Source organism: Mesorhizobium sp. NBSH29, assembly GCF_015500055.1.
Classification (GTDB): Bacteria; Pseudomonadota; Alphaproteobacteria; order Rhizobiales; family Rhizobiaceae; genus Neomesorhizobium.
The window spans coordinates 1,622,033-1,852,718 of the sequence record NZ_CP045492.1 but is presented as its reverse complement, the minus strand read 5'-3'; the positions used below and the strand labels follow the sequence as shown (position 1 = coordinate 1,852,718).

The window sequence follows — 230,686 nt, the reverse complement described above, 5'->3', positions numbered from 1 at the left end:
CTCAGAAAATGTTCAATTCAAGCTCTGGTGTAATGGCTCGCCAGTAGCTTCAGCGCGTGAAGACGTTCCCTGCACACTATGCAAGCAGAAATTGAACCATATTGGGATAACCACTCTCCAAACACAACCCTGAATGGCCGTGCGGCAGCATATTCAATCTGGGAATATTAGTCGTTGAGAAGGTACTCGGGCGACGCTACCAGTCCATCACGACCTTGCCGGAATTGCCGCTGCGCATGGCCTCAAAGCCGCTTTCGAAATCATCGACGCTGATGCGGTGGGTGATGAGGCCCGAAAGATCGAGCGGGCCCTGCACAAGCGCGATCATCTTGTACCAGGTCTCGAACATTTCGCGGCCATAGATGCCTTTGAGCGTGAGCATCTTGAAGATGACCTTGTTCCAGTCGATTTCAAAACCGGTTGGCGCAATGCCCAAAATGGCGATCTTGCCGCCATTGTTTATGGCGTCGATCATGTCGCGGAAGGCGACCGCTGAGCCTGACATTTCCAGACCAACGTCAAAGCCTTCCGTCATGCCTTCTTCCAGCATCACATCGCGCAGTTTTTCTTTCGAGGCATCGACCACATGATGCACGCCTAGCTTTTTTGCCAGCGCAAGGCGCACCGGATTTATGTCGGTGATGACAACCTTGCGTGCGCCGACACATTGGGCGACCAGCGCGCCCATAATGCCGATGGGGCCAGCGCCGGTAACCAACACATCTTCGCCCACCAGATCGAAGGACAGTGCTGTGTGGACGGCATTGCCCAGCGGATCGAAAATCGCTGCGATTTCATCGGGCACATTATCGGGGATGGGCACGACATTGTGCTGCGGGATGGCGAGATATTCGCCAAATGCGCCTGAGCGGTTGACGCCAACGCCTTGCGTGTTGCGGCACAGATGGCCGCGCCCGGCGCGGCAGTTGCGGCAATGGCCGCAGACGATATGCCCCTCGCCCGAAACGCGCTGGCCGACCTTGTATTCAGTGACGGCGGAGCCGAAATCGGCGACGGTGCCGACAAATTCATGGCCGGTGATCATCGGGACAGGCACGGTTTTCTGTGCCCATTCATCCCAGTTCCAGATGTGGACATCGGTGCCGCAAATTGCAGTTTTCTTGATCTTGATCAGAACATCATTCGGGCCGATTTCCGGCACCGGAACCTGTTCCATCCATAGGCCCGGCTCAGCACGAGATTTTACGAGGGCACGCATCATGTTCGACATTTTTGTCTCCAGAAAAAGGCTGGGCGGAACGGTTTAGGAAATGACGCCGAGTTCACGGCCAACTTCTGCAAAAGCATTGATCGCGCGGTCAATATCAGCGGTTGAATGGGCGGCCGACATTTGCGTGCGAATACGCGCCTGCCCCTTTGGCACGACCGGAAAGGCAAAGCCGATAACATAGATGCCGCGCTTCAACATGCGGGCCGCCATTTCCTGTGCCAGCGACGCTTCGCCCAACATGACCGGGATGATGGGGTGACCATCACCCGCCAGCGTGAAGCCGAGCGCTGTCATCTTGGTGCGAAAATGGTTGGCATTGGCTTCGAGTTTTTGGCGCGTTTCTGCACCATTTTCGACCAGTTCGAATACTTTGAGCGATGCGCCGGCGATGGCTGGTGCCAGCGTGTTGGAAAAAAGATAGGGGCGCGAGCGCTGGCGCAGCCAGTCCACCACATCGCGCCTGGCTGAGGTGTAGCCGCCCGATGCGCCGCCGAGCGCCTTGCCCAGCGTGCCGGTGATGATGTCCACCCGGCCCTCGACGCCACAATGTTCTGCCGAGCCACGGCCATTCTTGCCAACAAAGCCCACTGCATGGCTGTCATCGACCATGACCATCGCGCCATATTTGTCGGCCAGATCGCACACGCCTTTAAGATTGGCGATGATGCCATCCATCGAGAAAACGCCATCGGTGGCGATGAGCTTGAAGCGGCAGCCTTCGGCCTTTTTCAGCTCTTCTTCCAGCGCGGCCATATCATTATTGGCGTAGCGAAAGCGCTTTGCCTTGGACAGGCGCACACCATCAATGATGGAGGCATGGTTCAGCGCATCAGAGATGATGGCGTCTTCCTCGCCCAGCAATGTTTCAAACAGGCCGCCATTGGCATCAAAGCAGGAGCCGTAAAGGATGGTGTCTTCCATACCGAGGAAAGTTGAGATCGTCGCTTCAAGCTGCTTGTGCTCTTCCTGCGTTCCGCAGATGAAGCGCACCGAGGCCATGCCATAGCCATAACGATCAAGCGTTGCCTTGGCAGCTTCGCGCAGCTCCATATTGTCAGCAAGGCCGAGATAATTATTGGCACAGAAATTCAGAACTTTCTGGCCGCCTTCGACCTCGATCTCGGCTGACTGCGTGGAAGTTATGACGCGCTCGGTCTTGTAGAGACCAGATGATTTCAGGCCTTCGAGTTCCAAGGCAAGGTGGGACAGAAACTTTTCGCGCATAGGGCACTCCGCAGGCGGATAGCTTAAATTTACGCGGTGCTATGGCAGGATTTTAGCACAAAAGCGACGGGCAATGCGCCGCTGCCGCTGGGGCGAGGGCCGAATTCTCTCCCAATCCGGGAGAGAATTCTCAGGACGCCACTCGTTCTAGAAAAACGCCTGAATGCCGGTTTGGGCGCGGCCGAGGATAAGCGCGTGCACATCATGTGCGCCCTCATAGGTGTTGACGGTTTCAAGGTTCTGCGAATGGCGCATGACGTGGTAGCCGATCTGGATACCGTTGCCGCCATGCATGTCGCGGGCCTGGCGGGCGATGTCGAGCGCCTTCCCGCAATTGTTGCGCTTCATGATGGAGATCATTTCGGGGGCGCACTTGTTTTCGTCCATCAGGCGGCCGACGCGCAGCGAGCCTTGCAGGCCGAGTGCGATATCCGTCTGCATATCGGCCAGCTTCTTCTGGTAAAGCTGGGTGCCGGCCAGCGGCTTGCCGAACTGCTTGCGGTCGAGGCCATATTGGCGGGCGCGGTGCCAGCAATCTTCGGCGGCCCCCATGACGCCCCAGGAAATGCCGTAACGGGCGCGGTTGAGGCAGCCAAACGGGCCTTTCAGGCCAGACACATTTGGCAAAATTGCATCCTCGCCCACTTCCACGCCTTCCATGACGATCTCGCCGGTGATCGAGGCGCGCAGCGATAGCTTGCCGCCGATCTTGGGGGCGGAAAGTCCCTTCATACCCTTTTCAAGCACGAAGCCGCGGATCTGGTCGTCATGGGCAGAAGACTTGGCCCAGACGACAAACACATCGGCGATGGGTGCGTTGGAAATCCACATTTTGGAGCCGGAAATGCGGTAGCCATTGGCGGTCTTTTCGGCGCGTGTCTTCATGCCGCCCGGATCAGAACCGGCGTCCGGCTCGGTCAGGCCAAAGCAGCCGATCCACTCACCGGAGGCAAGCTTTGGCAGAAACTTCTTGCGTTGCTCTTCCGAGCCATAGGCATGGATCGGGAACATGACCAGCGAGGATTGCACGCTCATCATGGAGCGGTAGCCGCTGTCGATGCGCTCTACCTCACGGGCGACGAGGCCATAGGTGACATAGGAAGAGCCCAGACCGCCATACTCTTCCGGCACGGTGATGCCGAGCAGGCCTGCCTCACCCATCTCGCGGAAGATGGCGGGATCTGTCTCTTCGTTCATATAGGCGTCTTCGATGCGAGGCGCGAGCTTGTCAGCGGCGAAGCTTGCGGCGGCATCGCGGATCATGCGCTCGTCTTCAGACAGCTGATCTTCAAGCAGGAAAGGATCTTCCCAGACGAAAGATGCCTTGGCTTTGGTGGTTGGTTCCATGTTCATCAATGCCTCCCGGGGTGCAAGCCGGCAGCTTACAGCATTGGCGCACCCTGCGTTCAACCCCCGATGCGGGCTTGGACGGAAGAATTATGACGAGGACCAACGGTTTTTCTTGTGCTGGCGAGAACATGGGCTGTGCCGGACAGCTCGGTGTTTCAGGAACGGAGCAACTCTATGCTAACCATTCCCGCTGAAATGGCAGGCATTTTAGCAATCCGTCATGGACATTTCCGCTGCGTTAACGCTGCTCTGAAAGAAGATGGGGAAATAACAAGAAGAAACGTCTCAGGGTGGGCTTTTGGGGATGACAACACAGCAAAGCGTACAGGCCGGATCGCACAGGCTGGTTCAGCTGTTCCGATCGGCCTACTGGGTGGCACTGGCGATTATCGCCGCCATGGCACTAGCCTCCTATCTCTTACTGCAGCAGATGCTGGCCACACAACAGGGCGACCAGAGTATTCTGGCGCTTGCCCATGCGCAGCGCGCCTTGTCGCAGCGGGTGGTGTTTCTGGCGCTGACCACAGATGACGCCGTGTTCACCAAGAAGCCGGGCCTGTTAAATTCGCTCAAAGAAGTGACCACCGAGTTCGAGACCAACTACAAATTGCTGCTTGAAAAGGCGACTTCAGCCGGCGAGGCAGGCGATGTGGCGACGATGTCCCCCTTCGACGCCGTGCTCTATTCCCGTCCCCATCATCTCGATTATTTCACCAACATGCTGGCGGCTAATGCCTGGCGCTTTATTGCAGCCGTGCACACCGAGCTCTCGGTTTCCGGGCCGACCAATGGCTATCTGGCCAGCCGCGAGAGTGCGCGACTGGATGAGACCACCGCGCGCGCCACACTGGCCGGATATACGGCCCTTTCCGATCTGATGCGCGACCAGTCCAATGCGCGGCTGGAGACGATGCTAAAGCTGCACAAGCTGCTGTTTCTAGCCACGCTTGGCATCATTGTGATGGTCGCGCTTTTCATTTTCCGACCGATGGCCAACGTGATCCTGCGGCGCACCCATGAACTGGTCGATGCGCGCAATTCGATGGCTTTTATAGCTGTGCATGACGGGCTGACGGGGCTGCATAACCGTGCCTTCGTGACCGACCATTTTGATACGCTGATCAAGGGTGCCAACCGGCGCGAGGAGCGACTGGCGGTGATCCAGATCGACCTTGACCGCTTCAAGCAGATCAACGACACGATGGGACATGCGGCTGGTGACATGGTGCTGGTGGTGACGGCGCAGCGTATGCGCGAGGCCTGCCGTGCCTCGGATCTGTGTGCACGGCTTGGCGGTGATGAATTTCTGCTGGTGCTCTCTGATGTCGGGACCAGCGAGGACATCAACGGTTTGACCAAGCGCATTCTGGCAGCGGTGAATCAGCCTATCGCCTATCAAGGCGCCACCATCAATCCAGGCGCAAGTGCCGGCATTGCCGTCTATCCGGTGGACGCCGACAATTCCGCCGACCTGATGGTGCATGCCGACCTCGCGCTCTACGCGGCCAAGAAGATGGGCGGCAGCAGCTTTTCCTTCTTCTCCGACGAACTGCGGCAGGAACTGGAAAACCGCAGACGCCTGGAAAACGACATCAAGGCCGCCATCGCGCATGAAAACTTCAGCGTCTATTTCCAGCCACAGGTTTCGCTGTCGGACTCCAAGATCATCGGCGTGGAAGCGCTGGCGCGCTGGCACCATGCAGAGCGCGGCATGATTTCCCCCGGCGACTTCATTCCGGTGGCCGAGCAGGCCGGGCTGATGGCGCAGATCGGTCGCATCGTGGTGCGCAAGGCCATTCTGGAGGCAGGAGCCTGGCACCGCGAGGACATCAACTTCGGCCGTCTGGCGGTCAATGTCTCGGGCGCGGAACTGCGCGAGAACGATTTCGCACAGTTCCTGTTTGCAACGCTGGACGAGGCCGAACTGCCGGCTGACAAGCTTTCTCTGGAAATCGTGGAATCGGTCATTCTCGACGATGAAAAGACCGGCATTGCGGCGAAGCTTAGAATGTTCCGGATCGCTGGCATCAATCTGGAGCTTGACGATTTCGGCACCGGCTATGCCTCGCTCAGCCATGTCAATCCAAACGAGATCGACCGGCTGAAGATCGACCGTCGCTTCGTGAAGAACATCAACAACAACAGCGACAACTCCAAGATTGTGCGCGCCATTACGGAATTGGCGCGCGGGCTTGGCATCGCCATCATCGCCGAAGGGGCCGAGACCGAAGAGGAACTCGCATCGCTGATGGCGCTCGGCTGCAGCGAAGTGCAGGGCTATTCCATCGCCTTCCCAATGCCCGATGGCGAGGCGCGCGACTGGCTTGTGGCCCGCAACCCGAAAAAGGCCAAGCTGACCGTGGTGCGGGACAAACGCGCGTGACTGGTTAAAGTCGTAGCCCGTAACGGATGCCGTCATAGATGGCGGCGTGAATGTTGCGGGACGCGACAGCATCGCCCATGCGCAGCAGAAGAAAGTCGCCGTGTTGCGTGGCCGGCATGATCCCGCCCTCCCCCTCCACAAGTGCCGCATAATCCACCGCGCCGGCGTTTTTCGAAAAAGGTTTCAGCGCGAAATAAAGATCGTCCAGCGGCAGCGTCCCGTGCTCGACTACAACCTGGTCCACATGGCGGTCCTCGCTCCATCCCGGCGCAAAATCGGAACCTAGCGTGGCGACAAGCTGGTTGCCTTCGCGCCGCACAGATTGCAGCCGGGTGTTGATGGTGAGGCGGACGGATTTTTCATGAAAACTGCGCATGTAGGGGACATGGTTCATGCCGCCCATTTCAGGCGCGAAGAAGCGTTCGGGCGATACCAATTCGACGCGCGATCCGGCAAGCGCACAGTGCTCGGCAGCGCTCATGCCGGGATGGCCGCCATTGTCGTCATAGACGAGCACCGTTTCAGCCGGCTTCGCAGCGCCTGAAAGAATGTCCCAGCTGGACGTGACCAAATCGTCTCCGCCCCGAAGCGGCGGGTTTTGCGGCAGGCCGCCGGTGGCCACCACGACGATGTCGGGCGCAAGCGCTAGAACATCCGGCAGTTCTGCCCAGACATCGTAGCGGATAGTGACACCGAGACGGTCAAGTTCGGCCAGACGCCAGTCGACGATGCCTATCAGCTCCCTGCGGCGCGGGTTGGCAGTGGCCAGCATGATCTGGCCACCAGCGCGCGACGCCGCCTCCAGCACGGTGACGCGGTGGCCGCGTTCTGCCACGACACGGGCTGCTTCCAGCCCGGCAGGACCAGCGCCGACGACGACGACCGACTTTGGAGAGGCGGCGTTTTTAGAGATGGTGTGCGGGATTTTTTCCTCGCGGCCGGTGGCGGCATTGTGGATGCACAGCGCCTCGCCGCCCTCATAGATGCGGTCGAGACAATAGGTGGCACCGACGCAGGGGCGTATCTCATGCTCGCGGCCTTCGATGATCTTGCGGACGATATGAGGGTCGGCCAGATGGGCGCGCGTCATACCCACCATGTCGAGCTTGCCGGAAGCCACCGCATGACGGGCGGTGGCGACATCAGCAATCCGGGCAGCGTGGAACACCGGAAAGCCGGTGGCTGCGCGGACCTCGCCGGCGAAATCGAGATGCGGCGCCGAGCGCATGCCGGCAATCGGGATGACTTTCGTCAGCGCCGCGTCAGTTTCTATAGAGCCGCGAATGATGTTGAGGAAATCGATCTGGTGCGATCCAGCGAGGCGCCTCGCTATCTCGACGCCTTCCTGGCTGGAGAGGCCAGCGGCAAAGTCTTCGTCGGCGACCATGCGGATGCCAACGATGAAGTCGCTGCCGACCGCTTTGCGGACAGCGTCGAGCACCATGGAGGTGAAGCGCAGCCGGTTGTCGAGGCTGCCACCGAATTCATCGTCCCGATGGTTGGTGGCGGGCGACCAGAACCCATCCATCAGATGGCCATAGGCCTCGAATTCGATGCCATCGAGACCTGCAGCCTGGCAGCGCTGGGCTGCAGATGCATAATCGGCGACGATGCGGGCGATGTCCCAGTCTTCGGCCTGCTTCGGGAAAGCGCGGTGAGCCGGCTCGCGCACTGGCGAAGCCGACAGGACGGGGAGCCAGTCTGCCTTGTTCCAGCCGGTGCGGCGGCCCAGGTGGGTGAGCTGGATCATCACCTTGCACTCATGCTCATGGCAGGCATCGGCCAGTTCGGTCAGCCAGGGCACAATCTCGTCTCGATAGGCGTGGAGATTGCCAAATGCGGCGGGACTGTCGCGCGACACCAGCGCTGATCCGGCTGTCATGGTGAGTGCCATACCGCCTTTCGCCTTCTCGGCGTGGTAAAGTCGGTAGCGCGCCTTCGGCATGCCATCTTCGGAGTAGGCCGGTTCGTGGCTGGTCGACATGATGCGGTTCTTGAGCCGCAGATGTTTCAGCTGAAAGGGCTGGAGAAGCGGATCAGCGGACATTATTGGCCCTGCCGTTCGGCGCGGAATCTGTCATCTCGGCTTTCCCTGCGTGATGCTGATTTTGATGCTATTGGGCTCCACTTGCCTGATTGATGGCGCTAAGAGCGCCGGCAAAAGGAGATTGTTGCCATGACCGATACCAGAGCGCTGACACAGCTCGGCACCCATGTTGACGCGCCGGCCTCGCCCGAGACGGCGGTGCTGGAGACTGTGCCATTCACGCGCGGCGAAGGGCCGGCGGCGATTGTGCGCTTTACCTGCCCGGAGTTCACCTCGCTTTGCCCGGTGACTGGCCAGCCGGATTTCGCGCATCTGGTGATCGACTATGCGCCTCTGGAAAGGCTGGTGGAGTCGAAATCGCTGAAGCTCTACCTGACCGCATTTCGCAACCACGGCGCATTCCATGAAGATTGCACCGTAGCGATAGGGCGGCGCATCGTTGCGGCAACGAAGCCGGAATGGCTGCGGATCGCGGGCTATTGGTATCCGCGCGGCGGTATTCCCATCGACGTTTTCTGGCAGACCGGCACGCCGCCCGAAGGCGCGTGGCTGCCTGAGACCGGCGTGGCGCCCTATCGCGGACGCGGCTGAGGTGCCACAAGGTTGCAGGGAGCCTATTCGCAATTGAAACCGCTTAGTGCCCATTCATTGGTGAGCGAGGCGATATCGGAGATCTTCCATTCGCCCGCCACGCGCTTCAGTTTCCATTCAATCTTGCGCGGCTCCGAAAACAGTTTGAAGCTGGCGAAAACCACGGCGTTGTCGCCTTCGATCTTTTCGGCATATTTCAGCGTTTTTGTGATCTCGGCCTCATCGTAATCCTGACCGTCGACGGAAAGCGCAACATCGAGGCAACCGGCTGGGTCGGTCTCCTGCAATGCGTCATTGGCGTCGAGCACCGCCTTGGCCGGATCGACAAACCTTTCGCGCGCGGAGGCTTCTCGCTCCAGACCGATGGTTTCGTAAAACGGTATTACCGCATCAGTCGGCGCGCCTGCCTGGGCAGCCCCCGTGGCGACAGTCAGAGTGGAGACGAGGAGCAGCATCAGTTTCATGGACAAAACCTTCCTGAGAGCGGTGGACTAAGGCTCAATACCACGCATCTTCCATCGAATTTTTCTTGCGGTCCATGAAATCACGCAGCGCTTCGTCAATCGCCACGTCAAGCGGTGGGGCCTGATACTCGGCAAGTGTCTTTTTCCAGCGCCGGTTGGCGCGGATGGCGGCATCCTGCGAGCCAGCCGCTTCCCATTTCTCGAACGGTTCGTTGTCGGCGGTTTCGGAATCCCAGAAGGCGGTCTCGTAGTTCTGCATGGTGTGGGCGCAACCGAAGAAATGGCTGCCGGGTCCGACTTCGCGAAAGGCTTCCAGTGCGAGCTGGTTGTCGTCGATCTTTATGCCATCGAGATAGGTATGGAGCGCGCCGCAGAAGTCGGCGTCCATGACGAATTTTTCGTACGACATCGACAGAAGCCCATCGAGGAAGCCGGCGGAATGAAGGACAAAATTGGCACCGCAATGGACGGCGGCCAGCATCGACATGGTGCCTTCATTCATCGCATGGGCGTCGGGCAGTTTGGAGGTGGTGAAATTGCCCGAACAGCGCAGCGGCAGATTGAGCCGGCGTGCCAGCTGGCCGATGACCATCGAGCCGATGGCGGGTTCCGGCGTGCCGAAGGTGGGCGAGCCCGAGCGTAACGACATCGAGGACAGGAAATTGCCGAATATGACCGGCGCGCCGGGGCGCTCAAGCTGGGTGAGCGCGCAGCCCGCCATGGTTTCGGCCAATGACTGGGCAATGGCGCCGGCACTGGTGACAGGGCCCATGGCACCGCCGAGAATAAACGGCACGATGACCGCTGCCTGATTGGCGCGGGCATAGGCACGCAACGCCGTGGTCATGCTGGAATCCCAGACCAGCGGCGAGTTGACGTTGACATTGCCCAGGATGACGCAGTTCTGCTCGACAAAGGCCTCGCCAAAGACGATGCGCGCCATGTCGATGGAATCTTCCGCCCGGCTTTCGGCGGTGACGGAGCCCATGAAGCCGCGGTCGGAATATTTGATGTGGCTGTAGACCATGTCGAGATGGCGCTTGTTGACCGGCACGTCGACCGGCTCGCAGATGGTGCCGCCGGAATGGTGCAGCCAGGGAGACGACTGCGCCAGCTTTACGAAATTGCGAAAGTCCTCAATGGTGCCGTAGCGGCGACCCTTGTCCAGATCCATGACAAAGGGCGAGCCATAGGCCGGCGAAAAGACGACGCTTTTGCCACCTATCTGGACCGAATTGGCAGGGTTGCGCGCATGCTGGGTGAAGACTGGCGGCGCGGTCTTCAGAATTTCGCGCAACATGCCCGGCTCGAACTTGACCAGTTCGCCCGTGATGCTGGCGCCGGCGCGTTTCCAGTGATCAAGCGTTGCCGGATCTTCGCGGAACTCGATGCCGATCTCGGCGAGGATGCGGTCTGCGGTGTGTTCGATGCGCAGAAGATTCTCTTCCGACAGCACGTCGTAGGTCGGGATGTTGCGGAGGATGTAGGGTCGGCCGAGCCCTTCAGAGCCATGAGACCGCTGCTCGCGACGCGCCGTGCGGCCACCACGTTCGCGGCGGGAAACGGGTTTGTCAGCTTCGATGGTATCCATGGTCGGCCCCCCTGTTGCAACAGGAGGGGTCACGTTAGGGTAGGACTTAAGCGAAAGCGATGACAGTTCGCGCCGCGCCCTGTCCGGTTGGCGACGTGTTCTGGCGCTAGGCCAGCGGCAGGGCGTAGGTCTGCTTGACGGTTTCGCTCGGCACATCGGTTTTGACATTCTGGATGCCGTTGATGCGGGTAAGATGCGCGGCCTGGAAGCGGCGGTAGGCATCCAGATCGGCGACGACGACGCGCAGCAGCGCATCGCTTTCGCCCAGCATGATGTAGCATTCCACCACCTCGTCCAGCGTCCGCATGGCGGCGATGAATCGGTCGATGGTTTCGGCATCCTGGGCGGTCAGCCAGACGCGGGCAAAAAGCGTCATACCAAGCCCGACCTGACGAGCGTCCAGCACTGCCACATAGCGGGCGATGATGCCGGCCTCTTCCAAGAGCCTGACGCGACGCAGGCAAGGTGACGGCGACAGGCCAACCTCGGCGGCCAGATCGATATTGGAGATACGGGCATCGCGCTGCAGGACGCGCAGGATGCGGCGGTCGAGTGCATCGAGGGCTATTGACATAAAATGCTTGCCCATCAGTATTTCGCATATTTCTATGCCAATAGATGGTTCATTTCTGGTATCTTTGCAAGAAATGGCTTTGATCGACCCGCTAGGCTTGCGGGATGGATGTCTCGACCGCCCTTTTGTTTGCCGCAACCGTGCTGCCGCTGATCTGCACGCCGGGGCCTGACATGCTGTTTGTCAGCGCGCAGGCGCTTTCTGGCGGGGCGACTGCGGGCCTCAGGGCAACGGCTGGGATTTGCCTTGGTTATCTGGTGCATTCGGGACTGGCTGCGCTTGGGGTTGCCGCGCTGATTGCCGCCTCGCCGCTACTGTTTGCAGGGCTGCGTTGGCTCGGGGTTGCGTACCTCGCCTATCTGGCAATGCGGCTCATCGGTTCAGCGCTGCACCCGGAGGCGGCCGCCGCTGACACGAGGCGGGTTGCAGATCCGTTGCGGCGCGGTTTTGTGACGGCGCTTTTGAACCCTAAGGGGATGATGATCTATCTCGCGCTGCTGCCGCAATTCATGGATCGCCGGCAGGGCGTTGCCTTCCAGGCTCTTGTGCTGTCGGCGATCTTCGTGGGGTTGTGCGCGCTGGTCTATGCGACACTCAGCCTTGCGCTTGGCTCGGCGGGCCGGGGCAGTGGATATGCACGCAGCCGGCGCTGGATCGAGGGCGTGGCCGGCGGCATGTTGATGGCTGCGGCGGGCCGCATGGCGCTGGGCTAGGATATCACCGCGCTTTGCCAGGCATGGCCTGTTCGCGCGACCACGAATCCCGCTATAAGCGCCTGATGTCCATCCGTCTTCTCTCAGAAACCATGGTCAACCAGATCGCCGCCGGTGAGGTGATCGAGCGGCCAGCCAGTGTGGTCAAGGAACTCGTCGAGAATGCGCTCGATGCGGGCGCCTCGCGCATTGAGATTGCGACTGCCGGTGGCGGGCTTGGGCTGATCCGGGTGACGGATGATGGCAGCGGTATTGCGCCAGATGAGCTGGAGCTGGCCATTGCACGCCATTGTACGTCCAAGCTCTCGGACGATATTCACGACATTCGCTCGCTCGGATTTCGCGGCGAGGCCCTGCCCTCCATTGGCTCGGTGTCACGGCTGAGTGTGCGTTCGCGCACAAAGGATGCTGACAGTGGCGCGGAGATACGCATCGAAGGCGGCAAGCTTTTTCCGGTACGGCCAGCAGCGCTGAACCGCGGCACGCAGGTGGAGGTGCGCGACCTTTTCTATGCGACACCGGCACGGCTGAAATTCATGAAGGGCGAGCGCGCCGAGGCGACCGCAACCGCTGATGTGGTGAAGCGGATTGCCATTGCGTTTCCGCATGTGCGCTTCACGCTTTCGGGCACGGACCGCTCGACGCTCGACCTGCCAGCGACCGGCAACGATGCAGCGGCACAGCTTGCCCGCATTGCGCAGGTGATGGGCAAGGAGTTTCCCGAAAACTCAATCATTATTGATGCCGGGCGCGAGATTGTGCGGCTCGAAGGCTATGTGTCTGTTCCTTCCTTCACGCGCGCCAACTCTCTCCAGCAATATGTTTATGTGAATGGCCGCCCGGTGCGCGACAAGCTGATTGCGGGGGCAATACGCGGTGCCTTTGCCGATGTTTTGCCGCGCGACCGGCATGCGGTGACGGCGCTTTTCATAACGCTCGATCCGGCGCATGTGGATGTGAATGTGCATCCCGCGAAAGCCGATGTGCGGTTTCGCGACCCTGGAATGGTGCGGGGACTGATTGTCGGCTCGGTGCGCCAGGCGCTTGCTCAGGCCGGTATTCGCCATGCCACAAGTGGGGCCGATGCCATGATCAACGCTTTCCGTACCGGCATGGCAGCCAATCCGCATGCAGGGACGACAGAGCGCCAGCACTCTTATCAGCCAGAGTTTCGAGGCTCTGGCGGCTATGACATCAACGCTTCGCCCAGCCGCCCTTTCGATTTTGGGCAGGCGGGCTTCAGCGCGCCAGCACAGGCAAGCTTTGATGCCGGTGTGAGCGCAGATGCCCGCGCAGGCTTTGCCGAGGCGCCGGCAGAGCTGATGGCGACGCCGCTTGGTGCTGCGCGCGCGCAGGTTCACGCCAATTACATTGTCGCACAGACTGCGGATTCGCTGGTGATCGTGGACCAGCATGCCGCGCATGAGCGGCTGGTCTATGAGGCGCTGAAGCAGGCGCTGGCAAGCAGGCCGATTGCTGCACAGATGCTGCTCATTCCCGAAATCGTTGACCTGCCGGAAGAGGATGCGGAGCGTGTGGCCCAGCACGCAGACACGCTGCGCAAATTCGGGCTGGGTGTAGAGCGCTTCGGGCCGGGCGCCATTGCAGTGCGCGAAACGCCTTCCATGCTGGGTGATATAGATGCTGGAAAGTTGATCCGCGACCTTGCCGATGAAATCGCCGATAGCGATACGGCTGATACGCTGAAAGAGCGCCTCGACATGATCGCGGCCACAATGGCCTGCCATGGCTCGGTGCGTTCGGGACGGCTGTTGCGCCCGGAAGAGATGAATGCGCTTTTGCGGCAGATGGAAGCAACGCCCGGTTCCGGCACCTGCAATCATGGCAGGCCCACTTATATAGAGCTGAAGCTGGCCGATATTGAGCGGCTGTTCGGGCGGCGGTAAGCCGGCTGATGCGCTTGACCAAGGCAGCGTTTTGTGGCGGAAGATCGTGCCTGAAAGGTGTGACCCATGAACCGTTTTGAAGGACCCGGCGCGCGCGAGGCGAAGATCCGCTATCTGGATGGCGATTTCCAGGTGACCAGCCCTGGCGCTTTTGTGCGCTGTGCGGTGACGGGCGAATCCATCCCGCTGGACGAGCTGAAATATTGGAGCGTGGCGCGGCAGGAAGCCTATCTGACCGCCGATGTGTCGTTGCAGCGCGAGATCGACATGAACCCGGAGCTGCGCACGCGCAGCAAGTGAAGGGCAACCGCTGATAGGCGGCAGCCCCTTTTATAGGGTCAGGTTGGCTGTGCTTCGGTGCGGCGCATGAAGAACAGCCGGTCGATTGCCAGCATCGTCAGCAACGAGACGCCGACCAGCGGGAAGGCGATCCCCCCAATGGCGAGGATGGCGATGAGGCCACGGAAGGTACGTGGGTCGGACGGCATGGGTGGAACGCCGAGCGCGCCGGCAGGACGACGCTTCCACCACATGATCGCGGCGGAGACGGCGAGCAAGATGATCGCCAGGCATACGGCCGACAGCAGGATCTGGTTCAGCAGCCCGAACTGCTGGCCCATATGTACGCTGATGCCGAATTCCAGCGCCTTGCCAAACACGCCATAATCTCCGTAGCTGAGGTCGATCAGCGGCTTGCCGGAATATTGGTCGAAGTGAACGACACGCTGGAGCGACACGTCATCGGGGTAGACGGTGGCGGAATAGACGCCTGTCGGATCGCCCGGAATGGTCACCGCGTAGCCGCGCGAAAAGCCCATGGCGTCGATTTCCAAAATGATGCTGTCGATGCTGATCGCGGAACCGGGCGCTGGCGACACGTTGGCTGCCGGCGTGGTGGTTGCATCGTGGCCGGTGTGGCCTGAGTGTGGGTCAGTCGACAGGGGCAGTTTGGCCTGCTCCATCGACCATGAGGTTGGCGTGGTGTCGCTGAGTTTTCGGGTCGACATCGGCACGCCCACGTATAGGCCTGCTGGATAGCCATCATTGCTGCCATTGGCCCATTCATTGACCTTGTCGCCCCAGACGCCAGACCAAGGCATGCCGGTGATGGCGAGGAAGACGATGAAGAAACCGACAAGGATGCCCGTTACCGCATGGGTATCGCGCCAGAAGATACGACGCCGGGGCGTGCCGCGCACGGTGAGGACGCCACCCGTCTGGCGGCGCGGCCACCAGAGATAGATGCCGGTGGCGACCAGCAGGATGGACCAGCCGGCTGCGATCTCGATCAGGTAACGGGCGGTGGTTCCGAAATATTTGAGGCTGTGGAGAGTGCGGATCGTCCACATGATCGTGCCTCGATCAGGCAAGGTGCCCAGCACCTGACCGTCATGCGGATTGACGTAAACTGCCTGCTTGCCGGCACTTGCGGTGGCGATGGTGATCTCGGCAGAGCTTTGCGGCGTGGCGGGATCGGTGAACTTCACCGCCCTGCCGGGCACCGCGGCCAGTGCTTTTTCAATCATCACCAAGGGGGCGACTCGGGTTTGCGAGGCTTCGACACGTTTCAGGTCGGAATGGATGATGGCATCGAACTCATCCTTGAACAGATAGAGCGCGCCGGTGCAGGCGAGCGAGATGAGAAATGGCAGCACCAGAAGGCCGGCATAGAAGTGCCAGCGCCAGACGGCGCGGTAGAGATCGGAAGCGGGAGCGACAGCGGCCGTGCCGCTCTGCGCTGTTTCAACAAGCGTAGACATTGAGGATTGTTCTCCAGACGTGACGGATCGCCAGCGGCATGCCGATGGCGGTGGTTCAACGGTCAGGAGATGGCGGGTGGAGCACGCGGCTCGGCGAGGATGCCACGCCGTTCAAGCGGGACAATTTGCGCTTGCCGCTGAAAGTCAGGTTCAGCTGCGCGGTGCGGTTGCGGTCCAAAAATCAGTATCGACAGGATTGCCGGAGCGGAGGCGGACGCCACGCGGCAGAGCGCACCGCAGGGGCATTCATGCTGCGAGGGCGCCTGCTCGCCACCATGAGAGACCGTGAGGTCACCGGTGGAGGCGCAGATGATGTGGAGCGGATCGGCAACAGATGCCGCCATGGCGCCCTGTGCCATGCCGCCGAGCAGGCCCTGCAGCGCCAGCATGAACACCGCCAGCGCCGCAAAGGCACTGAATGTCAGCCGATCCCGCAAAAGCAAGCGCATGCTCTTCATGCGTGATGCAGTGCCATAGAGCTTCCCCAAAGTCACTACGACAAAGGAGCAGACTGGAGATGTTCAAACTTCAGTAATGCGCCTGGTGCGAAAGGCGTTGAGCGTGTCGTCGATCAGCCGCGCGGGTACGGATTTCGGTTCGAAGACGGTTTCAACCTCCAGCACCATCAAGCTCTCCAAAAGGGTGCGCGCGGCGTGCGAGCCGTGACGCAGGCGGGCGGCGTCCTTGGCGGTGGTGACGAGGTGGAGATTGTTGGCAGCGGCCAGTTTGACCAGATCGCCAAGCTCATCATCGGCATAGAAATGGTGGTCGCCGAAGGAGCGCTGGATGACGACTTCGCCGCCGGTCTCGCTGATGCTGCGATAGAATTTTGCCGGATCACCGATACCAGCAAAGGCGAGGAACCGCTTGCCGGCAAAAGCCGATTTGCGGCGCGGCTTGAGAGCGGCCTCGAAAAACGGCTTTCCGGCGCGGGCGGCGCGACGGATGATGATATCGGCTGCAGTCCCCTCGCCCATTTTCAAAAGCCCATTGGCAAGCCGCAACTGGTCGGTGATCGGCGCGCGCACGGGGCCGCCGGGAATGATATGGCCGTTGCCGACGCCACGTCGCGCATCGACGACCAGAAGTGCATAGTCGATATGGATGCGGGCGCTCTGGAAGCCGTCATCCATGATAAGGAAATCGCAGCCCTCGGCGATGAGCATGCGCGCGCCGGCAGCGCGGTTGGGGCTGACCGCCACAGGCGCGTGCTCGGCCAGAAGTAGTGGCTCGTCGCCGACGTGTTTTGCGCTGTCGTGGTGCAGATCGACCCGGTGCGGCTCTCCGCCGAAGCTGCCGCCATGGCCACGCGACAGGAAGCCGGGTTTCAGGCCCTGTTTGCGGGCAGCTTTGGCGAGCGCAATGGCCACAGGCGTCTTGCCAGTGCCGCCGACGGTGAGGTTGCCGACGCAGAGCACCGGGCACTCGACTTTTTCGCGGCGTCCCCGTTCAAGCCGGCGGCGCGCAACGGCGCCGTAGATCGCCGAGACAGGGTAGAGCAAGCGCGCACGCCAATCGGGTTTTTCCCACCAGAAGGGAGGCGCTTCGGAGGCCATGTCAGAAGCCGCCGCCGTTGCCGTTCTTCAGCCGTGACTTGACGATCAACGGCTGGATATAAGGCTCCAGGGCCTTCAGCGTGGCGGCGAGCGCGCCGCGCATATCATCGACGACATGCACGCCGGCGGTGATCATATCGCCACGCGCCTTGTCGTTGTTGAGCAGGAAGTGAACCGCGCCTGCCAGCATGTCACCATCGCGTACCAGCCTGGCGCCGCCGCCATCGATGAGGCGCTTGTAGGACTCGCGGAAATTCTGGACGTTGCGGCCAGACAGGACGGCGGTGTTGAGCATGGCCGGCTCGAGCGGATTTTGACCGCCTTCGGCGCTCAGCGAACGACCAACAAAGGCGATTTCGGTCAAACGAAGATAAAGCCCCATCTCGCCTATCGTATCACCCAGCAGGATGTCTGTATCAGGCTCGACCGCCTCGTCCAGACTGCGACGGGCGACCTTGAGGCCGGCTTCGCCAAATGCGGCATGAAGCACAGCACCGCGATCGGGGTGACGTGGCACGATGATGGTCAACAGGTCGGGATGCCGCGACTTCAGCTTGGCGTGAACCTCGACGGCAATCATCTCCTCGCCCTCATGGGTGGAGACGGCAGCCCAGGTCTGGCGACCGGCGATCTCGGCGACGAGCTTGCCGAGCGCGTACTGGTCTACCGGTGGCGGATCGGTATCAACCTTGAGGTTGCCCGAAACGGTAACCGGGCGGGCGCCGAGCGCCTGGAATCGCTCGCCATCAACGTCCGACTGGGCAACCACATGAGCGAGGTTTTCAAATAGCGCCTCGGCGATGAAGGAACGCTTCTGCCAGGACGCGAAAGAGCGGTCAGAGAGGCGCCCATTGACCAGTACCTGGGGAATACGGCGCAACCCAAGTTCGAGAATTGTCATCGGCCAGATTTCGGATTCGGCGATGATGGCAATATCCGGCAGCCAGTGATCAAGAAAACGGCTGACGGCGGGTTTCAGATCAAGCGGAACATATTGGTGAATAATGCGGTCGCCCAGACGCTCATCCGCGACGCGGGCGGAGGTGACTGTGCCGGTGGTGAGCACGACTTTGATGCCGAAATCCAGAATGCGTTCAATGAGCGGAACAACGGCGACGGTTTCGCCCACACTTGCGGCGTGGACCCAGACCAACGGTCCGGCCGGGCGCGGCTGGCTGGCCACGCCGTAGCGTTCGCGGCGTCTGGAATGCTCTTCCTTGCCCTTCGAGGCGCGCCAGCCGACATAGGTGCCGACCAGCGGATAGGCGGCAGCGCCAGCATAGCGGTAAACGCTCAACATGGCACGGGCCCAGCGTTCACTCATTTGGGCCGATCCACCAGTTGATACGCCTTTTCGGTCGCCATGTTGAGCGCATCCGTGACTTCGCGGCGCCGGGCCTCAAGCTCGGCATCAGTTGCGTCAGAAGGTACTGAAATGGGATCACCGATGATCAATGCACCGCGGCCGAACGGAAGGCTGACGGTGGTCTTGTCCCAACTCTTCTCCAAAACCTTGCGCCGACTGGTGGCCATGGCGACCGGAAGAATAGGCCGTCCGGACAGCTTGGCCAGGGTGACGATGCCAAGTCCGGCATCCCGCGGCGTTCCCTTGGCGATATCAGCGATCATGGCGACGTTGTTGCCGGCATCGAGCGCCTTTTTTAGGGCAATCAGCGCCTGGGCTCCGCCCTTGCCGGAATTGTCTGAGCCGGGGCGGCCTCCGGAGCCGCGCACGGCTCGAAAACCAAGCTTTTCAAAAACCATGGCATTCAGCTCCGCGTCGGCACTGCGCGAGAACATGGCCACGAGTTTCTGGTTTCGATCGTAATAGGCCGGCACCAGAATGTGCTGTCCGTGCCAGAGCGCCACAATTGAGGGAGTGTGCTCAGCGTAGGCGGCAGTGAGATCGGAAGATCCCTTCACCAGCGGATTGGTAATTTTGATAAAGCTCAACGCCTTTGCCAGCAGCGTCGACAGTACATGTCTGGAGAAGCGCGATTGGGCCAACGGCTTGCGGATAGCTTTCCACAACCCTTTTGCGACACCGGTACGGCGTGCCGGACCTGCGGCTTGCGCCCGCGTCATCGCTTTCTTTTCGTCCATGCGCTGGGTTCTACGCTGCCTTGCCGCCATCCGGGTCGAGCATCCGATGCAGGTGGACGATGAAATAGCGCATATGCGCATTGTCCACTGTGGCCTGGGCCTTGCCCCGCCAGGCCAGTTCCGCGGATTTATAGTCGGGGAAAATGCCGACAATATCGAGGCCGTCGAGATCGCGGAACTCGGTGCTGCCGAGGCTTTGCAGTTCGCCCCCGAAAACAAGGTGCAACAGCTGCTTCTTTCCGTCTTCTCCGGCCATAGTCGTTCCTAGCTCCACATCGTTGGCAGACAGGGTGTTAGAGGAAAAAAAGCGTGTTTGAAACCGGCTTGAGCAGGTTTCAGGCGTCTAATCCTGCAATCACAGATGTCATCACCTGCAAAAGCGGGCCGCTGCCTGCAACCAAGGCGCCATGAACGGGGTGCGTTCCAGCGTAGCGCAGTTCGGCTCCGGCTGCGTCTACCAGTTTGCCGCCGGCTTCACGCAGAATCAGATCAGCGGCTGCGAGGTCCCAATCATGCGCATTGGCTTTTACATAAGAAGCGTCGAGTTCGCCGCTTGCCACCATGGCAACGCGGCAGGCGAGCGAGGGAATATAGGGAATGACCGTGAAGCGGTCTTTCCATTTTGGCGGGGTGGCTGCGAGCATCGGTTTGGGGCCGGCTACCGTGAAGGCTTCCCTGTGGGGATTGACCTTTAGCGGTTGGCCGTTGCGGAATGCACCGCCATCTGCTGCGGCCCAATAGATCTCGCCCTTGGCCGGACAATCAAGCACGCCGGCGCGCGAAATGCCGTCTTCGACAACGGCAATGGATACACACCAGACCGGATAACCTTCAAGAAAAGCGCGGGTGCCATCAATCGGATCGACGACGAAGGTGCGGCGGCGCGAAAGGCGCTCAGGCGAATCCACGGTTTCTTCGGACAGCCAGCCATAATCGGGCCGCGCCTTGAGCAGGGTTTCTCGTAAATAGGTGTCGACAGCGTAATCGGCCTCGCTGACCGGCGACTGGCCGGTTTTCATCCAAACCTGCGGGTCCTGCCTGAAGTAGCCCATCGCGATGCGAGCGCCTTCGGCTGCAGCCTCGCGGATGAGCGCCAAATCGTCCGACTGCCAGCCTGCCTCAGATGCCTGCAAGGGTCATCCCTTCGACAAGGAGGGTTGGCGCGCAGGTGCCGAAATTGCGATCGAGATCGCTTGCGGGAACCATTGTCAGGAACATGGTCTTGAGGTTGGAGGCGATTGTGACCTCCGATACCGGATAGGACAGTTCACCGTTCTCGACCCAGAAACCGCTGGCGCCCCGGCTGTATTCGCCCGTGACCATGTTGACGCCCTGGCCAAAAACCTCGGTTACGTAAAAGCCAGTTTTCAGCCCCCGGATCATGTCTTCGGGCGACATTGTTCCAGGCTCAATGGCGAAATTGGAGGACGATGGCGACACTGACGAACCGGAGCGCGAACCGCGGCCATTGGTCTGGAGCCCGAGTTCCTGCGCCACCGAGGTGGACAGGAGCCAGTGGCGCAAAATGCCATCCTCGATCATATCGAGCGGAACGCCTTCCACGCCTTCGCCGTCGAAAGGACGCGAGGCCTGGCCGCGCACCTTGAGCGGATCGTCGGTGACGCGGATGGTGCTTCCCGCCACCTGCTTGCCCATCATGTCGCGCAGAAAGCTGGTCTTGCGGGCAACCGAAGCGCCATTGATGGCGCCAGCGATGTGCCCGGCAATGCCGCGTGCGACACGCGGATCGAAAATGACATCGACCGCACCGGTTTGGGCTTTGCGGGCATTCAGCCGTTTGACCGCGCGCTCGCCGGCCTTGCGACCGATTTCTTCGGGGCGCTCCAGATCGACAAAATGCTGGTGCGAGGAATAATCATAGTCGCGCTCCATGCCGGTGCCTTCGCCCGCAATGACGCTGGCCGACCGGGAAAAACGGGAGCCGACATAATGGCCAACAAAGCCTTCCGAGGTGGCCAGAACGATGCCACCCAGACCGAAGCTGGCACCGGAACCGGCGGAATTGGTGACACCCTTGACCGCAAGCGCTGCCTCTTCGGCGGCCAGCGCATCGTCACGCAGTTGATCCGCCGACAGGGTGGTCGCGTCAAACAGGTCGAGATTGCGCGGGTTCTTTACCAAGCGGTCGGGATCGGCCAGGCCTTGGAAAGGATCTTCCGGCGAAACGCGCGCCATGGAGACTGCGCGCTCAGCCAGTTCGCGGACATCTGACGATGCCGTTGCCGATACGCTGGCGGCTTTTTTTCCGACAAATACGCGCAGCGAAATGTCGTCGCTTTCGGAGGCTTCGGAGTTTTCGACCTTGCCCAGCCGCACGGAGACCGAGGTTGAGCGGCCGCGCACCGCAACAGCATCCGCAGCTGTTGCGCCGGCGCGTTTGGCAGCCTCGACCAGGCTTGCTACCTTGTCGACAAGCTTGGCGGAATCGAGCGTGTCGGTCATAGCGGGATCTGGCCTGTAATTTGTTTCGTTTGCAATGCTTGGCGCACCGCGCCTGCGCCACCATCTATTGTTCCGACGATCCATGTGCAATGGGTGGTGTTCACAGCAAATCGCGCGCAAGCGACCCCGCACGATCCGGAGAGGGATGCAGATCTTGGCAGTTGAGGGAACCATCTATTCCGAAATTCTGCTGCTGCTGGGTGGCGCTGTGGTGGCTGCACCGCTGTTCAAGCGCATCGGTCTCGGCACCATTCTGGGCTATCTGGCAGCAGGCGTGGTGATCGGCCCGGTAGCACGACTGATCACCGGCGGCGTGGAAATCCTGCATGTTGCCGAACTCGGAATTGTGTTTCTTCTGTTTGTCATCGGGCTTGAGCTCAAGCCATCCCGGCTGTGGGCGATGCGGCGCGAGATATTCGGGCTGGGCTTTGCACAAGTCGTTTTGACGGGAACTGTGCTCGCACTGCTTGGCCACTATCTTGCAGCACTTTCGTGGCCGGCGGCACTGGTGATCGGCTTCGGGCTGGCGCTTTCCTCCACGGCCTTTGCGATGCAGCTTCTGGAGCAGGAAGGCACGACCAATGCCCGTCATGGCCAGACGACATTTTCCATCCTGCTGTTCCAGGATATCGCCATCGTGCCGCTGCTGGCCATCGTGCCGCTTTTGGCGCCGGGTGGCGAAACCGGCACTACGGTGGCCGTGCTGCCGCAACTGGCGGTGACGATTGCAGCGATTACTGCACTGCTGGTCGCGGGACGCTATCTGATCAATCCGCTGTTTCGCATCATCGCCAATACGGGTGCCAAGGAGGCAATGATTGCCGCCGCTCTGCTGGTGGTTCTGGGTGCAGCAACGCTGATGCAGGTGGCGGGGCTGTCGATGGCGATGGGCGCTTTTATCGCCGGCGTGATGCTGGCCGAATCATCCTACCGGCATGAGCTGGAAGCCGATATCGAGCCATTTCGCGGCATTCTGCTCGGGCTGTTCTTCATGGCGGTTGGCCTCTCGCTCGACCTCAGCGTGATCGTGGAGAACTGGGCCACCATCCTGTTGGCGGTGCCTATCCTGATGACGGTGAAAGTGGTGATCACCTATGCGGTCTGCCGCCTATTTGGCTCGACGCATGACAATGCGGTGCGCGTGGCGTTTCTTTTGCCGCAGGGCGGCGAGTTTGCCTTCGTGCTGTTTTCGGCAGCAGCATCAGCAGCGGTGTTTACGTCTGAGACTGCGTCGATGCTGATTGCCATCGTCACCGTCTCGATGGCCCTTATGCCGCTGTTTGCGCCGGCATCGAAGTTTTTTCTCGGGCAGGAAGTGGCCGAGCAACTGGACGAAGACTTTGAGGGCGCCGGGGCCGACGTGTTGATGATCGGCTTCTCGCGCTTTGGCCAGATTGCCGCGCAGATCCTTCTGACAGGTGGGTCGTCGGTGACGATCATCGATCACTCGGCCGAGCGGGTGAGGAGCGCAGGAAAATTTGGCTTCCGTATCTATTTCGGGGACGGGACCCGCAAGGATGTGCTGGAGGCGGCCGGCATCCGCCGCGCCAAGGTGGTGGCGATAACCACCAACAAGCGCGAGATCACCGACCGCGTGGTCGAGCTGATCCAGAGTGAATACCCCGACGCGCGGCTTTATGTGCGCTCCTATGACAGGACGCATACGCTGCAATTGCGGGCACGCGGTGTGGATTACGAGCTGCGCGAGACGTTTGAATCGGGGCTTTTGTTTGGCCAGCGGACGCTCGAGGCGCTCGGCATCGATCAGGATACGGCGGAAAACATTCGCGAGGATGTGCGCCACCGCGACGAGCAGCGGCTGGCGCTGCAGGCTGTGGAAGGCATTCATGCTGGTCGCGACATTCTTTATGCCAAACCGGTGACGCCGGAGCCGCTGATCAAGCCCACGCGCGAATCCAGACGGCTCGACAAAACGCCCGAAGCGGCTGACAATTGACCACTCAGTACACGAGGAAATCGCCATGACGCCCTTCCATCTTGCCTTTCCCGTCCGTGACCTCGATGAGACGCGCCGTTTCTACCGCGACGTTCTCAATTGCGGCATTGGCCGATCGTCGGACAGCTGGGTCGATTTCGACCTGTTCGGCCACCAGATGTCTGCGCATCTGCGCCCGGATGCCGCTTCTGCCGCGCGCAGCGGGACAGTGGATGGCGTAGCGGTGCCGATCCCACACTTTGGCGTGGTGCTGCCGATGGGCCAGTGGCAGGAACTGGCCGACCGGCTGGAAGCCAATGACAGCGTTGACTGGGTGGAGAAGCCAATGGTGCGCTTCAAGGGCGAGTCCGGCGAACAGGCGACGCTGTTCATCCGCGACCCTTCAGGCAATGCGCTGGAATTCAAGGGGTTTCGCTCGATGGAGCAGGTGTTCGCGCACTGAGGTTGGTGGCGGTTGGCGGTGAGCTATACCCCTCTCCGCCTCGCTGCGCTCGGCACCTCTCCCCACTTTCGTGGGGCGAGGAAATAGCCAACCGCTAACCCCTATTTCCTCGCCCCGCTTGCGGGGAGAGGTGGCTCGGGCGGCCGAGACGGAGAGGGGTTTTGCGCACGGCGCTCAGCCGCGCCCGCCTTTTCAAACTTTGCCACCGCCTTTTCCACTTCCCGCTTCAGCTCATCCTTGATCGAGGCGGTTTCAGCCAACACGGCATCGACCTTCAGGAAGTCCAGAGCGCGAAAGCGCGAGACGGGCGGGCGGAGCAGGATGTCGGGGCAGTTGGTCTTGAATTTCATGGCGCTGATCGACTGCATCATCAACTGCGTAGCGCCAAACATCAGGTCGAGCGAATTGGGACGGCGGCGGCTGCTTTCGGCAGGAGCGCCGACGACATCGATGGCGATGGTGATATCGGCATCACCCTCGATGAGGTCAAAGGGGACGGGGTTGTAGATGCCGCCGTCGATCAACAGCATGCCGTCGCGCCTGACCGGCTTGAACACGGCTGGAATTGCCGCCGAAGCTGCCAGCGCTGAAAACAGATCGCCACTGTCGAACACCGCCAGTTTGTGGCCGAAGAAATCTGTGGCGGTGACTTTTAGCGGAATTTTCAGATCGGAAAAATCTGTTGGCATGCCTTCGGGCATGAAGGCCTTCAGGATGCGCTCGATGTTGAACTGCGAAACATTGATGCCGCCGGCCACCATTTCCCCGAGAGAGCCGGGGCGCGCGCGCCACATGCGCGAGGCGACTTCGGCGCGGTGGCCCAAAATGGCAACGGAGAATTCGTGGATGTCCTTGCCCGTCATGCCGGACGCCATCGCGGCGCCCATGATGGCGCCGATGGAGGAGCCGGCAATCGAAACAGGGCGGATGCCCAGTTCGTCGAGGGCTTCGATGACATGGATGTGCGCCAACCCGCGCGCGCCGCCGCCGCCGAAGGCGATGGCGAAGGTGGGACCACCAGCGCCACTATTTGCCTTCTTGCCCGGCTTCGAAGGCGGCTTGTCGATCACCCCTTGCCTCCCTTGGGGGCTTCCGGACCAACGATCAGGATGGCCGGTTCGGTGCGCAACAGCCGCGTGGCTGCCTTTTGGACTTCGTCCTTCGTCACCGCCTGGATCAGCGCTTCTCGACGTTCAAGATAATCCTTGCCCAGATCATTGATCTGAAGCTCTACCAGCGTGGAGGCGATGCTGCTCGAAGAATTGAGATTGCTGATGGCATAGGAGCCAATCAGATATTTCTTGGCGTCTTCCAGCTCCTTGTCGGTGACGCCGCCATCGGCCATGCGCCCGACTTCGGCGCGGATGATGTCGAGCGTCTCGTCGGCGCGGTCTGAACGGGTAGCGGTGGAGATGACCAGTGCGTTGGTGTGCTTGCGGTTCATCAACGAGGAATCAACGCCGTAGGCCAGCCCGCGCTTCTCGCGCACTTCGTCAAACAAGCGCGAGGAGAACGTACCGCCGCCCAGAATGTGGTTCATCAGGAAGGCCGCGAAGAACTCGGGATCGGTGCGCTCCAACCCTGGATAGGCCAGTTGCAGCGTCGTCTGCGGCAGATCATAGGGAATGCGGATTTCCTGGCTGAGCTTTGGCGCAACGTCGACAACCGGCGTCTGCGTCGCCTGCTCCGGCAGGCTCCCAAATACCTTGTCGAGATCGCGCTTAAGCGTCTCGGCGTCGATAGCGCCAACTACGCCGACAATGAGATTGCCGCGTGAGAACTGCGCCTTGTGTAGTGCGTGCAGGTCAGCCGCCGTCAGCTTGGGAAGCGTCTCCTCGGTGCCGTCATCGCGTCTAGCATAGGCGTGGTCGCCGTAGAGCGCCTCTGACCAGGCAAAGCCGGCAATGGTGTTGGGGTCCTTGGCCTTGGCGATCACGCCGGAGAGGATCTGCGACCGGATGCGATCGATGGGCGCCTGGTCGAAACGTGGCTCCTCTATGGCCAGACGGAGAAGATCGAGCGCCTCATCCTTCTGGTCAGCCAACATGCGCATAGAGCCATAGGTAGCGTCGCGCACGGCGTTAAAGCCCATCTCGGCACCGGCATCGTCGAGCTTTTCCTGAAAGGCGTCGCTGTCCATGTCGCCGGCGCCCTCGTCGAAGAGACCGGTCATCAAGTTGGATAACCCGTCCTTGCCGACCGGATCTTGCGACGTGCCACCGGCAAAGGCGAAGCGAAATGCCACGATGGGAACCGAATAATCCTCGACCAGCCAGGCTTTAATACCCTTGTCGGAGATGACTTCCTGAATGGTGACGGCAGCGCGGGCGGCCATCACATGCGGCATTACCAGAAACAGCAGCGCCAGAAAAACGGTCGTGGCGGTGGTCGAGAGACGGTTTTTGAAGTGCATCATCTTGACCCTCAATTCTTCTTGTCGGCTTCGGGCAGCAGGTACCCGGCGACCGAACGATCCGGGTTCAGATATTTCGCGGCCACGGCCTGGATACGGGCTGGCGTGACTTTGGCGATTTCATCGGGCCATTTTTCGATCATGTCGACACTGCCGCCGGTGGCAAGCGTGGCGCCGTAGATATTGGCCATGCCGGACTGACTGTCGCGGGCAAAGATCATCGAGCGCAGGAAGCGTTTCTTGGCTTTCTCAAGTTCGATGTCGGTGATGCCATCCTTGATGACTTTCAGCACTTCGGCGTCGATGCCGGCTTCTACCTGTTGCAGCGTGGCGTCGCCGCGCGGGGCACCGTAGAGGGTGAATTCGGACGCATCAAAGGATGTACCGTTGTAGGCCGCGCCAGCGCTGGCCGCGGTGCCCTGGGCGACGACAAGCTGCTGGTAGATGCGGCTGCGGGTGCCACCGCCGAGAATTTCGGAGAGCAGGTCAAGCGCTTCAGCCTCGCCCGGTTCTGCACGATTGTAGGATGGCACGACCCACGATTTCTGGAAGCTTGGAACGCCGACGCGGGGATCGGCCAGGGTGACCGTGCGGCGCGTGTTCTGCTCGGGTTCCTGAGGGCGCTCGCGCGCCGGCAGGTCAGGACCGTGTGGGACCTTGCCATAGGTCTTTTCTGCCAGCGCCTTGACGGTGGTGGCATCGGTGTCGCCGGCGACGACCAGAATGGCATTGTTGGGGGCGTAGTAACGGTCATAGAAAGCGACCGCGTCAGTGCGGTTCAGCTGTTCCATCTCGTGCATCCAGCCGATGACGGGTACGCGGTAGGGATGGTTTTGATAGAGCGTAGCGTCCACCTCTTCGGCCAAAAGCGCGTTTGGACTGCTTTCGATGCGCGAGCGGCGCTCTTCCAGAATCACATCGCGCTCTGGCCCGATCACCTCGTCGGTGAGGATCAGGTTACGCATGCGGTCGGCCTCGAATTCCATCATGGTTTCGAGTGCTGCCGGTGTGACCGATTGGAAGTAGGCGGTGTAGTCATAGGAGGTGAAAGCGTTTTCGTTGCCGCCGATCTCGGCGATCCTCGCGCCGAACTCGCCGGCCTTATGGTTGGTGGTGCCCTTGAACATCAGGTGTTCGAAGAAGTGCGCGATGCCGGATTTTCCCGCCGGCTCATCGGCGCTACCGATCTTGTACCAGACCATATGCGTGACGATGGGGGCGCGGTGATCGGGGATGACCACCACCTCCATGCCGTTTTCAAGGGTGAAATGTTCGACCTTCTCCGGCTGCACCGGAGCCTGGGCAAGGGCAAGGGCCGGTAGCGCACCCGCCAAGCTTACCAGCAAGAGGAAAAGAAGCCGTGCAGGTTTGAAAATCAAAGTCATGTGCCGCTCTATCCAAATCAGTGATGCAGGTGGTTACAGGCCAGACCCGCGCATGCAAATGAATTGTTCGTAATGGTAGGAAGGTGTGACCCGCAAAGGCGGCAGCAATCAGGCGGTTTCGATAAAGCGGATGATCGTGTCGCCATAGGCACGCTGGTCGACGACCTTGAAGCCAGCGCCGGGCTCAAAGGCGGCGGTGGCGGCTTCCTCGACAATGCATAGCGCGCCCGGAGCCAGCCAGCCGCCGGCTTTAGCGGCTTGCAGTGCGCGCTCGCCAAGGCCTTTACCATAGGGCGGGTCGGCGAAGACCAGATCGAAGGGCGCAATGTTGCCGGTGTCGCCGAGAGCTGCGGCATCGCGGCGAAATATCTTGGTGCGGCCGGTCAGACCAAAGGCTTCGACATTGGTGCGGATGAGGCCACGGCCTTCGGCGCCCTCTTCGATGAAGACGCCATAGGACGCCCCGCGCGATAGTGCCTCAAGCCCGAGCGCGCCGGTGCCAGCGAACAGGTCAAGTACACGCCCGCCGGCAAGTTTGTCGGCGTAGCGGTGCGCCAGGACGTTGAACAACGCCTCTCTGGCGCGGTCTGTCGTCGGGCGAATCGTATCCGTGCGCGGTGTGGCTAAAGGCCTGCCGCGAAACTCACCGCCGACGATCCGCACCAGGTTTTCCCTTGCGTGGGCCCGAGGTTGGGCTGTTGCGCGATGGCGCGGGATGGTTATCGCTCTTGCCGAACGGCTTCTTGCCATAGCGCGCCGACTTGTCGGCCTTGCGGGCGTCGACCTCTGCCTTCTCGCTCTCCAGCTTGCCCTTGCCTTGCGGGCGGGCACCAGAAGCCATCCACACATTGGCACGGCGCTGGCCGGGCGGATCAATCGGGCGCTGTTCACGCTCTGGCTTTTTGCCACGCGGCGGGCGGGCGTCACGGTCCGGCCGGTCACCAAAGGCAGCTGGTTTGCCAAAGGACGGCTTGTCGCCACGATCCGGCTTATCGCCATAAGATGGCTTGCCGTAGGCAGGTTTGCTGCCACGATCTGGTTTGTCACCGTATGATGGCTTGCCGTAGGCAGGTTTGCCGCCGCGGTCTGGCTTGTCACCGTAAGATCCCCGCTCGGGACGGCTGGTCGATAGCTTGCCCAGCGCATCGTCGCGGGTGTTTTCGCGGCGCTTGCGCGCTTTGATCAGACCACCTTCGCCGATATGGCCGCGTTCGCCGTCGCGCATGATTTTTGGACGCTCCGTCGCCATTTCTTCTTCCGGCTCGCGCTCGCGGCGCGTTGGCTGGTTGGAGAATGGATTGACGATATCAGCTTCGAAATTCGCACCGGATTCTTCAATCAGGCGTTCGCCGAGCTGGTCACGCAGGGTCTTGCCCTTCATCTCCCAGACATGGCCTTCTGGCAGTTCGCCTAGCTGGAACGGGCCATAGGATACGCGGATGAGGCGGGTGACATCGAGACCGAGTGCGCCCAAGACGTTTTTCACTTCACGGTTCTTGCCTTCGCGCAAACCGATGGTGAGCCAAGCGTTGCTGCCCTGTGAACGATCCAGCGTTGCTTCGATAGCGCCATAGAAGACGCCATCAACAGAAATGCCGTTCTTGAGATCAGCCAGTGCCTTTTCATCAGGCGTTCCATGCACGCGCACGCGGTAGCGGCGTAGCCAGCCCGTTGCCGGCAGTTCCAGAACGCGCGACAGGCCGCCATCATTGGTAAGGAGCAAAAGCCCTTCGGTATTGATGTCGAGACGGCCCACCGTCATCAAACGCGGCAGATCACCTGGCAAGACGTCAAACACGGTCTTGCGGCCCTGCGGGTCACGGTTGGTTGTGACCACCCCTGCAGGCTTGTGGAACAAGAACATGCGGGTGCGCTCAATAGCCGGGATCAGCGTGCCGTCGAGTTCGATCTTGTCTTCAATGGACACATTGATGGCAGGAGATGCCAGGACGCGGCCATTGACGCGAATGCGGCCAGCCGCAATCAGCTCTTCAGCATCACGGCGCGAGGCAATGCCTGCACGGGCCAGACGCTTTGCAATACGCTCGCCCTCTTCGGGCACCGCATCACGCGAGCGCTCAAACGGCTTTTCATCACGGCGCGGCGGACGCTTTTCGAAGTCGCCGCGCTCGGGGCGTGGACCGGCACGAAACGGTTTTTTGTCGCCGTCGCGGGGGCTGTCGTCGCGAGCCCGGAAGGGACGCGGTTTGTCGCCACCGTCACGGGGGCGGTCATCACGAGGGCGGAACTCGCGTGGTTTGTCATCGCGGGGACGGAAAGGCGTGCGTGGCTTGTCGCCAGCTTCCCGCGGACGAAATTCACGCGGCTTGTCATCGCGAGGCCGGTCATCGCGCGGACGGAATGGCGTGCGTGGCTTGTCGTCAGCTTCACGGGGGCGAAATTCACGCGGCTTGTCATCGCGAGGCCGATCATCGCGGGGGCGGAAAGGCGTGCGTGGCTTGTCGCTGCGGGCCTCACCGGGAGCGCCTTCACGTTTTTGATAGGGCTTTTTGGCGCCACCGCCTGCGAAAGCCGGCTTTGCGCCAAAGGCGGGCTTGCCGGAACGCGCGGGGCGCGGGGCGTCACCGGAGCTGCGGGCAGGTCCAGAAAATTTCTTCGGACCGAATTTGCGCGGTCCCTTTTTACGATCGTCGTCCATGTGGCCTTTGCCTTTGGAGAGGTTCGCGCTTCTCGAACGTCGAACTGCTCTCTCTTGATTGTTTCCGCGATTGCGGTGCAAGGCCGCGGCAGATTTTGCGGAATTGCTCTTGCGCGGCTAGATAACAGGAACACCACCGAGGTGCGAGGGAAATGTCTTGGATAGCCAACCGATGAAACGGCCCGATTTTATGGCGATGGCGCTGTCCGAAGCGCACGCCGCCGGCGCGCGCGGCGAGGTGCCTATCGGCGCGGTGCTGGTACGCGGCAGTGAATTGATTGCCAAAGCAGGCAACCGCACGCGCGAACTGAACGATCCGACCGCCCATGCCGAGCTGCTGGTGATCCGCGAGGCCGGCGCTGCGCTGTCGCAGGAGCGGCTCACCGATGCCGATCTCTATGTGACGCTCGAACCCTGCACCATGTGCGCGGCAGCAATTTCGTTTGCGCGGGTCAGGCGTCTGTATTTTGGCGCAACCGACGACAAGGGCGGTGGCGTCGTCAGCGGCGTGCGCTTTTTTGGGCGACCGACATGCCACCACGCGCCGGAGGTCTATCCAGGGATTGGCGAAAGCCAGTCGGCGGAATTGTTGCGCGGGTTTTTTCAGGAAAAGCGCGGTTGAAGCGTTCTATTTCCTCGCCCCGCTCGCGGGGACGAGGAACAGACTACATGCCCGGAATGAGCTGCTTCAGCGACCAGCCACTGCCCTTTTTGCGGGCAGCTGCCTTGGCGCGACGTTCCTTCTTGAACTCATCTACGCCAATGTCATCTGCCGCAGCGGTGGCTGCCGGCTGGCGATAGGTCAGCGGTGGCTCACTCAGATATTTTCGGCTGGTTGCGCTGCCCTGGCGGTTTTCAGCGACGCGCTTCTTGTAGGCTGCGCGGGTATTACGGAATTCGGGACGGTTGATCGACTGGTTGGAGCCAGAATCATCGCCACGGCTCGAGCCGCCGCTGCTGGGCGTGGCCGAAGCGGTGGCAACATCGGGGACAATCGGCGAATCGTAGTTCGGGTTGTCCTGATTGGCGGTCACTTCGGCGCGGATGCGGGCGCGACGCTGTTCGGGCGATTCGGGCCAGGAAGGGTTGGAAGCGACCGTGACGCTGTCCTGAGGAACCGGAAGTTCGGCCCTGGCACCCGGCGCCGGCTTCACCAATTCAGGGCGGGGCTTGTAATCAATGGGCTCGCGACGCTTGGGTGCGATGGAGACAATGCCGGTCAGGTCGGACGCAAGCTGTTCGGTCGACGTCTTGTCGGTGCCGTAAGTGGGCGCACCCATGCAGCCGGCCAAAAACAGGGTGGATGCGACGAGCGGCGCGCCAAACCAGGCGCGTTTCATGTCTGCCATGCCGAAATTTCTCACTACCAATTGCCTCACCCACGCTCCGGACGCCTGCCGGGCACCGTCCGGCCCCCGGTCTTCACTGGAAATCCGGCGACAACAAGGCGTTCGGACGCCGCGCTTGTAGCGCAAGCGCGGCGGAAGGGCAACTTAACCCATCGGACAAGCCTGCTGGGTTTTTTTGTTTTTAAGCCTCAGGCGCCGGCGGTCGGCCTTGCCATTGTTCGCTGCGCGAAAATGGTTTTGTCAGCCTCAGGCACCGGCGGTCGCATCCGCGACCTTGGCTGACGCGCCACGGGGCGCGACGGCCAGTCGGCCTTGCCGTTTTTGCTGTGCAAAAACGGTTTGGTCAGAGGCGGCCGAGAGCCCGCAGTTCGTGCAAGGCTGCCGCATCGCGTGCGGAAACGTCAGGAAACTCCGGGTCCGCACCGACATCATCGGTGAAGCGCCAGGACCGGGCGCATTTGGTGCCGGAGGCCGGTGCCACAACAACGCCGACGCCTTTGACATCATCCAGCCGGAACGCATCTGCCGGGGCCTCATCAGTCTTGATGCTGATGCCCGAGGTGATGGCGATCTCGGCCAGATCGATGCCTGCAAGCGCTGTGCGCAATTCCGCATCGGTGATGTGGACAATGGGCGCGGCCTCCAGCGAGGAGCCGATGGTTTTTTGAGCCCGCTCGATTTCCAGCGCGCCGGTGATGACGCGGCGCACCTGACGGATTTTTTTCCACTTCTCGGCGAGTTCTGGATTGCTCCAATCCTTCGGCGTCTCGCGGAACTGTTCCAGATGCACCGATTCGGCGGAGGGGTAGCGCTCCAGCCAGGCTTCTTCCATTGTAAAGGGCAGCATCGGCGCCATCCATGTGACCACGCGGTCAAACATAGTGCGCACCACCTGAAGAGCAGCCTTGCGCTTGGCACTGGAAGGCGCTTCGCAATAAAGCGCATCCTTGCGGATATCGAAGTAAAAGGCCGACAGTTCCACGACCATGAAATCTATCAGGGTGCGGGTGACGCGCTTGAACTCAAAGGCATTGTAACCGTCACGCACAATCTGGTCGATCTCGGTCAGGCGGTGCAGCATCAGCTGTTCCAGCTCTGGCATTTCCGAGATGGACATCTCGCCGCCCTCATCATGCGCCAGCGTGCCGAGCATCCAGCGGATGGTGTTGCGCAGCTTGCGATAGGCATCAATATTGGTCTGCATCACGTTCTTGCCGAGACGCTGATCTTCCCAATAATCGGTGGTGACGACCCAAAGGCGCAGAATATCGGCACCGGATTGCTTGATAATGTCTTGCGGCACGACCGTGTTGCCGAGCGATTTCGACATTTTGCGGCCGTGTTCATCCATCGTGAAACCGTGGGTGACAACGGCATTATAGGGCGCGCGGCCACGTGTTCCGCAGCCTTCCAGCAGCGAGGAATGGAACCAGCCGCGATGCTGGTCTGACCCTTCAAGGTAGACATCGGCAGGCCATTTCAGGTCTGGCCGGTCTTCGAGGGTGAAGGTGTGGGTGCAGCCGGAATCAAACCAGACATCGAGAATGTCCATGACCTGTTTCCACGGTTCGCCAGCGCGTTCTCCAAGGAACCGCTCGCGTGCACCTTCGGCAAACCAGGCGTCAGCGCCTTCAACCTCGAAGGCTGCAAGAATGCGGGCATTGACCGCTTCATCGTCCAGCACATTGCCATCGACATCGGCAAACACGCAGATCGGCACGCCCCAGGCGCGCTGGCGCGAGAGAACCCAATCGGGACGCTCCTCGATCATAGCGCGCAGGCGGTTCTGGCCAGCGGCCGGCACAAAGCGCGTGGCGTCAATGGCGGCGAGCGCACGGGTGCGGAGCGTATCTTTTCCTGCGCTCACGGCTGAAGCCTCCGCGGGGGCGGGCGAATGGTCGCCCGGGGCCCGGTCGGACCCTTGGCCTGTGGCCATATCGGCGGAAAGGCCGTAGCCGTTCAGTTCCTTGTCCATATAGACAAACCATTGCGGCGTGTTGCGGAAGATGATCGGCTTTTTTGACCGCCATGAATGCGGGTAAGAGTGCTTGAGGCGACCGCGCGCGAACAGGAGATTGCGCGCAATCAGTTCCTCGATGACGGATTTGTTGGCATCGCCCTTCTTGCCATTGTCATCCATGACACGCGCTGCCCCGCCTTCGCGGTCCGGCCCAAAACCCGGCGCATCCTTGGTGAAGTAGCCTGCATCATCGACAGTGAAGGGGATGGTCGTATCAATGCCGCGCGCGCGCAGTACACCGGCGGCGTCCATCCACGCCTCAAAATCCTCGCGGCCATGACTGGGTGCAGTGTGGACAAAGCCCGTACCCGCATCGTCTGTGACGTGGTCGCCTGCGATCAGCGGAACGGTGAATTCATAACCGCCGCCGAAGCCTTTGAGGGGGTGTGACAGGGTGATGGAAGCGAGTTCCCGCTCGCTGACATCGGCAAGGCGCTTAAAGGTCAGCTTGGACTTGGCAGCACTTTCTTCGGCCAGTGAATCTGCGAAGATGAGTTTTTCGCTTGGCTGCGGCCCAAAATCATTCTGAGCTTCGGTGACTTGGTAAAGGCCATATGAGACCCGCGACGAATAAGCGACAGCGCGGTTGCCTGGGATCGTCCAAGGCGTGGTGGTCCAGATGACGACATAAGCATCCGACAACTTGTAAGTATCTTGGTACTCCTTTGCCGCCTCGGCCTTTTCTTCACTTGATAGTGAAGTGTCTTTCGCCTGTAGAGCACGGTCGATGCGAAATTTTCCCGCGCTAATATCTTGACCCGAAGCCGCCACCGGAAACTTCACCCAGATCATGTCGCTTTCGACATCGTGATATTCGATCTCGGCTTCGGCCAGAGCCGTGCGTTCGACGACTGACCACATGACCGGCTTTGAGCCGCGATAGAGCTGGCCGGACTTGGCGAATTTCAAAAGTTCGCCGGCGATGCGGGCTTCAGCGTGGAAGCTCATGGTCAGATAGGGATTGTCGAAATCGCCCTCGATGCCGAGGCGCTTGAACTCTGCCGCCTGCACGGCGATCCAGCTTGCTGCAAAATCGCGGCATTCCTTGCGGAATTCGTTGACGGGTACTTCGTCCTTGTTCTTGCCCTTGGCGCGGTATTGTTCCTCGATCTTCCATTCGATCGGCAGGCCGTGGCAATCCCAGCCGGGCACATAATTGGCATCATAGCCGCGCATCTGGAAGGAGCGGGTGATGACGTCTTTCAGCACCTTGTTCAGCGCATGGCCGATATGAATGTTGCCATTGGCGTAGGGCGGGCCGTCATGCAGGACGAATTTTTCGCGCCCGGCTGCACTTTCGCGCAGCTTCTTATACATGCCCATTTCCTGCCAGCGCTGCACCATCAGCGGCTCTTTTTCAGGCAGGCCAGCGCGCATCGGAAAATCCGTCTGCGGCAGGTTCAGGGTCTTGGAATAATCGATTGTGTCGGTCGGTTCGGTCATAGGCTTGCCAGTCTGTGGCCCGTCAGGAATGCGGGCAATGCGATCTCAAGATGGTGTGGAAGCGCGCATAGCGCAAAGGCGAAAACCCGGCACTCCGGGCAGCCCTCAGGCCGCCGGGAAGACCGGGCCGATAATTCGTATGCCGGCGGGCGCGAAAAAACTCATGGCCGGGCTTTTAGCCGAGGCGGGGCCGAGAATAAAGCAGAGAATGCGGCTTGGTTCGACAGGGTTGCCATGAAGAGGCAGGGCACCCCCTCTCTGCATCGCTGCGATCGCCACCTTTCCCCCATTTTTATGGGGGCAAGGAAAGAGCGAAGCGCTTAAAGCTGGAAGTTGAAGCGGTAGGTGGCCGAGAGGCCGAACAGGAACTGGTTTTTGGAGCCGCGCTCGTTGACCAGCGAGGAATCGGCGGCTGGTCCGAGCAGGCGCTGATATTCGCCGAACGCGCTGGTGGTGATGCGGTCCGTGGTTTTCCACGTGATTGCAGCGCCGATGCCTGCTGATTTAAGGCCGCTGCCTGGTTTGTATTCGGTGAGACCCGAAGCGACGGATTCCTGAGCGGAAACGCCATAATAGGCGTCAAAATAATCGGCTGAAGCAAACGAGACGCGTGGGCCGGCGGAGACGCGGATCGCGGGTGTCAGGTCCGCGAATGCGTCAAGCGAGACATCGCCGACGATACCTTCGTGGCTGCGGATGCCATGGCGCACTTCACCGCGCAGGCGCAGCCAGTCGGTCGGATAGATTTCGGCGAACGCGCCGGCTTCACCGCCGAAACGAATTGGGTCAAGGCCGCGCAAGTCGTCTTCATCTTCGCTGTCGCGCTCGAAGATGATCTTGCCGGCAATGCCCGCGCGAAAAGCGCCCGTGTCCAGCAGGGCAATCGAGATGTTGTCATTGCGTGAACTGAAGCGGGCCTCGGGGCCGACCTTGCCAAGCGAGACCAGCGGCGAAAAATTCATGCGGTAGGTGTTGTCGCCATCAAATCGCGGGGCCACAAACCCGGCGCCACCCAGCGTGAGATACCAGTCGCCGTGGACCCAGCCGAAAAGGCCCTCGGCCGAAGCCTGCGGCGCCAGCGCCATGGTGAGTGCGGCAGACAGAGTAAGAAGCCGGAGGCCGGATTTGATAATCATGGAAACCTTTACGCAGAACACATGGCCTTCGCCACCATAAGCTGTGCGTGCTCGCAGTAAATAAAAGTTTAACCACCACCGCGACGTTGATGTGCGCCAGGGAAGAAATGGCGCTGCATAGGCCAATCAGGCGAAGGCAATCTCGCGATCAAGCGGGGTGAGAGGCGAGACGGCGGCTAAAAGCGCCCTCGCCTCCTGCTCATCGCGCTTCATCTGCGCAATCAAAGGCTCCAGCCCATCGAATTTTTCCTCGCCACGCAGGAAGCCGAACAGCGAGACCTGACAGACCTCGCCATAGAGATCGCCTGAAAAATCGAAGACAAAGGTTTCAAGCAACGGCGCGCCATCATCTTCCACGGTGGGCCGGCGGCCGAAGCTGGCGACGCCATTGTGGACGCTGCCATCGGCGCGGCGCAGCTTGACGGCATAAATGCCGTGGCGCAGGGCAGTATTGGCCGGCAGCGCCATGTTGGCCGTCGGATAGCCGAGTTCGCGGCCGAGCTGGCGGCCTTTTACGATTTCGGCTTCGACCGTGTAGCGATAGCCCAGAAGGCCCGCCGCCTGCGCGACATCTCCCTCTTCCAGAAGCGTGCGGATGCGGCTGGAGGAGACGATTTCGGCACCCTCGTCACGAAACGCATCGACCAGAGTGACGCCAAACCCATGGCGGGCGCCTGCCTCCATCAGGAAGGCCGGGCCGCCCTGCCGGTTCTTGCCGAAGTGAAAGTCAAAGCCGGTGACGGCATGGCTGATACCCAGCCTCTGCTCGAGGATGGCGGTGACAAATTCCTCGGCGGAATGGCCGGCAAATTCGCGCGTAAATGGTTGTTGCACCAACGCGTCGAAGCCGAGCGCCTGAACCAGCCTGGCTTTCATCGACGGCGGCGTGATGATGAAGAGCGGCGTGTCCGGCTGGAACACGGCGCGCGGATGCGGCTCGAAGCACAGAACCATGGCGGGCACGGATTTTTGTCGTGCTTGTCCCAGCGCGCGCTCCAGCACCGCCTGATGGCCGCGATGCACGCCATCGAAATTGCCAATTGCCACGACGCCGCCTCGCAACGCTACAGGCAGGTCGGCGGTGTCGGTGCTGTGGACGAAGCTCACGGTTGAAGCCTTACCGCAGCCTTGGGATAACGGCGACGGGATTGTGGCCGCGCTCGGCGAGGAAGGCGCCAAGCTTTTCCAGATCAGGGTCGAGAGCGGGACCATAATCAGCCGCGTGGATGCCGCCTGATACGTAGAGCACATCAATGCCGTTGCGTTCGCCGCCGGTAACATCTGTCAGCGCGCCATCGCCAATGGCCAGCGCTTGCCTGCGCTCGACCGGACGGCCCAGAACTTCCGCCGCCGCCTGAAGTGCTGCTTCATAGATCGGCCGGTGCGGCTTGCCGGCAATCAGTGTTGTGCCGCCGAGCAGACCGTAATCGCGGGCGAGCGCTCCGGCGCAATAAATCAACCGGTCGCCCTTTTCGACCACGAGGTCGGGGTTGGCGCAGATGAAGGGCAGATTGCGCGCGCGCAGCCTTTGCAGCAAGTCGGCATAATCTTCCGGTGTTTCACTATCGTCATCGGCAAAGCCGGTACAGACAACCGCCCGCGCCTCAAACTCCTCGACCAGTTCGACGTCGATGCCTTCGTAGATGGATTTGTCGCTCTCCGTGCCGATGTGGAAAATCAGCCGTGGCGCGGTGCGGATCAGTTCCTGGGTGACATCGCCCGAGGTGACCACACGATCCCATGCGCTGCGCGGGACGCCGAGCACATCAAGCTGCGCCTCTACGGACCCGTGCGGACGCGGCGCATTGGTGATGAGCACCACAGCGAGGCCCTTGTCGCGGGCGCCCGACAGCGCCGCACTCGCCTCCTCGAAGGCAGATACGCCATTGTGAACGACGCCCCAGACATCGCAGAGAAGAACGCCATAACGGTCGGTCAGATCATTGAGGGAACTGATCATCTTGGGCGAAGTCGGCATCTTGTCCCCCTTGTCTGGCAAAAGCGCCCCCGCTTAACCCAAGCCGCATGGTCTGTCACCGGCTTTCGCTTTCTTGTGCGCACCTGAGTCACGTCGCGACCCTCCAACCGCCATGGCGATCGGTTAATGCGTGGTAAACATGCAGTTCGCGTTCGGATCGAAATCAGAACCGGGGCTTAACGAATTTCTGCAACAGTGCAGGCCTGTTATCGGGCTCGGCAGGGGTGCTTTTGCAATGTTTCGCAGATTTCTGAACGACACACGCGGCAATTTCGCGATCATTACCGCGATTTCCATCGTTCCTATCATGGGCGCTCTGACGCTCGGGATCGACTATTCGGAAATGTCGCGTCAGCGGCAGCTGATGATCAATTCGCTTGATGCGGCGGGTATCGCCACGGCCAAACAAATCATTTCCGGCGGAAACGAAGCCGCCCTGACGAAATATGCCAATGATTTTTTCCAGGCCAACCTCTCGAACGCTATCAAAGTCGCGGATACGGCGCTGAACGTTGAGTTTCCATCGGCACAAACTGGCGGTGGCACGCTGAAACTGTGTTCCGACCTTATCTATCACCCCTATTTTGCCCCGGTTTTTTATAAGTTGATGGGCAAGGGTGAGGATCAGATCAAGTTTAATGCGTGCACCAGCGTTCGACTGAAAAACACGATTGAAGTCGCCCTCGTTCTCGATAATTCGGGCTCGATGGACTACCTGGGCAGTGGCTCGACCAAGAAACGCATTGACCTGTTGAAAACTGCCGCCAGCGACTTGGTGGACAATATTGCCAAGGAAGGCGAGGCGCTGAAACAGGTCGTTAATCCTGTGCAGTTCGCGCTGGTCCCATTTGCCGCTTCGGTCAACATTGGATCTGCCAACAGATCCAAGACATGGATGGATTTAGAGGGCACTTCGCCAGTTCACCACGAGAACTTTAACTGGGCCACGATGGTGGGGAGTAACAGCCCCTGGTCGAATAAAAAGGTGGAGCAAGTCGGTGCTGCGTGGAAGAAGGTGGGTACCGGGTGGGGTACAAGTAACGGCAAGTTTGCGACGCGGTTTTCCCTTTATGACGATCTTGGCCTGACTTGGGATGGCTGCGTAGAGGCCCGACCGAATCCGCTCAACGTCACTGATGAAACACCGTCCGCGAGCAAGCCGGAAAGCTTGTTCGTCCCGATGTTTGCGCCGGATGAAGCCAACTATGTGAAGAACCAGAACTGGTACTATTACAATAGCTGGCGCGAGGACTATTCCGCAGGTGGCGACTCGAAGGCGCGGCAATCCGATATGCGCAAATATTTCACAGGGTCGACCTATGACAGTGATGGCCCGAACTATTCCTGCTCAACCAAACCGATCACACCACTTACCAATGTCACCACGGGGTCTGGCAAAGACGATATCAAGAAAGCGATCATGGCGATGCAAGCAGGGGGCAACACCAACGTGCCGGAAGGCATGGCGTGGGGTTGGCGGGTGCTGTCGAGTGGTGCACCGTTTACCCAGGGGCGCCCGGATGCAGAGCGCGGCAATGACAAGGTGGTGATCGTTTTGACCGATGGCGCGAACACCTATGGTGAGACTTATAGCGGCTATGACCGCGTCCCCAATCGGTCCTCCTACGCCGCCTATGGCTATGCAGGCGTGCCCTACAACAAAACCGAAAAGCCACGCATCTTCAAAGGCACCAGCGCTAGCTCAACCGATTTCCGAAAAGAGAACTTCAACACCGCGATGAACGCCCAGTTTGCGCAATTGTGCGTCAACGCCAAAGCGCAGGGGCCTGGAAACAAGCCCAACGTCATTGTGATGACGGTTGCGCTGGACCTTTCGAGCAGCGACCCGGATGAAAAGAAGCAGATTGCCGCGCTCGAGGAATGTGCATCCTTTTCGCGAATTTCGGCGAGCAGGAAACTGTTCTGGAACGCTACCGGCAAGGATCTGGATAAGGTTTTCCAGGAAATCGCCAACGAACTTTCCAACCTGCGCATCGTGAGCTGATCGGTCGGAACTGGCGCAACGCTTTGTTGCGCCAGACTATTGCGTGCCGCGTTGGTGCGCCGCATCTTCGCTGTCCAAAGCTGCCTCAGCGGGGGCCACTCATGCCGGAACTTTCCAATATCGTCGCGTTCGCGCTTATCGCGCTTGGCATGGTGCTGACACCCGGCCCTAACATGATCTATCTGGTGTCGCGCTCGATCTGCCAGGGGCGGGTTGCGGGCATGATCTCGCTTGGCGGCGTGGCGCTGGGATTTGTTGTTTATCTGGTTGCGGCAGCTTTCGGCATCACCGCGCTGCTGATGGCCGTGCCGTTTGCCTATGACGTGCTGCGCCTGGCGGGCGTTGTCTATCTGTTGTGGCTTGCCTGGCAATCCATCAAGCCTGGCGGACGTTCGGTCTTTCAGGTTCATGTCCTTAAACCTGACCGCCCGAGACGTCTGTTTGCTATGGGATTGATGACGGCGCTGCTGAACCCCAAGATCGCGGTGCTCTATCTATCGCTCCTGCCGCACTTCATCGACACCAGCCGAAGCCTGCTGCCACAACTTTTCATCCTGTGTGGCGTCCAGATTTCCATCAGCATCATCTTCAACATGATCTTCATCGTCATCGCTGGTACGCTTGCCGCATTTCTGGCTGGCCGCCCGTTCTGGGCGCTGGTGCAACGATGGCTGATGGCGACTGTGCTGGCAGGGCTTGCGCTCAAGATGGCAACCGAAGCGCAGCGGTAGTCGTTTGTTGTGGTCGTTCTGGTAGCGAACTTTGGCACAACACTGTTTCGGAACATCACCAGACGCTCACGTTGCGATGCAACAAAAACGTTTGAAAAACTGTTGAGTATCTGCGAGCGTGCCTCTTGTCCTTGGGTAAGGTAGATTCAGAACAATCGGTCCACTGCTTTATCCAAAGGTTGACTTTGAATCGTGGTCAAACAACAAGGCATCGCGACCAGCTAGGCTTCCGTTACGGAGCATGGAGACTTAGCCGGTCGACTAGCGGATTGCTCGAACCTTCAAACGTGTGGGTCGCGGCTATTGGGCGGTGTAGTTGTCAGCGGCGTGGGGTTTTGTGACTTCCCCTGACGTCGGAGGGGAATAGATGTCTTTAGCACGCCATGTTTTCCATAGAGCGGTGAGATTCATGCCGCTGCTGGTTTTTCACTACCCTAAGGTTTTAGCGGCAGCTCTTAACTGGAGAAACTTAACCTACAAAAAAACTGTCCTTGCAGAAGTCTCGGGAACGGCCACCTATAATTCTGGCCGTTTTGCGATTTTCGTTATGTGGCAGAAACATCAGACGCCGTGGTACGTCTGGAACGCGTTGAACGCGCTCAACGAAGCGCAAGCAAACGTGGTTCTGGTCGTGAACCACGAGCTTTCCCAGGACAGGATGAATTCACTCCTGCCACACGTCTCGACAATTCTTTTTCGTAACAACGCCGGAATGGATATCGGCGGGTACAAGGATGCGACAGCGTTTATAACACGCACCGCCAAGCCTGAAAAAGTGGCTTACCTCAACGACAGTGTATATTACTTCAAACGTGGCTTATCGCGGGTCATCACACGTCTTTTCGAGAGCCCTGCAGACGTCGTTGGCGCTTTCGAGAATTGGGAAATCAGGTACCATCTCCAATCATTCTGTGTTTCATTTTCTGGTCGAATGTTTGCATCTGAGCCATTTCAAAAGTTTTGGAAGAAATACCTCCCAGTAAACTCTCGAGTATGGGCGATAAACCGTGGCGAAGCCATTCTCACTAAAAAGATTTTGCAAACAACCAACGAGATCGATATCGTTTTTCGCCTCTCCGATTTAAGCTCTACCTTGGAAACATTTAACGACAAAGAAGCAAAGTCTTGGCCATCTTTCTTGCCTGCTACAATTCGACCCCAGACCCAGGAGGTAAGATTTCTACCAGCGACCGAGATCGCAAATCTCGTCTCCCATAGGGCAGCAACGCGGTCACCAATCCATACCGCAGGCTTACTTTTTACAAAGTACATGGAAAATCCATTGATGAAGCGGGATTTGGTTTATCGCATGCAGTTCGACGCTCGGGAGGTTGAGCGCCTTTTGGACAAGGCCGGAATCGACGAAGGCCGTGAACATATTTTCACGGAGATCAGAAAAAAAGGGATGGGGAGTCAGTTGGATTTCCTGGACAAGATAAAATTCTCTGCAGGCATAAAATAGCGATGCAATTGCTATATCTGTACTGGAGAGAAAACAGGCGCACGACCCTATAGTGGTTGGCATTGCTCAAGCAGTTTTTGTGCCTACCGCTTCCGTGTGATGGGCGGGAACAAGCGCCCGCCATCAGAGCGATGGCTTGAAGTCGCTGGCGTAGGAAACCATCAGCGAATGTTGACAGGTTATCCGCCTCCAACGTGATTACCGCATTCGGTACGGAAATCGAGATCAGCGTGGCGAATGCCAAAGTCGTCAGGAGCACCAAGCCGAGCCGATTTCTCGGCAAGGAAAGGAAGCAAATGGCGTTTCCGGGTACGAGTTTATCGTCAGGTGTTCTTGACTCCGCCACATCCGAAGACTATCTCCACGCCACGATTAGCACTCCTTTGTTGTGAGTGCTAACCGAGTCCGGCCTGCCGGACAGAGGAACCTTCAAATCCCAATCGAGGATATCTAATCATGGCTAAATCGAAGTTCCGCCCGCTTCATGACCGCGTGGTCGTTCGCCGGGTCGAATCTGAAGAGAAGACCAAGGGCGGGATCATCATCCCGGATACCGCCAAGGAAAAGCCGCAGGAAGGCGAGATCATCGCTGTCGGTTCAGGCGCACGCGACGAGGCCGGCAAGCTGGTTCCGCTCGACGTCAAGTCCGGCGACCGCATCCTGTTTGGCAAGTGGTCCGGTACCGAAGTGAAGCTCGATGGCGAAGACCTTCTGATCATGAAGGAAAGCGACATTATGGGCATCATCGGCTGAGCCGAGCCCTTCATCCGCACCATCAATTCGAATTCGGGCTGTGAGCCCAGGAGCACAAAATGGCTGCTAAAGAAGTAAAATTTTCCCGCGATGCCCGCGAGCGCTTGCTGCGCGGCGTCAATATCCTTGCTGACGCTGTTAAGGTAACGCTTGGCCCCAAAGGCCGTAACGTTGTCATCGACAAGTCGTTCGGCGCACCGCGCATCACCAAGGACGGCGTCACCGTCGCCAAGGAAATCGAACTGGAAGACAAGTTCGAAAACATGGGCGCACAGATGGTGCGTGAAGTTGCTTCCAAGACCAACGACATTGCAGGCGACGGCACCACGACCGCTACCGTTCTTGCCCAGTCGATCGTTCAGGAAGGCCATAAGGCAGTTGCTGCCGGCATGAACCCAATGGACCTCAAGCGCGGCATCGACCTTGCTGTGTTGGAAGTTGTTGCGTTCCTCAACAAGACCACCAAGAAGATCAAGACCTCCGAGGAAGTTGCCCAGGTTGGCACCATCTCGGCCAATGGCGAAACCGAAATCGGCGAGATGATTGCCAAGGCAATGCAGAAGGTCGGCAACGAGGGTGTCATCACCGTCGAGGAAGCCAAGACTGCAGAGACCGAACTGGAAGTCGTCGAAGGCATGCAGTTCGACCGCGGCTACCTGTCGCCTTACTTCGTCACCAACCCAGACAAGATGGTTGCTGACCTGGAAGACGTCTACATCCTGCTGCACGAGAAGAAGCTCTCCAACCTTCAGGCGATGTTGCCAGTGCTCGAGGCTGTTGTTCAGACCTCCAAGCCACTGCTCATCATCTCGGAAGACGTTGAAGGCGAAGCTCTTGCAACGCTGGTGGTCAACAAGCTGCGTGGCGGCCTGAAGATTGCTGCCGTCAAGGCTCCTGGCTTCGGCGACCGCCGCAAGGCCATGCTGGAAGACATCGCGATCCTGACCGGTGGCCAGGTTATCTCGGAAGATCTCGGCATCAAGCTTGAGAACGTGACGCTCGCCATGCTTGGCCGTGCCAAGAAGGTGTCGATCACCAAGGAAAACACCACCATCGTCGATGGCGCCGGCAAGAAGGCCGAGATCCAGGGCCGCGTTGGCCAGATCAAGCAGCAGATCGAAGAGACCACGTCGGACTACGACAAGGAGAAGCTGCAGGAACGCCTGGCGAAGCTCGCCGGCGGTGTTGCCGTGATCCGCGTTGGCGGTGCGACCGAAGTCGAAGTGAAGGAAAAGAAGGACCGCGTCGACGATGCGCTGAACGCCACGCGTGCAGCCGTTGAAGAAGGCATCGTTCCTGGCGGTGGCGTGGCCCTGCTGCGTGCTTCGCAGGCCATCAAGGCAACAGGCGTCAACCCTGACCAGCAGGCCGGCATCAACATCGTGCGTCGCGCCCTGCAGGCTCCTGCCCGCCAGATCGCTACCAACGCCGGTGCAGAAGCTTCCATCGTTGCGGGCAAGATCCTCGACAACAAGGGTGCTACCTACGGCTACAACGCCCAGACCGGTGAATATGGCGACATGATCGCCATGGGCATCGTCGATCCGATGAAGGTTGTTCGTACCGCACTGCAGGATGCTGCATCGGTTGCCGGCCTCCTCGTCACCACCGAAGCCATGATTGCTGAAGCTCCTAAGAAGGACGCCGGCAATGGCGGCGGCGGAATGGGCGGCGGCATGGGCGGTGGAATGGGCGGCATGGGCGGTATGGACTTCTAGTCCACGCTCCAAAGCTCAGACATCAAGGAAAGGGCGGCCGCAAGGTCGCCCTTTTTCTTTGGCTTGCACGCGTGAGCCGTTCAGACGCTGCGAAGCACCGTCATACCCTTAGCTGCGAGCCCCGCAACGCTGGCTGCCGATGTGTGCTGCACGACAACCAGCGTGCCTATTTCATCAGCGGCTGCGATGAGGCAAGGCGACACTGCCCCCAGCTTTTCGGAGGTTGCGAGCACCACTGTTTCGGCGGCGCGCGACAGCAATGCGCGCTTGACTGCCGCCTCTTCCATGTTGCCGGTGGTGAGGCCGTGCTGGGGGTGGATGCCGGTGATTCCAAGAAAGAACAGATCGGCGCGGATGCGGCTTAACTGCTCGACTGCCAGTGCGCCGACGGTCACCATGGAATGGCGGTAGAGGCGACCGCCGATGACCAGCACCTCGACTGCCGGGAATTCTTCCAGGGCCACAGCGATGGTGGGACTATGGGTAATGGCGGTGAAGGCAAGCGCGGCTGGCAAATGCCGGATGATCTCAAGATTGGTGGTGCCGCCATCGAAGATGACGGTCTGGCCGGGCTTGATGAGACCTGCTGCGGTACGGCCAAGCCTTGCTTTGGCGTCACTTTCCATGGAACGCCGGGCGGTGAGATTGGCAACTGTTGGCGAGGCTGGAAGCGCGCCGCCACGGACGCGCTGGAGCTTGCCCTCGGCGGCAAGCTCGCGCAAGTCGCGCCGGATCGTGTCCTCAGACAGAGATAGTTTTTGGCTGAACTCTCGCGCGATGACCTGACCCTCGCGGTGCAGGGTTTCGAGGATGAGCTGTTTGCGTTGGGTGGTAAGCATCTATCTGCCTTGTGCACGAACATGCACGCTATTGCACGAAATTGCGCGAACTGCTAGAGGCCGCCTTCCTTAAGGAGAGTGTGTTCATGTTGATGCGTAAAAAGCCTTTGATGATCCTGATTGCCGGCCCATATCGCTCCGGCACTGGAGATGACCCAGCGAAGATGGCCGACAATCTGGCGCGATTGGAAGATATTGCGGTGCCGTTGTTTCGCGCCGGGCATCTGCCGATGATCGGTGAATGGGTGGCACTGCCGCTTGGCAACCGCGCCGGATCGACCGGGGTCAGCGATCCGATCTATGACGAATTCGCCTATCCGGTGGCGGATCGCCTGTTGCAGCATTGTGATGCGGTGTTGCGATTGCCCGGCGATTCGAAGGGGGCCGACGAAGATGTGCGGCTGGCGCGTGAGCGCGGGCTTGCCGTCTATTTTGATCTTTCAGAAGTACCTGCCGCCTGAGATCATGGCCAGAACGCGCAATGACGTTCCAAGGAGATGCGGAATATGAGACCGCATTTTCTTGCGAGCGCAAAAAACACCCGTACACTCCGCCCCGCCTGACAGTTCGTCACGGCGGGGAGCACTGTATGGAAGAGTTTTTGCTGTTTGCCCTTGTGGGGTTTCTGGCGCAGAGCGTCGATGGGGCGCTGGGCATGGCCTATGGTGTCATCTCATCCACCACGCTGCTGGCCTTTGGCGTATCGCCGGCGCATGCGTCGGCTGCGGTTCACAGCGCCGAGCTTTTCACCACCGCTGCCTCCGGCTCGGCGCATCTTTACCATCGCAATATCGACTGGAAGCTGTTCTGGCGGCTGGCTCCATTCGGCATTCTGGGCGGTAGCCTTGGTGCCTATGTTCTGACCTCGGTTGACGCATCTGCGATGAAGCCGGTGGTCACAACCTATCTGGCGCTGGTGGGCGCATGGCTGATCCTGCGTTCCTTCCGCGCCATTCCCTCCAAGCCGGTGCCTAACCTCGTCGTGGCCCCGCTCGGCGCAGTCGGTGGCTTTCTTGATGCGGCGGGCGGCGGCGGCTGGGGGCCGATCGTCACCACCGGACTTTTGGGCGCAGGCGGTGCGCCGCGCTATGTGATCGGCACCGTCAATGCCAGCGAATTCCTGATTACGCTTTCGGTCTCGCTGACCTTCCTGATCGCCATCCTGACCGGGCACTGGGAAGATGTGGGTGACCTGACACAAAACCTTTCGGCTATCGCCGGCCTGATCGTTGGCGGCGTGCTTGCTGCTCCGCTTGCCGGTTCGGTGGTAAAGCGGATGCCTGCCACCATTCTGCTGAGGCTGGTGGGTACGCTGATCATGCTACTGGCTGGATGGCAGAGTGCTCAGTATCTCGGCTGGGCGTAAGTTTCTGGCGCTGCAATGCCCTTACGGAACCCTATTCGGTCGGCGCCGTTGTGCTTCCTGCAACATAACATCAGGAGTTGGACATGGTGAACAAGGATCAGGTTAAGGGCGTCGCAAAGCAGGCCAAGGGTTCGGTCAAGGAAGCCGTTGGCAAGGTGACCGGCAATAGCAAGACGGAAGTCAGCGGCAAGGCTGACAAAGTTGAGGGCAAGGTTCAGAAAACCGTTGGCGATGCCAAGGAAAAGGTCAAGAAGGCGCTCTGATCCGTTCAGGCGTTTTGAAGTCCGAGAGGTTGCTGCGCCGGGAACGGGCAGCAACCTCTTTTTTTACGCGCCTGCCGAGGGCCTCGCATTTCTCCACACCGGAGATGTTTGATTGTATAAGTGGTCAATGTCCTATCCTCAGTTCGACAACAGTTATATCCACCTGCCGGACCGGTTTTTCGCCCGCGTCGACCCTACGCCGGTGGCAACGCCACGGCTGATCCGGCTGAACTCCGGGCTTGCCGAAGAGCTTCGCCTTGATGCCGGATGGCTTGCCAGTCCGGTGGGCATTGACATGCTTTCCGGCAACCGGCTTCCGGACAATGCCGAGCCGATCGCGGCAGCCTATGCCGGACACCAGTTCGGCCAGTTCGTTCCGCAGCTCGGCGACGGCCGCGCCATCCTGCTCGGCGAGGTCATTGACCGTGATGGCGCGCGCCGCGACATTCAGCTCAAGGGGTCGGGGCCGACGCCGTTCTCTCGACGGGGCGACGGGCGTGCGGCGCTGGGGCCGGTGCTGCGCGAATATGTCGTTAGCGAAGCGATGGCGGCGCTTGGTATTCCGACGACGCGGGCGCTGGCGGCGGTGACAACCGGCGATACGGTGGCACGAGAAACGCTGTTACCCGGCGCTGTGCTGACCCGCGTCGCATCCAGCCACATCCGGGTTGGTACGTTTCAGTTCTTCGCCGCGCGTGGCGATGTCGAAGGGGTGCGGATTTTGGCCGACTATGTCATCGCCCGGCATTACCCCAACGCGGCTGAAAGTCCTGAGCCTTACCGTGCGCTGCTCGACGCGGTCATTGCGGCGCAGGCTGATCTCGTCGCGCAGTGGTTGTTGGTGGGCTTTATCCACGGCGTGATGAATACCGACAACATGTCGGTGGCCGGCGAGACCATCGACTACGGCCCTTGTGCGTTCATGGACACCTACGACCTCGGCACCGTCTTCAGCGCGATCGACCAGAACGGCCGATACGCCTATGGCAACCAGCCGTCTATCGCCCAGTGGAATCTGACGCGGCTGGCAGAAGCACTGCTGCCAGTGCTAGCCGAAGACCAGGATTCTGCTGTCGCCCGGGCGCAAGAGGCGCTCGATGTCTTTGCAACACGGTTCAAGACGAAGTTCCACGCTGGTATGCGGCGCAAGATCGGTCTGGTTACCGAGCAGGATGGCGATGTCACGCTGGTGCAGGACCTTTTGAAGATCATGGCCGAAAACGGGGCTGACTACACTCTGACCTTCCGGCGCCTCAGCGATGCGGCAAGCGGTGCCAAGGGCGACAAAGCGGTGCGAAGCCTGTTCGGCGATCCCACCTCTTTTGACGGGTGGGCTTCGAATTGGCGACAGCGGCTCGGGCAGGAGCAGCAGGACGACGATACGCGACGCGCCGCCATGAACGCGGTCAATCCAGCTTACATTCCGCGCAACCACCAGATCGAGGCGATGATTTCAGCCGCCGTGGAGCAGGATGATTTCGGCCCCTTCGGGGAACTGATGGAGGTTTTGTCGAGGCCGTATGAAGACCAACCGTCCTTCGCGCGCTACGCCGAACCGCCGCAGCCGCACGAACGCGTGCTGCAGACTTTTTGCGGGACGTGATTGCGGCGGAGGGTGGCAGGCAATGCAATGCAGGCCCTCAATTTGGCATGTGTGATCCGCATGCGGTCATAGACGGGCCGACGCTGTTCAAGCGGCCCACTCGACCCGCTCAGCGCAGCTATAGGAAATGCGCGAACTGCCTAGGCGTGCCCGTTGTGCCTTTCCGCCTGTAGGTCAATGCAGCGCGCAGGCACAGCATGAGCGGATCGCGGGGCAAGGGCTTTGTGCTCGGCATTATGAGGGCGCGGTTGCCCTCAAAGGTGAATTCGTCGGCGAAATGCATTCTGAATGAACAAACAAGTGTCGTTTTGCAGTTGAACAGTACGGCGCAGTCTTTTGGTGCCGATCTGACAACCCCCAGCCTGATCGTCGTTCCACTCCTGCCTGCTTCATTCCGATAGGCAGGCTCGCCCCATTTGAGCGATTCAGTCAACGGGCTGACACCCTCTTCGACAGCCGCTGCGAAGATCATAGTTCTAATCTGCATGAGACGTATCCGCACCGATGACGGAAAACGCGACAGTGCCTCGACGGTCGAAGCTGGAACCGCTGGAGCATTCATGTCACTGCCTTCAATGGCAGGTGGATATCGGTTCTCAACTCGGCTTGCGGCACCTCGCGAGGGTCGTTGAGATAGGCTTCGTAAATCGGTGCTTCGTCGGGTTCGTAGCCGGACGCGGGTAGCCAAGCGCCCAGAAGCCATCGATATGCACCCCGCATGTCGGCATAGGGACCGGTATAGCTCAGCTTCGCGTAGAGACCGCCCCGCAACATTGTCTCCACGAGTGGCATGTCGATCACCGAGCTAGCGACAGGAATGCAGGCACGCGAGCGCAGGTCCTCTTCCGCACCAAGATCGGGATCGTCGAAAAACACACCTATCATGGCTGGTTCGGTGGGCAGAGCCTGACGGGCGGCAAGTTCGGTGAAAAGCCGTCCCATGGCGTGATCGATTTCCATATAGGATCCCTTGTGGTCGATCCCAGCGCAGCGCAGTGGTGGTAAGTCCTCCACAGACACCGAAAATGCACGTTTATCGCCGGTAGAGTTGGCAACCCGGAACACGGCATGAGATCCCTTTTCGCGATAGACGGATGGGCTCATGCCGAATGCATCCTTGAAAGCCCGCCCAAAAGTATCCCTGAACTGTAGCCAGCGCGAAGGGTGATTTCTCCGACCTCAAGATCGGAATTTGCCAAGCGATCCGCGGCGCGCTGAAGCCGCAGCCGACGCATTGTCGACACGATGGTTTCTCCGCGCATCGCCAGATAGATCCGACTCCAGTGATACGAAGAAAGGCAGGCGACTTCCGCCAGCCTGTCGAAAGACACATCTTCTTCAAGATGGGAATAGACGTGGTCCATCACCCGATTGAGGCGATCATTGTAACTTTCCTGGGTCTGTCGTTTCGGCATGAAATCCCCTTTTGCCTTGAAGTCCAAGGAGGATATTTGCACTACGAAGGCAGGCAAATCCTGCGGAATTGACGATGATTACAGAGCAAAGGCGACGTCCGCCTCGAATGCTGCTCCGCAAATGCGCAACGGCGCGGGGTCCTGCGCGGTCTTGGCCATCGACATAGCGCCCGAATACAGCGCTACAGCCTTGAGGGCGAAATCCGACGCAACATTCGAGGCGGGTTCACGACCGGCCTGCTGGTCGGCCACAAAAGCCTGTTCAATCGCGGCCTGCCACTGCCCAAAAATGATGTTGAACGCGATGCGAAAATCAGGGTCTGCCAGAGACAGTTCATGCGCCAGATTGTTGAGCGGACAACCCCGCACGAACTTCTGCGCTTCAAGCTCGGCTGCAACAGTGGTGAAGACTGTGCGCACGCCCTCGCGGGCTGACCGGGCCTCGTGGATTGGGACGATCCATGTCTGGCGGACTGCCTGAGCGATGCGCTCCCCGATTACCGCAAGCCCGATGGCTTTCTTGGTGGGAAAATGGTGGTGAAGCGCGCCGCCGCTGACGCCTGCCGCCTTCATCAGGTCGCCGAGGCTGGTGGCGTGGTAGCCCTGCGACTGAAATGCCTGTTCAGCGACATCCAGCACTTTGTTGCGCATTCCCTGCGGATCATTGGCGCGCTGTTTTCCCATTTCTCTAGATGCTCCCGTGGCGGGACGCCCTTCACTTGTCAGGAGCATCACGCGGTACATCGATAGCAGGTTGACAAAACAGGGCAACCGGTTTGTTTATAACAGGGTAAATGCCCTGTTATGGAGTGAGCTATGGAAACCTCTGCCCTACCCGTCGCGGCTATGCGTCACCAGCATGTCGTCGAGTTGCGGCGGTACAAACTCCACACCGGCCGACGCGAAGCGCTGATCGAGCTGTTTGACCGGGAACTGGTGGAGCCGCAGGAAGATTGCGGGATGGCGGTGCTGGGGCAGTTTCGCGATCACGGGCAACCGGACCATTTTGTCTGGCTGCGCGGCTTTGCCGATATGGAAGCGCGGCGCGATGGGTTGACCCAGTTTTACGGCGGGCCGGTGTGGGATGCACACAAGGACGCGGCCAATGCGACGATGATTTCGTCCGATGACGTGCTTCTGCTACGCCCGGCGTGGGAGGATGCTGGTTTTGATCTGACGGGTCATAATCGTGCGCCTGTGGCGGCCATTCAAAGCGTCCCGGCAACCGCGTGGCTGACCACCACCCACTACGTACGGCCGGCGGATGAACAGGCGTTTGTCGATCTGTTCCACAAAAAGGCGGCGCCGCTGTTATCCGCACTCGGCGCCGAAATCGCCGGTGCTTTTGTGACTGAGCATGCGGAAAACAACTTTTCCCGGTTGCCCGTGCGCGCCGAGGAAAACGTGTTCGTCTGGTTCTCGCGGCTTGCCAGCACTGCCGCTTTGGACAAAGTTCGCGATGCGCAGCATCACTCGCAAGAGTGGTCGGAACTGGCCATGAAACTGGAAGGCCTGTGTACCCGTGCGGCGGAGACCAGCGGGCTTCAGCCGACGGCGCGGTCGCTCCTGGCATAGACAAACACCGTGCCGGTACGCCTGAACCGATTTGTATCCGGCTGGCCGGCATTCTTTCCTTGATGCCAATTGTGCAACGCGATAGGCCGGTGCCAATCAATCGGAGACATGCCGTGAGCGCTCAAAAGACCAGAACCGAAACCGATACATTCGGCCCCATCGAGGTTGCCTCGGATCGTTACTGGGGCGCGCAAGCACAGCGCTCGCTCGGCAATTTCAAGATCGGTTGGGAAAAGCAGCCGCTTTCAGTGGTTCGCGCGCTCGGTATCGTCAAGCGCGCCTGCGCGGAGGCCAACACAGCCCTTGGCCGTCTGGACCCAAAGCTCAGCCAGACCATCATTGCCGCCGCGCAGGAAGTGATTGACGGCAAGCTCAATGATCATTTTCCGCTGGTCGTGTGGCAGACGGGATCAGGCACGCAGTCCAACATGAATGCCAATGAGGTGATCTCCAACCGCGCCATTGAAATGCTGGGCGGCGAGATGGGTACCAAGAAGCCTGTTCACCCCAATGACCATGTGAATATGAGCCAGTCGTCCAACGACACCTACCCGACCGCCATGCACATTGCCTGTGCCGAGCGCGTGGTGCACGATCTTTTGCCGGCGCTCAAGCATCTGCATGCAGCGCTGGATGCCAAGGCGAAATCGTTCGACCACATCATCAAGATTGGCCGCACCCATACGCAGGACGCAACCCCGCTGACGCTCGGCCAGGAATTTTCCGGCTATGCGGCGCAGGTCGCGTCCTCGATCAAGCGCATTGAACTGACCCTGCCCGGCCTGATGGAACTGGCACAGGGTGGCACGGCTGTCGGCACCGGGCTGAACGCACCTGTTGGCTTTGCTGAAAAGGTGGCAGATTGCATTGCTGAAATCACCGGCCTTTCCTTCACCACAGCGCCCAACAAGTTTGAAGCCTTGGCGGCGCATGATTCGATGGTGTTTTCGCATGGCGCCATCAATTCGGCAGCGGCGGCCCTGTTCAAGATCGCCAATGATATTCGCTTTCTCGGCTCCGGCCCGCGTTCGGGCTTGGGCGAACTTTCGCTTCCTGAAAACGAGCCTGGCTCTTCCATCATGCCGGGCAAGGTAAACCCGACCCAGTGCGAGGCGCTGACGCAGGTTTGCGTGCAGGTGTTCGGCAACCAGACAGCCATAACCGTTGCGGGCAGCCAGGGACATTTTGAGCTGAACGTCTACAATCCGTTGATGGCCTATAATTTCCTGCAATCCGTGCAGTTGCTCAGCGATTCCGTGGTTTCGTTCACCGATAATTGTGTGGTTGGCATCGAGGCGCGTGAAGACAATATCAAAGCCGCACTTGATCGCTCGCTGATGCTGGTAACCGCGCTCGCGCCGACCATCGGCTATGATGCGGCAGCAAAAATCGCCAAGACCGCACATAAGAACGGCACGACACTGCGTGAAGAAGCGCTGGCGACCGGCTTGGTGAGCGGCGCAGACTATGACCGCATAGTGCGACCAGAGGACATGACGCATCCGGGGTAACTTTGTGAATGTAATACTTTCCGTCTACGATCAAACGGGAGGATAAAGTGCTCGGCAGATCGCACCACTGGATTGTATCAACATGGTATCAGCTCCCGCAGGCTTACCACTCGCGGGCCAAGCTGGAGCAAGGAAAATTCTCTCCTGGTTCGAGCCAGCCCAACATCATCAGCAGCCTTTTGTCGGGTCCTGCATGGGATGACGCGCTTGTTGAGGACATCAACACGCGGAAAAGTTCATCGCGCAGAGGGCTCAAGCTTTGACTGCCAACGCCTCGTTTAGGTGAACGCTGCGTATGCAATTTGGCGGGTATTGTGAACGATTGAATTCGCATAGAGATACGCTCCAAACATTTTCAACGGAGCCACCATGTCGAACAATTCTGCCCTCATCCTTCTCGGTCGTATCCTGCTTTCCATCATGTTCATTCTCGCCGGCTTTTCCAAGCTGATGGGCCTTGCCGGCACGGCTGGCTTTTTTGGAAGCCTGGGCCTGCCCGCACCGATGATCGTTGCTGTTCTGGTGGGACTGCTTGAACTGCTAGGCGGCATTGCCATTTTGATCGGCTTCCAGACACGCATTGCCGCCCTTGCGCTCGGCGTATTTACGCTGGCTGCAACTGCGCTGGCGCATATGAACTTTGGCGATCCGATGCAGGTTTTGCTGCTGCAGAAAAACCTCGGCGTGGCCGGCGGCTTCTTCATTCTGGCAGCTGCCGGTGCTGGCCTCTATTCGGTAGACGCCAAGCGCGGCTGAACCTTTTAGTTGCTTGTTTTACGTGACGGCGGCTCTGAGAAGAGCCGCCGTTTCGTTGAGAAGCGCCTGATCCTCGCTGTCACGCGCGCACAGGGAAGCCACCAGACAGGCCTGTGATTTCAGGATCACCCCGTCTTCCAGAACCTTCAAATGATTGGCGCGCAGGGTCGAGCCTGTCGAGGTAATATCGACAATCACATCTGCCGAACCGGCAGCGGGTGCGCCTTCGGTGGCACCAAGGCTTTCGACAATGCGATAGACCTGAATGCCATGCTTGCGCGAAAAGAATTGCTGGGTAAGCCGCCAATATTTGGTAGCAATCCGCAGACGCCGCCCATGACGCTGGCGAAAATCTGCCGCCACATCATCCAGATCCGCCATTGTATCAACATCCAGCCAAATATCAGGCACCGCCACCACCACATCCGCGTGGCCGAACCCCAGACGCGCGACGATTTCCACGCGGGCTTCCCAATCGGGAATGGTTTCGCGCACCAGATCCTCGCCTGTGACGCCCAGATCCACCCTGCCCTGCCCGACCTCATTGGCGATTTCGGATGCCGACAAGAACGCCACCTCGATGCCGGGACGCGCGGGGATGGTGGCGCGGTACTTGCGCTCGTCATCAGGCAGCGTCACTGGCAGGCCGGCACGGGCCAGCACGTCCAGCGCCTGTTCTTTCAAACGCCCCTTTGAGGGCAATGCCAGACTAATGCTCATTGCGCGCGCTCCTGCAATGCGGCCACGCGGTCCAGCCAGACAGAAAAACCAACACCGGGGATGGGCTTGGCTGCGCCCAGAAGCGTCAACAACCGGTCATAGCGGCCACCACCGGCCAGAACCTGCGTTTCGCCTTGCGCCATCACCTCGAAGACAAGGCCCGTATAATAATCCAATGGGCGGCCAAAGGCGGCATCATAATGAACAATGTCCATCGACAGGCCATTTTCAGCAATGCGTTCGGCACGTGCCGAAAAGCGCTGCAACGCGCCACCGAGTGACAGGCCTGCATCTGCCGCAAAAGCCTCCAGCGCATCATTGGCCTGTGTGAGCGGCACGCGGATTTCCAGGAAGCGTTTCAGCGCATCCAGTGCAGTATCAGCCAAGCGCACCGAGCGCAGTTCTGATTTCTGGATAAGCCTGCGGGCAATTTCTTCCGGCGAACGCCCGGCTGCCTGCGACAGGCCAGAGGCTTCCATCGCCTCGCCAATATGGGCGGCCAGCGCAGCCATATCGCCTTCCATAACCAGTGCTGCCGCCACATCATCCAGCGCAGCGACAACTGGCGGATTGGCAAGATCTGCCAATGCACCCGATAGCGCTTCTGGCGAACCAAAGGCACGCGCCAGGCGCATCTGCCAGCCACGCGGCAGGCCAAGGGCGGCAAGTACCGCCTCAAAAATAGATTGATCGCCCAGTGTCACAGCAAATTGCTGTCCGGGCAATGCAGTGCGCAGCACTGCGCAGGCATCGGCCACAGAGCGCGCATCGGCAGCGGCGATATCGGTTTCGCCAAGATCCTCAATGCCTGCCTGAAAGAACTCATTGCCGCCTTCACGGCGCTGGCGAAACACTTCGCCCAGATAGCCATAACGGCGCGGTGTGCCCGAGCGGCTTTCAATATGGTCGAGGCAGACCGGAATGGTGAATTCTGGCCGCAGGCAGAGTGCAGCGCCCGTTTCATTTTCGGTGAGGAAAATGCGGCGGCGCAGATCTTCGCCCGCCATGTCCAAGAACGGATCGGCCGGTTGGATAATGGCCACATCCACCGGCTGCGCATCGCGCGCGGCAAACAGCGCCAGAATGTCCGGTGCAAAAGTCGGGTAGCGGTGGGTCATCGGGCGCCTTGGCCGTCGCGGTCGCGCGCTTGCTCCGCCAAAATGCGACGCACGGTCTCCACCAGTTCGGCCTCAGGCACGGCTATTTGCGCCACACGCGCCTCACGCCATTCCTCATTGCTGCCAATCTCTTCGGAGAGCTTTGCGCCCTCAATCAGATCCTTGATGAGAACCTTGCCTTCGCCGCGTTCATCACCGCCCTGAATGATGGCAATGGGGCAGCCACGACGGTCGGCATATTTCAGCTGGTTGCCAAACTTCTTCCAATTGCCCTGATACATTTCGGCGCGAATACCGGCATTGCGCAGTTGTTGCGTGAATGCCTGATATTTGGCCATAGCCTCGGTGCCGCCCTCCATGACGGTGACGAGAACCGGTGCCAGTACGGGATTATTGCCCAGTTTGCCCAGATTTTTAAGCGCGGTTGCAAGGCGCGACACGCCGATGGAAAAACCGGTGGCTGGCACTGGCTGGCCCCGAAAGCGCGACACCAACCCATCATAACGCCCACCGCCGCCAACCGAGCCGAAACGCACGATCTCACCCTTTTCATTGGGGATTTCGGCGGTGAGTTCAGCTTCAAAAACGGGACCGGTGTAGTATTCAAGGCCACGGACTACGGAGGGGTCGATCAGGATGCGGTCGGTGTCGTAGCCGGCGGCGCGGCAGAGATTTTCGATTTCGCCAAGCTCTGTCTTACCATCGGTAAAGAGCTGACTTTCGATGGCACTGTCCTTGCCAGCGACGTAATCCAATACGAGTTGCGCTTTGAGTTCATCCAGTCCGGCGCCGGGTGTAAAATCTCCCTCGCCTTCCTTGCCGCCATCCCAACGGCCGGGGCCGAGAAGAAGCACAATGTCGCCCACCGGGAACTTATCCAACTTGTCGATGGCGCGCAGTACAGTCAGCTTCTGAGCGTCGCTTGAAACGCCGATCGCTTCCATCACGCCGTCGAGCACCTTGCGGTTGTTGACGCGGATGACGTAATCGCCGCGGGCAATGCCGAGTGCTTCCATCACATCGGCCATCATCATGCACATTTCCGCATCGGCGGCGACGGAAGGCGCGCCGACTGTATCGGCGTCGAACTGCATGAATTGGCGGAAGCGGCCTGGACCCGGCTTTTCGTTGCGGAACACCCAGCCCGCGCGGTAGGTGCGGTAGGGCAATTGAATTTCGTTGAAGTTTTCAGCCACATGGCGCGCCAGTGGCGCGGTCAGGTCATAGCGCAGGCTCATCCACTGGTCGTCATCATCCTGAATGGAAAACACGCCCTCATTGGGCCTGTCCTGATCGGGCAGGAATTTTCCCAGCGCGTCCGTATATTCCAGCATCGGGGTTTCAATGGGGTCAAAACCATAGCGCTCATAAACGCTGCGGATTTTCTCCACCATCTCATTGACGGCGCGAATATCATGCGGCGTGCGGTCGGCAAACCCACGCGGCAGGCGTGCCTTTGTTTTTTCGGATTTTCCGGCCATGGTTTTTGTCGCTTTGTTGCTTGGCGCCTTGCGGCACTTTTTCCTCGCGCGGTGTAACCGAAGGGGTTTGCCCCGGCAAGGTGGGAGGTCAGGAAGGCCGTTTGAACGCCGCGCGCTCTGCCTCTGCCTCCGCCTGGCAAAAGCAGCCTTCGATATGATCGTTGACCATGCCCATGGCCTGCATGAAGGCATAAACGGTGGTGGGGCCAACAAAACTCCAGCCGCGCTTTTTCAGTGCCTTGGAAATGGCGGTCGAGATTTCCGTCGAGCCGGGGATGGAGGCGCGGGTGATTTTGGCTGGCCGGTCCTTTGGTTGGGGCTCGTAGCTCCAGAAGAATGCCGCCAGCGACCCGAATTCTTTTTTCAGTTCCAGCGCGCGATTTGCGTTGTTGATGGTGGAGACAATTTTGCCGCGATGACGCACAATGCCGGCATCGGCCACCAGCCGGGCGATCTCGGCATCGCCGTAGACGGCGGCTTTTTCCGCATCGAAATTGTCGAAGGCGGCGCGGAAGTTCTCGCGCTTGCGCAGGATGGTCAGCCAGGAGAGGCCGGACTGGAAACCTTCCAGGCAGATCTTCTCAAACAGCCGGCGGTCATCCATGACCGGTCGGCCCCATTCGGCATCGTGGTATTGCTGGTAGAAGGGATCTACACCCGGCCAGAAGCAGCGGAATTTTCCGTCTTCGCCTTGGATCAGATCGGGCTCTTGTTCGCTCATGGTGGCGCATTCCCATTCGTTAACGGGAAAAACCACCCGATTTACGCGCGCTTTACCAGATTCCTGAAGGCGGCGGTAACCACACCAAAAGCTTTCCTGACATTTGCGCATTTTAAGCACCCGGATTCACCTTTCAGTTGCTGCCAGCAGACAAGCTGATATGGAACCGACCAGCCTTTTCCGGGTTGGTGTGTGACATTGGAAGGGGTGTTTATGAGACGCAATTTTTTATGGGCCGGAGCGGCCGCACTTCTTATTTTCGGCGCAACTGGCGCGCAGGCGACTGAGCGCTATGGCCAGCGGCCACCGGTGGTGGTGAGCCCTGATCTTTCAGCACCGTGGGTGATGCAGCTTGGCCGCACGTCGCAGCGCCAAAAGCAGCGCAAATATCGCGAGCGCAGCGCACCTGTCGCCGTGATGGCACAGCCTTCGTTGCGCGAGGTTCGGCGCGTCTATCGGCAGCCAGCGCCTTCCAGCTTCCAGACCGTGGGTGCCCGCGCACCTGCTCGCCGGGAGATCCAGCCACAGATCAGCCCGATGTATCTGCCGCAGACTGTCGCCTACAATAGCGGTGAAAAGCCCGGTACGATCGTTATCGATACGACACAGAACTTCCTCTACCATGTGCAGGCGGGCGGCAAGGCACGGCGCTACGGCGTTGGCACCGGCAAGCCGGGTTTTGAGTGGGCTGGCACCCACAAGGTTACCCAGAAACGCCAATGGCCAGATTGGCGCCCGCCCGCAGAAATGATCGCCCGCGAACGCGCCAAGGGCCGCATTCTGCCCGCCCATATGGAAGGCGGCCCAGAAAACCCGCTCGGCGCCCGCGCGCTTTATCTCGGCTCCACACTCTACCGCATCCACGGCACCAACCAGCCATGGACCATCGGCGGCGCGGTATCCTCCGGCTGCATCCGCATGCGCAATGAAGATGTGAGCGAATTGTACAATATGGTGAAGGTCGGCACGAAGGTGATTGTGCGCTAAGACATATGACCGTTTGGCATGAAACAACCCGGCTTCGCGAGAGGCCGGGTTTTTTGGTAGAGGCACAGTTTGCAATTGATCCGCAGGAGCTTCAGGCGCACTCTTGCTGTATCCAACCGGCTATAAAAAATTACCCCGGCCGCGTGCCTAGGGCAGAGACGGTACCGGGGTTTACAAGCGGATATATACAATTAAACTGCACGAAAATCAAACGAATATACCAATAGCCTGGGATATAATCTGCCCATGAACTCATGGAACTAGATGAGATCAGGCCCTATCCCGGCCTAGAAGAGAGCCTTTCAATTGAAAGGTTTGGCACCTACCTCACGTGGGCAAGCGGTGACCGCAACAAAGCTGTCGAGCTTTACACCCTCAATGCCGTGCTCAGTGAGAGCCTGTATACGCCACTTCAGATGCTCGAGATTGCACTGCGGAACCGCATTCATCGTGTTATGAGTGACGCTCATGGGGACCATTGGTTCGACCATCCAGCGCACCACCTAAACCCCATTCAAATCAACATGATTGCCAAAGCACGCAAAGACCTGACGGAGCAGCGGAAAGAAGTTATTCCATCACGGATCGTTGCAGCACTGACCTTCGGCTTCTGGACGGCGATGCTTGGGAAAGAATATGAAAATCTCTGGCAGATAACGTTGAAGGACATAGCCAAACGCGAGAACGGAAAAGGATTACGGCGCAAGGATTTCACGAGATCACTCGGCGCTGTTCGAACCCTTCGCAATCGCCTCGCTCACCACGAGACTGTGCTGCATTGGGACCTACCCAAGCATTACGCAAACATTTTAGAGCTGACAGGGTGGCTATCTCCCGTCGCTGCTGATTGGTGCAAGGCTACCTGCCGGTTTGAGAGCCTCTACCCCGAGCAAGGCGTATCACTGCCCATCACAGTCACGCCGCACCAATAGATCAACCCAAAGCCACCGGCTTTGGCCCGCCATAGGCCCAATCGAGCAATTCTATCGTATGCACAATCGGCATTCCTGCGCGGCCTGATATCTGCGTCATGCAGCCAATATTGCCGGTGGCGATGATGTCAGCCTTGGTGGCGGCGATGTTTTTGACTTTGCGGTCGCGCAATTGGGCCGAGATTTCGGGCTGGAGAATGTTGTAGGTGCCAGCTGAGCCACAGCACAAATGGCCTTCGCGCGGTTCGCGGATGGTGAAGCCTGCCCGTGCCAGAAGGTCTTTAGGCAGGCGGGTGATCTTCTGGCCGTGCTGCATGGAACAGGCGGAATGATAGGCGACGCTGAGGCCGGTTTGCTGCGCAGGTTCGGGCAGTTGCAGCGTGGCCAGAAATTCTGTGATGTCGCAGGCGATTTCAGACACGCGCCTGGCTTTTTGGGCATAGGCAGGGTCGAGCCGCAGCATGAAGCCGTAATCCTTGATCGTTGTGCCACAGCCGGATGCGGTGATAAGGATGGCATCCAGCCCGCGCTCCATCTCGGCGGTCCAGGCATCGACGTTTTGGCGCGCGGCGGCCAATCCCTGTTCTTCCTTGCCCAGATGATGCACCAGCGCACCGCAGCAGCCTTCGTTCCTGGGTATAGCCACTTCCACGCCGAGCCGCGCCAGCAGGCGGCGCGTTGCATCATTTATGCCGGGGTCGAGCACAGATTGCGCGCAGCCGGCCAGAATAGCGACCCGCTTATGAGCGCCTGATATGGGCGCGACGCTGATTGCGCGCTTGGGCGGCAGGGTCGCGGGTGCCAGCCGCAGCATGGCGGCCAGCGGCTTCAGCGGTTTGATGCGATCGAACAGACCGGCGAACGGCTTGCCCAGACGCGCCAGCTTGAGGGCTGCGCGAAAGCGTGCCGGATGCGGCAGCACGAAGGCCAGCATGGCGCGCAGCGCACGGTCGGTGAAGGAGCGCGTATAGGTCTTTTCAATATGGGCGCGGGCATGGTCAACCAGATGCATGTAATTGACGCCAGATGGGCATGTCGTCATGCAGGCCAGGCAGGACAGGCAGCGGTCTATATGGGTGACGATCTGGTTATCTGCCGGACGATCATTTTCCAGCATGTCCTTGATGAGATAGATGCGCCCGCGCGGCGAATCCAGCTCATTGCCGAGCGTCACATAGGTGGGACAGGTGGCGGTGCAAAAACCGCAATGCACGCAATTGCGCAGGATCTTTTCAGATTCAGCGACATGCGGATTGGCCAATTGAGCGGGCGTGAATGTGGTTTGCATCTTTTATTGCCCTGCCTGAGCCATTGCGACCATCCGGCCAGGATTGAGAATGTTCTGGGAGTCAAACTCATGCTTCACCCGCGCAGACAATGCGGCCAGGGGGGCAGCTTGCGGTTCAAACAGCGGCGTTGCAATACGCCAGTGCGGGGCAGCGCGCACAAGCGTTGCGTGGCCGCCGCCGAACTGTTGCACGAGACCGCGCAGCAACGCTGCTTCCGGCTCGTTTTCCATGCGCAGCCACACCAGCCCGCCCTGCCAATCATAATAGGCATCGGCGGCCAGTTCCATGCGCAGCGCCAGCACCATTTCATGCGCGCGGGACGGTGCCATTGAGACACGCCAGACCGGCTTGTCGGTGCCATCCGCAAAGGGCGCGCAATCGCGCACCTCTCGCCATAGGGATTTTGAGGCTGAGCCCTCAAGCTCGATCATGCCGGGCGCTGCTTTGAGCAGATCACGCAGACGCGCCAAGCGGTAGGCGACCGAAGGGCCAAACCCTTCCAGCCTCAGCAGGGTCGCGGCATCCGTTCCAAGTGCGCCGCCGCCCACAAGCCGGGCGATGTTTTCAGGCAGATGGGCCGCACTTGCCACTTCTGCGCTTGAACCAAGCGCCAGCGCCATAGCGCTGGCGGCGACATCATCGAGCAGGCCGGTGAGGACGAGCGTGGTTTCCGTTTCAGCGGCCGGTAAAACTTTGAAGGTGACATCGGTCACCACCGCCAGCGTGCCCCATGAGCCAGCCATGAGTTTGGACAGATCATAGCCCGTGACATTCTTGACCACACGCCCGCCGGATTTGAACGCTTCGCCACGGCCTGAAACGGCGTTGATGCCCAGCACATGGTCGCGCGCTGCACCCGCTTTCAGCCGGCGCGGACCGGAAAGATTTGTCGCCAGAACGCCTCCAATAGTGCCAGCGTTTTTCTGGCCGGTGCCCAGAAGCGGGCCGTAATCCATCGGCTCGAAAGCCAGTTCCTGCCTGTTGGCCGCAAGCAGCTTTTCTATCTCCGCAATCGGCGTGCCAGCACGGGCTGAAAGCACCAGCTCTTCCGGCTCATACAGTGTCACGCCGGTCAGCTTCGACAGGCTGAGCGTATGGGCTGCCTGAACCGGATGGCCAATGCCGCGCTTGGAGCCCTGGCCTTCGATTTCCAGCGGCTGGCTTTCGCCCAACGCCCATTGGACGGTGGACAGAGTTTCGTCGGGGGTCGTGGGGGTGAATGTGGTCATGGTTTTGCCTTGGAGCGCGAAAGCCCCCTCTCCGTCTTGTGCTTCGCCCAAGCCACCTCTCCCCGCAAGCGGGGCGAGGAACTGACAATCGCAAACATGGTTCCTCGCCCCCTTCGGGGGAGCGGTGGCGCGCAAAGGGCGACGGAGAGGGGGAGCACGACAGAAAATGATTTCATGCCGACACACCCCGCATGGCAAAAACAATGAGGGCGCGAAAGCCCCCTCTCCGTCTTGGGCTTTGCCCAAGCCACCTCTCCCCGCAGGCGGGGCGAGGAACTGACAATCGCAAACCTGGTTCCTCGCCCCCTTCGGGGGAGAGGTGGCGCGCAAAGCGCGACGGAGAGGGGGAGCACGACAGAAAATGATTTCATGCCGACACACCCCGCATGGCAAAAACAATGAGGGCGCAAAGGCCCCTCTCCGTCTTGGGCTTTGCCCAAGCCACCTCACCCCGCAGGCGGGGCGAGGAACTGCTAATCGCAAACATGGTTCCTCGCCCCCTTCGGGGGAGAGGTGGCGCGCGAAGCGCGACGGAGAGGGGAGCCACGACAGAAAATGATTTCATGCCGACACACCCCGCATGGCAAAAACAATGAGGGCGCAAAGGCCCCTCTCCGTCTTGGGCTTTGCCCAATCCACCTCTCCCCGCAGGCGGGGCGAGGAACTGCTAATCGCAAACATGGTTCCTCGCCCCCTTCGGGGGAGCGGTGGCGCGTGAAGCGCGACGGAGAGGGGGGCGCTCAAGTGCATCAAAACCGTGGAATATCTGGAAAGGGCAGTTTGCCGCCGGAAATATGCATACGGCCAAGTTCGGCGCAGCGGCGCAATTGCGGGAACACTTTGCCGGGGTTAAGCAGGTGGTTGGGGTCGAACGCGCATTTGACGCGCATCTGCTGGTCGAGATCTATCTGGTTGAACATTTCAGGCATCAGATCGCGTTTTTCGACACCGACGCCATGTTCGCCAGTCAACACGCCGCCGACCTTGACGCAGAGGCGCAAAATATCAGAGCCGAAATCTTCTGCCTTTTCCAGTTCGCCGGGCTTGTTGGCATCATAGAGAATGAGCGGGTGCAGATTGCCATCGCCAGCGTGGAAGACATTGGCAACGCCCAGACCGTATTTGGCGGACAATTCGCGCATTCCAGCCAGAACGGTCGGCAATTGTTTGCGCGGAATGGTGCCATCCATGCAGTAATAATCTGGCGAGATGCGGCCCACTGCCGGAAAGGCTGCCTTGCGACCCGCCCAGAAGGTCATGCGCTCTTCTTCGGTTTGCGAGATGCGGCAGGTGGTGGAGCCGTTTTGGGCGGCAATCCGTTCCACTGCCTCGATCAGATGGTTCACTTCATCAGGGCAGCCATCGAGTTCAATGATCAAAAGCGCCTCGCATTCGAGCGGGTAGCCGGCATGGACGAAATCTTCCGCCGCATGGATGGCGGGGCGGTCCATCATTTCCATGCCGCCTGGAATAATGCCCGCGCCAATAATATCGGCCACGCATTGGCCGGCCTCTTCAGAGGTTGGAAACCCCAGAAGCAGAGCACGCGCCGTTTCAGGCTTTTGCAAAATGCGCACCGTCACTTCGGTGACGACGCCGAGCAGCCCTTCAGAACCAGTCATCACGCCGATCAGATCATAGCCCTCGCTATCCAGATGCTTGCCGCCAAGGCGCACCACTTCGCCATCCATCATCACCATTTCTATGCCGAGAAGATTATTGGCGGTAAGGCCATATTTCAGGCAGTGCACACCGCCTGAATTTTCCGCGACATTGCCGCCGATCGAGCAGGCGATCTGGGAGGATGGGTCAGGGGCATAGTAAAACCCCTGCTGCTCGACGGCGGTGGTGATGCCAAGATTGGTGACGCCCGGCTGGGCGACCACGCATCGATTATCAAAATCAATATCCAGCACGCGGTTAAAGCGGCTCATGACCAGAAGCACCGCATCTTCCAGCGGCAATGCACCGCCCGACAGCGATGTGCCAGAACCGCGCGGCACGATTTTTATGCCGCGCTGATTGCAATAGGTGAGAATGCGCGACACTTGCGCGGTGGTTTCAGGCAGCACCACAACCAGTGGCAGCTGGCGATAGGCGGTCAGCCCATCGCTCTCAAAAGCGCGCATGGAATTGACAGCATCGACCACACCCTCGCCCGGCACGATCTGGCGCATGTCGGCCACAATCTCGGCGCGGCGCGCCAGCGTCTGCTGATCTGGTGGCGGCATTATCAGCCCGGACATTCTGGCCATCCTCCTGAGTAACTGGTAATAATCTTTTACCAGTGATGAGCGAAGCTGGCAAATCAAGCTTTGTGCAATCGGCGCAGCACTGGCGTGCACTGCTTCCGCAGCGGCAATCTGCCGCTGGCACCGACACGGCGGACGGGCAACAGCGCTACTCGCCGGCGGGCTTGACGGGCTCGGCATGCATGCGGCGGACGCGGCGCACACCCCACCAGACCAGCAAGATGCTGACTGGGACGGCGGCTGCGGTGACGATCTCGGGTGCAATGGCGTGACCGAACACGGATGCACCCTTGGCCAGATAGGCGATCAGGCCGACCACATAGTAGGAGACGGCGGCGACCGATAGCCCCTCGACCGTCTGTTGCAGGCGCAGTTGAAGGCGGGCGCGGTTGTTCATTGATGCAAGCAAATCGCGATTTTGCTGTTCGACCTCCACATCTACCCAGGTGCGCAGCAATGTTGTCGCGCGGGTGAGTTTTCGCGACAGATTGGCAAGGCGTTCTTCAACCGAGCGGCAGGTGCGCATTGCCGGCGCGACGCGGCGCTGCAAAAAGCCGGCCCAAGTATCGTAGCCGGGCACGGCTTCCTCATCGAGCGCATCCAGCCGTTCGATGACGATGCCGTCATAGGCGCGGCTGGCGCCGAAACGGTAAAGGCTGGACGCGGCATCGGCCTCCAGTTCGGCGGCGAGTTCGGTGAGATCCGCGAGCAGCGTCTGGCTGTTGCGGGTTTCAGCATCCTTCATTTCGCGGGTGGCGATGGCCAGACGGTCCTCGATGCCGCGAGCGCGTGCCGACAGGCTTTGCGCAAGCGGAAGTCCGAGCATGGCCAGCGTGCGATAAGTTTCGATGTCGATGAGCCGCTGCAGGAGAGCGCCTGTGCGGGCCGGAGTGAGGCCACGATCGAGAACCAGAATACGTGTCAGGCCATCACCATCCTGACGGAAATCGGTAATGATGGCAGCCTTGCCCTGCTCCACGCGTGAATAGCACAGACTTGCCGCGTCAAAACTATAGATCAGCGCCTCGTTGGCCGGTGTCCAGGGGCGGACCTCCAGCCGGATGCCGGAAATGACTGTTCCGGGGGGTGAAAAGCCATTGCCAAAGGGCGTCTGCTCACTGGCGCGTCCACCCTCCCCAAGCGGGCCTTCCCACTGGTAGGTCGAGAACTCGGTGTGGCGCTCCCAGCGCAGCGTGCCCTGCCCCCATTTCATGGCGTGGTGGCGGGCGCTGCGGCCGGGCGCTGCGATGCCAAGCCGACGCGAGAGTTCGGACAGAACCGCTTGGTCGACGCCCGAGCCGCCCTCGGTCATGAATGAAAGCTGGACCAGAACGCGTGGGGTCTCTACCAGTGGGTGAGGCCGTGCATGAACCTCGCCCAACGCGCCGGGACGGCCCTCATGCGCGGGAAAGCCCAGCACGCTTCCTGTTGCGCGCGCCTGGAATTCGAGACTTTCCCTGTCTGTCGTCACCCGTGATCCCTGCGCCTTTGCCAGCGTGGCGTTCAGCCAGGCGCCATAACAGCACCGGGGCGCGAAGGTCACAAACCGCAAATTTCAAGCACTGCGCAATTTTATGCCACGGCCGGTAATTGTTTGCGCCGTCCAAATTGGATCAGAAAGTTGACCAGTTGAGGTCAATCGCTTTATCCTGCCACCAGTCACCGAAAACGCGAGCGTCTCGTTGAACGACATTTTTTCTCGAATAGAGCATTCTCGCACTGCCGATGAGGTGGTGCAGCAGGTTGAGAGCCTCATTCTAGAGGGCGTGTTGCGCGTGGGTGACCGGCTGCCGGCGGAACGCGAGCTTGCGGTGCAGCTTGATGTATCGCGGCCCATCTTGCGTGATGCCTTGAAATCACTGGAGGCGCGAGGGCTTCTGGCAACGCGTCATGGTGGCGGCACTATCGTTGCCGATGTCATCGGCGAGGTGTTTGCACGACCTGTGCTGGATCTCATTTCGTCGCATGCGAAAGCGGCGGCCGACTACATGGAGTATCGGCGCGACATTGAAGGCATTGCCGCCGAACATGCCGCCAGCCGCGCCACCGCCGATGACCGGGCGCTACTCGGTGCGATCATGGTGCGGATGGAAGACGCGCATCAGCGTGGCGACTTCGAGGAAGAGGCTGCCATCGATGTCGAGTTTCATTCAGCGATCGGTGAATGTGCGCACAATATTATTTTGCTCCACACCCTGCGCTCCTGCTACCGGTTGCTTTCGGATGGCGTGTTTCGAAACCGCATGCTGGTCTTTACAATGCCCGCCGCGCGCCAGCAGCTTTATGATCAGCATCAGGCGATCTACCAGGCGGTGATTGCGGGCGATCCATTGGAGGCTAAACAAGCGGCAATGGCGCATATGGATTTCGTCACGCGAGCCATGGTGGATGCGGAGCGAACCGGGGATTGGGAGCGCGTGTCACGGCTGCGGCTACGGCAGCGCTCCGAAGGTACAAGCGTCAAAAGACCGGCGGCAGACCGCTCCGGCACGGGGGACCAGGAATGAGCGCTATGTTGACCATCGCCGATTTGAAGGAACGAGCTCGCCGGCGGGTGCCGAAGCTGTTCTTTGACTATGCGGATTCCGGCGCGTGGACGGAGAGCACCTACCGCGCCAATGAAGAGGATTTTGCCAAGATAAAACTGCGCCAACGCGTTTTGGTGGACATGACCGACCGGTCGCTGGCCAGCACCATGATCGGCGAGAAAGTGTCGATGCCGGTTGCGTTGGCGCCGACCGGGCTGACGGGAATGCAGCATGCAGACGGGGAAATTCTTGCCGCGCAGGCGGCGGAGGAATTTGGCGTGCCGTTCACGCTGTCGACTATGAGCATCTGCTCGCTGGAAGATGTAGCGGCAGCGACCACAAAGCCGTTCTGGTTTCAGCTTTATGTCATGCGCGACAGGGATTTCGTGACCAACCTGATCGCACGGGCCAAGGCTGCCGGATGCTCCGCGTTGGTGCTGACACTTGATCTTCAAATTCTGGGGCAGCGCCACAAGGACCTGCGCAACGGGCTCTCGGCGCCGCCGCGCCTGACCCCCAAACATCTTTACCAGATGGCGACGCGGCCAGGCTGGTGCCTAGGCATGCTTGGCACCAAAAGGCGCACATTCGGCAACATCGTTGGCCACGCCAAGGGCGCCGACAATATGACCTCTTTATCCGCATGGACGCATGATCAGTTCGACCTGCGGCTATCATGGAAAGATGTCGCCTGGATCAAGAAGCAATGGGGCGGCAAGCTTATCCTGAAAGGAATTTTGGACCGTGAGGATGCGCTGATGGCGCTGAAGACCGGCGCCGATGCGATCATTGTTTCCAACCACGGCGGGCGCCAGCTTGATGGCGCGCCCTCGTCCATCGCGGTGCTGCCGGAGATTGTCGATGCTGTGGGCGATAAAATAGATGTGCATCTGGATGGCGGCATCCGGTCCGGGCAGGATGTGCTGAAGGCGCTGGCGCTCGGCGCCAAGGGCACGCATATCGGACGGCCGTTCCTGTATGGGCTCGGTGCGGGCGGCAAAGCGGGCGTGACACAGGCGCTGGAGATCATTCGCAAGGAACTCGACATCACCATGGCGTTGTGCGGCAAGCGCAACATCAAGGATGTCGGACCCGAGTTGATCTATGAGGGTCAGCCCGGGACGTCGAAGAAAGTGCGGCGCAAGAGTTGATTACTGACGGCATCCATTTTCTGGACGCGCGCGGGCCCACTGGCATGCATGTCGCGGCTATCGGCGATGTGCATGGCAGGCTCGATCTACTGGAGAAGCTGCACGCAATGATCGACGCTGACCGGGTACGCAGCAGCGCGACAGACTTTCGTGTCATCCATCTTGGCGACTTTGTCGACCGGGGACCAAGCTCCAAAGGAGTGATCGACTTCCTGATCCAAAAATCCGCCTCTGATCCGCGCTATATCTGCGTTGCGGGCAATCATGATGCGGCGTTTCAGGAGTTTCTGGCACGGCCAGATCCTGAAGGTGTTTTCGCGCTTTATGGCGGAAGGCAGACTGCGTTGTCTTATGGCGTGGAGATCGACTTCGACAGCCCTTGGGGTCTGCGGCGCGGGCACGCCGCATTGTGCAAGGTGGTGCCGCTCAGCCATATGGAGTTTCTCAGAACACTGCCCCGGCACATCACGCTGGAAGATTTTTTCTTCTGCCATGCCGGCATCCGTCCGGGAGTGCCGCTGGCGGAGCAGGACCCGGAAGACCTGATCTGGATACGCGAGGCGTTTTTGAATTTTCCCGGGCTGCACCCCAAGATCGTAGTGCACGGACATACGCCTGCCGGCGAAGCAGAAGTGATGGCAAACCGAGTGAATGTGGACACCGGCGCGTACAAATCGGGGCGGCTGACAGCGCTGATCATTGACGGCGCCGTCAAGCGTGTCGTCAGCGTATCAGGCTAGCTGTTCTCCACGCGAGCATCGCAACGGCAATCAGCGGACCTGAGCGGATACTCCGTAGCCGTCGACAACGGCGTGACCGGTGGCCTCGTCAGCAATGTAGATCGCGACACCCCAGGCAGAGATACCGAACAGCATGAAAAAGGACAGGAGCGTAATTCTCAACGGCTTCATCTCGGTTTCGGCTTCCTGAACTTCTGCACACAAAATATTACGAATGGGTTTCCGCCGGGTGATCAATGCAACCTATCCGGTTACAATGGCCGCCACTGCGCTCCACGAGGCGCGCCCTTCTAGGCTGATAGTTGGGGCCAAAGCCAGTGCTTGCAACCGGCATTTCAACATCAAAATTGAAGCGTGATTTTTATGACACGGTTGCAGCAGGCAAGGGCTGTGCAGAGGGTTTCAGGCCGGGTTTGCAGAGGGCCTCACTGTCGACACCCAGCCCCGCGCAAGCGCCAAACCAGCCGCATCGGCAGCTTCTCCATGAACAGCAATCTCGGTTTCGAGGATCATTGGCCAATGCGGATTACGGTCCGCGATGACCTCGGCAAAGCATTCGCTCCATTCGCGCACAAGTACGGTGTCGGCCTCGAAATGGAACTGTATTCCATAGGCTGCGCGGCCCAAACGAAACGCCTGATTGGCAGCACATGAGCTTGTGGCGAGGTGGGTGGCGCCAGGAGGAAGTGTGAACGTATCGTCGTGCCATTCGAAAATCGGGAACGCGTGGTCGAGGCGTGCAAAGACCGGATCCTGTGTCGCATCCGGGGTCAGCGCCATGCGGTGCCAGCCGAATTCAGTAGCACCGCCTATCTGGTTGGTGCCCCCCGCCGCACGAGCCAGAAGCTGAGCGCCGAGGCAGATGCCGAGCACTGATTTGTCGGCGGCAATGAAATCCCGCATCAATTCAAGAAGTGCCGGGATATAGGGGGAACCTTCATCATCCAGTGCGTTTTGGGCACCACCAAGAACCACTATCGCGTCGTGCTCGATTGATGCTTGCGGGAGGGTTGCCCCCTCATGGAGTACGCGCAGGTCAATCTGGGCACCCGCCTCCGAGAGGGCAACTCCCACCTGGCCAAGACTTGTACCCTGAAAATTCTCGACGACCAGAACGCGCATCTCATTCCTGACAAAACGGGCGTGACAGATTTTTCCCTACAGCTAGCATGGCACGACAAGACCGGGAATGCGGAACGAAGATATGCCACTGCAAAATCGCGTCGACCCTTTTGGCGTCGTTCATGCCGTGGCAGAGCGCGGGCTGTTTACTGGTAACCGGGGAATTATCCATGATCCTGACACCCGCACACTTCTGAAAAAGCGCTGGGCGTCACCGGCGTGGATCATCTGCGTGTGCGATTTTCGGGATGTGCGTCGGGTTCCGATGGGACGCAATGGTCGCGGTGGCGAGGCCGGCTGGACGGAGCTTTTCTTTCTCGACGAGGTAACCGCGCTGGCAGCGGGGCACCGGCCATGTTTTCATTGCCAGCGGCTGCGGGCGAAGACGTTTGGGAAAGGCTTTGCCAAAGCCTTTCCTCACGTGGCGGCGCGCACGTCACAGATTGACCGTCAGCTGCACAAGGAGCGGCTTGCGGTTCGTGCAATCGGCAGGGCGCTGGAGGCGGGCGAGACAGATACGCTGCCCGACGGGACGATGGTTGCGGGGGGCAGCACTGCCTTTGCGCTGAAGGGGGGTTGGTTGTTGCCGTGGAGTTTCACCGGCTACGGCCCGTCCATGTCGACCCATGAGCGGGCGCTGACGCTGATAACACCACCGACGACAGTCGCCATTCTCGCAGCCGGGTTTTCGCCAGTGTGGCATCCTTCCGCAGGCCCTTGACCCCGCCACAATGCTCGCGCATTTCTCCACGCCATGCGCGCCAATTATCGAATGCAGCGGCTTTATGTGCCGCAGGATATTTCTGCCGACGTCGAGATCGAGCTCGACCCGCCGCAGAGCCATTATCTGGCCAATGTGCTGCGCCTGAGCGAAGGGGCGCAGGTTCTGTTGTTCAACGGGCGCGACGGTGAATGGTTGTCATCGCTTGCGAGCCTCGCCAAGAAGAAGGTGATGCTGCAACCTGTCACGCAGACACGCGGGCAGCCGCCGCATCCCGATCTCGTCTATTGCTTTGCCCCACTCAAGCAGGGACGGCTTGATTATCTGGTCCAGAAAGCAGTGGAGATGGGTGCTGGACATTTGCAGCCTGTCATCACGCAGCACACGCAAATGTCTACCGTGGGAATCGACCGGCTGAAGGCGAATGCGGTCGAGGCGTCGGAACAGTGCGGCATCCTGGCCATCCCGACTGTGGGCGAGGTGGTGAAGCTCGACCGGCTGCTCTGGGAGTGGCAGCCGGGACGCCAGCTCATTTTCTGCGATGAAGGGGCTGAGACCAATAATCCAGTGCCCATTTTGAAAACATTGGCGGGCCGTAAGCTTGGGCTGCTTATCGGCCCCGAAGGCGGGTTTTCCGATGATGAACGCAAGCAATTACGCGCGCTGCCCTTCGTCACCCCCATCCCGCTTGGCCCGCGCATCCTGCGGGCAGACACGGCGGCCGCAGCAGCGCTTGCGGTGATCCAGGCCACGATCGGGGATTGGTGAGGGGGCCAATCAAGCCCAGACTCGTTATGGAAACGCCCCGACAGTGCTGCCGGGGCGTTCCAGGTTTGTTGGTCTTCAAGTGCTTTCTAGAAAGCGTACCGCAATCCGAGGTTTAGGCCCCAGTTCTGCTTGAGGTTTTTGCCATCGGCGTAGTCGAACTCGCCATGGATCTGCACTTTCTCGGCTACCTGGGCTGCAAAGCCGACGCCAATTTCTCCGCGTGTGCCCTTCATGTCGTTGCTGAAGGCGGTGGAGTTGATGAGCAGGTCGTTGCCACCGGCAAATTCCTGAGCCACGGCAAGGCGCATATATGGCTGAACTTTGCTGCCATTGGCCATCTCGTAGTTGATGCCAATGGTGGCACCCAGCCGCCCGATCAGCGAGTCCATCGCGCCGTTCTGAACGTGCATGCCATTGTCCAGCCAGTAGTTCGACGATCCCACATTCACACCAGCAAGCTGGGCGAAGGGCTCGACATACACCTCATTGGCCAGCGCGATATGTTTGCCGACCTCGATCTGGCCGCCAATGCCGGTGGCGCCATAATTGCCTTCGGCCCCGGAACCGTCGCTCATGCGCACGTGGGCGGCGTCTTCAAACCTGTTCAGTTTGAACAGGCTGTCCACATAAAGCCCGTTCGAGGCAAGCCAGGTGCCGTAGAGGCCACCATAGTAGGAATCGACGTCACCCCGTGAGCCGCCTTCGAGTTTGACCGACGAGTTCGAATAGCCGCCCATCACGCCCACCAGCACATCGGAATCGCCGAGGTTGAAGGAGCGGTCCGCGCCTACCGACATGCCCCACTGGGTCTGGTCATAGGTCTGGCCGGCGCCCGCCGAGATCTGGAAGCCGCGGCCATAAGTGCGCGCCCACAGGCCGCCATCGCCGCGATTGTTGCGCACATCACCCATACGCTGGCGCAGGGTTGCCAATTCGCCATACCAGACGGTTGGTGCGACGCCATGCAACCCGATTGCCGTGGCTGTGCCGGGGGTGACATAGCTGGTTTCCTGCAGGTACCAATTGTCGCCGCTCTTGTTAAGCAAGTATTTGTAGACGCCGAGATCTACTGCACCGCCGAGAAGTCCAAAAATCGCATCACCACCAGCAGTTTCGACCACGAGGTGCGGGTCGCCAACGCTTGTGGGGTCAATACCCGTATTTTTCACATGCAGAGTGTGCGCGCCGGCGGCATTTCCCGTTACCCTCAAAAGGTCGCCTTGGTCGTTCGCGATATCCGTGTTCATCTTGAATGTGCCGCTACCCGACAGATTTTCGACTGTCAGCGTGTTAAAGCCTGCAGACCCGTCGCTAAGCGTTATCTGGCCGCGATCCATTATGATGTTCTTGATCGCAGAGGATTCAACCATCTGCCAGTTACCAAAAGCGTTGAGGTGCAGGTTTTCGACGCCAGTCATGCGACCCTTGAGCGAGGCATAATTTCGGAGTGTGACATTCGCGTGGCCACCCTCTTCCACCACCACGTCGCCAACCAGTTCCGAATTATCTACCGTAAAAGAGGTAGACGCATTGGCACCCACTTCAAGAATACGGCCATTGCCACCCACTAGCGTCGACCGATTTTGAACGACAATGGTCGCGTCAGTGGGGTTTTCTTCGGAACTCATCACAACAATCGCCGCACCGGTTAGTCCCTCGACATGGGACCCGTCGACCAACAATGTACGGCCCTTGTCACTAACAGTATCGCTACCCCCGCGAACGAGACGGATACCACTGGTCTCACCCGTGATGTCGCTGCCGCCGCGGACGTTGACGAAACCATTGGTCAACGAAATGCCATAGCCGGTGCTGCCTGGATGCGCCCAACCCACCAGATGTGAGCCAACAACATCCATCGTAGAACCGGATGCAATGCTCGCGGCTCTACCCATCGCGGTAATACTGCTACCTTCAATATACGCGTAAGAGCTTTCACCTTCGCCTGGGGAGGCTGGAACGTTGCCAACGACGAGCCCCGGCCCCGCGTCGTTGTATATGGTGGAAGCAACAATTGACGCCGTCGAGCCATTGATCAAACCAATCAATGCACTGCCCGACTGCCACGGAGCGCGAACGACATTCGCGCCGTTGAGGCTTATCGTCGAATCGTTTCTCGCGATTATGTTGTAGGACTGGCCACCATGGATGATTGTGAGATTGGAACCATTTTCGACCCTCCAGTACTCAGGCGCTTCACCCGGGCCAACCAGCGCGTCTTCGCCATCGAGATCACCCGCATAAGCGGCGTGAGAGATGAGTGCCGCGGCACCAACAGTCGCAGCCAACATTGCGCGGAGTCTTGTTGAATGTGCACAGCGTGAGGGTGCACTACGGGAAAAAATCTTCATTCTGTTCAGCTCGCTGGATGTTTTGCCGCGCCTAGACGGCATTTCCTACCTCTCAGCCCCGGACCGAGACTGATTCCCACGGCTGCTTTCTTAAATATTATGACGATACCTATCTATAACAATTAGCACCATATTGAGAGCAATTTGGGAATATAAAGCTGAAACGAAAATGGCTATTCAATCCTTGTAAGAATAATTTTTATTTGTACTTTATTTATGATGGATAATCCGTATTCATTGCATTTGTAGGATTTTTTTGTTCACTCTGTAATGTACACAGGCGATTCACGGTGTAGTTCCGACAAATTCCTTCCGTTATCTCAATCAACGCTTGTTGAAGTCACGATCAGGATTTTTTGCTTGCGTGGCTCCTGACATTTCAGCCATCAAGCCCCACCTTTGTGCGTAGCATCCGCTGGCGGTCCGCAATTGTGCGGTTTGGCCAGATTGGGAGGAAATTTCATGGCGCGTGACACGACCGATTTCCGGCCCGTCGAGAGCATTGACGAGCTGGTCGCCTATCTGGCCGAGGGCAACAAGCCAAAGGACCAGTGGCGCATCGGCACCGAGCACGAAAAGTTTCCCTTCTACATTGATGGCAATGCGCCGGTTCCCTATGGCGGCGACCGGGGCATCCGGGCGCTACTCGAGGGTATGCAACGGACGCTCGGCTGGGACCCGATTATCGATGATGGCCGTATCATTGGGCTGGTGGAGCCGACCGGACAGGGGGCGATATCGCTTGAGCCGGGCGGCCAGTTCGAGCTTTCGGGCGCGCCGGTGGAGACGATCCATCAGACCTGCCGCGAGGGCAATGCGCATCTGGCGCAGGTGCGCGAAATCGCCGAGCCGCTCGGCATCCGCTTTCTTGGTCTTGGCGGAAGTCCGAAATGGACGCTGGCGGAGACGCCAAAGATGCCCAAATCTCGCTATCAGATCATGACGCGCTACATGCCCAAGGTCGGCAGCCAGGGCCTCGACATGATGTACCGCACCTGTACGATCCAGGTGAACCTCGACTTTGACAGCGAGCGTGACATGCGCCGCAAGATGCAAGTTTCACTGAAGCTGCAGCCGCTTTCGACAGCTTTGTTTGCCAATTCGCCGTTTACCGATGGTCGGCCCAACGGGTTGCAGAGCTGGCGTGGCGAGATCTGGCGCGACACCGACAATCAGCGCTCCGGCCTGCTCGATTTCTGTTTTTCGCCGGAGTTTGGTTTTGCCGATTATGTAACGTGGGCGCTCGATGTGCCGATGTACTTCGTCATTCGAGACGGCCATTACCACGATGTGACTCACGTCACTTTCCGTCAGTTCATGGATGGGGCGCTGCGCAATTCGGTGCCCGACGGTTTGCCCACCATCGGCGACTGGGCGAACCACCTATCGACACTGTTTCCCGATGTCAGGCTGAAGCGCTTTCTGGAAATGCGCGGCGCCGATGCCGGCCCGTGGCGGCGTATCTGCGCGCTGCCAGCCTTCTGGGTCGGTCTGCTCTATGATGAGGCAGCCCTCGATGCGGCCGAGGCGCTGACGGCGGACTGGACGTTTGACGAGGTGTTAGCCATGCGCGAGACGGTGCCGGCTGAAGGGCTTGCCACCGAATTTCGTGGCCATGCGATGCGTGAGATGGCGCGCGATGTTCTTGCGATATCGAAGCTCGGTCTCAAGAACCGCGCCCGCGAAAACCGCGATGGCTATGACGAGACGACTTTCCTGTCGCCTCTCGACGAGGTGGTTTCGCGTGGGACCACCAGCGCACAGGAGATGACCAATGCGTTTCATACGCGTTGGGGCGGTTCGATCGAGCCGGCATTCCTCGAATACGCTTATTGAGCACCGTCACGGTTCTGACATTACAGCGAGAGAAACTGGTAACGACGCCGATTGAATGTCCCTTCAACCTGTAAGGGAAAGGTTCTAGGCTTCCCTGACGAGACCCAGAGGAGACCATGACATGTTGCCGCTTTTTGAGATGCTGACGAATGCCCAGAATGGCCAGGGAATGGCTGCGCTGGCAAAACAGTTCAATCTTACGCCACAACAGACCGAGCAGGCTGTCGCTGCGCTGGTGCCGGCTTTCAGCCAGGGGCTCAAGCGCAACACGGCGGACCCGCAGGGCATGGGCTCCTTTATGGCGGCGATGACCAGCGGCAAGCACGCGCAATATTTCGACGATCCGGCCAAAGCTGTTGGCCAGCAGGGGCTGAAGGATGGCAAAGGCATTCTCGGACATCTGTTCGGTTCAAAGGATCTTTCGCGTGCGGTTGCCGGCCAGGCGGCTCAGGCAAGTGGCGTGGGCCAGGATGTGCTAAAGCAGATGCTGCCGGCGGTCGCCTCGATGCTGATGGGGGGTCTTTTCAAACAGTCAACCGGGCAGATGCAGGCGGCGAGCGCCTCTGGCGCGCCGAGCAACCCGCTCGGTGAGATCATTGGTCAGATGATGCGGCAGGCTGGCGGCGCGACACAGCAGAGCCAGGCACAGCCCCATGCGGCAGGCGACAATCCGCTTGGAAAGATGTTCCAGGATATCCTGGGTGGCGCCAGCGGTCCGCAGCCGGGCGGCACGCAGGTGTCATCAGGCGAGAACCCGCTCGGGAAAATTTTCGAACAGATGATGGGTGGCGGCAAAGCCACGCCCGGTCAGGCACAGGCGTCGGTCGAGAATCCGCTCGGCAAGATGATTCAGGACATGTTTGGCGGCGCTGGCGGCCAAGCGCAGAGTGGTCAACAGGCACCAGGCAGCGCCGCCGGCGAAAATCCGCTCGGCAAAATCTTCGAGCAGATGATGGGCGGTGGACAACAGCAGGCACAAGCTCCCGCCAGCCCGCAAGCCGCCCCACGTAACCCGCTTGAAGAAATGCTCGGAAAAATGTTTGATCCCGGCGCAAAGCAGCCCGGAAACTATCAAAAGGGTGTCGAATCGATCTTCGAGCAGTTCACCAAGGGCATGGACCGGCCGCGCTAGGCCTTACGCTAGCCTTGCGGGTTATTACCCATATCTTGACTGTCGGTGATGAGGCACGCTGCGGGGATGTCGGGCCAGGTGGCCTTCGCACAGTCGGTCACCTGCGGTGCAGTCACGGAAACGTTGCGGACCGGTCCACCTGCAAAATAGGATGCGTTTTCGTCATGCACCCACTCCGTGCCATCAGGTAGAGTAACGGTGTGAGCCGTCGCCGATGTCAGAGATGCGAGGAGCAGAATGGCTGTGGCGACAATGTGTTTCATGGGGCAGTAACGTGGCGCGGTGTGGTCGGTTCCTGCGGCGTGGCGATAATTTATCCTGGATCACCGTTAAAGGGCCCGGCCTCCAAGAGGCCGGGCAGTGGTGCAGGCAGCCGGCGGGAAGACCGGCAGGGTTGGGAGCGCCTGCAGAACAGTTCGATCTTGATCAGCAGACGCGACGGGCCGCGTGTTCAGCCATTTCAGAGCGGTTGCGCGCCAGTGCACCCAACCGGGCCGTTGGATCGAGGTCGAAGGGCGACTGCACCGACATATGCAGATCAGAGCGGGTCAGGCCGATATCGGCCAGTTCGGCGTCGGACATATTGCCCAGTTGATAAAAGGCGCGCCGATTTTTCCAGGCGCGATAAAATACTGATACGGCTTTCACGGCACGGGTCGCGATCGCTGGGCGCGCTTCAATCGTGTGAGGCGCCAGGGTGCTGCGGTCGAGTGTCGTCATGGCCGTTCTCCTTTTCTTCGGGCCGTGCGCGGCGAGCGGCAGGCGCGCTCTAAAGGCGCACCACCAAAATTGTTCACACGCGCATTTCGTGTACGGGCCAGAATTGCCATCGACCTATTGATTAGTCTAACGAATGTTTTTAATCTTTTTCATCAATGCAGATGATGGATCAACCCAATGGCCTCCCCGCTCGATCTCGACCAGTTGCAAACCTTTATTCAGATCGCCGATACTGGCAGCTTCACCAAGGCGGCGAATGAGGTGCATCGCACGCAATCTGCCGTATCGATGCAGATGCGACGGCTTGAAGAGCGCATCGGCAAACAGCTGTTTGAAAAGGACGGCCGCACAAATCGGCTGACCGAAGAAGGCGAGAAATTGCTAAGCTATGCACGGCGTATGATCCGGCTTAGCCGGGAGACACTGGCGGCGTTTGACGATACCAGCCTTGAGGGTCACATTCGCATCGGCACGCCGGACGATTATGCCGACCGCTTCCTGCCCGAGATCATGGCACGGTTTGCGCGTTCCAACCCCCGGGTGGAACTGTCGGTCATCTGCGAGCCCACCTATAATCTGGTCGAGCACATCAAACGCGGTAATCTGGACCTGGCGCTGGTGACGCATGACGACGCGCGTGGCCAGTCCGAGGTGGTGCGGCGCGAGCCGCTTTTATGGGTCAGCTCGGCCAACCACCCGACGCATGAACAGGATGTTTTGCCGATGGCATTCGGCCGGTCCACCTGCCAGTGGCGGCGGTCCGCCTGCGATGCATTGGACTTGATGAACCGGGAGTACCGCATTCTGTTCACCAGTTGGTCTGCCACAGTCATTATCGCTGCCGTTATGTCAGGGTTGGCGATTTCGACCCTGCCCGAATGTGCGTTACGTCCCGGCATGCGGGTATTGGGGGAAGCAGACGGGTTTACTGCTCTGCCCGATATCAAGATCGGCATCATGCGCGGCAACTCGAGCAAGCCGGATATCGTCAATGCGCTGGCGCGCCACATCGCTGAAAGCCTCGACAATATTTCTGTGCCACAGGCGGATGACGAAGCGGTGTTTGACCTCGCTGCGCTTGCGGCACTACGGGGCCGACGCCAAAAAGCGAGCCAGATTGTACCGGGCTGGTAGAACCTCAAGAGCCGCGACGCGCTTGACGGCAGTCGGCGCGCTCCGCTCAATCCGCCGATGAGCGAGATGATTCCCACCGATTCGAAATCCAACGTCGCCGAATATACGGTGAGCGAAGTTTCAGGTGCGCTGAAGCGCACTGTCGAGGACGCGTTTGGTCATGTTCGAGTGCGCGGCGAGATTTCTGGCTATCGCGGGCCACATTCTTCCGGGCACGCCTATTTCGCGCTGAAGGACGACCGCGCCAAGCTTGAAGCCGTTGTCTGGAAGATGACCATGTCGCGGCTGAAATTCCGGCCCGAAGAAGGCATGGAGGTGATCGCCACCGGCAAGCTGACCACCTATCCGGGCTCCTCCAAGTACCAGATCGTAATCGACAATCTGGAGCCCGCCGGCGCCGGTGCCCTGATGGCACTGCTTGAAGAGCGCAAGAAGAGGCTCGCCGGCGAAGGTCTGTTCGATCAGGACCGCAAGAAGCGACTTCCCTTCATGCCGCTTACGATAGGCGTTATCACGTCGCCAACCGGTGCGGTGATCCGCGATATTCTGCACCGCATTGCCGACCGCTTTCCGCTGCATGTTCTGGTGTGGCCGGTGCGGGTTCAAGGCGAGACGGCAGCGGCGGAAGTGACCAATGCCGTGGAGGGTTTCAACGCACTACCTGCTGGTGGCGCCATCCCTCGGCCCGACATTGTGATCGTGGCGCGGGGCGGCGGCAGCCTGGAGGATCTTTGGGGCTTTAATGACGAGGCCCTAGCACGGGCAGTTGCAGCGTCCACAATCCCGATCATCTCGGCGGTTGGCCACGAGACTGACTGGACGCTGGTAGACATGGTGGCCGATGTGAGGGCGCCGACGCCTACTGGTGCGGCGGAATTTGCCGTGCCGGTGAAGGCCGAACTTGAATCGACGCTGGCCGGTCTCTCGGCGCGACTGAAGGCCTGCATGCGCCGCTCGCTCGACCGGCGCAGAGAAACGCTCAAGGCGACCGCACGCATGCTGCCCTCGCCCGACCAGTTGCTGGCGTTGCCGCGGCGGCGGTTTGACGAGGCAACCAGCCGGTTGGGTCGAGGACTTGAAGTCGGCACCGAGCGAAAACGCGCTCAGCTTGGCGCGCTGCGGCTGCAACCGCAATTGCTATCACGGCGTATCGCTGATGCCCGCAAGCTGGTGGACCGTGATCTTGCGCGGGCGCAGGCGGCGCTGCGCGGCCGGGTGGGCGAACAGAGGCGGAATTTTGCCCGTCTTTCAGGCCGTCTTCGCCATGAGCCGATTGAGCGCCGGCAAAGATTGCTGCGCGAGTCGCTGGCGCTGCTGGCCAGAAGGCATGGACAGGCAATGGCGCTGAAGCTTGAGCGGCTGCGCAACCGCGTTGACCAGACCGAGCGGCTTTTGGCGACACTGTCGCATCAGGGGATACTGGAGCGGGGCTTTGCTCTGGTCAGCGACCTTGATGGCAATCTGGTGACGCGCGCGGCGGAACTATCTTCCGGTACCGCTCTGACGTTGCGGTTTGCGGATGGCACTGCCGGGGCAGTGGCCACCAGCGGCGAGGCAAGGCCCAGGCCGCGCACATCCGCCAAGGCACCGAAGCCCGGCGGCCAAGGAACGCTGTTTTAACGGGGATCAACTCATGACCGCGAACACGCATCATCATGCAACTCCTTCCGGAAAGCCGCGCGCCAGAAGTTTTGGCATACCATTCGATGGCACTCCCGGCCCCTACAACGCCATTACCGATGTTGCCGGTGTGACTGTCGGCTATACGACGCTGATTTCCGGCGATGGTCCGCTTGTAGTGGGCAAGGGGCCGGTGCGGACCGGGGTGACGGCGATCCTGCCACGGCCTCGCAATGACCTGATGACACCGGTTTTCGCCGGTCTATTTTCGCAGAACGGCAATGGCGAATTAACCGGCTCGCACCTGATCGAGGAACTAGGCGCCTTCAACTTCCCGATCACCATCACCAATACGCATTCCTGCGGGGTGACGCGCGATGCGACCCTGCGCTGGATGCAGCGTATCCAGCCCCACGCACTGGAGAGCGCCTTCGCACTGCCCGTATCGGGCGAAACCTATGACGGGTTTCTCAACGACATCAACGGGCACCATGTCGGTTTCGACCATGTCGAGACAGCGCTGGATACTGCCACTGGCGGACCGATCGAGGAAGGCAGTGTCGGCGGCGGCACCGGCATGATCACGTTCGGTTTCAAGGCGGGCTGTGGCACCGCCTCGCGTCTAGTCCCGTGGCAGGATGCGACGTTTACGGTCGGAGCGTTCGTGCAGTCGAACTTCGGCGCGCGGCACAATCTTGCGATACGCGGCGTGCGGGCCGGAGCAGACCTTGCCGAACCAGCAATCCAGGACAACACGCCGCGCATGGAGAAGAGCTCCATCATCGCGATCATCGCCACCGATGCACCGCTGTTGCCGCACCAGATGAAGCGGCTGGCGAAACGGGTGCCGCTCGGCGTCGCGCTGACCGGCGGTTTTGGCTACAACAGTTCCGGCGATATTTTCCTCGCCTTCACCACCGCCAATGCGCAAGCTGCCGGTGGCATTTCAGGGGCCATGATCGAGGCGCGCTATGTGCCAGATGTCGATATCAATCCATTTTTCGACGCGGTGGTTCAAACGGTCGAGGAAGCGATCCTGAATGCTCTGACAGCCAGTGAGGATATGGCCGGGCGAGATGGCAATTTTGTCCCGTCGCTGCCGAAGGCCTGGCTGAGAAAGTCGTTTTCTGAATGAAACGCCGTAGTGACATCGATTGTGCGCAGCACCTTGATCAGGTCACATCAATGGTACATTGCTGCGACAAATTGCTTTCCCGGAAACAAATTGCGTATGAATTTCAATATTAGCTCGATCTCAGCAGCCACCACCCATCCTCAGTACCTCTCCGGTCACAGTGCCTGGGTAGAGCACATCCCTTTCGCGTTTTTTGCTGTGGCCACACTCGCACCACGGCGGTTTGTCGAACTGGGAACCCACTATGGCGATTCCTATTGCGCCTTCTGCCAGGCCGCGGTGGTGCTGGGTGCCGAGGCCCCGTTCTCCGCTATCGATACGTGGGAAGGCGATGAGCATGCAGGGCTTTATGACAGCGCGGTTTTAGCCCAGCTTCGCACCGTGCATGATGCACGTTATGGGGAATTCTCCAGTCTGGTGCAAAGCCGCTTCGATGATGCGGCAAAGAATTTCGAGCCTGCCTCGATCGACCTTTTGCATATTGATGGATTGCACACGTATGAAGCTGTGAAGGCCGATTTTGAGGCCTGGCTGCCATTGATGAGCGAACGGGGTGTCATTCTTTTTCACGATACTGACGTGAGGCGCGACGATTTCGGCGTCTGGAAGCTTTGGGAAGAGCTTGTTGCACGGTACCCGTCTTTTACATTCCACCACGGCCACGGGCTCGGCGTGCTGGGCGTGGGGTCCGAAATACCCAATAGCTTCGGCCAGCTGCTCGAATGCTCAGACACGGAAGCGGAGGCTGTCCGTCAGCTCTTTGCCAATCTGGGGCGTGCTGTCTCGCGCGCGGTCGACCTGTCCAGGGAGCAGGCGGCACACCGGGAGACGGCTGAAAAACTGCTCCGCGCCGAGGCGCTGACCAGGCAACACGGCGATACGATACAAGCGGTGACGCCACAGCAGGAAGCGATTGAGGCGTTGACGGCACAGCACCAAGACGCGGTTGAGGCGCTGACATCGCAGCACCAACAGAACATTGCAGTGCTGACGCGCCAGACCGAAGACAAGATTGCGGCCTTACAGGCTAACGCTCAGGCTCAGGCAGAAGACGCAGAACGGAAGATCATCCACCTCTCATCCCAATTGCGCTCGGCGCACGGGCACCTGCGGTTGATGGAGAACTCCAGAAGCTGGCGATGGACCAGACCGCTGCGCCGCAGCTAGGTGGTGGCTGCTCTATCACGCAGCCCCCTGTCGCGGGGGTTATCTAGCGCCGCAAGCAAATCTGCGGCACGGTAGGTGCTGGTCGAGGTCTCGATATGCTTTACCGCGCAGCGAATGTCGGTGACTTTGCCGATGTTTGCTTCCGCTAAGGCGATCATACGTTCCAGTTCGCAAGCCAACGCGTTGACGGAAACCTCGTCGACGCTTGTGATGTTGGGGCTGCGCAGCGCCATGTTCTTGCATTCATAATTGTTGGTAAGCGTCTTCACACCTGCAAAGGCCATTTCAAGGGGCGGGTAGCTCGGGTGCGGCGAGACCATCAGGGACAAACCCACCGAGGCGCGGCTTAGCATACCGGCATATTCGTCCAGCGGCATCTTGCCGGTGACTTCGACGTTGGCGAGCGGCCCAGCCAGATGCGGTGGAAATGCTTCTCCGATACAAAAGATCTGCCATTTCGAGGCAAGAACCGGATTGCGCTTTTGCCAGAGTGTCAGCGCATCAATGCCGATCTCAAAACAATTTCTGATAGCCGACGGGCGTGAATAAAACAGAATGATGCGCTCGCGTGGCACCGGCTGAAGTGCTTCGGCGACCTTGCGGTTGGGCTCATAGCGCAGCACGCTTTTGGTGGCCAGCGCGTAGTGCTTGGACATGTAGCTCTCAAGTTCTTCAGAATTGAAGATGGCGATCGTGTCTTCCGGCTTGCGATAGGTCGCGTCGGCAAGCGCATAGCGTGATGACCAGGCATAAAATCCAGGCTCAAAGTCCTGAATCAGATAGACGACACGCGGGGCCGATCCGAAAAGCACACGTTGCTGTTCCTGGATTTTGAACGCGTTGTGAGCAGTCCACCAGGCGGTAGCGATAAATACATCGTTGGCGGCGACTTCGAGGGTTTGGCCTGTGCGTCGTTTGCTGCAGTCCAGCGCTATTTTTCTCCCCGGTTGTTCACCACCCAGCTGTTGTAACGTGAAGCCATCCAGCCGTGCTGGCACACCCTCCGTCGCAGCAGAGTCGGTGACAACGACACGGAAATCAGAGTTGGGTTCGGCGTCGCTGAGCTCGGTGAATAGTTTGAGCGCCGTGTCGATACCGCCGAATGTCTGCGTGGCGTTGATGGTCGGCACCAGAAGGTTGAACCGACGGTGTGGCCGGTGGACCGGCGTTACCGAGATAGGAAGCGTGTCGGTCGAGATCATCTCCGTGCGGGAGGGGAGCGGCGGGGATGCCAGAATCGGCTGGAATGGCGGACAGACACCGGCGCCGGCCTTGTCGTCCCTCGCCTTCTCCGTTCGAACCCATTGATGTCCTGAGGCCTCCACGAATATCAGGAGTGCCCGCTCGATGGCATGAGCCAACGTGCCGTCGACCTGGCCTTCTTCCGGCGGGAAATCTGAAACCTGCAGGTCCAGATCGAGTATTTTGGATATCGCGGCAGAGCGTCCCCAATACATGGATCCCGAGGGAAACTCCAAGACCATGTCGGCGTTCAGTTTTATGCCGATACGATCAAGCAATGTTGCTGCGATGTCAAAATCGTAACCCCAATTGATGACATTGCGGACAACATCAGCATGCTTTGGATAGACGACGCCGATGCGACCCTGTGACAGAAGATGGAGGTTGGACCGCACTATGTCCTTGCTGCCCAGCAAATGGCTCAGCAGATACGATCGCCAGTTCTTATAGGTGTCTCCGGCGTGCGGCGATTTCTTCGAATGAATGTGAACGAAAGCGGGATAGCGGGAATAGATGTCACGGAAGGCGATGTATTTTGGCGCGATATCGCGGCCGACGTTGGGCACAACCCTGATCTCCAGTTCCACGGGCTTTGTCAGCCGGGAAGCTGCTTCGCTGATTTGCTTTCGCTTGTCCTCGCTGTCGGTAGAGATGAACAGGCCATAGGGCACAGGGATATTGTCGAGATACGACAACATCCCATCGGCGAGGTCCGGGTAAAAAATGTGGGCGACCACTGCGACGCGTTCAAACGTCGAGTCCGTAGTGGTGGCAAGCGGAATGGAAACAGGCGTGTTCCATCCGGGCGGGGGGAGCCGAGCAATTACTGCGCCAATCGCATTCAGGCTGCCAGGTGAAGCTTCGGGTTGCATCCCCGGGATAGGGAGCGAGAATCCCTTGAGACGATCTACCAAAAAAGTAGCATAGCGTAGGCTTTGAGACAGTAATCCCAGGGCACCGTCCGCTCGGTAAATTTGCCGCGCACGTTCGATGCGTCGCATATTATTTGCCCTTTAAAGATTCGCGCTGGCCTGACACCACCGTATCTGCGGCAAGCAATGCTATCTCGATACCATCTAATAATTTTTGGATTGGAGGCAAGAGATATAGTAGGGTGATACACGCAACAAACTGACGTCAAAAAACCTGAAAAATATTTGCCAAGGCAATGGCCTGCCAGTGAGCTTCCAATGAATGGTACGGTTGGGTGGTCTCGAACCACCGACCTCAGGATCCACAAACCTGCGCTCTAACCAACTGAGCTACAACCGCACGTGCCAATGTCTGGCGAAGGGCTCTTTACGAACAAATGGCGGGCATTTCAAGACCGATGCAGCGTGGAGGGCAGTTGATTTGACGCATGTGGAAAACAGGGGTGGCCCAACACCCTGAAACCAGCAATGGCGCGCTGTTAGCCAGCGCGCCATTGTGTTCATGTCAGCCTTTGCATCGCATCAGAGCCCACATCAGGGCGAGCGACGCGAAATCAGGCGACTTTCAGTTCCTTCATTGCCTTCTCGAAGACATCCTTGACGGGCTTCGATACGTCGGTGGCGGCCTTGCTGCCGATCGACTGCAATTCCTTGCCCTGCTCAACAGCTGTTTCGAAGCTCTTGCGCATGAAAGCGGTCTGGAGTTCGACGAAGTCTGAAATCGACTTGACGCCGGCCAGCGCTTCGAGATGCGAGAAACCGGCATCGGCGTTGGCGCGCATAGCGGCAATGGTCTTTAGCGACAGGTCGCCGCCGACGGACTTCGCGGTCTCGAGGGTGGTTTCAAGTGCCTTCTGGGCTTCTTCAGCACCGGTCTTCATCTTGGAATAGGTTTCCTTCGACTGTTCGGCGCCCTTTTCGGCAAACGCGCGGAACTGGTCGGTGGCCTTCGACGCGTCGAAGGTCGGGAATTCAATGGTCTCATTGGTCTTGGCTGCGGTCTTGGACATGTTGTATCCTTCCAGTTGGCGATGGCTTTTTTGTCGGGGCCCATCTTGTGTGGATTTTATATAGAGGATTTTTTTGTGCATTGCAACATATTTGCTGCGATGCACCACAAAATCTTCCCGAGGTTAACCACGCTGGCCAAATTTCCGGTGTACGGGGCCCCTATTTGTAGACCTTCGCGATTGCTGCTTTTATTAACGAACGATTAATCAATCCTTTGCCGCATGGGCAGGGGCAGACCTGGTCCGCACATGCCGTCATCGACATATTCATTTCTCGACATTGCCGTATTGGATGCGGTGCGCCAGCGGTTTGCCGCAGGCGATGCGCTGGCGGTGCTGTCGATTGATCTCGACGCGGTGATCTGGACAAATGGACCGGGAGCATCCCTCTTTGGCTATGCGGATATCGAGGCGGCAATTGGCGCACCGGCCAATCTTGGTCTGATTGCGCGGCGGCAGATCAAAGCGACTTCTGGGTTTCCGGCCATCGGAAGCAATCGTAACGTGGCCGTGCGGATCACGTCAGGTGCAGGCAGCAAGGCTGTTCCGTTTCAGGCAAGCGCGATCGTGTTGCCGGGTGGGGAACGGGCAATCCTGCTGGCAGCATCCGATGCCAGCACGCTAGACGCGGGACAAAGGGCGCAGCGTGCAGTCGGCGGGTTTGACGGAGCAGGACATTTCGCGGCGCTGATAGACGGTTCGGGAGAAATTGTGGCCGCAGCCGAAGGGCTGGCAAAGCTTGGCATTGCGCCCGATACACTTGCGGCACTGGTCACTGAAGCCGGAGCGCAAAAGGACCGTTTGGTCAAACGGATGATTCCTGCCGCAGCAGGCCGTCTGCCTGCCGGGTTTGCGCGGCTGGCCGATGAGCCAGCGCTGCACCTGCTGGTGGTTGTCAGCGATGTGCAGGACGAAGCTGATAGCGCCCTGCCAGGCAAAGCTGATGTGCCCGGCGCGGGCTCACGCCCGACAGAGGCTCAAGTGGCTGGCGCAGGAGTGGGCTCCAGCGCAACCACCACCATTCAGCATGAATCTGACGCAGGGCGCAGGGCGCCTGTGCAGACGACATCAGAAACCCCGGAACCAGCCCAAGCGATGCCGTCGCGGCAAGAACGCTGGTACTTTGGAGCCAAAGCGGCAGCGCCCGTAGAGCCGGAGCAGCTCGCAGCGACGCATCCATCTCCAGCGCAACCGGAAGCGTTCTTTACAGAAACGCCAGGCGGCGCGTTGGAAATCCCGGAAGCAGCAGAAGTAGAAGCGCCGTTAGAAACCGGTGCTGCGGCAGAAGTAGCACCCCAGGGTGAATCGCAGGCAACGGCGGCGGCTTTTGAGCGTACTTTGAGCCCCGTGAGATTTGTGTGGCGCACCGATGCCGAAGGCAAGTTCAGCGCCATGTCGCCAGAGTTTGCTGGCGCGGTCGGCGCGGGCTCGGCCGATGTGGTTGGCCAGTTATTTCGTGATGTCGCGAGCCGCCTGCAGCTTGACCCGTCCGGTGAGATCGCCGGTCTTCTGGAGCGGCGTGACACCTGGTCGGGGCGCACGGTTATGTGGCCGGTTAGCGACAGCGCGCTTCGGGTGCCCGTCGATTTGGCGGCGCTTCCCGTCTATGGGCGCGAGCGCAATTTCGAAGGGTTTCGCGGCTTTGGCGTGGCGCGTGGTGGCGACGCTGTCTCTGGCCAGCCGGCTGCACACGCCATCGAAGCAGCCAGCACCGTCACTGAAGAGTTGGTTGTACCCAAGCGGATGGAAGTCGATGCGCCTGAGACCGTAGCGGACAACGACCCGTTCAAGGGCGAAGTGCCAGCGCTGGCGATTGTTGAAGAGCAGGAGCGCCGCTATAGCGACAAGGTTATCAGACTGGCCGAGCACCGGACGCCAGGCGGTATCGACAAGAGCCTTTCGCCCGGCGAACGCAACGCGTTTCGCGAGATTGGCGACCGGCTGAAAAAGGTGCACGCGCCAGACGGCGCCGTGGTGACACGCGACGCGGCTGAGACGGAAGCTGTAGACGCTGAAGTTACGGCTGAGGCTAGCCTGCCAGACGATTTCGTTTCCGCTGATATGATCAACGATCCGAGCGTTGCGGGTGAGCTCAAATCCGAAACAACGTTCGTCGCCGATACTACAGGCGCGGAATCGGTGACACCGTTCGGCGGTGAGGCAATGGCAGACGAACCGGTTGCAACGCATTCGGAGCTGGATGCGACACCCGGCAGCAATACCGATACTCGCGCCTCTGGCGAGCCGGACGCGGCGATTTCAGGCGACGCAGAAAACGCCGAGCCCGAATTTTGGCCGCGCGGCGAAAGCCTTGTGCCGACCGGAGCGGAATCAGCCACAAGCGGTGGTGACGCAAATGCCGACCAGAGCAGCGATGCCGATAGCGTAGACCAGACCGCCCCTTCGTCCCGCGAAGCCACCGCTGATGGTGATGACCCACACCTACTCGAACACCTGGACCCGGTCGTAGCCGCGGTGAACGATTGGGCCCGCAAGCCTGACGTGTCCAGCGCGAACGACGAGAACCTGCCGTCTGATTTTGCAACTGCACCCATACTTTCCGAAGCCGATGAGGCGTCGGGGATTTTTGGCTCTCCCGAGGAGGCCGACAATTTTCGTGAAGGTGCGCAGCCAGTTCACGACAATGGCGATCTGGCGATCCTTTCACGGTTGCCAGTACCTGTGATCATCCATGCCGGCGACACGCTGCATTTTGCCAATGAGGAATTTTTCGCGCTGACGGAGTATCCGACGCTGGAAGCGCTGGCGGACAGTGGCGGGCTGGAAACCTTGTTTGGCGATCCCTACCCTCCCGAGGGAGAAGGCGACCGGAAGCTTCGGCTGGTGACTCGCGAGGGCCATGAAATTCCGGTTTCGGTTCGCTTGCAGTCGGTGCCTTGGGGCGCCGGCAAAGCGCTGTTGCTGGCTTTGACACGCGTTGAAGAGGAACCGCTGACGGAGATTTCCAAGCCCACGCTTGTTGCGTCAAACGCAACACTGGACGCTGACGATAACGACGATCTTGAAAGCCGCGTAGCCGAGATGCGGGCAATCGTCGACACTGCTACCGATGGTGTGGTGGTGCTTGATAAAGCCGGAACGATCCGCTCAATCAGCCGCGCTGCGGAGGCGTTGTTCGGGTTCGACAATGACGATGTGACCGGCAAGCCATTCGCCTCGCTGTTTGCCATCGAGAGTCAGCGGTCGGCGCGCGACTATCTTGCCGGGCTTTCCGAACATGGCGTTGCCAGCGTTTTGAATGACGGACTGGAAGTGATCGGCCGCGAGGCTGAAGGCCGATTCATACCTCTGTTCATGACCATCGGACGCCTTCCCAATGACAGCGGCTATTGCGCAGTAGTGCGCGACATCACCCAGTGGAAGCGTGCCGAAGAGGAACTGACCCAGGCGCGGGCGCAAGCCGAACGGGCTTCTTCGCAGAAGACCGATTTTCTGGCGCGTGTCAGCCATGAGATCCGCACGCCGCTAAATGCCATCATCGGCTTCTCCGAACTGATGATCGACGAAAAGTTCGGCAAGATCGGCAATGACCGTTACCGCGACTATCTGCGCGACATCTACCGTTCCGGCAATCATGTGCTGGACCTTGTGAACGACCTGCTCGATATTTCCAAGATTGAGGCGGGCGAGCAGGAAATGGCCTATGAGGCGGTTTCGCTTAACGACACCCTTTCGGAAACTGTGGCGATGATGCAGCCGCAGGCCAATCGCGAACGGGTGATCATTCGCTCCAGCCTTGCCTCGCAACTGCCAGAGGTGGTGGCAGATCTGCGAAGCGTTCGCCAAATCGCACTCAACCTGTTGTCCAACGCGGTGCGCTATACGCAGGCTGGTGGGCAGGTGATCATTTCGACCGCCTATGAGCCGAGCGGTGATATCGTGATGCGGGTGCGTGACACCGGCATTGGAATGAGTACGGCCGAGATCGAGCAGGCGCTTAAACCCTTCAAGCAGATCAACGCCCTGAAACGCGGACGTGGTGACGGCACGGGGCTTGGACTGCCGCTGACCAAGGCGATGGTGGAAGCCAATCGCGCGCGGTTTTCGATTCTTTCGACGCCTGGCGAAGGCACACTCGTGGAAGTGACTTTTCCATCGACGCGGGTGCTGGCCGACTAGGCGACGGCGCGCGACACCATCGACTCATTGCGACACTGCTAGTTTAGAACTTTTCTAAATATTTGAATTTGTTCAGATTAAAACTTGACCTTTTTTGTCAGATTGAGGATAGGGGTGGCGTTCACGGACTCGAAGTCTGCACCGCCCTCCCTCTCCCTCAGGAGCGTATGATGAAGAAATTTTCCCTTTTTGCCGCGACCGCCGGCCTTGCCTTGATCGCCGCATTCGGCGCGCAGGCTGAAGAAACGGTCAACGTCTACACCTATCGCCAGCCAGAGCTTATTCAGCCGGTCCTCGATGCTTTCAGCAAAGAGACCGGTATCAAGACCGAGGTGCTTTTTCTCGACAAGGGGCTGGAAGAGCGGGTCGCTGCCGAGGGTGTTAATTCGCCAGCGGACGTCATCATGACGGTCGATATTGCCCGCCTTACCGCAGCCAAGGAAAAGGGTATCACCCAGGCGCTGACTGATGAAGATGTCAACAAGCTGCTGCCGACCGAATATCGCGATCCCGAAGGCCATTGGTTCGGTCTGACCAAGCGCGCACGCGTGGTCTATGCTTCGAAGGAACGTGTCAGCGACACCGCGCTAACCTATGCGGACCTGGCCGACCCAAAGTGGAAGGGCAAGATTTGCATGCGCTCAGGCCAGCATGATTATAATCTGGCGCTGTTTTCTGCTGCCATTTCGCATTGGGGTGCGGAGAAGACTGAAGAATGGATGAAGGGTCTGAAGGCCAATCTGGCAAAGAAGCCCGACGGCGGGGACCGCCAGCAGGCGGGTGCTATTGCGAGCGGCGAATGTGATCTGGCAATTGGCAACACCTATTATGTGGGACTGATGCGCACCAATGATAAAGAACCACAGCAGAAGGATTGGGGTGCAGCTGTTAATGTGCTGTTCCCGACCTTCGAGAACGGCCTGACACATGTGAACATTTCGGGCATCGCGCTGGCCAAGAACGCGCCACATCGTGACAGCGCGGTGAAGCTGATCCGTTTCCTTGCCAGCCACGAGGCACAGCAGGTTTATGCCGAGAAGAACTTTGAATATCCGGTGGAACCGGGCCTTGAGGCTTCAGAGATGGTCAAGTCGTTCGGTGATCTGAAGGCCGATACGCTACCGCTGGTCGACATTGCCGGAAACCGCAAGGCGGCTTCCGAGATGGTGGACAGGGTCGGTCTTGACGATGGCCCAAGCAGCTAACTTGCAAATTCGCTTTCCAGCAACACGGGCCGGCCCGAAAGGCGCCGGCCTTACGGCTGTTTAGGCGGCGAAACATGGCAAGCATCCAGCCAGGTTTCGACGCAGCACGCAGGCTGCCCGTCAAGCGGCTGCGGCAGCCCTTTGTTAGCGCCAGTGCGCTGGCGCTTTCGGCGCTGGTACTGTTGCCGATCTTTTCGCTTTTCTATGTCGCGTTGAGTGGGACGGGGGCTGACTGGCCGCACCTTTTCGCACACGTGCTGCCCGGCGCAACGGTCACAACGCTGTCGCTGCTGGCAATGGTGGCGATTGCCACTTCGGTCGTCGGCGTTGCGGGCGCGTGGCTGGTTGTCGGCTATGATTTTCCGCTGCGGCGGACATTTTCATGGGCGCTGGTGTTGCCACTAGCCGTGCCCCCCTATCTGGCCGCTTACGCATTCGGCGAGTTCTTCCATTATTCGGGGCCAGTTCAGGGGCTGGTGCGCGACCTGTTCGGGTTCACTTCCATGCGAGACTACTGGTTCCCCGATATTCGTTCGACGCCGGGCGCAGCCTTTGTGTTGTCCTCGGTCCTCTATCCCTACGTTTATCTGACGACCCGCATCGTGTTTCTCATGCAGGGTCGAAACATTGCGGATGTGGCACGAACGCTTGGGGCGCGGCCTGCAAAAGTGTTCTGGACCGTGCTGCTGCCGGTGGCGCGGCCGGCTATTGTCGCTGGTGTTGCACTGGTGCTGATGGAGACCGTGAACGATATCGGCGCGTCAGAATTTCTGGGCGTGCGCACGCTCACATTCTCGGTCTACACAACCTGGTTGGCGCGCGGCAGCCTGGAAGGCGGCGCGCAGATAGCTCTGTTGATGCTTGTGATCGTGTTCGTGCTGATCGCGGCCGAACATTGGGCAAGGCGACGGCAGCGTTTTCACAGTGGCCGTGCCACACAGTTGCGAGCGCACCCGCCGCGCGCAAAGCTTACCGGTATCGCCGCATTTGGCGCACTGGCCGCCGTGGCGCTGCCGGTACTGGCCGGATTCGGCATCCCGCTTCTGACATTCGGTCAATATGCGTTGCGACGGCTCGACCAATTTGCTTCGCCGGCTGTGGCCAGCGCCTTCGTCAACAGCGTGTTTACAGCAGCCGTCACCTCATCAATCACTATTGTTCTGGCGCTTTTTCTGATCAACGCGGCCCGTCTCTCCCGGGGGCGGGTGATCAGCTCTACCGTCCGGCTTGCTGCAGTTGGCTATGCCCTGCCCGGCGGTGTCCTGGGGCTTGGCCTCCTGTTTGTGCTGGCGCGGTTCGACAATTCGCTTGATGCGTTTGCGCGTTCCACGTTCGGGATTTCGACTGGTTTACTCTTCACCGGATCGGCGGCGGCCGTGATCATTGCCTGCACAATCCGCTTTCTGGCGCTGGCTGAAGGCGCAATCCAGTCAGGTATGGAAAAACTCCCACCGCATCTCGATCAGGCGGCGCGCAGCCTTGGGCAGACACCGACGAGAAGCGCCACGACCGTGCTCCTGCCGCTCTTAAAACCGGCGATCCTGACCGCTGCAGTGTTGGTGTTCGTTGATACGATCAAGGAGCTTTCGGCAACGATCCTGCTGCGTCCTTTCGGCTTCAACACGCTTGCGACCTATGTCTACGAGAACGCCTCTCGCGGCGTTCCTGAAGAAGGCGCAGTGGCAGCGATTGTCATCATCCTGACGGCTCTGGTGCCGGTTATCCTGCTTTCCAGCGCGCTGATGCGTGACCGAGATGCACTGCTCTAGAGCAATCAAGATCCGGGCCTCAGTCTGTAGAAAAGAAAAGAAAAGGCGCCCAAAGGGCGCCTGAGTTAGAAGCTGTTAGCAAAGGACTTGGGCTCTTCGTAAATTCGATGAGTGGGATTTCTCCCGCAAGTTACGCACGACTATCAACGTCAACCGTTAACAAGACCTTACCAGAGTATAGACATGTTTACGGAAGTGTATCACCCGTGAATTCCTGGTAAATTTTACGGTCATCTTTCGTTAACCGTAGCGGTTGCGATTGGTTTTAGTTTTGCAATTCAGGTAGCCCGCTAAACAGATCCAACGCCTCCGGATTGGCCAGCGCTTCCTTGTTCTTGACTGCCCGTCCGTGAACCATGTCTCGCACCGCAAGCTCGGTGATTTTTCCCGATTTGGTGCGCGGAATGTCAGTCACCGCAACAATCTTCGCCGGCACATGGCGGGGGCTTGCTCCGGTGCGGATTTTTGTGCGGATTTTCTTTTCCAGAGTCTCGTCCAGTTTCACGCCGTCGGCCAAGCGGACGAACAGCACCACGCGGACGTCGTCATCCCATTGCTGGCCGATACAGAGTGCTTCAGCAATTTCCGGCAGTTGTTCTACCTGATTGTAGATTTCAGCCGTGCCTATGCGCACGCCACCTGGGTTTAGCGTCGCGTCCGAGCGGCCGTGGATGATGATGCCGCCATGTTCCGTCCATTCGGCGAAATCGCCATGGCACCATACGTTGTCAAAGCGCTCGAAATAGGCGGCGTGGTATTTTTTGCCATCAGGGTCGTTCCAGAACATCAGCGGCATGGCAGGAAAAGCGTTGGTGCAGACAAGCTCGCCCTTTTCACCGCGGACCGGTTTGCCATCATCGTCCCAGACATCGACCGCCATGCCCAGACCGGCGCCCTGGATCTCGCCGCTCCAGACCGGGTTGATGGGCACGCCGAGTACAAAGCAGGAGACGATGTCCGTGCCACCCGAGATGGAGGCAAGATGCAGATCCTGCTTGATCGCCTCATAGACATAATCAAAGCCCTCAGGCGATAGCGGCGAGCCGGTTGAGGCCATAGCGCGCAGCCTTTCCAATCGGTGCGTTTTTATCGGCGTCAGCCCGGCCTTGCGGGCAGCGTCGATGAACTTTGCCGAGGTACCGAAAAACGTCATCCCCTCGGCATCGGCGAAATCAAACAGAACATTGCCGTCCGGGTAGAAGGGCGAGCCGTCATAAAGAAGCAGGGTAGCGCCAGTGGCGAGACCGGAGACCAGCCAGTTCCACATCATCCAGCCGCAGGTGGTGAAGTAGAACAGTCGGTCACCCTCAACCAAGCCGGCATGGAGACGCTGTTCCTTGACGTGCTGGACTAGCGTTCCACCGGCCGAATGCACGATGCACTTGGGTACGCCGGTGGTGCCAGACGAGAACAGAATATAGAGGGGATGCGCGAAAGGCAGGCGCTCAAACGTAACCGGCGTGATAGCGAACGGCTCGATTGCATCGTCGAGCGAAATAGCACCAATCACCTCGGCAACGTCTGATGCAGAACCCAGATAGTCGACGATCAATGTCTTTCTCACGCTTGGAAGCCGGGCAACGACTGCGGCAACCTTTTCAGACAGTTCGATCGACTTGCCGTTGTACCAATAGCCGTCCGGCGCAATAAAGATGACCGGCTCGATCTGACCGAAGCGGTCGTATACGCCCTGTTCGCCAAAATCAGGGGAACAGGACGACCAGATGGCGCCGATAGAGGCGGTGGCCAGCATGGCGGCGACGGCTTCTGGCATATTGGGCATCATCGCAGCAACGCGATCGCCCTTTTTTACGCCCAGCGACAAGAACAGCTGCTGCAGACGCGACACCATGGCGTGAAGCTCGTCCCACGACATATGACGCTCGACCTTATCCTCGCCGCGGAAGACCAAAGCATGGCCTGAGCCGGTTATCTTGAGAAGGTTTTCGGCGAAATTGATACTGGCGTCAGGAAAGAACCTCGCACCGGGCATACGATCGCCATCGGCCAGGATGCGCTCACCCTTATCACCCAAGATTCCGCAGAAATCCCAGACCAGATCCCAGAACTGCTCACGCTCTGCAACCGACCAGGCATGAAGGTCCGCATAGGTGGCAAGGTTCCGGTCGGCCCGCTGCGAGGCGGCTGCCATGAATGCCGTCATGGGCGCTGTAGCCACGCTTTCGGGTGTTGGTGTCCAAAGGGGGGTCTGTCCAGTCATCAACACGTCCTCCAGGATCGGGCGGTTATGCATAGTGCAAGCCCGCAATACAAGATGGGCGCGGCATCGACACCTGTGGGAAAGGACGCTGCGGCGGCGTTGCGGGTTTGAAAAGCGACAAGTGTCCGCTAAACCCATATCGGCCGGCGCAAAGCCGGCTCAAAGGGTGCCAGAACAATGCCGTCAGGGATGGTCAGACGGAGCGTGTGGGTGATTGCGGCACTTGCCGCCTTGCTGGCGGTGTTGGCTGTGCTATTTCCCATGGTAGCTTCAACGCGACTGGTGAGCGATCGCATCGCCCTCGAGATGAGCGCGTGGAGCGGCTACCGGGTTTCAGTCGGCGCGCCGCCGGAGGTCACGTTCTTCCCAATTGTGAAAGCGACGTTGCGCAATGTGACGCTTTCCGACTGGCGCGATACTGATGCAAAGCCGATTGTCGACGCTGAACGGGTTGAAGTGGACCTGTCGCCGCTGGCAGCACTGGTCGGCAAAATTGTTTTCTCCGATGTCCGGCTGATCCGACCCACATTGCGGCTGGTTCCCTCGGGTCAATTCTACCTGCCTGCTCCGCCCGGTGGAGGACGCGTGTCGCGGTCGATCGGAAGTGCACGCGCCGCCATCGCTGCCAATCCCGAGAGTCCAGCACTTGATGCGGTTGCATCTGAGCCATTCGGCAAAGTTGAGTTTACCGATGGACGGATCGTCACCGTCGATGGCAGCCGAGAAGAAGAAGCTGTCACCAGCATTTCGGGACTGGTCGACTGGAGTGCGACAAACCGGAGCGGAAAGCTTGCAGCTAATGGTATCTGGCGGGGGGAGAATGTTGCTATCAATCTATCATCCGCCAATCCTGTGGCGCTTTTTGCGGGCGGCAGTGCCGCCCTTTCCGTGGCGCTGAAATCCAACTCCGCTACCATGAGCTTTGAAGGCTCGCTCAATGCATCGGAAAACCCGTTCGTTGACGGGCAGTTCGCGTTTGCCTCGCCGTCGATCCGCCGCCTGATGGAATGGCTGCAAAGTGATATCGCGCCGAAATCGGCAATTGGCTCGATCTCGATCAAAAGTCACCTCACGGGCAATGCGCAGCGTGTGAAATTCGAAAATACCGAGCTGGCGCTCGATGGCAATCCGGGCACGGGCTTGCTCGATGTTTCGCTTGAGGGACCCGTTCCGAATATCGCGGGCACGCTGGCATTTGAAACACTCAATCTAGGATCATTTCTTTCCGCGCTCACCCCGCTTGCGCCCTCGGACACGGACACAGATCTGGAAAGCGAGTTTGCCAGCCGGGTTGAACTCGACCTGCGACTCTCTGCTGCCAAAGCCGCCGCCGGAACTATCGGCCTGACGCAGGTGGCAGCCACTGTTCAGGTCAAGAACGGGCTTGCTATGCTCGACGTCTCGGACGCGACTGCCTTTGGTGGCACGCTGCAGGCGGGACTCAGGCTTGACCACAACGGGCCCACCGACACGGTGGAACTGCGTATGCTGGCAAATGAGATTGACGGAGCTATTTTTGCGGCTGCAACCGGCATGAGCGGCTTGATGCCGACCGGGCGTGGCACCATCTCGGCGATCCTCAAGGGCCCCGCGCAATCATGGCGTCATCTGCTGGAGAATGCGGACGGGTCGATTACGGCGAATTTCGGTGCCGGCGAGCTGAAAGGGCTCAACATCCCCGCGTTCCTCGAACGTGCGGCGCGCGGCGGCTTTTTTGCGCTCACGGAAGTGTCCGACGGTTCGCTTCCGATCAAGATGGCCGAGGTTAAAGCCAGCATTAATCGAGGGGTCGTCACAATCGAGAAGGCCGAGGCTAAATCGGCGGTAAAGGACATCTGGCTCGGCGGGCTGGTGCCTTACATCGGTGGCGGGCTAGCGCTTTCGGGCAAGATTTTTCCGCCCGGCGCGGATAAGGCGGTGACGCCACCCGATGCCACATTCTTCGTCGGCGGCTCCTGGAGCGTGCCGTTCATTTCGCCAATCCTGCAGCTGCCGCCGCAGGCGCCCAATCTATGAGATGCGTTGAGCGGCCTGCTCGTCGCGCAGGCGCTGGACTTCGCGCTGCTTGTTGACCAGCGAGGCGGCGATGACGCCGACCGTGACAACGCCGATGAGAATGGTGCAGGCGGCGTTGATTTCCGGGGTCACCCCAAGGCGCACCTGACTGTAGATTTTCATCGGCAACGTGGTCGCGCCGGGGCCTGAGGTGAAGCTCGAAATTACCAGATCATCGATCGATAGCGTGAAGGCCAGCATCCATCCCGACACGATGGCTGGAAGGATGACAGGCAGCGTGATGTGCAGAAAGGTTTTGACCGGCGGGGCGCCGAGATCCATGGCGGCTTCCTCGAGCGAACGGTCGAATGTGAGAAGGCGCGACTGGACGACAACCGCGACAAAGCACATCGAGAATGTGATGTGGGCCAGCGTCAGCGTGACGAAGCCACGGTCCATGCCGATGGCCACGAAGAGCAGCAGCAACGACAGCCCGGTGATCACCTCGGGCATGACCAGCGGCGCAAACACCATGCCGGAAAAGAGCACGCGGCCACGAAAGCGCGTGTAGCGGGTCAAGGCTAGCGCCGCCAGCGTGCCCAGCACCGTGGCTACGGATGCCGAGATAAGCCCGACGCGGAACGTGACCCAGGCCGCGTCCAAAAGGCCCTTGTTGTTGAACAGCTCGACATACCATTTGGTCGAGAAACCACCCCAGACGGTGACCAAGCGAGATTCGTTGAAAGAGAAGATCACCAGGATGACGATGGGCAGATAAAGGAAAGCGAAGCCCGCCACAATGGAAACGATGTTAAAGCGGCTCCACGAGGCGTTCATCGTCCCTGCTCCTGGGCTTTGGCCTGCGCCTGCTGGAAGATCATGATCGGCACCACCAGAAGCAGGAGCAGAATCACCGCCACAGCCGATGACACCGGCCAGTCACGGTTGGCAAAGAACTCGTTCCACAACGTCTTGCCAATCATCAGCGTGCGTGGGCCGCCGAGAAGATCAGGGATGACGAACTCACCTACCGCCGGGATGAAGACCAACAGGCAACCGGCGACAACGCCCGGCAGCGACAGCGGGAAAGTGACCTTCCAGAACGCGCTGATGGGCCGGCATCCGAGATCCTGCGCGGCCTCTATCAGTGAGAAATCCATCTTTTCCAGCGCGGAATAGAGCGGCAGGATCATGAAGGGCAGGTAAGAATAGACGATGCCAATGAAGATGGCGGTGTGGGTGTTGAGGATGATCAATGGCTGGTCGATAATGCCTGTGGCCAGCAGAGCCTGGTTGAGCAGTCCTTCAGGCTTGAGGATACCAATCCACGCATAGACGCGGATCAGGAACGACGTCCAGAACGGCAGGATGACCAGCATCAGCAAAGTGGGGCGCATGGAAGCCGGCGCGCGGGCCATGCCGTAGGCGATCGGATAGCCGACAAGCAACGTCAGGAAAGTAGAGCCGGCAGCGATGCCAACGCTCGAAATGTAGGCGTTGAAATAGAGGGAATCCTGGGTAAGCCAGACGTAATTGTCAAAACTCAGTTTTCCGATCTGGCTGAAGAATCCCGAAATGCCTTCGGAAAATCCGATTACTGGCAGGTAGGGTGGCATCGCGGTGGCCGTTTGAGAAAGTGATATTTTGACGACGATGAAGAACGGAACAAGGAAGAAGGTGAACAGCCACAGATAGGGCACCAGGATAACAAGACGGCTGACGACAGCGTTGAGGGCGCTGCCCAGCGCCGAGCGGCTGGCAGGAGATTTGGCGGTGGCGGCTGTAATGTCGGCCATCTCCGCCCCTAGCGCGTCAACACGACGCCGGCATCCGGCTGGAAAGATATCCATGCACGGTCGCTCCAGGTCAGCGGATTTGCGGTCAGGCGGGAACTGTTAAGGGCGCTTGCTTTGACGATCTGACCGTCGTCCAATTGGATGTGGTAGACAGTCATGTCGCCCAGATAGGCAAGGTCGTAGACCTCGCCTTCCATGGCGTTGGTGGTGTCAGCGGGCTTTTGGGGAGAGACTTTTATCTTTTCAGGGCGTACCGCGAGTGCAACTGGCTTGCCGGTAGCGACATCGCCGGCATTTTCCACAGTGATTTCAGCTCCGCTAGCCCCCGCAATGCGCACGGTTCCCGCATCCCGGCTCGTAACCGTACCTTCGAACATGTTAATGGTGCCGACGAAACCGGCGACGAAACGGGATGCCGGTGCTTCATATACTTCAGCCGGCGTTGCAACCTGCATCACCTCACCCTTGTCGATAATGGCGATGCGGTCGGCCATCGTCATCGCCTCTTCCTGATCGTGCGTGACGACAAGGAAGGTGAGACCGAGATCCTGCTGCAGGTCCATCAGCTCGAACTGCGTTTCCTCGCGCAGCTTCTTGTCGAGCGCGCCGAGTGGTTCATCAAGCAGCAGAACCTTTGGCCGCTTGGCGACAGAGCGGGCGAGTGCAACGCGCTGACGCTGCCCGCCGGAAAGCTGGTGCGGCTTGCGTTTTCCGAACTCGGTCAGCTTGACCAGTTGCAGCATCTCGGCGACGCGGGCTGCGATGTCGGCCTTGGGCATGCCATCCTGTTTGAGGCCGAACGCAATATTTTTCTCGACGCTCATATGCGGAAACAGCGCATAAGACTGGAACATCATGTTGACCGGACGCCGGTAGGGCGGGATGCCGCGCAGGTCTTGCCCGTCAAGCAGAATGCGGCCTGCCGTTGGCTCTTCAAAACCTGCCAGCATGCGCAGAAGCGTGGACTTGCCGCAGCCCGACGCGCCGAGTAGGGCGAAAAACTCTTTTTCGAAAATCGACAGCGAGAGATTGTTCACTGCGGTGAAGTCACCAAACTTTTTGGTGACGTTCTCAAAGGAAATGTAGGGCTTGGCCGAAGGGTCGTTCCAGGGCGCAAAGGCCCTGCGAATGCTGCCAAGCGATTTCATATAGTGCCCGCTCCTATAGTGATACTGCGCCGTTATTCCCCGGTTAGAAAAGCCGGGGAATTTGCGGGGCTACCTACTGACCTGTGACTATTTTCGTCCAGCTGCGCGTTATCAGCCGATTGGATTTGGCGTCGTACGGCTTCACGGTGAACAGCTTGGCCATGGTCGTTTCATCCGGATAGATAGCCGGATCGTCGATGATTTCCTTGTCCAGCATGGGCTGCGATGCCTTGTTGCCGTTGGCGTAGAACACGTAATTGGAGGCCTTTGCTGCGACTTCCGGCTTCATCATGTAGTTGATGAATTCATGTGCTTCAGCGACATGCTTGGCATCAGCTGGAATGCCCATCTGGTCGAACCACATTTCAGCGCCTTCCTTGGGCACGGAATAGGCAATCTCAACACCCTGATCAGCCTCAGAGGCGCGGTCCCTTGCCTGGAAAAGGTCACCCGAAAAGCCGACAGCCAAGCAGATATCGCCATTGGCGAGCGCGTTGATATATTCGGACGAATGGAATTTGCGGATCGATGGGCGAACCGCCAAAAGAGCCTCTTCTGCTTTGGCAAGATCATCTGGTTCCGTGCTGTTGGGATCAAGTCCCAGATAATTGAGCGCGGTGGGTAGAATATCAGTCGGAGAATCCAACACATAGACGCCACAATCGGCGAGCTTGGCGAGATTTTCAGGCTTGAAGAACACATCCCAGCTGTCGATTACATCGGTGCCAAGCCGCTCTTTCACCTTGGCCTTGTTGTAGCCGATGCCGGTGGTGCCCCACATATAGTTGACTGAAATCTCATTTCCGGAATCGAACTTGGCAACACGCTCGCTGACCATGTCCCACATATTGACGAGGTTTGGCAGCTTGGACTTGTCCAGCTTCTGGTAAACGCCCGCCTCGATCTGACGCGCCATGAACGGGGTGGCGGTCGGCACAACCACATCATAGCCGCTGCCGCCGGCAAGCAATTTCGTTTCCAGAATTTCGTTGGAATCATAGACGTCGTAGACGACCTTGATGCCGGTTTCCTTGGTGAAGTCGGCGATGATCGAATCATCGATATAGTCCGACCAGTTGTAGACGTTGACGACACGATCTTGCGCCATTGCCGCAACCGACAGGGATAATACAACCAGCGGCGCTGCTGACAGGCGAAGCAAGGTACGTCTCATCAAATTCTCCTCATAGGATTGTTTACCCGGACCGTTGGTGCAGCCTCTCTGGGTGGTTGATGCAAGCCTATTGGCGATTTTGCAGTGCGACAAGCTTCAATTTTTTGGCGATGCCGGTTGTGTCATCTGACGAGGACGAAGTTCGTGGTCTGGCGAGATTAATTGGGTGACGGCATTCCGGTCACGCCAGGCCGGGCGGGCTGCGACTGGCGTTTGAATTCCAGCCCGATATGGACCAGCAGGGCGACAAAGATGACGGCACCACCAGCAATCGTTCGGCTGGACGGAATTTCGGCATGGATCAGCCAGACCCAGATCGGCCCCAGCACGGTTTCAAGCGTGCCAAGCAACGCTGCGAATGCCGCTGGTATGAGCCGGGCACCAGAAGCGAAGCAGGCAAGGCCAAGTCCAAGGTTGATGGCGCCGAAGGCAAACAGAAAGGCCATATCGGAGGCCGGCACCAGGAATGTTGCCGTCTGGGTGGCAGCAAAAAGAGCAGCGACGAACATTCCGAGGCAGGTCGCAGGTGTCATCCGGACATGCGCGTATCGGCGGGTGATGACGGTGGCGATCGAAAACGCCACCGCGATCAGAAGCGCCAGGCCGTCGCCGATAGGGGAGATATCGCCGCCGAAAGAATCAGACACCATGATGGCGACGCCGCTGATCACCGCTACAATAGCGATCCAGGTCGAGAGGCGCACACTCTCGCGAAACAGAAGCCACGCCAGGAGGGCTGAAAGAAGCGGTACGCCCGCCTGCATGAGAAGGATATTGGCGACTGTCGTGTAGCCGAGCGCGACTACAAAGGAAGTGGATGCGGTGGCAAAACACAGGGCTACCGCAATTCCCGGCAGCCCCATGGTGCGGAACAATGTTCGCATGCCTTGCGGTCCGTCGCGCCAGAGCATGAAGGCGAGCAGAAAGGCGGTCGCCCAGGAAGCGCGCCAGAACACAACCGTCCAAGCGTCTCCCGACTGGATGAAGCGCGCGATGACGCCACCAAAACTCCAGAACAGAGCCGAAAGAAACACCAGCAGAAAGCCGACACGCTCATCCCGCAGCGAAACTGTAGCGGTGGTTGGAACTTTCGTTGAGGTTGGCGTTTCTCTGCTCATGCTTGCACCACCACCAGAAGGAAAAAAGTGCGCAACGCGCTGGCCTATGCCCTATTGCCTTCTGGCAGCGACTGCGTGGTCCAGCACTATCTTCCCGGTTGTGGCAGGCTACTGGAAGTCGAACGCGCTTAGTCCTGTGACCATTTCGTCAAGCCCCAGTGGTCGAGTGATAGGTGGCTCGGCACGAGCGAGACAGGCTACCCGCTCGCACAAGCGGCAGGCTGGACCGATGGGTGTCGCGCGCGCGGCCTGGCCCTTGGCCGCAGCTGCCGGCAAGGCGCCGCCATAGATAATATCGTCGCGAAAGGAGATATCGCAGCCGAGCAACAGCGCGGTGCGACGCGGACGTTCTGAAAACGCCCCTTGCGGGCCTTCCAGCGTGCGGGCCACGACCAGAAACTCGGCACCATTTGGCATTTCCACCGCCTCGACCAATACCTGGCCGGGCTGGGAGAACGTGGTGTGAATGGGTAATTTGGGGCAGGCACCGCCGAAGCGAGCTTGGGGAAAACCTTGTGCACCGGCTTTGCGAAACCGGTGGCCGGCATGATCGATTTCGAGCATGAAGAACGGTACGCCGCCAGCGCCCGGCCGCGTCAGCATGGTCAGCCGGTTTGCCGCCTGCTCGAACGACACACCAAAGCGCGAACGAAGCACGTCGATATCATAGCGCGCGCGCTGGGCAGCGGCGAGAAACGGCTGATAAGGCATCATCAGAGCGTGCGCGGCGTAGCGCGCAAGTTCGAAGCGGCCAAGCCGCCGCGCCTCTTCAGAAGAGAGGTTCAACGCCTGCAGCGCGGCCGGAATAGCGACACGCATACGGACCAGACATGCCTCCATGGCAATCTCGCGCAACTGATCAAAAGGCGACAGGCGTTCGGAAATGAAGAGCCGCTGCGAATGGCGGTCATAGCGGCGGCGCCAGTTGGGCATGGCCGAGACTGGAAGCACCTTGACGACGATGCCAAGCTCGGTGCGCAACCATGCCTTCAGCGCGCTAGCAAGATCGTCTCCCGGAGCGAGCAGTTTTATGAACGCCTCCGCCTCTTCTTCCAGCGCGGGAAAATGGTTGGGGCGGCGCTCAAAAGTGTCGCGCACCTCGTCGATGGGAAGCCGCGCACCGGCAAAGGCTGCCTGCTGGCCATCGCGCGCCATGATGTCGGACAGATCCGTTAGCCGCGTGGCTTGCTCGCGGTAGGCGCGGAATAGCTTGATCACGCCTGCAGCGGCGTTGGGGGCAGCTTCGGAAATTTCGATCAATTCCTGCTCACCGGGCAATTCACCTGCAAGCAGGGGATCAGCGAACACTTCGCGCAGCGATGCAAGTGAACCGCTCTCCTCGCCGTGCAACTCTTCCGGTTCGACCTGATAGACGGAGGCAAGCTTCAGAATGAGTTGAACCGTCAGCGGGCGCTGGTTCCGCTCGATGAGGTTGAGATAGGACGGCGAAATGCCGAGCCCATGTGCCATTGCGGTCTGTGTAAGCGATTTGCCGATACGGATCCGCCTGATGCGCGCGCCCGCGAAGATCTTATGCTCGGCCATATTGTGTACCGCTGTGACAAAGGCACGCCTCTCGGCGCTGATGACAATCTTTACAGATTTACATCAAGGACAAGTCACAATCAACACAGGGTTACGCGAATTTTCACCGAGATATAACGGTTTTTCTGGCGGATAGCTGAGCGTGATGTCACAGAAGTCACAGACATTTCCGGCGGATCGGGAATGAAGAATTTCAGACATTCCTACCACGGAGCCTATGATGACTGACTTTTACAACCTCGTTCCTTCTGCGCCACAGGGCCGCTATGACGGCGTTGAGCGGCCTTATTCCGCCGAGGATGTGACGCGTCTGCGTGGGTCCGTCCAGATCAAGTACAGCCTGGCCGAGATGGGAGCCAACCGGTTGTGGCAGCTGCTTCATGAGGAAGACTTTGTCAACGCGCTGGGCGCCCTGTCGGGCAATCAGGCCATGCAGATGGTCCGCGCCGGGCTGAAGGCGATCTATCTTTCGGGCTGGCAGGTGGCAGCTGACGCCAATACTGCGTCGTCGATGTATCCCGACCAGTCGCTCTATCCGGCCAATGCAGCACCCGAGCTTGCCAAGCGCATCAACAAGACGCTGCAGCGCGCCGACCAGATTGAGACCGCCGAAGGCAAGGGCCTGTCGGTCGACACATGGTTTGCGCCGATCATCGCAGACGCTGAAGCCGGGTTCGGCGGACCTCTCAATGCTTTTGAGATCATGAAGGCGTTTATAGAGGCGGGTGCTGCCGGTGTGCACTATGAGGACCAGTTGGCATCGGAAAAGAAGTGCGGACATCTGGGCGGCAAGGTTCTTATCCCTACTGCAGCTCATATCCGCAATCTCAATGCGGCACGGTTGGCAGCTGACGTCATGGGCACGTCAACGCTGGTGATTGCCCGCACCGACGCTGAAGCTGCAAAACTTCTGACCTCCGACATTGACGAGCGCGACCAGCCATTTGTTGACTACGACGCAGGTCGTACCGTTGAAGGCTTTTACAACGTCAAAAATGGGCTTGAGCCGTGCATTGCACGCGCGGTCGCTTACGCACCTTACTGTGACCTGATCTGGTGCGAGACGTCCAAGCCCGATCTCGACCAGGCACGTCGTTTTGCCGAGGGCGTGCATAAGGCGCATCCGGGCAAGCTCCTTGCCTACAACTGCTCGCCGTCGTTCAACTGGAAAAAGAACCTGGACGACGCGACCATCGCAAAATTCCAGCGCGAACTGGGCGCCATGGGCTACAAGTTCCAGTTCATCACACTGGCCGGTTTCCACCAGCTCAATTTCGGCATGTTCGAGCTGGCGCGCGGATACAAAGACCGTCAGATGGCCGCCTATTCGGAGTTGCAGGAAGCCGAGTTCGCCGCCGAGGTGAACGGCTACACCGCCACCAAGCACCAGCGCGAAGTGGGCACCGGCTATTTCGACGCCGTGTCGATGGCGATCACCGGCGGTCAATCTTCGACCACCGCCATGCATGAATCCACCGAGCACGCTCAATTCAAGCCGGCTGCAGAATAGCCGGGGAACCTTCACAAGGAGAACGACAAATGGCATCTCTGACACGGGTCAAGGAACGCGCCGAGGAACAGGCTTCGGCGATGAATGACGACCAGCAGGCAACCATCCGAATGCTAGCCAATGATCTGCACCGGCTCAACCAGTCGGTCATGAAGGCGGTCGAAGCCGGCGTCTCGGTCGAGCTGGTACGCTCTGCCCGCCACCACGGCGGCAACGGTAATTGGGGTGACCTGTTGATACCTGTGGTTGTTACGCAGAATCGCTAGGGCCTATCGGGCATTCAGCGAGGCAACGCGCGCAGAAATGCGCGCGTTTTCTTTCGTTCAGGTATCATCCGCGCTTCGTTTTGACGTCCAACTTCTGTGTTGCGAAAGGTTACACAGTCTGCAATCGGATGTCCGCAATCTCGCTTGACAAGCACACGATAAAGGACATTATCGGCGCCGCCTGCAACCGGGCATTGAACCCGCATCTTTCTCATGACGTGGCGCTCGGTCGCTTTTGCGGTCAGGCACGGGCTGGGGATTTGCATGCCAACGACACCAATGCCGAAAAATGGAAGTGCTTCGCAAATCCTGATAGCCGGAACGTCACCGATCAACCGGATCGTTGTCAGCAAGATTGCAGAACGTGCTGGGTTGAGATCGCAATCGGAAGCGCCGGAGGACGCGTTGAGCGCCTTCGAGGATTTGCGCCCCGCGCTGGTGATCGCAGATGGTGGCTCCTCCAACAGCGATTGCGATGGGTTGCTTGCGGGGCTGAAGGATATCAGGCTTCGTTCCAATGCCTCTGCGCCAGCGGTTATTTTCCTGTGCACGGCCGCTTCGGATGCGGCACAGCTGGCTTCGCTCCACGGAGTGGATGCGGTGGTTGCCAAACCGATTACGCCGGAAGGTCTGCAGCCCGTTATTGAACGCCTGGTGATGCGTTATCTCAGCCGGGCATAAGGTCTTGCTAACGCGGGACAGCCCGGTAGGCCCCTTTCCTTCCAAGCGTCGACACGGCTATACTCGCCCATCCGCAACAGAATCTGGTGATTGATGCCTGCCGACAAAAAGGACGTACGAGCCGCGAACCGGGGGGGGGCGCGTGTTCCAGCCTTTGTAAAGAATCTCCGCGGTGTCAAGAACTGGAAAGAAGTGAGCGCCTGGCTCGAATGGCGCCGCATCGAAGACATCGAATGCATCACGCCCGACCAAGCCGGCGTGGCGCGCGGCAAGATGATGCCGTCGAAGAAGTTTACCTCCAACACATCGCTGGCGCTGCCTTCGGCACCCTTCATGATGACTATTTCGGGAGAGTATCCCGATGACGGCAATGGCTTTGCCTACCCCGAGGGTGATGGCGATCTCAAGCTGGTGCCTGATCTCTCCACGCTCTCGGTGGTGCCGTGGGAGGAAGACCCCACTGCGCAGGTGATTTGCGACCTGGTGCATCAGGACGGGCGGAATGTCGAATTCACGCCTCGCAATGTGTTGCGGCGCGTGGTTGCCGCCTATGACAAACTCGGATTGCGGCCCGTCGTAGCGCCGGAGATCGAGTTCTATCTGGTCCGTAAGAACCCGGACCCGGATTATCCGCTGACCTCGCCTGTCGGGCGCTCGGGCCGCCCCATCGGCGGTGGTGCCGGCTATTCGATCGCGGGCGTCAACGAGTTCGACGAACTAATCGATGACATCTACCATTTTTCCGAGGCTCAGGGTTTGGAGATCGATACGCTGATCCATGAAGAGGGCGCGGGCCAGCTGGAGATCAATCTGCGGCACGGCGATCCAATTGAGCTTGCCGATCAGGTGTTCATGTTCAAGCGCACCATCCGCGAAGCGGCATTGAAGCACGATATCTATGCCACCTTCATGGCCAAGCCTATCCAGGGGCAGCCCGGCTCGGCAATGCATATCCACCAGTCCATCGTGGACAGCAAGACCGGTCGCAACGTCTTTTCCAACGAGGATGGCAGCGAGACGGATGCGTTTTTCCACTTCATCGGCGGCATGCAAAGGCATGTGCCCAATGCACTGGTGATGTTTGCACCCTATGTGAACTCTTACCGGCGGCTGACCCAGGCAGCCTCGGCCCCGGTCAACAACAAATGGGGCTACGACAACCGCACAACCGCATTTCGGGTTCCACGCTCGGAACCCAATGGCAGGCGTGTGGAAAATCGCATTCCTTCGTCAGACGCCAATCCCTATCTGGCACTCGCCGGTTCGCTTGCTTGCGGCCTTGCCGGGCTGATCGAAAAGATCAAGCCAGACCAGCCAGCCGGTACAGCGGTGAACAAGGACGAGATCGACCTGCCTCGCGGGCTGCTTGAAGCGGTGCAACTGTTCGAGGAAGACGCCGTGCTCAAGGAGATGTTCGGCGCATCCTTCGTCGCCACCTATGCGGCGATCAAGAAAGCCGAGTTCGAGACCTTCATGGAAGTTATCAGCCCGTGGGAGCGGGAGTATTTGCTGTTGAATGTGTGAAGAGAGTGAATGGTGAACTGTGAAAACTTACGGTCTGGTGGTCAGTATGCACTGTGAATTCTTGAGCGAAGAACCTTTGTTTTTCAATTTGACCTTTCGCTATTCGCCATTTACCACCGAATGAACTATCAATCCCCTATCTCACCTGGCTATTCCTGGTATGAGGCGACCCTTGGTGCGCGGCCGGAATATCCGGCGCTTGATGGCGATGTTCGCTGCGATGTGGTCGTCATCGGCGGTGGGTTTACCGGATTGTCGGCAGCGGTGCATCTGGCGAAGGCCGGCACCGATGTGGTGCTGATCGAGGCGCATAGGTTTGGCGATGGCGCTTCAGGGCGCAATGGCGGGCAGCTTGGCACCGGGCAGCGCGCCGGGGCGGATGAACTGGAGGCCGAATACGGTTTTTCCCGCGCCAAAGCGCTGTTCGATCTCGCCGAAGAGGCCAAGGCGCATCTGCTGGAATTTGCCGAGGTCAACAAGATCGACATCGATTTTCGACCTGGCCATCTGAATGTTTCCCATCGCAAGCGCGACCTGCCGGAATATCGCGAGCATGCAGAGGTTATGGCGACGCGCTTCAACTATCCGCACATTTCCTACATGGATGCAGCTGAGACGGCTGAGCGGATGGGGTCAACCCATTATTTCGGCGGGGTGCGCGACACCGGCACAGGGCATATCCACCCGCTGAAGCTTGCTGTCGGCACCGCACGGGTGGCTGCAGCAGCGGGCGCCAAGCTTTATGAGAATACCAAGTCAACTGGCATTCAGACCAATGGCGGCACCATTTCCGTCTCGACAGCGCGCGGAACGATCACCGCCAAAAAGTGCCTTATTGCGGTCAATGCCTACGGGGGCGACCTTGAGCCAAAAAGTGCTGCGCATATCATGCCGATAGGCTCGTTTATCGGCGCGACGGTGCCATTGGGCGATGATAGCTCGGTGCTGCCGGGGGGCGAGTCTGTTTCAGACTCACGCTTTGTGGTGCGCTACTTTCGGCGCGCGCCCAGCGGCGAGCTTCTATTCGGCGGACGCGAGATTTACGGTGTCAACGACCCCAACGACATTCACATCCACATCCGAAAGCAGATTGCCGAAATCTATCCGGCGCTGAAGGACATAGAGATCACCCACGGCTGGGGCGGCTATGTCGGCATCACGCTGCCGCGCAAGCCGTTTGTGCGCGAGGTGATGCCGAACGTTATTTCGGCGGGTGGCTTTTCCGGCCATGGGGTGATGCTTTCCAACTTCGTCGGCAAGCTCTATGCCGAGACGGTGGCCGGCAACCGGGACCGGCTCAAACTGTTCGAGGATCTGAAGATCCCCCCCTTCCCAGGCGGACGGCGCTTTCGCGCACCGCTGCTTTTCCTGGCGCTCAACTGGTATGCACTGCGCGACCGGTTTTGAGGCTGGCCGCGGTTAGAACTTGCGGGACACACCTAGCGTAAACGCAAGCGAGCGATGGTCGGCTCCGGCGCCATTTTTCAATTCGAACGTCTCCCCGGAAGCGAGGTCGTAGACGCGTGTATCGCCTCGCGTGTGGAAATAGTTCTGGAAATCCGCCTTCCCGAATACGGTCCAGTCAGCGCCGAAGTCCCGTTCGGCGGCAAGCGACACGCCGAGCATCGACGACGCGCCAAAGGTTTCCGTGAAGACCAGATCGCGCGCAAAGTGGTGGTCGCGGTCGCGCGCGAAAACAAAGGGGCTACCGATAATCTCGCCACGCATGCGGAATTCCGGTGCCTCATAGGTGACACCAAGACCGAGATAGGGTGTATGCCACCATTGTTCATAGCCGATGGCTGGCCCTTCGAACGTTCCGGCTTCGTCGCGGAAACCGCTTTCAGAAGAATAGATATAGGAGCCGTTTTCAGCATTCCATTTCATGTTGCGGAAACGGTAGCCGGCGAGTGCGTCGAACTGAAGTTCGTTGTGGCTGGCAAACCTTGCGGCGGCAGACACATCGATCTGGAAAGCTTTGGAGGTTTCAGTTTCAGGGTGATGTGACCAATGGCTCCAGCTATCGAAGCCGTCATAGCCTGCGAGCCAGTCATAATCGTCCATTGTGTTGGCGGCGGCTATTGTGGTCCACCCGCCGGCGCGCAAGCTAAGCCATTCGTTTGCCTGAAAGGTGACATCACCGCCAGCGATGAGCGCATTGTCGATAGTCCAGTCGAGCTGGCTGAGTTTTGTACCGGAGTCGTAGACATATTCGCCGGATCGGGCGGTCAGATAGCCTAAATAAGCACGCGCCGTTATCCCGGATGCGGGATCAACGGGTGCTTGGCGGGATGCCTCCAGATCCGCAGCATGAGCTGAAGCCTGGAGCGCCAAGACCACCGCCACCGAAATTGTCACCAGATGTTGCTTCATCCCCTGCCCCAACCAATTTCCGAAATAGGGAAACCGTATTTGGCGAAAATCGTCAATACCATCGCCTGGCGACGGACCGTCTTGAGACGCTGCGCTCAGATACAGCGGCCGCCATCCACCTCGAGCGCGACGCCGGTGATGAAGGCTGCCTCGTCGGAGGCGAGGTAGAGCGCGGCGTTGGCAATGTCGAGTGGGGTGGAGAGCCGGCCGAGCGGTACCGAGGCGGTGAACTGGGCGCGCTTTTCTGGCGTGTCTTCACCCATGAACAGCGACAGCATTCCGGTTGCGCCGGCTACCGGGCAGAGGCAGTTGACCCGAATGTTTTTGGGTGCCAGCTCGACTGCCATCGATTTCGTTGCCGTGATCGCCCAGCCCTTTGAGGCGTTGTACCAGGTGAGACCTGGACGCGGGCGCAGCCCAGCAGTGGAGGCAGTGGTGATGATGACGCCGCCGCCCTGCCCTTCCATGATCGGCACCACGCAGATCGCCGAATGGTAGATCTGTTTCATGTTGATGTCGGTGATGCGGTCGAAGGTCTCCTCGTCGACGCCCAGCATGTCGCCACTGCGGTGGGTGTAGCCTGCATTGTTGATCATGATGTCGACGCGGCCAAACGCTTCCATCGCGGCCGCGACCATGTCCTCGAACTGCGCGCGCTTTGAGACGTCGGCCTTCACTGCGATTGCGGCAGCGCCAATCTCGGCGGCGACACGCTCTGCAGCTTCCATGTTGAGGTCGGCCACCACGATTTTGGCGCCTTCTTCGGCAAAGCGCCTGGCCATGCCTTCGCCAAAGCCTGATGCTGCACCGGTGATGATGGCGACCTTGTTATCGAGACGGTTCATGCGTGGGCTCCTGCTGGAAGATTCTATGGCGTCAGCCGTGGTTAAAGACGATGGTCTTGGTGGCCGACATGTCGAAGAGTGCCTCAAAGCCTTTTTCGCGGCCGTGACCGGATTTTCCAAACCCGCCAAAGGGCAGTTCGATGCCGCCTCCTGCGCCATAGGCGTTCACATAGACCTGACCGGCGCGGACGCGCTTGGCCATGCGGTGCTGGCGTGCGCCGTCGCGGGTCCAGATGCCGGCGACGAGGCCGAAGGCGGTGCCATTGGCGAGGCGCACCGCCTCTTCCTCGCCGTCAAAGGCAAAGAGCGTCAGCACCGGGCCGAAGACTTCCTCCTGGGCGATGATGGCGGCGGGATCGACGGCGCCAAACAGGACAGGAGGTTGATAGAAACCGCCCTCCGGTGCGTCGGCATGAATGCCGCCCCGCGCCAGTACTGCGGCACCTGAATTTTCCGCAGCTGCGATCATCGCCGCCACGCGCTCTTTCTGGCGCGGGTTGATCAGGGCACCGAGGTCGAGGTCGGCATCGTGGGGTCCTGCGACCAGTTCTGCGAAGCGTTCGGCCAGCGCGGATGCAACCGCCTCATAGAGTGGCTTTTCGATCAAAACGCGGCTGCCCGCGGAACAGGTCTGGCCACCGTTCTGGATGATGGCGTTGACGAGGACCGGAAGCGCGGCCTCGATATCCGCATCGGCAAAGACGATCTGAGGCGACTTGCCGCCAAGCTCCATGGTGACGCCGCGATTGTTGACGGCTGCCGCTTGCTGGATGGCAGTGCCTGTTCCGGGCGAGCCGGTAAAGGTCACGTAGTCGACATCGGGATGAGCCGACAGAGCTGCGCCGGCATCGCGGCCATATCCGGTGATGACGTTGAAGACGCCAGCTGGAAAGCCCGCCTCCAGAGCCAGTTCAGCCATGCGGATGGTGGTAAGCGAAGCGTCTTCGGCGGGCTTCACAACGAGCGTGTTTCCCATGGCCAGAGCGGCACCGGCAACGCGCGCCAAAATCTGCAGCGGATAATTCCACGGTATGATGCCGGCCACGACGCCATGCGGCTCGCGCAGCGTCAGAGCGGTATAGCCGTCAAGGAACGGAATGGTGTCGCCGTGCACCTTGTCGGCGGCGCCGCCATAAAATTCGAAATAGCGCATCGTGGCGATGACATCGGCACGGCCCTGGCGGACGGGCTTGCCTGTGTCACGCGATTCGAGGGCTGCAAGCTCGGTGCCGTGCTTTTCGACCAGAAGACCGAGCCGCGTGAGGCAACGGCCGCGCTCGACGGCCGGCATCTTACGCCAGGGGCCATCGTCAAAGGCGCGGCGTGCCGCTTTCACCGCGCGATCGACATCGGCTGCGCCAGCGGCGGGGATGGATGCAAAAACCTTGCCGTCCGAAGGCGACACGACATCGATGCGCAGACCGGACAGACTATCCCCGGATTTGCCGTCGATCATCTGCATGAATGCCAGCCCTTCGGCCACCGTTCGAGAAAGATGCGTGCCCATTGCGTTCCTCCTTGGTATCGCTGCTCAACCGACTTATGTTTCAGGTCCGACCCATATGTGACAAAGCCGTGTGCCCAAGCGGTGTCAAGGTTCCAGTGAGGAACGGAAGATGTGACACTGCAGCACTGGAAACCTTAAATCGATTAGATTATAGGCAATCGCGCAGATCGTTTCCCGAGAACCGGACCAGACATGACCAGCCAGATCATTCCCGTCGAGCCCTTCGACTTCATCATATTCGGTGGCACCGGAGACCTTGCCGAACGCAAGCTTTTGCCGGCTCTCTATCACCGCCAGCAGGACGGTCAGTTCTCCGAGCCTACGCGCATCATCGGCGCATCACGCTCCAAAATGACCGACAAGGAATATCAGGCCTATGCCCGGGCGGCGATTGAGGAACACGTCAAGGCCGAGGAGATCGACAAGGTCGTGCTGGACGCTTTCGTAGCTCGGCTGACTTATGTGGCCGTGGATGCCAAGAACGGCGATGGTTTTGCCGCGCTTAAGAAGACGATCGGCTCCAGCAAGGCGATCCGCGCCTTCTATCTCGCTGTCGCGCCGGCGCTGTTTGGCGATATCGCCGCCAATCTGGACAAGCACGGGCTGGTGAACGCGCGATCGCGCATCGTGGTGGAAAAGCCGATCGGGCGAGACCTGACTTCGGCGTGTGAACTCAACGACCAGATCGGCAAGGTTTTCAAGGAAGAGCAGATCTTCCGCATCGACCATTATCTTGGCAAGGAGACTGTCCAGAATCTGATGGCGTTGCGCTTTGCCAATGCGCTTTACGAACCGCTCTGGAATAATGCGCATATCGACCATGTGCAGATCACAGTGGCCGAAACGGTAGGCCTTGAGGGCCGGGCCGGATATTACGACAAGGCCGGTGCGCTACGCGACATGGTGCAGAACCATATCCTCCAGCTGCTCTGCCTGGTCGCCATGGAAGCACCTGCATCGATGAACGCCGATGCGGTGCGCGACGAGAAGTTGAAAGTGCTGCGTTCGCTGACCCGTATCAATGGCAATGAGGCGCCGAAAAATACCGTGCGCGGTCAATACCGCGCTGGCGCTTCGGCAACCGGGCCGGTGAAGGGCTATGCGGAAGAGCTCGAAAATGGCGAAAGCCGCACCGAGACTTTTGTGGCCATCAAGGCAGAAATTGCCAACTGGCGCTGGGCCGGCGTGCCGTTTTATCTGCGCACTGGAAAGCGGCTGGCGCAGCGCGTCTCCGAGATCGTCATCGAGTTTAAGCCTATCCCGCACAGCATTTTTGGCGAGGGCGCTGGCAATGTGATTGCCAATCAACTGGTGATCCGGTTGCAACCGGACGAGGGCGTGAAGCAGTGGATCATGATCAAGGACCCGGGCCCGGGCGGAATGCGCCTGCGCCACGTTCCGCTTGATATGAGCTTTGCCGAATCGTTCCAGCAGCGCAATCCGGACGCTTATGAGCGGCTGGTGATGGATGTCGTGCGCGGCAACCAGACGCTGTTCATGCGTCGCGATGAAGTGGAAGCGGCGTGGCGCTGGATCGATCCCATTCAGGCTGCGTGGGACGACGGACGCCAGGACGCGCAGGGCTATACGGCCGGAACCTGGGGCCCATCCTCTTCGATTGCGCTCATCGAGCGCGATGGCCGTACATGGCACGAGAGCACCTGATGTCCGCTGTTACAACCCCCAACTGGCACTGGAACCGCTTTGCCGATGGCGCAGCGCTGGCAGACGCGTTGGCAGATCGGGTGGCGCAGGAATTGGCCCGGGCTATAGCTTCACGCGGCGCGGCGCTGATCGCTGTTTCAGGCGGCACCACACCGGGGCGGTTCTTCGAGGTGCTTTCGAACCGCGATCTCGACTGGGCGAAGGTGACCGTAACGCTGGTTGATGAGCGCTTTGTGCCGGCAACCTCGCCGCGCTCCAATTCGGCACTGGTGGCCGCTACTCTGTTGCAGAACCGTGCGAGAGCGGCAGATTTTGTACCGCTGTACCGGGCCAGCGCGAGTGCTGAAAAAGCTGCGTTAGAAGCGGGGGCCGATCTTGAAAAAATGAGCTGGCCGCTCGATGCAGCGGTGTTGGGCATGGGCGGTGACGGGCATACCGCATCGTTTTTCCCGGATGCCGGCGGGCTTGATGCATTGCTCGATCCGGGCAGCGACAAATCCATCCTTGCGGTCGATGCGCCCGGCGCGGGAGAGCCGCGCCTGACGCTTTCGCTGCCAAGGTTAGCTGATGCCCGGTTCGTCGCGCTCCATATTGAAGGCAATACCAAGCGCGATGTGCTTGAAGGCGCGCTGTTTTCTATCGCCGACCAAAAACTTCCCGTGCGCCGCGTTCTGGACGCTGCACAGCGGCCAGTCGAGATTTTCTGGGCGCCCTGACCATCTGCTTTGACGCGTGACGCACCCATCTCCCGTGCCGCGCCTGATAGAGGACCGTTTCGCCATGACCGCGCGCAGAGACATTGAAGCCATCACCCATCGCATCCGCGAGCGCTCCAAGCCGCGACGCGAGATTTATCTGTCCAGGCTCGATGCGGCAGCAACGGCGGGCGCGGCGCGCACGGTGCTATCCTGTGGCAACCTTGCGCATGGATTTGCCGCCTGCGGGCCTGCCGACAAGGCCGATCTGGCCGGTGACACCAGCGCCAATCTTGGCATCATTACCTCCTACAACGACATGCTTTCGGCACATCAGCCATTCGAGACCTATCCGCAACTGATCAAGCAGGCGGCGCGCGAGGCGGGCGGTGTGGCACAGGTTGCCGGCGGCGTGCCGGCGATGTGCGATGGGGTCACGCAGGGCCAGCCGGGGATGGAGCTTTCGCTTTTCTCGCGTGACGTGATCGCAATGGCGACAGCTGTCGGCCTGTCGCACAATATGTTCGATGCGGCCGTCTATCTCGGCGTCTGCGACAAGATCGTGCCGGGGCTGGTGATTGGCGCGCTGGCGTTTGGCCACCTGCCGGCGGTGTTCATTCCGGGAGGACCGATGACATCGGGCCTACCCAATGACGAGAAGGCGCGCATTCGCCAGCTCTTTGCCGAAGGCAAGGTCGGGCGTGCCGAACTGCTTGAAGCGGAGTCGAAATCCTATCACGGGCCGGGCACCTGCACCTTCTACGGCACCGCCAACTCCAACCAGATGCTGATGGAGATCATGGGCCTGCATACGCCTGGCTCCTCCTTCGTCAACCCGGGCACACCGTTGCGCGATGCGCTGACCAAGGAGGCTGCGCAACGCGCGCTGGCGATTACCGCCATGGGCAATGACTATACGCCCGCCGGGCGCATGTTTGATGAGCGCACGGTGGTCAACGGCATTGTCGGGCTGGTTGCCACCGGTGGCTCCACCAACCATACGATCCACCTGATTGCGATGGCTGCTGCAGCCGGCATCACGCTGACATGGCAGGATATTTCCGACATTTCAGATATCGTGCCGCTTCTGGCGCGCGTGTACCCGAACGGGCTTGCGGACGTGAACCACTTTGCTGCCGCCGGCGGCATGGGCTTCCTGATCCGCGAACTGCTGGATGCCGGTCTGCTGCACGAGGACGTGCAGACGATCTGGGGTGAAGGGCTGCGACCCTATACGATAGAGGCAAAGCTCGGAGATGGCGGCGTTGTAGTACGCGAGCCGGCACCCGCCAAAAGCGGCGATGAAAAAGTATTGGCGCCTTTTCCCAAGGCCTTCCAGCCGAGCGGTGGCCTGAAGGTTTTGACCGGCAATCTCGGACACGCGATCATCAAAACTTCAGCTGTAAAGATCGAGAGGCGCATCATCGAGGCACCGGCGCTGGTGTTTGACAGCCAACACGGATTGAATGAGGCTTTCAAAGCCGGACAGCTTGACCGCGATTTTGTCGCCATTATCCGCTTCCAGGGACCGAAGGCAAATGGGATGCCGGAACTGCATAAGCTCACCACCGTGCTTGGCATTTTGCAGGATCGCGGACATCACGTTGCGCTGGTGACCGATGGCCGCATGTCGGGCGCTTCGGGGAAAGTGCCGGCAGCGATTCATGTGACGCCTGAGGCGCTCGACGGCGGCGTGATCGGCAAGGTCAGGAACGGCGATATTGTGCGGCTCGACGCCGAAGTGGGCACACTGGAAGTGCTGGTGGATGCGGGCGAACTTAGCCGACGCCCGCAGGCGGAAGCCGATCTGTCCGGCAACGGGCACGGCTTCGGGCGCGAGCTGTTTGCAGGTTTTCGCGACCTGGCGCTGCGGGCAGACCATGGCGCGGCAGCGTTCGGGCTGGTTTAAATCCATACCAAGCGCCGGAAAGCGCTCGGTGATTACTCCACCTTCAACTCTGTCCTCTCGCCGGCCTTGACACTGGTTGGACTTTCCTTCGAGGCCTTATCGTCAGTGTAGGTCACGACTACCACATAATCGCCGACTGGCAGGGTTGTCTGCAGGTTTTGATCATAGGCGCTGCCGAAATCTTTGCGCTTGCCCTGAATGTCTTTCTTGGCGCCGAACAGTTCCAGCTTCAAGGCACCGGGAGCTTCAATCGACAGGACACCGGCATTCAACACCACATCTGCGTCCAGGCTTTCACCAGATTTCAGCGAGAACGGTTTTTCAGCCGAGGCGCCGCCAATTGAGGCGAGGAGCACATAGTCGCCGGGAGGCAGGTCGCTGGTGGCGTCGGGACCATAATTGATTGTCATGGAATCGCGCGAGCCGTCGATCTTTTTCGCAGCCTTTACCACTTCGAGCTTAATGCCGCTCTCCTCAACCTTCATGCCTTCTATATAAGAAGCGTTGGCCACCACACGGCCGATGCCGGCGACGAGCGTTTTTTCTATCGTCTGCCCGGCAGCGACGGTCACGGTATCGGAAACCTCGCCCTTGCCGATGCGCACCGTCAGTTTCTGCTCTCCTGCCGGGACGACCACAGTGGTCTTGCCGTAATTGGTTGATGGCCCGTCGCCACCTGGAAACTCCACCACGACAGCCGCGGAATCACTCGGCTCCGCGCCTTCGCTTGGAACTGGGGTGATGACCAGCGTTCCGGCGTTCAGCACAAAAATCGGTTTCGCTACGGCGTCGCCCGTCAGCGTCACCTTCTGCTCGGTTTTCGCCAGACCGAGCCTGGCTTCGACGAAGTAATCGCCTGGGTCCATTTTTCCCTTGTAGGAATTGCCATATTCTGTGGCGAGCAGTTCGCCGCGCGAGCCGTCAGAGTTTGCTTTGAAGATTTCCCAGACATTGCCGGCGTCTTTCGGCAGCGATGGCGCACCTTCAGCCATGATAACATCGGGCTGGAAGTTGAAGTCGACAGCTGCCGGTTGCGGTGCCGGAGCGGGATCAGGTGCTGGTGCCGGCTTTTCGACAACCGTTGCCACCAGCGCATCCTTCAACTGGCCGGCGTCCGAAGCCTGGATATACTTGCCACCGGTGTTTTCAGCCAGGCAAGCGACCTTTTTGCCCTCCTCCGCCGTCAAGCCGAAGCCGACGACATGGGCGGTGAAGTCTATGCCGGTTTCTTCCAGCGACTTGCCGAGTGCGCAGGGGTCGGCATCGCAGGTCTCCAGCCCGTCGGTGATCAGAATGACGGTGGCCTTTTCCTCGGTATAGCGCAGCGCTTCAGCCGCTTCCTTCACGGCCGCGCTGAGCGGGGTTTTACCAAGAAACTTCAACGCGTCTGCAGCGCCGGAAATAGCGCTGGCGGTTCCGGCAGCTGGTGGCACGATTAATTCGATATCGGTACAGCTGCCTTTCTCGCGATGACCGTAGGCCATCAGGCCAAGTTCGAGATCGGCAGGAATGGTTTGCAGCACGGTCTTGAGCGTTTCGCGGGCAATCGCGACCTTGGGCTTTCCGCCGATCTGGCCCCACATCGAACCCGACGCGTCGAGCACAATGATCGCCTTGTCGCCGGCCTGCGCCGTGTTGACGACACCGAAGCACAAAGCCAGCGCAGAGAAAATTCGTAGAAACACCCGCATGCCATCCCCTCCAGGTTGAAAGCGAAAGCTAAACAACCATGATGACAGTGGCAAGGCGGGTGCGACTGCTAATCCTCAAACGCCACGCACCAGAGAAGACGCTATAAAATAGCCGCTGGTGGCAGCTACACTGGAGAGGCACATGCCCCAGATCATATCGACGACGCTCACGGAGACAGACCAGCCTTTTAGTGTTGCAAGGTTGGTAATGTCATAGGTTCCATAGGCGACCAGACCGAAGACCGCGCCGGCGACCAACGCGGTCGTCCAGCTTCCGGAATTGAGCGCAGGTACGACAGCCAGATAGACGAGACCGGCAACGTAGAAGAGATAGAAGATGGCCGACACCCCAAGATTGGGTTCATCCATCAACAAGGCGCCGATACGGCTTTTGTAAAAGCCGATGGCAATCTGGGACAGCCAGATAAAATCGAGGCCTAGAAAAACGATAGCGGTCGCGACGTATGCGATAAGGTAGATCATTCTTTTTCTTTCAAGGTTTTGGTTTGGCTGTCAGATGCCGAGTATCGGCTGCACGATCCGGACGAGCCAGCTTTTGAAGCGCAGTGGCGCTTCGGTTACTGCGAGACAGATGCAATCCGCATCCGGGGTTGCCACCGGTTGGTGGGTGACGCTGTCGTCAGCGTCTTCTATGTCGCCACGCGCATAGATATCTTCGCCATCAGCAAAGCTGCCGCTCAGGACAAGCGTCAGTTCGCGACCGCTATGGCTGTGTTCAGGCACGGGCTTGCCTGCGGGAATGCGCAGCAGGCGCACGGATGTCGTATCATCGCCGGTTTCGAGCCTGATGTGATAGGCACCGCGACCGAGAGCGCGCCAACGCAGCCCGTCGATATCGGCACCAGCGTAAGAACGCAGCGGCTCGGGCAGGCTGGCAACCCCGGAGGCAGCCGGACGCGCAGTTTTCGCCGGATCGCTGTCATTGTTCGCCCTAGGCTGCTGCAATCGGCGGCGCATCGCTTCCCATGAATGGTCTGTTGCGCTTTCGTGCGGCTCGACCTGCGCCAGAAGCTCGCCACCAACGCGCTCGGCGAGATCCAGTCGGCGGCGGCACGACGGGCACAGTGCAAGATGCGTAGCGACGACCAGGCTCCAGCCTTCGGACAGGCTTCCCGAAGCGTAGTCGACGATCCATTCATCGCTCAAATGATGACCTATCGACATTATCGGTCCCCTGCGAGTGCGATGCGGAGCTTGTCGAAGGCCAGCCGCAGACGCGATTTGACGGTGCCTAGCGGCAATCCAAGGCCGCTCGCTATTTCGCTGTGTGAGTCTCCATCGAAGAAGGCGCGCCTGAGCAACGCCGCCTGATCATCAGGAAGGCCTGCTATGGCTAGATGCAATTGCTGCGATGACTGCATGGCCTCGTAAGCCGCGTCGGCTGGCGCCACTTCGTCGGGAACAAAGGCAGGGTCTTTCGGGTCGAAAACCGGACGGTTCTCACGGCGAAACGCATCAATGCGCTGGTTGCGCGCAATGGTGAAAATCCAAGTTGAAACGGCTGCCTTGGACGCGTCGTACTGCCCAGCCTTGTTCCAGACAGTGATCATCGTTTCCTGCATCAGCTCTTCGGCCGGCTGTGCTGCCCCGCTACCAAGGTGCGTCATGTAGGCTTTTACGCGCGGTGCGAAATAGCGAAACAGCGTTTCGAATGCTTCTACATCGCGGCCAAGGGCCACCGCTTTCATCAAGGAAGCCATGTCCTGTCCGTTGCGCGTGGTCGGTTTGCTCTCGCTTCCCATCCCAACTGTCCTGGCGCCATGGAAGCGGCGCACGGCAACACGCGGCGTCGGCCAGCTTCCAATCTGCCACTCCCGTGCAGCTATGGGTGAGATTGTGTTCATGCCGGTTCTACGCCGTCAACTGGCATGCGGATCATCGCGACCCACAATTTTTTTCAAAGCAGGAAAACCAATCGGCCTTCCAGCGCGTATTGCATTGCAGATACCCAACACGAGCCAGGAACAGAATAGTGGACATCACCACCTCAAGAACACCGCGCGTCGCAATTATCGGCGCCGGCATCTCGGGCCTTTCAGCAGCATGGCTGCTGTCAAAGACCATGCCCGTAACCGTCTATGAGACGGGAGCCAAGCTTGGTGGCCACTCGAATACCGTAACGATCTCAACCGCGGATGGAGTGATCCCGGTCGATACCGGTTTCATTGTCTACAATGAACGCAACTATCCGAACCTTGTCGCGCTGTTTAATGCTGTTGGTGTCGAGACCAGCGCTTCTGAAATGTCGTTTGCAGCCTCGCTTGATGGCGGCCGGCTGGAATATTCGGGCTCGGGGCTCAACGGCATAATGGGCCAGCGCGGCAACGTTGTGCGGCCCCGCTTCTGGCGCATGATGCGCGACATTTTCCGATTTTATCGCGAGGCCCCCAAGCTAATCGGGCAGCCGGGAATGGAAGGGGTTACGCTGGGAGAATATCTCGACGACAATGGCTATACACCGGCCTTTGTGGACGATCACCTGCTGCCCATGGGCGCGGCGATCTGGTCGACCACGGGCGCGCAGATGCGAGCTTACCCGCTGGTTGCTTTTGTGCGCTTCTTTGCCAGCCACGGGCTGCTCAGCCTTGCCGACAGGCCGGCCTGGCGGACGGTGAAAGGCGGTTCACAGGAATATGTGAGGCGGTTGGCACAAGATTTAGCCGACATTCGCACCGGCACACAGGTCGCGTCGATTTTGCGGGAGCATGGCGGCGTGACCGTGATTGACACGCAGGGCAACCGCGAATTCTTCACGCAGATTGTACTGGCCACCCATGCGGACCAGGCGCTCAAGCTCTTGGCGGACCCCGACGCCGAAGAGCAGGCACTGCTCAGCGCTTTCCGCTACACCGACAATGAGGCGGTGCTGCACTCTGACGACCGGCTGATGCCCAAGCGTCGGCGGGTGTGGTCGAGCTGGAACTATATTGGCGAGACAAGCGATCATGAGAGCCAGCCGCTTTGCGTGACCTACTGGATGAACAGGTTGCAAAACCTGGATGCCAGATACCCGCTTTTTGTAACGCTTAATCCTACCCGAGCGGTGGACGAGGCGAAGACCATCGGGCGCTATAACTATACCCATCCGCTGTTCGACGTGCGGGCGCTTGAAGCGCAGCGGCAACTCTGGCGTATCCAGGGGCGGCGCAACATCTTCTTCTGCGGCGCATATTTTGGCTTCGGTTTTCACGAAGATGGACTGCAGGCAGGTCTTGCCGCCGCCGAGTTGCTTTCGGGAGCGCGCCGCCCCTGGAATGTGGCGAATGAATCGGCGCGGATATCGCTGCGCCCGCACTTGCAGGCTGCAGAATGATGGAACGACGCTCCGCCCTTTATGCCGGGACGGTGATGCACAGCCGTTCGCGGCCCAAGCGGCATAAATTTTCCTACCGGGTCTTTTCGCTTTTGCTTGATCTGGATGAATTGCCGGCGATCAGCGCGTCTTCGCGTCTTATGGGCCATAACCGGCCCAGCGTTCTGTCCTTCCACGATGCCGACCATGGCGACGGCGTGGAGGGAGGTCTGCGCGCATGGATCGAAAGGCAGCTGCGGCGTGCAGGCGAATTTGAACACGCAATGCGGATCGAGGTTCTCTGCTACCCGCGCATTTTCGGCTACGTTTTTAATCCGCTTACTGTCTATTTCTGCCATGCGCCGGGCGGCGGTTTGCGGGCAATCCTCTACGAGGTTTGCAACACCTTTGGCGAGCGGCATACCTATGTGATCCCGGTTGCCGAAGGGGCTCACGGACCAGTTCGTCAGGCCTGTGCGAAGGAGCTTTATGTCTCACCCTTCATGCCGATGGATTGCCATTACCAGTTCCATATCGAGCCGCCCGAGAGGAAGGTGCTCATCCGGATTGATGAAAGCGACGCCGACGGGCCGCTTTTGGTCGCGTCCTTTTCCGGCGAGCGTCAGCCGCTGACGGACCGGGCCATGCTTGGCGCATTGATCAGGCATCCTTTGATGACGCTGAAGGTTTCAGCCGGAATTCACTGGGAAGCCCTGAAAATCTGGAAAAAAGGCGTGCCGTTTCACGCGCATAAGACGGCAACGCAGCGAGTGGGCAGCACGATCGTGCGGTAGGGCTTTCGGTGTCGAAGCGCCTCCTGCCCTATCGTGGTTGCCCGTTGCCCCAAGACACTTTTTCCGTGGCACATTGCCGGAATCGAGCACACGCCATAGCATGTACGCATGATTGCAGACCGGCCGCTCTTCGGCGTTTTCCTGATGGTCGGCTTCTGTGCGGTTGCTCCGCTAGGCGACGCCTTGGCCAAAATTCTTGGCGCAACGATCCCGCTGATGCAGTTGCTCGTGGTGCGTTTCTTCGCCCAGGCAGTGCTGCTCCTTCCGATCCTTTGGGCGACCGGCACCGGACTATCCATGCCCCCCGCGTCTTCCGGCTCACGGTTGTCCGCACGATCCTGCACGTGTTCGGTATCGCCGCAATGTTCTCTGCATTGCGCTACCTACCGCTTGCAGATGCCGTGGCAATTGCATTCGTGATGCCGTTCATCATGCTGCTTCTAGGGCGTTATGTACTGGGCGAAACCGTGGGGCCACGCAGGCTCGCCGCCTGCACGATCGGCTTCATTGGCACGCTGCTGGTGGTGCAGCCTTCCTTCGCCAATGTCGGGTGGCCAGCTCTCCTGCCGATGGTCGTGGCGGTCATCTTTGCCCTCTACATGCTGATCAGCCGCCAGACCGCCAAGGAGGCCGATCCGCTCGCGCTGCAGGCGATGAGTGGCATGCTCGCGACGCCGGTGCTGCTGCTCGTCTTGATGGCTGGAAACCTCGCGGATTGGCCGGGCATGACCCTCGTCACGCCGACAAAAAGCGAGTTCTTGTTGCTTGCCTCAATAGGGGTGCTGGGGACATTTGCCCATCTGCTGATGACATGGTCGCTACGCTTTGCGCCGTCGACCACCTTGGCGCCGATGCAATATCTGGAAATTCCTTTCGCCACTGCAATCGGCTGGCTGATCTTTCGCGATTTGCCCAACGGGCTTGCAGCCGTCGGTATCGCGATCACCATGGCGGCAGGACTCTATGTTGTCTACCGCGAGGGCAAATCCCTTGAGCCCGTGCCCGCCGAGGCCTAATACGCCGTGCGTCGTTCTTCAGAAGGCGGGCGGCCGAATTGCATGCGGTAGCTCTGGGCGAAATAGGAGTGCGAGGTAAAGCCGGTGGCGATTGCCACGTCGAGAATCGGCATGTTGGTCTGGCGCAGAAGTTCACGCGCCCGCTCCAGCCGCAACCGCATGTAGTAGCGCCCGGGCGTAACGGTCAGGTGACGTAGGAACAAGCGTTCGACCTGGCGGACCGAAAGGCCCGCAGATTTTGCCAGCTGCACCGCCGAAAAAGGTTCATCCAGATTATCGGCCATCAGTTCAACGATTTTTCGCAGCTTCTCAGATTTTCCGGTCAGGTCGCGTTCGGGGCCGATCCGCTGACGGTCGCCGGCTGAGCGGATCCGCTCATGCTGGAACTGGTTGGCAACGCCATTGGCAATGTTTGACCCGAGATCCTGGCGAATAATCTCCAGCATCAGGTCGATTGAGGTCGTGCCACCGGCACAGCTGTAGCGCTTTCGATCGATCTCGAAGACGTTTCCGGTGCACTCGATCTCGGGAAATTTTTCCATGAAGCCGGCGCGGTTTTCCCAGTGGATGGTGCAGCGATGACCATCCAACTGGCCGGCTTCGGCAAGCAAATGGGAACCGACGGACAGCGCGCCAAGCGCGCCGCCACGGCGTCCCCAGCTTCTCAGCGCGCCAAGCACCTTGCTTTTGCCCGGATATTCGGTGGTGAGGCCGACGCAGACGAACAAGATGTCGGTCGGAGGCAAGTCAGCAACTGCATAATCGATCTTCAGCGGCAGACCATTTGATGCCATCACTGCCTCGCCATCGGAAGATATTGTGGTCCAGCTGTAGAAATCGCGGCCAAGCAGACGGTTGGCCGAGCGCACAGCGTCTATCGCGGCAGCGAGCGAGAACATTGAAAATTTATCGACCAGCAGAAATGCGAAGTGCCGGTTGCCTTCAACAATATCAGACATTGAGGGCTCTTTTACAGGAAGCCGGCCACACCGCAAAGGCACGCAAGGGTGGCCGCTGCCTCTGGACCATCAGAAAGATGGCCGGGGACGACCAGCCGCAAGGCTTGCGGAAATCAGTGTGTTGGCCATTAACATGGCAATGGTCATCGGCCCGACACCACCTGGCACCGGAGTGATCGCGCTCGCATTTTTATGCGCCTCGGCAAATTCAACATCGCCGACAAGGCGCGTCTTGCCCTCACCCTTTTCGGGCGCATCGATGCGGTTGATACCTACATCAATGACCGTTGCTCCGGGCTTGACCCAATCGCCCTTGACCATTTCAGGACGGCCAACGGCTGCTACCAGAATGTCGGCGGTGCGGGCGAGTGCCGGCAAATCGCGGGTGCGGCTGTGAGCGATGGTTACGGTGCAATTAGCCGCAAGAAGCAGGTTTGCCATCGGCTTGCCGACAATGTTGGAGCGCCCGACCACCACGGCGTTGAGGCCGGAGAGGTCCTTGCCGCGTGCCCGCTCGATCAACAGCATGGAGCCGGCAGGGGTGCACGGAACGAATGCGGTTTCCAGTTCGCCGGTGCCGAGCTTGCCGACATTGATGAAGTGGAAGCCGTCGACATCCTTTTTCGGCGACACCGACTGGACAACGCGGGCGCTGTCGATATGACCGGGCAAGGGCAACTGGACGAGAATTCCGTGTATTGCCGGATCGGCGTTGAGCCTTTCGACCAGTGCCACGACATCATCTTCCGGGGTGTCGGCGGCCAGGGTGTGCTGAACGGAATGAAAGCCGCATTCCTTCGCCTTTTTGGACTTGGACGCGACATAGACCTGGCTTGCCGGATCTTCTCCGACGATGACGACCGCAAGCCCAGGTTTCGCCCCGCCGGCGGCGACGAGTTCGGCGGTAAGTTCTTTCACGCGGGCAACAACGTCCTCGCCCACTGCTTTGCCGTCGATGATTTTCTGCTCTGCCATGATCCGTTCCGAGTTTTACTTGCTACGCATTGTCACCAGAAATGAGCGGCGTAACGCTGTCATTGCGCCCTCTGGTGCCGTTGACGCGAAAGTCTGCAAGAAAGTTTTGCTTACAGGAAGCGGCGGCGCGGGCGCAACTCCGGTCGATCCAGAACCGCTTCGCGGAAAGCCCGCAGGCTTTCGCGGACCTCCTCGATATCGGAGCGGGTGGCGGCTGGCTCTTGCACCGGCTGTCCGGAAGGTTGCGGTGCAAAATGCGGGGCTGGCCAGACACCATAGTGTGGCATCGGCGGCATATAGGCTTGCGGCATGGGCATTGGCTGCCCGGGATAAAACATCGGCATAGGTTGTGGTGGATAGGCGTAGGCCATGGGTTGCGGCTGCATCGGCGCAGGCATGTAGGCTGGCTGCATCTGCGGCGCGTAGACGACTGGCTGCTGTGGCGGAACCGCCTGCAAGTGTACTTGGGCGGCTGGCTGCAGCTGGACCGCAGCCGGAGCATGTTGTACCGGCGCCGGGTGGATGGGGGCAACGGCGACAGCTGCCGGGCGCGGTGCTTCAGCAACGCGCACCGGTATTGGCGCCTCGGACTTGGAAGCGCGGTCGCGCCTGGTTGCAGCAACGATGTGACGAGCCGGGTTGGGAGCAATGCGATCATTGACGGCATCGTCCTCGCCCGACCCAGCGGGCTGAACGAGCGCGTTCCAGTTTGCCCGCGCTTCTGGCACACGCGCTGGGCGACGCGGAGCTGGTTCCGGCTCGGGTTTGCGCGTTTCGTGATCCATATCGCGGCGGCGCCCGGATGGCCCCGAGGGGCCTCGACCGCCATCGGTTGGACGGGGATCGCGCGGCGTACCTGGGTTGGAATTGTCGCGCAGGCTGTAGAATGCGCCACGCATACCGCCGATGCCGATGCCAGCCAGCATACCGAGAAGTGCACCCGCAAGCGTCAACGTTGATCGCGACGGGCCGACCGGTTCCAGCGGCGGATAGGCCTTGGAGATGACGGCCATGTTGGCAGTGTTGAGGTCACGTTGTTCGCTGGTTTCGCGGGCGCGCAGCAGGAAGGATTCGTAAACTGCGCGCTTGGCGGCAGCCTCGCGTTCAAGTTGGCGCAGCGCCACAAGATCCTCGCTGACGCCGCTCTGGCGTACCTTGACCTGAGCCAGCCGCGCAGCGAGATCCTGCTCCAGTTGCACCGCACGCTTCAGTTCGACCTGATTGGAAGCAACGATGCGCCGCAATTCATTCTGGATCTGCTCACGGGCGCCGCCGAGTTGCGCCTGGATCGCCAGCAATTGCGGATGGCGCGGCCCAAGCCGGACGGCAAGGCGGTCGGCTTCCTGACTGAGGCTGGAATACTGCGAGCGCAGTTCGGTCATCACGTTGGAGCTGATCTGCTCTGGCAAGATGCCGTTGACGACGGCGTTGACATCGAGGTCGCGGGCCGACTGCGCTTTGGCATTGAGCTCGATGGAGCGAGCCCGCGCTGTGCCGAGCTGCTCATTGAGCTTGACCATCTCATCGTCGCTAATCAGCTTGCCGCCGGCGTCAATAATGTCGTTCTGGGTTTTGTACTCTTCGACCGCGCGTTCGGCGGCCTCTAGCTCAGAACGCATGCCCGACAGTCGCGACGTAAGCTCATCGGTGGCGCGACCTGCGGTGTCGGCCTGGATCTGGCCGTAGGTCTGCAGAAACACATCAGTGAGCGTGTTGGCGATCAGCGCTGATTTCTCGGCATTTTGGGTTTTGGCAGTGATCACCACCACAAAGGTTTTGCCGCCGCGTTCGACCTCAAGGCTCTCAGCCAGATTCGAGACCGCGAGTGAACGGCGGTTGTCGCCAGCACTGCCTGCGTCACGCGCGAGGAGCGAGCGAAGGATCGCCACCGGGCTGCCTATGACGCCTGAACCCTGACCGTTGAATTCTGGATCTGCAGTCAGGTTCAGCTTGTCGACGACCTTGTTGAGGACTGTGCCCGAGGTCAGCACGCGCACCTGATTTTCCACGATTGCCATGGTGGCATCGGACGGCAGGCCGGATTGAGTGATGTCGCGATCCACGATCTTCAGATCACGCGGGTCGATCAGCAGCTCAGCGACGCCCTCAAACTTTTTCGGTGTCGAGACAGCGACGGCAGCGGCCAACAGCGCCCCGGCAATCGTAGTGGCCAGAATGATCTTCTTGGAATTGGCGATGCCCACCACTACCCGCATGGGATCAATCAGCGGTCGCCAGTAAAGGTCAGGGTCTGCAGTTTCGCTGGCGCGGGTCGAAGCCCGCGGATCTTCGTCAGCATGCTGCTGGCGCGCATAAGGGTGTGAGGTATCGCGTTCGGGCTGCACCCATGCAGGCTGCTCGTGCTCGCGGGGGTTCTGCGAACGGTCCGAATCTGGAAGCAGGTTGCGCAGGCTCCAGCGAGACTTTGGTGCCGGACTGGACTGTTCCACCACCGGAGCTCTTTCGGGTGTACGGTCTCGCGGTGAACTGTTCGGGCGCTCAGCGAGTGCTGAAATCAGCGGACTTGGATGCGCCTCACGCCGCGAGCGCGCGAGGCGATGGCGGGTTGCTGCGTCTATTTCGTCGTTAGTAGACCACGTTCCTTCCGTTGCATTGCGCGATCTGCCACGGCCTTCTGGCTCGGCGCGGCCAAGCGATAGCAAGGACCGCTTTTTCCGGTCATGGTCGTGAGCATCAGACATCTATGCGGCTCGCCCAGGCATTCAGGAGCAGAGGTTTTCAAATCTTAAGCCACGCTAAACAGGCATGGAAAACAAACCGTTAATTTTGACCCTATTTCAGCGGTCGTTGATGAATTTGCGGAACCCAGCGTTAAACATTCGCCGCTAGCCTGAACCAAGCAATGAACGACGTCGGCAACAGCATGCAGAATCCGAAAAATTCCAGAATCCGCGTATTCCTGGCAGAACGGCGTGACGTGCTGCGCGATTACACAACCGCTATCAGCGGTTCGGCGGGACGGCTGGTTTTTTCGCTCGCCTATTTCATCGCCCTAGCCAATACGCTTTCAATCGCTGATTTCGGCCTTTTCGCCACCGCATCGGCTGCCGGCGTCATGCTGTCGCGCTTTTTGGCGTTCGGGTTTATTTCCGCACTCTATCGCGTGGCGACGGTGAGACCTAATCTGATCGGTGCCTTTACAGGTGGGTTTATCATTTTCGGGCTGGCTTCGTTGCCGGTGATGGCACTGGCGGCATGGCTGACCTATGCGCTGTTTTTTGCCGCCGATATTTCGATCTGGATTTTTGCTGCTGTGGTTGCTGCTGAGGCTATGTTGTGGCGACCAGTGGAGTTGGCGGTGATCGTCAACAACGGCATGGGGCGTTTCGGACGGGCTGCCGTTCTGGTGATCATGGGAACGTTATTGCGCGCTATCGCAGCGATTGTCTTCATGTTTTCCGCAAACCATGACCTTGCAAACTGGGTCTGGTTTTATCTCGCTGCCAACGCGGTCTCGCTGATAATCGCTTTTGGCTTCTTTTATCCGCGCCAAAGGGTGCGTTTCAGGTTGGCGCTTTACTTCCGGCGGTTGGCGGATTCGGTTTATGTGGCCGGAGCCGAAGTGCTGTTTTACCTGCAAATGGAATTCGACAAGCTTCTGGTGCTTTCCATCGGGGGACCGCAACTGGCCGGCATTTATGCGATCGTTATGCGGTTGGTTGACCTCACCGCTATCCCGATCCGCACCTTCACCATGATGCTGGTGCAGAAGATGATGCGCACGCCCGAACTTCTGGCGCGGATGCGCATCCGCGTGGGCATCGAGGTCGGGGTGTTGGTGGTCTCTACTCTGGCAATCTCCACGCTTTCAACACTGCTCTATTTCTTCCCGAGGGCGCTTGGTGGCAATGTTGCCGGGGCCGCTGCGCTGGTCGGGTTTGCGCTTCTCGTTCCGGCGTTCCGCAATCTCGTCGAATACCAGGCCGAGCTGCTTTTTGCGCGCGGGCAGACGGCATTGCGGGCGGTGAACCTGGCGGTCCTTGCCGGCTTAAAAGGAATCTTTCTCTGGTGGGCGCTCACGCGGTTCGTCGACACCACCGAGATGGTTATTTCGCTCAATGTGGTGTTTGGACTGCTTTATCTGGTGTCCACGGTTCTGACCTACAGCGCGCTGCGCCGTCCGGCCAAGGTGTTCTAGCCGATCAGCTTGCGTATCCGCGCAAGATCGGTGCCGATAAACGACTGCATGCCTATCGCAGCCTGCTCGGGCGCCATGCCCTCGACGAACGCTCGGAAACCATCATCGTCAAGTTTTGGGCCGGTCCAGTAGACGCGGCATAATTCTGCATCATCGTGACAATGTCCATCACCGCCCCGAACCTCGTCGACGTACCGACCATAGAGCATGCATTCCGAGAATTTTCGCGCGCGACCAACCGTTTGCACCCAGGGGCGACCGTGCGCGTCTTCGATATGCCGGCACATGGCATTGAGCGTGTCGCGCCGCCAGGCGATCAGAGTTGCGATGTAGTCATGGGACGATATTTCGGGGTTGGCGATGCCCAGCGCCTTGCCCGCATTGCGAGACCAAACCGGATGGTCGCCTTGCATGGGCAGTGCACCGTCGCGCCGGAAAAGCCGAACTTTGTCGCCGCGCCAGAATGCACCGCAATCAAAGGGTTTCAGGAACGCCACATCGGAATCGCAATAGACCAGAATATCCTGGCCGACATGCGCGCCGATGGCCATACGGCGCAGCTGTTGCACGTGCCAGCCGCGCATGGGTTGGGTGCGGGTGCTAAGCCAGATGCGACGGCGAAAAAGACTTGTCGGGTCCCAGACAGCGTGCAGCCACGCGGGCAACAGGTCGCGCTCGTCGATGACAGTGCGGTTTGGTCCCTCCAGCTGCCGGAACAGCGCCACATCCCTGCCCTCTACCAGCAGATAGTGATGCGAAGAGCCCGTAACGTATCGATCCATAGTTTCGCAGAGAAGTCGGCAGCGCTCGAGATCGGGGGCATAGCTCGCTGTTACCATCGCCGCCGATGTTTTCGCGGGAGGCAGGGTCACGGGCGGCCTCGCAGCTTCTGGCGAAACACGCGAAACAGGAACAGCGGATTGCCGACGACATAGCGGCGCCACAACCGTCCGGGTTCAATCACAAGACGAAACAGCCATTCGAGCCGGAGCGAGCGCACGATGCCGGGCGCGCGCGGCACTGCGCCGCTCAGAAAGTCGAACAGTGCTCCAACAGCGATGGGTAAGGTACAATGCTGCTTGCCCAGATTATGCGCCATCCAGAATTCCTGGCGTGGCACGCCCATGGCCACCAGGAGGATGTCGGGGCGCAATGTTTCAAGCCGCGCGCGGATGGCCGCTTCGTCGTCGGGCTGGAAGAAGCCATCGTTGACAATCTCAATCGTGTGAAGCGGTGTAAGTTCGCGTAACCTTGACGCAGCGCGCTCAATGCTGGTCGCGCTGGCGCCCAGCATGCCCACGGTGAGCGGAGTTTGTGCCGCGCTGAGAAGTGCTGGGATGAAATCAGTGCCATTGAGATTGGCCGGAAATGGTTTTCCGTGCAGCAGCTTCGACGCCACATCGACGCCAACGCCATCGGGCAGGATCAGGAAATCGCCAAGTGTGTGCCTGAATTGAGGGTCTGCGCAGGCCACGTTGGCGATGTGGGCGTTGAGGAAGCCAACCCTTGTGAACTGTTGATTTGCTACTAGCTCCAGCAGATGCTCAATCGCTCTCGCATGCGTCAATTCGGCGACGGCGATCCCCAGAATGTCGCGTGTGGGCGGCGTGGGAATGATGGCTTTCAAGTTCATGCCGCTTCTTTGTCGACTAACCGAATTTTTGCAAGGCCGAGCGCAAGCTGCGCGTCGAGCGCGGCGCGCTGCTTCTGGTAGAAGTCGCGCCCATCGCTATCGCCATCGCCGGCCCTGGCAAGGCGTACAAGCGCCGCTGCGAACGCTTTCGCATCGTCGGCAACCACGCAATTTTCCGGGATATTGTCGATGCCGCGCAGCGAACGCGTGGTGGCGACGGCAGGCAGGCCAAGTTCGAACGTCTCAATCGATTTCAGCTGCACGCCGCTGCCGGCGCGGCTGATCAGCGGGATGACGGCAGCCCTGCGGACGAATTCGGTCGCATCCTCGACGCGCCCGACAAAGTGGACGCCGGGATGGTGCGAAGTCATGTTGGCCGGCATGCTGCCTGCAATCTCGACGCGGAAATCATCCGGCAACAGCAGCACTACGTTTTCCAGAAACCAGTCGAGACCGATACGGTTTGGTTGCCATGTCCAGGTCCCGATCAGCGCCGCGTCGCAGGCAATCTGGCGTGTGGCTGGTTTCAACGGTGGTTCGGCGCGTGTGATCAGCGGCAGTGCTGCAGAGCGCCCTGGCGTGGCCACCCCCAGCGCCTCACGATCTTCGCCCGCCAGCGTGAAGACAAAATTGGCCTGGGCACACAACCGCGCTTCCATCTTCTGCAAAAGGCGCGCTTCACGCCGGTAGAGAAATTTTTGCAATAGCCCTGTTGCCGCCTCGGCATTTTCCTGCGCCGAACGGTACTCGACATTATGCGCAACGAAGATCGACGGCTTGTCTTCAAACAGGCCTTCGAATGCCCCAGCAAACTGCACTGCGTTGATGACATAGCCGTCGTAGGGCGCGACTGATCGCAATGCGGCCTTAACGTCAGCCACCGAGGCAGCCCTGAGCTTGATCGAAGAGAAGGTAAGACCGGCGACCATGGCCTTGGCCAACCATTCAATCTTCTGGAGCGCCGACGCATTATCAGTGCGTACATCGACAGCGCCGAGAACCACCGTGGATTGCGGGTCAGCGGGCTTGGTCCCGGGCCATGTATAGCCGACGACCGTCACCTTGATCCCTGCCCTGCGCAAGCCATCGATGATGGCAGCGTTGGCGATCTCATAACCCGTGGAGGGCGCATCGTGCGGCACGATCGATGTGACAAAAACCAGATGCATCATAATCTTCCTGTTGCCTGCGACATAGCAAATCGCCATGAAATGTTGATTAAAGGCCGGAGGAAAATCGCGGCTCCATAATAGCACTGCGTTAAGCTGTCTCGGTGTTTTCCAAGGTGTTTAACGGGACGTTAAACCAAACAGGATTTCATCGCCCTTGTACTTTCAAGATTTGGCAGGGCATGAATCACCATCCGTCCAGCGGTTCCATCTCGATTCTGGCCAGGTCGCCGGGCCTGTCGCCCGCGGCTATCGAGGTGGTGGTAACACTGCCGACATTTCGCCGTCCGCAACAATTGCTGGAGACGCTGGCATCGCTCGGTGCCCAAAAAACCGGGCGATGCTTTGCCGTGATCGTCATGGAAAACGAGGCGGAGGCACGCGAAGGCGCAGGTGCCGCACAGCCGCTGTTCGAAGACGATACTGTGAACGGGCTTTTGATCGTGGCTCATGAGCGCGGCAATTGCAGCGCCTATAATGCCGGTTGGCAGACCGCAATGGCGCAGTTTCCGAACTTCAAATATCTTCTGGTGATTGACGATGATGAACTGGCTGCCCCTGACTGGCTGGAAAAAATGTGCGCTGCCAGTGAGACGCTGGGTGCCGATATTGTCGGCGGACCTCAGGTTCCGGTGTTCGCTGATCCCGCGCAAGACAGATGGGCCGCGCATCCGGTTTTTGCGCCGCCGTACCGCGAAACAGGGTTGGTCAATGCGCTCTATTCGTCCGGCAATTTGTTGATTGGCCATCATGTGTTGAAGCGCATGGGTCCACCCTTTCTCGACCTGCGGTTCAATTTTATGGGCGGCGGTGATTCGGACTTTTTGAGCCGGTCAAAGCAGGCTGGCTTTGCCCTTGGCTGGTGTGCAGAGGCGAAAGTTTTGGAGACTGTTCCAGCGCGCCGCGTTGAGGCTGAGTGGATCCGCTCGCGTGCGCTGCGCAACGGCGTCATCTCGACCCTGGTAGAAAAGAAGAAGCTCGCCGGAACGCCGTTTGCGGGCGCAAAAGTATTTGCCAGGAGCCTGGCGCTGCTGGCCGCCTCGCCCCTTCGCGGAACGGTGAGGCTTGCCCGAACCGGCTCATTGTCGACCGGGCTCTATCCCATCTATGTCGCGCTAGGCCGGGTGCTGGCGGAATTCGGATATGCCAATGAGCAATACCGGCAGCCTGAAAAGAACTGAGCTCGACGCCATTCGCGACCGGTTTCCGGTCAGACGGATCGGCATCCTGCTGACTTCGTTGATCTTTGCCGTTGCGCTAGTCGGATTTCGTCCGTTCCAGTTGATTGGAGACGAGGCGATGGAAGGCGGCGATGTCGTCAACCAACTGGGTTTCGGCTCGCTGGGTGCGGTGTCCCTGTTTTCGCTGCTCGCCTTTACCGACCGGCGCGTGCTGGCGGCGCTGTTCTCACCCTGGTGGTTACTGCTTCTGGCATTCCTGCTGCTTTCGGTGCTGCACGCAGCCGATCCATCCTCGGCGATGCGCGCGGCTTTTTTCACGGTTATCGGCTTGCTTGCGATGGTCTCCGTGCTGGCGGTGCCGCGCGATGCCGATGCGTTTTCCACCTCACTTGCGTTTGCCGGCTTTGCGGTGATCCTCCTCAGCTATGCCGGGCTGATCGTGTTTCCGGACATTGCCCGACACACCGCCAACTCCCTGGAGCCGCAGCATGCCGGCTTCTGGCGCGGTGTGTTCCAGCACAAAAACCTGACCGGACCAGTGATGGCCTGTTTCAGCTTTGGCGGGCTCTATCTGTTTCGACGCGGGTGGAAGCAGGCCGGGGGGATACTGTTCATCACAGCGATCATTTTCATGGCCAATACGGGCTCCAAGACGACTGTAGGGCTGGTGCCGTTGGCTGTTGGGCTGGTGATGTTGCCAGGCATTATCGGCATGCGATTTTTGACGCCACTTCTGTTTACCGTCGCCATCGTGCTGACGGGACTTGCCACCATCGGCATTGTCTTCATTCCGGCATTGACCGATCTCGCCAGTACGGTCGCGCCCGACCTCACCTATACGGGCCGTACGGCACTGTGGAAGTTTTCCGGCGAGATGATTATGCACCAGCCATGGTGGGGCTATGGATATGAAAGCTTCTGGGGAACGCCCTTCATCACCGAAATGGATCGGTCGTTCGACCAGGACTGGGATATTCGCGGCATTGTGCACGGCCACAATGGCTATCTGGATATTGCCGTCATCATGGGGCTACCGGCCTTGGCGGTCGCTGCGATCACTTTCCTTATTGTGCCGCTCTTCGATTACATGCGCACGCCGAATTTGAAGGAAAACATCTATCTGGCCGACTTCTTCATGATGATCCTGCTGTTCACCACGCTCAACGCCTTTCTGGAATCCATTTTCTTCCGGCGTGCCGATCCAGTATGGCTGTTCTTCATCCTGGCCGTGTTCGGACTACGCGTCGTTGCGCGGATCCCGTATCGGTCCCGGCCCGATGACACCGGACACCAGCCGCGATAGAGTTCTCCCGAACTGTAACAGGACTAGGAAAAATGACACAAAACGTGGTGCTGGCCGGATGCGGCAATATGGGATTTGCCATGCTGGCAGGCTGGCTGAAATCTGGCCGGCTGGCAGCGCATGATGTCTGGGTGGTGGAGCCCAACGAGCCGCTGCGCCAGCGCGCCGAGACGCTTGGCACCAACGCTTTTGCCAGTTCCGACGCACTGCCTGTAGATCTTGCGCCGGCGCTAGTGGTGTTTGCTGTCAAGCCGCAGGCGATGGGCGACGTCGTACCGGCCTACAAGCGCTTTGCTGAAGGCGCGACGACCTTTTTAAGCATCGCCGCCGGCACGCCGATCGCCCGCTTCGAGGACATGCTGGGCGCTGAGATCGCCATGGTTCGCTGTATGCCCAATACGCCGGCGGCTATCGGCAAGGGGATGATGGTAACAGTGACCAATGGTAAAGTAAGCGAGGCTGCGCAGAGTTTTGTTGCCGATCTGTTGGCGGCCAGCGGCGCTGTGACGTCTATCGATAACGAAACCCAGATGGATGCCGTTACCGCCGTTTCAGGATCGGGGCCTGCCTACATTTTCCATTTTATCGAAGCGCTGAGTGCTGCAGGCGAGACCGCCGGGCTGCCTCAAGAGACGGCCAGGCTGCTTGCAATGCAGACCGTATACGGAGCCGCTTGTCTTGCCGCAGAAAGTTCCGATGAGCCGGCCACATTGCGCCAGCAGGTAACCAGCCCGAACGGGACAACGGCAGCGGCATTGTCGGTTCTAATGGGTGATGACAGGTTGAAAAAACTGGTGGCTGAAGCCGTCGAGGCGGCGCGAAAGCGGTCAGTCGAGCTGGGCTGAGCAGAACTGGACTCAGCGACCCAATCAGGGTTACCCGCCTGATTTGGGCACCAGAAGCGGAATGATCCGGTCAGACTTGGCGACTTCCGGCTGACCGGAGGTGCCATAGGGAATGCCCAGTGTGTTCCAGGTTTCCACAAGCGCATCGCGCAGTGTCTCGATCAAGGCATCCGAATGGAAGGGCGTCGGCGTGATGCGCAGGCGTTCGGTACCGCGCGGCACCGTCGGGTAGTTGATCGGCTGGATATAGATCCCGTGCAGACCGAGCAGGCGGTCCGTCGCCAGCTTGCAAAGCTCCGGGTCGCCCACCAGCACCGGCACAATATGAGTTTCGGATGCGAATACCGGCAGGCCTGCTTCCGACAGGATCTTCTTGGTTCGCGCGGCCTGCAACTGCTGGCGTTCGCGCTCAGCGCCGGAATTTTTCAGATGCCGGATCGAGGTAGTCGCGGCCGCCGCAATCGCGGGCGGTAGTGCCGTGGTGAAAATGAAGCCGGGCGCATAGGAGCGCACCGCGTCGACCACACTGCGCGTGCCGGTAATATAGCCGCCCAGCGTGCCGAACGCTTTTGCAAGCGTGCCTTCGATGATGTCGATACGGTCTGCCAGTCCTTCGCGCTCGGTGATACCGCCGCCCCGCGCCCCATACATGCCGACCGCATGGACCTCGTCGATATAGGTCATGGCGTTGTATTTTTCGGCAAGGTCGGCGATTTCCGCTATCGGTGCGATGTCACCATCCATCGAATAGACTGATTCAAACACAATCAGTTTGGCACGATCGCGTCCGGCCGCCTGGAGCAGACTTTCCAGATGCGCGACATCATTGTGCCTGAAAACCTTCTTTTCGCAGCCCGAGCGACGCACGCCCTCGATCATTGAGGCATGATTCAGCTCGTCTGAAAGTAACAGGCAGTTGGGCAGAAGTTTTGCGATGGTAGAAATCGACGCTTCGTTGGAAACGAAGCCGGAGGTGAAGACCAACGCGGATTCTTTTCCGTGAAGGTCTGCGAGCTCCATCTCCAGCTCCACCAGCGGATGATTGGTGCCAGAAATATTGCGCGTGCCGCCGGAGCCAGAGCCCATCTTGCCGGCAGCCTGCTGCATGGCCGCAATGACATCGGCGTGCTGGCCCATGCCAAGATAGTCGTTGGAACACCAGACGGTGATTTCCTTCGTGTCGCTTCCGGAGCGCCAGATCGCCTTGGGAAACTGGCCGGCAATACGCTCCAGATCGGCAAAAACGCGGTAGCGCCGTTCGCCATGGATCTGGTCGATCGCTTCCTCGAAGAACCGCTGATAATTCATCTGACTTCCCGGTTTTTAGTAGGCTGATCATAATGGCCATGCGGTTTGGCGTCCATTGGAACAGCGGGGTCAAAATGCCACGCCCGAAAGCCCTGTGGAGGCGGATTGGCAGCGAAGCACCGAATTTTAAATGTTCGCGCCTAGGTTCACCGCGAAAACCCGGGCGTCGGGGCGTTTGAGAGGGGGTCTATATGGCCGTATTGGTCACAGGCGGTGCCGGCTATATTGGCAGCCACATGGTTTGGGAATTGCTCGATGCGGGCGAGGACGTGGTTGTACTCGACCGCCTCTCGACCGGCTTTGAATGGGCGATTGCGCCAGAGGCACAATTGATCGTCGGCGATGTCGGCGACATGACGCTGGTATCCAACATCCTGAAAACACATCCGATCGACGCGGTGATCCATTTCGCCGGGTCCATTGTGGTGCCGGAATCGGTGGCCGACCCGCTTGGCTATTACGAAAACAACACGTCGAACACGCGCACGCTTCTGGAAGCCGTGGTGAAAGCTGGCGTGCCGCATTTCATCTTTTCGTCGACGGCTGCCGTCTACGGTGGCGCAGGACTGGAGCCGGTGCGCGAGGAGGCAACGCTTGCCCCGGAATCGCCCTATGGGGTCTCAAAACTGATGACCGAATGGATGCTGCGCGACACCGCCGCCGCGCATCCCCTGACCTATACGGCGCTGCGCTATTTCAACGTCTCGGGCGCCGACCCGAAAGGCCGCACCGGGCAATCAACGCCGGGTGCCACGCATCTGATCAAGGTCGCCTGCGAAACAGCGCTCGGCAAGCGCGCCGGCATGCAGGTCTACGGCACCGATTATCCAACGCCCGACGGCACCTGTATTCGCGATTATATCCATGTCAGCGATCTCGTCGCCGCGCACAGGCTTGCACTCAAACGGCTGCGTGCCGGCGGCGGCAACCTGATTGCCAATTGCGGCTACAGCCACGGCTATTCGGTGCTTGAAGTGCTGGACAGCGTGAAGCGCGTGAGCGGCAAAGAACTCGCCGTCACCATGGCGCCTCGCCGCCCCGGCGACGCACCCGCCGTCGTCGCCAATTCCGACCGCGCCCGCGCCGAACTCGGCTGGGAGCCGGCCCATGATGATCTCGACGGGATCGTGTCGGACGCGCTGAACTGGGAGGCAGCGCTGGTGGGGAAGAATGCCCGGCCGTCTAGGACTGAAATCTGAACGGCGCCTCAGCTATACCCGGCGAGCCTGCGTGCTGCAGCGCGCCTGACAACCGGCAGCGTGCCCAGGGCAGCGATCAGGCGATTGCGGATCCATCTTGCAGCGGGATTGCCCATCGTTGCAACTTTCGTCAGGCGGTCGGTCATCTTCAGCACCTCGGCTGCTGCCTGCCGGCGTTCTTGCGCGTAGCTGCGCAACGCGGCTTCAGACCCATTCCTCAGTGCTTCGCCCAAGGCGCTGCTCAATGCCTGTGCGTCCCGTAAGCCGAGGTTCATGCCCTGGCCACCAGCCGGGCTGTGGACATGTGCCGCGTCACCCAGAAGCAGCACATTTCCTTCCTGAAAACGGTCAGCCAGCTTGTGGTGGACCTGAAAACGCGATCCCCAAATCAGTTCACGAACATGGACCCCACTACGAGGTCCACGGGCGTCAATGATGTTTTGCACGTCATTGATTGTGGGGGTGGACGGTGCGTCGCCCCATTGTGCGACAACGCGATACCGCTCGCGCGACATAGGTGCGACAACAAGCGTTCCGGCACCCGAAAAGAACAACGTCACTTCGTTGCGATCAATCGGCCAGTTCATCCGCACATCGGCCAGCATGAACGATCCGTAGGTGTTGCCAGGGAAAGCTATGCAAGCAGCGGATCGCACTGCGCTCTTTTCGCCATCTGCGCCCACCATGTAGCGCGCGTCGATTGTGATGTCCTGCTTGCCGGTACAACTGGCGCGGATGCCTTGCGAATGGGTTTCGTAGCGGGCGAATTCGACAGGCCGCAGCACCTGATGTCCCAACTCTGAAAGACGGTCGATGAGTATCTGTTCCGTCTCGTCCTGCGGGATCATAAGTGCAAACGGTGTCGGCGTAGATAGGTCAGAGAAATCTGTTTCGAGCAGGACTGAGTCGCGATCCCTAATGCGGAAATGGGGCACCTTGATGCCTTGCCTGATCAGCCTGTCAGAAACTTTCAGCGCTCGTAGGCTCTCCAGTGTCGCGGCATGAATGACGGCGGCTCGCGAGGTGTTCTGTGCTTCGGGAAGTGCGTCAATGATGACAAAATCAATCTTACGTTCCGCCAACCCTATCGCGGCTGCCAGGCCGGCTGGCCCGGCGCCTACAATCAGAACCTGTGTGGTGATAGCGTCCATTGCGGTTCTCCCATGGAGATGTAATCATGCGTTTACTAGCGCTGCGGGATGCTTAAGTCAACAGATGTTTACATGGAGGTCAAATGGCGCTGAGAGATGCCGAGGCAACGCGATCCCGTTTGATTGCGGCGGCACGTAGAGCTTTTTCGAACAATGGTTTTGAGCGGACCACGGTTCGCGAGATCGCGGGCGAAGCAGGCGTAAATCCGGCGCTGATCAACCGGTATTTCGGGGGCAAGGAAGAACTCTTTGCCAAAGCTGTTGCGATTGACCTCAGCTTTCCAGATCTGTCGGGCGTGGAGCGCGATTCCATCGGTCGAACACTGGTGGCGCATTTCTTTGCACGATGGGAAGGTCGCGAGGAAGACGACCTGCTACGGGTCCTCATCCGAACTGCGGCCACCAATGAGGAAGCGGCTGCGCGCATACGGGCAATTCTTGCCGAGCAGGTTTCGTCCATGGTGGAGAAAATAGCGGGGCCGGGACGGGCACGAGAACGTGCAGGCCTTATCGCAACACAGATCTTGGGCCTTGCCTATGCGCGCTACGTGCTCAAACTATCCGATGAGGACGTGGCGCCCGAGACTGCTATCTCCATGATAGGATCAACCATCCAGCGTTACCTTTTCGCGGAGCTGCCATGACAGTGGGTAGCTACACGCTGCCGGCGCGCTCGATCACAAGGATGCGTGCTATTCCCACCGGATGTGCAACATGTTCGTCGCCATCTTGTGCATGGAAAATATCGCCTACGTTCAGAATGTGGATTTTCTCTTCGCCATTGGTGCGCGTGTACATGTCGACGGCGCCGTCGAGGACCACAAAAACCTCCGGTCCATCGTTCACATGCCATTTGTAGGGTTGATCGGTCCAATGGAGACGAATGGTGGCCTGGTCAATTGTCTCAACGTCCAGCGCCTCCCAGGCACGGGAGCCGGTGAAATTCTTGGGCTTGATGGTGCGCATGGCACAGTGTTCTCCTGAAGCAGATGGCAGAACCATAGGCCAGGAATGGCGGGCGGTCCGCTTGCACAACGTCGTCATTGGATTGCACTTCGGGGGAATTTAGTATGGACCGGACAGACAAACGCATTTTGGCGTTGCTCGAAAAAAACGCTCGCTTGTCGGCGGCAGCAATCGGCCGGGAGATCGCGCTCTCCCGGACCGCCGTGCAGGACCGGATCGCCCGGATGGAGGCGACCGGGGTGATCCAAAGCTACCGTGCAATCACGGCTGAAGACGGCGGGATGGCCAGGGCGATGATCTTCGTGGCGATTGCGGAACGGCCTTGCGACAAGGCTCTGGGATGGCTTGCCGCATTGCCGGGCGTCACGGCTGTTCACTCGCTGGCAGGCGAGATCGATGCGGTGATGACGGTGGCGCTTCCGAGCCTTGCTGAACTCAGCAGCCTCAACGACAAAATCGGCACCAGCCCGATGGTCGCCAGTGCCCGATGCCAGATCATCCTGAAAAGCTGGTGACGCCAGCGACGTGACGGCTGAAAGAGAACTGGTGTGGTTTGAAGTAGGTGGTGCCCAGACGCGGATTCGAACCACGGACACGCGGATTTTCAATCCGCTGCTCTACCAACTGAGCTATCTGGGCATCCTGTTTTCGGCATCTGAAGGGCTTGGTTTCCCCTTCTGCGGCAGATCATTTCTGCCGCCCGAAAGCGCGTGGGTTATAGCATGTGAAATCGACCTGTCCAGCCACCGACGGATGTTTTGCGGGCTAATTCCAGCGCGCGCTCAGCCTTCGGTCTCCGGGCGGCTCGTGGTGCCGTCGCCTTCCTCGTCTTCGTCATCCCTAACCGGGATGGCGTAGCTGCCGGTGAGCCATTTTGACAGGTCGATATCCTTGCAGCGGGTGGAGCAGAACGGGAAAAGTTCGCGCAGGGAAGTTTTGCCGCAAATCGGACAGGGGCGCTTGGGGCGCAGCGGCGTGACGTTGGCCGGGGTTTTGGTCATTCGATGCGTTCCAATCAGGGTGCAGGCGGCGTGGCAAGCCAGCCAAAATGTACCTTGAAGCCCTCGCCGGATAGCAGTGAAACGGTCTCATAGAGCGGCAAGCCGACGACATTGGTGTAAGAGCCGGCGAGCTTGACGACAAAGGTGCCGGCCAGGCCCTGGATGGCATAGCCACCGGCTTTGCCGCGCCATTCGCCGGTGGCGAGATAGCTCTCCAGTTCCTCGCGCGACAGCCGCTTGAAGCGCAACCGCGTTTCCACCAGCTTCTGGCGGAATTTTCCGGACGGTGTAACGAGGCAGACACCAGAATAGACGCGGTGGGCGCGACCTGACAGCAATTGCAGGCAGTTTGACGCTTCGTCGATGAGCTCTGCCTTAGGCAGGATACGACGACCGACAGCCACCACCGTGTCGGCGGCGAGAATGTAGGCACCGGCCGCGTCCGGGTCACCTTTAAGCGCTTCATAGGCGCGCTCTGCCTTGCCGCGCGACAACCGCTTGGCCAGCGAACGCGGATGCTCTGCCTTCAGTGGCGTTTCGTCGATATCGGCTGGAAAAAGCCGATCGGGCTCAATGCCCGCCTGCTGCAAAAGCTCGATGCGGCGGGGCGACCCTGAGGCAAGCACCAGCTTTTGGAGGACGCTCATCGGACGGTTTCGATCCTGTCGGTGAAAGGCGCTGCGGCCCGCAATTCGCTATTTGAAGCGGTAGGTGATGCGGCCCTTGGTCAGGTCATAGGGGGTCATTTCCACCAAGACCTTGTCGCCGGTGAGCACGCGAATGCGGTTCTTGCGCATGCGGCCGGCAGTGTGGGCGATGATTTCGTGTTCATTTTCGAGTTTGACGCGAAACATGGCGTTTGGCAGCAGTTCGCTGACAACACCTGGAAACTCGAGGACTTCTTCCTTCGGCATTCGATACCTTTGTTGGATTGCTTTGTCCGACGCCAGGCCGGAATTCGCGCGGAACCTATCGTATTAAAGCTTCTTTGTGAACACGCTTATTCCGCCCCGGTTTGCGGACCGAACCGGCGGGCTATCCGCTCGCTTAGCCTTTGACGCACATCACGGTAGGCAGCAAGTATCTGGTCGCGGGTGCCGGTCGCTGTGGTGGGGTCGGCGGTGGGCCAATATTCGACATCGACTGCCATGGAGCGCGTGAGTTCCAGGGCTGTGTGATGGGCTTCTGGCGAGAGTGTGATGATCAGGTCAAAATAGTCGTCCTCAAGATCATCCAGCGTTCGCGGCTGTCGGTCATTGAGGGAGAGACCCTGTTCGGCCAGCACCGCATCAACAAAGGGATCGCGCTCACCGGCCCGCACTCCGGCGGAGGCCACATAGACTGTAGACGCCAGCGCCTGGCGGGCCAGAAGCTCGGCCATCGGCGAGCGGACCGAATTCATGCCGCAAACAAACAGCACTGAGCGCGGCAGGCCAGCGCCCGGGGACAGCGTGCCCGGCTCATCCGGCGCGCCCGCCACGGAATTCAGCCCCGCCAATGAAGCACGCACACCAAGGTAAACAGGCGGCGGGCAGTATCAAAATCCACCTCGATCTTGCCCGAAAGCCGATCCAGCAATGTCTGCGACCCCTCATTGTGGAGACCGCGTCGCCCCATATCGATAGCCTCGATCTGGCTCGGCGTGGAGGAGCGGATAGCGTCATAATAGCTTTCGCAAATCAGGTAGTAATCCTTGACGATGCGTCGGAAGGGCGTCAGCGACAGGATATGGGTGGCGACAGCATCGCCGCCTTCTCGCGAAATTGCAAAGACCAGCCGCGCCTCCACCAGCGAAAGCTTCAGCCGGTACGGCCCGGCTTGGGCATCGCCGACCGGACAAAACGAATTCTCCTCTATCAGGTCGAAAATGGCCACGGCCCGCTCATGCTCGACATCGGGCGTTGACCGGCCGATTGATTCGTCCAGTTCAACGTCGATCAGTCTTGCCTGGTCGCTTGCTGCAGCCATCCCACACCTCTAGAGATTGAGCCGGATGGCGACGGAGCGGGCATGACCGGGAAGGCCTTCCGCTTCGGCGAGCGCGATGGCTGCAGGTGCCAACTGGCGCAGTTGCTCGGGACCGAGCTTGAGTAGCGAGGTGCGCTTGACGAAGTCCAGCACTGACAGGCCGGACGAAAAACGCGCCGAGCGCGCTGTCGGCAACACATGGTTTGAACCGCCGACATAATCGCCGATAACCTCAGGCGTGTGGCGGCCCAGAAACACAGCTCCGGCATTACGCAGGCGAGCGAAAAAAATCTCGGCATCGTCGAACGCAAGCTCGACATGCTCTGCGGCAATGCGGTCGGCGAGCGGCAACGCGTCCTCCAGCGTATCGACCACGATCAACGCACCGAAATCGCGCCAGCTCTCTGTGGCCGATTTTTGCGTTGCCAAGGTTTTCAGCTGGCGTTCGACAGCCTGTTCTACTGCCCGTGCAAAGGCTTCGTCATCGGTGATCAGGATGGATTGGGCGCCCATGCCGTGCTCGGCCTGCGCCAGCAGATCGGCGGCCAGCCATTCGGGATCGTTTTTGGCATCCGCTATCACCAGAACCTCGGATGGGCCGGCAATCATGTCGATACCCACCTTGCCGAACACCTGCCGCTTGGCGGCAGCCACATACGCGTTGCCCGGTCCGACGATCTTCGACACCGGACGGATGGTTTCCGTGCCGTAGGCCAGAGCTGCCACAGCCTGCGCGCCGCCGACGCGGTAAATCTCGGTGACGTTGGCCAGATCCGCCGCCACCAGCACCAGAGGGTCGATGCCGCCGCCGGTGGGCGGCACCACCATGGCAAGGCGTTCAACGCCCGCAACATGGGCCGGCACCGCATTCATCAGCACCGAGCTTGGATAGGAGGCAAGGCCGCCTGGAACGTAAAGGCCGACCGCTTCCACCGCTGTCCAGCGCGAACCGAGCTCGACACCGATCGGATCGGTATAGCGGTCATCCTTCGGCAGTTGGCGCTTGTGATGGGAGGCGATACGGTCGCGCGCGAATTTCAGCGCTTCCACCGCCTTGGGATCGGCCTTTGAATAGGCGGCCTTGATCTCGTCCGGCGTTACCGTAATGCCAATCTGATTGAGGTCCGCACCGTCGAATTTGAGGGTCAGCTCCTTCAGCGCCGCGTCGCCACGCTGGCGGACATCGGTGATGATGGCGCGCACCGTTGCGTCAACCTCCGGGGAGGATTCACGCTTGGCATCCAGCAGAGCTGCAAAGCGCGTTTCGAAGTCGGTATCGCTCTGTCGCAGTGTTATCGCCATCGTTACACCCTGTGGACCGGTAGTGACGAAGCTTGCCAGGCGCCGCCCAGATCGGTCAGCCGTGCCTCCACGCACTCCACTTCCAGCCGAAGCGTTCCACCGCCAGAGAAATCAAGCTCGACCGTGCCGGCAGGCAAGGCGCCATCGAGAAAGCGTACCGCAAGAAGCGAAAGCACATCTGCCGGATTGTCGCGCGGGATACCGGCATATTTGGCGGAGAGAACGCGGTCGAAATGCAGCACGCTCTGTCGCCGCTCGCCCGTCTTGCGGAACGTGCCCGAAACAGTTTCCCATGCAAGGCGGTGCATTGGGATCACAAAGCGATGGGCCGCCGGCTGAAACGACAAGTCACCGACCTTGGTAACTGCATCCTGCACATGGGCGGAAATGACGATCAGGTCTTCTGCGTCGAGGGCTGCAAGCTTGAGCAAATCCATGGCCAAATTTCACGCCTTGTCAGGAGCCGTATTCTTCTGTGGAGCAACGGGACAGAAACTGCGGCACAGTTTGCCGGACGTTGCACGCCTGCGGCCTTGTTAGGCGGTCCGGACAGGCCGTGCAACCATTTGGCTGCACGGCAGCTTGATCAGGAAGCCAGGCGCTCGATGGTGGCGCCGCAGCCGGAGAGCTTTTCTTCCAGCCGTTCAAAACCACGATCCAGATGGTAGACACGATTGACGATGGTTTCGCCCTCGGCGGCGAGGCCGGCGATCACCAGCGATACCGACGCACGAAGGTCGGTTGCCATCACAGGTGCGCCTTTCAGCTTCGATACGCCTTCAACGATTGCGGTCTGGCCGGCCAGAGTGATGTTGGCGCCGAGACGGGCCAGTTCCTGCACATGCATGAAGCGGTTTTCAAAGATTGTCTCGGTGATGCGCGACGTGCCGCTGGACATGGTCATCAGGCCCATGAACTGCGCCTGCAAGTCCGTCGGGAAGCCGGGGAAAGGCTCGGTTGTGATATCAACCGGCGCAATGCCGGCGCCGTTGCGCCTGACGCGAATGCCTGAATTGGTGGTCGTGATCTCGGCACCGGTCTGGGCAAGAATATCGAGCGCGCCCTGCAAAAGGTCAGGACGGGCGTTTTCCAGCATCACATCGCCACCGGTCATCGCCACGGCCATCGCATAGGTGCCGGTCTCGATGCGGTCCGGGATGACTGCATGGCGCGCGCCATGCAGCGAATCGACGCCTTCAATCGTGATGGTGGAGGTGCCAGCGCCGCTGATCTTTGCGCCCATGGCAATCAGGCATTCGGCAAGGTTCACCACTTCCGGCTCGCGGGCAGCGTTTTCCAGTACAGTCTCGCCCTTGGCCAGCGTTGCCGCCATCAAGAGCACATGGGTGGCACCGACTGAAATTTTCGGAAATACATAACGGGTGCCGATCAGGCGCTTGGCCTTGGCCGTGACATATCCGGAATCGATCGAGATGTCGGCGCCCAGTGCCTGCAGGCCGTCGATGAAGAGATCCACCGGACGCGTGCCGATAGCGCAGCCGCCGGGCAGTGAAACCTTGGCGATGCCCATGCGCGCCAGAAGCGGCCCAATCACCCAAAAAGAGGCACGCATCTTCGAGACCAGCTCATAGGGCGCTGTGGTGTCGACGATATTGCGGGCGGTGAAGTGGACGGTGCGCGAATAACCTTCGCTCTGGCGTTCCCGGCGACCGGTCACCGAATAATCGACGCCGTGATTGCCAAGGATGCGAATGAGTTGCTCGACATCGGCCAGATGGGGCACGTTTTCCAGCGTCAATGTGTCGTCGGTCAACAACGACGCGATCATCAGGGGAAGGGCAGCGTTCTTGGCACCAGAGATAGGAATGCTGCCGGTCAGTTGATTGCCACCGACGATGCGGATGCGGTCCATGAGAAACTTTTCTCCGGCGAGGCCGCCGGCTTAAATCGGTTGAGGTTTGGGGCTTCGTCTAGACCATAGTTCCGTTGGGTTCAAGAAATGGTATACACAAGCGCGCGCATCTTAAAGTTGTAACTTTCACTTATTCTCGGTTTGTTTGCGCCCTACCGCCAACCCCTCGGGCCGACTATCGGCCTCGCCGGTGCGCCGCGACCGCGACTGTGCCTTGCGCTTTTGCAGATTGGCACGCAGTTCCTCGGCGAGCCTTGCCTTGCGGATGTCTTCCCGCGTCATTGGCTGCTTTGCCATGATTTTGTCCCCTCGCCCGTCCAAGAGCCTTGATGGCGCGCCCCGAAGCTACGCCGCAATGTGGCAGGGGGATGACGATCCGCGAAGTTCGCCGCTTTATGCGCCGATTGGCTTGCGCAGTCGGTATTCATATGGCATGACGCGCCGCACTCGCTTTTCAGCTGCCGTAGCTCAGTGGTAGAGCACTCCCTTGGTAAGGGAGAGGTCGGGAGTTCAATCCTCCCTGGCAGCACCAGCGACCGCAAGAATTGCGAGCAGCCCACGTCACTATGCAGAACGAAGCGGACCACGTGCGCGTTTCTGACGCAGAATCAGCCAAAGTATGTTTCCTGCCTGTTTCTTGATTTTTTGGTCGTCCCAACGAGAGGGACGATGCTGCAGGTGAAAACCACTTTCGAACCGTTTTCATCGTCAGCGGCGATAGCGCCATTTGATCGGTCGCCTCGCGCCGGTAACGACATCACCGAAAACGGCTACCCGCCATATGAAACGCTGACTTCCCCGAGGCAGCTCAAGTATATGATCGGTCGCTTCGGAAATCGAAGAAATGCTAGGGGAACTGTGCTGGCGACGACAAAAAAAGCCCCGAGGGGGGGCTTTTTCCGTAGTCGCCTTTAACTAGGCGCTAAATTTGATTTGTACGGCGATACCGATCTCGCTCGGTCGCCACTTCGTCTACCGTGTAAGGCGCGGCGGTATCGTCGAACTTGTCCCAACCACTTTCAGCGTAGGCGCTACGGCGGCTGTTCAGGTCGACGTGGTTAGCTTCCTTTAGGATGGATCTCGCCTGCATTTCGTGGGCAGCATCCGTGACCCTTGCAGTGACAAGGGTTCCGCCGCGTCTGACGCCCTCGGCATACACGTGGGCATCGCGTTCAGGGACGCCTTCATCTTCGAGGGCGCCCACCAGCCCGCCCACCGTGCCACCGGCAACAGCACCGGCAACTGCGCCAACCGCAGTTGCTACGAGCCAACCTGCAGCTACAACCGGTCCGACACCTGGGATCGCCATGACACCCAGCCCGGTCAACAGTCCGCCAGCACCGCCGACCACGGCTCCAATGCCCGCGCCGGTTCCTGCTTCTGAAGCCGCATCGGTTTCGATGGTGCCATCCCGATGGTTGGCAACGATACTAATATCGGACTCCGGGATCCCCAAGGATTTGAGATTGCGAACCGCAGACTCGGCGTCGCTATAAGTGTCGAAAAGTCCAGTTACGTTGGTCGACATGATCGATATCTCCTATAAAATTTCTGTTTCAGTTCGCGACTACGTTGCCCTGGTAATCCAGCGACACGGACACTTCTTTTCCATCCTTTGTCGCCTTACCGCGCCAGATTCCTTGGTCATCCTTTGTCAGGGCACTAACGTCAGTGTATCCACCGTCTTCCATTCGGGACTTTGCCTGCGCTTCGGTGAAGCTGTTGGCGCCTTCAACGGGCGCATCAGCTGGTGCGGGTTCATCTGGTGTTGTGACTGCGGGCGTTTCTGAGGTGGCCGGAGCAGGTTGTGCTGCCGGAGCCGTCGCTGCGGGGTCAGCCGCCGGAACACCCGGAGCGGTTTCCATCACGGGCAAGGGGGCGTAAACAGCAGCATCGAACGGCGGCAGCGCCTCCAGCTGTTCTTTACTGGTCTCCACCACAAGCCAGCGGTCACCGGCCTTCTCCGCCCACTTGGCGCTCTTGAACTCGACAGCGACATTACGTTCACCGATGCCTAAAAAGCCACCGACGCCCACGATAAGCGAGACGGCAGCGCCATTCGCATCAATCACGATGTCTTTGACCTCGCCGATTTCTTCGGCATTTTCGGCAGTGCTGTTGTAGACGCTTTCGCCGAGAATTGCCGAGGCAAGGTGGTCGGTCGTTACCACTTGGGCTGAAGCATCAGCGTTTGCAGCCGGATTTGCTGTCGCCGGTGCTGGCTGCGTCGCCTCTTGTGCGAAAGCAGCTGTCGACAGCAGCACCGCGATGGATAGTGGCGCGAGAAGATTTTTCATGGAATTCCTTCATTTCATAGACTTGAGGTGATCAGCATGGGCGACTGCGCATGACCGGTGGCCATGGTTGCGCCAAAGAAAGGCAGCTGTGCGTGAGTCACCACGATTGGCGCGAATACCAGTCGTCAACTTCCTTCGTGGTCTGGTCTTTGGCATATCCGTAGCGTTCCTGGATTTTGCCTTCGAGCTGATCGCGCTTGCCGGCGATCACATCCAGATCGTCATCAGTCAGGTCGCCCCACTGCTCTTTGATCTTGCCCTTCAGCTGCTTCCAATTTCCTTCGACACGGTCCCAGTTCATCAGAGTCTCCTTTCGAGTGTTGCGTTGGATAAATTGCAGGGCCGGTGAAATGTTCCGGTCACGCCGAGCAATTTCTTTTTTTCAGCTATGTCATTTGTCTATTGACCGCTGTTCCATCCAACATGCGATCTGCCACTCGTCGGTCTCAACCGACTTGGCGAAACGAACGATCAAACGCGCCGCGCGGTTACTTCAGCAAAGCGCATGGCCTCGCAGCCCATTGCCCGCGATTGCACGTATTATAGCGCGGTCACCCGCAGCATCGAGGAAAGCCTATAGCGCGCCAAAACGTACCGAGAACGACCCACTCAGGCGCCGGCATTCCTTCGGTACGAAAGAAAGGGTGGTTTCCCAATCGGACTACGCCTTGGCACGTGCGTGTGGATGGGCATCCAGAGCGATGCTCGCTATGATCGGCGCGCGCGCCGGAGGATTTTTGTTCCAAACCTGCCGAATGCCGAGAAGGCGTCGTTGATGACCGCGTAGGCACGATAGTTGATGCGCTGTATCACGGGTCTCTCCCGCGTCAGGTAATCAACTTTTACAAAGCCCATGTTAAAGGGCCTGGAGGGCGGATTTTTGCCCCGAAATCCCTGTTTGAGTCGTTGAAATGACGATGTGGTCGCCGGCAGGCCGCCAAGGTCATCCAGCACCAACTGCACGATTGAACCACCCGAAGAATCCTTGGTCTCCTTCCATCGATTGACCGAGGCAATTGCCAGCGGATTGTCTCGAAACAGCTCGCGCTTGATAAAGGGCACTGAACCGTCGGCCAGCATTGCATCCCACAAAAGATGGCTTGCGTTGAACGGGGTATGGGCCTGAATTGCAGACTTTCCCGGATCATAGGCCGCATGGGCGCGAAATTGTGTGAGACAATAATTGCCGAATCCGACCTCGTACCGAGCGATAATTTCGACTTTAGATAGATCCGCCATATTGGAGTTCATCAACCCCTTGAAAAACGGGGCTTCATAAACTTTTGGCGTCAGTAGCAGAAACCAACTCTGGAGGTGGGGGCTTATCTCCCAGTTTATGATCGCGCCATAAACATCTGCAGGCGTGCGGGTCAGGTCTTCGAGCCAGTCTGACAATGGCCTCAGAGGTCCGTAAACGCTGTCGTTGCACAGGAGCAGGTATTCCTTGGGTTTGATATGCTGATATTTCTTGTAAGCAGCCTGCCAACTGCCCCAGTCCAGACCCATATTTTCCCGCACGATCAAGTCATCGCACTGGCTTTGTAAATCTTTTCTCGCCTCGTCTGACAAACGCGCGGCCGAAATCACGACGATGGCAAAACCGCAGCTTCGGAGTTCAGCCAGGTATTTGCGGACATGAAGCTTGATTTCACCATGCGCGTTGAAGTGTGCAAAGAAACACACGCGTGCAGATTCCAGGACCTTCTGGCTGCTGTCAGCTGTCACCAAGCACGCAGTCCCATTCGGCAACTCCCGAACCAGTATCGCCTCTCCTCCCCCTTTCGATCTTGACGTGATCCAAGGACATCAGGCGACCGGAATAATTTTTTCATCACAAATTTCTCTCTCGCTGTAGTGATATCGACGACCGCCTTCAACCCATCGCAGTCATTGTCTGCAGGTGCGCGGGTGGTATGGCGCGCAGGAAACAGTCGCTGCGACTAGCGAACTGGCGACCGGTGCCGCACATTGCGCAGCGCCGACGCTGCCTGAGTGCACCTAACCTGAAGTTGTAGAGAAGCGGCCTGGTTGACACATCGGACGGCTTTTCTGCTATTGCGGCTAGGCAGACCAACCGGACCCACCGCATGACAAACATCGCCCTTACTGGCCTTGCCCGCGACCTTGCACGCCGCGCCGATGAAGGCCGGCCTGTTAGAATCGGCGTTATCGGTTCGGGCGAGATGGGCACCGATCTGGTGACGCAGGGCATGTTGATGCGCGGCATCCGGATTGTCGCGATTTCAACGCGGCGGCCGCACACAGCGCGCGTTGCTATCCGTATCGCCTATGGCGACGAGGCAATGGCCTGCGAGGCGGAGACGGCCTCTCAGGTGACGTCCTGTATCGAGGCGGGGAAAATCGCCATAACGTCGAATGACTTGCTGGTGACGAACCCGCTGGTCGACGTGGTGATCGATGCTACCGGCAAGCCCGGCGTTGCCGCTCATTTCGACTTGATGGCCATGGAGCATGGCAAGCATCTCGTAATGATGAACGTCGAGGCAGACGTCACCATCGGCGCCTATATGCGCAGTGAAGCAGAGCGGCTGGGCGTAATCTATTCGGTCGGCGCCGGCGACGAACCGTCGAGTTGCATGGAATTGATCGAGTTTGTCACTGCGCTTGGCTTCGATATCGTGTCTGCCGGCAAGGGCAAGAACAACCCGCTCAACCATGACGCGGTGCCGGATGATTATCGGGCCGAAGCGGAACGGCGCAATATGAACCCGCGCATGCTGGTCGAGTTCATTGACGGGTCGAAAACCATGGTGGAGATGGCGGCGATTGCCAACGCCACGGGGCTGGTGCCAGACGTTCCAGGCATGCATGGGCCGAAGGCTGACCGCGAGGCGCTCGTCAAAGTGCTGATCCCGCGCGAGGATGGCGGCGTGCTGCACAAGAAAGGCGTGGTCGATTATACGGTCGGCAAGGGCGTCGCACCCGGCGTATTTGTTATCGTCGAGGCAAAGCATCCGCGCATCATCGAGAGACTGGATGATCTGCATGTCGGCACCGGACCCTATTACAGCTTTTTCCGCCCCTATCACCTGACCTCGCTGGAAGTGCCGCTGACGGCAGCGCGGATCATGCTCTATGGCAAGGCGGATATGGTGCCGCTCCCGAAGCCGGTTGCTGAAGTGTGCGCGGTTGCCAAACGTGACCTTGCCGCAGGTGAGATTTTCGATGCCATCGGCGAGACGTGCTACCGTTCCTGGACGATGACCGTGGCTGATGCACAGGTGCAGAATGCTGTTCCGGTCGGCCTACTGGAAGGCGGACGGGTGCTAAAACCTGTGCGGAAGGGCGCGTTGCTCACCACCGACAATGCCGCACCAGACGCGAGCACGCGGCTTTATCAGGTTCGGCTATTGCAGGATGCAATGTTGTCGTCTGGCTGACGGTATGGCTATCAGCGGCTGTTGATCCACGTTGCAATGCGGTTGGCTGCTTCCTCCACCTGATCGAGGTCGCGATGGAAGCACAACCTCAGGAAACCCTCCCCCGCCTCGCCGAAAGCCGTCCCCGGCGCCAGCCCGACATTGGCGTGATCCACAATATCGAAGGCCGCCTGCCGGGAATTCGTCAAACCATCGATGGCAAAGAACAGGTAAAAGGCGCCCGGCGGAACCGTAAGGCGCACCTTTCCGGTGGCGAGCAGGATGCGGCAGACGATGTCTCGAGCCCTTTGGGCCCGCTCGATCTGGTTCGCCAGAAACGTATCGCCCTCGTCAAGTGCAGCCACGGCACCGCGCTGGATGAACTGCGCCACACCAGAGTTCGAATACTCCACAAGATTCGCAAAAGGTTGCTGAAGTCCCGGATGCGTGCGCATCCAGCCGACGCGCCATCCGGTCATGGCCCAGTTTTTTGAGAACGTATTGACGAACAGGATTTTGTCCTCCGGCTCCATGATGTCCATGAAGGAGGGAGCGCGCGTGCCGCCAAAGTGAAACAGCGCATAGATCTCATCGGCGATGATCCACAGATCATGGCGACGGGCGAGGTCGAGGATCGCCTGCAACGTCTCCCTGTCGGCCGTCCAGCCAGTAGGGTTGGAGGGTGAGTTTATAAAGATGGCGCGGGTTTTTGGCGTAACCGAAACTTCCAGGCGCTCCACATCGCAGGTCCAACCATTGCCCGTCAGGCTAAGGGGAACTGCTACCGGATCGATTCCCGCGACAATGGAAGCGCCGCGAAAGTTTGGCCAGGCGGGCGAGAGATAGAGCACTTCGTCGCCTAGACCAGCGGTCGCTTGTAGCGCCAACGAGATGGCATGCATGCCGCCGCCAGTTACGATGAACTCGTCTGGCGAAAAGCTGCGCCCAAAATGGCGCGTGTGAAAGCGGGCCAAAGCTTCGCGCAGTTCGGGTAGGCCGCACTGCCATGTGTAGAAGGTTTCGCCGCCGGCAAGCGCCCTGTTTGCCACGTCGGAGATGAATGCCGGTGTCGGCAGATCGCCTTCGCCTGCCCAAAGCGGAATGAGGCCCGGCCTCCCGCGGCCGTAGTTGACCACGGCAGAGATTCCACTCTCGGGAGCGAGCTGTGCTTCAGTTCGCAGTTTTTCAATAATGTTCATTGGAAGCCTGTCAGAGAATCTCGATCGGCCACCGGTATCCGGTTTCGGTGCGCGCGAATACGAAAAACCCTGGCCGAGATCGACCAGGGTTTTGGTCCAGCAAGATTGTCTGGCGTTAGCGGTTGGCCGGCTTGCGATCCAAAGCTTTGGCAGGAGGCGCCTTTGCAGGTACCGCGGCCTTGGCCGAAGCGGCAGGCTTTGCCAGGAGGTCGCGGATCTCGGTGAGCAGGGCGACATCGGCAGGCGGTGCAGACGGCACTAATGGTGTCTCATTGGCAACCAGGCGTCGGCGCATGGTGTTAACGCCCTTGACCATCAGGAAGATAATCCAGGCGAGGATCAGGAAGTTGATCGCCACGGTGATAAAACTGCCATAGGCGAAAACCGCGCCTTGTGTTTTTGCCTGCTCGAGCGTTTCGGCTGTCACCGAGGATGAGAGCGGCAGGAAATAGTTGTTGAAGTCGAGGCCGCCGAAAATGGCCCCGACGACTGGCATGATGATATCCTTGACAAGTGAATCGACGATCTTGCCAAAGGCGGCACCGATGATGACACCGACCGCAAGGTCCATCACGTTGCCTTTGGAGATAAATTCCTGGAATTCTTTCAGCATTGATTGCTCCCTCAAATGCAATTGCCGCATCACGGCCCGATGGGACTTGAAGCTTCAAATCCTGCGAATCGTCTAACATATCGCGATCCCGTCGTCTGCGTTGCGGGTCACGCAAAAACTGCACGCCTATGGACCCGCATTCCCGGCTATGGTTACGTGCCCTGAAAGGGAGGGGCAGACGTGCAAGGCTGGATCGTCGTCATCATTGCGATAGCCTATGTGACGCTTCTATTTGGCATTGCGAGCTTCGGCGACCGCTGGGCCAACAGCCGCGGCCCGGGCAAGCCGCGACCCTATATTTATTCGCTCAGCCTGGCGATCTATTGCACGTCATGGACGTTCTTCGGTTCGGTCGGGTTGGCTTCTGAGCGCGGGATCGAGTTCATCGCGATTTATATCGGGCCGGTACTGGTCTTCGTGTTTGGCTTTCCGCTCCTGCGCCGCATCGTCAGGCTGGCCAAGGCCGAGAAAATCACTTCGATCGCTGACTTTCTGGGTGCTCGCTATGGCAAAAGTTTTGGTGTTGGCCTGATTGCCACGCTGATCGCAATTGTCGGGGCCGTGCCTTATATCGCGCTGCAGCTGAAGGCGATTTCGGGTTCAGTCAGCCTGATGGTGGAACACTATAACGGCGCGCCGCCTTCGTTCGATCCGTTCGTCAGCGATATATCGCTGATCGTGGCGATGCTGCTGGCGCTGTTTGCGGTTCTGTTTGGTACCCGACACGCCGACGCGACGGAGCATCAGGACGGGTTGATCCTCGCCGTTGCAGTAGAGTCAGTCGTCAAGCTTGCTGCCTTTATGATGGTCGGCCTGCTGGTAACCTTTTTCATGTTTGGCAACCCGGCAGAGCTTGTCGGCATGCTGGCCGCCAGCGACAGGGTGGACGCGGCGCTTGCACACCGCACCTCGCTTGGGACCTGGCTGGTGATGACAGGGCTTTCTGGCTTCGCCATCATTATGCTGCCGCGCCAGTTTTACGTGATGATTGTAGAGAACCGGAACGAGAGTGAACTTCGCAAGGCGACCTGGGTGTTTCCGCTCTATCTGGTGCTAATCAACCTCTTCGTGTTGCCGATAGCGCTTGCCGGCGCTGCCATAGTCGGTGACCGGACAAGTGCCGACCTCTATGTCCTTTCGCTGCCTCTGTTTGCCGGGCATGATTTTTTGGCGATGACTGCCTTTATTGGCGGTCTGTCGGCTGCCACCGCCATGGTTATCGTGGCCAGCGTCGCGCTGTCGATCATGATCTCCAACGATCTGGTGATCCCGCTTTTCGTTCGCCGGCTGCTGGCAAACCAGGGACGTGAAACAGAAGACTGGTCAACGCTGATCCTCAACATCCGGCGCGCCGCCATCTTTATTATTTTGTTCGTGGCCTTCCTCTACTACCGCGAGAGCACCAACAATGCGCGGCTGGCTTCCATCGGACTGATGTCGTTTGCGGCCATTGCGCAGCTTGCGCCGGCGTTTCTGGGGGGGCTTATCTGGCGCGGTGCCAATGCGCGCGGCGCTATCCTTGGCATGGGTGCCGGCATCGCTGTTTGGGCTTATACGCTGTTGCTCCCCTCACTGGCTGCGCCGAATACCGATATTCTGGTGCATGGATTGTTCGGGCTGGGTGCGCTGCGACCACAGGCGCTGTTTGGCACCATCGCTGAGCCGTTGAACCACGGCGTGATGTGGAGCCTCTCCATCAACGCCGTGTTTTTCGCCCTGGGCTCGCTGTCGCGGGCTTCGGTGCCACTGGAGCGAATCCAAGCAGCGATTTTCGTGCCGCCTGACACCAGCCCGATGCCGAGCCTGAGGCGGTTTCGGACGGCAGTCACCATCAACGACCTGAAGGACACGCTGTCACGCTATCTGGGCGTGGAACGTACCGAGCGTTCGTTCCAGAGTTTTCAGGAGCAAGAGGGCGACGTGCTAGGCGGTTCGATGCCGGCCAGCATGGCAGTGATCCGCTTTTCGGAGCAGTTGCTGGCCAGCGCTGTCGGCTCGTCGTCGGCGCGGCTTATTCTGTCGCTGTTGTTCAAGCGCCATGACAGTGCATCAAAGGATGCGTTTCGCTTGCTCGACGATGCCACTGAGGCGCTGCAGCATAATCGCGACCTGTTGCAGATCGCGCTCGACCAGATGGAGCAAGGCATCACCGTGTTTGACCGCGACTTCCGGCTTACCTGCTGGAACCGGCAATACCGGGTGCTGTTTGACCTGCCCGACAGCATGGGCCAGATCGGCGTCTCGCTGGATCGGATATTGCGGCATTTGACTGACCGCGAAGAGATTGCGCCTGAAAGCCGAGTGGCGACGATCAATCGATTTGCGCAGTTCGGCAGCCCTTGGCAGATGGAGCTGAAAGCCAGCGGCAGAATTCTGGAATTGCGCACCAACCCGATGCCCGATGGCGGGATTGTTGCTACCTATGCCGATATCACCCAGCGCGTGGAAGCTGACCTGGCGCTCAAGCGCGCCAATGAAACGCTGGAGCAACGGGTAGAACGTCGAACAGCCGAGCTGATGCAAGTCAACGAAGAACTGGCGCAGGCGCAAATGCTTGCCGAAGAGGCCAATCTTGGGAAGACGCGCTTCCTTGCCGCTGCCGGGCACGACATTTTGCAGCCACTCAATGCCGCGCGGCTCTACTGCTCGTCCCTGATTGAGCGCGCGGGAAAGGCTGGCGTGACCGATGCTGCGACCAGCATCGAGTCCTCGCTGGAATCAGTCGAGACGATACTCGGTGCAGTGCTCGATATCTCGCGGCTTGATGCGGGGGCCATGAAGCCGGAGGAGACTGCCTTCCGGCTGGATGAATTGCTGCGCCAGATCTGCACCGACTTTCTGCCGCTCGCGGCGGCCAAAAATTTGGAGCTGGTGATCGTTCCGTCATCGTTGACCGTTCATACCGACCGCAATTTGTTTCGCCGGCTGGTACAGAACCTGGTTTCGAACGCGATCAAATATACCCGCACGGGAAAGGTTCTGATCGGGGTGCGGCGGCGCGGGGCGCTGGCGGAATTGCAGGTTTTCGACACCGGCATCGGTATTGCTGACGATGAGGTCAGCACCGTGTTTCGTGAATTCATTCGGCTCGATGACGGCGTGAGAGAAGCGCAGGGATTGGGGTTGGGACTGTCGATCGTAGACCGTATAGCGCGCGTACTCAGGCTGGAAATCCAGATCCAGTCGCGCCGCCACAATGGCACGCGTTTCTCGGTGATGGTACCAGTTGCGGAAGCGATGGAGATGGCGCAGCCAAAGCCCCGTCGCGGCACCGTACCGTTGACTGCGGCCCTCGACGGCGTGTCCGTGCTGTGCATCGACAATGACCTGCGCATCCTCGACGGGATGCGTCTCCTGCTGGAGGGGTGGGGATGCACGGTGTACACCGCTCTCGGCTCGAAGGAGCCCGGCATCCTGGCTGGAGTTCGGTACGATATTATCCTCGCGGACTACCACCTGAACGGCGAGAACGGTCTCGATGTTGTTGCAGCGATCCGCAAGGCGACCGGAACAGACGTCCCGGCGGTTTTGTTGACCGCCGACCGCTCAAGCGAGGTCCGTGCTGCCGCCGATGCCATCGATGTTCCGGTGATTAACAAGCCGATCAAACCGGCGGCGTTGCGCGCTGCCGTGACCCGCCTTCTGCGCAGCATCGCTGTTGCTGCTGAATAGACGTTGCCGCTAGCCTGCTGCAGGTTGCGGTTCGATGCCAATCTTCGAAAGTAAAATCACTGCCTGCGTTCGGCTATCGACGCTGAGCTTTTGTAGCACCGCCGAGACGTGCGCCTTGACGGTGGCTTCCGAGACATCAAGCTCATAAGCAATCTGCTTGTTCAGCAGACCCTCCGCCAGCATAGACAAAACGCGGGTTTGCTGAGGCGTCAGCGATTGCAGCTTTTTGATCAGGCTGGAAATTTCGGCATCGTATTCGACGTCGAGATCCACCCCTGACGGCACCGCGATACCGCCTGCCAGCACAGTTTCTACTCCGCGCCTGATGTCGTCCATACTGGCTGACTTAGAGATAAAGCCCGATGCGCCAAGCTCCAGAGCCCGGCGGATAGTTTCCGCATCATCATGGCCGGAAACCACGATAATGGGCGTGGCGGGATGGATGCCACGCAGGGATACCAGCCCGGACAAACCGCTGGTGCCAGGCATCGAGAGGTCGAGAAGCACGAGATCAAGGTCGTCGTGCGCAGCGATCAACGCCTTTGCGTGGTCGAAGTCGCCGGCTTCAAGAATGTCACCCGTTTGAGAAATGCCAAAGAGCGCCTGTTTCAGCGCGCCGCGAAACAGCGGATGGTCATCCGCAATCAGGAACCTGTAGCTCAACGGTGCCCGGTCCTCCCCTTTTTGCCGTCCCACTTTGATTGACAAGGCGTGGCTGTGGCTGTGCTCCGAATCTTGTTGTCGTCCCGTCGGAGTGCGCGCGCAGTAAAGCGGTGATCCACACCCAACACAAGGCTCATCGCCTGACGCTGACAAACGGTAGAGGAAATCACGTCTTTTGCGGCAAAGCCTCGGGTTCGATCTTGCGCCAGTCCTGATCTAGATCCTTGACGATACCCATGAAGCGGCGGAAAAACTTTTCCATGTAACTGAGGGACTTCTCGAAGCTTTCCTCGCTGGGCAGCGCATCTGGTGCTGTTTTTTCCATGGCTGCGACACGTGTTTCCAAAGCCGTTAGGCGATCCAGCAAGCGCTCGATTTCGTCGTTCAGCGCGGTCCGCTCGTCGGCAGCTACCTTGCAGACCAGTTGGCCGGCCCGCTCTTCACAGATCGACATCGCACCGGTCTTTCGGTCCATGCGGACAAAGCCGGTGGCTGATTTTTCCATCGTGTAGCGATCAACTTCCTGCGCCTGGGCCGCGCCTAGCATCAGGCAGGCGGTAATCAGCGCGGCCGGTATTGGAATGGTTGCATTCCGCATCAAAATTCTCCGTATCGTGATGCCGGGACTTTGGACGCTATTTGCGCCAGAATTGGGGACGGATTGGCGGTGACCCTTTCACGCGGACATCTTTGCGACTAGAGGGAGGCGATGATCAGCACCATCTACAAGATTGCCACGCAATCCCAGTGGCAGGAAGCCGAGGCTGTTGGCCGTTTCACCGGTGCACCGATCGATATCGCTGACGGCTACATCCATTTCTCAACTGCGGCGCAGGCGGCCGAAACGGCACACAAGCATTTTTTCGGGCAGCAAGACCTGCTGCTGGTGGCTGTTGATGTCGCGCGCCTGGGAGATATGCTGAAGTTCGAAGTGTCGCGTGGGGGGGCATTGTTTCCGCATCTATATGAACCGCTGGAGCTGTCAGCCGTTCTGTGGGTGAAGCCGCTGCCAGTTCGCTCGGACGGCCAGCATGAATTTCCGCCACTGGAGGACGCATGAACCTGCTTGAGAAGATCGGGCAACGGGCGCTTTTCCGTCTAGACCCGGAGACTGCGCACGGGCTTTCAATTGCTGCGCTGAAGTCGCGCTTGCCTGTCTGCGGGCAGGCTCCTGCAAGCGACCGACTGAAAGTCAAGCTTTGCGGACTTGCCTTCCCCAACCCGCTCGGCATGGCTGCTGGATACGACAAGAACGGTGAAGTGCCGGATGCACTGTTGCGGCTGGGGTTCGGCTTTTCAGAAGTAGGCACGGTCACGCCGCTGGCGCAGGCGGGCAACGCGAAGCCGCGCATCTTCCGGTTGCGCGGGGACGAGGCGGTGATCAATCGGCTCGGCTTCAACAATGAAGGGCACGAGCGTCTGTTCCAACGGATGAAGGCACGGGAAGGCTATCCGGGTATCGTCGGCATCAACATCGGCGCCAACAAGGACAGCACCGACCGTTTCGCCGATTATGAGCTAGGTGTGCGTCGCTTTGCGGCCCTTGCCGGCTATCTGACCGTCAACATTTCTTCGCCCAACACGCCGGGCCTGCGCTCGATGCAGGTGCGCGAGAGCCTGGCCGAATTGCTGACGCGGGTGATGGCGGCACGCGGCGCGCTGTCCGGTCGTGCCAAAACGGTGCCGGTATTCTTGAAGGTCGCCCCGGACCTCAACGATGCGGAGCTTGCCGACATCGCTGCCGAAGTTGCCGACAAACGCATCGAAGGTGTCATCGTCTCCAACACCACGCTTTCGCGCAGCGGGTTGACCGACCGGGTGCACCATGGCGAGACCGGCGGCCTGTCGGGCAAGCCGCTTTTTGTACGCTCCACTGCTGTTTTAGCGCGAATGCGCAAACTGCTTGGCGACAAGACGGTGCTTGTCGGCGTTGGAGGGGTCGATACGGCAGAAACCGCTCTCGAAAAAATCCGTGCCGGGGCCGATCTCGTGCAGCTTTATACCGGAATGATCTATGCCGGGCCCTCGCTACCAGGCAAGATCGTCGCCGGGATGCTTAGCTATGCGGAGGCCGAGGGGTTGAAGCATGTGCGCGACATCCGCGACAGCCGGGTCGAGCATTGGGCCGGCCAGCCAATCTAATTGACGCCGGCGCTCAGCGCAGACGTTCGCCAAACGTTTCGCGCGCGCGACGTGGCACCATTGCCAGCAGGCTGATGCCGCGCACGATAAGAAACACATGAAGTGCTGCCCACAGGCCGTGATTTCCAAAGGCTCCGCCAAGCCAAATGAGAGCCGCGAGGAAGGCGACGAAGGACAATACCATCATGTTGCGCATATCGCGTGACCAGGTAGCACCGATGAAAATGCCGTCCATCTGGAAGGCCAACACGCCGGTGAGAGCCGTGAACGCGGCCCATGGCAAATAGCGCGCTGCTTCGGCCTGGACGTCCTGCGCGGTGGTTATGACGGCGATCAAACCTCCGCCGAAGGTGAGCAGAGCCACACAGGCGAAGGCTGATATCGCAAATCCCCATATCGAGCTCAACCGCACGCCGCGGTCGAAAGCCGGGCGGTAACGCGCGCCGACTGCGCGACCGGCCAACTGCTCGGCTGCGGTGGCAAACCCGTCGAGGAAATAGCCCGCAATCAGGAAAAAGTGCATCAGCACAGCGTTAGCGGCCAATGTCAGCGTGCCAAGTTGCGCGCCCTGGCGGGTAAACAGGGTGAACGCCGCGACAAGGATAAAAGAACGGATCAAAATATCCCCGTTGAGGAGAAGCATTCGCTTCAAAGCTGCGGCGCTGAAGACTTCGTGGACTGTGAACCGTGGCATGGGCCGAAAGCGCCGCCAGATCATTGCGGCGCCAATCACAGCGGCGAAAATCTCGCCGCAAACCGTTCCCCACGCGACCCCCTCCACGGCCCAGCCGAGATGAAGGCCAAACCATATCGACAGGGCGATGTTGGCGCCGTTGAGGATCATCTGCAGCAACAGTCCAGTGCCAGCCTCGCCGCGGCCCAGGAAATAACCTAGGATCGCGTAGTTGAGGAGCGAGGCTGGTGCCGACAGCAGGCGGATGCGGATATAAATGTCCATCGCCTCGGTGACTTTCGGTCCGGCGTCCATGATCCAGACGCCAATCATCGCGACCAGAGGCGCCAGCAGCGCCAGCACAGCGCCGGAAATCAGAGCAATCGCTGCCGCGCGCAGGAAGACTGCGCGTTCTTCGAGCGGGTTCTCCTCACCGTAAGCCTGCGAGACAAGCCCGGTGGTGCCGGAACGAAGGAAGTTGAAAGAGGTGAAAACGACATCAAAAATGATGGCGCCAGCGGCCAAACCGCCCAACAGAGCCGCGTCGCCGAACTGGCCGACGACGCCGGTGTCCACCACACCAAGCAGCGGGGTCGTGATGTAGGCAAGCGTCATCGGTACCGCGATGGCCAACACCACACGGTTGTTCACTTCAAACGGGCGCGACGGCCTGACCTGATCCAAGCGGGCATCCTCTGCTGACCCGCTGCCCAAGCATGCCACACGAGATCAGGCAAGATGCACCTGTCTGCAATCTGCAAACCAGAGGGGTTGGCGGGCCCGGTCAGACCCGCCCCGCCCCTGGGCCTATGCAGCAACGCTGCAACCGCAGCCGCTTTTGCCTACTGCCTTGGCGTCGGCATCCGCAACGCAGCATGCTTCGATTTCAGCCGGAGCCGGACCTCCGCAACAGCCGCCTGATATGCTGCTCGCCAGCGAGGGCGGAACAGTGCACACGCCGGTCTGCGGCAGTTCCAGTTGCACATTGTCAGCGGCAACCATATCCCCGGCCAGAGCAGCGGCGATCGAACGCACCTGTTCGTAGCCGGTCAAAAGCAGGAAGGTTGGTGCCCGGCCATAGCTCTTGATCCCTACAGTGTAAAAACCTGGCTCGGGATGGCTAAGTTCGCGGTGGCCGTGTGGCGGCACGTCTCCACAGGAATGTTCGTTGGGATCGATCAGGGGACCGAGCGCCTTGACACTTTCCAGCAGAGGATCAAGGTCGAGGCGTAATTCGCGCGTCAATGAAAGATCTGGGCGCTGGCCGGTAGCGGCAATAATGCGGTCGACAGGGCCTACGGTCTGCATCCCCTGCGCCGTCTGCCCCGAGATCATTAAGCGACCGTCCTGTTTGACGATTTCTGTTACCGCAAAGCCGGAAACAAGTTTTGCCTTGCCGCCTTCGACCAGATCTCTGATTTCGGAACCAAGTTCGCCACGCGCGGGCAGCGCATCTGCGCCACCACCGCCAAAGACGCGATCCAGATTGGTGCTGCGAGTCAGCCAGATAACATGCGTATCGGGCTCGGTTTTTCCAAGCGCTACAAGATCAAGCAAAGCATTGGCAGCTGAATGGCCAGCCCCTGCAACCAGTGTCGTGCGCCCGGCATACAGCGCTCGATCTCGGACCAGAACATCGGGGATGCCATAGGCTATCCGCTCGCCCAGGGCGAGCTCACCCTCAGCGGGAAGTCCGCTGGCACCAAGTGGATTGGGCGTGCGCCAGGTGCCTGAGGCATCGATGACTGCGCGGGCGCTGTCTCTGCGGGTTCCCTTGGCTGTCTCAACCACCAGCATGAAAGGCTTTTCGGCTCGGCCTTTTGTGACAACCTTGTCTGCGCCCCAACGCGAAACGGCAGCAACGCGTGCACCGGTTTCAATCGCGGAGGCTAGAGCGGGAAGCGCGGCGAGCGACGCGAGATATTGGGCGACCAGTTCATCAGCTGTGGGAAACTTCTCAGGGTCGGGCATCTGCCAGCCGGTGGCTTCGAGCAACTGCCGCGCCGTGCTGTCGACGCAATAGCGCCACGGCGTGAAAACGCGCACATGACCCCAGTCACGCAGGCTCGCGCCGGCACCATCTCCTGCCTCATAGAGTTTGACCGGGATGCCACGCTTTATCAGATGCGCAGCAGCCGCCAGGCCCACTGGTCCGCCGCCGATGATTGCAACGGGATGGTTTTCGTTCAGTGTATCACGCATGTTTCTGTCCTTCTAGAATTATCGAATAATTTGTCAAAAAAACGCTCACGCCACGGACTCCGCCGGCACTGTCTCACAACCGGAATCAGCGCAGCATTCATCGGCCAGAAAGCCGATCAGTTCGTTCATCACCGCGTAATGAGCCCGGCAGATCAGGGTCGTTGCCTGACGCTCCTGAGTGACCAGGCCAACTTCTATCAGCCGGTGGAGATGATGCGAGAGCGTCGAGGCTGCGATGCCGAGATCTTCCTGCAGGGCACCCACCGGCCGGCCGGCATCACCTGCACGCACCAGCATGCGGTAAAGACTGAGCCGCGTCGGGTTGCCCAACGCTTCCATGCGTTTTGCTGCTTTTTCGAGTTTCATGGAAATATGAGTAGGCGCCATGGGCGCTCTCGTCAAGCTTATTTCTAGTTCTATCGAAATATAGACCGGAGGCTCTACCCTGCCGACGCGCGCCCGGCATTGATGACCTCTCCGTCTTCCTTGGTAAAAGGGCCAAGGTTCGGGTTGGGCAGCACGTCTAGCACGGCTTCTGATGGACGGGCGAGAACGACGCCCTTGGGTGTCTCGACAATCGGGCGGTTGATGAGGATCGGGTGGGCAAGCATGGCGTCGAGAATGTGTGCGTCGCTGAGGTCCGGGTTATCCAGCCCCAGTTCGGCATAGGGCGTGCCCTTCTGGCGCAAAAGAGCGCGCGGCGGCATGTTCATGGCGGCGAGCAGCGCGATGAGTTTTTCGTGCGTTGGCGGGGTTTTCAAATATTCGATGATTTGAGGCTCTTCGCCCGATTGGCGGATCATGGCCAGCGCGTTGCGCGAGGTGGCGCAGTCGGGATTGTGGTAGATCGTGATGGTCATAGGGTCGCTTCCTTCGGCACGATGCCGCGTGGCTTTGCAAACATCCAGCTCGCGAGCGCGACAGCCAGCGCCGCACCTGCCAGTTCGGCAATGATGAAGGCCGGCACGTCGAGCGGTCGGATGCCAGCAAAAGTGTTGGACAGCGCGCGTGCGATTGCAACAGCAGGATTGGCGAACGATGTGGACGCCGTGAACCAGTAGGCGGCCGTGATATAGAGGCCAACCAGCCATGGGACGGCATCCGCGCGCGCACGGATGCCGGCGAGGATGGTGAAGACAAGGCCGAACGTGGCGACAATTTCGGCCAGCCATTGGGCCGAACCACTGCGCACGGTCTGCGACAGCTGGAAGATAGGCAGCTCGAACATGACGTGGGCGACGAGGGTGCCGAAAACACCGCCGGCTATCTGGGCGGCGACGTAGGCGGCGGCCCAGGGGGCGGTGAGATCGCGGCGCAAGGCAAAGACCAGTGTGACCGCCGGATTGAAATGGGCGCCGGAAATCGGTGCCAGAATGGTAATCAGCACCACGAGAATGGCACCGGTGGGCAATGTGTTGCCAAGCAGGGCCAGCGCGACATCATCGGTCAGCCTATCGGCCATGATGCCCGAGCCGACGACCGTCGCGACCAGTATTGCGGTGCCCAAAAGTTCGGCGATCAGCCGCCGCGAAAGCCTCACATCCATGGATCAGCTTGCCTTCGGCTGCGCGCGACCGATTTCGTCGAGGCGTCTTTGCAGGGAAAGCTTGTCGACCATTGTCATGGGCAGGTTGATGAAGATCGAAATCCGGTTGTTCCGCAGGCGGTAGGTTTCGGCAAAGGCGAGGTGCAACGGGCCACTCATGTTGATACTCCCCCTCAGAAGTTGGTGATACTCGTCAGCACTTGCAGGTTACGGCTTGGATCACCGGCTGGCAGAGTTCGGGCGCGCCGCCGCAGCAATCTTCCATCAGATAGGCAAGCAGGTCACGAAAGCCTGTCATCTCGACCGTGTAACGGATCACCCTTCCCTCGCGCTCGGCGCGCACGAGACCCGCCTGATCGAGCACCTTGAGGTGGGCCGACATCGTGTTCTGGATTGCATCGAGCTCGGCGGCGATGGTGCCGGCCCGCAAGCCCGCCTCGCCTGCGCGCACCAGAAGCCGAAACACTTCGAGGCGAGTGTCCTGACCAAGTGCTGCAAGCGCCGCCAGAGCTGATTTCTTGTCCATATATCTATAAATCCAGAATTAAGGGTTTTTACTGTTTCGTTGTGACAGTTTGATGACGCCGCGCGCGTGCGACGCGCCGACGCGGTCTGTTCAAATCAACGCCGGGCGCTACAACAGTTTCATGGCACTCACGATTGTCCACCATCCTGACTACGACGCAAAATTGCCTCCCACACATCGCTTCCCAATGAGCAAATATTCGCTCCTGATGGAGGCGCTTGGTGCGCGTGGTCTGACTGCCGGAGCCATCGAGGTTCCGGCGCCTGCGAAACCCGGCTGGCTGCATCTGGCGCATGAGGCCGGCTATGTGGGGCAGGTGCTGGCATGCGCTGTGCCGCATGCGATCGAGCGCGAGATCGGCTTTCCGGTTGATCAGCGGGTTTCAATGAGGGCACAGCTTGCAACGGCAGGCACGGTGCTCGCAGCGCACCATGCGCTTGGACTCGGCATTGCCTGCAACGCAGCTGGCGGGAGCCACCATGCGAGGCGCGCACAAGGTGCCGGGTTTTGTACCTTTAACGATGTCGGCGTCGCAGCGCTTCTGCTTCTGCGCGAGAAGCTGGTAGAGCGGGTGCTTGTGGTTGATCTCGACGTCCATCAGGGCGATGGCACTGCCGATATTTTTACCGGCGACCCGCGGGTCTTCACTTTGTCGCTGCATGGTGAGCGCAATTACCCGGTGCGCAAAATCGCCTCCAGCCTTGATATCGGGCTGCCGGACGGCACCGGCGACGAGGCTTATCTGGAGGCACTACTGGCGGCCTTACCGATCGTCGCTGGCAAGGCGATGCCCGATCTGGTGTTCTACAATGCCGGCGTTGATCCCCACCACGCCGACCGGCTTGGCCGCATGAAGCTGAGCGATGCGGGACTGCGCGCGCGCGACCGCCACGTGATATCTTATTTTCGCGAACGCAATATCCCGCTTTGCGGGGTGATCGGCGGTGGCTATTCGCTGGATATTCCAGCACTCGCCGCCCGCCACGCGATCCTGTTCGAAACCGCTGCGGAATTTGCGTGATCAGCGCTTGTAGCTGAACAGCCTGAGAATAAGGAAAGCCGGAACCACGATGGCCGCACCAAGCAGGAAATAGCCAAGAAAACGGTCGACCGCGCTAAAGCCCATGCGCCAGAGATCAACGAAGAAATCGCGGATCTGGTAGAGCACATCGAAGGGTGACCATCCAAAGGCGCTCATGACAATGCCGACGAGGAACGACACGACAATCAGCTTCAGCAGCACACGCAGCGGGCTGTCGCCCAGAAATCGTGCCATTCCCGACATGTCGGCCATCCTCGCGTTAATTTCTGCCGGGAGATACGCAATCGCGCGCAGCCTATCAACCTAAAATGGCGCGACGCTCGAAGCTTTGCGATTGCGAAGCCATGAGAACGCGTGATAACCAGAATACTGCGCGGGTATGATGTAATGGTAGCTTGTCAGCTTCCCAAGCTGATCGCGCGGGTTCGATTCCCGCTACCCGCTCCACCTGCTTGTCCAGCCACAGTGTTGGGACATTTAGCAAGTGCCTGAAAACTCTAAATAATCGTGCCATTGACCTTGATCAGGCATCATGCCGGCTAATCATGTCCAGTTACAGCCGGAATTTTTTGCTTGTGTTTCTACGGATTCAATAATGCCCGAACGGGTTGATACCGCAATGCCGCGCACCGACAATACCGTGAGAACCGCTAAGCCGGGCGACGCTGACACAGCGAGAATTCGCAACTCCTCATCATGAGTACCCAGACGCGCCATGTTCGACCGGAAACCTGCAACGGTCCATATGATGGAAGGTTATGTGATGGTCTCTCCACCGTCGATGACGAGTACTTGGCCAGTCATGTAGGAGGAGCGGTCGGACACGAGGAACAGAATGGGTTCGGCAATCTCCGACACGCCGGCCCATCGACCCATAGGTACCTTTCCGGCAATATAAGCTTCGATCGCTTCCCTGCCGCCCATCTGAGCTATGAACGGATCGTTGAAGGGGGTATCGACCCAGCCGGGGCAGAGCGCGTTAACGCGAACGCCATGACGGGCGAAGTCGCCGGCCATCTGCCGGGTCATGGCGATGACCGCGTGCTTGGTGGTTGTGTAAGCGATCATCTCGCGGTCGTAGAGCACGCCCGAACTGGACGAGGTGTTTAAGATGACACCGCGTCCCGCCTTGCGCATCACTGGCATGACGAAGCGCGCGGCCATGAAATGCGCACGCACGTTGAGGCCCCAGGAGCGATCGAATCCGGAAACCTCGACCTGCTCCAGGTTGCCCGCAACCTGAGCGCCGGCATGGTTGTGAAGGATATCGATGCGACCGTGGCGCTGGGCGATGGAGGCGATGCCACTCTGGAGTGCGCCGTCATCGGTGACGTCGAGCACCAGCGCCTCTGCGCTGCCGCCGAGCTCACGGATACGGGCGGCGGCTTGTTCTGCCCTTCCAGCATCCTTGTCGGCAAGCACGACATGCGCGCCTTCACGCGCCATAATGGCGGCTCCGGCTTCGCCGATCCCCGATCCGGCTCCGGTAACGATTGCAACGCGGTCTTGAAGGATCATGGTTTCCTGCACGTCAGTTTGCCGTTTTCTTGTCGCGCATCAGAAACCGCGCCACGAGTATCAGCACCAGCGATGCCAAAAGAACCATGGTGGCCACGGCGTTGATCTCTGGCGTGACGCCGCGCCGGATCGAGGCGAAGATGTAGATCGGTAGCGTGGTGTTCGATCCGGCAACGAAGAAGGCGATGATAAAATCGTCGAAGGAAAAAGTGAAAGCGAGCAGAAAACCAGCAAGGATCGAGGGACGTATCTGCGGCAGAACAATCTGGCGGAAGGTCGTCAGCGGTGTGGCGTAGAGGTCGTTCGACGCTTCGACAATGTCACGGCCAAGGGTGGCGATGCGCGCCTTCACGATCATCGTCACAAGCGCCATGGTGAAAAGCCCGTGCGCGGCGATGATAGACCCGAAGCCGAGGCCGAGCTTTGGAGGAGTCGCGGTTGGCCAAATAGCTGCCAGTGCCGGGTTGAGGACGGAAAACACCTGGACGAGGGCTACCAGCGTGGCAATGCCGATGACGACGCCAGGCACGACGATGGCGGCAGCAAACAGCCCGTCGAAGACAGCCCGCGCCCGTCCGCCAAGACGTTCCATTCCGATCGCCGCCATGGTGCCGAAGATGGCAGCCAATGCGGCGCTGGTGAAGGCGATGATGAGGCTGGTCTTCAGCGCTTCCATCAGGAAAGTGTTGGACAGCGCCTTGCCGTACCACTGTGTCGAGAAGCCGACGAACTCGCTGGCGCTGCGGCCTGAGTTGAACGAAAACAGCACCACCAGCGCGATGGGTGCATAGAGGAACAGATAAACTGCCGTAACCAGCGCGCGCATCAGACGAGATCCACCTGTCTTGTGCCGGCGAAACGCCAGGCGATGCGCATGGTGACCAGCAGCACGATCACCACCACGACCACCAGCGTGACGGCGATGGCCGAACCGAAGGGCCAGTTGCGCGATTGCAGGAACAGGTCGACCAGCGCATTGCCGATGAAGAACACCTTGCCGCCGCCAAGAAGCTGCGGAATGAGGTATTCGCCAAGCAGCAGAATCGTCACCAGTGCCACCCCGGTCATCACGCCCGGCAAGGAAAGCGGAAGGGTGATGCTGAAGAAAGTGGAAATCGGTTTGGCGCCGAGGTCGGCGGATGCTTCCAGCAGCCTGCGGTCGAGCTTTTCGAGGCTGACATAGATCGGCAGGATCATCAGCGGCAGATAGCCGTAGATGATGCCCAGCAGCACCGCGCCCGGTGTATTGAGCAGGCGTACATTTTCGATGCCGAGCAGTTCGAGCACATGCGGGATGCCGCGCGCGCCGAGCAGGTACATCCATGCGTAGGTGCGCACCAGCATGCTGGTCCAGAACGGCACGACGACCAGCGAGACCAGCAACAGGCGATGCCTTGGATTGACCTTTACTGCCAAGTAATAGGCGAGTGGATAGGCGATCAGCAGGCAGGCAGCCGCACCGATGGGGGCGAGCGTGAGCGTGTTCATGAAGGCGGTGGCGCGCGCACCGAGATTGGCGAATTGCTCGAAGGTGAAGCCCGGCTGATAGCCGCCCTCTGGTGCGCGTTCACCCACCGAAAACACGACGATGGCGATGAACGGCAAAACGAGGAAGACGAAAAGCCAGACTGCCGCCGGCCCTATTAAGGCCGCCGTCACCATCTTCCGTTTCGTTGCCGCGGCCAGAGCCATCAGATTTTAACCAATTATTTTGCGGTGATACGTCTTGGCGGCGGCGGCTTTTATGCCGCCCACCGCATGTCGATCCTTCAACACTCTCGACATCGTATGCCGAAGATGCCGACCTTCTAATCGCCGGCTTATGCCGATTTGAAGCGCGCCATCAATTCGGCGCGGCCCGGATCGGTCAGGGTCACTGCCGCTCCGAATTCCAGCGGGCTCAAGGCCGCCTCTTCAGGATAGACGATTTTGTTCGAGATGATTTCCTGCGGCAGCAGCGACATGACGCGGCTGTCGGTGGTCGGTGCGCCATTGGCAATGTGCTCCTTCATGGCGTTGGCCGGATCCATCAGATAGTTCAGCAGCGCGTAGCCGGCCGGCTTGTTCGGGGCCGACTTCGGGATGGCGTAGAAATCGGTCCAGATCTCGCCCCCGTCCGTGCCGAGCACGAAGTCGATCTCGGGCATATCGGCATGCAACTGCGCACCGTCATTGGTCCAGCACATGGTCAGCCAGGCGTCGGTGGAACGCATCGAAGGCTGGTAGTCGCTGTTGATGGCGAAGAGATGCGGCTTGACCTTGATCAGCAGTTCCTCGGCCTTGGCCAGTTCCTCGGGCATGACCGAGTTGAAGGAGAAGCCGAGTGATACAAGCGCGTTGCCGATGGTGGTGAGCTGGTAGTCGTGCACCATGGTGCGGCCGTCCGCCTCCGTCTGGGCGATCTCGAAGAACTCCTTCCAACTGGTGATCGGTGACTTGATCTTGCCGGTGTTAACGGCAAGGCCCGTGGTGCCCCAGTTCTTCGGCAGCGCATAAGGCTTCCCCTCGATTTCGCCCTGGCTGGTGAAGCGGGTATTTTGCGTGGCGGGGTTGAAATTCGGAACCTTCGCCAGCTCCAGTTCGTCGATCAAGCCGAGCTTCTGATAGGTCGAGATTGTGTAGTTGGTCGGCACGAACAGTGACCAGCCGGTGGCGCCCGCCTGCAGCTTGGCCAGCATTTCCTCGTTCGATCCGAAGACGTTGACCTCGACGGCGACGCCGGTGGCGGCCTTGAAATTCTCGAAGGTCGCCGGGTCGTGGTAGTTCGGCCATGTAGCGATGGACATCTGGGTGCCGAGGTCTTCGGCGGCAAAGGCCGGCGTTGACAGCGTGCCGCGGGACAGCACAGCAGTCGCCAGCCCAAGGCCCGTGATACCGAAGAAATGGCGGCGGCTGATCGAGCCGCGCTTCAGGCGCATCAATTCATGCATGAAGTTATCGGCAGTGATCGGAAGATTTTCCTTGTGATTCTTGGTCATGGTCGTGTTCCCTTGTTTTGTTATTATTCAGTCAATTGAACGCCGGAAAACGTGAGTTGCTGCCGGATCGAAGACCAGCGCCACCTTCTCGCCCGGCTCGATGAGATCGCTGTCGGTCATAGTCTTACGGTCGGCGGTGACCAGCAGGTCGCCGAGGCCCGATACCGCGACCGAATATTCAGCGCTCGAGCCAAGAAAAATGCGGTGGGTGACGACGCCGCCGAGACCACCCGCAATGGCCGGCGCGCGCTCCAACCGGATCGCCTCCGGTCGCAGCGCCACAATGATGGGGCCAGGCATCACGCCATCTCTGGGCGAAATGGCGAAAGCGCTGCCGTCGCCCAACCGCACCGTCTGGCCGTCCTGCTCCAGCGTGGCGTCGATGCGATTGGTCTTGCCTACGAAATCGGCAACAAACAGCTCGCTGGGACGATCGTAGATTTCCTGCGGGCGTCCGATCTGGCGTATGGAACCGGCGCTCATGACACAGACGAAGTCACTCATCGACAGCGCCTCTTCCTGATCGTGGGTGACCAGCACGAAGGTGATGCCGAGATCACGTTGCAGCGTCTGCAACTCGATCTGCATGGCGGAGCGCAGCTTCTTGTCGAGCGCCGCCAGCGGTTCGTCGAGCAGCAGCACCGAGGGGCGGTTGACGATTGCGCGCGCAAGCGCCACGCGCTGCTGCTGGCCGCCTGACATTTCATGGATGCGCCGCTGGCCGAAACCGCTCAGCCGTACCATTTCCAGCGCCTCGCCGGCGCGGCGTGAAATCTCGGCAGCGGCAATTTTCGGCCGCATCTGTCTCAAGCCGTAGGCGACGTTCTGCTCGACGTTGAAATGCGGAAACAGAGCATATTGTTGAAACACCATGTTGACCGGCCGCCGGTAGGCGGGCACGCCGTTCATCATACTCCCGTTGATCAGCACATCGCCGCTGGTCGGTTGTTCGAAGCCGCCGATCATGCGCAGGCAGGTCGTCTTGCCGCAGCCGGAAGGCCCGAGTAGCGCCATGAAGGCGCCCTTGGGAACATTGAGATTGATATCGGAAACCGCAGTTACCGCGCCGTAGCTCTTGGTCACCGACCGGAACTCGATGTCATGCGTCGAAGCCGATGCCACGCCTGTTCCCCGCAATGAGCCTGAACCTGCGGCCCGTGTTTGCCCTGCCACCATGATAGGTAGAAAGCTAGAGGGAAAGCCAGCGCAAGGTATATACCCCAAAAGAGGTATTTTAAGCCATCATTGTGTGTGGGAGGTGTATAGGACCGAATAGGGCAAGAAGGATACCGTCTCGTGAGCGTGGACGTTGAAGGCCTATTTGCAGCGTTCGGCGAGCTTGTCGGAAAACCGGCGATGACCGACTCCGAATTCGGCGAGACCTTCCGGCGTATAATGCAGGCGCTGGTACGCTTCGACCATATTGTCGTCTTCGCCTATAGCGGCGCGGATCGGCCAATCGATCTCTACAGCACTTTCGACCGCAACGATCATGTCGTGTTTGTGGCGTTGTATCAGGTCGGCCCTTATTTGCTCGATCCCTTCTACCATACGGCGCGGGAACAGCGAGGCGGCGTTTTCCGCATGCGGGAACTGGCGCCGGATCGATTCTTTTCCAGCGAATATTACCGGACATATTATGTGAAGACGGGCCTGGCCGAGGAAGTCGGCTTCTTCGTCACCACGGGAGACGGTACGACGGTCGCGCTGTCTCTGATGCGGCGCGAGGAGAGCGGCCCGTTTTCAACTGCCGAATTTGCGCTTCTGCGCAAGGTGGAGCCGCTGGTCGCGGCCATGGTAAGGCAGTATTGGGCGAAGTTGGCGCATCGCTTCGAGGGCGCAGCCTCGGGCGAGCGGGCCGGCGGCAAGGCGACCGGGCTTTCGCTGGCCACCGATGCCGTCTGGCAAGGGCTAAAGCTGAGTGCGCGTGAAGCGGCGATCGTGGAGTTGGTGCTGCAGGGGCATTCGTCAGAATCGATCGGGCTGAAGCTCGGCATCGCCACCGGAACGGTCAAGGTCCACCGACGCAACGTTTACCGAAAGCTCGGCATTTCCTCTCAGACCCAACTGCTGTCGATCTATCTCAAAAGCCTCATCTGACAGCCTGGAGCGGCGACCGACGCGCCGCCGCCTTACGATGGGTTCTCAGCGATATTTCGATTTCATTGGTCCGCCGGGGTTCGCTCAATTCGCGCTTGCTCCTTCGGCGCCCGTGCCAAAACACAGGCGCCGTAGACAGTCATCCGCCGTAAATGTCGAAGTCGAAGTATTTCGCCTGGATCTTGGCGTAGGTGCCGTCGGCGACGATGGCCTTGAGCGCGGCGTTGAGCTTTTCGCGCAGGTCATCCTCGCCCAGGCGAACAGCTATGCCAGCTTCGGTCTCCGTGCCTGTCACATCGCCAATCATCTTGCAGCAATCCTTGCCTTCGCCCTTCAGCCAGTCGGTGAGGACGAACTTGTCGGAAATAACGGCATCGAGACGGCCATTGATCAGGTCGGCGACTGCTTCCTCCTGGGTCGGATAGGACTTCACGTCAGCGCCTGCCTTGGCATATTCATCGTCGGCATACATGCTCTGCGTAGTGCCGGCCTGCGCGCCCACTGACTTTCCAGCCATCGCAGCAGGGTCTGTTGCGGTCATGCCGCTGTCTTTCAATGCCACGACCGCAAGTGGAGTGGTATAATATTTGTCGGTGAAGGCGACCTGCTTCTTGCGTTCCTCGGTGATCGACATCGAGGCGATGATGGCATCAAATTTCTTGGCCTGAAGAGCGGGGATGATGCCGTCCCAATCCTGAGCGACGAGTTCGCAATCCGCTTTCATCTGGGCACAAAGAGCGTTGGCGATGTCGACGTCGAAACCTTCGAGGGTGCCGTTTGACGACAAGGTGTTGAAGGGCGGATAGGCACCCTCAGTACCGATCTTCAGCTTCATCGTGTCTTCGGCGGAGCCTGACGCGACAGACAGGAAAAGAGCGGCGGCAGTGAGCAGACCGGTGGAAATACGCATGGGATACCTCTTCAAAAAATGGAATGACAAGCCAAGCATGGCGTGCTGTCGCGCGCAAGGGACCGAGAGTTGGCTCAGGCTGGCCGGAAATGCTTGGAGAGTTTCAGCCCCTGTGCCTGATAGTTCGATTTGAGATCCGAACCGTAGAGTGCAGTTGGCCGGGCGAGCATGTGCTCGTAGACCAATCGTCCGACAATCTGGCCATGCTCCAGAATAAATGGAACCTCATGGCTGCGCACCTCCAGAACCGCGCGGCTGCCGGTGCCGCCGGCTGCCGAGTGGCCGAAGCCTGGGTCGAAGAAACCAGCATAGTGAACGCGGAATTCTCCGACCAGCGGATCAAACGGGGTCATCTCTGCCGCGTGGAGCGGGGGCACATGCACAGCCTCGCGCGACACCAGAATATAGAATTCATCCGGGTCCAGCACTAAATCCCCGACGCCATTGTTATAAAGCGGATCCCAGAAATCGAGCACATCATGGGCGGCACGTTTGTCGACGTCCACCAGCCCGGTATGGTGCTTGCCACGATAACCAATCAGGCTGCCTTTTTCACCGCCCAGATCGATGGACAGCGCGATGCCGCCGCCTGAAATGTTGTGGGGGGCGGTCGCCACCAGCGTTTCGGTCTGGTGCAGATGCTCCAGTTCGGCTTCTGTCAGAACCGCATTGCCTTTGCGGAACCGGATTTGCGACAGGCGCGAGCCGGTACGCACAACGATGGGAAAGGTGCGTGGCGATATTTCAAGATAGAGTGGACCTTTATAGCCGGCCGGCACCTTGTCGAACTCATGGCCGCGGTCGGTCATGACGCGGGTGAAGATGTCGAGACGACCGGTCGAGCTTTTGGGATTGGCGGAGGCTGAAATGCCGGCTGGCAGATTGAGCGCTTCGAGCAGCGGAACAATGTAGACGCAGCCCGTTTCCAGTACCGCCCCATCTGTCAGGTCGAATTCGTGCAGTTTTAGGCGGTCGAGCTTGTCGGTCACTTTCTTCTCGGGGCCGGGCAAAAAACTTGCCCGCACGCGCCATGCCTTGTGGCCGAGACGCAAGTCGAGGCTGGCTGGCTGTATCTGATCGGGATCAAGCGCGCGCTCGGCCTTCATGGCACCGGCGCTGAACAACGCTGCGATCTCGTGGTCGGGAAGAATACCGGTCTGGCCCACACTTTACTCCAAATTGGTGGTCGAGGTTTAACGCGACACAACATTGACGCAAGCGGGGGACGGGTCTAAAGGAGCATTTATCCCGTGGTGATTTGGCCGGTCGGCTTGCAGCCACGTTAAACAAGTCGCTAAAGGACCGTTGGGCCGCTAGGCCATATGGACCGGTTTGCGACTTTCGCGGCCGGTTTTTTTGTGTCTGGATGATTGTGATGACTTCGACAAAGCGCCCTTTGAAGCCTCAAACCCAGCTGGTCCATGCCGGCACCCTGCGATCCGGCTTTGGCGAAACATCCGAGGCGATGTTTTTGACGCAAGGGTATGTCTACGCCTCAGCCGAGGCCGCCGAGGCGCGCTTCAAGGGCGAGGAACCGGGTTTCATCTATTCACGCTACGCCAACCCGACAGTCGACATGTTTGAAAAGCGCATGTGTGCGCTGGAGGGCGCTGAAGATGCGCGGGCCACCGCGTCGGGCATGGCGGCGGTGACGGCTGCTATTCTGTGCAGCCTGAATGCCGGCGACCATATCGTCGCGGCGCGCGCGCTGTTTGGCTCTTGCCGTTGGGTGGTGGAGACGCTGGCCCCGCGCTACGGCATCGAGACGACGCTTGTCGATGGCACCGAACTTGCAAACTGGGAACAGGCCGTTCGCCCCAACACCAAGATTTTTTTCCTCGAAAGCCCGACTAACCCGACGCTTGAAGTGATCGACATCGCTGCGGTGGCCAAGATCGCCCATGCGGCAGGTGCGCGGCTTATCGTCGACAACGTGTTTGCCACGCCACTGCAGCAAAAGCCGATGGAGCTTGGCGCCGATATCGTTGTGTATTCGGCGACCAAGCACATTGATGGACAGGGCCGCTGTCTTGGTGGTGTTATCCTATCCGACAAGGAATGGATCGACGAACATTTGCACGACTATTTTCGTCATACCGGACCGAGCCTGTCGCCGTTCAATGCCTGGACGTTGCTGAAAGGGCTGGAGACGCTGCCGGTGCGGGTGCGCCAGCAGACCGAGAGTGCAGCGCGCATTGCGGATTACCTTGCCGATCATCCAAAGATCGGACGCGTCATCTATCCCGGACGGGCCGACCACCCCCAGGCCGACATCATCAAACGGCAGATGAGCGGTGGCTCGACCTTGATCTGTTTTGATCTCAAAGCAGGAAAGAATGCCGCGTTCGCATTTGAAAACGCGCTGGATATCGTCCTGATTTCGAACAATCTGGGTGACTCAAAAACCCTCATCACCCATCCAGCGACGACCACCCACAAGAACCTGACTGATGAAGCGCGCGATGAACTGGGGATTGATCCCGGTACGTTGCGACTGTCGGTGGGACTTGAGGATATCGACGATCTGCTTGCCGATATCGACGCTGCACTGGCGACGGTCAGCTAAGGGTACGCGCCGCCAGAACAACGCGGGAAAGGGCTGTGTAGAAGCAGATCCCCGCAAAAATATATGCGATTGGGCCGAAATAGGCTGGAAACAGACAGAAAAGAACGAAGGTTGCGATCGTTTCGGACGCTTCGGCAAGCCCGGTGGTGAAGAAGAGTGATTTTTCGCCCCGCGCCTGTGTTGTCAGGTTCCGCTTCTCGGCCATGATGGCATAGGCGAGGAAGCTCGCACCGTTCACGTAGAACGACAGGACAAGGACTGCACCCGCAACGGCATTGGCCGCCGGGTTAGCTATCACGAAGCCTAATGGGATGGCGCCGTAGAAGGCGAAGTCGAGAACGATATCCAAATAGCCGCCGAGATCGGTGCGCTGCGTCGCCTTGGCCACCGCACCGTCGAGACCATCGCCAAGGCGGCTGATAAGGAGAAGTGCCAGTCCGAGCCAGAAATGGCCAAGAGCAATAGCCAGCGCCGCCGCCATGCCGAGAGCGAAGGCGAACAAGGTCACCGTATTGGCCGAAACGCCGGCGTCGGCCAACGCGCGGCCGATGCGGTTCAACGAAGGTTCGATGCGCTTCCGCGCCCAGCCATCCAGCATGAAGTACCTCTTCGCTGCCGCTCATAACTGCCTGCCGTGTCACGCGGAAGTCACAATCGCGCGTGAACTATGCAAGACAGTTGACGATTGCGCGTCTTGAGGCGGAACATCAACACAGGTTGCAGTGAGTCGCCATGTATCGCACCACCACACACCAGATCGTCGTCCGCGTAGAACCGTTCTATCTGGACGACCAGTCGGAGCCGGATGAAAACCGCTACGTCTGGGCGTACCGGGTCACCATCGACAACCAGTCAAACGATACGGTGCAGCTTTTGTCGCGCTATTGGCAGATCACCGACGCTGCCGGTCATATCGAGGAAGTGCGGGGGCCAGGCGTTGTCGGCGAGCAGCCCGCGCTCGATCCGGGCGACTGTTTTCAATACACTTCCGGCTGCCCGCTCTCGACGCCTTCAGGCATCATGGGCGGGACCTATACGATGCGCAACGAACATGGCGAGACGTTCGACATCACCATACCCACTTTTTCGCTCGATATTCCGAACCGGCTGAGAACCGTAAACTGAAGCAGGCTGCTACTTGACCGCCTCGAACTCTGATGGCGCAAACACATACGCCTGGGAGCAGAATTCGCATTCTACCTTAATGTCTCCATCCTCGGTGCTTGCGACAATTTCTTCCGCCGAGAAGCCTTCCAGAATGCCCTTGATCTTGTCGCGCGAGCACGAACATTCATCGAGCACGCGAACGCCTTCATGCACGCGCACGCCATGCTGGTGGAAAAGGCGATAAAGCAGCCGCTCAGTGCCCACAGTCGGGTCGATGAGCTCCGACGGCTCTATTGATCCCAGCAATGCCAGCACTTCCTGCCAGCTGTCATCATGGGGCACATCGTTTTCGGGGTCGCCATCGCCGCCTGACAAATCCGGCGAGCGCAGCCGGTCGGGCGCCTCGGGCAGGAATTGCACCAGCATGCCGCCGGCACGCCAGTGCTCACGCGTCTCGCCGGGCACCACCATTTTGGCGACTGCCAGCCTGGCGTCGGTGGGGATCTGTTCCGACTGACGGAAATAGATGCGCGCGACCTCTTCCATAGAGGTCCCGTCGAGCTCAACAATGCCTTGGTAGCGTTGCATATGCTGGCCCTGATCAATGGTCATGGCCAGCACCCCCTTGCCCAGCAGGTCCTCGGGCGCGGCGCGTCCCTCCGCCACTGCTTTGGCCAACCGGTTCTCATCAAAGCGGGCATAGGCGCGCAAGGCGTTGGGCGTGGAAAAGTCGGCAACAAGCATATCGACAGGCCCGTCCGTGCGGGTCTGCAGGATGAATTTTCCCTGAAACTTCAGCGACGTGCCCAAGAGCACCGTTAGCACGATCGCTTCGGCCAGCAGCCTTGCGACGGGCTCGGGATACTGATGACGCTCCAGCACCTGATCGAGCAGAGGGCCCATCTGCACAACGCGGCCGCGCATGTCCAGACCTGCTACCTCGAAGGGAACAACGTCGTCGTCGCCGGCAAAGCCGAATTCGCCAAGTTTTCTTTCCGTATCAGCCAATGGATCAAATCCCGTGCCAGCGCGTCGAGGCCAGCTCGCGCGCGATGATGTGATGATTTCAGGCAATTCCGGTCAGATAGGAAGTGCCTGACCCGGGATCAAGCCGCGCTGGCGCCGAGGCACCAGGCCAGCACCGCCTTTTGCGCATGCAGGCGGTTTTCGGCCTCGTCGAACACCACCGAGCTTGGTCCGTCGATCACCGCATCGGTGACTTCCTCGCCGCGATGGGCGGGGAGGCAGTGCATGAATAGTGCGTCTTTGTTGGCATGTGCCATCAGAGTTTCATTTACCTGATAGGGCAAAAACACATTGTGGCCGCGCGCGCGATGTTCCTGACCCATCGACACCCAGGTGTCGGTGACGATGCAGTCAGCACCGGTGACAGCCTCTTGTGGCGAGCGGGTGAAAGAAATGGTGCCGCCGTTGCGCGTAGCCCAGTCGACATATTTCTGTTCCGGCTCGCTGCCTTCCGGCACCGCAACATTGAGGCGGAAATCAAAACGCGCCGATGCCTCGATCAACGAATGGAGCACATTGTTGCCGTCGCCCGTCCAGGCAAATGTCTTGCCGCGCGCCGGGCCGCGATGTTCTTCATAAGTCATCACATCAGCCATCAGCTGGCAGGGATGGGTGTCGTCGGTCAGTCCGTTGATAACCGGCACGGAGGCATTTTCGGTCAGTTCGAGCAACCGACCATGATCTGTGGTGCGGATCATAATGGCATCGACATAGCGCGACAGCACCTTTGCGGTGTCAGCGATGGTTTCGGAGCGGCCGAGCTGCATTTCGGTGCCAGTCAGCATGATAGTTTCGCCGCCAAGCTGGCGCATCCCGACATCGAACGACACACGCGTGCGCGTCGAGGGTTTGTCGAAAATCATCGCCAAAACCTTGCCGTCCAGAGGGCGGCTTCGCTCACCTGCCTTCAAGCGGCCCTTGCGCGCAACGGCATCGTCCAGAATCGTCCTGAGGTCGGCTGCCGAAACAGTTGACAGGTCGGTGAAGTGACGAATTTCGGTCATGCGTTCTGCTTCTTGTCTGCTTCGGCATGAGAAAGATGGGCAGCGCCGGCGCGGATGCGCTGCAGGGCCGACCGGATATCTTCCTCGGTGCTGGTCAAGGGCGGCAAGAGACGGATCACATTGTCACCTGCCATCACGGTCAGCAGTTTCTCATCGCGCAACGCGGCGCTGACCTGGCCATTTGGAACTTTGCACTTCAGCCCGATCATCAGGCCGATGCCGCGAATTTCTTCGAGCACGTCGGGATATTCGTCCGCAATTGCCGCAAGGCCCTGCTTCAGGAGTAGCGCTTTCTTGCTCACATCCTCCAGGAAGCCATCTTCCAGGACGACGTCCAGCACGGCGTTGCCGACCGCCATAGCAAGTGGATTGCCGCCAAAGGTGGTGCCATGGACGCCTGCTTTCATGCCGGAGGCTGCTTCTTCGGTGGCAAGACATGCGCCCATTGGAAAGCCGCCGCCTATGCCTTTTGCAATCGCCATCAGGTCCGGCGTGATGCCGGCCCATTCATGGGCGAAAAGCTTTCCGGTGCGACCGATGCCGCATTGCACTTCATCAAAAATCAACAGTAGCCCGTGCCTGTCGCAGAGGTCGCGCAGGCGCTTCAGAGAGGCGGTGGGAAACTGGCGGATGCCACCCTCGCCCTGCACCGGCTCCAGCAGGATTGCTGCCGTTTCCGGACCAATCAGCTTTTCGGCGGCATCGATGTCGTCAAAGGCAACCTGATCAAAACCTTCGACCTTGGGTCCAAAGCCATCAAGATATTTCTGCTGCCCGCCGGCGGCGATTGTCGCCAGCGTACGGCCATGGAAGGCGCCTTCAAAGGTAATCGTTCTGAACCGTTCGGGGTTGCCCTTCGCATAATGGTAACGGCGTGCGGTCTTGATGGCGCATTCCAGCGCCTCGGCGCCTGAATTGGTGAAGAACACTTTTTCGGCAAAGGTAACCTCGACCAGGCGTTCGGCCAGCCGGAGCTGCTCGGGAATCTCGTAGATGTTGGACACATGCCAGAGCCTGGCCGCCTGCTCGGTCAGCGCGGCAACCAGTTGCGGATGGCTGTGGCCGAGCGAATTCACCGCAACGCCCGCTGCAAAATCCAGGTAGCGCTCGTTGCCGGTGGTGATGAGCCAGGATCCCTCGCCGCGGTCAAAAGCCAGCGGTGCACGGGCGAAGGTGTCGTAAAGTGCCGATCCGCTCATTATATACTCCGGAAAAGTGAGGGCGCGCGGCGAGCACCGCCGATCCCCTCGTCGGCCAAAATCAAAAAAGCCGCCTCGAGCGGCGGCTTTCGCGGTTATATCAGGTTTTCGTGCCATGAAGTCAATGAAAAGGTCGGCACTGTCGCCGAGCGGAATCCGGCACTGCGGTTGCGGTCGGTTTCATCGGCAAGTTGTTGAAAACCGAAAAAAGTGATTCGAACCGGCCACCAATCTCTTGTCACGGAGTCACCCGGCAAGGTAGTTTAGAGGCAAGAAAAGACTAGATTTCGTGCGGCGGACCTAATCTTACGCGTATATGTGGTATCGACCCGACAGATTGCCGGGGCGCGAAGGGATTCCGGCCTGCACGCCATATCAGGAGCATGCACATGTGGACGGACGAACGCGTCGAGACTCTCCGGAAGCTCTGGGCCGAAGGATTGAGCGCCAGCCAGATCGCGGCACAAATGGGCGGTGTCACTCGCAACGCGGTTATCGGAAAGGTTCACAGGCTGAAACTTTCAAGCCGTGGACGGGCAACAGCTTCGCCTGCCCGGCAGAAAAAGTCGGTCCAGGGAGCGACAGTCACCAAATCAGTCTCGCGCACTTCCTCGTCGTCGATGCGCTCGATGCCCGTTTCAGTGGGTGCAACGGCACTTCAGGCGCAGTTTGATGTCGAACCGGTAGCCCGCCATCATCTGCGGCCGGTCTCCAATGTTGTGGTTCCGATTTCGCGCCGCCTGCATCTGGTGCAGCTGAGCGAGCGCACCTGCAAATGGCCGAACGGCGACCCGCTTTCCGAAGAATTCAGCTTCTGCGGCAATGATTGCTCGGATAGCGGCCCCTATTGCGGCTATCACTCCAAAATCGCGTTCCAGCCAGCTTCGGAGCGTCGTCGGAGCCGTTAGATAGATGATCTGACCCCCGCCATAATTCCTCCCTGGGCGGGAAACTCGGCTGGCATCGGTGCCAGCCGTTTTTTGTGTGGAACAGCATTGTGCTGACCCCGCACACCAGATCGGAATGTGTCTCGTTATTTTGGGCTTGTTGAAGGGTCAGTTCGCCGGTTCAACAGAAACGGTGACCCGATGGCTCTTGTCTTCCTTCGGGCGGTCCGGCGGCATCTGCTCGCCGGTCGCGACATAATAAACCGTCTCGGCAATGTTGGTAGCGTGGTCGCCGATGCGCTCAATATTTTTGGCGCAGAACAACAGATGCGTGCAGGGGGTGATGTTGCGCGGATCTTCCATCATGTAGGTGAGCAGTTCGCGAAAGAGCGAGGTATACATCGCATCGATCTGGTCATCGCGATCACGGATGAAACCGAGACGGTCCACCGAACGTGACGCATAGGCGTCGAGCACGTCCTTCAATTGTGTCAGCGCAAGGTCGGCAAACGACTGCAGGCCACGAAACAGGCTGAATGGATGGCGGACGTCGCTCACCGCGCCAACGCGCTTGGCAATGTTTTTGCCCAGATCGCCGACCCTTTCCAAATCCGACGAAATGCGGATCGCACCAATGATCTCGCGCAGGTCGTCGGCCATCGGTTGGCGCTTGGCGATGAAGACAATGGATTTCTCGTCGATGTCGCGCTGGCCTTCATCCAAAAACTCGTCATCTTCGATAACCTTGCGCGCAAGCCTGCTATCGGCATCCACAAGCGCCAGCACCGCCTGGTCCACCATACGTTCGGCATGGCCACCCATCGCAGCAATGCGACTGGCGAGATATTTCAGGTCTTCGTCGAATGAGCGGACTGTGTGTCGCGATTGCATTTTTTCGAAACTTGGCTGTGTGCCGGCAAGATGCCAGCATCGTCCCCTCTCCTATACGCGAGATGGATGACGGAAAAAAGAAATTGCACAGGATAGATGCTAAGGCGGCTTATATCCCGATCAGCCGCCTGCTGCGACCGCGGGCAGGTGGGCGGTAAATACCGCCCCCTCCCCGACCTGCGAGCGGATTGAGAGCCGTCCGTTGTGCCGGGTCAAGATGTGCTTAACGATGGCAAGACCGAGGCCGGTGCCCTTTTGCGGGGGGCTGGTGCCTATGTCGACACGGTAGAAGCGTTCGGTGATGCGGGGGATATGCTCTTCGGAAATTCCCGGACCGAAGTCGCGAAAGGCGATTGTGACTTCGGGGCCATGGCCTGTGTCTGTTCTTTCGATCGACACAATGACCTCTCCCCCCGACTGGCCATATTTACAAGCGTTTTCAAGCAGGTTCTCGAAGACTTGGAACAGTTCGTCACGGCTGCCCGGAATCGCAATCGACATTTCTGGAAACTTTTTGACAATGGAAATGCCGGACTCCGCTGCAAGGGGGGTCAGCGTGTCGATCACGCTTGACACTATGTCCTTCACGTCAACGCTTTTGCCGGGACTGAGATAGGGCTTCATCTCCAGCCGAGACAGGGATAGCAGATCGTCGATCAGGCGGGCCATGCGGCTAGTCTGGTTTTGCATGATCTGGAGAAAGTTTTCTCGCGCTTTCGGGTCGTTGCGAGCGGGGCCGCGCAGCGTCTCGATGAAGCCTGAAATGGATGCCAAGGGCGTTCGCAGTTCGTGGCTGGCATTGGCGATAAAGTCGGCTCGCATGCGGTCAATGCGGCGGGCTTCGCTCTGATCGCGGAAGATCAACACGAAGAGACCCCGGTCGCTGCCAAGCGGGGCGGCAACGACCCTGAATACGCGTTCCACCGGGACACGCTCTGCATAATCGATGGCGCCTGACATGCCGTTCTCCAGAACCCGGCGGAGCAGTTCCTGCATTTCTGGCGCGCGGAACTTCATCTGCAACACCATGCCCTGAGCGACACTGCCGAACGAGACGGCAGCGGCGCCGTTGGCGTGGACGACCGTGCCTCTGGCGTCGAATACGAAGAGAGGATCAGGGACAGCGGCGGCAAGATCTGCCGCCGGCAATTGATCCACCCCAGCGGGCATTACGGCGGCGGCCTCATCGGCGCGGCGTTGACCTGCGGTGCGCCGCGGCGCCACAGCTGTCACCGCTGCCACTATGGCAAACAGGATGACTGCGAGAATGGGTGATGGTTGCTCAACACCAAGCAGAACGAGCCCGGAAATCGCTGCGGCGATGAGTGTCCACCGCGCGCCGAACAAGCGCGCCCGGTAGCGCCCGGCCCGCGATTGTTCCTCCTGCCTGGCATCCTCGTCCATGACAACCTTTTGAGTTTCGGAACGATAACCTTGTCGCAACAATCCGGCTGGACCGGATCAGGGTCTCCCAATAGCATGAAGGCCCCTGCAGGAAAGGCGTTCGATTATGAAAAATGTGAAAGCGGCAAGTAAAAGCGGACAAGAGCCGCTGGTTCGGGTGCAAACTGCGAAAAAGGAACGCGTGTTTGACGTCGAGGACCCGAAGCTGCCGGATTGGATCGAGGATGGTGCCCTGCCATCAGGCGGCTTTCCCTACAACAAGAAGCTCAACCGCGAGACTTATGAGGCCACGCTGGAAGCGCTGCAGATTGAACTGGTGAAAATGCAGGCCTGGATGCAAACAAGCGGGCACCGTGTTCTGGCGCTTTTTGAGGGACGTGATGCTGCCGGCAAGGGGGGTACGATCAACGCGACGCGCGACTATCTCAATCCCAGAACAGCGCGTAATGTAGCCCTGCCCAAACCGACGGAAACCGAGCGCGGGCAGTGGTATTTCCAGCGCTATGTGACGCATTTTCCAACATCTGGCGAGTTCGTTACTTTCGATCGGTCGTGGTACAACCGCGCTGGCGTGGAGCCGGTGATGGGCTTTTGCACGCCCGAGCAACATGCCAGCTTCCTGATGGAGGCGGAGCACTTTGAGCGCCGCATTGTTAATGACGGCATCCACTTCTTCAAGTTCTGGCTGGATATCGGGCAGGAGATGCAGCTCAAGCGCTTCCACGACCGGCGCCACAGCCAGCTGAAAAGCTGGAAATTCTCGCCCATCGATATCGCCGGAATGAACAAATGGGACGACTACACCAAAGCCCGCGACGAAATGTTTGAGCACACGCATAGCGAACACGCACCGTGGATCATCATCCGCTCCAATGACAAGCGTCGGGCTCGCATCGAGTTGATCCGCTACATTCTGTTACACCTTCCCTACTCTGGCCGCGATGACAAGTTGATCGGGGCAGCTGATCCAAAGATTATCGGGGAAGGACCGCAGTTTCTGGGCCTGTAATCAGGCCATTGCGCGTGCCGGCATGCCACGTCGGTGCGCGCGATGGCGGGTTTTCTCCCATCGGTGAGGATCACGGATCAATTGCCAGAGCGCGCGCCATGCTGCCCATGACAGCATGAGCCAATAGGGTGGCGTGTACAACAGGACGCGCCAGAACGACCGGCGCTCGCGGGTTGTCTGCGTCGACCAGCCGAGCAGCAGGAACGACAGATAGCCTAGAAGAACACTTGAAATATCAAGCCCCAGCAGTATCAGTTGGCCGGTGCCGGTTATCCTTTCGGTTGTCAGTGCCCAAGTCAGCCAGACCGCATTGACTATGAGCATCGGATGCACCAGCGACGAAGCGAGAAGACCGGCGAATAAGAGCTGCGTCATCCCGAAACTTCCGGCTCCCAACTCACGCCACAGCCGCACCGGCTCGCGCATGTGCACCAGCCAGGTTTGCGCCCAGCCCTTGAACCAACGCGTGCGCTGGGGAAGCCATGTGGCAACATCCTCGGGTCCGTCTTCATAGGTGGGCATAGTGATGGTTTCGGTACGATAGCCCAGACGGGCAAACCGCACGGCCAGGTCTGCGTCTTCAGTCACGTTGTAAGGGTCCCAGGCACCCACATGCTCGAGGATGGATCGGCGGAAATGGTTTGACGTGCCGCCCAAAGGCAAAAGCATCTGCTTTGACGCCAGCCACGGCAACATGCCCCGGAACAAGGTGGCATATTCGAACGCAAAGAGACGCGAGATGGTGCTGTTGGCGCCGTTTGACACTTCAAGAGGCGCCTGAAGACAGGCCAGATCGTCTCCACTCTCGCGAAATTTCTGCCAGGCCTCGACCAACTGCAAAGGATGTGGCCGGTCCTCGGCGTCGTAGAGTACAATGAATTCGCCAGTTACTGTCGGAAGCGCATAGGTGAGCGCTTTGGGCTTGGTGCGCGGCCCAATCCTTGGGACAGCAATCACCTCAACCGACATCCGCAAAGCCTGCGCACGGATCGCGGCAATGGTGTCATGATCGTCGGCTTCGCAAACCAGCTTGATCTCCAGTTTGGAACGCGGCCAGACGAGCTTTCCCAGCGATACCAGAAGCTCGGGTACGACCTCCGCTTCTTTGTAGAGCGCGACAAGGACGGTATATACCGGCATTTCTTCGGCAGCCATCGGCTTGGCCTCGAACGGCGCGACAGTCCCGACAGCCGAGATGGCAGCGAGGCGCAAGCTGATACAGGCGAGAAAGAACAGTGATGACAGCAGATGCAGCGACGTCAGGAATGTCTGCGTGTGCAGCACGAGCGTCAACACAAAGGAGACCGTCGCGACGCCAAAGAAAAATGACTGCCATGCATTGAGCACGAGACGCGCCGAATACTCAGAGCCCCACTCCCAAAGATAGCCCGTGGCGCGGAATGCAAGCATTTCCGCCGCTCGCTCGAACAGCGCGGAACGCATCGTCGAAGGCGCAGCCATACGCAGGCGCTCTTTCAAGTGCGGAGCCTTTGCCAATTGCCGCCTGAGTTTTGGTATGTCGAGACCGTCGGTTGCGGCGATAACATTCAAATGTGCCTTGTCGCGCAACCCAATGGGCACTGCGCCGGGCCGGCGAGACAGCAAGCCGACCAGGTCTGCGTCGCGCACCATCAGCTTCGACGGATCAATGCTATCGAGAAAATCGACCCCGAGATCGTCCGCAATGGAACGGTAAAGTGCTTTCTCGGGCACTGCCGCGGTCGCCTGAAATTCCTTAAGAAAAGGAACCCCGTTCATGCGCGCACGGGCTGCGATATGCATGCGCGTTGATTGAGGAACGGACAGTCTCTCTAATATCCCAATCCACCCATCCAATTCGGGAAACCGGAAAACCTCCGCATAGGGGTCTGGCGTATCGAAGAGCCCGGCATTTGCATCAAATGCGGGTCTCCGGGGAGGGCCTCTCAATTCATCAATACGTTCCACCACACCAAGAACCCCTGGAACCACTATCGAAAAAGTTGCATATTCGCCTTAGATTTCATATCGCTCCGCACAACGCACAAAATTGCGAACGCGGCGAACAATTAGCACGCCATGTATAAGCAATCTCTACTATGGGTATTTGTTGTTATATTATACACCCCTGAGTTAGTGTTAACTGAACTTGTCGTGTTGTCAATTGGTTAGATGTTATTGAGAATCCTACGTTTTTTGTGAGCAATTATGCCAAGACAGCATGGTGCCTTTACTGGAGCTAAACACAGATTACGGACGATTACGTCCTGGCTTGCAGCACTATTTATCATTGGTTCGTCTGCCGGTGTGGCTATGGCAAATTCTCCCGGCATCCCGATTCTTTGGGACGCAAAAGAACGACTTCAGAAACCTGATCTTAGTAAGCTGACGCGCCTGCTGTTTCTTACCACTACAGATTTTGCGCCGTTCAATTATCTAGACAGTTCGGGCCGATTGAGCGGGTTTCATGTCGACCTTGCTCGGGCCATCTGCGCTGAGCTGGGCGTCACGGAAAAATGCCAGATCCAGGCAATGCCCTTTGCAGAGCTGGAAGCTACGCTGAAGCAAGGTCAGGGGGAGGCAATTCTGGCAGGACTGTCCGTGACCAGCGACAGCCGCGCCAAGTTTGATTTTTCGCGCTCCTACCTGGTCTTTCCGGCACGCTTCGTGACACTCGAAGCGTCTGCATTGTCGGAGCCGTTTGACCGCTCCATCGCTGGGCGACGCGTTGGCGTGAAACAGGGCACTGCCCATGAGACAATGCTGCGCGCCTATTTTCCAGAGGCAAAGACCGTCGCCTATGAGAGCGCAGAGAGCATGTTTAAAGCGCTGAAAGCAGGCACGCTCGATGCGGTATTTGGTGACGGGATGCAGCTTTCATTCTGGCTTGCCGGTCCTGATGCAGGCCAATGCTGCCGTTTTGCCGGCGGGCCTTACATCGCGCCGGAGCATCTGGGTGGGGGCCTGGCAATCGCCACAGCGAAAGACGACCCGTCGCTCACCCGCGCCTTTGACCACGCACTCCAGCAGATCAGCGCCAAGGGCATTTTCGCAGAGATTTATCTGCGCTACTTCCCGATCAGTTTTTTCTGAACGGCAGAACCATAGCCCAGACAAGACTTGACGGTTTGTCGCCGCGATAGGCCGAGAGGCCAATGTCGATGCCTTCGTGACCGCGTTCCGGCTGAGCGCGATAGGTGCCGAACATCCTGTCCCAAAATGGAAAATTAAAACCGTAATTGGAATCGGTCTCGCGGCGGATGGTGGAGTGGTGGACCCGGTGCATATCCGGCGTGACCAGCACGCGACGCAGCCAGCGGTCGAGGCCAAGACCGAGTTTCAGGTTGGAGTGGTTGAACATCGACGTCGAGTTCAGCACGATCTCGAATATCAAAACGGCCAGGACCGGAGCTCCAAGGATGACGATGATTGCCGTCTTCCAGAGCATCGAGAGCAGGATTTCCAGCGGATGAAACCTCAGGCCGGTTGTGACATCAAAACCCGTATCGGCATGGTGGACACGGTGCAGCCGCCAGAGCCATGGCAATTTGTGGCTGGCCAGATGCTCGAGCCAGATGGAGAAGTCGAGGAGCACGAAAGCCAATATGCCGGTTACGAGACCATGTCCGCCCAGCATCGGAAGCAGGCCATAGCCTCTAGCCTGTGCCCAGGCTGCGGCTCCGACAGCGGCTGCTGGGAAGACAATGCGCATCATTGCTGACGAGACCAGCAATAGGGACACATTGGCTATCCAGCGGCGGGATTTCAAAGCGCCGCGCATCTCTTCGCGGTCAAGGCGCGGCGACCAAAGTTCGAAGACAGCCAGCGATCCGAAAATCAGAAGGAACACCGCGATGCGAATGACTGGTTCGGAAAAGGCACTATCCATGGCTTCAGCTCAGCATCCGGTGGCGTGCCTTCGTCGTGCGCTCGATTGCGTCAGCGAGGTGTCCGTCGATAGCCAGATGCTCGCGCAGCCTCTCCAGCAGGCGCAGCTCTTCCAGCCTCATTTCAAGATCGACATTGGCGACCTCGACGGCGGCAGCATAGGCGGTGTCACAAAGATGCCTGGGGATCGACGGCTTCGACCATTCCAGCATGCCTTCCAGACCGCTTTCCGCTAGGAACCGCTGGCAGGTCTGCGCGACAGGGATCAGTTGATTGACGTCGAAATCGATGAACACGGGCCAGGTACGGATCACATGGCCGATACGTGCCAGCTCATCATCAGCCATGTCGCGGTCGGCAGCGGATGTTACGACCATCAGATGGATCAGGGCTTCATGCGTGGTTGGCGCGCGCGTCATGTCATCCTCCGAGTCACGCTCAAGGTAAGGACGGCACCCGGCCCCCGCAAGGAAAAACAGGGCCAAATCGTTGACGCTTTCGGCATCGACGCCTAAAGCAGGCGCGCCCTCCCCGAGCCGGGGCGGAATACAGGAATAGCATGCCATGGCAGACGCAAGCAGCAACATGATCGATCTCTCCCCCGAAGTTCTGGCTGCGGCCGAAGAGAGCCGGGCCTGGCCGTTCGAGGAAGCCAAAAAGATCGTTGCGCGCTATAAGGGCAAAAATTACCCCGAAACCGTTCTGTTCGAAACCGGCTATGGCCCGTCTGGCCTGCCGCATATCGGCACGTTTGGTGAAGTGGCACGCACCACCATGGTGTTGCATGCTTTCCGCGTGCTGACACAAGACAAGGTCAAGACCCGACTCTTGTGCTTTTCCGACGACATGGACGGGATGCGCAAGATCCCCGAGAATGTGCCGGACCAGAAAGCGCTGGAGCCCTATTTGCACATGCCGCTGACGGTCGTTCCCAACCCATTTGGTGGCGATTCCAAGAGCTTTGGCGACCACAACAACGCGATGCTGTGCCGCTTCCTCGATACGTTTGGATTCGACTATGAGTTTGCCAGCGCAACCGAGTATTACAAGTCTGGGCGCTTTGACGCCGTGCTGTTGCGCGCAGTCGAATGCTACGATCAGATCATGGCGGTGATGCTACCGACGCTCGGGCCCGAGCGGCAGGCAACTTACAGCCCCTTTTTGCCGATCTCGCCAAAATCCGGCCGCGTGCTTTACGTGCCTATGAAGGCCGTCGACGCGAAGGCTGGCACCATAACGTTCGACGATGAGGACGGCGAGGAGACCACCTTGTCCGTGACCGGCGGGCGGGTAAAGCTGCAATGGAAGCCGGATTTTGGCATGCGGTGGGCAGCGCTTGGCGTTGACTTCGAAATGTTCGGTAAGGACCACCAGACCAATGCGGTGATCTATGACCGTATCTGCACCATTCTGGGCGGGCATGCGCCCGAACACTTTGTCTATGAGCTGTTCCTCGACGACAAAGGCCAGAAGATTTCAAAGTCGAAGGGCAATGGCCTGTCTATCGACGAATGGCTGACCTATGCGCCGACAGAGAGCCTGGGGCTCTATATGTTTCAGCGACCGCGGCAGGCCAAGAAGCTCTTTTTCGATGTCATTCCAAAGGCTGTGGATGAGTATTACTCATTCCTCTCCGCTTATCCGCGTCAGGAATGGAAGGAGCGGCTCGGCAATCCTGTCTGGCACATGCATGATGGCAATCCGCCCGTCGTCGACATGCCGGTCTCCTTTGCGCTTCTGCTCAATCTCGTCAGCGCCTCGAACGCGCAGAACAAGGATGTTCTGTGGGGCTTTATCTCGCGCCATGCGTCAGGCGTCACAGCCCAGTCGCATCCGGAGCTCGACGGACTGGTCGGTTATGCGATCCGCTATTTCGACGATTTCGTGAAGCCTACAAAGGTTTTTCGCGCGCCCGACGATGTCGAGCGGCAGGCGTTGCAGGCCTTGTCGGACAAGCTTGGCACGCTTGCACCCGGTGCCGATAGTGAAGCAATCCAGAATGCCAGCTTGAACGTCGCCCGCCAGATCGAGCGTTATCAGGATCAGACCAAGAAAAGCCCGGAAGGTGGGCCCGGCGTTTCCGGAGCCTTCTTCCAGATGATCTATCAGGTGCTGATCGGTCAGGAGCGCGGACCGCGTTTTGGCTCGTTTGCGGGACTGTTCGGTATTCCCGAAACGCGGGCGCTGATCGCCAAGGCTCTGGCCGGCGAACTGGCGTGAGAATGAGCGTGTCGCAGATCAAGACACTCTCCTTGGCATGCACCCTTGCAATGGCGTTCGCAGGCACCGCCGGAGCTCAGGATCTACCCATTATCCACGACAAGGCCTGGGCCGCCGAGAAGTGCCAACGCTACCGGGCTGCGTGGGATGAACTCATGGCAAGGGACGGACAGCAGGGTCTGACGGCTGATTTTCTGGCCAGCCATGACCGGTTCATGGCCACCGGCTGCATTGCGCGGGCCGATGTGTGCCCGAGCACGGACCGCGAAATGGAGCTTGCCAACCAGCTTTCAATTGCCGCGATGAATGCCGGCACAGCGAGCACGTTTTTGCCGTTTGCCTGCCGGGATTAAATCCCTCATCGCGGGGGCGGACCGAAAATGCCTTTGCGGGAGGCCTTGGCGCGTTCGCCGAGGGCGGCATAGGGACCAGTTGCGGCGGCACGAACCCAGCCGTTTTCTACCAGCCATTCCCCGACATTGGCGTGGCCGACGCGGCAGTCGACCGACAATTCCTCCGCACCCGGTACCGGCGGTACAGGGCAGGTTACGGCACGGCCACGCAGAAAAGCGCGGAAGGCAGCGCGGGCTCTGGCGCCGCAGGGCCATTGCGAGCCGCCATAACTGCAGTTTTCGTCGCCCTGCACCATTTCGGTTCCGGCCAGCGTGATCCGGTAGCCCATGGCTTCGAAGCTGCCAGATGCATGCGCGACGGGCTGGTAGAGCGGCGTCAGGCGCGCCGGCGCGGGGCGTTTGGGACGCTGGGGTTCCGGCACCGACAATTCGCTGAGCGGCGCACGCGCCTCAAGCCGCTGATAGGTTCCACCGCTCGTCATCGGATCGGGCACGCCTTGTGTCGATGCATCACCATCAATCGCGTCCATGGTATCGATGTCGATATCCTCGACTGCAGGTGTAATGCTTTCCAACTGCGCCAAATGTTGGCCAGTCGCTACAATCGCCGCTGACAGAAGCACAATGCCGACCAGCGCAAAGAGCGGAGCGATACGATCGAGGCCCACCATTGCTATTGGCTGGCCCAGACGATGCGGGCGACCCATTCCACATCCTCAGCTAGGATTTTGCGGTTGGGGTGTTCGGGATTCAGCGACACGAGTTCGATTGAGCGCGCCGACTGGCGCTCAAGAAGTTTTGCCATCACCTCCCCCTCGCGCGTTTTGACCACGACGCGGTCGCCGCTGCGCACCGTGGCATCGGGCCTGATAACCAGCACATCGCCATCGCGGTAGAGAGGCAGCATCGAGCTCCCCTGGACCTGCAGCGCGTAGGAGCCCTCGGCAGCCTGACCGGGCATCTCTACGAGATCCCAGCCTTGCCCCTGGGGAAATCCGGCATCGTCAAAGAAGCCGCCGGCCCCTGCCTGCGCAAAGCCGAGCAACGGCACGGTAGAGCGCGGCGTTGGCAATGCGCCTGTCGGCACAGCACCCAGTCGCATGTCGTGTTCGTCACTCTCGACCAGTCCCATAAACTCATCCAGCGAAGCGCCGGTAGCCTCAATAATTTTGGCCAGCGATTCCGTCGATGGCCAACGCGGTCGACCATCGCTCGAGTAGCGCTTGGATTTGTTGAACGCGGTGGAATCAAGCCCGGCCCGCTTGGCCAGCCCGGATGCTGACATTGAATAGCGCTCGGCCAGCCCATCAATAGCTGCCCATACGCGATCATGCGATAGCATGCGACACTCCTGAAAACAGGAAAAAATACCTTTTGTTCTGATTAGCGCCAAACCGGGCTGGTTGTCCAGTCCGCGACGCCGGGCTAGCGGCCTGACCGTTTGGCCAGTTCGCGGAGGCCGCCATGCGAGGCCATAAAAATGCGCTCCGCCTCGGTGGGGAGGCGCGGCGTCCCCGCCTGGCCAAGCGCCGTCACCACGTCGTCGATGGGCACAAAGCGCTTGTCGACCAGATCGTAGACGCCAGCCGTGGTCATGATCATTGCGGCCGTGCGGCCATCCTGATGCACGAAGCGGTGGCGGCCGATCACCTGGGTGTCTTCCCAGGTCTCGAGCGTCGAGACCACATCGAACCTCTGCCAGAGCTTGATCTCGCGGACATAGACCGCCTGGAGGCCGCCAATCATCGGGGCCCATTTTTTCCGTCGGGCAACGCCCAGCAGGCCAGCGCGCATGAACAGATCGATGCGGCCGACATCGGCCAGCATCATGTAGCGGGCGTTGTTGAGATGCATGTTGGTGTCAATGTCGGTGGGCAGGCACCGGAAGGACAACCGACCTCCATCGCCCATGTGGTAGGCGCCGCGCGACTTGGCGGTCGCCACCATTTTTGCCAGACGCGCCCAGACGTACATTTTTGGTCACTCGCGTAAGAGAGGCGCGCGCCGAAACAGCGCGCACCCGGCCACTTCAGGCCGCTTTCTTTGTTTCGCCGTTGGCATAGGGGTCGAAGCGTTCATAGAACGTCTCACCCTTTTCGGCCATCTCAAGCAGAAGCTTTGGCGCCTTGAACTGCTTGCCAAATTTCTTCTGCAACACCTTTGCCATGGCGACAAAGTTTTTTGCACCTATGCCGTCAATGTAAGACAAGGCGCCGCCTGTATACGGAGCAAAGCCGAATGCCAGGATAGACCCTACATCGGCCTCGCGCGGATCGATGACAATGCCCTCTTCCATGACGCGGGCTGCTTCGAGCGCAATCGTGACCAGGAAGCGCTGCTTCAACTCCTCGACATTGATCGTGTCGGCATCCTTTTGCTGATAAAGATCCTTCAGACCGGCCCAAAGGTACTTTTTGGCAGGCTTGGCTGGGTAATCGTAAAAGCCCTTGCCGTTCTTGCGGCCACGACGATCATGCGTATCTACCATAGTATTGATAAGCGCCATCTGGTCGGCATCAACTGCATTTTCGCCGAGATCGCGGATGGTCTGCTTCATGATCTTCTGGGCAAGATCGACTGCGGTTTCATCCGTCAGCGACAGCGGTCCAACCGGCATGCCGGCCATCTTGGCAGCGTTTTCAATCATCGCTGCCGGAACGCCCTCGATCAACATCTGATAGGATTCAGACATGTAGCGCAGCACGCAGCGGTTGACGTAGAAACCGCGCGTGTCGTTGACAACAATCGGCGTTTTCTTGATGGCCCGGACATAATCCATCGCCACTGCCAAGGCTTTGTCGCCGGTTTTTTTGCCGAGGATAACCTCGACCAACATCATCCTGTCGACGGGCGAAAAGAAGTGGATGCCAATGAAGTTTTTGGGCCTCGAAGAATTCTTGGCAAGCCCGGTGATCGGAATGGTCGAAGTGTTGGAGGCGAAGATCGCCGATGACTTCAACACCGCCTCAGCCTGTTCGGTAGCGGCTTTTTTGACCTCGGAATCTTCGAACACGGCCTCAATCACCATGTCGCAGCCATCCAGCGACGCATAGTCGGCGGTTGGGGTGATGAGCGCAAGCAGCTTTTCCTTATCTGCCTCAGATGCGCGGCCCTTCTTGACCTGATCTGCGATGAGCGATTCTGAATGGGCCTTTCCCTTTTCGGCAGAGGCAATATCCCGATCAAGCAGAACGACAGGGATGCCGGCTTTAGCCGTGACATAGGCAATGCCGGCGCCCATGAAACCTGCGCCCAGAACAGCGATCTTCTTGAACTTGGTTTCAGGAATGCCTTCTGGCCGGCGCGCGCCCTTGTTGAGCTCCTGCAACGAGACAAACAGCGAGCGGATCATCGCTGCGGCTTCCTTGGTCTGCATGATCTCGGTGAAGTAGCGTTGTTCGATGCGCAAGGCAGTATCGAACGGCACCAGCATGCCTTCATATACGGACTTCAAAATAGCGTTTGCGGCCGGGTAGTTGCCATAGGTTTCGCGGCGCAGAATAGCGATAGCCGGTGGCCAAAGATTTGCGCCCGCTGCCGAATAGACCGGGCCGCCGGGAAGCTTGAAGCCCTTTTCATCCCAAGGCTGCACTGGCTTGAGGCCGTTCCTGATCATCGCCTTGGCGGTTTCGATCAGCCTTGCAGGCTCTGCAATTTCGTGGATGAGCCCCATTGCCTTCGCCTTCTTTGGCGACAGGTTCTGGCCGGAGGTCAGCATCTGGAGTGCTTCCTGCGGCTGTGCCAATCTTGGGACACGCTGGGTGCCGCCTGCACCGGGGAAGATGCCTACTTTCACTTCCGGGAGCGCCATTTTTACCTTGTCGCTATCGGCCGCGACACGGCCATGGCACGCGAGTGAAAGCTCGAACGCGCCGCCCATGCAGGTGCCGTTTATGGCTGATACCCATGGTTTGCCACAGGTTTCCAGCTTGCGCCAAAGCGCGCCCATGCGCCCTGCATTGTCGAACAGGAGCTGGGTTGCCTTTTCTGCGTCCTTGGCCTTTTCGATCTCGAACTGTTCGAGCATGCGGCGCAGCATGGTCAGGTCGGCGCCGCCGGAAAAGGTTTCCTTGCCAGACGTGATGACCGCGCCCTTGACCGCATCCGTTGCGGTGACATGATCGACGATTGCGTCGAGTTCCTTCATCGCTTCTTCGGTAAATACGTTCATCGAGCGGTCGGGCATATCCCAAATTACGAGGGCAATGCCGTCCTGGTCGGTCTCGACGGTGAAGTTCTTGTAGGTGCTCATCGGAGATAGTCTCCCGGTTTGATTGTTCAAAACTGATCGCGCTGCTGTTCCCTCCCGCCGGGAGGGAAACAGGCTCAGACCCGCTCGATAATGGTTGCCGTGCCCATTCCGGCACCGATGCATAGGGTCACCAATGCCGTGTTCAGATCGCGGCGCTCCAGTTCGTCCAGTACCGTGCCGAAGATCATCGCGCCGGTGGCACCGAGCGGATGGCCCATGGCGATGGCACCACCATTGACGTTGATCTTGTCATGCGGAATCTCGAAGGCCTGCATGTAGCGCAGCACAACTGAGGCGAAGGCCTCATTGAGCTCAAACAGATCGATGTCTTCGATCTTCATGCGGGCGCGCTTCAGCAGCTTTTCGGTCACATCGACCGGACCTGTCAGCATCAGTGCTGGATCAGAACCTATGTTGGAAAAGGCGCGGATGCGCGCACGCGGCTTGGAATTGAGCGCTTTGCCGGCACGCTTGGAGCCGAGCAAGACGGCCGCAGCGCCATCCACAATGCCGGACGAATTACCCGCATGGTGCACATAGTTGATCGTTTCGACTTCCGGGTGGGCCTGAATGCCGACAGCGGCAAAGCCGCCCATTTCGCCGGGCATTGTGAAGGACGGGTTGAGAGCTGCCAGGCTCTGCATGTTTGTGGTCGGGCGCATATGTTCATCGCGGGCGAGTATCGTCAGCCCGTTCTGGTCCTTCACTGGCACGACCGACTTGTTGAAATAGCCCTTGTCCCAAGCATTGGCCGCACGCTTCTGGCTCTCAACCGCGTAGGCATCCACATCATCACGTGTGAAACCGTATTTCGTCGCGATCAAATCAGCCGACACGCCTTGCGGCATGAAGTAGCCGGGAATGCCGACCGAAGGGTCCATGAACCAGGCGCCGCCCGACATGCCCATGCCGACGCGTGACATGGATTCAACGCCGCCAGCGATGACGATCTCATCGGCCCCTTGGGCGATTTTGCCAGCACCGAAATTGATGGCATCAAGACCCGACGCGCAGAAACGCGATATCTGCATGCCAGGAGCCTTGTTGTCATAGCCTGCCTCAAACGCCGAAGAGCGGGGAATGACCGAGCCTGCTTCGCCGACCGGATCGACGCAGCCAAAAATGATATCATCGACGGTTGACGTGTCGAGGCCGTTGCGATCGCGGATCGCTTCCAGAACCTTGGCACCCAGCCGAACCGCTGGCACTTCGTGCAGCGCACCGTCTTTCTTGCCGCGTCCGCGCGGGGTGCGGACTGCGTCATAGACAAATACATCAGCCATCTTCTTCTCCTCGTTCCGAGCCGATTGAGCCAGCTAAAGGCTTCGTGCAATCAGCACTTTCATGATCTCGTTGGTACCGCCGTAGATGCGCTGCACGCGCGCGTCGCGGTACATGCGGGCGATGGGATATTCATTCATGTAGCCATAGCCCCCGTGCAATTGAAGGCATTCGTCGACGATCTTGCATTGCAGATCGGTCAACCAGTATTTCGCCATCGAAGCGGTTGACGGATCGAGCCCGCCATTCAGATGGCGTTTGACGCAATCATTGTAGAACACGCGACCAATCGTGGCTTCCGTTTTCAATTCGGCCAGCTTGAACTGGGTATTCTGGAAATCAATCACCGCATTGCCGAAGACGTGGCGCTGCCTGACATAGTCGATGGTCACAGCCAGCGCGCGCTCGATCATGGAGATTGCCTGCGCGCCAATCAACAGTCGCTCCTGTGGCAACTGCTGCATCAGCTGCACGAAACCCTGACCCTCTTCGTGGCCAAGCAGGTTCGATGTCGGCACCCGCACTTCGTTGAAAAACAGTTCCGAGGTGTCGTTTGCCTTGAGGCCAATCTTGTCGAGGTTGCGGCCGCGCTCGAAGCCGTCGGCATCATCGGTCTCAACGACGATCAGCGACGTTCCTCTCGCTCCTTGAGACGGATCAGTCTTGGCCACCATGATAATAAGGTTGGCGTGCTGGCCATTGGTGATGAAGGTTTTCGAACCGGAGATACTGTAATGGTTGCCGTCCTTGACAGCGCGCGTCTTGACGCCCTGCAGATCGGAACCGGCGCCCGGTTCGGTCATCGCGATGGCGCCGATCAGTTCGCCGCTCGCCATCTTTGGCAGCCAGCGCTTCTTCTGTTCTTCGGAGCCATAGTGCAGGATATACGGCGCGACTATGGCGTTGTGGAGCGCAATGCCGAAGCCATCGACGCCAACATGTCCGAGCGCCTCAGCGATCACGCTCTCATGCGCATAGGTGCCGCCCGAGCCGCCATACTCTTCCGGGACAGAGGCGCAGAGAAGGCCCGCCGCGCCCGCCTTTTCCCAGGCAGACCGGTCAACGATCTCGTTCTTTTCATAGGTCTCGTAGTGCGGCAGGACCTCGTCGCTCAAGAACCGCGTCGCCATGTCGTAGAGCATGGCGACATCCTCGCCGGCCCAGCCGGGCCTTGGGAGATCGAGGATTTCTGCGGCGTTGCGGGTCATGTCGGGCGCCTCAAAACGCCTCCGCCGGCAGCGCCATCATCGTGTCGGCGCCTGTGGAGATCCGCGCCAGATGGGCGGATGTTTCCGGCATGATGCGTTCCATGAAATAGCGACCGGTGATCAGCTTGCCGTCGTAGAAGGCTTTGTCGCCGGCCCCCTCGGCCAGTTTTGCGTTGGCGGCCTTTGCCATCTGCGCCCACATGTAGCCAAGCGAGACGAGACCGAAGAGATGCAAATAGTCGGTCGAGGCAGCACCCGCATTATCGGGTTTCTGCACGGCATTCTGCATCAGCCACATGGTAGCCGCCTGCAGATCATTCAGGCCCTTCTTGAGCCCTTTTGTGTAGGACGACATGGTGTCGTCGGCGCGATGTTCCTCGCAGAAGTCACTGACCTCCTTAAAGAAGGCCTGAACGGCACGACCGCCATTGAGCCCCAGCTTGCGACCGACAAGGTCCAGCGCCTGAATGCCGTTGGCACCCTCATAGATCATGGCGATGCGGGCATCGCGGACGAACTGGCTCATGCCATGTTCTTCAATATAGCCATGGCCGCCAAAGACCTGCTGCGCCATGACCGCATGATCAAAGCCCTTGTCGGTCAGAACCCCTTTGACGATCGGCGTCATCAAGCCAAGAAGGTCATCTGCCATCTGCTTCTCGGCATCATCCTGCGAGCGGTGCTTGATGTCTGACTTCAACGCGGTCCACAAAATGAGCGCGCGGCCCGCCTCGTTGAAGGCTTTCATGGTCATCAGCGCGCGGCGAATATCGGGGTGGACGATAATTGGATCGGCCTTCTTTTCAGGCTCCTTGGCGCCTGAGAGCGAGCGACCCTGAAGACGCTCCTTGGCGTAGAGAACTGCATTTTGATAGGCCGCCTCTCCCACCGCATGCCCCTGCAGGCCAACGCCGAGACGGGCTTCGTTCATCATCACGAACATCGCCTTCAGGCCGCCGTTTTCGGCACCGATCAGATAGCCTTCAGCCTCATCATAGTTCATGACACAGGTTGAGTTGCCATGAATGCCCATCTTTTCTTCCAGCGAGCCGCAGCTGACTGGATTGCGCGGGCCTACATCGCCATCGTCCTTGAGAATAAATTTGGGTACGATGAAAAGTGAAATGCCCTTAACGCCTTCCGGTGCGCCCTCGATACGTGCAAGCACCAGATGGATGATGTTTTCGGACATGTCATGTTCGCCAGCCGAGATGAAGATCTTCTGGCCGGATATCTTATAGGCGCCGTTTCCGTCCGGGACGGCCTTGGAGCGCAGCAGGCCGAGGTCGGTGCCGCAATGCGGCTCGGTCAGGTTCATGGTGCCGGTCCATGTGCCGTCGATCATTTTTGGCAGAAAGCGCTGCTTCTGCTCATCGGAGCCGTGCTCGACGATGGCTGCAATCGCGCCTTGCGTGAGACCCGGATACATCATCAGCGCCATGTTGGCCGATGACAGATATTCGCCAACCGCCGAGTGCACCGCGTAGGGAAGTCCCTGGCCGCCGAATTCGGCAGGCGCGGCAAGCCCCATCCAGCCGCCAGCACGATACTCGTCATAGGCGGCCTTGAAGCCATTGGGCGTGGTGACCGAACCATCGTCGTGGCGAACACAACCCTCCATGTCGCCAATGCGGTTGAGCGGCTGCATCACATTTTCGGCCAGCTTTGCGCCCTCTTCCAGGATCGCTTCCAGAACGTCCGGCGTGGCGTCGGCAAATCCGGGCAAATTGGAGTAGCGCTCGTAGCCCAGCACTTCATTCAGCACGAAGAGTGTATCACGTACGGGGGCCTTGTAGATCGGCATGCTTCCTCCAAATGTCTTCAACGCGCGGGGACCATCACCGCCGTGCGAGTCCCATGCACCCTACCAAGTGTTGACGTTTGCGTAAACGTCAATTTTTGCCGTTGTGATTTTATGGCTGAATTGGCACCGCTGATGTCTCCATCAATCCATAAAAAAATGCGCCCCGATTGCCCGGAGCGCATTTTGTTACAAGCAAACTGTTTCAGCCAGCAGCGCGGATGGGAGCGTTCTGGCGTTGCGCGAGAAGGTCGCGCACAACCGACAGGCCCTCGCTCAGTTCGCCGATCGCCTCGTCGATCGACTGCCGCTGCTTTTCCAGGCGGATCAATTGGCGTTCGGACTTTTCAAGCGTCATGCGCAACTGCTTGGTGTTGGTGCCCTGCGGATCATAAAGATCGATCATCTGCTTCACGTCGCGCAATGAAAAACCAACCTTGCGGCCAAGCAGGATGAGCTTCAGGCGTGCCTTGTCGCGACGGGTATAAAGCCGGGTCGCGCCTTCGCGTTTCGGGCTCAACAGCCCCTTGTCTTCGTAGAAGCGCAACGCCCGAAGAGTGACCTCGAATTCCTTGGCCATTTCACCGATGCGGATAAAGCCGTCGCCGGTTTCCAATGCCTTGTCGGTTGTCGCTGATATGTCGCCGTTTTTAATCAATTTCATCATTTTAAATATGCCCGTTCAATAACGCCCAGATATGCTGGACGCGAGATGGAGAGCGGCGGGGCTGCTGCTTCCATTTCCTGGTTTCACCACAGAGCAAGCGCCTAACAGCACTTACGTTTACGTCAACAATATAGAGGCCGGCTTTCCCTAACGCAAGCCAACTCCGGTGTGACGGTGTCGCACCTTTGGGGCATTTCTTTGTCGATTGGTAAGGATGGTTAACGCGTTGTTTACCACGATCGGGGAATTGTGCGCATGTCGGTGCGCCGTGGCTATCCTGTAGCTCATTCTTCACGGTTTGCCGGAACGGGGCGAAAGTCCGGATATCCTCCTCCGCTGGTGAGCGGACGTTCCGATCCCCGACAGGGAAATAAAGCCGGAAGACCGGCCTTCGTTGGCAAGCGGGCGTTTCGATGAACAACAGAAGATCCTACCTCGATTCTCTCAATGCCGGGCGGCAACGGCGGCCCTATGCCTCGCTTGATGATCTCAACCGCTCGCTGGAGACGCTGGAGCAGCGCATCGGCCAGACGCCCGAGCCTGTACGGCAGACACGCGACACAACGCCCCCGCGTAGCGGAACCCCATCAAGCCGTCCCATTTCCGAGCGGCAATATCAGGCGCTGGCGCACGACATGGACCGCGTCCGCGGACAGGAAGACAGCATCGCCTCAGTCAGCAAGATTGCGGGAGAACTGAAAGGGCTGCGCGAGGAACTGCGCCACCAGATGACATCGGGCCTGAAGCGGGAATTCGACAGCCTGCGCCAGGATATTAGCCGCGCTTATGGCGCCGGGCAGATGACCGGTGTGAGCAGCGAGCTTGGTCTGGAACTGGAACGCATCGTCAATTCGGTGAACGCGCTTTCCGAGCGCAGCGATGACAAGAGCGTCAATCTTCTGCGGCTTGAATTGCAGCAGGTTCGCGCTGCACTCGATCCGCTGGCGCGTGAGGAGACGGTCCGCACGGCTGACCGGCGCTGGGATGATTTTGACCGCCGCTGGAGTGATTTCGAAGACCGCATGGAAGCTGGGTCGGGCCGCCATGGCAACGATCCTGAATTGATCGCACTTAACGCACGTCTGAGCCAGATCAACGATGCAGTGAACAATCTTCCTGAATCGCTGTCGCTACAGTCGCTGGAAGAAAAAGTGCGCATGCTTGCAAGCGCGGTCGAACATTTCAGCCACAATGATGAACGCGGCGGGCACAGCGCCTTTGCCCAGATTGAGGAGCGTCTCGACGAAATTTCGAGAGCCATCGTCGCATCTTCCGCGATCCAGCCAAGCGCCATCGACCCACAGCCTTTTGAGCGCATCGAGGCACGCATCACCTCGCTTGCCCGCCAATTGGAAGAGCTTTCCGACGAAAAGCCCAATGTAGAGGTCATCAACCGCCTCAACCTTTTGTCGCAGCGTGTCGACGCGTTGGCGAACCGGGCCGAAATGCCCGAGAAGGCCGTCGAGCGTCTCGCAGGTCAAGTCACGGCAATCGGTGCCAAGCTCGACAGCGCGCCCCAGGCAACGATTTCAAACCATGTGCTGCAAGGCATCGAACAGCGTTTTGATGCATTGTCGGATATGCTCGACCGGCGACAGGACGACGCTGTCGAAATGAGCCAGTCGCTTTTCCGTGATCTTGAGCGGCGGCTTGATGAGGTCGCCGTGCGCCTTGAAACGCGCGATGCCAGCAGCGGTGTCGACCAGACGAACATCATGGACGCTATCGATCAGCGCTTCAACGATTTTGCCCGCAACCTGGAAGCGCGTAGCAGCGCCTCCAGCAATGAGGTCATCCGTGGCCTTGAAGCACGGCTGCAGGATATTTCCGGTCGACTGGACCAATCCGCTGCAAGTGTCTCCGGAATTGATCCTGAGCTTATGCGTAACCTGGAAGCGCAGGTTGCGGGACTGTCGGCTCATCTGTCCAAGCCGGCAGCGCCCATGCCCGAGTTTGAAGACATCGCACCGCGCCTTGTCGACCTTGAAAAGACCATTTCGGGCAATCGCGAAAGCTTGCTTTCCGCAGCTCGCCAGGCAGCGGAAGATGCTGTGCGGGCACTGTCGGTTTCCAATGATGGTTCGGCCGCCTCAGTCGGGCTTGCCAATGATGTGAAGGCACTGGAGGTGCTGACGCGCCGCTCCGATGAACGCAACACCAAGACCTTCGAAGCCATCCACGACACTTTGCTGAAGATCGTTGACCGGTTGGGCTCACTGGAAACCGGCCCAGGGCTTTCCTCAACGCCTGCTGCAAGCAGGAAGATGGCGGTGGACAACGCGCCGTCCATCGAAACGGGCGAGGAAATGCCGCATGATGCGGAGGCCGAAGACGCGCTGTCGCTCTCCGCGATGCGTGGCTGGGACGAACCGGCGGTCACCCGGTCGCCGGCGGAGGCTGCGGCAGCTGCTGCCGTCGCCGCACTGAACCCGGATGCGGAACCCATACCGCAAAATGGTCGCGCGAAACGCTCGATGCTGGGGGGACTGTCGCGCGCATTCACGCGCAGTCAGCAGGCAGAGGTCGAACCGTTGGCGGAAGCGCCGCCCATTGACATGGCACCCAGTGTCGACCTCGACGAGCCACTTGATCCCAAGCTCGCCAACCGCCCGCTGGAGCCCGGCTCTGGCGCTCCGGATCTCGGCGCGATCATGAAGCGCGTGCGCGACGAGCGCGGCCAGTCTTCACGGGGCGGCGAACTCGATGCTGCCAAGTCCGATTTTATCGCCGCAGCCCGCCGCGCCGCACAGGCTGCTGCGGCTGAAGCGGATATGCTCAAAAAGAATACTGAAAGCCCTAGCAGTCCCCGCCGACTGAAGATCGGCTCGCTTTTCGGAGCGAAGCGGAAAACTCTCCTGTTGTCAGCCACTGCAATCATCCTTGCGTTGGCGGGTATGCAGCTTAGCAAGGCTTTCCTGTCTGACGGCGGTCAGGGAACTCTGGCCGGATCAGACACGATCCGCAGTGATGTCAATCTCGCGGCAGCGCCTGATGTGACATCACCGGGTGCAGAGAACACTCTGCCGATCAGCCCGACCGACGGGGTTCGTATGATCGAAGCGACGGAACGTTCAGCGCTCGAGACCGCAGCCCCTGAAGGCAGTGGGTTGGTATCAACCGTTCCCCTGCTCGCGTCGACTGCCTCGACGGCTACTCCTGCTAGCGACGATGTTGTGGACGACGAGCCCATCAGCGCAACGCTGCCGGAAACCGAAGCGATCGACACCGACGCAAACTCAACAGCAAGCACGCCGCCAGCCGCTGAAGCTGCGGCGCCCGTTGCATCTGCATTCACGGTGCCGAACGAAGCCGGGCCAGTGCCATTGCGCGAAGCCGCAGAAGCAGGCGACCCGAAGGCGCTTTTTGAAATCGGCGCGCGGTATGCCGAGGGTCGCGGTACGAAGGCCAACCTGAGCGAAGCTGCGGGCTGGTACGAGAAATCGGCTGAGCTTGGCTTTGCCCCGGCGCAGTACCGTATCGGCAATCTTTACGAAAAAGGCACCGGCGTGACACGCGACGTTGCCAAGGCCAAGACCTGGTATCAGATGGCTGCTGCGCAGGGGAATGCCAGCGCGATGCACAATCTTGCAGTGCTGTTTGCGATGGGCGCCGACGGCGTCGCCGACAATGATTCTGCCGCTCGCTGGTTTTCTGCAGCCGCCGAACTCGGCGTCAAGGACAGCCAGTTCAACCTCGGCATTCTCGCCGCCAAGGGCGTCGGTGTAGAGCAGAACCTTGAGGCATCCTACAAATGGTTCGCTCTGGTTGCCAAAACCGGTGACCGCGATGCAGCCGCCAAGCGCGACGAGATTGCCAAGTCGCTGCGCCCCGAACAACTGGAGCGTGCCCGCGGGGCGACTGAACTCTGGAAGCCAAAGCCAGTGGCGGCGGAGACCAACACTGTCGAGATCCCCGAAGCATGGCAGGAGAGCGCCGGGAAGACCGCCAGCGTTGACATGAAGCAGGTGGTCAAGAACATCCAGCGCATCCTCAACAAGAATGGCTACGACGCCGGCGGTGCTGATGGAGTGATGGGCGCCAAAACCAAATCGGCAATCGCAAAGTTCCAGGGCGACAACGGGTTGCCAACGAGCGGCGCCGTCGATGAAAAGCTGGTCAAGCTGCTGCTGGAGAAAAAGTAATTTGGCGCAACCCGGCCCGTAAACGGCGCGGTTTGGCCATCTCCTTGGAAGTGTTGCGATTTTTTTTAACTTTGAACACGACAAAGTTTGACTTCGCCGTAATGTCGGCGCAACTGGAACCTAGTCGTTCGTTGCATCTCGCAGGGGCGGGAAGACGCAGTAAAAAAAGAGTTTGACGGGTGAGCATCTATCTCCCGATCGCTGAAATGTCGGTCAATGTCTTCATCCTGCTCACCATGGGAGCGGCGGTGGGATTTCTGTCGGGCATGTTCGGGGTGGGCGGCGGCTTCCTGATTACTCCTCTGCTGATCTTCTACAACATTCCGCCCGCTATCGCTGTAGCCACCGGCGCAAACCAGGTGGTGGCTTCGTCGTTTTCGGGTGCGCTGTCGCATTTCAAACGGGGCACGCTGGATTTCAAGCTCGGCACAGTGCTTCTGGCAGGAGGCATTGTCGGTTCCACCGGCGGCGCCTTTGTATTTGCGTTCTTACGCGCCATCGGCCAGCTCGACCTGTTCATCTCGCTGCTCTACGTCGCCTTGTTGGGAACGGTGGGTGCGTTGATGCTGGCGGAGAGTATCCGAGCCATACGGCGCACGCGCTCGGGCGCGGCCCCGACATTGAAAAAATCCGGCCAGCATAACTGGATCCACAAGCTGCCGCTGAAGATGCGGTTTCGTACCTCGAAACTGTTTGTCAGTGTTATCCCGGTGCTGGGTCTTGGCGCAGCAATTGGCTTTCTCGCCGCGATCATGGGTGTGGGCGGTGGCTTCATCATGGTGCCGGCGCTGATCTACCTGCTCAAGGTGCCCACAAACGTCGTGGTGGGAACCTCCCTGTTCCAGATCATTTTCGTGGCCGCTTACACCACTGTCGTGCACTCAACCGCCAACCAGACCGTCGATATCGTTCTGGCGTTCGTGCTGATGGTGGGCGGGGTCGCCGGCGCTCAATATGGCGCCAAGGCGGGCCAGAAATTGCGCGGGGAGCAGCTTCGCGCCCTTCTGGCGGCGCTGGTTCTGGCGGTGGCTCTGCGGCTTGCTTTTGACCTCTTCGTGCGACCGGGCAGCCTCTATTCGCTGACTGCGGGAGCCGGGCTCTAATGGCAGGCCTGTACAACTCCAGCGCCATCACTTTTTTGAGCGTATTCCTGGCGCTGGCGAGCGCTGGATTGGCGTTCGGGCAGCCCGTTGTGGCGGATGCTGAAAGTATCGAGATCGGCCTTTCAACCGACCAGGTTTCCATCACTTCAAATTTCAACGGCGCCGACCTGACTATCTTTGGTGCGCTCGATAACCCTGACCCTCTGGTCAGCCGGCAGGGCCGTTACGATGTTATTGTCGTGCTGGAAGGGCCACCACGCCCCGTGGTGGTGCGCCGCAAGGACCGGGTTGCCGGAATGTGGATCAACACCGATGCCGAAACGTTCCTCAACGTGCCTATCTCCTATTCGGTGGCAACGACACGCGCCTACCAGGATATGACCGACGCCAATAATTACCGGCGCCTGTCGCTCGGGGCGACCAACATTTACATGGAGCCCGAGGACAAGGAAGCACCGCCGGCGACGACGAAGGAATTCACCGAGGCGCTGCGCGATCGCAAGAAGGCGAGCGGCCTTTACAATGAGCGCATCGGTGGCGTTCAGTTCCTGTCACAGACACTGTTTCGTGCCACACTGTCGCTCGCGCCAAATGTGCCGGTGGGCACCCATAAAGCGCGCGCTTTCCTGTTCAAGAATGGCCTTTTTATCAAGGAAACGTCGGCACAATTTGCCATCGTCAAGGCCGGTTTCGAGCAATCGATCTACACAGCCTCACGCGATCACGGTTTTCTCTACGGCGTGTTTGCGATCTTCCTGGCCATCCTCACGGGCTGGCTTGGCCGGGTAGTCTTCCGCAAGGACTGATCCTCAACCCGGTCTCAACATGGCGCTGGCAATCGGATAAATGCGCCCTGCACCCAACATGTATGCCATCAGGGCAGAGCGCTGAAACAGACCGGCATAGGCACGGTCGAGCACATTCAGAGAGCCTGTCAGGGACCCGAAAGCCGGCATGATCAGCCGGCTTCCATCCGAGGCAAAGCAGCGGCGACGTACCGAACGCCCGCGCTGAACGATGCGCGCACAAGGATGCAGATGGCCGGCGATCTCGCCTGCAGCGGGCGCACGCGACGGCTCGTGGCGGAACGTCAGGGCCCCGACTGCCAGTTCCTGGACTGTCTCGCCGGGCAGGCCCACAGGCGGCTCGGGGTCATGGTTGCCGGTGACCCAGAACCATTCGCGGCCCGCCATCAAGGCAGCGAGTTGCAAACGAAAGACTTCCGGCATCAGGGCTGCACCCTTGCCATCGTGGAAACTGTCGCCCAGCGAAATCACCCGGCGTGGATCGTAGTGGGCAATGATAGCCGCCAACCGCAGCAGGGTCGCCTGGGTATCATAAGGCGGCACCATCGAGCCGCGCCGCGCATAGGCGGCGCCCTTCTCCAGATGCAGGTCGGACACGACAAGCAGTTCGAACTCCGGGAAATAGAGTACACCGTGCTCATTGCAGAGCGCGCGTTCGCCGGCGATCAGGATTTCGCCGGGGCGCCTCGCCAGTTGGACAGCACTTTCGTTCATTTAGCCTGCAGCCTCGTCAATCAGCATGTCGGCTGCTTCCGACAGCAGCATTTCGCTTGCCTCACCCGCCACCGCTTCCTTGCCGATCTCCATCATCACGGGGACCGCAAGCGGCGAAATGCGGGTCAAACGCTTATGCACGATTCGGCCCTTTATACGCGACAGCATGGTGCCCAGCCTGCTGACATCGAGCAGACCCGCAGCCGCATCGGCGCGGGTGGCCTGAAGCAGAATGTGGTCAGGCTCATGGCTGCGCAGCACGTCATAAATAAGGTCAGCGGAGACCGTGACCTGGCGACCGGACTTTTCCTTGCCCGGATGGCGCTTTTCGATCAGCCCGGCGATCAGCGCGCAGTTTCGGAAAGTCCGTTTCAACAGCCAGCTTTCAGCCAGCCACGCGTCGAGGTCATCGCCCAGCATATCCTCGTCGAACAAGTCGGCGAGCGTCGGTTTTTTCCTCGCAAACATCGCCCCCATGTCTTCCAGCCCCCATATGGCGAGAGAATATTCGGTAGCGACAAAGCCGGTAGGATGGGCGCCTGCCCGCTCCAGCCGGCGGGTGAGCAACATGCCAAGTGTCTGGTGCGCCTGCCTGCCCTCGAACGCATAAATGATCATGTAGTGGCGGTTGGCACGCGGGAAGGTTTCAATCAAAAGATCGTGGCGCGGCGGCAGGATCGATTTTTCCTGCTGCAACCGCAGCCAGTCAGAGACCTGTTCAGGTAACTTTTTCCACTCGTCGGGATCGGCGACGAGACGCCGCACCTGTTCGGCCAGATAGGTGGAGAGCGGGAACTTTCCCCCCGCATAGATCGGGATTTTGGCGTCGACACCGGTGGCATTGGAGACAAAGCATTCGTTTTCGCGGATGCCTTCAAATCGGAGCGTACGTCCGGCAAAGAGGAACGTATCACCCGGCGCCAGGCTCTCGATGAAGCCTTCCTCAATCTTGCCCAGTTGCGCGCCGCCGCGGGATGACTTGCCGCGTCCAGCCTTCACATAGCGCACATTCAACATCGGAGATTCGATGATGGTTCCGACGTTGAGCCGGTATTGCTGGGCAAAGCGCGGATGGGAAATGCGCCAGCGCCCGTCCCTGGTCTGGCGGATTTTTGCGTAGCGCTCATAAGTCTTGAGCGAATAGCCGCCGGTTGCGACGAAATCGATGACGCGGTCAAAAGTGTTGCGGTCAAGGCCGGTATAGGGAGCAGCCGAGCGCACCTCGTCAAAAAGTGCGCCCGCATCGAACGGGTCGGCGCAGGCCGAGCCCAGAACGTGCTGCGCCAGAACGTCCAGACCGCCTTCGAGCAGCGGCGGTGTATCCTGCGCCCCGATGTAATTGGCTTCGAGGGCAGCCCGGCATTCGATCACTTCAAAGCGATTGGCCGGTATCAGGAGCGCCTTGGAGGGCTCGTCCATGCGGTGGTTGGAGCGGCCGATACGCTGTGCCAGCCGGCTGGCACCCTTGGGCGCGCCGACATGGATGACCAGATCGACATCGCCCCAGTCGATACCGAGGTCCAGCGTCGAGGTTGCCACGATGGCGCGCAGACTGTTGGTCTCCATCGCTTTTTCGACACGTCGGCGCTGGCCCACATCGAGCGAGCCATGATGCAGCGCAATCGGCAATGAATCCTCATTCACCCGCCACAGTTCTTGAAACAGCATTTCCGCCTGGCTGCGCGTGTTGACGAACAGGATGGTGGTGCGATGATCGCGGATCGCGTCATACATTTCGGGAATGGCGTAGCGCGACGAATGGCCGGCCCACGGCACGCGCTCTTCTGATTCCAGGATAGCGATGTCGGGCCTGGCGCCACCGGCGACGGTGATGAGTTCAGCCATTGCGCCCTGCGGATCTTGCGGCACCAGCCAGCGGCGCAGTTCGTCGGGTTCGGCAACAGTGGCTGAAAGGCCTATAGCCTGGAGGGTCGGCACCATGGTTCGCAGCCGGGAAAGCCCCAGCGCCAGAAGATGGCCGCGCTTGGACGTGACCAGCGCGTGCAACTCATCCAGCACGACATAGCGCAGATCGGCAAAGAAACGCGGTGCGTCAGGCGTTGCGATCAGCAACGCCAGTTGCTCGGGCGTGGTCATCAGAATATCCGGCGGCACCAGCTTCTGGCGCTGGCGCTTGTGGGCCGGCGTGTCACCGGTGCGGGTTTCCATGGTGAGCGGCAGTCCGATCTCGGCGACTGGCGTGCCCAGATTGCGCTCGATGTCGACGGCCAACGCCTTCAGCGGCGAGATATACAGCGTGTGAATGCCACGGTGCGCCTCGCCCGGTTTGCGCTTTGGCCGCACCGCCAGATCGGTCAGCGACGGCAAGAAGCCTGCCAGGGTCTTGCCTGCGCCCGTCGGTGCAATCAGCAGCACCGATTTTCCGACCTGCGCCTTGGCCAGCAATTCGAGCTGGTGGGCACGCGGCGCCCAGCCGCGCTCTGCGAACCACCGCACGAAGGGATCGGGCAGTTGGGCAGATGCGGTGTGGTCAGGTGCGGAGCGGATCGGGCTGGTCACGGACGAGACGTAGCGCTGCCATTCGAAAAGGCCAAGCAAAAAGAACAAAAAGGGATCGCGGCAAAGCGTACCGCTCTCCCGCCGGCCAGACTACTGCTTGATCGCCACGCCGATGAGCCCTTCTATCGGCTCCCCGCGGTCCTTACGGATATCCGCATTTTCGAGCGAATGGAGGGTGAAGCCGGAGCCAGCCAGCAGGGCGCGCAGATGGATTTCCGAATGTGCATAGCGGCGAGAAGGCAGAAGCATGAAATTTGCTTCTCCGCGATGGTGCTCCACCGAAAATGCGAACACGCCGCTGGGGTACAATGCGGCTGCGACCTTGGGGACAAGATCATCCAGCGCACCCACATACATGAAGACGTCTGCGGCGGTGACCAGATCGAGGCTGGCGCGGGGCAGTTCCAGCGTCTGCAAATCAGCTTTTGTCAGGCTGTCATAGATATTTTTGGATGCGGCCTTTTTCAACATGGCACGCGAGATGTCGTAGCCGTCGAGCCGCGCCACCATTGGACGCAGGCGTTCGCCCATCAGGCCGGTGCCACAGCCAAGATCAGCGCAGGGGCCAAACTCGCTGCGCGCAATCCGGATCGCCGTCTCCAGCAATTCGGGCACGCGGTAGTCGAGTTTTTGCACCAGCGCCGTCTCGAAGGTTGGCGCGTAGTGATCGAACAGGGCTTCGACAAAGGGGCTTGGCGGCGCATCGGATACTGGTGCCGCCCCAATCAATTCCAGCTTGAGCGTTGCTCCGGCGCGGTCGTCTGGGTCGAGTTCTAGGCTCATGCGCCAGGCTTTGGCTGCTGCCTCGAAAGCGCCGGCCTCTGACCTCATTTCGCCAAGCCTAAACCAGCCCAGGGCCCAGCCGGGCGCAAGCTCCAGTGCGCCGAGCAGTACTTCGCCGGCAGCTGCATGCTCGCCTGAGGCAAACAGCATTTCGGCGTAGTCAGCGCGGCGGTCGGCGAGAAGGTCTCCCGATGCCAGATCAAGCGGTTTCATTTTTTGGGTGTGTCCGCCGGCAAGACAACCGGTCGCGCTATATCGCGGAGTCAGGATCGACATGCAACAGGCTTTTCTCCGGCCTTCAAACGCCTATCTTGGGAGAATGCGTGCACGTGACCTGCTACACCCCCGCCCTGAAGGGCTCTATTGCCCGCCCGGCGATTTTTATATCGATCCGGTGCGCCCGGTTGACCGCGCCCTGATCACGCACGGCCATGCCGACCATGCTCGTTCGGGTCATGCCCATGTGATGGCGACACGCGAAACGCTGGAAATTATGGCGATCCGCTATGGCGAGGATTTTGCCGGCACTAGGCAGATTGCGGTGCCCGGCGAGACGGTCGACGTGGGCGGGGTGAGAATTACTTTTCATCCAGCGGGCCATGTTCTGGGCTCGGCGCAGATCTGCGTGGAACACAAGGGCGTGCGCATTGTTGCGTCGGGCGATTACAAGCGACGCCGTGACCCGACCTGCGCCCCGTTCGAGCCAATTTCCTGCGATGTTTTCATTACCGAGGCGACATTCGGGCTGCCAGTCTTTCGTCATCCGCCAGCAGAGGACGAAATCGGGCGGCTGATCCATTCGGTGGCGCAGTTTCCAGAACGCACCCATCTGGTCGGGGCCTATGCGCTTGGCAAGGCTCAACGCGTCATCCGCCTGCTGCGCGATCTCGGCCACGACCGGCCGATCTTCATTCACGGGGCATTGGCCCGTCTCAGTGAGTATTATGAGACCCAGGGCGTGGCGCTCGGCACGCTGGAGCCGGCGACACTGGAAAAAGGCTCGAAGAAGGATTTCGCGGGTGCCATAGTCGTTGGCCCACCTTCGGCTTTTGCCGACCGCTGGGCGCGGCGGTTCGCTGATCCCGTTTCTTGCTTTGCTTCCGGATGGATGCGTATTCGCCAGCGCGCAAAACAGCGCGGCGTCGAACTGCCACTGATCATCTCTGATCATTCTGACTGGGATGAATTGACCGCGACGATCACGGAGACCGGGGCCAGTGAGGTCTGGGTCACACACGGACGCGAGGAAGCGCTTGTCCGATGGTGCGAGATCAACGGCATTGCTGCCCGACCGCTTCATCTGGTCGGCTACGAGGATGAAGCCGAGTGAACCGCTTTGCCGAACTTCTGGACCGTCTGGTGCTGACGCCATCGCGCAATGGCAAGGTGACGCTTCTTGTCGACTATTTTCGGGGCACACCCGACCCTGATCGTGGCCTGGCGCTGGCGGCCATCACCGGCGATCTGGCGATTGCGGCGGTGAAGCCAGCCATGCTGCGTACGCTTGTGGTCGAGCGCATGGACCCTGTGCTGTTCGGCTATTCCTATGACTATGTAGGCGACCTTGCCGAAACCGTATCGCTTGTATGGCCGGATGGCGACGCGCACCGCAAACCCAACCGGGAATTGACGCTTGCCGAAGTGGTCGATCGCCTGCAGGCGGCCAGCCGTTCCGATGGGCCGAAGGTTCTTGCCGCCTTGCTCGATCAGGCCAGCATTGCCTCACGCTTCGCGCTGATCAAGCTGGTGACCGGCGGATTGCGCATCGGTGTTTCGGCGAGGCTCGCCAAGCAGGCATTGGCCGATTTCGGCACAGTGGATGTCGCCGAGATCGAAGAGCTGTGGCACGGATTGGCCGTGCCCTATGCCGAACTTTTTGCGTGGCTGGAAGGCAAGGCCGACAAGCCCGAGCAGACCGCGCAGGCACTTTTTCGCCCGGTGATGCTGTCCCATCCCGCGGAACCGAACGATCTTGCCAAGCTTGACCCCGCCGACTACGCCGCCGAGTGGAAATGGGATGGCATTCGTGTGCAGGCGGTTTCGACCGGGGACACGCGCCGGCTCTATTCCCGCACCGGCGATGATATTTCGGGCGCCTTCCCGGACCTGGTCGAGGCGATGGATTTCGACGCGACGCTGGACGGGGAGTTGCTGGTTGGCACGCCGCCCGATTGGACAGGGTCCTTTTCCGACCTGCAGCAGCGGCTGAACCGCAAAAGCGTGTCGGCCAAGATGCGTGAAAAATATCCGGTCTTCGTGCGTTGCTACGATCTGTTACGGATCGATACCGGGGATTTGCGGCCCCTGCCGTTTACGGAGCGGCGCACGCGGCTTGAAGATTTTATAACGCTGCTTGATCCGAAACGCTTCGACCTGTCGCCGCTGATCAGCTTTTCGAGCTGGGATCAGCTGGAAGTCCTGCGCAAGGCGCCGCCCCACCCGATCATTGAGGGGGTCATGATGAAGCGGCGCGACTCCGCCTATGTCGCCGGTCGGCCCAAAGGCCCGTGGTTCAAATGGAAACGTGACCCGCATACGGTTGATGCCGTGTTGATGTATGCCCAGCGCGGCCACGGCAAGCGCTCCAGCTACTATTCCGACTATACATTCGGCGTCTGGTCCGGCGCTGACGAGGCACCCGAACTGGTGCCGGTTGGCAAAGCCTATTTTGGCTTTACCGACGAAGAACTGAAGCAGATCGACAAGTTCGTACGGGACAACACGATTGAGCGCTTTGGCCCGGTGCGTTCGGTGCGCGCTGACCGCGATCATGGTCTGGTGCTGGAAGTTGCGTTCGAAGGTCTCGCCCGCTCCACCCGCCACAAGTCCGGCGTCGCCATGCGCTTCCCCCGCATCTCGCGCCTGCGCTGGGACAAACCAACGCGCGAGGCCGACCGGATCGAGACCCTGACGGCGATGCTGGATTAAAGTGACCGATTAAAAGTCCCGCCTCAATCGCCGGCTGAGACCTTGATCTCAAAAATATCCACGGCTTTGCCCCCGGTGCCAATGTCGGAGCCGATGGCGATGGTGCCGCCGGCGCCTGGCCGTTTGGCTGGGAGTTCGACCTCGAAGAGAAACTCGCTGCGCGCATAGCCCACGGCGTAGCGCTTGCGGCCGCAATCGCCCAGCTCGCCGAAATTGCAGGTGACTGATATCTGCGTTTCCTGGCCTTCCTCGGCGCGGGCGACGATGACGAAGACAGCGCGCTTCCCGGCAATCTGCTCAAGAACGCCCTGGCCGACATCAAACAGCACCGCAGCGCCGTCGCCTGAACTGATGCGCAGCACCTGCCCTGCATCGCTAGCGACCACTTCTGCGCTGGTCCCGGCCGGCGCGCTGACTGAGCTGGCATCGGCAGGCGAGAAGACGGAAATCCACTTGCCTGCTGGCTCGGTTTCGCCCGGCTTCAGGGGCGCCCGCACCGGCTCTTCATCAGCGTCAAAATCTTCGGATTCGATCGATTTTGGTGGATTGGGAACCGACGTGTCACGTTCGGCGAAAGTTTTAAACAGGCCTGTGTCATGCGCCCACCAGCCGCCAGCGCCAATCAGGGCCACAAGCGTGATGAGGGCAAACAGCGTGGCGAACGGTCGGCGCCGGCGCTCGCGCTGCGGCGACAGATCCGGGTCCGCTGCAAACCCGCTTTCGGCGCGCGGCGCAACGCGATCGACATGAAGCGCCCGAGCGTCGCTGTCGGTGAAGGCGGTCGTGCGGTCCCCTTCGACACTTACAGCTGGCTGTGGAGCGGCAGCGGGTGCACCATCAAAGCTGGGCTCGGTGCGGGTGGCAGCTGCAGTTGTAGTTGCCGGCTGGACGCGTTGTACCGGCGGCGTGTCCAGTTCCACGCTCGGCGTCGCCGCGGCAGGTGACAAACTGACGGAAGCCGGATCGATGGCGGGAACTGCCGGAATGTATTCTGATTCGATTTCTGTGATCTTCGCCTGTAGCGCCTTGCGGCGCACAATCGCGGTTTCAACGGTTACGCTGGTGTTGGCCTGCAACGCCTTGTCGAGCGCGGCAAATGCCGAGCGGTAGACCTTTTCGCGAAAGGCCTTGTCCTCGGCATCACCTTTTTCGAGTGCACCCCGGATCGCTTTTTCGATGACGTCCAAATAGCTGTTCCCGCCAACATTATATCGTTCCCGCTGATCGTTAGCCTCAGCGGGGCCATCAAGCAATGTTTCAACGCCCGGCAAGCGCGCTTTCAACTGACTACAACCAGCTTTTTGCAGTTATTGCTGCCCAATGCCCGCTTGCTGCCCGGTTGCCCTGCCGTTTCCTTCTGCTAGAAAGAGTGACGTTTACGCAAACGTCAATTTTTGACCGCAAGGAATCACACGCATGGCGCTGCCGGAAATCCTCTCCAAAAACCTTCGCCTGCCGGTTGTCGCCGCACCGCTGTTCATCATCTCGCATCCGCCGCTGGTGCTGGCGCAGTGCAAGGCTGGTGTGGTCGGCTCGTTTCCCGCGCTCAATGCGCGCCCCGAAGCCCAGTTGGATGAGTGGCTGGCAGAGGTGACCGAAAGTCTGGCCGCCCATGACGCGATGAACCCTGACGCTCCTTCCGCGCCGTTTGCGGTCAACCAGATCGTGCACAAGTCCAATAAGAGGCTGGAGCATGATCTGCGCATGTGTGTGAAGTACAAGGTGCCCATCGTCATCTCCTCGCTCGGCGCGGTCGAGGAGGTGAACCAGGCGGTGCATTCCTATGGCGGCATCGTGCTGCACGATATCATTCACGACCGGCACGCCAAGAATGCGATCCGGCGCGGCGCTGATGGGTTGATTGCCGTCGCCGCAGGAGCAGGCGGCCATGCGGGCACTCTGTCTCCATTCGCCCTGGTGCAGGAAATCCGCCAGTGGTTCGACGGCCCGCTGCTTCTATCCGGTGCGATTGCCAATGGCGGCGCGGTGCTGGCAGCACAGGCCATGGGAGCTGATATGGCCTATATCGGCTCGCCCTTCATTGCCACAGACGAGGCGCGGGCGGTCGACGCCTACAAGCAGATGATCGTCGATTCCAAGGCTGCCGACATTGTCTGTTCCAACCTGTTCACCGGCGTTCATGGCAATTATCTGAAGGAATCTATCCGCCATGCCGGCATGGACCCTGACAATCTGGCCGTCTCCGATCCATCAAAGATGAACTTCGAGACGGCCTCGGCAAAAGCATGGAAAGAGATCTGGGGCTGCGGTCAGGGCATTGGTGCAGTCAAAGAGATCGTTCCGACGGCTGCGTTGGTAGAGCGACTGGCGGATGAGTATCAGGCAGCGAAAGCGCGGCTTGTTGGATAGCGGTGCCAAGCGCCTCATGGTGAGCTTGTCGAACCACGAGGCGCTGGGCGCTATCCAAGTAAATTAATCGAACACGATAGATGGCACGGCGGCATCGGCGCCGGCTTTCTCTTCCTGAACACGCTCCCAAACGCGGGTGGCGATGTCGCGGTAGATTTTTGCTTCCGGGCCATCCGGGCGAGACACGACCACCGGGGCGCCAGCATCGGATTGTTCGCGGATGCCCATTTCCAGCGGGACTTCGCCCAGGAATGTGACGCCGAGGCGTTCGGCCTCCCTACGGGCACCGCCATGACCGAAAATATCATAGCGCTTGCCGGTGTCGGGCGCGATAAAATAGCTCATATTCTCGACAATGCCGAGCAATGGAACATCGACCTTCTTGAACATGTTCAGCCCCTTGCGGGCATCGATCAGAGCCAAATCCTGCGGTGTTGAAACGATCACCGCGCCGGCCAGTGGCACCTGCTGCGCCATTGTCAATTGTGCGTCGCCGGTGCCGGGGGGCATGTCGACGACCAGCACGTCGAGCGGCCCCCATTCCACCTCGCGCAGCATCTGCGTCAATGCTGACATGACCATCGGGCCACGCCAGATCATCGGTGTCTCCTCATCGACGAGGAAGCCCATCGACATCACCTTAAGGCCGAAGTTCTCCTTCGGCTTGAGTATCTTGCCGTCAACCGTTTCCGGCCTTCCCTGAATGCCGAGCAGGCGTGGCATCGAGGGCCCATAGATATCGGCGTCCAGAACACCGACCCTCAGCCCAATGGCTGCCAGGCCAAGCGCGATGTTAGCGGCGGTTGTGGATTTGCCGACGCCACCCTTGCCGGACGCGACTGCAATGATGCTCTCGATACCCGGTACGCCGCGACGACCGGATTGAGGGCCTTTTGGTGCATGCGGCGCGGTTGGCGGGGCTGGGCGCGGCGCTGAAGCCGGGGCGGCGGGACGGGGTTGCACTGGTGCTTCCATGCCGCCGCCTTTTTTCTCGGCTGTCAGGGCGACGACAACGCCGGCGACGCCAGGAATGGCGGTCACGACACGCTCGGCAGCGGCGCGCAGCGGCTCAAGTTCCTGCGCGCGTGCGGCAGGGACGGTGATGGAAAAGAAAACTTTGGCATCGGCAATGAAAATATCCGAAACCAGCCCAAGGCTGACGATATCGCCTTCGAAATCGGGGCCCTTCACGGTCTTGAGTTGATCGAGGACCGTTTCCTTATTCACCGGCATATTGTGTTCGCACTTCCTGTTCCGTTCAGTCCCAGATAGTGCAGATCAGTCGCGGAACCAAGCACCAGAGCCGACAGGCTTTCAGCCAAACAGGCCGGTAACCCAATAGGTGAGCGCGGATATTGCGGCAGCGGCAGGCAAAGTGAGTATCCAGGCGGTGACAATGTTGGAGGCCAGGCCCCAGCGCACCGCCGAAACGCGTCGCGCCGCGCCGACGCCGATGATGGCACCGGTGATGGTGTGGGTGGTTGATACCGGAATGCCAAGATAGGTCGCCGCAAACAGCGTGATGGCGCCACCGGTTTCAGCACAAAAACCCTGCATAGGGTTCAACTTGGTGATCTTGGAGCCCATCGTGTGAACAATGCGCCAGCCGCCGAACAGAGTTCCAAGCGCCAGCACCGACTGGCAGGTGATCACCACCCAGAACGGCACGTAAAATTCATCACCCAGCATGCCCTGCGAATAAAGCAGCACGGCAATGATACCCATGGTCTTCTGCGCATCATTGCCGCCATGACCGAGCGAATACATCGACGCCGAAATGAACTGCATGACCCGGAAGACGCCATCCACCTGGAATGGCGAATAGCGCACGAACAGCCATGACACGGCGAGAATCAGAAACAACGCCAGGATGAACCCGGTGAACGGCGACAGCACAATCGCCGCCGTGGTTTTGAACAGACCCGAAAACACCAGCGCGCCGCCACCCGCCTTGGCCACGCCGGCGCCCACCAGACCGCCGATCAGGGCATGGGAGCTGCTTGAAGGGATGCCGTAGATCCAGGTGATGATATTCCACGAAATAGCGCCGATCAGGGCGGCAAAGATCACGCGCGGGTCGATCACCGAGGCGTCGATGATGCCGGTACCAAGTGTCTCGGCGACATGCAGGCCGAAAAATAGAAAGGCGATAAAGTTGAAAAACGCCGCCCAGGCGACGGCATATTGCGGTCGCAGAACCCGCGTCGAGACGATGGTCGCGATTGAATTGGCAGCGTCGTGCAGGCCGTTCAGGAAATCAAAGAACAGCGCCACACCGATCAGCGCGATCAGCAGCGGGAAGGCGAGAGACGCGTCCATCAGACGTTTTCGACCACAATGCCGCTGATTTCATTGGCGACGTCCTCGAACCGGTCGACCGCCTTTTCCAACTCGCCATAAATTTCCGAACCAATCATATAGGCCATGGGATCACTGTCACGGTGACGCTGAAACAGGTCTTTCAGACCTTCATCATGAAGCGCATCGGAGCGGCTTTCGACGCGCTTGACCTCGCCGGCGATCTGCTGAAGCTTTTCAGCGTGTGTCCCGACCTTGTTGAGCAGCGGAATGGCTTTGGCCGTCAGCTCCGCGGCTTCCACGATCAGCTTGCCCATCTCCTGCATGCGCGGATCGAAATCCTTCTGCTCGAACAGGATGATGGTCTTGACCGTCTTGCGCATCATGTCGACGGCGTCGTCCAGCGACTGAATCAGATCCTTGATGTCGCCGCGATCGAAGGGGGTAATGAAGCTCTTGTGGACAGCGGTCATGACCTTGGCCGTGACAGCGTCGGCTTCGTTTTCGAGATCCATGATCTGCTGGCACAGGGTCGCTGCATCGCCCTCGCCTGCCAACAGCTTCTGCAACGCCTTCGAGGCGCGCAACACGATCTGGGCGTGTTCGTCAAACAGATCGAAAAAGCGGTCCTCTCGCGGCATGAGAGCCCTGAACCAGCCGAGCATCATTTATTCCTTCCAGCGAATCGTCTTTGTGCGCAAAGCAGGGACAAACCTAGTGTGCGGACAGCCCTCGCGCACCATTAAGCCGGCAAAAAACAGGGGAATACGCCAACAAAGCGCTATCTCATACACCTGAAAACGCCATTTCGGCGCTTTGCAGCGCATAGCGGGCGCTGGTGTTGCGCGGCATTGCCCGTTAGCCTCGCGGCATGATCGACAGGCTGGAATTTTTCATTGCGCTGGCGCGCGAGCAGCATTTTGGGCGCGCGGCTGAAACGCTTGGCGTGACCCAGCCGACGCTCTCTGCCGCCATCAAGCAGCTTGAGGACCAGCTCGGCGTCATGCTCGTGCTGCGCGGCTCCCGCTTTCAGGGCCTGACGCAGGAGGGTGAGCAGGTTCTGGTGTGGGCGCGGCGCATCACCAGCGATACACGAACCATGCGCGAAGAGATGCGTGCTGCAAGGCACGGGCTGTCCGGGCGCATCCGTATTGCCGCGATCCCGACAGCGCTTGCCATGCTGCCCCGGCTGACCACGCCTTTTCGGGAAAAGCACCCGGGGGTCACCTTCTCTATCCTGTCGCGCACTTCCATCGAGGTACTGTCGTTGCTCGGCAACTTCGACATCGATGCCGGCATCACCTATCTCGACAACGAGCCTCTGGGCAGGGTGACCAGCGTGCCGCTTTATTCCGAGCGCTACCAGCTCATCACTGCGGCTGGAAACCCGCTGTCGGAGCGCACGCAGGTGACATGGCAGGAGGTGAGCGAATTGCCTCTGTGCCTGCTGACACCCGACATGCAGAACCGGCGCATCATCGACCAGCATCTGACAGAGGTCGGCGTGGAAGCGCGGCCGACGTTGGAATCGAACTCCATGATCGTTCTGTTCTCCCATATCCGCACCGGCAAATGGTCGTCGATCATGCCTCTAAACCTGGCCGAGACTTTTGGGTTTGCCGAACCGATCCGCGCCATCCCTATCGTGGAGCCCGACGCCCGACACCTCGTCGGGCTGGTGGCAGCCAAGCGTGAGCCACACACACCTCTGGTCGCGGCGCTTCTGGACGAAGCAATGGCGCTGGCGGACGATTTGCGCGGTTCCCGCTGAGCTAGGTCTGGGTGGGAGCGGCGCTCGATAGAAAATTTCTATCAAACGACGAAACAGCTTTATTGATCCGGGGCGTTTGGGCTGGTCTGATAGAGGCTTGGCGGGCAACCGCTTTTTAGGGAGGGCGCTGCATGACCATGCAGCCTGCAGGTACCGAGACCGCTATACGGGCGGCTGAAATTGTCCAGGAATTCAAGGGCGTTGAAGGGCCTTTGCTGCCCATTTTGCATGCGCTGCAGCATGAGTTTGGCCATGTGCCGCAGGTGGCACTTCCTGCGATTGCGCATGGGCTCAACATTTCCAATGCTGAAGTGCATGGCGTGGTGAGCTTCTATCATGATTATAGATCAAAACCTGCTGGCCGGCATGTGCTGAAGGTCTGCCGCGCGGAAGCCTGCCAGTCGATGGGTGGCGAGGCGCTTGCAGCACAGCTTTCACAGGCGCTTGGTATCGGCTTTCACGAGACATCTGCTGATGGTTCGGTGACGCTGGAACCCATTTATTGCCTCGGGCTGTGCGCCTGTGCGCCGGCTGTCATGCTGGACGGGCAGGTGATGGGCCGCGTCGATCAGGACGCTTTTGACGCGATCATCGAGGAGGTGCGCGCGTGACCGCCACAATCTACATTCCCGGCGATTCCGGTGCCATTGCCGTTGGCGCAGACAAGGTTGCTGCCGCCATCAGCGCTGAGATTGCAGCCCGCGGGCTTGATGCGCGCCTCGTGCGCAATGGTTCGCGCGGGCTCTATTGGCTGGAGCCGATGGTTGAGATCGACACCGGCGCTGGCCGCGTGGCGTTTGGACCGGTGAAACCAAGGGATGTTGCGAGGCTTATTGATACGGGCTTTGCAAATGCACAAGCGCATCCGCTTTTTCTGGGTGATCCTGAAAAGCTGCCTTTTCTCGCCCGGCAAACGCGGCTGACTTTCGCGCGCTGCGGCATTACCGATCCGCTTTCGCTGGATGATTATCGTGCGCATGGCGGTTTGCGCGGATTGACCCATGCGGTGTCGATGACGCCAGCCGATATTGTGGCCCAGGTCACGGATTCGGGTCTGCGCGGGCGTGGCGGCGCCGGCTTTCCGACCGGCATCAAATGGAACACGGTTCTTGGCGCTGAGGCGGACCGCAAATACATTGTCTGCAACGCCGATGAGGGTGACAGCGGCACTTTTGCCGACCGGATGATCATGGAGGGTGACCCCTTTGTGCTGATTGAAGGCATGGCGATTGCCGGCATCGCCGTTGGGGCGACCAAGGGCTTCATCTATATCCGCTCGGAATATCCGCACGCGATTGCGGCAATGAAAGCGGCAATCATGATTGCGCGGCGCGAGGGGGTTCTGGGCGTCAATGTTTTGGGCTCACCCAACGCGTTTGATATGGAAGTGCGCGTCGGGGCTGGCGCTTATGTGTGCGGCGAGGAAACCTCCCTCCTCAACAGCCTTGAAGGCAAGCGCGGCGTGGTGCGGTCAAAGCCGCCGCTGCCTGCATTGCAGGGCCTGTTTGGGAAGCCAACCGTCGTCAACAATGTCATTTCGCTGGCTTCGGTGCCGATCATCATGGATCGCGGTGCTGCCTTCTACAAGGATTTCGGCATGGGCCGCTCGCGCGGCACTATCCCAATCCAGATCGCTGGCAATGTGAAACATGGTGGGCTGTTTGAGGCGGCCTTCGGGCTTTCGCTGGGCGAAATCATCAACGACATCGCAGGCGGCACCGCGACCGGACGGCCCGTCAAAGCGGTGCAGGTGGGCGGGCCGTTGGGGGCCTATTTCCCGCAATCGCTGTTCGACACGCCATTTGACTATGAAGCCTTTGCCGCACGCGACGGGTTGATCGGCCATGCCGGCATCGTTGTCTTTGACGAGACAGCCGACATGCTGAAACAGGCGCGCTTTGCGATGGAATTCTGTGCCATTGAAAGCTGCGGAAAATGCACGCCATGCCGCATCGGCTCGACGCGCGGCGTGGAAACGCTCGACCAGATTGGCGCTGGTATCGAGCCGGAAAAAAACCTCGCTCTGGTCAGCGATCTTTGCAACACGATGAAGTTTGGTTCGCTCTGCGCCTTGGGCGGGTTCACGCCCTACCCGGTCATGAGCGCCATCAATCATTTCCCCGACGATTTTGCGCCGCGGGTATTGGCGGAGGCGGCTGAGTGATGGGCACACTTCATCTCATTTTCGAAGGAACTGTCTGATGGGCCTGATCCACGAAATAGATTTTGGTACGCCGGCTTCCAGGTCTGAAAAGCAGGTGACGCTGAATGTTGACGGTTTTGATGTGACGGTGCCGGAGGGCACCTCCATCATGCGCGCTTCGATGGAAGCTGGCATCGCCATTCCAAAACTCTGCGCCACCGATATGGTGGATGCGTTCGGCTCTTGCCGCTTGTGTCTTGTCGAGATTGAGGGGCGCAATGGCACGCCCTCTTCCTGCACCACTCCTGTATCGCAAGGCATGGTGGTCAAAACCCAGACGGGCCGTTTGAAAGACATCCGTCGCGGCGTGATGGAGCTTTATATTTCCGACCATCCGCTCGACTGCCTGACCTGCGCTGCAAATGGTGATTGCGAATTGCAGGATATGGCCGGCGTGGTGGGCCTGCGCGATGTGCGCTACGGCTATGAGGGCGAAAACCACGTCTTCAAGAAACAGGGCGGGGCAGAAAACTTCCGCTATATGCCGAAGGATGAATCCAACCCCTATTTCACCTATGACCCTTCGAAATGCATTGTCTGCTCGCGCTGCGTGCGGGCCTGCGAGGAAGTTCAGGGAACCTTCGCGCTGACCATTGAGGGGCGCGGCTTTGAGAGCCGGGTGTCGCCCGGCATGCATCAGGATTTCATCTCGTCTGAATGCGTGTCTTGCGGTGCTTGCGTGCAGGCCTGCCCGACCGCAACACTGACAGAAAAATCGGTCATCGAGATCGGCCAGCCCGAGCATTCGGTGGTGACCACTTGCGCCTATTGCGGCGTGGGCTGCTCGTTCAAGGCCGAAATGCGCGGCGATGAGCTTGTGCGCATGGTTCCCTACAAGGATGGCAAGGCCAATCGCGGCCATTCCTGCGTGAAGGGCCGCTTCGCCTATGGCTATTCCACCCATAAGGACCGCATCCTCAACCCGATGGTGCGCGAGAAAATTACCGACCCCTGGCGCGAAGTGACATGGGAAGAAGCGTTCAGCCATGTCGCCAAGGAATTCCGCCGCATCCAGTATCAATATGGACGCGGTGCGGTTGGCGGCATCACCTCATCGCGCTGCACCAATGAAGAAACCTATCTTGTGCAGAAGCTGGTGCGGCAGGGTTTTGGCAACAACAATGTCGATACCTGTGCGCGCGTTTGCCACTCGCCGACCGGCTACGGACTTGGCCAGACATTTGGCACATCGGCCGGAACGCAGGATTTCGATTCCGTTGAACATACCGATGTTGTGCTGATCATCGGTGCGAACCCGACTGATGGGCATCCGGTATTTGCCTCACGCCTTAAAAAGCGCTTGCGCGCCGGTGCCAAGCTGATCGTGGTTGATCCACGCCGCACCGACATTGTGCGTTCGGCCCATGTGGAGGCCAGCCACCATCTGCCGCTGAAGCCCGGCACCAATGTTGCGGTTCTCACCGCGCTTGCGCATGTGATCGTGACCGAGGGCCTGTTCGACGAAGCCTTCATTCGCGAGCGCTGCGACTGGGATGAGTTTCAGGATTGGGCGTCGTTTGTGGCGCTGCCTGAAAACAGCCCAGAGACTGTCGGCACATTGTCTGGCGTTGATCCGGAAGAAATCCGCGGTGCAGCAAGGCTCTTTGCCACGGGCGGCAATGGCGCGATCTATTACGGGCTCGGCGTGACCGAACACAGCCAGGGATCGACCACGGTTATTGCCATTGCAAACCTTGCCATGGTCACCGGCAATATTGGTCGTCAGGGTGTTGGCGTGAACCCGCTGCGCGGCCAGAACAATGTTCAGGGCGCGTGCGATATGGGCTCCTTCCCGCACGAGCTTCCCGGCTATCGTCACGTTTCAGGTGACGCCGTGCGCGATATCTATGACAGTCTTTGGGGCGTGAAGCTGGACAATGAGCCGGGCCTGCGCATTCCCAACATGCTGGATGCGGCTGTCGATGGCACGTTCAAAGGCATCTACATTCAGGGCGAGGATATTTTGCAATCCGACCCCGACACCAAGCATGTGTCTGCCGGGTTGGAAGCGATGGAATGCGTCGTGGTGCACGACCTTTTTCTCAACGAGACAGCCAATTACGCGCATGTGTTTTTGCCGGGTTCGACCTTCCTCGAAAAGGACGGCACCTTCACCAATGCTGAACGCCGCATCAACCGCGTGCGCAAGGTGATGGCGCCCAAGAACGGCCTGGCTGATTGGGAAGTGACGCAGAAGATTGCCCAGGAAATGGGCCTTTCATGGGCTTATCAGCATCCATCCGAAATCATGGACGAGATTGCCCAGACCACGCCAAGTTTTGCCAATGTTTCTTACGCCTATCTGGAGAAAATGGGCTCGGTGCAGTGGCCTTGTAATGATAGCGCGCCGCTGGGCACGCCGATCATGCATATTGATGGCTTCGTGCGCGGGAAGGGCAAGTTCATCCGCACTGAATATGTCGCCACTGACGAGCGGACCGGGCCACGCTTCCCGCTGCTTCTCACCACCGGACGCACGCTGTCGCAGTATAATGTCGGCGCGCAGACACGGCGCACCGCCAATGTGGTGTGGCACGATGAGGACCGGCTGGAGATCCATCCGCATGACGCCGAAAATCGCGGGTTGCGAGATGGCGACTGGGTGCGGATTGCCAGCCGTGCTGGCGAGACGACCTTGCGCGCACTGATTACAGACCGCGTTGCGCCGGGCGTGGTTTACACCACGTTCCATCACCCCGACACGCAGGCCAATGTCATCACCACCGATTATTCCGATTGGGCCACCAATTGCCCGGAATACAAGGTGACTGCCGTGCAAATCTCGCCTTCGAACGGCCCGAGTGAATGGCAGACGGAATATAATGAACAGGCCCGCCAGAGCCGGCGTATCGAAGGCAAATTGGTGGCGGCGGAGTAGGTTGTTTTGACGGCTGCGCTCACCCCCCTCTCCGACCCTTCGGGCCACCTCTCCCCCGCTTCACGGGGGCGAGGAACCCAAGGTAGACAAGCGTTGCGCGCGCGGGCGAATTTCCTCGCCCCCACGGCGTGGGGGAGAGGTGCCGAGCGTAGCGAGGCGGAGAGGGGGAGCCCTCAATATTGATGAAGTATCCCCTCACCTCCACCAGCCGCATTGCCCGGCGCAAGGGCAAGACCTTTACCGCTGAGCGCATGGTGCCGGAGGAAACGCCGGTGGCGTTTTCCTATGCTGGCACCACACATGCGGTGATGATGGCCTCGCCGGCAGATTTTGAAGATTTCGCGCTTGGCTTCTCACTGACCGAAGGCATCATCGCGGCAGCGGATGAGGTGGAGAGCATCATTGTGCAGGATCAGGGCGCGGGCATCGACATCCAGATCCGCCTGAAGGACCAGGCCAATACACGGTTCGAGGCACGGCGACGCCGGCTTGCCGGGCCTGTTGGCTGCGGGCTTTGCGGCATTGAATCCATCGAAGAAGCCATGCGCGATGTCGCCCCTGTCGAGGGATCGTCGCTCACGCTTTCAGCGGATGATATTGTGCAGGCGGTAAAGCTGCTTGCGCGCCAGCAGCCCATGCATGCCGAGACCGGTGCAGTACATGCTGCCGGCTTTTATGTTCCCGGCGCGGGCGTGATTGTCGTGCGCGAGGATGTCGGGCGTCACAACGCGCTCGACAAGCTTTCAGGGGCTTTGAATAAAATGGGCGTTGCCGGCACAAGCGGCGCAGTGGTGGTGACCAGCCGCGTTTCGGTGGAAATGGTGCAGAAGACAGCCGCCATCGGCGCGGCCTTCATCATCGCGGTTTCAGCGCCCACCGCACTTGCCATCCGCACCGCGCAAGCCTGCGGCATGACGCTTGTCGCTCTGGTACGCGGCGACGAATTTGATATTTTCGCCGGTGCTGACCGGGTCGATACTGGAGTGACGCAACATGTCGCATGATGAGATGCACCGTGCCAGCACGGCTGAAAAACTGGTGCGCATGGCCAACCAGATTGCCACTTTCTTTCTGTCCAAGCCGCATGAGCAAGGTGTTGCGGGCGTGGCTGAACATATCAATAAATTCTGGGACCCAAGGATGCGCCGCCAGTTCTTTGAACTGATCGAGGCCGGCGGCGAGGGTTTTCTGCCGCTCGTCATCGAAGCCGTGCCCGGCATTCGTGCGCCCAACGCGCCTGAGCAGGGCGGTGTGGGCGGCGGTGATGAAGCCAATGCCGGTGCACCCGGCGGCAAAGGCACCGCTGCCGGCGAGGCCAAGGCCGAGATTGCCGCGACGCAGGGTTGATCGCAGTCTCATACGCCGTCTATAGACCTCATTTGCGACGATATGACCTTGGTTGAGCCGGTTACCCCGGCTCCGCTTGTGAAATCCTGTGGCGTGAAAAAAATGCCCTCTCTGACACCTTGCCTGCCATAGCGCGTTGCCATATCCATTTGTCCTACAAATACGGAGAAGATCATGGCCGACGCAGGCTCAACTAAAAAAAGATTTCGCTCGCAGGAGTGGTTCGACAACCCGCATAATCCCGGCATGACCGCGCTGTACCTTGAGCGCTATCTGAATTTCGGGCTGACACGCGATGAGTTGCAATCGGGCAAGCCGCTGATCGGCATCGCGCAGACGGGCTCTGATCTTTCTCCCTGCAACCGGCACCATATCGAACTGGCCAAGCGTGTGCGTTCGGGCATCGAGGCCGCAGGCGGCGTGGCATTCGAGTTTCCCTGCCATCCGATCCAGGAAACAGGCAAGCGCCCAACGGCCGCACTTGATCGCAACCTTGCCTATCTCAGCCTTGTCGAAGTTCTCTACGGCTACCCGCTTGATGGCGTGGTGCTGACCATTGGCTGCGACAAGACCACACCGGCCATGCTGATGGCGGCTGCCACCGTCAACATTCCGGCCATTGCTCTGTCTGTCGGCCCCATGCTGAATGGCTGGCACCGTGGCGAGCGCACCGGTTCGGGCACCATCGTGTGGAAATCACGCGAACGGCTGTCTGCCGGCGAAATTACCTATGATGAATTCATGGATATTGTGGCCTCCTCGGCTCCATCGGTCGGTTATTGCAACACGATGGGCACTGCCACGACGATGAACTCGCTGGCTGAGGCGCTCGGCATGCAGTTGCCGGGCTCTGCCGCCATTCCCGCCCCGTACCGCGAGCGCGGGCAGATTTCCTACGAGACTGGCAAGCGCATCGTCGGCATGGTGCATGAAGACCTCAAGCCATCCGACATCATGACGCGCGAGGCGTTTGAAAACGCGATTGTCGTCAACTCCGCCATAGGCGGCTCGACCAATGCGCCCATCCATCTCAACGCGATTGCGCGCCATCTTGGTGTGCCTCTGGACAATGATGACTGGCAGAAGATCGGCCATCATGTGCCGCTTCTGGTCAACCTTCAGCCAGCGGGCGAATATCTTGGTGAAGATTATCATCATGCTGGCGGTGTGCCGGCGGTGGTTGCCGAATTGATGAAAGAGAACCTGTTGCCGCATCCGAATGCGGCAACCGTCAATGGCAGGTCGATTGGCGAAAACTGCGCCAAGGTCGAGAACCTCAATCCGCAAGTCATCCTGCCTGTCTCAGCACCGTTGAAAGAACATGCAGGCTTCCTCAATCTGAGGGGCAATCTGTTCGACAGCGCCATCATGAAGACCAGCGTCATCTCGCCGGACTTCCGCAGCCGCTATCTGTCGAACCCCGCAGACCCGGAAGCTTTCGAGGGGTCCGCCATGGTGTTTGAAGGGCCGGAAGATTACCACGCACGCATCGAAGACCCGGCGCTTGGCATTGATGAGCATACGATCCTGTTCATCCGCGGCACCGGGCCGGTTGGTTATCCAGGCGGCGCGGAAGTTGTGAACATGCAGCCGCCGGCAGCGCTGATCAAGCGCGGCATCCATGCCCTGCCCTGCATTGGTGATGGCCGCCAGTCCGGCACGTCTGGTTCGCCGTCGATCCTCAACGCTTCACCTGAGGCTGCGGTGGGCGGAGGACTGGCCTTGCTGCGCACTGGCGACCGTGTGCGCATCGACCTGAAAAAGGGTTCGGCCGACATCCTGATCTCTGACGAGGAACTGGCCGAGCGCCGCGAAACGCTGGCCAGGAATGGCGGCTTTGCCTATGCCGAGCACCAGACGCCGTGGCAGGAAATCCAGCGCGGTATGGTTGGGCAACTGGCCGAGGGCATGGTGCTGGAGCCGGCGGTCAAATATCAGCGCGTCGCACAGACCAAGGGCATTCCACGCGACAATCACTGACCTTTGCCATAGCCCCGAAACCGTTTATTGGATGCAGACAAACGGGAATGGCATGGCAAGACGGCGATCATCACTGGGGTTTCTTGGCCGGTTCGGTCGGTCGGAGGATCTGCAATCCCTCGACAGCGCCCTGCGCGCTGTCGACCTGCATCCCGCGTTGGTGCCGGAAGGCGTCAAGCTCACCATCGTCAATCTGATGAAGGACCATCTGGGAGACAAGCCAGCGGAAGCCAGCTACCTGCCGCTGGCCGGCCTGTTTGCCTACTGCGCAATCGGGCCTGATGCCTTCGCGGGGGCCAACGGCGAGGAAAGGCTGGCAGACGTGGAGGCGCGGGTCGCCGCCGCGCTCGACGCGCAAGACAGCCTTGATGCGCAACTGGTGCTGCTGGCCATTCATGCCAAGCTGGTTCATCCCGATGTGGTCGAGCAGTATGGACTGAGCGCGGAGTAGCGAGAGGGCGGACCGTCAGGATACCCCCTCTCCGCCTCGCTTACGCTCGGCACCTCTCCCCCACTCCCGTGGGGGCGAGGAAACAGCGCTGGCGATTGGCCTTTTCCTCGCCCCACGAAAGTGGGGAGAGGTGTCGAGCGCAGCGAGACGGAGAGGGGGTTTGTCCGCCTCGGTTACGCTTGAGCTATCCGCCCATGCCGCTGCGCGGCAGTTTGATCAGGTCGCCAAACTTGTGTCTCAGCGCGTCATCGATTTCGCGCGGGACGTGGCGGGGAAAACGGCTGGCGAGCACTTTGCGCTTTTCCTCGATGGCCTTGCCCAAAAGGTCAGGCTTTCCTCTTTCGCCCCATTCTTTGGGGCTGTAGCGATCGGCGACTGCCGGGTAAAAATATTCGGTCTGCATCAGCCTCAGCGTCTGTTCGTTGCCGAGATAATGACCGGGTCCGTTCATGCATACATCGGCGATGGTATCGATGGACAGAGCTGCATCGGTCACCTCGATGCCGCGCACGCAGCGCAGGCA

At 59.5% G+C, this 230,686-nt stretch carries 204 protein-coding genes, 4 tRNA genes, 2 pseudogenes and 1 riboswitch (1 of these 211 only partly in view); of the genes and pseudogenes, 84 read left to right on the top strand and 126 right to left on the bottom strand.

Annotated elements, in window-relative coordinates; translation table 11 throughout:
• Window positions 1-196 precede the first annotated feature (196 nt).
• From tdh to GA830_RS09105, 3 genes are all read right to left on the bottom strand, one after another.
• On the bottom strand, window positions 197-1,231 hold the full coding sequence (gene tdh / locus GA830_RS09115; RefSeq protein WP_195161574.1) for an L-threonine 3-dehydrogenase: 1,035 nt from the start codon (window positions 1,229-1,231) through the stop codon (window positions 197-199).
• Between the two features lie 33 nt (window positions 1,232-1,264).
• Window positions 1,265-2,455 (bottom strand): glycine C-acetyltransferase, encoded by a 1,191-nt coding sequence (locus GA830_RS09110; RefSeq protein ID WP_195161573.1) that lies wholly within the window; start codon window positions 2,453-2,455, stop codon window positions 1,265-1,267.
• A 147-nt stretch (window positions 2,456-2,602) separates the two neighbouring features.
• Complete coding sequence (locus GA830_RS09105) at window positions 2,603-3,808, bottom strand: acyl-CoA dehydrogenase (RefSeq protein ID WP_195161572.1); 1,206 nt, start codon at window positions 3,806-3,808, stop codon at window positions 2,603-2,605.
• 301 nt (window positions 3,809-4,109) lie between these two features.
• Between GA830_RS09105 and GA830_RS09100 the strand changes: the two genes are divergently transcribed.
• Window positions 4,110-6,188 (top strand): putative bifunctional diguanylate cyclase/phosphodiesterase, encoded by a 2,079-nt coding sequence (locus GA830_RS09100; RefSeq protein WP_195161571.1) that lies wholly within the window; start codon window positions 4,110-4,112, stop codon window positions 6,186-6,188.
• A gap of 4 nt (window positions 6,189-6,192) precedes the next feature.
• Here GA830_RS09100 and GA830_RS09095 read toward each other — a convergent pair whose 3' ends face one another.
• A complete protein-coding gene (locus GA830_RS09095) occupies window positions 6,193-8,238 on the bottom strand; it encodes an NADH:flavin oxidoreductase (RefSeq protein WP_308460476.1) in 2,046 nt (681 codons plus the stop codon).
• Between the two features lie 126 nt (window positions 8,239-8,364).
• Between GA830_RS09095 and queF the strand changes: the two genes are divergently transcribed.
• On the top strand, window positions 8,365-8,826 hold the full coding sequence (gene queF, locus GA830_RS09090) for a preQ(1) synthase (RefSeq protein ID WP_195161569.1): 462 nt from the start codon (window positions 8,365-8,367) through the stop codon (window positions 8,824-8,826).
• A 23-nt stretch (window positions 8,827-8,849) separates the two neighbouring features.
• Here the strand turns inward: queF and GA830_RS09085 are convergent, their stop codons facing one another.
• The 3 genes from GA830_RS09085 to GA830_RS09075 all read right to left on the bottom strand — a co-directional run bounded on the left by GA830_RS09085 (window position 8,850) and on the right by GA830_RS09075 (window position 11,455).
• Entirely contained in the window at window positions 8,850-9,290 is a 441-nt protein-coding gene (locus GA830_RS09085) for a hypothetical protein (RefSeq protein ID WP_195161568.1), read from the bottom strand.
• Window positions 9,291-9,324: 34 nt separating this feature from the next.
• Window positions 9,325-10,881 (bottom strand): trimethylamine methyltransferase family protein, encoded by a 1,557-nt coding sequence (locus tag GA830_RS09080; protein WP_195161567.1) that lies wholly within the window; start codon window positions 10,879-10,881, stop codon window positions 9,325-9,327.
• Window positions 10,882-10,987: 106 nt separating this feature from the next.
• The gene (locus tag GA830_RS09075) at window positions 10,988-11,455 is read right to left on the bottom strand and encodes an Lrp/AsnC family transcriptional regulator (protein WP_195164867.1); all 468 of its coding nucleotides are present in this window, start codon (window positions 11,453-11,455) and stop codon (window positions 10,988-10,990) included.
• 104 nt (window positions 11,456-11,559) lie between these two features.
• On the opposite strand from GA830_RS09075, the gene GA830_RS09070 reads away from it, so the two are divergent.
• The 3 genes from GA830_RS09070 (at window position 11,560) to GA830_RS09060 (ending at window position 14,375) form a co-directional block, all read left to right on the top strand.
• The gene (locus GA830_RS09070) at window positions 11,560-12,168 is read left to right on the top strand and encodes a LysE family translocator (RefSeq protein ID WP_195161566.1); all 609 of its coding nucleotides are present in this window, start codon (window positions 11,560-11,562) and stop codon (window positions 12,166-12,168) included.
• 65 nt (window positions 12,169-12,233) lie between these two features.
• Window positions 12,234-14,075 carry a DNA mismatch repair endonuclease MutL gene (gene mutL / locus GA830_RS09065; RefSeq protein ID WP_195161565.1) on the top strand — a complete coding sequence of 614 codons (1,842 nt, stop codon included), beginning with the start codon at window positions 12,234-12,236 and terminating at the stop codon, window positions 14,073-14,075.
• A 66-nt stretch (window positions 14,076-14,141) separates the two neighbouring features.
• Complete coding sequence (locus GA830_RS09060; RefSeq protein ID WP_195161564.1) at window positions 14,142-14,375, top strand: DUF2093 domain-containing protein; 234 nt, start codon at window positions 14,142-14,144, stop codon at window positions 14,373-14,375.
• 38 nt (window positions 14,376-14,413) lie between these two features.
• Here the strand turns inward: GA830_RS09060 and GA830_RS09055 are convergent, their stop codons facing one another.
• The 8 genes from GA830_RS09055 to GA830_RS09020 form a co-directional block, all read right to left on the bottom strand.
• Window positions 14,414-15,835 carry a PepSY-associated TM helix domain-containing protein gene (locus GA830_RS09055; RefSeq protein ID WP_195161563.1) on the bottom strand — a complete coding sequence of 474 codons (1,422 nt, stop codon included), beginning with the start codon at window positions 15,833-15,835 and terminating at the stop codon, window positions 14,414-14,416.
• 62 nt (window positions 15,836-15,897) lie between these two features.
• The gene (locus GA830_RS09050; RefSeq protein WP_195161562.1) at window positions 15,898-16,293 is read right to left on the bottom strand and encodes a DUF2946 family protein; all 396 of its coding nucleotides are present in this window, start codon (window positions 16,291-16,293) and stop codon (window positions 15,898-15,900) included.
• A gap of 63 nt (window positions 16,294-16,356) precedes the next feature.
• A complete protein-coding gene (lpxK, locus tag GA830_RS09045; RefSeq protein WP_195161561.1) occupies window positions 16,357-17,391 on the bottom strand; it encodes a tetraacyldisaccharide 4'-kinase in 1,035 nt (344 codons plus the stop codon).
• Between the two features lies 1 nt (window position 17,392).
• Entirely contained in the window at window positions 17,393-18,715 is a 1,323-nt protein-coding gene (waaA, locus tag GA830_RS09040; RefSeq protein WP_195161560.1) for a lipid IV(A) 3-deoxy-D-manno-octulosonic acid transferase, read from the bottom strand.
• Window positions 18,712-19,494, bottom strand: a complete 783-nt coding sequence (locus GA830_RS09035; RefSeq protein ID WP_195161559.1) for a lysophospholipid acyltransferase family protein — start codon at window positions 19,492-19,494, stop codon at window positions 18,712-18,714. Before GA830_RS09035 ends, waaA begins: the two co-directional genes overlap by 4 nt.
• A 10-nt stretch (window positions 19,495-19,504) precedes the next feature.
• Complete coding sequence (locus GA830_RS09030) at window positions 19,505-19,750, bottom strand: DUF4170 domain-containing protein (RefSeq protein ID WP_195161558.1); 246 nt, start codon at window positions 19,748-19,750, stop codon at window positions 19,505-19,507.
• A gap of 79 nt (window positions 19,751-19,829) precedes the next feature.
• Entirely contained in the window at window positions 19,830-20,627 is a 798-nt protein-coding gene (locus tag GA830_RS09025) for a 3'(2'),5'-bisphosphate nucleotidase CysQ (protein WP_258045386.1), read from the bottom strand.
• Window positions 20,614-21,957, bottom strand: coding sequence for a TldD/PmbA family protein (locus tag GA830_RS09020; RefSeq protein ID WP_195161557.1), 1,344 nt, complete (start codon window positions 21,955-21,957; stop codon window positions 20,614-20,616). Before GA830_RS09020 ends, GA830_RS09025 begins: the two co-directional genes overlap by 14 nt.
• Window positions 21,958-22,108: 151 nt before the next feature.
• On the opposite strand from GA830_RS09020, the gene GA830_RS09015 reads away from it, so the two are divergent.
• Window positions 22,109-23,914 carry a monovalent cation:proton antiporter-2 (CPA2) family protein gene (locus tag GA830_RS09015; protein WP_195164865.1) on the top strand — a complete coding sequence of 602 codons (1,806 nt, stop codon included), beginning with the start codon at window positions 22,109-22,111 and terminating at the stop codon, window positions 23,912-23,914.
• Window positions 23,915-23,939: 25 nt separating this feature from the next.
• A complete protein-coding gene (locus GA830_RS09010) occupies window positions 23,940-24,356 on the top strand; it encodes a VOC family protein (protein ID WP_195161556.1) in 417 nt (138 codons plus the stop codon).
• Between the two features lie 101 nt (window positions 24,357-24,457).
• On the opposite strand, the gene GA830_RS09005 is transcribed toward GA830_RS09010, so the two are convergent.
• The 5 genes from GA830_RS09005 to GA830_RS08985 all read right to left on the bottom strand — a co-directional run bounded on the left by GA830_RS09005 (window position 24,458) and on the right by GA830_RS08985 (window position 30,813).
• Entirely contained in the window at window positions 24,458-25,426 is a 969-nt protein-coding gene (locus GA830_RS09005; RefSeq protein WP_258045385.1) for a patatin-like phospholipase family protein, read from the bottom strand.
• Window positions 25,423-26,772: a M16 family metallopeptidase gene (locus GA830_RS09000; RefSeq protein ID WP_374939256.1), complete on the bottom strand. Its 1,350-nt coding sequence runs from the start codon at window positions 26,770-26,772 to the stop codon at window positions 25,423-25,425. The genes GA830_RS09005 and GA830_RS09000 overlap by 4 nt, the downstream gene beginning before the upstream one ends.
• Window positions 26,773-26,780: 8 nt before the next feature.
• The gene (locus GA830_RS08995) at window positions 26,781-28,154 is read right to left on the bottom strand and encodes a M16 family metallopeptidase (protein ID WP_195161555.1); all 1,374 of its coding nucleotides are present in this window, start codon (window positions 28,152-28,154) and stop codon (window positions 26,781-26,783) included.
• 108 nt (window positions 28,155-28,262) lie between these two features.
• Window positions 28,263-28,817 (bottom strand): 16S rRNA (guanine(966)-N(2))-methyltransferase RsmD, encoded by a 555-nt coding sequence (gene rsmD, locus GA830_RS08990; protein WP_195161554.1) that lies wholly within the window; start codon window positions 28,815-28,817, stop codon window positions 28,263-28,265.
• A complete protein-coding gene (locus tag GA830_RS08985; protein WP_195164682.1) occupies window positions 28,798-30,813 on the bottom strand; it encodes a pseudouridine synthase in 2,016 nt (671 codons plus the stop codon). The genes rsmD and GA830_RS08985 overlap by 20 nt, the downstream gene beginning before the upstream one ends.
• A gap of 172 nt (window positions 30,814-30,985) precedes the next feature.
• Here GA830_RS08985 and GA830_RS08980 point away from each other — a divergent pair, with 172 nt between their 5' ends.
• On the top strand, window positions 30,986-31,435 hold the full coding sequence (locus GA830_RS08980) for a nucleoside deaminase (protein WP_195164681.1): 450 nt from the start codon (window positions 30,986-30,988) through the stop codon (window positions 31,433-31,435).
• Window positions 31,436-31,478: 43 nt separating this feature from the next.
• Here GA830_RS08980 and GA830_RS08975 read toward each other — a convergent pair whose 3' ends face one another.
• From GA830_RS08975 to GA830_RS08955, 5 genes are all read right to left on the bottom strand, one after another.
• A complete protein-coding gene (locus GA830_RS08975; RefSeq protein WP_374939314.1) occupies window positions 31,479-32,153 on the bottom strand; it encodes a hypothetical protein in 675 nt (224 codons plus the stop codon).
• Between the two features lie 352 nt (window positions 32,154-32,505).
• Complete coding sequence (ileS, locus tag GA830_RS08970) at window positions 32,506-35,625, bottom strand: isoleucine--tRNA ligase (RefSeq protein ID WP_195164679.1); 3,120 nt, start codon at window positions 35,623-35,625, stop codon at window positions 32,506-32,508.
• A 320-nt stretch (window positions 35,626-35,945) separates the two neighbouring features.
• Window positions 35,946-36,761 (bottom strand): MipA/OmpV family protein, encoded by an 816-nt coding sequence (locus GA830_RS08965; RefSeq protein ID WP_195164678.1) that lies wholly within the window; start codon window positions 36,759-36,761, stop codon window positions 35,946-35,948.
• 126 nt (window positions 36,762-36,887) lie between these two features.
• Complete coding sequence (locus GA830_RS08960) at window positions 36,888-37,868, bottom strand: bifunctional riboflavin kinase/FAD synthetase (protein ID WP_258045626.1); 981 nt, start codon at window positions 37,866-37,868, stop codon at window positions 36,888-36,890.
• A 10-nt stretch (window positions 37,869-37,878) separates the two neighbouring features.
• The gene (locus GA830_RS08955) at window positions 37,879-38,739 is read right to left on the bottom strand and encodes a TIGR01459 family HAD-type hydrolase (RefSeq protein ID WP_195164676.1); all 861 of its coding nucleotides are present in this window, start codon (window positions 38,737-38,739) and stop codon (window positions 37,879-37,881) included.
• Window positions 38,740-38,974: 235 nt separating this feature from the next.
• Between GA830_RS08955 and GA830_RS08950 the strand changes: the two genes are divergently transcribed.
• The 5 genes from GA830_RS08950 (at window position 38,975) to groL (ending at window position 45,408) form a co-directional block, all read left to right on the top strand.
• The gene (locus GA830_RS08950) at window positions 38,975-40,744 is read left to right on the top strand and encodes a TadE/TadG family type IV pilus assembly protein (protein ID WP_195164675.1); all 1,770 of its coding nucleotides are present in this window, start codon (window positions 38,975-38,977) and stop codon (window positions 40,742-40,744) included.
• A 101-nt stretch (window positions 40,745-40,845) separates the two neighbouring features.
• The gene (locus tag GA830_RS08945; RefSeq protein ID WP_195164674.1) at window positions 40,846-41,475 is read left to right on the top strand and encodes a LysE family translocator; all 630 of its coding nucleotides are present in this window, start codon (window positions 40,846-40,848) and stop codon (window positions 41,473-41,475) included.
• A 409-nt stretch (window positions 41,476-41,884) separates the two neighbouring features.
• Window positions 41,885-42,937 (top strand): rhamnan synthesis F family protein, encoded by a 1,053-nt coding sequence (locus tag GA830_RS08940; protein ID WP_195164673.1) that lies wholly within the window; start codon window positions 41,885-41,887, stop codon window positions 42,935-42,937.
• A gap of 456 nt (window positions 42,938-43,393) precedes the next feature.
• The gene (gene groES, locus GA830_RS08935) at window positions 43,394-43,690 is read left to right on the top strand and encodes a co-chaperone GroES (RefSeq protein WP_195164672.1); all 297 of its coding nucleotides are present in this window, start codon (window positions 43,394-43,396) and stop codon (window positions 43,688-43,690) included.
• Window positions 43,691-43,749: 59 nt separating this feature from the next.
• The gene (gene groL / locus GA830_RS08930; RefSeq protein ID WP_195164671.1) at window positions 43,750-45,408 is read left to right on the top strand and encodes a chaperonin GroEL; all 1,659 of its coding nucleotides are present in this window, start codon (window positions 43,750-43,752) and stop codon (window positions 45,406-45,408) included.
• Between the two features lie 80 nt (window positions 45,409-45,488).
• Here the strand turns inward: groL and GA830_RS08925 are convergent, their stop codons facing one another.
• Window positions 45,489-46,247, bottom strand: coding sequence for a DeoR/GlpR family DNA-binding transcription regulator (locus GA830_RS08925; protein ID WP_195164670.1), 759 nt, complete (start codon window positions 46,245-46,247; stop codon window positions 45,489-45,491).
• A 107-nt stretch (window positions 46,248-46,354) separates the two neighbouring features.
• Between GA830_RS08925 and GA830_RS08920 the strand changes: the two genes are divergently transcribed.
• From GA830_RS08920 to GA830_RS08905, 4 genes are all read left to right on the top strand, one after another.
• Window positions 46,355-46,708, top strand: coding sequence for a DUF4406 domain-containing protein (locus tag GA830_RS08920; RefSeq protein ID WP_195164862.1), 354 nt, complete (start codon window positions 46,355-46,357; stop codon window positions 46,706-46,708).
• 128 nt (window positions 46,709-46,836) lie between these two features.
• The gene (locus GA830_RS08915) at window positions 46,837-47,613 is read left to right on the top strand and encodes a sulfite exporter TauE/SafE family protein (protein ID WP_195164669.1); all 777 of its coding nucleotides are present in this window, start codon (window positions 46,837-46,839) and stop codon (window positions 47,611-47,613) included.
• An 83-nt stretch (window positions 47,614-47,696) separates the two neighbouring features.
• Window positions 47,697-47,876: a CsbD family protein gene (locus tag GA830_RS08910; protein ID WP_195164668.1), complete on the top strand. Its 180-nt coding sequence runs from the start codon at window positions 47,697-47,699 to the stop codon at window positions 47,874-47,876.
• 127 nt (window positions 47,877-48,003) lie between these two features.
• Window positions 48,004-49,479 (top strand): protein adenylyltransferase SelO, encoded by a 1,476-nt coding sequence (locus GA830_RS08905; protein WP_195164861.1) that lies wholly within the window; start codon window positions 48,004-48,006, stop codon window positions 49,477-49,479.
• Between the two features lie 558 nt (window positions 49,480-50,037).
• Here GA830_RS08905 and GA830_RS19960 read toward each other — a convergent pair.
• The 3 genes from GA830_RS19960 to GA830_RS08895 form a co-directional block, all read right to left on the bottom strand.
• The gene (locus tag GA830_RS19960) at window positions 50,038-50,583 is read right to left on the bottom strand and encodes an AraC family transcriptional regulator (protein ID WP_258045624.1); all 546 of its coding nucleotides are present in this window, start codon (window positions 50,581-50,583) and stop codon (window positions 50,038-50,040) included.
• A complete protein-coding gene (locus tag GA830_RS19955) occupies window positions 50,580-50,894 on the bottom strand; it encodes a helix-turn-helix domain-containing protein (protein WP_258045623.1) in 315 nt (104 codons plus the stop codon). The genes GA830_RS19960 and GA830_RS19955 overlap by 4 nt, the downstream gene beginning before the upstream one ends.
• A 78-nt stretch (window positions 50,895-50,972) precedes the next feature.
• On the bottom strand, window positions 50,973-51,578 hold the full coding sequence (locus GA830_RS08895; protein ID WP_258045622.1) for a TetR/AcrR family transcriptional regulator: 606 nt from the start codon (window positions 51,576-51,578) through the stop codon (window positions 50,973-50,975).
• Between the two features lie 132 nt (window positions 51,579-51,710).
• Here GA830_RS08895 and GA830_RS08890 point away from each other — a divergent pair, with 132 nt between their 5' ends.
• From GA830_RS08890 to GA830_RS08880, 3 genes are all read left to right on the top strand, one after another.
• A complete protein-coding gene (locus GA830_RS08890) occupies window positions 51,711-52,469 on the top strand; it encodes an NIPSNAP family protein (RefSeq protein ID WP_195164667.1) in 759 nt (252 codons plus the stop codon).
• 113 nt (window positions 52,470-52,582) lie between these two features.
• Window positions 52,583-53,980: a class II fumarate hydratase gene (gene fumC / locus GA830_RS08885; RefSeq protein ID WP_195164666.1), complete on the top strand. Its 1,398-nt coding sequence runs from the start codon at window positions 52,583-52,585 to the stop codon at window positions 53,978-53,980.
• A 369-nt stretch (window positions 53,981-54,349) separates the two neighbouring features.
• Complete coding sequence (locus tag GA830_RS08880; protein ID WP_195164665.1) at window positions 54,350-54,736, top strand: DoxX family protein; 387 nt, start codon at window positions 54,350-54,352, stop codon at window positions 54,734-54,736.
• Between the two features lie 18 nt (window positions 54,737-54,754).
• Here the strand turns inward: GA830_RS08880 and hisG are convergent, their stop codons facing one another.
• The 4 genes from hisG to GA830_RS08860 form a co-directional block, all read right to left on the bottom strand.
• The gene (gene hisG, locus GA830_RS08875; protein WP_195164664.1) at window positions 54,755-55,456 is read right to left on the bottom strand and encodes an ATP phosphoribosyltransferase; all 702 of its coding nucleotides are present in this window, start codon (window positions 55,454-55,456) and stop codon (window positions 54,755-54,757) included.
• Window positions 55,453-56,574 carry an ATP phosphoribosyltransferase regulatory subunit gene (locus GA830_RS08870; RefSeq protein ID WP_195164663.1) on the bottom strand — a complete coding sequence of 374 codons (1,122 nt, stop codon included), beginning with the start codon at window positions 56,572-56,574 and terminating at the stop codon, window positions 55,453-55,455. Before GA830_RS08870 ends, hisG begins: the two co-directional genes overlap by 4 nt.
• Window positions 56,571-58,055, bottom strand: a complete 1,485-nt coding sequence (gene hisS / locus GA830_RS08865; protein WP_195164662.1) for a histidine--tRNA ligase — start codon at window positions 58,053-58,055, stop codon at window positions 56,571-56,573. Before hisS ends, GA830_RS08870 begins: the two co-directional genes overlap by 4 nt.
• A gap of 88 nt (window positions 58,056-58,143) precedes the next feature.
• A complete protein-coding gene (locus GA830_RS08860) occupies window positions 58,144-58,776 on the bottom strand; it encodes a DNA-3-methyladenine glycosylase I (protein ID WP_195164661.1) in 633 nt (210 codons plus the stop codon).
• Window positions 58,777-58,989: 213 nt separating this feature from the next.
• Between GA830_RS08860 and GA830_RS08855 the strand changes: the two genes are divergently transcribed.
• Window positions 58,990-59,763, top strand: a complete 774-nt coding sequence (locus GA830_RS08855) for a L,D-transpeptidase (RefSeq protein ID WP_195164660.1) — start codon at window positions 58,990-58,992, stop codon at window positions 59,761-59,763.
• A gap of 254 nt (window positions 59,764-60,017) precedes the next feature.
• Window positions 60,018-60,695, top strand: a complete 678-nt coding sequence (locus GA830_RS08850; protein WP_195164659.1) for an Abi family protein — start codon at window positions 60,018-60,020, stop codon at window positions 60,693-60,695.
• A 1-nt stretch (window position 60,696) separates the two neighbouring features.
• Here GA830_RS08850 and glcF read toward each other — a convergent pair whose 3' ends face one another.
• The 4 genes from glcF to GA830_RS08830 form a co-directional block, all read right to left on the bottom strand.
• Window positions 60,697-61,983, bottom strand: coding sequence for a glycolate oxidase subunit GlcF (glcF, locus tag GA830_RS08845; protein WP_195164658.1), 1,287 nt, complete (start codon window positions 61,981-61,983; stop codon window positions 60,697-60,699).
• A 3-nt stretch (window positions 61,984-61,986) separates the two neighbouring features.
• Window positions 61,987-63,213, bottom strand: coding sequence for an FAD-binding protein (locus GA830_RS08840; RefSeq protein WP_195164657.1), 1,227 nt, complete (start codon window positions 63,211-63,213; stop codon window positions 61,987-61,989).
• Between the two features lie 749 nt (window positions 63,214-63,962).
• On the bottom strand, window positions 63,963-65,459 hold the full coding sequence (locus GA830_RS08835; protein ID WP_195164656.1) for an FAD-linked oxidase C-terminal domain-containing protein: 1,497 nt from the start codon (window positions 65,457-65,459) through the stop codon (window positions 63,963-63,965).
• A gap of 154 nt (window positions 65,460-65,613) precedes the next feature.
• Complete coding sequence (locus GA830_RS08830) at window positions 65,614-66,936, bottom strand: DUF3422 family protein (RefSeq protein ID WP_195164655.1); 1,323 nt, start codon at window positions 66,934-66,936, stop codon at window positions 65,614-65,616.
• A 211-nt stretch (window positions 66,937-67,147) separates the two neighbouring features.
• On the opposite strand from GA830_RS08830, the gene GA830_RS08825 reads away from it, so the two are divergent.
• Genes GA830_RS08825 through GA830_RS08815 form a run of 3 tightly spaced genes read left to right on the top strand, consistent with a single transcriptional unit; the run spans window position 67,148 to window position 69,884 of the window.
• Window positions 67,148-67,972, top strand: a complete 825-nt coding sequence (locus GA830_RS08825; RefSeq protein ID WP_195164654.1) for an FCD domain-containing protein — start codon at window positions 67,148-67,150, stop codon at window positions 67,970-67,972.
• Window positions 67,969-69,144 carry an alpha-hydroxy acid oxidase gene (locus tag GA830_RS08820; protein ID WP_195164653.1) on the top strand — a complete coding sequence of 392 codons (1,176 nt, stop codon included), beginning with the start codon at window positions 67,969-67,971 and terminating at the stop codon, window positions 69,142-69,144. The genes GA830_RS08825 and GA830_RS08820 overlap by 4 nt, the downstream gene beginning before the upstream one ends.
• Window positions 69,141-69,884, top strand: coding sequence for a metallophosphoesterase (locus GA830_RS08815; RefSeq protein ID WP_195164652.1), 744 nt, complete (start codon window positions 69,141-69,143; stop codon window positions 69,882-69,884). The genes GA830_RS08820 and GA830_RS08815 overlap by 4 nt, the downstream gene beginning before the upstream one ends.
• 30 nt (window positions 69,885-69,914) lie before the next feature.
• Here GA830_RS08815 and GA830_RS08810 read toward each other — a convergent pair whose 3' ends face one another.
• The gene (locus GA830_RS08810) at window positions 69,915-70,121 is read right to left on the bottom strand and encodes a hypothetical protein (protein ID WP_195165044.1); all 207 of its coding nucleotides are present in this window, start codon (window positions 70,119-70,121) and stop codon (window positions 69,915-69,917) included.
• 165 nt (window positions 70,122-70,286) lie between these two features.
• Window positions 70,287-71,006 carry a type 1 glutamine amidotransferase gene (locus GA830_RS08805; protein WP_195164651.1) on the bottom strand — a complete coding sequence of 240 codons (720 nt, stop codon included), beginning with the start codon at window positions 71,004-71,006 and terminating at the stop codon, window positions 70,287-70,289.
• Between the two features lie 82 nt (window positions 71,007-71,088).
• Here GA830_RS08805 and GA830_RS08800 point away from each other — a divergent pair, with 82 nt between their 5' ends.
• The gene (locus GA830_RS08800) at window positions 71,089-71,727 is read left to right on the top strand and encodes a hypothetical protein (RefSeq protein ID WP_195164650.1); all 639 of its coding nucleotides are present in this window, start codon (window positions 71,089-71,091) and stop codon (window positions 71,725-71,727) included.
• 33 nt (window positions 71,728-71,760) lie between these two features.
• Window positions 71,761-72,495 carry a 16S rRNA (uracil(1498)-N(3))-methyltransferase gene (locus GA830_RS08795; protein ID WP_195164649.1) on the top strand — a complete coding sequence of 245 codons (735 nt, stop codon included), beginning with the start codon at window positions 71,761-71,763 and terminating at the stop codon, window positions 72,493-72,495.
• 86 nt (window positions 72,496-72,581) lie between these two features.
• On the opposite strand, the gene GA830_RS08790 is transcribed toward GA830_RS08795, so the two are convergent.
• Window positions 72,582-74,786 carry an autotransporter outer membrane beta-barrel domain-containing protein gene (locus GA830_RS08790; protein WP_195164648.1) on the bottom strand — a complete coding sequence of 735 codons (2,205 nt, stop codon included), beginning with the start codon at window positions 74,784-74,786 and terminating at the stop codon, window positions 72,582-72,584.
• Between the two features lie 522 nt (window positions 74,787-75,308).
• Here GA830_RS08790 and GA830_RS08785 point away from each other — a divergent pair.
• Window positions 75,309-76,682 carry a glutamate--cysteine ligase gene (locus GA830_RS08785; protein ID WP_195164647.1) on the top strand — a complete coding sequence of 458 codons (1,374 nt, stop codon included), beginning with the start codon at window positions 75,309-75,311 and terminating at the stop codon, window positions 76,680-76,682.
• Window positions 76,683-76,803: 121 nt separating this feature from the next.
• Window positions 76,804-77,814, top strand: coding sequence for a DUF937 domain-containing protein (locus GA830_RS08780; RefSeq protein ID WP_195164646.1), 1,011 nt, complete (start codon window positions 76,804-76,806; stop codon window positions 77,812-77,814).
• 8 nt (window positions 77,815-77,822) lie between these two features.
• Here GA830_RS08780 and GA830_RS08775 read toward each other — a convergent pair whose 3' ends face one another.
• Entirely contained in the window at window positions 77,823-78,077 is a 255-nt protein-coding gene (locus GA830_RS08775; protein WP_195164645.1) for a hypothetical protein, read from the bottom strand.
• A gap of 163 nt (window positions 78,078-78,240) precedes the next feature.
• Window positions 78,241-78,534, bottom strand: coding sequence for a DUF1127 domain-containing protein (locus GA830_RS08770; protein WP_195164644.1), 294 nt, complete (start codon window positions 78,532-78,534; stop codon window positions 78,241-78,243).
• 177 nt (window positions 78,535-78,711) lie between these two features.
• Between GA830_RS08770 and GA830_RS08765 the strand changes: the two genes are divergently transcribed.
• Genes GA830_RS08765 through GA830_RS08750 form a run of 4 tightly spaced genes read left to right on the top strand, consistent with a single transcriptional unit; the run spans window position 78,712 to window position 83,590 of the window.
• A complete protein-coding gene (locus GA830_RS08765) occupies window positions 78,712-79,668 on the top strand; it encodes a LysR substrate-binding domain-containing protein (protein WP_195164643.1) in 957 nt (318 codons plus the stop codon).
• A 57-nt stretch (window positions 79,669-79,725) separates the two neighbouring features.
• Window positions 79,726-81,288, top strand: coding sequence for an exodeoxyribonuclease VII large subunit (xseA, locus tag GA830_RS08760; protein WP_195164642.1), 1,563 nt, complete (start codon window positions 79,726-79,728; stop codon window positions 81,286-81,288).
• Between the two features lie 13 nt (window positions 81,289-81,301).
• Window positions 81,302-82,423: a DmpA family aminopeptidase gene (locus GA830_RS08755; RefSeq protein WP_195164641.1), complete on the top strand. Its 1,122-nt coding sequence runs from the start codon at window positions 81,302-81,304 to the stop codon at window positions 82,421-82,423.
• Between the two features lie 9 nt (window positions 82,424-82,432).
• Window positions 82,433-83,590: a class I SAM-dependent methyltransferase gene (locus GA830_RS08750; RefSeq protein WP_195164640.1), complete on the top strand. Its 1,158-nt coding sequence runs from the start codon at window positions 82,433-82,435 to the stop codon at window positions 83,588-83,590.
• Here GA830_RS08750 and GA830_RS08745 read toward each other — a convergent pair.
• The 3 genes from GA830_RS08745 to GA830_RS08735 form a co-directional block, all read right to left on the bottom strand.
• Entirely contained in the window at window positions 83,587-85,704 is a 2,118-nt protein-coding gene (locus tag GA830_RS08745) for a rhamnosyltransferase WsaF family glycosyltransferase (protein ID WP_195164639.1), read from the bottom strand. The two genes, GA830_RS08750 and GA830_RS08745, sit on opposite strands and share 4 nt — an antisense overlap.
• A gap of 323 nt (window positions 85,705-86,027) precedes the next feature.
• A tRNA-His gene (locus GA830_RS08740) sits at window positions 86,028-86,104 on the bottom strand.
• Between the two features lie 214 nt (window positions 86,105-86,318).
• Window positions 86,319-86,774 carry a phasin gene (locus GA830_RS08735; protein WP_195164638.1) on the bottom strand — a complete coding sequence of 152 codons (456 nt, stop codon included), beginning with the start codon at window positions 86,772-86,774 and terminating at the stop codon, window positions 86,319-86,321.
• Between the two features lie 249 nt (window positions 86,775-87,023).
• Between GA830_RS08735 and GA830_RS08730 the strand changes: the two genes are divergently transcribed.
• From GA830_RS08730 to GA830_RS08720, 3 genes are all read left to right on the top strand, one after another.
• Window positions 87,024-90,914, top strand: coding sequence for a histidine kinase dimerization/phospho-acceptor domain-containing protein (locus tag GA830_RS08730; protein ID WP_195164637.1), 3,891 nt, complete (start codon window positions 87,024-87,026; stop codon window positions 90,912-90,914).
• Between the two features lie 170 nt (window positions 90,915-91,084).
• Window positions 91,085-92,119: a Fe(3+) ABC transporter substrate-binding protein gene (locus GA830_RS08725; RefSeq protein WP_195164859.1), complete on the top strand. Its 1,035-nt coding sequence runs from the start codon at window positions 91,085-91,087 to the stop codon at window positions 92,117-92,119.
• A 74-nt stretch (window positions 92,120-92,193) separates the two neighbouring features.
• Window positions 92,194-93,888: an ABC transporter permease gene (locus GA830_RS08720; protein WP_195164636.1), complete on the top strand. Its 1,695-nt coding sequence runs from the start codon at window positions 92,194-92,196 to the stop codon at window positions 93,886-93,888.
• 265 nt (window positions 93,889-94,153) lie between these two features.
• Here GA830_RS08720 and GA830_RS08715 read toward each other — a convergent pair whose 3' ends face one another.
• Entirely contained in the window at window positions 94,154-96,109 is a 1,956-nt protein-coding gene (locus GA830_RS08715) for an acetoacetate--CoA ligase (protein WP_195164635.1), read from the bottom strand.
• A gap of 210 nt (window positions 96,110-96,319) precedes the next feature.
• Between GA830_RS08715 and GA830_RS08710 the strand changes: the two genes are divergently transcribed.
• On the top strand, window positions 96,320-98,125 hold the full coding sequence (locus tag GA830_RS08710; protein ID WP_258045621.1) for an AsmA family protein: 1,806 nt from the start codon (window positions 96,320-96,322) through the stop codon (window positions 98,123-98,125).
• On the opposite strand, the gene GA830_RS08705 is transcribed toward GA830_RS08710, so the two are convergent.
• From GA830_RS08705 to GA830_RS08680, 6 genes are all read right to left on the bottom strand, one after another.
• On the bottom strand, window positions 98,120-98,941 hold the full coding sequence (locus GA830_RS08705; RefSeq protein ID WP_195164633.1) for an ABC transporter permease: 822 nt from the start codon (window positions 98,939-98,941) through the stop codon (window positions 98,120-98,122). The genes GA830_RS08710 and GA830_RS08705 overlap by 6 nt on opposite strands.
• Entirely contained in the window at window positions 98,938-99,900 is a 963-nt protein-coding gene (locus GA830_RS08700) for an ABC transporter permease subunit (protein ID WP_195164632.1), read from the bottom strand. The genes GA830_RS08705 and GA830_RS08700 overlap by 4 nt, the downstream gene beginning before the upstream one ends.
• An 8-nt stretch (window positions 99,901-99,908) precedes the next feature.
• Window positions 99,909-101,048 carry an ABC transporter ATP-binding protein gene (locus GA830_RS08695; protein WP_195164631.1) on the bottom strand — a complete coding sequence of 380 codons (1,140 nt, stop codon included), beginning with the start codon at window positions 101,046-101,048 and terminating at the stop codon, window positions 99,909-99,911.
• 73 nt (window positions 101,049-101,121) lie between these two features.
• Complete coding sequence (locus tag GA830_RS08690) at window positions 101,122-102,222, bottom strand: polyamine ABC transporter substrate-binding protein (RefSeq protein WP_195164630.1); 1,101 nt, start codon at window positions 102,220-102,222, stop codon at window positions 101,122-101,124.
• Between the two features lie 158 nt (window positions 102,223-102,380).
• A complete protein-coding gene (locus GA830_RS08685; RefSeq protein ID WP_195164629.1) occupies window positions 102,381-103,340 on the bottom strand; it encodes a DMT family transporter in 960 nt (319 codons plus the stop codon).
• A gap of 108 nt (window positions 103,341-103,448) precedes the next feature.
• Complete coding sequence (locus tag GA830_RS08680) at window positions 103,449-104,885, bottom strand: helix-turn-helix domain-containing protein (RefSeq protein WP_195164628.1); 1,437 nt, start codon at window positions 104,883-104,885, stop codon at window positions 103,449-103,451.
• Between the two features lie 220 nt (window positions 104,886-105,105).
• Here GA830_RS08680 and aceA point away from each other — a divergent pair, with 220 nt between their 5' ends.
• The 5 genes from aceA (at window position 105,106) to GA830_RS08655 (ending at window position 110,273) form a co-directional block, all read left to right on the top strand.
• Entirely contained in the window at window positions 105,106-106,395 is a 1,290-nt protein-coding gene (gene aceA / locus GA830_RS08675) for an isocitrate lyase (protein WP_195164858.1), read from the top strand.
• 29 nt (window positions 106,396-106,424) lie between these two features.
• On the top strand, window positions 106,425-106,661 hold the full coding sequence (locus GA830_RS08670; protein ID WP_195164627.1) for an SMc00767 family acetate metabolism repressor: 237 nt from the start codon (window positions 106,425-106,427) through the stop codon (window positions 106,659-106,661).
• Window positions 106,662-106,925: 264 nt separating this feature from the next.
• Complete coding sequence (locus GA830_RS08665; RefSeq protein ID WP_258045618.1) at window positions 106,926-107,342, top strand: response regulator; 417 nt, start codon at window positions 106,926-106,928, stop codon at window positions 107,340-107,342.
• Between the two features lie 93 nt (window positions 107,343-107,435).
• Window positions 107,436-108,866: a glutamine synthetase family protein gene (locus GA830_RS08660; RefSeq protein ID WP_195164626.1), complete on the top strand. Its 1,431-nt coding sequence runs from the start codon at window positions 107,436-107,438 to the stop codon at window positions 108,864-108,866.
• 120 nt (window positions 108,867-108,986) lie between these two features.
• Window positions 108,987-110,273, top strand: a complete 1,287-nt coding sequence (locus GA830_RS08655) for an NAD(P)/FAD-dependent oxidoreductase (RefSeq protein WP_195164625.1) — start codon at window positions 108,987-108,989, stop codon at window positions 110,271-110,273.
• A 12-nt stretch (window positions 110,274-110,285) separates the two neighbouring features.
• Here the strand turns inward: GA830_RS08655 and GA830_RS08650 are convergent, their stop codons facing one another.
• The 3 genes from GA830_RS08650 to GA830_RS08640 form a co-directional block, all read right to left on the bottom strand.
• The gene (locus GA830_RS08650) at window positions 110,286-111,239 is read right to left on the bottom strand and encodes an omptin family outer membrane protease (RefSeq protein ID WP_195164624.1); all 954 of its coding nucleotides are present in this window, start codon (window positions 111,237-111,239) and stop codon (window positions 110,286-110,288) included.
• Between the two features lie 95 nt (window positions 111,240-111,334).
• Window positions 111,335-112,084: an SDR family oxidoreductase gene (locus tag GA830_RS08645; RefSeq protein ID WP_195164623.1), complete on the bottom strand. Its 750-nt coding sequence runs from the start codon at window positions 112,082-112,084 to the stop codon at window positions 111,335-111,337.
• Between the two features lie 31 nt (window positions 112,085-112,115).
• A complete protein-coding gene (locus GA830_RS08640; RefSeq protein WP_195164622.1) occupies window positions 112,116-113,591 on the bottom strand; it encodes an aldehyde dehydrogenase family protein in 1,476 nt (491 codons plus the stop codon).
• A gap of 192 nt (window positions 113,592-113,783) precedes the next feature.
• Between GA830_RS08640 and zwf the strand changes: the two genes are divergently transcribed.
• The 3 genes from zwf (at window position 113,784) to edd (ending at window position 117,860) form a co-directional block, all read left to right on the top strand.
• Window positions 113,784-115,256 (top strand): glucose-6-phosphate dehydrogenase, encoded by a 1,473-nt coding sequence (zwf, locus tag GA830_RS08635; protein WP_195164621.1) that lies wholly within the window; start codon window positions 113,784-113,786, stop codon window positions 115,254-115,256.
• Entirely contained in the window at window positions 115,238-115,972 is a 735-nt protein-coding gene (pgl, locus tag GA830_RS08630; RefSeq protein ID WP_195164620.1) for a 6-phosphogluconolactonase, read from the top strand. Before zwf ends, pgl begins: the two co-directional genes overlap by 19 nt.
• 64 nt (window positions 115,973-116,036) lie before the next feature.
• Window positions 116,037-117,860: a phosphogluconate dehydratase gene (edd, locus tag GA830_RS08625; protein ID WP_195164619.1), complete on the top strand. Its 1,824-nt coding sequence runs from the start codon at window positions 116,037-116,039 to the stop codon at window positions 117,858-117,860.
• Between the two features lie 32 nt (window positions 117,861-117,892).
• Here edd and GA830_RS08620 read toward each other — a convergent pair whose 3' ends face one another.
• The 4 genes from GA830_RS08620 to GA830_RS08605 form a co-directional block, all read right to left on the bottom strand.
• Window positions 117,893-119,551, bottom strand: a complete 1,659-nt coding sequence (locus GA830_RS08620) for a vWA domain-containing protein (RefSeq protein ID WP_195164618.1) — start codon at window positions 119,549-119,551, stop codon at window positions 117,893-117,895.
• 75 nt (window positions 119,552-119,626) lie between these two features.
• Window positions 119,627-120,034: a DUF2177 family protein gene (locus GA830_RS08615; protein ID WP_195164617.1), complete on the bottom strand. Its 408-nt coding sequence runs from the start codon at window positions 120,032-120,034 to the stop codon at window positions 119,627-119,629.
• A 30-nt stretch (window positions 120,035-120,064) separates the two neighbouring features.
• Window positions 120,065-120,736: a ChrR family anti-sigma-E factor gene (locus GA830_RS08610; protein WP_195164616.1), complete on the bottom strand. Its 672-nt coding sequence runs from the start codon at window positions 120,734-120,736 to the stop codon at window positions 120,065-120,067.
• Window positions 120,736-121,416 (bottom strand): sigma-70 family RNA polymerase sigma factor, encoded by a 681-nt coding sequence (locus GA830_RS08605; protein ID WP_308460473.1) that lies wholly within the window; start codon window positions 121,414-121,416, stop codon window positions 120,736-120,738. Before GA830_RS08605 ends, GA830_RS08610 begins: the two co-directional genes overlap by 1 nt.
• Before the next feature lie 128 nt (window positions 121,417-121,544).
• On the opposite strand from GA830_RS08605, the gene GA830_RS08600 reads away from it, so the two are divergent.
• From GA830_RS08600 to GA830_RS08590, 3 genes are all read left to right on the top strand, one after another.
• The gene (locus GA830_RS08600; protein WP_258045616.1) at window positions 121,545-122,885 is read left to right on the top strand and encodes an NAD(P)/FAD-dependent oxidoreductase; all 1,341 of its coding nucleotides are present in this window, start codon (window positions 121,545-121,547) and stop codon (window positions 122,883-122,885) included.
• Window positions 122,882-123,658 carry a DUF1365 domain-containing protein gene (locus tag GA830_RS08595; RefSeq protein WP_308460472.1) on the top strand — a complete coding sequence of 259 codons (777 nt, stop codon included), beginning with the start codon at window positions 122,882-122,884 and terminating at the stop codon, window positions 123,656-123,658. The genes GA830_RS08600 and GA830_RS08595 overlap by 4 nt, the downstream gene beginning before the upstream one ends.
• A gap of 344 nt (window positions 123,659-124,002) precedes the next feature.
• Entirely contained in the window at window positions 124,003-124,674 is a 672-nt protein-coding gene (locus tag GA830_RS08590; protein WP_258045615.1) for a DMT family transporter, read from the top strand.
• On the opposite strand, the gene GA830_RS08585 is transcribed toward GA830_RS08590, so the two are convergent.
• From GA830_RS08585 to GA830_RS08575, 3 genes are all read right to left on the bottom strand, one after another.
• The gene (locus GA830_RS08585; protein WP_195164613.1) at window positions 124,671-125,633 is read right to left on the bottom strand and encodes a GlxA family transcriptional regulator; all 963 of its coding nucleotides are present in this window, start codon (window positions 125,631-125,633) and stop codon (window positions 124,671-124,673) included. The genes GA830_RS08590 and GA830_RS08585 overlap by 4 nt on opposite strands.
• A 69-nt stretch (window positions 125,634-125,702) precedes the next feature.
• A complete protein-coding gene (gene folD / locus GA830_RS08580) occupies window positions 125,703-126,608 on the bottom strand; it encodes a bifunctional methylenetetrahydrofolate dehydrogenase/methenyltetrahydrofolate cyclohydrolase FolD (RefSeq protein WP_195164612.1) in 906 nt (301 codons plus the stop codon).
• Between the two features lie 110 nt (window positions 126,609-126,718).
• Window positions 126,719-129,310 carry a GNVR domain-containing protein gene (locus GA830_RS08575; protein WP_195164611.1) on the bottom strand — a complete coding sequence of 864 codons (2,592 nt, stop codon included), beginning with the start codon at window positions 129,308-129,310 and terminating at the stop codon, window positions 126,719-126,721.
• Between the two features lie 161 nt (window positions 129,311-129,471).
• Between GA830_RS08575 and GA830_RS08570 the strand changes: the two genes are divergently transcribed.
• Entirely contained in the window at window positions 129,472-130,767 is a 1,296-nt protein-coding gene (locus GA830_RS08570) for a lipopolysaccharide biosynthesis protein (protein ID WP_258045614.1), read from the top strand.
• Here the strand turns inward: GA830_RS08570 and GA830_RS08565 are convergent.
• The 3 genes from GA830_RS08565 to GA830_RS08555 are packed head-to-tail and all read right to left on the bottom strand — an operon-like array spanning window position 130,764 to window position 133,569.
• Window positions 130,764-131,639 (bottom strand): DUF6492 family protein, encoded by an 876-nt coding sequence (locus GA830_RS08565; protein WP_195164610.1) that lies wholly within the window; start codon window positions 131,637-131,639, stop codon window positions 130,764-130,766. The two genes, GA830_RS08570 and GA830_RS08565, sit on opposite strands and share 4 nt — an antisense overlap.
• On the bottom strand, window positions 131,636-132,400 hold the full coding sequence (locus GA830_RS08560) for a WecB/TagA/CpsF family glycosyltransferase (RefSeq protein ID WP_195164609.1): 765 nt from the start codon (window positions 132,398-132,400) through the stop codon (window positions 131,636-131,638). Before GA830_RS08560 ends, GA830_RS08565 begins: the two co-directional genes overlap by 4 nt.
• Entirely contained in the window at window positions 132,397-133,569 is a 1,173-nt protein-coding gene (locus tag GA830_RS08555; RefSeq protein ID WP_195164854.1) for a glycosyltransferase, read from the bottom strand. Before GA830_RS08555 ends, GA830_RS08560 begins: the two co-directional genes overlap by 4 nt.
• A gap of 182 nt (window positions 133,570-133,751) precedes the next feature.
• Between GA830_RS08555 and GA830_RS08550 the strand changes: the two genes are divergently transcribed.
• The 3 genes from GA830_RS08550 to proC are packed head-to-tail and all read left to right on the top strand — an operon-like array spanning window position 133,752 to window position 136,898.
• Window positions 133,752-134,750, top strand: coding sequence for a glycosyltransferase family 2 protein (locus tag GA830_RS08550; RefSeq protein WP_195164608.1), 999 nt, complete (start codon window positions 133,752-133,754; stop codon window positions 134,748-134,750).
• Window positions 134,719-136,053, top strand: coding sequence for an O-antigen ligase family protein (locus GA830_RS08545; protein ID WP_195164607.1), 1,335 nt, complete (start codon window positions 134,719-134,721; stop codon window positions 136,051-136,053). The genes GA830_RS08550 and GA830_RS08545 overlap by 32 nt, the downstream gene beginning before the upstream one ends.
• Window positions 136,054-136,085: 32 nt before the next feature.
• On the top strand, window positions 136,086-136,898 hold the full coding sequence (gene proC, locus GA830_RS08540; protein WP_195164606.1) for a pyrroline-5-carboxylate reductase: 813 nt from the start codon (window positions 136,086-136,088) through the stop codon (window positions 136,896-136,898).
• 30 nt (window positions 136,899-136,928) lie between these two features.
• On the opposite strand, the gene hemA is transcribed toward proC, so the two are convergent.
• A complete protein-coding gene (hemA, locus tag GA830_RS08535) occupies window positions 136,929-138,206 on the bottom strand; it encodes a 5-aminolevulinate synthase (protein ID WP_195164605.1) in 1,278 nt (425 codons plus the stop codon).
• 191 nt (window positions 138,207-138,397) lie between these two features.
• Here hemA and galE point away from each other — a divergent pair, with 191 nt between their 5' ends.
• Window positions 138,398-139,405, top strand: coding sequence for a UDP-glucose 4-epimerase GalE (gene galE, locus GA830_RS08530; RefSeq protein WP_195164604.1), 1,008 nt, complete (start codon window positions 138,398-138,400; stop codon window positions 139,403-139,405).
• Window positions 139,406-139,413: 8 nt separating this feature from the next.
• Here the strand turns inward: galE and GA830_RS08525 are convergent, their stop codons facing one another.
• Complete coding sequence (locus GA830_RS08525) at window positions 139,414-140,556, bottom strand: FAD-dependent oxidoreductase (protein WP_195164603.1); 1,143 nt, start codon at window positions 140,554-140,556, stop codon at window positions 139,414-139,416.
• Window positions 140,557-140,639: 83 nt separating this feature from the next.
• Between GA830_RS08525 and GA830_RS08520 the strand changes: the two genes are divergently transcribed.
• Window positions 140,640-141,200 (top strand): TetR/AcrR family transcriptional regulator, encoded by a 561-nt coding sequence (locus tag GA830_RS08520; RefSeq protein ID WP_195164602.1) that lies wholly within the window; start codon window positions 140,640-140,642, stop codon window positions 141,198-141,200.
• A 10-nt stretch (window positions 141,201-141,210) separates the two neighbouring features.
• Here GA830_RS08520 and GA830_RS08515 read toward each other — a convergent pair whose 3' ends face one another.
• Window positions 141,211-141,522, bottom strand: coding sequence for a cupin (locus GA830_RS08515; protein WP_195164601.1), 312 nt, complete (start codon window positions 141,520-141,522; stop codon window positions 141,211-141,213).
• A gap of 104 nt (window positions 141,523-141,626) precedes the next feature.
• Here GA830_RS08515 and GA830_RS08510 point away from each other — a divergent pair, with 104 nt between their 5' ends.
• Entirely contained in the window at window positions 141,627-142,037 is a 411-nt protein-coding gene (locus GA830_RS08510; protein WP_195164600.1) for an Lrp/AsnC family transcriptional regulator, read from the top strand.
• 48 nt (window positions 142,038-142,085) lie between these two features.
• Here the strand turns inward: GA830_RS08510 and GA830_RS08505 are convergent.
• From GA830_RS08505 to GA830_RS08460, 10 genes are all read right to left on the bottom strand, one after another.
• Window positions 142,086-142,161, bottom strand: a tRNA-Phe gene (locus tag GA830_RS08505).
• A 143-nt stretch (window positions 142,162-142,304) separates the two neighbouring features.
• On the bottom strand, window positions 142,305-142,523 hold the full coding sequence (gene yacG, locus GA830_RS08500) for a DNA gyrase inhibitor YacG (protein WP_195164599.1): 219 nt from the start codon (window positions 142,521-142,523) through the stop codon (window positions 142,305-142,307).
• Between the two features lie 14 nt (window positions 142,524-142,537).
• Window positions 142,538-143,170 (bottom strand): Maf-like protein, encoded by a 633-nt coding sequence (locus GA830_RS08495; protein WP_195164598.1) that lies wholly within the window; start codon window positions 143,168-143,170, stop codon window positions 142,538-142,540.
• 48 nt (window positions 143,171-143,218) lie between these two features.
• Window positions 143,219-143,437: a translation initiation factor IF-1 gene (infA, locus tag GA830_RS08490; protein ID WP_195164597.1), complete on the bottom strand. Its 219-nt coding sequence runs from the start codon at window positions 143,435-143,437 to the stop codon at window positions 143,219-143,221.
• Window positions 143,438-143,523: 86 nt separating this feature from the next.
• Window positions 143,524-144,012: an arsenate-mycothiol transferase ArsC gene (locus GA830_RS08485; protein WP_374939313.1), complete on the bottom strand. Its 489-nt coding sequence runs from the start codon at window positions 144,010-144,012 to the stop codon at window positions 143,524-143,526.
• Window positions 144,009-144,491: a UPF0262 family protein gene (locus GA830_RS08480; RefSeq protein ID WP_195164595.1), complete on the bottom strand. Its 483-nt coding sequence runs from the start codon at window positions 144,489-144,491 to the stop codon at window positions 144,009-144,011. Before GA830_RS08480 ends, GA830_RS08485 begins: the two co-directional genes overlap by 4 nt.
• 9 nt (window positions 144,492-144,500) lie before the next feature.
• Window positions 144,501-145,793 (bottom strand): histidinol dehydrogenase, encoded by a 1,293-nt coding sequence (hisD, locus tag GA830_RS08475; RefSeq protein ID WP_195164594.1) that lies wholly within the window; start codon window positions 145,791-145,793, stop codon window positions 144,501-144,503.
• Window positions 145,794-145,795: 2 nt separating this feature from the next.
• Entirely contained in the window at window positions 145,796-146,230 is a 435-nt protein-coding gene (locus GA830_RS08470; protein WP_195164593.1) for a DUF2948 family protein, read from the bottom strand.
• Between the two features lie 149 nt (window positions 146,231-146,379).
• Window positions 146,380-147,666: a UDP-N-acetylglucosamine 1-carboxyvinyltransferase gene (gene murA / locus GA830_RS08465; protein WP_195164592.1), complete on the bottom strand. Its 1,287-nt coding sequence runs from the start codon at window positions 147,664-147,666 to the stop codon at window positions 146,380-146,382.
• 126 nt (window positions 147,667-147,792) lie between these two features.
• The gene (locus tag GA830_RS08460; RefSeq protein ID WP_195164591.1) at window positions 147,793-147,963 is read right to left on the bottom strand and encodes a hypothetical protein; all 171 of its coding nucleotides are present in this window, start codon (window positions 147,961-147,963) and stop codon (window positions 147,793-147,795) included.
• 160 nt (window positions 147,964-148,123) lie between these two features.
• Here GA830_RS08460 and GA830_RS08455 point away from each other — a divergent pair.
• Window positions 148,124-148,198: transfer RNA gene (locus GA830_RS08455), tRNA-Thr, on the top strand.
• A gap of 390 nt (window positions 148,199-148,588) precedes the next feature.
• Here the strand turns inward: GA830_RS08455 and GA830_RS08450 are convergent.
• The 4 genes from GA830_RS08450 to GA830_RS08435 form a co-directional block, all read right to left on the bottom strand.
• Window positions 148,589-149,194, bottom strand: coding sequence for a general stress protein (locus tag GA830_RS08450; protein ID WP_195164590.1), 606 nt, complete (start codon window positions 149,192-149,194; stop codon window positions 148,589-148,591).
• Between the two features lie 28 nt (window positions 149,195-149,222).
• Window positions 149,223-149,963 (bottom strand): PRC-barrel domain-containing protein, encoded by a 741-nt coding sequence (locus GA830_RS08445; protein WP_195164589.1) that lies wholly within the window; start codon window positions 149,961-149,963, stop codon window positions 149,223-149,225.
• A 97-nt stretch (window positions 149,964-150,060) separates the two neighbouring features.
• On the bottom strand, window positions 150,061-150,264 hold the full coding sequence (locus tag GA830_RS08440; RefSeq protein WP_195164588.1) for a CsbD family protein: 204 nt from the start codon (window positions 150,262-150,264) through the stop codon (window positions 150,061-150,063).
• Window positions 150,265-150,671: 407 nt separating this feature from the next.
• Complete coding sequence (locus GA830_RS08435; RefSeq protein ID WP_195164587.1) at window positions 150,672-151,688, bottom strand: rhamnan synthesis F family protein; 1,017 nt, start codon at window positions 151,686-151,688, stop codon at window positions 150,672-150,674.
• A 362-nt stretch (window positions 151,689-152,050) separates the two neighbouring features.
• Here GA830_RS08435 and GA830_RS08430 point away from each other — a divergent pair, with 362 nt between their 5' ends.
• Window positions 152,051-153,364 carry an NAD(P)H-dependent oxidoreductase gene (locus tag GA830_RS08430; RefSeq protein WP_195164586.1) on the top strand — a complete coding sequence of 438 codons (1,314 nt, stop codon included), beginning with the start codon at window positions 152,051-152,053 and terminating at the stop codon, window positions 153,362-153,364.
• Between the two features lie 11 nt (window positions 153,365-153,375).
• Here the strand turns inward: GA830_RS08430 and GA830_RS08425 are convergent, their stop codons facing one another.
• Complete coding sequence (locus GA830_RS08425; protein WP_195164585.1) at window positions 153,376-154,542, bottom strand: pyridoxal phosphate-dependent aminotransferase; 1,167 nt, start codon at window positions 154,540-154,542, stop codon at window positions 153,376-153,378.
• 196 nt (window positions 154,543-154,738) lie between these two features.
• Window positions 154,739-155,155 (bottom strand): annotated as a pseudogene (gene mscL, locus GA830_RS08420) (large conductance mechanosensitive channel protein MscL); the annotation flags it as partial.
• 180 nt (window positions 155,156-155,335) lie between these two features.
• Between mscL and GA830_RS08415 the strand changes: the two are divergent.
• The gene (locus GA830_RS08415) at window positions 155,336-158,827 is read left to right on the top strand and encodes a hybrid sensor histidine kinase/response regulator (RefSeq protein WP_195164583.1); all 3,492 of its coding nucleotides are present in this window, start codon (window positions 155,336-155,338) and stop codon (window positions 158,825-158,827) included.
• A gap of 9 nt (window positions 158,828-158,836) precedes the next feature.
• Here the strand turns inward: GA830_RS08415 and GA830_RS08410 are convergent, their stop codons facing one another.
• Together GA830_RS08410 and GA830_RS08405 are read right to left on the bottom strand one after the other, a co-directional pair.
• Window positions 158,837-159,490 (bottom strand): response regulator transcription factor, encoded by a 654-nt coding sequence (locus tag GA830_RS08410; RefSeq protein WP_195164582.1) that lies wholly within the window; start codon window positions 159,488-159,490, stop codon window positions 158,837-158,839.
• Window positions 159,491-159,656: 166 nt separating this feature from the next.
• Window positions 159,657-160,088 carry a hypothetical protein gene (locus GA830_RS08405; protein ID WP_195164581.1) on the bottom strand — a complete coding sequence of 144 codons (432 nt, stop codon included), beginning with the start codon at window positions 160,086-160,088 and terminating at the stop codon, window positions 159,657-159,659.
• A gap of 111 nt (window positions 160,089-160,199) precedes the next feature.
• On the opposite strand from GA830_RS08405, the gene GA830_RS08400 reads away from it, so the two are divergent.
• Together GA830_RS08400 and GA830_RS08395 are read left to right on the top strand one after the other, a co-directional pair.
• A complete protein-coding gene (locus GA830_RS08400) occupies window positions 160,200-160,550 on the top strand; it encodes a DUF952 domain-containing protein (RefSeq protein ID WP_195164580.1) in 351 nt (116 codons plus the stop codon).
• Window positions 160,547-161,632: a quinone-dependent dihydroorotate dehydrogenase gene (locus tag GA830_RS08395; protein WP_195164579.1), complete on the top strand. Its 1,086-nt coding sequence runs from the start codon at window positions 160,547-160,549 to the stop codon at window positions 161,630-161,632. The genes GA830_RS08400 and GA830_RS08395 overlap by 4 nt, the downstream gene beginning before the upstream one ends.
• Before the next feature lie 13 nt (window positions 161,633-161,645).
• On the opposite strand, the gene GA830_RS08390 is transcribed toward GA830_RS08395, so the two are convergent.
• The 7 genes and pseudogenes from GA830_RS08390 to GA830_RS08360 form a co-directional block, all read right to left on the bottom strand.
• Entirely contained in the window at window positions 161,646-162,989 is a 1,344-nt protein-coding gene (locus GA830_RS08390) for an MATE family efflux transporter (RefSeq protein WP_258045612.1), read from the bottom strand.
• A 123-nt stretch (window positions 162,990-163,112) separates the two neighbouring features.
• Window positions 163,113-164,507, bottom strand: coding sequence for an FAD-dependent oxidoreductase (locus tag GA830_RS08385; protein WP_195164578.1), 1,395 nt, complete (start codon window positions 164,505-164,507; stop codon window positions 163,113-163,115).
• A 45-nt stretch (window positions 164,508-164,552) separates the two neighbouring features.
• Window positions 164,553-164,873 carry an ArsR/SmtB family transcription factor gene (locus tag GA830_RS08380; RefSeq protein WP_195164852.1) on the bottom strand — a complete coding sequence of 107 codons (321 nt, stop codon included), beginning with the start codon at window positions 164,871-164,873 and terminating at the stop codon, window positions 164,553-164,555.
• Between the two features lie 74 nt (window positions 164,874-164,947).
• Window positions 164,948-165,367, bottom strand: coding sequence for an arsenate reductase (glutaredoxin) (gene arsC / locus GA830_RS08375; RefSeq protein WP_195164577.1), 420 nt, complete (start codon window positions 165,365-165,367; stop codon window positions 164,948-164,950).
• Complete coding sequence (locus GA830_RS08370) at window positions 165,364-166,053, bottom strand: aquaporin (protein ID WP_195164576.1); 690 nt, start codon at window positions 166,051-166,053, stop codon at window positions 165,364-165,366. The genes arsC and GA830_RS08370 overlap by 4 nt, the downstream gene beginning before the upstream one ends.
• A 3-nt stretch (window positions 166,054-166,056) precedes the next feature.
• Window positions 166,057-166,197: pseudogene (locus GA830_RS08365) on the bottom strand (arsenate reductase ArsC); the annotation flags it as partial.
• Between the two features lie 49 nt (window positions 166,198-166,246).
• On the bottom strand, window positions 166,247-166,579 hold the full coding sequence (locus tag GA830_RS08360) for an ArsR/SmtB family transcription factor (RefSeq protein ID WP_195164575.1): 333 nt from the start codon (window positions 166,577-166,579) through the stop codon (window positions 166,247-166,249).
• 121 nt (window positions 166,580-166,700) lie between these two features.
• Here GA830_RS08360 and GA830_RS08355 point away from each other — a divergent pair, with 121 nt between their 5' ends.
• The gene (locus GA830_RS08355; RefSeq protein ID WP_195164851.1) at window positions 166,701-167,600 is read left to right on the top strand and encodes a histone deacetylase family protein; all 900 of its coding nucleotides are present in this window, start codon (window positions 166,701-166,703) and stop codon (window positions 167,598-167,600) included.
• On the opposite strand, the gene GA830_RS08350 is transcribed toward GA830_RS08355, so the two are convergent.
• On the bottom strand, window positions 167,601-167,864 hold the full coding sequence (locus GA830_RS08350; protein ID WP_374939301.1) for a DUF6460 domain-containing protein: 264 nt from the start codon (window positions 167,862-167,864) through the stop codon (window positions 167,601-167,603).
• A gap of 130 nt (window positions 167,865-167,994) precedes the next feature.
• On the opposite strand from GA830_RS08350, the gene GA830_RS08345 reads away from it, so the two are divergent.
• A tRNA-Gly gene (locus GA830_RS08345) sits at window positions 167,995-168,068 on the top strand.
• Between the two features lie 309 nt (window positions 168,069-168,377).
• Here GA830_RS08345 and GA830_RS08340 read toward each other — a convergent pair.
• The 5 genes from GA830_RS08340 to GA830_RS08320 all read right to left on the bottom strand — a co-directional run bounded on the left by GA830_RS08340 (window position 168,378) and on the right by GA830_RS08320 (window position 173,293).
• Window positions 168,378-169,139, bottom strand: a complete 762-nt coding sequence (locus tag GA830_RS08340) for an SDR family NAD(P)-dependent oxidoreductase (protein ID WP_195164573.1) — start codon at window positions 169,137-169,139, stop codon at window positions 168,378-168,380.
• Window positions 169,140-169,152: 13 nt separating this feature from the next.
• On the bottom strand, window positions 169,153-169,965 hold the full coding sequence (locus GA830_RS08335) for an ABC transporter permease (RefSeq protein WP_195164572.1): 813 nt from the start codon (window positions 169,963-169,965) through the stop codon (window positions 169,153-169,155).
• Window positions 169,965-170,831, bottom strand: coding sequence for an ABC transporter permease (locus GA830_RS08330; RefSeq protein WP_195164571.1), 867 nt, complete (start codon window positions 170,829-170,831; stop codon window positions 169,965-169,967). Before GA830_RS08330 ends, GA830_RS08335 begins: the two co-directional genes overlap by 1 nt.
• 128 nt (window positions 170,832-170,959) lie before the next feature.
• The gene (locus tag GA830_RS08325; protein ID WP_195164570.1) at window positions 170,960-172,117 is read right to left on the bottom strand and encodes an ABC transporter substrate-binding protein; all 1,158 of its coding nucleotides are present in this window, start codon (window positions 172,115-172,117) and stop codon (window positions 170,960-170,962) included.
• Window positions 172,118-172,144: 27 nt separating this feature from the next.
• Entirely contained in the window at window positions 172,145-173,293 is a 1,149-nt protein-coding gene (locus GA830_RS08320; protein WP_195164569.1) for an ABC transporter ATP-binding protein, read from the bottom strand.
• A 120-nt stretch (window positions 173,294-173,413) separates the two neighbouring features.
• On the opposite strand from GA830_RS08320, the gene GA830_RS08315 reads away from it, so the two are divergent.
• Window positions 173,414-174,217 (top strand): helix-turn-helix transcriptional regulator, encoded by an 804-nt coding sequence (locus GA830_RS08315; protein ID WP_195164568.1) that lies wholly within the window; start codon window positions 173,414-173,416, stop codon window positions 174,215-174,217.
• Between the two features lie 139 nt (window positions 174,218-174,356).
• On the opposite strand, the gene GA830_RS08310 is transcribed toward GA830_RS08315, so the two are convergent.
• On the bottom strand, window positions 174,357-175,127 hold the full coding sequence (locus tag GA830_RS08310; RefSeq protein ID WP_195164567.1) for an ABC transporter substrate-binding protein: 771 nt from the start codon (window positions 175,125-175,127) through the stop codon (window positions 174,357-174,359).
• Window positions 175,128-175,201: 74 nt separating this feature from the next.
• The gene (locus tag GA830_RS08305; RefSeq protein ID WP_195164566.1) at window positions 175,202-176,293 is read right to left on the bottom strand and encodes a 2'-deoxycytidine 5'-triphosphate deaminase; all 1,092 of its coding nucleotides are present in this window, start codon (window positions 176,291-176,293) and stop codon (window positions 175,202-175,204) included.
• 74 nt (window positions 176,294-176,367) lie between these two features.
• Window positions 176,368-176,445: riboswitch (SAM riboswitch) on the top strand.
• Between the two features lie 57 nt (window positions 176,446-176,502).
• On the opposite strand from GA830_RS08305, the gene GA830_RS08300 reads away from it, so the two are divergent.
• Window positions 176,503-177,693, top strand: a complete 1,191-nt coding sequence (locus tag GA830_RS08300) for an O-succinylhomoserine sulfhydrylase (protein WP_195164565.1) — start codon at window positions 176,503-176,505, stop codon at window positions 177,691-177,693.
• On the opposite strand, the gene GA830_RS08295 is transcribed toward GA830_RS08300, so the two are convergent.
• A complete protein-coding gene (locus GA830_RS08295) occupies window positions 177,686-178,291 on the bottom strand; it encodes a CDP-alcohol phosphatidyltransferase family protein (RefSeq protein WP_195164564.1) in 606 nt (201 codons plus the stop codon). The two genes, GA830_RS08300 and GA830_RS08295, sit on opposite strands and share 8 nt — an antisense overlap.
• Before the next feature lie 134 nt (window positions 178,292-178,425).
• Here GA830_RS08295 and apaG point away from each other — a divergent pair, with 134 nt between their 5' ends.
• Window positions 178,426-178,818, top strand: a complete 393-nt coding sequence (apaG, locus tag GA830_RS08290) for a Co2+/Mg2+ efflux protein ApaG (RefSeq protein WP_195164563.1) — start codon at window positions 178,426-178,428, stop codon at window positions 178,816-178,818.
• 9 nt (window positions 178,819-178,827) lie between these two features.
• On the opposite strand, the gene GA830_RS08285 is transcribed toward apaG, so the two are convergent.
• The 3 genes from GA830_RS08285 to GA830_RS08275 form a co-directional block, all read right to left on the bottom strand.
• Entirely contained in the window at window positions 178,828-179,808 is a 981-nt protein-coding gene (locus GA830_RS08285; protein ID WP_195164562.1) for an Hsp33 family molecular chaperone, read from the bottom strand.
• Between the two features lie 98 nt (window positions 179,809-179,906).
• Window positions 179,907-180,830: an ornithine carbamoyltransferase gene (argF, locus tag GA830_RS08280; RefSeq protein WP_195164561.1), complete on the bottom strand. Its 924-nt coding sequence runs from the start codon at window positions 180,828-180,830 to the stop codon at window positions 179,907-179,909.
• On the bottom strand, window positions 180,827-182,029 hold the full coding sequence (locus tag GA830_RS08275; protein ID WP_195164560.1) for an aspartate aminotransferase family protein: 1,203 nt from the start codon (window positions 182,027-182,029) through the stop codon (window positions 180,827-180,829). Before GA830_RS08275 ends, argF begins: the two co-directional genes overlap by 4 nt.
• Window positions 182,030-182,418: 389 nt before the next feature.
• On the opposite strand from GA830_RS08275, the gene GA830_RS08270 reads away from it, so the two are divergent.
• Window positions 182,419-182,937: a GcrA family cell cycle regulator gene (locus GA830_RS08270; protein WP_195164559.1), complete on the top strand. Its 519-nt coding sequence runs from the start codon at window positions 182,419-182,421 to the stop codon at window positions 182,935-182,937.
• Window positions 182,938-183,084: 147 nt separating this feature from the next.
• Here the strand turns inward: GA830_RS08270 and phoU are convergent, their stop codons facing one another.
• The gene (phoU, locus tag GA830_RS08265; RefSeq protein WP_195164558.1) at window positions 183,085-183,807 is read right to left on the bottom strand and encodes a phosphate signaling complex protein PhoU; all 723 of its coding nucleotides are present in this window, start codon (window positions 183,805-183,807) and stop codon (window positions 183,085-183,087) included.
• Between the two features lie 120 nt (window positions 183,808-183,927).
• On the bottom strand, window positions 183,928-185,211 hold the full coding sequence (locus GA830_RS08260; protein ID WP_195164557.1) for an ATP-binding protein: 1,284 nt from the start codon (window positions 185,209-185,211) through the stop codon (window positions 183,928-183,930).
• 106 nt (window positions 185,212-185,317) lie between these two features.
• On the opposite strand from GA830_RS08260, the gene ppk2 reads away from it, so the two are divergent.
• The gene (ppk2, locus tag GA830_RS08255; RefSeq protein WP_195164556.1) at window positions 185,318-186,220 is read left to right on the top strand and encodes a polyphosphate kinase 2; all 903 of its coding nucleotides are present in this window, start codon (window positions 185,318-185,320) and stop codon (window positions 186,218-186,220) included.
• Here the strand turns inward: ppk2 and GA830_RS08250 are convergent, their stop codons facing one another.
• The gene (locus GA830_RS08250; RefSeq protein ID WP_258045609.1) at window positions 186,221-187,978 is read right to left on the bottom strand and encodes a glycosyltransferase; all 1,758 of its coding nucleotides are present in this window, start codon (window positions 187,976-187,978) and stop codon (window positions 186,221-186,223) included. It lies immediately after the preceding gene.
• 534 nt (window positions 187,979-188,512) lie between these two features.
• Between GA830_RS08250 and GA830_RS08245 the strand changes: the two genes are divergently transcribed.
• Window positions 188,513-189,292: a transporter substrate-binding domain-containing protein gene (locus GA830_RS08245; protein WP_258045607.1), complete on the top strand. Its 780-nt coding sequence runs from the start codon at window positions 188,513-188,515 to the stop codon at window positions 189,290-189,292.
• Here the strand turns inward: GA830_RS08245 and GA830_RS08240 are convergent.
• Both GA830_RS08240 and GA830_RS08235 read right to left on the bottom strand, forming a co-directional pair.
• Entirely contained in the window at window positions 189,279-190,088 is an 810-nt protein-coding gene (locus GA830_RS08240; RefSeq protein WP_195164553.1) for a sterol desaturase family protein, read from the bottom strand. The two genes, GA830_RS08245 and GA830_RS08240, sit on opposite strands and share 14 nt — an antisense overlap.
• A 4-nt stretch (window positions 190,089-190,092) precedes the next feature.
• Window positions 190,093-190,506 carry a tellurite resistance TerB family protein gene (locus GA830_RS08235; RefSeq protein WP_195164850.1) on the bottom strand — a complete coding sequence of 138 codons (414 nt, stop codon included), beginning with the start codon at window positions 190,504-190,506 and terminating at the stop codon, window positions 190,093-190,095.
• A gap of 145 nt (window positions 190,507-190,651) precedes the next feature.
• On the opposite strand from GA830_RS08235, the gene GA830_RS08230 reads away from it, so the two are divergent.
• Together GA830_RS08230 and GA830_RS08225 are read left to right on the top strand one after the other, a co-directional pair.
• Window positions 190,652-192,307 carry a lysine--tRNA ligase gene (locus GA830_RS08230; protein WP_195164552.1) on the top strand — a complete coding sequence of 552 codons (1,656 nt, stop codon included), beginning with the start codon at window positions 190,652-190,654 and terminating at the stop codon, window positions 192,305-192,307.
• 2 nt (window positions 192,308-192,309) lie between these two features.
• On the top strand, window positions 192,310-192,660 hold the full coding sequence (locus GA830_RS08225) for a hypothetical protein (RefSeq protein WP_195164551.1): 351 nt from the start codon (window positions 192,310-192,312) through the stop codon (window positions 192,658-192,660).
• Window positions 192,661-192,665: 5 nt separating this feature from the next.
• Here GA830_RS08225 and GA830_RS08220 read toward each other — a convergent pair whose 3' ends face one another.
• The 8 genes from GA830_RS08220 to GA830_RS08185 all read right to left on the bottom strand — a co-directional run bounded on the left by GA830_RS08220 (window position 192,666) and on the right by GA830_RS08185 (window position 201,866).
• Entirely contained in the window at window positions 192,666-193,367 is a 702-nt protein-coding gene (locus GA830_RS08220; protein WP_195164550.1) for a thermonuclease family protein, read from the bottom strand.
• Entirely contained in the window at window positions 193,334-194,002 is a 669-nt protein-coding gene (locus GA830_RS08215; RefSeq protein WP_195164549.1) for a S24 family peptidase, read from the bottom strand. Before GA830_RS08215 ends, GA830_RS08220 begins: the two co-directional genes overlap by 34 nt.
• An 83-nt stretch (window positions 194,003-194,085) precedes the next feature.
• Window positions 194,086-194,634 carry a thioesterase family protein gene (locus GA830_RS08210; RefSeq protein WP_195164548.1) on the bottom strand — a complete coding sequence of 183 codons (549 nt, stop codon included), beginning with the start codon at window positions 194,632-194,634 and terminating at the stop codon, window positions 194,086-194,088.
• A gap of 55 nt (window positions 194,635-194,689) precedes the next feature.
• Window positions 194,690-196,912: a 3-hydroxyacyl-CoA dehydrogenase NAD-binding domain-containing protein gene (locus GA830_RS08205; protein ID WP_195164547.1), complete on the bottom strand. Its 2,223-nt coding sequence runs from the start codon at window positions 196,910-196,912 to the stop codon at window positions 194,690-194,692.
• A gap of 74 nt (window positions 196,913-196,986) precedes the next feature.
• A complete protein-coding gene (locus tag GA830_RS08200; protein WP_195164546.1) occupies window positions 196,987-198,195 on the bottom strand; it encodes an acetyl-CoA C-acetyltransferase in 1,209 nt (402 codons plus the stop codon).
• A gap of 33 nt (window positions 198,196-198,228) precedes the next feature.
• Window positions 198,229-199,401 (bottom strand): acyl-CoA dehydrogenase family protein, encoded by a 1,173-nt coding sequence (locus tag GA830_RS08195; RefSeq protein ID WP_195164545.1) that lies wholly within the window; start codon window positions 199,399-199,401, stop codon window positions 198,229-198,231.
• 10 nt (window positions 199,402-199,411) lie between these two features.
• Window positions 199,412-201,205: an acyl-CoA dehydrogenase C-terminal domain-containing protein gene (locus GA830_RS08190; protein WP_195164544.1), complete on the bottom strand. Its 1,794-nt coding sequence runs from the start codon at window positions 201,203-201,205 to the stop codon at window positions 199,412-199,414.
• A 202-nt stretch (window positions 201,206-201,407) separates the two neighbouring features.
• Complete coding sequence (locus tag GA830_RS08185) at window positions 201,408-201,866, bottom strand: MerR family transcriptional regulator (protein ID WP_195164849.1); 459 nt, start codon at window positions 201,864-201,866, stop codon at window positions 201,408-201,410.
• Window positions 201,867-202,282: 416 nt separating this feature from the next.
• On the opposite strand from GA830_RS08185, the gene GA830_RS08180 reads away from it, so the two are divergent.
• The 3 genes from GA830_RS08180 to GA830_RS08170 all read left to right on the top strand — a co-directional run bounded on the left by GA830_RS08180 (window position 202,283) and on the right by GA830_RS08170 (window position 207,920).
• Window positions 202,283-206,011: an SEL1-like repeat protein gene (locus tag GA830_RS08180; protein ID WP_195164543.1), complete on the top strand. Its 3,729-nt coding sequence runs from the start codon at window positions 202,283-202,285 to the stop codon at window positions 206,009-206,011.
• 179 nt (window positions 206,012-206,190) lie between these two features.
• Entirely contained in the window at window positions 206,191-207,114 is a 924-nt protein-coding gene (locus GA830_RS08175; protein WP_195164542.1) for a sulfite exporter TauE/SafE family protein, read from the top strand.
• Complete coding sequence (locus GA830_RS08170; RefSeq protein ID WP_195164541.1) at window positions 207,114-207,920, top strand: TIGR02186 family protein; 807 nt, start codon at window positions 207,114-207,116, stop codon at window positions 207,918-207,920. Before GA830_RS08175 ends, GA830_RS08170 begins: the two co-directional genes overlap by 1 nt.
• A gap of 3 nt (window positions 207,921-207,923) precedes the next feature.
• Here GA830_RS08170 and pdeM read toward each other — a convergent pair whose 3' ends face one another.
• From pdeM to GA830_RS08155, 3 genes are all read right to left on the bottom strand, one after another.
• Complete coding sequence (gene pdeM, locus GA830_RS08165) at window positions 207,924-208,634, bottom strand: ligase-associated DNA damage response endonuclease PdeM (protein WP_195164540.1); 711 nt, start codon at window positions 208,632-208,634, stop codon at window positions 207,924-207,926.
• Window positions 208,635-211,154, bottom strand: a complete 2,520-nt coding sequence (locus GA830_RS08160) for a ligase-associated DNA damage response DEXH box helicase (protein WP_374939312.1) — start codon at window positions 211,152-211,154, stop codon at window positions 208,635-208,637.
• Window positions 211,155-211,244: 90 nt separating this feature from the next.
• The gene (locus GA830_RS08155) at window positions 211,245-212,150 is read right to left on the bottom strand and encodes a class I SAM-dependent DNA methyltransferase (RefSeq protein ID WP_195164539.1); all 906 of its coding nucleotides are present in this window, start codon (window positions 212,148-212,150) and stop codon (window positions 211,245-211,247) included.
• 106 nt (window positions 212,151-212,256) lie between these two features.
• On the opposite strand from GA830_RS08155, the gene GA830_RS08150 reads away from it, so the two are divergent.
• Together GA830_RS08150 and GA830_RS08145 are read left to right on the top strand one after the other, a co-directional pair.
• Window positions 212,257-213,267, top strand: a complete 1,011-nt coding sequence (locus GA830_RS08150; protein ID WP_195164538.1) for a ligase-associated DNA damage response exonuclease — start codon at window positions 212,257-212,259, stop codon at window positions 213,265-213,267.
• Window positions 213,264-214,865 (top strand): cisplatin damage response ATP-dependent DNA ligase, encoded by a 1,602-nt coding sequence (locus GA830_RS08145; protein ID WP_195164537.1) that lies wholly within the window; start codon window positions 213,264-213,266, stop codon window positions 214,863-214,865. Before GA830_RS08150 ends, GA830_RS08145 begins: the two co-directional genes overlap by 4 nt.
• A gap of 23 nt (window positions 214,866-214,888) precedes the next feature.
• Here GA830_RS08145 and GA830_RS08140 read toward each other — a convergent pair whose 3' ends face one another.
• Complete coding sequence (locus GA830_RS08140; RefSeq protein ID WP_195164536.1) at window positions 214,889-216,052, bottom strand: hypothetical protein; 1,164 nt, start codon at window positions 216,050-216,052, stop codon at window positions 214,889-214,891.
• Between the two features lie 229 nt (window positions 216,053-216,281).
• On the opposite strand from GA830_RS08140, the gene GA830_RS08135 reads away from it, so the two are divergent.
• A complete protein-coding gene (locus tag GA830_RS08135; RefSeq protein WP_195164535.1) occupies window positions 216,282-217,235 on the top strand; it encodes an NAD(P)H-dependent flavin oxidoreductase in 954 nt (317 codons plus the stop codon).
• Between the two features lie 63 nt (window positions 217,236-217,298).
• Here the strand turns inward: GA830_RS08135 and GA830_RS08130 are convergent, their stop codons facing one another.
• The 3 genes from GA830_RS08130 to GA830_RS08120 all read right to left on the bottom strand — a co-directional run bounded on the left by GA830_RS08130 (window position 217,299) and on the right by GA830_RS08120 (window position 220,198).
• Complete coding sequence (locus tag GA830_RS08130) at window positions 217,299-218,468, bottom strand: Mrp/NBP35 family ATP-binding protein (RefSeq protein WP_195164534.1); 1,170 nt, start codon at window positions 218,466-218,468, stop codon at window positions 217,299-217,301.
• A gap of 81 nt (window positions 218,469-218,549) precedes the next feature.
• On the bottom strand, window positions 218,550-219,554 hold the full coding sequence (locus tag GA830_RS08125) for an inorganic phosphate transporter (RefSeq protein WP_195164533.1): 1,005 nt from the start codon (window positions 219,552-219,554) through the stop codon (window positions 218,550-218,552).
• Entirely contained in the window at window positions 219,554-220,198 is a 645-nt protein-coding gene (locus tag GA830_RS08120) for a DUF47 domain-containing protein (RefSeq protein WP_195164847.1), read from the bottom strand. Before GA830_RS08120 ends, GA830_RS08125 begins: the two co-directional genes overlap by 1 nt.
• Before the next feature lie 206 nt (window positions 220,199-220,404).
• Between GA830_RS08120 and GA830_RS08115 the strand changes: the two genes are divergently transcribed.
• The 8 genes from GA830_RS08115 to GA830_RS08080 all read left to right on the top strand — a co-directional run bounded on the left by GA830_RS08115 (window position 220,405) and on the right by GA830_RS08080 (window position 230,163).
• On the top strand, window positions 220,405-221,304 hold the full coding sequence (locus GA830_RS08115) for a LysR family transcriptional regulator (protein ID WP_195164532.1): 900 nt from the start codon (window positions 220,405-220,407) through the stop codon (window positions 221,302-221,304).
• A 131-nt stretch (window positions 221,305-221,435) separates the two neighbouring features.
• Entirely contained in the window at window positions 221,436-221,915 is a 480-nt protein-coding gene (locus GA830_RS08110; protein ID WP_195164531.1) for a formate dehydrogenase subunit gamma, read from the top strand.
• Window positions 221,912-223,468 (top strand): formate dehydrogenase beta subunit, encoded by a 1,557-nt coding sequence (locus GA830_RS08105; RefSeq protein ID WP_195164530.1) that lies wholly within the window; start codon window positions 221,912-221,914, stop codon window positions 223,466-223,468. The genes GA830_RS08110 and GA830_RS08105 overlap by 4 nt, the downstream gene beginning before the upstream one ends.
• A gap of 37 nt (window positions 223,469-223,505) precedes the next feature.
• Window positions 223,506-226,385: a formate dehydrogenase subunit alpha gene (fdhF, locus tag GA830_RS08100; RefSeq protein WP_195164529.1), complete on the top strand. Its 2,880-nt coding sequence runs from the start codon at window positions 223,506-223,508 to the stop codon at window positions 226,383-226,385.
• A gap of 182 nt (window positions 226,386-226,567) precedes the next feature.
• Window positions 226,568-227,389, top strand: a complete 822-nt coding sequence (gene fdhD, locus GA830_RS08095; protein WP_195164846.1) for a formate dehydrogenase accessory sulfurtransferase FdhD — start codon at window positions 226,568-226,570, stop codon at window positions 227,387-227,389.
• Window positions 227,379-227,732 (top strand): formate dehydrogenase subunit delta, encoded by a 354-nt coding sequence (locus GA830_RS08090; protein ID WP_195164528.1) that lies wholly within the window; start codon window positions 227,379-227,381, stop codon window positions 227,730-227,732. Before fdhD ends, GA830_RS08090 begins: the two co-directional genes overlap by 11 nt.
• Window positions 227,733-227,906: 174 nt before the next feature.
• The gene (locus tag GA830_RS08085) at window positions 227,907-229,712 is read left to right on the top strand and encodes an IlvD/Edd family dehydratase (RefSeq protein ID WP_195164527.1); all 1,806 of its coding nucleotides are present in this window, start codon (window positions 227,907-227,909) and stop codon (window positions 229,710-229,712) included.
• Window positions 229,713-229,764: 52 nt separating this feature from the next.
• Complete coding sequence (locus tag GA830_RS08080; protein ID WP_195164526.1) at window positions 229,765-230,163, top strand: hypothetical protein; 399 nt, start codon at window positions 229,765-229,767, stop codon at window positions 230,161-230,163.
• Between the two features lie 184 nt (window positions 230,164-230,347).
• Here the strand turns inward: GA830_RS08080 and GA830_RS08075 are convergent, their stop codons facing one another.
• Window positions 230,348-230,686: the end of a trimethylamine methyltransferase family protein gene (locus GA830_RS08075; RefSeq protein ID WP_195164525.1), read on the bottom strand. The gene runs 1,251 nt beyond the window's last position; only the last 339 of its 1,590 coding nucleotides appear in the window; the start codon falls outside the window, past its right edge; its stop codon occupies window positions 230,348-230,350.

Bases quoted from the DNA above. Each gene is read 5' to 3' on its own strand.
- GA830_RS08425 (WP_195164585.1), bottom strand. From the start codon at position 154,542: ATGAACATTATTGAAAAACTGCGAACTGAAGCACAGCTCGCTCCCGAG.
- GA830_RS08780 (WP_195164646.1), top strand. From the start codon at position 76,804: ATGTTGCCGCTTTTTGAGATGCTGACGAATGCCCAGAATGGCCAGGGA.
- GA830_RS08805 (WP_195164651.1), bottom strand. From the start codon at position 71,006: ATGCGCGTTCTGGTCGTCGAGAATTTTCAGGGTACAAGTCTTGGCCAG.
- GA830_RS09100 (WP_195161571.1), top strand. From the start codon at position 4,110: ATGACAACACAGCAAAGCGTACAGGCCGGATCGCACAGGCTGGTTCAG.
- GA830_RS08430 (WP_195164586.1), top strand. From the start codon at position 152,051: ATGACAAACATCGCCCTTACTGGCCTTGCCCGCGACCTTGCACGCCGC.
- fdhF (WP_195164529.1), top strand. From the start codon at position 223,506: ATGGGCCTGATCCACGAAATAGATTTTGGTACGCCGGCTTCCAGGTCT.
- folD (WP_195164612.1), bottom strand. From the start codon at position 126,608: ATGGCAGAGCAGAAAATCATCGACGGCAAAGCAGTGGGCGAGGACGTT.
- GA830_RS09010 (WP_195161556.1), top strand. From the start codon at position 23,940: ATGACGCCCTTCCATCTTGCCTTTCCCGTCCGTGACCTCGATGAGACG.
- GA830_RS08720 (WP_195164636.1), top strand. From the start codon at position 92,194: ATGGCAAGCATCCAGCCAGGTTTCGACGCAGCACGCAGGCTGCCCGTC.
- GA830_RS09085 (WP_195161568.1), bottom strand. From the start codon at position 9,290: ATGAAACTGATGCTGCTCCTCGTCTCCACTCTGACTGTCGCCACGGGG.
- GA830_RS08260 (WP_195164557.1), bottom strand. From the start codon at position 185,211: ATGGACGAGGATGCCAGGCAGGAGGAACAATCGCGGGCCGGGCGCTAC.
- GA830_RS08340 (WP_195164573.1), bottom strand. From the start codon at position 169,139: ATGATCCTTCAAGACCGCGTTGCAATCGTTACCGGAGCCGGATCGGGG.
- GA830_RS08110 (WP_195164531.1), top strand. From the start codon at position 221,436: ATGACCATGCAGCCTGCAGGTACCGAGACCGCTATACGGGCGGCTGAA.
- GA830_RS08355 (WP_195164851.1), top strand. From the start codon at position 166,701: ATGGCACTCACGATTGTCCACCATCCTGACTACGACGCAAAATTGCCT.
- ileS (WP_195164679.1), bottom strand. From the start codon at position 35,625: ATGACCGAACCGACCGACACAATCGATTATTCCAAGACCCTGAACCTG.
- GA830_RS08250 (WP_258045609.1), bottom strand. From the start codon at position 187,978: ATGAACGGGGTTCCTTTTCTTAAGGAATTTCAGGCGACCGCGGCAGTG.
- GA830_RS08950 (WP_195164675.1), top strand. From the start codon at position 38,975: ATGTTTCGCAGATTTCTGAACGACACACGCGGCAATTTCGCGATCATT.
- GA830_RS08695 (WP_195164631.1), bottom strand. From the start codon at position 101,048: ATGAAATCGCTTGGCAGCATTCGCAGGGCCTTTGCGCCCTGGAACGAC.
- GA830_RS08685 (WP_195164629.1), bottom strand. From the start codon at position 103,340: ATGAGCAGAGAAACGCCAACCTCAACGAAAGTTCCAACCACCGCTACA.
- GA830_RS08120 (WP_195164847.1), bottom strand. From the start codon at position 220,198: ATGCTCGGCTGGTTCAGGGCTCTCATGCCGCGAGAGGACCGCTTTTTC.
- GA830_RS08550 (WP_195164608.1), top strand. From the start codon at position 133,752: ATGAATCACCATCCGTCCAGCGGTTCCATCTCGATTCTGGCCAGGTCG.
- GA830_RS08170 (WP_195164541.1), top strand. From the start codon at position 207,114: ATGGCAGGCCTGTACAACTCCAGCGCCATCACTTTTTTGAGCGTATTC.
- GA830_RS08270 (WP_195164559.1), top strand. From the start codon at position 182,419: ATGTGGACGGACGAACGCGTCGAGACTCTCCGGAAGCTCTGGGCCGAA.
- yacG (WP_195164599.1), bottom strand. From the start codon at position 142,523: ATGACCAAAACCCCGGCCAACGTCACGCCGCTGCGCCCCAAGCGCCCC.
- infA (WP_195164597.1), bottom strand. From the start codon at position 143,437: ATGCCGAAGGAAGAAGTCCTCGAGTTTCCAGGTGTTGTCAGCGAACTG.
- GA830_RS08645 (WP_195164623.1), bottom strand. From the start codon at position 112,084: ATGAACCGTCTCGATAACAAGGTCGCCATCATCACCGGTGCAGCATCA.
- GA830_RS19955 (WP_258045623.1), bottom strand. From the start codon at position 50,894: ATGCCGAAACGACAGACCCAGGAAAGTTACAATGATCGCCTCAATCGG.
- GA830_RS08765 (WP_195164643.1), top strand. From the start codon at position 78,712: ATGGCCTCCCCGCTCGATCTCGACCAGTTGCAAACCTTTATTCAGATC.
- GA830_RS08595 (WP_308460472.1), top strand. From the start codon at position 122,882: ATGATGGAACGACGCTCCGCCCTTTATGCCGGGACGGTGATGCACAGC.
- xseA (WP_195164642.1), top strand. From the start codon at position 79,726: ATGAGCGAGATGATTCCCACCGATTCGAAATCCAACGTCGCCGAATAT.
- GA830_RS08460 (WP_195164591.1), bottom strand. From the start codon at position 147,963: ATGGCAAAGCAGCCAATGACGCGGGAAGACATCCGCAAGGCAAGGCTC.
- GA830_RS08325 (WP_195164570.1), bottom strand. From the start codon at position 172,117: ATGACCAAGAATCACAAGGAAAATCTTCCGATCACTGCCGATAACTTC.
- GA830_RS08955 (WP_195164676.1), bottom strand. From the start codon at position 38,739: ATGCCGACTTCGCCCAAGATGATCAGTTCCCTCAATGATCTGACCGAC.
- GA830_RS09105 (WP_195161572.1), bottom strand. From the start codon at position 3,808: ATGAACATGGAACCAACCACCAAAGCCAAGGCATCTTTCGTCTGGGAA.
- GA830_RS08870 (WP_195164663.1), bottom strand. From the start codon at position 56,574: ATGACCCACCGCTACCCGACTTTTGCACCGGACATTCTGGCGCTGTTT.
- hisG (WP_195164664.1), bottom strand. From the start codon at position 55,456: ATGAGCATTAGTCTGGCATTGCCCTCAAAGGGGCGTTTGAAAGAACAG.
- GA830_RS08180 (WP_195164543.1), top strand. From the start codon at position 202,283: ATGAACAACAGAAGATCCTACCTCGATTCTCTCAATGCCGGGCGGCAA.
- tdh (WP_195161574.1), bottom strand. From the start codon at position 1,231: ATGTCGAACATGATGCGTGCCCTCGTAAAATCTCGTGCTGAGCCGGGC.
- GA830_RS08495 (WP_195164598.1), bottom strand. From the start codon at position 143,170: ATGAGCGTCCTCCAAAAGCTGGTGCTTGCCTCAGGGTCGCCCCGCCGC.
- GA830_RS08185 (WP_195164849.1), bottom strand. From the start codon at position 201,866: ATGAAATTGATTAAAAACGGCGACATATCAGCGACAACCGACAAGGCA.
- fdhD (WP_195164846.1), top strand. From the start codon at position 226,568: ATGAAGTATCCCCTCACCTCCACCAGCCGCATTGCCCGGCGCAAGGGC.
- GA830_RS08330 (WP_195164571.1), bottom strand. From the start codon at position 170,831: ATGGCTCTGGCCGCGGCAACGAAACGGAAGATGGTGACGGCGGCCTTA.
- hemA (WP_195164605.1), bottom strand. From the start codon at position 138,206: ATGAATTATCAGCGGTTCTTCGAGGAAGCGATCGACCAGATCCATGGC.
- GA830_RS08670 (WP_195164627.1), top strand. From the start codon at position 106,425: ATGGCATCTCTGACACGGGTCAAGGAACGCGCCGAGGAACAGGCTTCG.
- GA830_RS09060 (WP_195161564.1), top strand. From the start codon at position 14,142: ATGAACCGTTTTGAAGGACCCGGCGCGCGCGAGGCGAAGATCCGCTAT.
- GA830_RS08350 (WP_374939301.1), bottom strand. From the start codon at position 167,864: ATGTCGGGAATGGCACGATTTCTGGGCGACAGCCCGCTGCGTGTGCTG.
- GA830_RS08715 (WP_195164635.1), bottom strand. From the start codon at position 96,109: ATGACTGGACAGACCCCCCTTTGGACACCAACACCCGAAAGCGTGGCT.
- GA830_RS19960 (WP_258045624.1), bottom strand. From the start codon at position 50,583: ATGAGCCCATCCGTCTATCGCGAAAAGGGATCTCATGCCGTGTTCCGG.
- galE (WP_195164604.1), top strand. From the start codon at position 138,398: ATGGCCGTATTGGTCACAGGCGGTGCCGGCTATATTGGCAGCCACATG.
- GA830_RS08080 (WP_195164526.1), top strand. From the start codon at position 229,765: ATGGCAAGACGGCGATCATCACTGGGGTTTCTTGGCCGGTTCGGTCGG.
- GA830_RS08985 (WP_195164682.1), bottom strand. From the start codon at position 30,813: ATGGACGACGATCGTAAAAAGGGACCGCGCAAATTCGGTCCGAAGAAA.
- GA830_RS08860 (WP_195164661.1), bottom strand. From the start codon at position 58,776: ATGAGCGAACAAGAGCCCGATCTGATCCAAGGCGAAGACGGAAAATTC.
- hisS (WP_195164662.1), bottom strand. From the start codon at position 58,055: ATGGCCGGAAAATCCGAAAAAACAAAGGCACGCCTGCCGCGTGGGTTT.
- GA830_RS08440 (WP_195164588.1), bottom strand. From the start codon at position 150,264: ATGAACTGGGACCGTGTCGAAGGAAATTGGAAGCAGCTGAAGGGCAAG.
- GA830_RS09070 (WP_195161566.1), top strand. From the start codon at position 11,560: ATGGATGTCTCGACCGCCCTTTTGTTTGCCGCAACCGTGCTGCCGCTG.
- GA830_RS08190 (WP_195164544.1), bottom strand. From the start codon at position 201,205: ATGCCGATCTACAAGGCCCCCGTACGTGATACACTCTTCGTGCTGAAT.
- GA830_RS08230 (WP_195164552.1), top strand. From the start codon at position 190,652: ATGGCAGACGCAAGCAGCAACATGATCGATCTCTCCCCCGAAGTTCTG.
- GA830_RS08665 (WP_258045618.1), top strand. From the start codon at position 106,926: ATGCCAACGACACCAATGCCGAAAAATGGAAGTGCTTCGCAAATCCTG.
- GA830_RS08575 (WP_195164611.1), bottom strand. From the start codon at position 129,310: ATGTCTGATGCTCACGACCATGACCGGAAAAAGCGGTCCTTGCTATCG.
- GA830_RS08395 (WP_195164579.1), top strand. From the start codon at position 160,547: ATGAACCTGCTTGAGAAGATCGGGCAACGGGCGCTTTTCCGTCTAGAC.
- queF (WP_195161569.1), top strand. From the start codon at position 8,365: ATGACCGATACCAGAGCGCTGACACAGCTCGGCACCCATGTTGACGCG.
- GA830_RS08380 (WP_195164852.1), bottom strand. From the start codon at position 164,873: ATGAAACTCGAAAAAGCAGCAAAACGCATGGAAGCGTTGGGCAACCCG.
- GA830_RS08995 (WP_195161555.1), bottom strand. From the start codon at position 28,154: ATGACTTTGATTTTCAAACCTGCACGGCTTCTTTTCCTCTTGCTGGTA.
- GA830_RS08890 (WP_195164667.1), top strand. From the start codon at position 51,711: ATGGAAACCTCTGCCCTACCCGTCGCGGCTATGCGTCACCAGCATGTC.
- GA830_RS08895 (WP_258045622.1), bottom strand. From the start codon at position 51,578: ATGGGAAAACAGCGCGCCAATGATCCGCAGGGAATGCGCAACAAAGTG.
- GA830_RS08510 (WP_195164600.1), top strand. From the start codon at position 141,627: ATGGACCGGACAGACAAACGCATTTTGGCGTTGCTCGAAAAAAACGCT.
- GA830_RS08200 (WP_195164546.1), bottom strand. From the start codon at position 198,195: ATGGCTGATGTATTTGTCTATGACGCAGTCCGCACCCCGCGCGGACGC.
- GA830_RS08115 (WP_195164532.1), top strand. From the start codon at position 220,405: ATGATCGACAGGCTGGAATTTTTCATTGCGCTGGCGCGCGAGCAGCAT.
- GA830_RS08915 (WP_195164669.1), top strand. From the start codon at position 46,837: ATGGAAGAGTTTTTGCTGTTTGCCCTTGTGGGGTTTCTGGCGCAGAGC.
- GA830_RS08965 (WP_195164678.1), bottom strand. From the start codon at position 36,761: ATGATTATCAAATCCGGCCTCCGGCTTCTTACTCTGTCTGCCGCACTC.
- pgl (WP_195164620.1), top strand. From the start codon at position 115,238: ATGGCACGAGAGCACCTGATGTCCGCTGTTACAACCCCCAACTGGCAC.
- GA830_RS08570 (WP_258045614.1), top strand. From the start codon at position 129,472: ATGAACGACGTCGGCAACAGCATGCAGAATCCGAAAAATTCCAGAATC.
- GA830_RS08650 (WP_195164624.1), bottom strand. From the start codon at position 111,239: ATGAAGCAACATCTGGTGACAATTTCGGTGGCGGTGGTCTTGGCGCTC.
- GA830_RS08850 (WP_195164659.1), top strand. From the start codon at position 60,018: ATGGAACTAGATGAGATCAGGCCCTATCCCGGCCTAGAAGAGAGCCTT.
- GA830_RS08605 (WP_308460473.1), bottom strand. From the start codon at position 121,416: ATGAACACAATCTCACCCATAGCTGCACGGGAGTGGCAGATTGGAAGC.
- GA830_RS08405 (WP_195164581.1), bottom strand. From the start codon at position 160,088: ATGCGGAATGCAACCATTCCAATACCGGCCGCGCTGATTACCGCCTGC.
- GA830_RS08155 (WP_195164539.1), bottom strand. From the start codon at position 212,150: ATGAAACCGCTTGATCTGGCATCGGGAGACCTTCTCGCCGACCGCCGC.
- GA830_RS09020 (WP_195161557.1), bottom strand. From the start codon at position 21,957: ATGACCGACACGCTCGATTCCGCCAAGCTTGTCGACAAGGTAGCAAGC.
- GA830_RS08525 (WP_195164603.1), bottom strand. From the start codon at position 140,556: ATGGACGCTATCACCACACAGGTTCTGATTGTAGGCGCCGGGCCAGCC.
- GA830_RS08725 (WP_195164859.1), top strand. From the start codon at position 91,085: ATGAAGAAATTTTCCCTTTTTGCCGCGACCGCCGGCCTTGCCTTGATC.
- GA830_RS08615 (WP_195164617.1), bottom strand. From the start codon at position 120,034: ATGATCTACCTTATCGCATACGTCGCGACCGCTATCGTTTTTCTAGGC.
- GA830_RS08755 (WP_195164641.1), top strand. From the start codon at position 81,302: ATGACCGCGAACACGCATCATCATGCAACTCCTTCCGGAAAGCCGCGC.
- GA830_RS08655 (WP_195164625.1), top strand. From the start codon at position 108,987: ATGAACTATCAATCCCCTATCTCACCTGGCTATTCCTGGTATGAGGCG.
- GA830_RS08800 (WP_195164650.1), top strand. From the start codon at position 71,089: ATGCCACTGCAAAATCGCGTCGACCCTTTTGGCGTCGTTCATGCCGTG.
- GA830_RS08450 (WP_195164590.1), bottom strand. From the start codon at position 149,194: ATGTCGACCAACGTAACTGGACTTTTCGACACTTATAGCGACGCCGAG.
- GA830_RS09110 (WP_195161573.1), bottom strand. From the start codon at position 2,455: ATGCGCGAAAAGTTTCTGTCCCACCTTGCCTTGGAACTCGAAGGCCTG.
- GA830_RS08880 (WP_195164665.1), top strand. From the start codon at position 54,350: ATGTCGAACAATTCTGCCCTCATCCTTCTCGGTCGTATCCTGCTTTCC.
- GA830_RS08215 (WP_195164549.1), bottom strand. From the start codon at position 194,002: ATGCTATCGCATGATCGCGTATGGGCAGCTATTGATGGGCTGGCCGAG.
- GA830_RS08855 (WP_195164660.1), top strand. From the start codon at position 58,990: ATGAGACGCAATTTTTTATGGGCCGGAGCGGCCGCACTTCTTATTTTC.
- GA830_RS08385 (WP_195164578.1), bottom strand. From the start codon at position 164,507: ATGCGTGATACACTGAACGAAAACCATCCCGTTGCAATCATCGGCGGC.
- GA830_RS08245 (WP_258045607.1), top strand. From the start codon at position 188,513: ATGGCAAATTCTCCCGGCATCCCGATTCTTTGGGACGCAAAAGAACGA.
- GA830_RS08445 (WP_195164589.1), bottom strand. From the start codon at position 149,963: ATGAAAAATCTTCTCGCGCCACTATCCATCGCGGTGCTGCTGTCGACA.
- GA830_RS08235 (WP_195164850.1), bottom strand. From the start codon at position 190,506: ATGACGCGCGCGCCAACCACGCATGAAGCCCTGATCCATCTGATGGTC.
- mutL (WP_195161565.1), top strand. From the start codon at position 12,234: ATGTCCATCCGTCTTCTCTCAGAAACCATGGTCAACCAGATCGCCGCC.
- GA830_RS09030 (WP_195161558.1), bottom strand. From the start codon at position 19,750: ATGGCCGGAGAAGACGGAAAGAAGCAGCTGTTGCACCTTGTTTTCGGG.
- GA830_RS09075 (WP_195164867.1), bottom strand. From the start codon at position 11,455: ATGTCAATAGCCCTCGATGCACTCGACCGCCGCATCCTGCGCGTCCTG.
- GA830_RS08785 (WP_195164647.1), top strand. From the start codon at position 75,309: ATGGCGCGTGACACGACCGATTTCCGGCCCGTCGAGAGCATTGACGAG.
- GA830_RS08085 (WP_195164527.1), top strand. From the start codon at position 227,907: ATGGCCGACGCAGGCTCAACTAAAAAAAGATTTCGCTCGCAGGAGTGG.
- GA830_RS08520 (WP_195164602.1), top strand. From the start codon at position 140,640: ATGGCGCTGAGAGATGCCGAGGCAACGCGATCCCGTTTGATTGCGGCG.
- GA830_RS08400 (WP_195164580.1), top strand. From the start codon at position 160,200: ATGATCAGCACCATCTACAAGATTGCCACGCAATCCCAGTGGCAGGAA.
- pdeM (WP_195164540.1), bottom strand. From the start codon at position 208,634: ATGAACGAAAGTGCTGTCCAACTGGCGAGGCGCCCCGGCGAAATCCTG.
- aceA (WP_195164858.1), top strand. From the start codon at position 105,106: ATGACTGACTTTTACAACCTCGTTCCTTCTGCGCCACAGGGCCGCTAT.
- GA830_RS08300 (WP_195164565.1), top strand. From the start codon at position 176,503: ATGACTTCGACAAAGCGCCCTTTGAAGCCTCAAACCCAGCTGGTCCAT.
- GA830_RS08835 (WP_195164656.1), bottom strand. From the start codon at position 65,459: ATGTCCGGGCTGATAATGCCGCCACCAGATCAGCAGACGCTGGCGCGC.
- groES (WP_195164672.1), top strand. From the start codon at position 43,394: ATGGCTAAATCGAAGTTCCGCCCGCTTCATGACCGCGTGGTCGTTCGC.
- GA830_RS09050 (WP_195161562.1), bottom strand. From the start codon at position 16,293: ATGAAGAGCATGCGCTTGCTTTTGCGGGATCGGCTGACATTCAGTGCC.
- GA830_RS08770 (WP_195164644.1), bottom strand. From the start codon at position 78,534: ATGACGACACTCGACCGCAGCACCCTGGCGCCTCACACGATTGAAGCG.
- GA830_RS08295 (WP_195164564.1), bottom strand. From the start codon at position 178,291: ATGCTGGATGGCTGGGCGCGGAAGCGCATCGAACCTTCGTTGAACCGC.
- GA830_RS08690 (WP_195164630.1), bottom strand. From the start codon at position 102,222: ATGAGACGTACCTTGCTTCGCCTGTCAGCAGCGCCGCTGGTTGTATTA.
- groL (WP_195164671.1), top strand. From the start codon at position 43,750: ATGGCTGCTAAAGAAGTAAAATTTTCCCGCGATGCCCGCGAGCGCTTG.
- GA830_RS08980 (WP_195164681.1), top strand. From the start codon at position 30,986: ATGAAACGGCCCGATTTTATGGCGATGGCGCTGTCCGAAGCGCACGCC.
- GA830_RS08735 (WP_195164638.1), bottom strand. From the start codon at position 86,774: ATGTCCAAGACCGCAGCCAAGACCAATGAGACCATTGAATTCCCGACC.
- GA830_RS09000 (WP_374939256.1), bottom strand. From the start codon at position 26,772: ATGATGCACTTCAAAAACCGTCTCTCGACCACCGCCACGACCGTTTTT.
- GA830_RS08660 (WP_195164626.1), top strand. From the start codon at position 107,436: ATGCCTGCCGACAAAAAGGACGTACGAGCCGCGAACCGGGGGGGGGCG.
- GA830_RS08705 (WP_195164633.1), bottom strand. From the start codon at position 98,941: ATGAACGCCTCGTGGAGCCGCTTTAACATCGTTTCCATTGTGGCGGGC.
- GA830_RS08310 (WP_195164567.1), bottom strand. From the start codon at position 175,127: ATGCGTATTTCCACCGGTCTGCTCACTGCCGCCGCTCTTTTCCTGTCT.
- GA830_RS08910 (WP_195164668.1), top strand. From the start codon at position 47,697: ATGGTGAACAAGGATCAGGTTAAGGGCGTCGCAAAGCAGGCCAAGGGT.
- GA830_RS08240 (WP_195164553.1), bottom strand. From the start codon at position 190,088: ATGGATAGTGCCTTTTCCGAACCAGTCATTCGCATCGCGGTGTTCCTT.
- GA830_RS08210 (WP_195164548.1), bottom strand. From the start codon at position 194,634: ATGTACGTCTGGGCGCGTCTGGCAAAAATGGTGGCGACCGCCAAGTCG.
- GA830_RS08320 (WP_195164569.1), bottom strand. From the start codon at position 173,293: ATGGTGGCAGGGCAAACACGGGCCGCAGGTTCAGGCTCATTGCGGGGA.
- GA830_RS09035 (WP_195161559.1), bottom strand. From the start codon at position 19,494: ATGGACGAAAAGAAAGCGATGACGCGGGCGCAAGCCGCAGGTCCGGCA.
- GA830_RS08560 (WP_195164609.1), bottom strand. From the start codon at position 132,400: ATGAACTTGAAAGCCATCATTCCCACGCCGCCCACACGCGACATTCTG.
- GA830_RS08790 (WP_195164648.1), bottom strand. From the start codon at position 74,786: ATGTTGGCTGCGACTGTTGGTGCCGCGGCACTCATCTCTCACGCCGCT.
- GA830_RS08090 (WP_195164528.1), top strand. From the start codon at position 227,379: ATGTCGCATGATGAGATGCACCGTGCCAGCACGGCTGAAAAACTGGTG.
- GA830_RS08545 (WP_195164607.1), top strand. From the start codon at position 134,719: ATGAGCAATACCGGCAGCCTGAAAAGAACTGAGCTCGACGCCATTCGC.
- hisD (WP_195164594.1), bottom strand. From the start codon at position 145,793: ATGGCGATAACACTGCGACAGAGCGATACCGACTTCGAAACGCGCTTT.
- waaA (WP_195161560.1), bottom strand. From the start codon at position 18,715: ATGAGTGAACGCTGGGCCCGTGCCATGTTGAGCGTTTACCGCTATGCT.
- GA830_RS08620 (WP_195164618.1), bottom strand. From the start codon at position 119,551: ATGCGGGTGTTTCTACGAATTTTCTCTGCGCTGGCTTTGTGCTTCGGT.
- GA830_RS08945 (WP_195164674.1), top strand. From the start codon at position 40,846: ATGCCGGAACTTTCCAATATCGTCGCGTTCGCGCTTATCGCGCTTGGC.
- GA830_RS08680 (WP_195164628.1), bottom strand. From the start codon at position 104,885: ATGGCCGAGCATAAGATCTTCGCGGGCGCGCGCATCAGGCGGATCCGT.
- GA830_RS08820 (WP_195164653.1), top strand. From the start codon at position 67,969: ATGAGCGCTATGTTGACCATCGCCGATTTGAAGGAACGAGCTCGCCGG.
- apaG (WP_195164563.1), top strand. From the start codon at position 178,426: ATGTATCGCACCACCACACACCAGATCGTCGTCCGCGTAGAACCGTTC.
- GA830_RS08275 (WP_195164560.1), bottom strand. From the start codon at position 182,029: ATGAGCGGATCGGCACTTTACGACACCTTCGCCCGTGCACCGCTGGCT.
- GA830_RS08125 (WP_195164533.1), bottom strand. From the start codon at position 219,554: ATGGACGCGTCTCTCGCCTTCCCGCTGCTGATCGCGCTGATCGGTGTG.
- arsC (WP_195164577.1), bottom strand. From the start codon at position 165,367: ATGACCATCACGATCTACCACAATCCCGACTGCGCCACCTCGCGCAAC.
- GA830_RS08470 (WP_195164593.1), bottom strand. From the start codon at position 146,230: ATGGATTTGCTCAAGCTTGCAGCCCTCGACGCAGAAGACCTGATCGTC.
- GA830_RS08360 (WP_195164575.1), bottom strand. From the start codon at position 166,579: ATGGACAAGAAATCAGCTCTGGCGGCGCTTGCAGCACTTGGTCAGGAC.
- GA830_RS08515 (WP_195164601.1), bottom strand. From the start codon at position 141,522: ATGCGCACCATCAAGCCCAAGAATTTCACCGGCTCCCGTGCCTGGGAG.
- GA830_RS08925 (WP_195164670.1), bottom strand. From the start codon at position 46,247: ATGCTTACCACCCAACGCAAACAGCTCATCCTCGAAACCCTGCACCGC.
- GA830_RS08700 (WP_195164632.1), bottom strand. From the start codon at position 99,900: ATGGCCGACATTACAGCCGCCACCGCCAAATCTCCTGCCAGCCGCTCG.
- ppk2 (WP_195164556.1), top strand. From the start codon at position 185,318: ATGAAAAATGTGAAAGCGGCAAGTAAAAGCGGACAAGAGCCGCTGGTT.
- GA830_RS08610 (WP_195164616.1), bottom strand. From the start codon at position 120,736: ATGTCGATAGGTCATCATTTGAGCGATGAATGGATCGTCGACTACGCT.
- GA830_RS08730 (WP_195164637.1), top strand. From the start codon at position 87,024: ATGCCGTCATCGACATATTCATTTCTCGACATTGCCGTATTGGATGCG.
- GA830_RS08195 (WP_195164545.1), bottom strand. From the start codon at position 199,401: ATGACCCGCAACGCCGCAGAAATCCTCGATCTCCCAAGGCCCGGCTGG.
- GA830_RS08840 (WP_195164657.1), bottom strand. From the start codon at position 63,213: ATGACCACATTCACCCCCACGACCCCCGACGAAACTCTGTCCACCGTC.
- GA830_RS08940 (WP_195164673.1), top strand. From the start codon at position 41,885: ATGCCGCTGCTGGTTTTTCACTACCCTAAGGTTTTAGCGGCAGCTCTT.
- zwf (WP_195164621.1), top strand. From the start codon at position 113,784: ATGACCAGCCAGATCATTCCCGTCGAGCCCTTCGACTTCATCATATTC.
- GA830_RS08150 (WP_195164538.1), top strand. From the start codon at position 212,257: ATGCGTGCACGTGACCTGCTACACCCCCGCCCTGAAGGGCTCTATTGC.
- GA830_RS08585 (WP_195164613.1), bottom strand. From the start codon at position 125,633: ATGTCTGATATTGTTGAAGGCAACCGGCACTTCGCATTTCTGCTGGTC.
- GA830_RS09055 (WP_195161563.1), bottom strand. From the start codon at position 15,835: ATGTCTACGCTTGTTGAAACAGCGCAGAGCGGCACGGCCGCTGTCGCT.
- GA830_RS08975 (WP_374939314.1), bottom strand. From the start codon at position 32,153: ATGAAACGCGCCTGGTTTGGCGCGCCGCTCGTCGCATCCACCCTGTTT.
- proC (WP_195164606.1), top strand. From the start codon at position 136,086: ATGACACAAAACGTGGTGCTGGCCGGATGCGGCAATATGGGATTTGCC.
- GA830_RS08555 (WP_195164854.1), bottom strand. From the start codon at position 133,569: ATGCATCTGGTTTTTGTCACATCGATCGTGCCGCACGATGCGCCCTCC.
- GA830_RS08220 (WP_195164550.1), bottom strand. From the start codon at position 193,367: ATGGGTCGCCCGCATCGTCTGGGCCAGCCAATAGCAATGGTGGGCCTC.
- murA (WP_195164592.1), bottom strand. From the start codon at position 147,666: ATGGACCGCATCCGCATCGTCGGTGGCAATCAACTGACCGGCAGCATT.
- GA830_RS08225 (WP_195164551.1), top strand. From the start codon at position 192,310: ATGAGCGTGTCGCAGATCAAGACACTCTCCTTGGCATGCACCCTTGCA.
- GA830_RS08905 (WP_195164861.1), top strand. From the start codon at position 48,004: ATGTCCTATCCTCAGTTCGACAACAGTTATATCCACCTGCCGGACCGG.
- GA830_RS08205 (WP_195164547.1), bottom strand. From the start codon at position 196,912: ATGAGCACCTACAAGAACTTCACCGTCGAGACCGACCAGGACGGCATT.
- GA830_RS08640 (WP_195164622.1), bottom strand. From the start codon at position 113,591: ATGGGCACGCATCTTTCTCGAACGGTGGCCGAAGGGCTGGCATTCATG.
- GA830_RS08370 (WP_195164576.1), bottom strand. From the start codon at position 166,053: ATGGATGTGAGGCTTTCGCGGCGGCTGATCGCCGAACTTTTGGGCACC.
- phoU (WP_195164558.1), bottom strand. From the start codon at position 183,807: ATGCAATCGCGACACACAGTCCGCTCATTCGACGAAGACCTGAAATAT.
- GA830_RS08135 (WP_195164535.1), top strand. From the start codon at position 216,282: ATGGCGCTGCCGGAAATCCTCTCCAAAAACCTTCGCCTGCCGGTTGTC.
- glcF (WP_195164658.1), bottom strand. From the start codon at position 61,983: ATGCAAACCACATTCACGCCCGCTCAATTGGCCAATCCGCATGTCGCT.
- lpxK (WP_195161561.1), bottom strand. From the start codon at position 17,391: ATGGCCTCCGAAGCGCCTCCCTTCTGGTGGGAAAAACCCGATTGGCGT.
- GA830_RS08745 (WP_195164639.1), bottom strand. From the start codon at position 85,704: ATGCAACCCGAAGCTTCACCTGGCAGCCTGAATGCGATTGGCGCAGTA.
- GA830_RS08775 (WP_195164645.1), bottom strand. From the start codon at position 78,077: ATGAAACACATTGTCGCCACAGCCATTCTGCTCCTCGCATCTCTGACA.
- edd (WP_195164619.1), top strand. From the start codon at position 116,037: ATGACCGCGCGCAGAGACATTGAAGCCATCACCCATCGCATCCGCGAG.
- GA830_RS09080 (WP_195161567.1), bottom strand. From the start codon at position 10,881: ATGGATACCATCGAAGCTGACAAACCCGTTTCCCGCCGCGAACGTGGT.
- GA830_RS08130 (WP_195164534.1), bottom strand. From the start codon at position 218,468: ATGCCGGTGAATAAGGAAACGGTCCTCGATCAACTCAAGACCGTGAAG.
- GA830_RS08335 (WP_195164572.1), bottom strand. From the start codon at position 169,965: ATGCGCGCGCTGGTTACGGCAGTTTATCTGTTCCTCTATGCACCCATC.
- argF (WP_195164561.1), bottom strand. From the start codon at position 180,830: ATGACCGAAATTCGTCACTTCACCGACCTGTCAACTGTTTCGGCAGCC.
- GA830_RS08795 (WP_195164649.1), top strand. From the start codon at position 71,761: ATGCGCGCCAATTATCGAATGCAGCGGCTTTATGTGCCGCAGGATATT.
- GA830_RS08480 (WP_195164595.1), bottom strand. From the start codon at position 144,491: ATGGCTGCAGCAAGCGACCAGGCAAGACTGATCGACGTTGAACTGGAC.